The 227386-nt window shown below is 72.3% G+C and carries 212 protein-coding genes, 5 tRNA genes and 3 pseudogenes (2 of these 220 only partly in view); 121 read left to right on the top strand and 99 right to left on the bottom strand.

The features are described from left to right. Positions 1-558, bottom strand: the 5' portion of a protein-coding gene (locus ABID81_RS05470) for a 3-oxoacyl-ACP synthase III (protein ID WP_354593786.1). Its footprint begins 465 nt before the window's first position; the window shows 558 of its 1023 coding nt (coding positions 1-558); the start codon lies at positions 556-558; its stop codon lies off the left edge, out of view. Between the two features lie 184 nt (positions 559-742). After that, a complete protein-coding gene (locus ABID81_RS05465) occupies positions 743-1024 on the bottom strand; it encodes a hypothetical protein (RefSeq protein WP_354593785.1) in 282 nt (93 codons plus the stop codon). 63 nt (positions 1025-1087) lie between these two features. Between ABID81_RS05465 and ABID81_RS05460 the strand changes: the two genes are divergently transcribed. After that, positions 1088-1333 carry a hypothetical protein gene (locus tag ABID81_RS05460; RefSeq protein ID WP_354593784.1) on the top strand — a complete coding sequence of 82 codons (246 nt, stop codon included), beginning with the start codon at positions 1088-1090 and terminating at the stop codon, positions 1331-1333. Positions 1334-1391: 58 nt separating this feature from the next. On the opposite strand, the gene ABID81_RS05455 is transcribed toward ABID81_RS05460, so the two are convergent. Further along, positions 1392-2345, bottom strand: a complete 954-nt coding sequence (locus ABID81_RS05455) for an FUSC family protein (protein WP_354593783.1) — start codon at positions 2343-2345, stop codon at positions 1392-1394. Positions 2346-2569: 224 nt separating this feature from the next. Between ABID81_RS05455 and ABID81_RS05450 the strand changes: the two genes are divergently transcribed. Beyond that, positions 2570-3067 (top strand): MarR family winged helix-turn-helix transcriptional regulator, encoded by a 498-nt coding sequence (locus ABID81_RS05450; protein ID WP_354593782.1) that lies wholly within the window; start codon positions 2570-2572, stop codon positions 3065-3067. A 45-nt stretch (positions 3068-3112) separates the two neighbouring features. Here ABID81_RS05450 and ABID81_RS05445 read toward each other — a convergent pair. Beyond that, positions 3113-3185, bottom strand: a tRNA-Thr gene (locus ABID81_RS05445). A gap of 146 nt (positions 3186-3331) precedes the next feature. Here ABID81_RS05445 and ABID81_RS05440 point away from each other — a divergent pair. Beyond that, entirely contained in the window at positions 3332-3514 is a 183-nt protein-coding gene (locus tag ABID81_RS05440; RefSeq protein WP_354593781.1) for a hypothetical protein, read from the top strand. A gap of 45 nt (positions 3515-3559) precedes the next feature. Here the strand turns inward: ABID81_RS05440 and ABID81_RS05435 are convergent, their stop codons facing one another. Both ABID81_RS05435 and msrB read right to left on the bottom strand, forming a co-directional pair. Then, positions 3560-4111: a nitroreductase family protein gene (locus ABID81_RS05435; protein WP_354593780.1), complete on the bottom strand. Its 552-nt coding sequence runs from the start codon at positions 4109-4111 to the stop codon at positions 3560-3562. Further along, the gene (gene msrB, locus ABID81_RS05430; protein ID WP_354593779.1) at positions 4111-4512 is read right to left on the bottom strand and encodes a peptide-methionine (R)-S-oxide reductase MsrB; all 402 of its coding nucleotides are present in this window, start codon (positions 4510-4512) and stop codon (positions 4111-4113) included. Before msrB ends, ABID81_RS05435 begins: the two co-directional genes overlap by 1 nt. An 89-nt stretch (positions 4513-4601) precedes the next feature. Here msrB and ABID81_RS05425 point away from each other — a divergent pair, with 89 nt between their 5' ends. The 5 genes from ABID81_RS05425 (at position 4602) to groL (ending at position 8877) form a co-directional block, all read left to right on the top strand. After that, entirely contained in the window at positions 4602-5567 is a 966-nt protein-coding gene (locus ABID81_RS05425) for a DUF2332 family protein (protein ID WP_354593778.1), read from the top strand. Between the two features lie 93 nt (positions 5568-5660). After that, positions 5661-5948: a DUF3263 domain-containing protein gene (locus ABID81_RS05420; protein WP_354593777.1), complete on the top strand. Its 288-nt coding sequence runs from the start codon at positions 5661-5663 to the stop codon at positions 5946-5948. Positions 5949-5966: 18 nt separating this feature from the next. Beyond that, on the top strand, positions 5967-6548 hold the full coding sequence (locus ABID81_RS05415) for a LytR C-terminal domain-containing protein (protein ID WP_354593776.1): 582 nt from the start codon (positions 5967-5969) through the stop codon (positions 6546-6548). Positions 6549-6854: 306 nt separating this feature from the next. Then, on the top strand, positions 6855-7058 hold the full coding sequence (locus ABID81_RS05410; protein ID WP_354593775.1) for a cold-shock protein: 204 nt from the start codon (positions 6855-6857) through the stop codon (positions 7056-7058). 199 nt (positions 7059-7257) lie between these two features. Continuing rightward, positions 7258-8877: a chaperonin GroEL gene (gene groL / locus ABID81_RS05405; RefSeq protein WP_043593524.1), complete on the top strand. Its 1620-nt coding sequence runs from the start codon at positions 7258-7260 to the stop codon at positions 8875-8877. 398 nt (positions 8878-9275) lie between these two features. On the opposite strand, the gene ABID81_RS05400 is transcribed toward groL, so the two are convergent. The 6 genes from ABID81_RS05400 to ABID81_RS05375 form a co-directional block, all read right to left on the bottom strand. After that, positions 9276-11045 carry a sensor histidine kinase gene (locus tag ABID81_RS05400; RefSeq protein ID WP_354593774.1) on the bottom strand — a complete coding sequence of 590 codons (1770 nt, stop codon included), beginning with the start codon at positions 11043-11045 and terminating at the stop codon, positions 9276-9278. Between the two features lie 102 nt (positions 11046-11147). After that, a complete protein-coding gene (locus ABID81_RS05395; protein ID WP_054146826.1) occupies positions 11148-11840 on the bottom strand; it encodes a response regulator transcription factor in 693 nt (230 codons plus the stop codon). Positions 11841-11987: 147 nt separating this feature from the next. Beyond that, positions 11988-12551 carry a hypothetical protein gene (locus tag ABID81_RS05390; protein ID WP_354593773.1) on the bottom strand — a complete coding sequence of 188 codons (564 nt, stop codon included), beginning with the start codon at positions 12549-12551 and terminating at the stop codon, positions 11988-11990. Then, the gene (locus tag ABID81_RS05385; RefSeq protein WP_354593772.1) at positions 12548-14182 is read right to left on the bottom strand and encodes a DNA repair helicase XPB; all 1635 of its coding nucleotides are present in this window, start codon (positions 14180-14182) and stop codon (positions 12548-12550) included. Before ABID81_RS05385 ends, ABID81_RS05390 begins: the two co-directional genes overlap by 4 nt. Before the next feature lie 95 nt (positions 14183-14277). Further along, entirely contained in the window at positions 14278-16137 is a 1860-nt protein-coding gene (locus ABID81_RS05380) for a helicase-associated domain-containing protein (RefSeq protein WP_354593771.1), read from the bottom strand. 39 nt (positions 16138-16176) lie between these two features. Next, positions 16177-16455 (bottom strand): hypothetical protein, encoded by a 279-nt coding sequence (locus tag ABID81_RS05375; protein WP_354593770.1) that lies wholly within the window; start codon positions 16453-16455, stop codon positions 16177-16179. A 91-nt stretch (positions 16456-16546) separates the two neighbouring features. Here ABID81_RS05375 and ABID81_RS05370 point away from each other — a divergent pair, with 91 nt between their 5' ends. Both ABID81_RS05370 and ABID81_RS05365 read left to right on the top strand, forming a co-directional pair. Continuing rightward, positions 16547-16924 carry a cold-shock protein gene (locus ABID81_RS05370; RefSeq protein WP_043593516.1) on the top strand — a complete coding sequence of 126 codons (378 nt, stop codon included), beginning with the start codon at positions 16547-16549 and terminating at the stop codon, positions 16922-16924. After that, complete coding sequence (locus ABID81_RS05365; RefSeq protein ID WP_354593769.1) at positions 16917-17570, top strand: DUF3027 domain-containing protein; 654 nt, start codon at positions 16917-16919, stop codon at positions 17568-17570. Before ABID81_RS05370 ends, ABID81_RS05365 begins: the two co-directional genes overlap by 8 nt. Before the next feature lie 93 nt (positions 17571-17663). Here ABID81_RS05365 and serC read toward each other — a convergent pair whose 3' ends face one another. Beyond that, positions 17664-18776: a phosphoserine transaminase gene (gene serC / locus ABID81_RS05360; protein ID WP_354593768.1), complete on the bottom strand. Its 1113-nt coding sequence runs from the start codon at positions 18774-18776 to the stop codon at positions 17664-17666. 88 nt (positions 18777-18864) lie between these two features. Here serC and ABID81_RS05355 point away from each other — a divergent pair, with 88 nt between their 5' ends. The 6 genes from ABID81_RS05355 (at position 18865) to ABID81_RS05330 (ending at position 24419) form a co-directional block, all read left to right on the top strand. Then, positions 18865-19557 (top strand): iron-dependent transcriptional repressor DtxR, encoded by a 693-nt coding sequence (locus ABID81_RS05355; RefSeq protein ID WP_056259359.1) that lies wholly within the window; start codon positions 18865-18867, stop codon positions 19555-19557. Between the two features lie 297 nt (positions 19558-19854). Then, positions 19855-20742, top strand: a complete 888-nt coding sequence (locus ABID81_RS05350) for a C40 family peptidase (RefSeq protein ID WP_354593767.1) — start codon at positions 19855-19857, stop codon at positions 20740-20742. A 330-nt stretch (positions 20743-21072) separates the two neighbouring features. After that, positions 21073-21567 (top strand): HNH endonuclease, encoded by a 495-nt coding sequence (locus ABID81_RS05345; RefSeq protein WP_354593766.1) that lies wholly within the window; start codon positions 21073-21075, stop codon positions 21565-21567. Positions 21568-21741: 174 nt separating this feature from the next. Further along, positions 21742-21813, top strand: a tRNA-Arg gene (locus tag ABID81_RS05340). Between the two features lie 201 nt (positions 21814-22014). Further along, a complete protein-coding gene (locus ABID81_RS05335; RefSeq protein WP_354593765.1) occupies positions 22015-23553 on the top strand; it encodes a CCA tRNA nucleotidyltransferase in 1539 nt (512 codons plus the stop codon). A 59-nt stretch (positions 23554-23612) separates the two neighbouring features. Beyond that, on the top strand, positions 23613-24419 hold the full coding sequence (locus ABID81_RS05330; protein WP_354593764.1) for a phosphatase PAP2 family protein: 807 nt from the start codon (positions 23613-23615) through the stop codon (positions 24417-24419). An 82-nt stretch (positions 24420-24501) separates the two neighbouring features. Here ABID81_RS05330 and ABID81_RS05325 read toward each other — a convergent pair whose 3' ends face one another. Beyond that, on the bottom strand, positions 24502-24864 hold the full coding sequence (locus ABID81_RS05325) for a VOC family protein (RefSeq protein ID WP_354593763.1): 363 nt from the start codon (positions 24862-24864) through the stop codon (positions 24502-24504). A 72-nt stretch (positions 24865-24936) separates the two neighbouring features. Here ABID81_RS05325 and ABID81_RS05320 point away from each other — a divergent pair, with 72 nt between their 5' ends. Next, positions 24937-25377 (top strand): MarR family winged helix-turn-helix transcriptional regulator, encoded by a 441-nt coding sequence (locus tag ABID81_RS05320; RefSeq protein WP_354593762.1) that lies wholly within the window; start codon positions 24937-24939, stop codon positions 25375-25377. A 1-nt stretch (position 25378) separates the two neighbouring features. On the opposite strand, the gene ABID81_RS05315 is transcribed toward ABID81_RS05320, so the two are convergent. Then, entirely contained in the window at positions 25379-25855 is a 477-nt protein-coding gene (locus ABID81_RS05315) for a GNAT family N-acetyltransferase (RefSeq protein WP_354593761.1), read from the bottom strand. A gap of 51 nt (positions 25856-25906) precedes the next feature. Continuing rightward, on the bottom strand, positions 25907-26569 hold the full coding sequence (locus ABID81_RS05310; protein ID WP_354593760.1) for a TetR/AcrR family transcriptional regulator: 663 nt from the start codon (positions 26567-26569) through the stop codon (positions 25907-25909). A gap of 91 nt (positions 26570-26660) precedes the next feature. Between ABID81_RS05310 and ABID81_RS05305 the strand changes: the two genes are divergently transcribed. Continuing rightward, entirely contained in the window at positions 26661-27305 is a 645-nt protein-coding gene (locus tag ABID81_RS05305; protein ID WP_354593759.1) for a GNAT family N-acetyltransferase, read from the top strand. Positions 27306-27501: 196 nt separating this feature from the next. Next, positions 27502-28824: a MalY/PatB family protein gene (locus ABID81_RS05300; RefSeq protein WP_354593758.1), complete on the top strand. Its 1323-nt coding sequence runs from the start codon at positions 27502-27504 to the stop codon at positions 28822-28824. A gap of 81 nt (positions 28825-28905) precedes the next feature. Here the strand turns inward: ABID81_RS05300 and ABID81_RS05295 are convergent, their stop codons facing one another. The 6 genes from ABID81_RS05295 to ABID81_RS05270 all read right to left on the bottom strand — a co-directional run bounded on the left by ABID81_RS05295 (position 28906) and on the right by ABID81_RS05270 (position 37046). Beyond that, entirely contained in the window at positions 28906-29373 is a 468-nt protein-coding gene (locus ABID81_RS05295) for a hypothetical protein (protein ID WP_354593757.1), read from the bottom strand. Positions 29374-29754: 381 nt separating this feature from the next. Continuing rightward, positions 29755-30366, bottom strand: coding sequence for a hypothetical protein (locus ABID81_RS05290; RefSeq protein WP_354593756.1), 612 nt, complete (start codon positions 30364-30366; stop codon positions 29755-29757). Between the two features lie 322 nt (positions 30367-30688). Then, the gene (metE, locus tag ABID81_RS05285; RefSeq protein WP_354593755.1) at positions 30689-33013 is read right to left on the bottom strand and encodes a 5-methyltetrahydropteroyltriglutamate--homocysteine S-methyltransferase; all 2325 of its coding nucleotides are present in this window, start codon (positions 33011-33013) and stop codon (positions 30689-30691) included. 68 nt (positions 33014-33081) lie between these two features. After that, entirely contained in the window at positions 33082-34086 is a 1005-nt protein-coding gene (locus tag ABID81_RS05280) for a methylenetetrahydrofolate reductase (RefSeq protein WP_354593754.1), read from the bottom strand. A 172-nt stretch (positions 34087-34258) separates the two neighbouring features. Continuing rightward, on the bottom strand, positions 34259-35566 hold the full coding sequence (locus tag ABID81_RS05275) for an LLM class flavin-dependent oxidoreductase (RefSeq protein WP_354593753.1): 1308 nt from the start codon (positions 35564-35566) through the stop codon (positions 34259-34261). Position 35567: 1 nt separating this feature from the next. After that, complete coding sequence (locus tag ABID81_RS05270; RefSeq protein ID WP_354593752.1) at positions 35568-37046, bottom strand: O-acetylhomoserine aminocarboxypropyltransferase/cysteine synthase family protein; 1479 nt, start codon at positions 37044-37046, stop codon at positions 35568-35570. A gap of 273 nt (positions 37047-37319) precedes the next feature. On the opposite strand from ABID81_RS05270, the gene ABID81_RS05265 reads away from it, so the two are divergent. Beyond that, on the top strand, positions 37320-39530 hold the full coding sequence (locus ABID81_RS05265; protein ID WP_354593751.1) for an NADP-dependent isocitrate dehydrogenase: 2211 nt from the start codon (positions 37320-37322) through the stop codon (positions 39528-39530). Positions 39531-39700: 170 nt separating this feature from the next. On the opposite strand, the gene ABID81_RS05260 is transcribed toward ABID81_RS05265, so the two are convergent. Next, a complete protein-coding gene (locus ABID81_RS05260) occupies positions 39701-40675 on the bottom strand; it encodes a LysR family transcriptional regulator ArgP (protein ID WP_354593750.1) in 975 nt (324 codons plus the stop codon). A gap of 69 nt (positions 40676-40744) precedes the next feature. Between ABID81_RS05260 and ABID81_RS05255 the strand changes: the two genes are divergently transcribed. Beyond that, a complete protein-coding gene (locus tag ABID81_RS05255) occupies positions 40745-41515 on the top strand; it encodes a LysE/ArgO family amino acid transporter (RefSeq protein ID WP_354593749.1) in 771 nt (256 codons plus the stop codon). Between the two features lie 19 nt (positions 41516-41534). On the opposite strand, the gene ABID81_RS05250 is transcribed toward ABID81_RS05255, so the two are convergent. After that, positions 41535-42962 (bottom strand): CDP-alcohol phosphatidyltransferase family protein, encoded by a 1428-nt coding sequence (locus tag ABID81_RS05250; RefSeq protein WP_354593748.1) that lies wholly within the window; start codon positions 42960-42962, stop codon positions 41535-41537. Between the two features lie 84 nt (positions 42963-43046). Between ABID81_RS05250 and ABID81_RS05245 the strand changes: the two genes are divergently transcribed. Continuing rightward, positions 43047-43619, top strand: a complete 573-nt coding sequence (locus tag ABID81_RS05245; protein WP_354593747.1) for a YdeI/OmpD-associated family protein — start codon at positions 43047-43049, stop codon at positions 43617-43619. Positions 43620-43809: 190 nt separating this feature from the next. Here ABID81_RS05245 and ABID81_RS05240 read toward each other — a convergent pair whose 3' ends face one another. Both ABID81_RS05240 and ABID81_RS05235 read right to left on the bottom strand, forming a co-directional pair. After that, on the bottom strand, positions 43810-44442 hold the full coding sequence (locus ABID81_RS05240; protein WP_354593746.1) for a Pr6Pr family membrane protein: 633 nt from the start codon (positions 44440-44442) through the stop codon (positions 43810-43812). A 126-nt stretch (positions 44443-44568) separates the two neighbouring features. Next, positions 44569-45087: a Rho termination factor N-terminal domain-containing protein gene (locus ABID81_RS05235; RefSeq protein WP_354593745.1), complete on the bottom strand. Its 519-nt coding sequence runs from the start codon at positions 45085-45087 to the stop codon at positions 44569-44571. A 133-nt stretch (positions 45088-45220) separates the two neighbouring features. Between ABID81_RS05235 and ABID81_RS05230 the strand changes: the two genes are divergently transcribed. Beyond that, positions 45221-46363 carry a M20 family metallopeptidase gene (locus ABID81_RS05230; protein WP_354593744.1) on the top strand — a complete coding sequence of 381 codons (1143 nt, stop codon included), beginning with the start codon at positions 45221-45223 and terminating at the stop codon, positions 46361-46363. A gap of 24 nt (positions 46364-46387) precedes the next feature. Here the strand turns inward: ABID81_RS05230 and ABID81_RS05225 are convergent, their stop codons facing one another. Beyond that, a complete protein-coding gene (locus ABID81_RS05225) occupies positions 46388-47392 on the bottom strand; it encodes a LacI family DNA-binding transcriptional regulator (RefSeq protein ID WP_354593743.1) in 1005 nt (334 codons plus the stop codon). Between the two features lie 254 nt (positions 47393-47646). Here ABID81_RS05225 and ABID81_RS05220 point away from each other — a divergent pair, with 254 nt between their 5' ends. The 7 genes from ABID81_RS05220 to ABID81_RS05190 all read left to right on the top strand — a co-directional run bounded on the left by ABID81_RS05220 (position 47647) and on the right by ABID81_RS05190 (position 55504). Continuing rightward, on the top strand, positions 47647-48678 hold the full coding sequence (locus ABID81_RS05220) for a substrate-binding domain-containing protein (RefSeq protein ID WP_354593742.1): 1032 nt from the start codon (positions 47647-47649) through the stop codon (positions 48676-48678). Next, on the top strand, positions 48678-49433 hold the full coding sequence (locus ABID81_RS05215; RefSeq protein ID WP_056259309.1) for an ATP-binding cassette domain-containing protein: 756 nt from the start codon (positions 48678-48680) through the stop codon (positions 49431-49433). The genes ABID81_RS05220 and ABID81_RS05215 overlap by 1 nt, the downstream gene beginning before the upstream one ends. Next, entirely contained in the window at positions 49430-50491 is a 1062-nt protein-coding gene (locus tag ABID81_RS05210) for an ABC transporter permease (protein WP_354593741.1), read from the top strand. Before ABID81_RS05215 ends, ABID81_RS05210 begins: the two co-directional genes overlap by 4 nt. After that, positions 50488-51576 (top strand): phosphotriesterase family protein, encoded by a 1089-nt coding sequence (locus ABID81_RS05205; protein WP_354593740.1) that lies wholly within the window; start codon positions 50488-50490, stop codon positions 51574-51576. Before ABID81_RS05210 ends, ABID81_RS05205 begins: the two co-directional genes overlap by 4 nt. Positions 51577-51656: 80 nt before the next feature. Further along, positions 51657-52406 carry a glutamine amidotransferase gene (locus tag ABID81_RS05200; protein ID WP_354593739.1) on the top strand — a complete coding sequence of 250 codons (750 nt, stop codon included), beginning with the start codon at positions 51657-51659 and terminating at the stop codon, positions 52404-52406. Then, entirely contained in the window at positions 52388-53086 is a 699-nt protein-coding gene (locus ABID81_RS05195) for a TenA family protein (protein WP_354593738.1), read from the top strand. The genes ABID81_RS05200 and ABID81_RS05195 overlap by 19 nt, the downstream gene beginning before the upstream one ends. Before the next feature lie 1233 nt (positions 53087-54319). After that, positions 54320-55504, top strand: coding sequence for a M28 family metallopeptidase (locus tag ABID81_RS05190; RefSeq protein WP_354593737.1), 1185 nt, complete (start codon positions 54320-54322; stop codon positions 55502-55504). 84 nt (positions 55505-55588) lie between these two features. Here the strand turns inward: ABID81_RS05190 and ABID81_RS05185 are convergent, their stop codons facing one another. Both ABID81_RS05185 and ABID81_RS05180 read right to left on the bottom strand, forming a co-directional pair. Then, positions 55589-56185: a class F sortase gene (locus ABID81_RS05185; protein WP_354593736.1), complete on the bottom strand. Its 597-nt coding sequence runs from the start codon at positions 56183-56185 to the stop codon at positions 55589-55591. Between the two features lie 40 nt (positions 56186-56225). Further along, the gene (locus ABID81_RS05180; RefSeq protein WP_354593735.1) at positions 56226-56966 is read right to left on the bottom strand and encodes a CHRD domain-containing protein; all 741 of its coding nucleotides are present in this window, start codon (positions 56964-56966) and stop codon (positions 56226-56228) included. A gap of 230 nt (positions 56967-57196) precedes the next feature. Between ABID81_RS05180 and ABID81_RS05175 the strand changes: the two genes are divergently transcribed. Further along, positions 57197-57766: an RNA polymerase sigma factor gene (locus ABID81_RS05175; protein ID WP_354593734.1), complete on the top strand. Its 570-nt coding sequence runs from the start codon at positions 57197-57199 to the stop codon at positions 57764-57766. Beyond that, on the top strand, positions 57759-58640 hold the full coding sequence (locus tag ABID81_RS05170; RefSeq protein WP_354593733.1) for a hypothetical protein: 882 nt from the start codon (positions 57759-57761) through the stop codon (positions 58638-58640). Before ABID81_RS05175 ends, ABID81_RS05170 begins: the two co-directional genes overlap by 8 nt. 94 nt (positions 58641-58734) lie before the next feature. Here ABID81_RS05170 and ABID81_RS05165 read toward each other — a convergent pair whose 3' ends face one another. Both ABID81_RS05165 and ABID81_RS05160 read right to left on the bottom strand, forming a co-directional pair. Next, positions 58735-59772, bottom strand: a complete 1038-nt coding sequence (locus tag ABID81_RS05165; RefSeq protein WP_354593732.1) for a Gfo/Idh/MocA family protein — start codon at positions 59770-59772, stop codon at positions 58735-58737. Between the two features lie 144 nt (positions 59773-59916). Continuing rightward, on the bottom strand, positions 59917-60762 hold the full coding sequence (locus tag ABID81_RS05160) for a helix-turn-helix transcriptional regulator (protein ID WP_354593731.1): 846 nt from the start codon (positions 60760-60762) through the stop codon (positions 59917-59919). A 240-nt stretch (positions 60763-61002) separates the two neighbouring features. On the opposite strand from ABID81_RS05160, the gene ABID81_RS05155 reads away from it, so the two are divergent. The 3 genes from ABID81_RS05155 to ABID81_RS05145 all read left to right on the top strand — a co-directional run bounded on the left by ABID81_RS05155 (position 61003) and on the right by ABID81_RS05145 (position 62901). After that, positions 61003-61746 carry an SDR family oxidoreductase gene (locus ABID81_RS05155; protein ID WP_354593730.1) on the top strand — a complete coding sequence of 248 codons (744 nt, stop codon included), beginning with the start codon at positions 61003-61005 and terminating at the stop codon, positions 61744-61746. Positions 61747-61873: 127 nt separating this feature from the next. After that, positions 61874-62107: a hypothetical protein gene (locus ABID81_RS05150; protein WP_354593729.1), complete on the top strand. Its 234-nt coding sequence runs from the start codon at positions 61874-61876 to the stop codon at positions 62105-62107. Positions 62108-62301: 194 nt separating this feature from the next. Then, positions 62302-62901 carry a GIY-YIG nuclease family protein gene (locus ABID81_RS05145; RefSeq protein WP_488628175.1) on the top strand — a complete coding sequence of 200 codons (600 nt, stop codon included), beginning with the start codon at positions 62302-62304 and terminating at the stop codon, positions 62899-62901. 152 nt (positions 62902-63053) lie between these two features. Here ABID81_RS05145 and ABID81_RS05140 read toward each other — a convergent pair whose 3' ends face one another. Further along, the gene (locus ABID81_RS05140) at positions 63054-64292 is read right to left on the bottom strand and encodes a putative endonuclease domain-containing protein (RefSeq protein WP_354593728.1); all 1239 of its coding nucleotides are present in this window, start codon (positions 64290-64292) and stop codon (positions 63054-63056) included. Positions 64293-64453: 161 nt separating this feature from the next. On the opposite strand from ABID81_RS05140, the gene ABID81_RS05135 reads away from it, so the two are divergent. Beyond that, on the top strand, positions 64454-67018 hold the full coding sequence (locus ABID81_RS05135) for an ATP-binding cassette domain-containing protein (RefSeq protein WP_354593727.1): 2565 nt from the start codon (positions 64454-64456) through the stop codon (positions 67016-67018). Between the two features lie 184 nt (positions 67019-67202). Here the strand turns inward: ABID81_RS05135 and ABID81_RS05130 are convergent, their stop codons facing one another. Beyond that, positions 67203-68102, bottom strand: coding sequence for an SDR family oxidoreductase (locus tag ABID81_RS05130; RefSeq protein ID WP_354593726.1), 900 nt, complete (start codon positions 68100-68102; stop codon positions 67203-67205). Positions 68103-68381: 279 nt separating this feature from the next. On the opposite strand from ABID81_RS05130, the gene ABID81_RS05125 reads away from it, so the two are divergent. Continuing rightward, positions 68382-68792: an ester cyclase gene (locus tag ABID81_RS05125; protein ID WP_354593725.1), complete on the top strand. Its 411-nt coding sequence runs from the start codon at positions 68382-68384 to the stop codon at positions 68790-68792. Between the two features lie 148 nt (positions 68793-68940). Here the strand turns inward: ABID81_RS05125 and ABID81_RS05120 are convergent, their stop codons facing one another. Beyond that, a complete protein-coding gene (locus ABID81_RS05120; protein ID WP_354593724.1) occupies positions 68941-69327 on the bottom strand; it encodes an iron chaperone in 387 nt (128 codons plus the stop codon). Between the two features lie 360 nt (positions 69328-69687). On the opposite strand from ABID81_RS05120, the pseudogene ABID81_RS05115 reads away from it, so the two are divergent. The 3 genes and pseudogenes from ABID81_RS05115 to ABID81_RS05105 all read left to right on the top strand — a co-directional run. Next, positions 69688-69972 (top strand): annotated as a pseudogene (locus ABID81_RS05115) (recombinase family protein); the annotation flags it as partial. Further along, positions 69955-70182 (top strand): helix-turn-helix domain-containing protein, encoded by a 228-nt coding sequence (locus tag ABID81_RS05110; RefSeq protein WP_354593723.1) that lies wholly within the window; start codon positions 69955-69957, stop codon positions 70180-70182. The pseudogene ABID81_RS05115 and the gene ABID81_RS05110, both read left to right, overlap by 18 nt. 102 nt (positions 70183-70284) lie before the next feature. Further along, entirely contained in the window at positions 70285-71451 is a 1167-nt protein-coding gene (locus ABID81_RS05105; RefSeq protein WP_354593722.1) for a hypothetical protein, read from the top strand. Between the two features lie 27 nt (positions 71452-71478). Here ABID81_RS05105 and ABID81_RS05100 read toward each other — a convergent pair whose 3' ends face one another. After that, on the bottom strand, positions 71479-72528 hold the full coding sequence (locus tag ABID81_RS05100; protein WP_354593721.1) for a protein kinase domain-containing protein: 1050 nt from the start codon (positions 72526-72528) through the stop codon (positions 71479-71481). A gap of 17 nt (positions 72529-72545) precedes the next feature. Here ABID81_RS05100 and ABID81_RS05095 point away from each other — a divergent pair, with 17 nt between their 5' ends. Then, positions 72546-72998: a hypothetical protein gene (locus ABID81_RS05095; RefSeq protein WP_354593720.1), complete on the top strand. Its 453-nt coding sequence runs from the start codon at positions 72546-72548 to the stop codon at positions 72996-72998. On the opposite strand, the gene ABID81_RS05090 is transcribed toward ABID81_RS05095, so the two are convergent. From ABID81_RS05090 to ABID81_RS05070, 5 genes are all read right to left on the bottom strand, one after another. After that, positions 72942-73379 (bottom strand): hypothetical protein, encoded by a 438-nt coding sequence (locus ABID81_RS05090; RefSeq protein WP_354593719.1) that lies wholly within the window; start codon positions 73377-73379, stop codon positions 72942-72944. The genes ABID81_RS05095 and ABID81_RS05090 overlap by 57 nt on opposite strands. Positions 73380-73526: 147 nt before the next feature. Beyond that, positions 73527-73925: an immunity protein CdiI family protein gene (locus ABID81_RS05085; protein ID WP_354593718.1), complete on the bottom strand. Its 399-nt coding sequence runs from the start codon at positions 73923-73925 to the stop codon at positions 73527-73529. A 97-nt stretch (positions 73926-74022) separates the two neighbouring features. Then, on the bottom strand, positions 74023-74343 hold the full coding sequence (locus tag ABID81_RS05080; RefSeq protein ID WP_354593717.1) for a transcriptional regulator: 321 nt from the start codon (positions 74341-74343) through the stop codon (positions 74023-74025). After that, complete coding sequence (locus ABID81_RS05075) at positions 74340-74840, bottom strand: hypothetical protein (protein ID WP_354593716.1); 501 nt, start codon at positions 74838-74840, stop codon at positions 74340-74342. The genes ABID81_RS05080 and ABID81_RS05075 overlap by 4 nt, the downstream gene beginning before the upstream one ends. A gap of 28 nt (positions 74841-74868) precedes the next feature. After that, positions 74869-75630: a hypothetical protein gene (locus ABID81_RS05070; protein ID WP_354593715.1), complete on the bottom strand. Its 762-nt coding sequence runs from the start codon at positions 75628-75630 to the stop codon at positions 74869-74871. A gap of 362 nt (positions 75631-75992) precedes the next feature. On the opposite strand from ABID81_RS05070, the gene ABID81_RS05065 reads away from it, so the two are divergent. Continuing rightward, a complete protein-coding gene (locus ABID81_RS05065) occupies positions 75993-76358 on the top strand; it encodes a hypothetical protein (protein WP_354593714.1) in 366 nt (121 codons plus the stop codon). Positions 76359-76399: 41 nt separating this feature from the next. Here the strand turns inward: ABID81_RS05065 and ABID81_RS05060 are convergent, their stop codons facing one another. Together ABID81_RS05060 and ABID81_RS05055 are read right to left on the bottom strand one after the other, a co-directional pair. Beyond that, positions 76400-77239 (bottom strand): class I SAM-dependent methyltransferase, encoded by an 840-nt coding sequence (locus tag ABID81_RS05060; protein WP_354593713.1) that lies wholly within the window; start codon positions 77237-77239, stop codon positions 76400-76402. Positions 77240-77384: 145 nt separating this feature from the next. After that, positions 77385-77912, bottom strand: coding sequence for a hypothetical protein (locus ABID81_RS05055; protein ID WP_354593712.1), 528 nt, complete (start codon positions 77910-77912; stop codon positions 77385-77387). On the opposite strand from ABID81_RS05055, the gene ABID81_RS05050 reads away from it, so the two are divergent. Continuing rightward, positions 77911-78447, top strand: a complete 537-nt coding sequence (locus tag ABID81_RS05050; protein WP_354593711.1) for a putative immunity protein — start codon at positions 77911-77913, stop codon at positions 78445-78447. The genes ABID81_RS05055 and ABID81_RS05050 overlap by 2 nt on opposite strands. Before the next feature lie 392 nt (positions 78448-78839). Here the strand turns inward: ABID81_RS05050 and ABID81_RS05045 are convergent, their stop codons facing one another. From ABID81_RS05045 to ABID81_RS05035, 3 genes are all read right to left on the bottom strand, one after another. Further along, the gene (locus tag ABID81_RS05045; RefSeq protein WP_354593710.1) at positions 78840-79313 is read right to left on the bottom strand and encodes a hypothetical protein; all 474 of its coding nucleotides are present in this window, start codon (positions 79311-79313) and stop codon (positions 78840-78842) included. Between the two features lie 186 nt (positions 79314-79499). Further along, positions 79500-80042 (bottom strand): DUF6611 family protein, encoded by a 543-nt coding sequence (locus tag ABID81_RS05040; RefSeq protein WP_354593709.1) that lies wholly within the window; start codon positions 80040-80042, stop codon positions 79500-79502. Then, positions 80039-80545, bottom strand: a complete 507-nt coding sequence (locus ABID81_RS05035; RefSeq protein ID WP_354593708.1) for a hypothetical protein — start codon at positions 80543-80545, stop codon at positions 80039-80041. The genes ABID81_RS05040 and ABID81_RS05035 overlap by 4 nt, the downstream gene beginning before the upstream one ends. Positions 80546-80820: 275 nt before the next feature. Between ABID81_RS05035 and ABID81_RS05030 the strand changes: the two genes are divergently transcribed. Further along, complete coding sequence (locus ABID81_RS05030) at positions 80821-81006, top strand: hypothetical protein (protein ID WP_354593707.1); 186 nt, start codon at positions 80821-80823, stop codon at positions 81004-81006. Positions 81007-81129: 123 nt separating this feature from the next. On the opposite strand, the gene ABID81_RS05025 is transcribed toward ABID81_RS05030, so the two are convergent. Next, complete coding sequence (locus ABID81_RS05025) at positions 81130-86559, bottom strand: beta strand repeat-containing protein (protein WP_354593706.1); 5430 nt, start codon at positions 86557-86559, stop codon at positions 81130-81132. A gap of 271 nt (positions 86560-86830) precedes the next feature. After that, on the bottom strand, positions 86831-88228 hold the full coding sequence (locus tag ABID81_RS05020; RefSeq protein WP_354593705.1) for an MFS transporter: 1398 nt from the start codon (positions 88226-88228) through the stop codon (positions 86831-86833). A gap of 374 nt (positions 88229-88602) precedes the next feature. On the opposite strand from ABID81_RS05020, the gene ABID81_RS05015 reads away from it, so the two are divergent. Beyond that, positions 88603-88851: a glutaredoxin family protein gene (locus ABID81_RS05015; RefSeq protein WP_054146949.1), complete on the top strand. Its 249-nt coding sequence runs from the start codon at positions 88603-88605 to the stop codon at positions 88849-88851. Between the two features lie 118 nt (positions 88852-88969). On the opposite strand, the gene ABID81_RS05010 is transcribed toward ABID81_RS05015, so the two are convergent. After that, positions 88970-89422: a DUF6314 family protein gene (locus tag ABID81_RS05010; protein WP_354593704.1), complete on the bottom strand. Its 453-nt coding sequence runs from the start codon at positions 89420-89422 to the stop codon at positions 88970-88972. Further along, positions 89412-90845, bottom strand: a complete 1434-nt coding sequence (locus ABID81_RS05005; protein WP_354593703.1) for a helix-turn-helix domain-containing protein — start codon at positions 90843-90845, stop codon at positions 89412-89414. Before ABID81_RS05005 ends, ABID81_RS05010 begins: the two co-directional genes overlap by 11 nt. A 237-nt stretch (positions 90846-91082) precedes the next feature. On the opposite strand from ABID81_RS05005, the gene ABID81_RS05000 reads away from it, so the two are divergent. Both ABID81_RS05000 and ABID81_RS04995 read left to right on the top strand, forming a co-directional pair. After that, the gene (locus ABID81_RS05000) at positions 91083-92675 is read left to right on the top strand and encodes a glyceraldehyde-3-phosphate dehydrogenase (RefSeq protein ID WP_502915182.1); all 1593 of its coding nucleotides are present in this window, start codon (positions 91083-91085) and stop codon (positions 92673-92675) included. Further along, complete coding sequence (locus ABID81_RS04995) at positions 92672-94834, top strand: phosphoenolpyruvate carboxykinase (GTP) (protein WP_354593701.1); 2163 nt, start codon at positions 92672-92674, stop codon at positions 94832-94834. Before ABID81_RS05000 ends, ABID81_RS04995 begins: the two co-directional genes overlap by 4 nt. A 170-nt stretch (positions 94835-95004) precedes the next feature. Here the strand turns inward: ABID81_RS04995 and ABID81_RS04990 are convergent, their stop codons facing one another. The 3 genes from ABID81_RS04990 to ocd form a co-directional block, all read right to left on the bottom strand. Beyond that, positions 95005-96045 (bottom strand): TerC family protein, encoded by a 1041-nt coding sequence (locus ABID81_RS04990; RefSeq protein WP_194595193.1) that lies wholly within the window; start codon positions 96043-96045, stop codon positions 95005-95007. Between the two features lie 197 nt (positions 96046-96242). Beyond that, entirely contained in the window at positions 96243-97262 is a 1020-nt protein-coding gene (ctlX, locus tag ABID81_RS04985; RefSeq protein WP_354593700.1) for a citrulline utilization hydrolase CtlX, read from the bottom strand. Positions 97263-97319: 57 nt separating this feature from the next. Beyond that, positions 97320-98351, bottom strand: a complete 1032-nt coding sequence (gene ocd / locus ABID81_RS04980; protein ID WP_354593699.1) for an ornithine cyclodeaminase — start codon at positions 98349-98351, stop codon at positions 97320-97322. A gap of 148 nt (positions 98352-98499) precedes the next feature. On the opposite strand from ocd, the gene ABID81_RS04975 reads away from it, so the two are divergent. Then, complete coding sequence (locus ABID81_RS04975; RefSeq protein WP_354593698.1) at positions 98500-98931, top strand: Lrp/AsnC family transcriptional regulator; 432 nt, start codon at positions 98500-98502, stop codon at positions 98929-98931. Between the two features lie 78 nt (positions 98932-99009). Here the strand turns inward: ABID81_RS04975 and ABID81_RS04970 are convergent, their stop codons facing one another. Together ABID81_RS04970 and ABID81_RS04965 are read right to left on the bottom strand one after the other, a co-directional pair. After that, the gene (locus ABID81_RS04970; RefSeq protein WP_354593697.1) at positions 99010-99978 is read right to left on the bottom strand and encodes an epimerase; all 969 of its coding nucleotides are present in this window, start codon (positions 99976-99978) and stop codon (positions 99010-99012) included. Further along, the gene (locus ABID81_RS04965; RefSeq protein WP_354593696.1) at positions 99975-100697 is read right to left on the bottom strand and encodes a DUF4166 domain-containing protein; all 723 of its coding nucleotides are present in this window, start codon (positions 100695-100697) and stop codon (positions 99975-99977) included. Before ABID81_RS04965 ends, ABID81_RS04970 begins: the two co-directional genes overlap by 4 nt. 161 nt (positions 100698-100858) lie before the next feature. Here ABID81_RS04965 and ABID81_RS04960 point away from each other — a divergent pair, with 161 nt between their 5' ends. After that, positions 100859-101701, top strand: a complete 843-nt coding sequence (locus tag ABID81_RS04960; RefSeq protein WP_354593695.1) for a sulfurtransferase — start codon at positions 100859-100861, stop codon at positions 101699-101701. A 77-nt stretch (positions 101702-101778) separates the two neighbouring features. Here ABID81_RS04960 and ABID81_RS04955 read toward each other — a convergent pair whose 3' ends face one another. Both ABID81_RS04955 and ABID81_RS04950 read right to left on the bottom strand, forming a co-directional pair. After that, positions 101779-101985, bottom strand: coding sequence for a YegP family protein (locus ABID81_RS04955; RefSeq protein WP_354593694.1), 207 nt, complete (start codon positions 101983-101985; stop codon positions 101779-101781). Positions 101986-102313: 328 nt separating this feature from the next. Continuing rightward, a complete protein-coding gene (locus ABID81_RS04950; RefSeq protein WP_354593693.1) occupies positions 102314-102733 on the bottom strand; it encodes a hypothetical protein in 420 nt (139 codons plus the stop codon). A 274-nt stretch (positions 102734-103007) separates the two neighbouring features. Here ABID81_RS04950 and ABID81_RS04945 point away from each other — a divergent pair, with 274 nt between their 5' ends. Beyond that, entirely contained in the window at positions 103008-106775 is a 3768-nt protein-coding gene (locus ABID81_RS04945; RefSeq protein ID WP_502915176.1) for an AAA family ATPase, read from the top strand. Beyond that, positions 106772-106987, top strand: coding sequence for a hypothetical protein (locus ABID81_RS04940; RefSeq protein ID WP_354593692.1), 216 nt, complete (start codon positions 106772-106774; stop codon positions 106985-106987). The genes ABID81_RS04945 and ABID81_RS04940 overlap by 4 nt, the downstream gene beginning before the upstream one ends. Before the next feature lie 119 nt (positions 106988-107106). On the opposite strand, the gene mscL is transcribed toward ABID81_RS04940, so the two are convergent. The 3 genes from mscL to ABID81_RS04925 all read right to left on the bottom strand — a co-directional run bounded on the left by mscL (position 107107) and on the right by ABID81_RS04925 (position 108714). Further along, entirely contained in the window at positions 107107-107601 is a 495-nt protein-coding gene (gene mscL / locus ABID81_RS04935) for a large conductance mechanosensitive channel protein MscL (RefSeq protein WP_354593691.1), read from the bottom strand. Between the two features lie 94 nt (positions 107602-107695). Then, positions 107696-108109 (bottom strand): FmdB family zinc ribbon protein, encoded by a 414-nt coding sequence (locus tag ABID81_RS04930; protein WP_354593690.1) that lies wholly within the window; start codon positions 108107-108109, stop codon positions 107696-107698. 26 nt (positions 108110-108135) lie between these two features. Then, positions 108136-108714, bottom strand: a complete 579-nt coding sequence (locus tag ABID81_RS04925; RefSeq protein ID WP_354593689.1) for a 5-formyltetrahydrofolate cyclo-ligase — start codon at positions 108712-108714, stop codon at positions 108136-108138. A gap of 66 nt (positions 108715-108780) precedes the next feature. On the opposite strand from ABID81_RS04925, the gene galU reads away from it, so the two are divergent. The 6 genes from galU to ABID81_RS04895 all read left to right on the top strand — a co-directional run bounded on the left by galU (position 108781) and on the right by ABID81_RS04895 (position 113718). Continuing rightward, positions 108781-109677, top strand: a complete 897-nt coding sequence (gene galU / locus ABID81_RS04920) for a UTP--glucose-1-phosphate uridylyltransferase GalU (protein ID WP_194595606.1) — start codon at positions 108781-108783, stop codon at positions 109675-109677. Between the two features lie 16 nt (positions 109678-109693). Further along, complete coding sequence (locus tag ABID81_RS04915) at positions 109694-110341, top strand: GNAT family N-acetyltransferase (RefSeq protein WP_354593688.1); 648 nt, start codon at positions 109694-109696, stop codon at positions 110339-110341. Between the two features lie 185 nt (positions 110342-110526). Then, the gene (locus ABID81_RS04910) at positions 110527-111576 is read left to right on the top strand and encodes a hypothetical protein (RefSeq protein ID WP_354593687.1); all 1050 of its coding nucleotides are present in this window, start codon (positions 110527-110529) and stop codon (positions 111574-111576) included. A 70-nt stretch (positions 111577-111646) separates the two neighbouring features. Continuing rightward, positions 111647-111722 (top strand) — tRNA-Ala (locus tag ABID81_RS04905). Positions 111723-111846: 124 nt separating this feature from the next. Next, positions 111847-112050, top strand: a complete 204-nt coding sequence (locus ABID81_RS04900) for a hypothetical protein (protein WP_354593686.1) — start codon at positions 111847-111849, stop codon at positions 112048-112050. 69 nt (positions 112051-112119) lie between these two features. Beyond that, positions 112120-113718, top strand: a complete 1599-nt coding sequence (locus ABID81_RS04895; protein WP_502915175.1) for a DUF7059 domain-containing protein — start codon at positions 112120-112122, stop codon at positions 113716-113718. A 48-nt stretch (positions 113719-113766) separates the two neighbouring features. Here ABID81_RS04895 and ABID81_RS04890 read toward each other — a convergent pair whose 3' ends face one another. After that, on the bottom strand, positions 113767-114669 hold the full coding sequence (locus ABID81_RS04890; RefSeq protein ID WP_071256952.1) for an NAD-dependent epimerase/dehydratase family protein: 903 nt from the start codon (positions 114667-114669) through the stop codon (positions 113767-113769). A gap of 222 nt (positions 114670-114891) precedes the next feature. On the opposite strand from ABID81_RS04890, the gene ABID81_RS04885 reads away from it, so the two are divergent. Further along, positions 114892-115074: a hypothetical protein gene (locus tag ABID81_RS04885; protein ID WP_354593685.1), complete on the top strand. Its 183-nt coding sequence runs from the start codon at positions 114892-114894 to the stop codon at positions 115072-115074. Between the two features lie 28 nt (positions 115075-115102). On the opposite strand, the gene ABID81_RS04880 is transcribed toward ABID81_RS04885, so the two are convergent. After that, on the bottom strand, positions 115103-115600 hold the full coding sequence (locus ABID81_RS04880; RefSeq protein WP_354593684.1) for a flavin reductase family protein: 498 nt from the start codon (positions 115598-115600) through the stop codon (positions 115103-115105). A gap of 515 nt (positions 115601-116115) precedes the next feature. Here ABID81_RS04880 and ABID81_RS04875 point away from each other — a divergent pair. Further along, the gene (locus tag ABID81_RS04875) at positions 116116-118692 is read left to right on the top strand and encodes a DEAD/DEAH box helicase (protein ID WP_354593683.1); all 2577 of its coding nucleotides are present in this window, start codon (positions 116116-116118) and stop codon (positions 118690-118692) included. A 347-nt stretch (positions 118693-119039) separates the two neighbouring features. Further along, positions 119040-119801, top strand: a complete 762-nt coding sequence (locus tag ABID81_RS04870; protein WP_354593682.1) for an SDR family NAD(P)-dependent oxidoreductase — start codon at positions 119040-119042, stop codon at positions 119799-119801. A gap of 121 nt (positions 119802-119922) precedes the next feature. Here the strand turns inward: ABID81_RS04870 and ABID81_RS04865 are convergent, their stop codons facing one another. From ABID81_RS04865 to ABID81_RS04855, 3 genes are all read right to left on the bottom strand, one after another. Beyond that, entirely contained in the window at positions 119923-120456 is a 534-nt protein-coding gene (locus tag ABID81_RS04865; protein ID WP_354593681.1) for a ribonuclease H family protein, read from the bottom strand. A gap of 156 nt (positions 120457-120612) precedes the next feature. Next, a complete protein-coding gene (locus tag ABID81_RS04860) occupies positions 120613-121443 on the bottom strand; it encodes an aldo/keto reductase (RefSeq protein WP_354593680.1) in 831 nt (276 codons plus the stop codon). A gap of 107 nt (positions 121444-121550) precedes the next feature. Beyond that, entirely contained in the window at positions 121551-122759 is a 1209-nt protein-coding gene (locus tag ABID81_RS04855) for an MFS transporter (protein ID WP_354593679.1), read from the bottom strand. 316 nt (positions 122760-123075) lie between these two features. Between ABID81_RS04855 and nrdH the strand changes: the two genes are divergently transcribed. The 4 genes from nrdH (at position 123076) to nrdF (ending at position 127048) form a co-directional block, all read left to right on the top strand. Next, positions 123076-123309, top strand: a complete 234-nt coding sequence (gene nrdH, locus ABID81_RS04850) for a glutaredoxin-like protein NrdH (RefSeq protein WP_043596549.1) — start codon at positions 123076-123078, stop codon at positions 123307-123309. Positions 123310-123390: 81 nt separating this feature from the next. Further along, positions 123391-123810, top strand: a complete 420-nt coding sequence (gene nrdI, locus ABID81_RS04845; RefSeq protein WP_354593678.1) for a class Ib ribonucleoside-diphosphate reductase assembly flavoprotein NrdI — start codon at positions 123391-123393, stop codon at positions 123808-123810. 32 nt (positions 123811-123842) lie between these two features. Further along, complete coding sequence (gene nrdE, locus ABID81_RS04840) at positions 123843-125948, top strand: class 1b ribonucleoside-diphosphate reductase subunit alpha (protein WP_354593677.1); 2106 nt, start codon at positions 123843-123845, stop codon at positions 125946-125948. 98 nt (positions 125949-126046) lie between these two features. Next, positions 126047-127048: a class 1b ribonucleoside-diphosphate reductase subunit beta gene (gene nrdF / locus ABID81_RS04835; protein ID WP_354593676.1), complete on the top strand. Its 1002-nt coding sequence runs from the start codon at positions 126047-126049 to the stop codon at positions 127046-127048. 177 nt (positions 127049-127225) lie between these two features. Here the strand turns inward: nrdF and ABID81_RS04830 are convergent, their stop codons facing one another. The 3 genes from ABID81_RS04830 to ABID81_RS04820 form a co-directional block, all read right to left on the bottom strand. Further along, positions 127226-128488, bottom strand: a complete 1263-nt coding sequence (locus ABID81_RS04830) for a kynureninase (RefSeq protein ID WP_354593675.1) — start codon at positions 128486-128488, stop codon at positions 127226-127228. Next, positions 128485-129657, bottom strand: a complete 1173-nt coding sequence (locus ABID81_RS04825) for an amidohydrolase family protein (protein ID WP_354593674.1) — start codon at positions 129655-129657, stop codon at positions 128485-128487. The genes ABID81_RS04830 and ABID81_RS04825 overlap by 4 nt, the downstream gene beginning before the upstream one ends. Before the next feature lie 105 nt (positions 129658-129762). Further along, entirely contained in the window at positions 129763-130557 is a 795-nt protein-coding gene (locus ABID81_RS04820) for a class I SAM-dependent methyltransferase (protein ID WP_354593673.1), read from the bottom strand. A gap of 72 nt (positions 130558-130629) precedes the next feature. Between ABID81_RS04820 and msuE the strand changes: the two genes are divergently transcribed. Then, a complete protein-coding gene (msuE, locus tag ABID81_RS04815; protein WP_354593672.1) occupies positions 130630-131346 on the top strand; it encodes an FMN reductase in 717 nt (238 codons plus the stop codon). 50 nt (positions 131347-131396) lie between these two features. After that, entirely contained in the window at positions 131397-131825 is a 429-nt protein-coding gene (locus ABID81_RS04810; RefSeq protein WP_354593671.1) for a hypothetical protein, read from the top strand. A 143-nt stretch (positions 131826-131968) separates the two neighbouring features. Here the strand turns inward: ABID81_RS04810 and arfA are convergent, their stop codons facing one another. From arfA to hrpA, 6 genes and pseudogenes are all read right to left on the bottom strand, one after another. Further along, entirely contained in the window at positions 131969-133504 is a 1536-nt protein-coding gene (gene arfA, locus ABID81_RS04805) for an arabinosylfuranosidase ArfA (protein ID WP_354593670.1), read from the bottom strand. A 77-nt stretch (positions 133505-133581) separates the two neighbouring features. Next, a pseudogene (locus ABID81_RS04800) lies at positions 133582-134493 on the bottom strand (carbohydrate ABC transporter permease). Beyond that, entirely contained in the window at positions 134490-135464 is a 975-nt protein-coding gene (locus tag ABID81_RS04795) for a carbohydrate ABC transporter permease (protein WP_488628129.1), read from the bottom strand. The pseudogene ABID81_RS04800 and the gene ABID81_RS04795 overlap by 4 nt, the downstream one beginning before the upstream one ends. A gap of 133 nt (positions 135465-135597) precedes the next feature. Then, entirely contained in the window at positions 135598-136968 is a 1371-nt protein-coding gene (locus ABID81_RS04790; protein ID WP_354593669.1) for an extracellular solute-binding protein, read from the bottom strand. Between the two features lie 172 nt (positions 136969-137140). After that, positions 137141-138166, bottom strand: a complete 1026-nt coding sequence (locus ABID81_RS04785; RefSeq protein ID WP_354593668.1) for a LacI family DNA-binding transcriptional regulator — start codon at positions 138164-138166, stop codon at positions 137141-137143. 26 nt (positions 138167-138192) lie between these two features. Continuing rightward, positions 138193-142083, bottom strand: coding sequence for an ATP-dependent RNA helicase HrpA (gene hrpA, locus ABID81_RS04780; protein ID WP_354593667.1), 3891 nt, complete (start codon positions 142081-142083; stop codon positions 138193-138195). A gap of 98 nt (positions 142084-142181) precedes the next feature. Between hrpA and ABID81_RS04775 the strand changes: the two genes are divergently transcribed. The 4 genes from ABID81_RS04775 to ABID81_RS04760 all read left to right on the top strand — a co-directional run bounded on the left by ABID81_RS04775 (position 142182) and on the right by ABID81_RS04760 (position 148121). Continuing rightward, the gene (locus ABID81_RS04775; RefSeq protein ID WP_354593666.1) at positions 142182-143798 is read left to right on the top strand and encodes a long-chain-fatty-acid--CoA ligase; all 1617 of its coding nucleotides are present in this window, start codon (positions 142182-142184) and stop codon (positions 143796-143798) included. 47 nt (positions 143799-143845) lie between these two features. Next, positions 143846-144790, top strand: coding sequence for a DMT family transporter (locus tag ABID81_RS04770; RefSeq protein ID WP_354593665.1), 945 nt, complete (start codon positions 143846-143848; stop codon positions 144788-144790). An 86-nt stretch (positions 144791-144876) separates the two neighbouring features. After that, positions 144877-146061, top strand: a complete 1185-nt coding sequence (locus ABID81_RS04765) for a bifunctional 2-methylcitrate synthase/citrate synthase (protein ID WP_354593664.1) — start codon at positions 144877-144879, stop codon at positions 146059-146061. A 17-nt stretch (positions 146062-146078) separates the two neighbouring features. After that, positions 146079-148121, top strand: a complete 2043-nt coding sequence (locus tag ABID81_RS04760) for a thioredoxin domain-containing protein (protein ID WP_354593663.1) — start codon at positions 146079-146081, stop codon at positions 148119-148121. Positions 148122-148151: 30 nt separating this feature from the next. On the opposite strand, the gene ABID81_RS04755 is transcribed toward ABID81_RS04760, so the two are convergent. The 4 genes from ABID81_RS04755 to ABID81_RS04740 all read right to left on the bottom strand — a co-directional run bounded on the left by ABID81_RS04755 (position 148152) and on the right by ABID81_RS04740 (position 152892). Continuing rightward, positions 148152-149036 carry a sulfurtransferase gene (locus ABID81_RS04755; RefSeq protein WP_354593662.1) on the bottom strand — a complete coding sequence of 295 codons (885 nt, stop codon included), beginning with the start codon at positions 149034-149036 and terminating at the stop codon, positions 148152-148154. A gap of 124 nt (positions 149037-149160) precedes the next feature. Next, positions 149161-149727, bottom strand: a complete 567-nt coding sequence (locus ABID81_RS04750; RefSeq protein ID WP_354593661.1) for a CoA-binding protein — start codon at positions 149725-149727, stop codon at positions 149161-149163. Positions 149728-149733: 6 nt separating this feature from the next. Next, on the bottom strand, positions 149734-151026 hold the full coding sequence (locus ABID81_RS04745; RefSeq protein WP_354593660.1) for an O-acetylhomoserine aminocarboxypropyltransferase/cysteine synthase family protein: 1293 nt from the start codon (positions 151024-151026) through the stop codon (positions 149734-149736). Positions 151027-151152: 126 nt separating this feature from the next. Beyond that, a complete protein-coding gene (locus ABID81_RS04740; protein ID WP_354593659.1) occupies positions 151153-152892 on the bottom strand; it encodes a dolichyl-phosphate-mannose--protein mannosyltransferase in 1740 nt (579 codons plus the stop codon). 46 nt (positions 152893-152938) lie between these two features. Here ABID81_RS04740 and rsmI point away from each other — a divergent pair, with 46 nt between their 5' ends. The 7 genes from rsmI (at position 152939) to ABID81_RS04705 (ending at position 159961) form a co-directional block, all read left to right on the top strand. Continuing rightward, positions 152939-153766, top strand: coding sequence for a 16S rRNA (cytidine(1402)-2'-O)-methyltransferase (gene rsmI, locus ABID81_RS04735; RefSeq protein ID WP_354593658.1), 828 nt, complete (start codon positions 152939-152941; stop codon positions 153764-153766). Between the two features lie 93 nt (positions 153767-153859). Further along, positions 153860-154852, top strand: a complete 993-nt coding sequence (locus tag ABID81_RS04730) for an NADP-dependent oxidoreductase (protein ID WP_354593657.1) — start codon at positions 153860-153862, stop codon at positions 154850-154852. Positions 154853-154973: 121 nt separating this feature from the next. Next, positions 154974-156542, top strand: coding sequence for a methionine--tRNA ligase (gene metG / locus ABID81_RS04725; protein WP_354593656.1), 1569 nt, complete (start codon positions 154974-154976; stop codon positions 156540-156542). After that, positions 156539-157483, top strand: coding sequence for a TatD family hydrolase (locus ABID81_RS04720; protein WP_354593655.1), 945 nt, complete (start codon positions 156539-156541; stop codon positions 157481-157483). The genes metG and ABID81_RS04720 overlap by 4 nt, the downstream gene beginning before the upstream one ends. Further along, positions 157483-158385 (top strand): 16S rRNA (adenine(1518)-N(6)/adenine(1519)-N(6))-dimethyltransferase RsmA, encoded by a 903-nt coding sequence (gene rsmA, locus ABID81_RS04715; RefSeq protein WP_354593654.1) that lies wholly within the window; start codon positions 157483-157485, stop codon positions 158383-158385. Before ABID81_RS04720 ends, rsmA begins: the two co-directional genes overlap by 1 nt. Positions 158386-158388: 3 nt before the next feature. Then, the gene (locus ABID81_RS04710; RefSeq protein ID WP_354593653.1) at positions 158389-159009 is read left to right on the top strand and encodes a hypothetical protein; all 621 of its coding nucleotides are present in this window, start codon (positions 158389-158391) and stop codon (positions 159007-159009) included. 13 nt (positions 159010-159022) lie between these two features. Continuing rightward, on the top strand, positions 159023-159961 hold the full coding sequence (locus tag ABID81_RS04705) for a 4-(cytidine 5'-diphospho)-2-C-methyl-D-erythritol kinase (protein WP_354593652.1): 939 nt from the start codon (positions 159023-159025) through the stop codon (positions 159959-159961). Positions 159962-160088: 127 nt separating this feature from the next. Here ABID81_RS04705 and ABID81_RS04700 read toward each other — a convergent pair whose 3' ends face one another. After that, the gene (locus ABID81_RS04700) at positions 160089-161762 is read right to left on the bottom strand and encodes a glycosyltransferase family 39 protein (protein WP_354593651.1); all 1674 of its coding nucleotides are present in this window, start codon (positions 161760-161762) and stop codon (positions 160089-160091) included. A 94-nt stretch (positions 161763-161856) separates the two neighbouring features. Here ABID81_RS04700 and ABID81_RS04695 point away from each other — a divergent pair, with 94 nt between their 5' ends. After that, a complete protein-coding gene (locus ABID81_RS04695) occupies positions 161857-163050 on the top strand; it encodes a ThiF family adenylyltransferase (protein ID WP_354593650.1) in 1194 nt (397 codons plus the stop codon). 53 nt (positions 163051-163103) lie between these two features. On the opposite strand, the gene ABID81_RS04690 is transcribed toward ABID81_RS04695, so the two are convergent. The 5 genes from ABID81_RS04690 to ABID81_RS04670 are packed head-to-tail and all read right to left on the bottom strand — an operon-like array spanning position 163104 to position 167629. Next, entirely contained in the window at positions 163104-163451 is a 348-nt protein-coding gene (locus tag ABID81_RS04690; RefSeq protein ID WP_354593649.1) for a MoaD/ThiS family protein, read from the bottom strand. A 1-nt stretch (position 163452) separates the two neighbouring features. Continuing rightward, on the bottom strand, positions 163453-164547 hold the full coding sequence (gene moaA, locus ABID81_RS04685; protein WP_488628111.1) for a GTP 3',8-cyclase MoaA: 1095 nt from the start codon (positions 164545-164547) through the stop codon (positions 163453-163455). Positions 164548-164556: 9 nt separating this feature from the next. After that, on the bottom strand, positions 164557-165282 hold the full coding sequence (locus ABID81_RS04680; protein WP_354593648.1) for an ABC transporter ATP-binding protein: 726 nt from the start codon (positions 165280-165282) through the stop codon (positions 164557-164559). Then, positions 165279-167180, bottom strand: coding sequence for an amino acid adenylation domain-containing protein (locus ABID81_RS04675; RefSeq protein WP_354593647.1), 1902 nt, complete (start codon positions 167178-167180; stop codon positions 165279-165281). The genes ABID81_RS04680 and ABID81_RS04675 overlap by 4 nt, the downstream gene beginning before the upstream one ends. A 35-nt stretch (positions 167181-167215) precedes the next feature. Next, positions 167216-167629 carry a lactococcin 972 family bacteriocin gene (locus ABID81_RS04670; protein ID WP_354593646.1) on the bottom strand — a complete coding sequence of 138 codons (414 nt, stop codon included), beginning with the start codon at positions 167627-167629 and terminating at the stop codon, positions 167216-167218. Positions 167630-167814: 185 nt separating this feature from the next. On the opposite strand from ABID81_RS04670, the gene ABID81_RS04665 reads away from it, so the two are divergent. The 4 genes from ABID81_RS04665 to ABID81_RS04650 all read left to right on the top strand — a co-directional run bounded on the left by ABID81_RS04665 (position 167815) and on the right by ABID81_RS04650 (position 171063). After that, positions 167815-168219 (top strand): TOBE domain-containing protein, encoded by a 405-nt coding sequence (locus ABID81_RS04665; protein WP_354593645.1) that lies wholly within the window; start codon positions 167815-167817, stop codon positions 168217-168219. A 3-nt stretch (positions 168220-168222) separates the two neighbouring features. After that, the gene (modA, locus tag ABID81_RS04660) at positions 168223-169038 is read left to right on the top strand and encodes a molybdate ABC transporter substrate-binding protein (RefSeq protein ID WP_354593644.1); all 816 of its coding nucleotides are present in this window, start codon (positions 168223-168225) and stop codon (positions 169036-169038) included. Positions 169039-169129: 91 nt separating this feature from the next. Continuing rightward, positions 169130-169993 (top strand): ABC transporter permease, encoded by an 864-nt coding sequence (locus ABID81_RS04655; RefSeq protein ID WP_354593826.1) that lies wholly within the window; start codon positions 169130-169132, stop codon positions 169991-169993. Continuing rightward, positions 169990-171063, top strand: coding sequence for a sulfate/molybdate ABC transporter ATP-binding protein (locus ABID81_RS04650; RefSeq protein WP_354593643.1), 1074 nt, complete (start codon positions 169990-169992; stop codon positions 171061-171063). The genes ABID81_RS04655 and ABID81_RS04650 overlap by 4 nt, the downstream gene beginning before the upstream one ends. A 67-nt stretch (positions 171064-171130) precedes the next feature. Here the strand turns inward: ABID81_RS04650 and ABID81_RS04645 are convergent, their stop codons facing one another. Beyond that, complete coding sequence (locus tag ABID81_RS04645; RefSeq protein ID WP_354593642.1) at positions 171131-172588, bottom strand: glycosyltransferase 87 family protein; 1458 nt, start codon at positions 172586-172588, stop codon at positions 171131-171133. A gap of 66 nt (positions 172589-172654) precedes the next feature. Between ABID81_RS04645 and ABID81_RS04640 the strand changes: the two genes are divergently transcribed. Together ABID81_RS04640 and ABID81_RS04635 are read left to right on the top strand one after the other, a co-directional pair. Continuing rightward, positions 172655-174013: a molybdopterin-dependent oxidoreductase gene (locus ABID81_RS04640; RefSeq protein ID WP_354593641.1), complete on the top strand. Its 1359-nt coding sequence runs from the start codon at positions 172655-172657 to the stop codon at positions 174011-174013. Continuing rightward, positions 174010-174516, top strand: coding sequence for a hypothetical protein (locus ABID81_RS04635; protein ID WP_354593640.1), 507 nt, complete (start codon positions 174010-174012; stop codon positions 174514-174516). Before ABID81_RS04640 ends, ABID81_RS04635 begins: the two co-directional genes overlap by 4 nt. Here ABID81_RS04635 and ABID81_RS04630 read toward each other — a convergent pair. From ABID81_RS04630 to ABID81_RS04620, 3 genes are read right to left on the bottom strand one after another with little or no spacing between them, the layout of a single operon-like run. Further along, positions 174465-175175, bottom strand: coding sequence for a class I SAM-dependent methyltransferase (locus ABID81_RS04630; RefSeq protein ID WP_354593639.1), 711 nt, complete (start codon positions 175173-175175; stop codon positions 174465-174467). The genes ABID81_RS04635 and ABID81_RS04630 overlap by 52 nt on opposite strands. Then, on the bottom strand, positions 175172-175876 hold the full coding sequence (locus ABID81_RS04625) for a TIGR04282 family arsenosugar biosynthesis glycosyltransferase (protein ID WP_354593638.1): 705 nt from the start codon (positions 175874-175876) through the stop codon (positions 175172-175174). Before ABID81_RS04625 ends, ABID81_RS04630 begins: the two co-directional genes overlap by 4 nt. Further along, positions 175873-176541, bottom strand: coding sequence for a glycosyltransferase family 2 protein (locus ABID81_RS04620; RefSeq protein ID WP_354593637.1), 669 nt, complete (start codon positions 176539-176541; stop codon positions 175873-175875). The genes ABID81_RS04625 and ABID81_RS04620 overlap by 4 nt, the downstream gene beginning before the upstream one ends. A 112-nt stretch (positions 176542-176653) precedes the next feature. Between ABID81_RS04620 and ABID81_RS04615 the strand changes: the two genes are divergently transcribed. Beyond that, positions 176654-176968: a FitA-like ribbon-helix-helix domain-containing protein gene (locus ABID81_RS04615; RefSeq protein WP_354593636.1), complete on the top strand. Its 315-nt coding sequence runs from the start codon at positions 176654-176656 to the stop codon at positions 176966-176968. After that, positions 176965-177384: a type II toxin-antitoxin system VapC family toxin gene (locus tag ABID81_RS04610; RefSeq protein ID WP_354593635.1), complete on the top strand. Its 420-nt coding sequence runs from the start codon at positions 176965-176967 to the stop codon at positions 177382-177384. The genes ABID81_RS04615 and ABID81_RS04610 overlap by 4 nt, the downstream gene beginning before the upstream one ends. A gap of 128 nt (positions 177385-177512) precedes the next feature. Here the strand turns inward: ABID81_RS04610 and ABID81_RS04605 are convergent, their stop codons facing one another. Both ABID81_RS04605 and ABID81_RS04600 read right to left on the bottom strand, forming a co-directional pair. Continuing rightward, positions 177513-178568 carry an NAD-dependent epimerase/dehydratase family protein gene (locus tag ABID81_RS04605; RefSeq protein WP_354593825.1) on the bottom strand — a complete coding sequence of 352 codons (1056 nt, stop codon included), beginning with the start codon at positions 178566-178568 and terminating at the stop codon, positions 177513-177515. Positions 178569-178639: 71 nt separating this feature from the next. Next, the gene (locus ABID81_RS04600; protein ID WP_354593634.1) at positions 178640-179554 is read right to left on the bottom strand and encodes an MTAP family purine nucleoside phosphorylase; all 915 of its coding nucleotides are present in this window, start codon (positions 179552-179554) and stop codon (positions 178640-178642) included. A gap of 38 nt (positions 179555-179592) precedes the next feature. On the opposite strand from ABID81_RS04600, the gene ABID81_RS04595 reads away from it, so the two are divergent. From ABID81_RS04595 to ABID81_RS04575, 6 genes and pseudogenes are all read left to right on the top strand, one after another. Then, on the top strand, positions 179593-180870 hold the full coding sequence (locus ABID81_RS04595) for a molybdopterin molybdotransferase MoeA (protein WP_354593633.1): 1278 nt from the start codon (positions 179593-179595) through the stop codon (positions 180868-180870). Further along, positions 180867-181355 (top strand): cyclic pyranopterin monophosphate synthase MoaC, encoded by a 489-nt coding sequence (gene moaC, locus ABID81_RS04590; protein ID WP_354593632.1) that lies wholly within the window; start codon positions 180867-180869, stop codon positions 181353-181355. Before ABID81_RS04595 ends, moaC begins: the two co-directional genes overlap by 4 nt. Next, positions 181352-181927 carry a MogA/MoaB family molybdenum cofactor biosynthesis protein gene (locus ABID81_RS04585; protein WP_354593631.1) on the top strand — a complete coding sequence of 192 codons (576 nt, stop codon included), beginning with the start codon at positions 181352-181354 and terminating at the stop codon, positions 181925-181927. The genes moaC and ABID81_RS04585 overlap by 4 nt, the downstream gene beginning before the upstream one ends. Then, positions 181924-182481, top strand: coding sequence for a molybdenum cofactor biosynthesis protein MoaE (locus ABID81_RS04580; RefSeq protein WP_354593630.1), 558 nt, complete (start codon positions 181924-181926; stop codon positions 182479-182481). Before ABID81_RS04585 ends, ABID81_RS04580 begins: the two co-directional genes overlap by 4 nt. Continuing rightward, a pseudogene (locus ABID81_RS15710) lies at positions 182460-183006 on the top strand (ATP-binding cassette domain-containing protein); the annotation flags it as partial. The gene ABID81_RS04580 and the pseudogene ABID81_RS15710, both read left to right, overlap by 22 nt. 59 nt (positions 183007-183065) lie before the next feature. Continuing rightward, positions 183066-184352 carry an ABC-F family ATP-binding cassette domain-containing protein gene (locus ABID81_RS04575; protein WP_502915181.1) on the top strand — a complete coding sequence of 429 codons (1287 nt, stop codon included), beginning with the start codon at positions 183066-183068 and terminating at the stop codon, positions 184350-184352. A gap of 147 nt (positions 184353-184499) precedes the next feature. Here the strand turns inward: ABID81_RS04575 and ABID81_RS04570 are convergent, their stop codons facing one another. Beyond that, complete coding sequence (locus ABID81_RS04570; RefSeq protein WP_354593628.1) at positions 184500-184994, bottom strand: MarR family winged helix-turn-helix transcriptional regulator; 495 nt, start codon at positions 184992-184994, stop codon at positions 184500-184502. A gap of 127 nt (positions 184995-185121) precedes the next feature. Here ABID81_RS04570 and ABID81_RS04565 point away from each other — a divergent pair. The 4 genes from ABID81_RS04565 (at position 185122) to ABID81_RS04550 (ending at position 188351) form a co-directional block, all read left to right on the top strand. Further along, positions 185122-185193 (top strand) — tRNA-Gln (locus ABID81_RS04565). A 91-nt stretch (positions 185194-185284) separates the two neighbouring features. Beyond that, positions 185285-185773 (top strand): DUF4126 family protein, encoded by a 489-nt coding sequence (locus tag ABID81_RS04560; protein WP_354593627.1) that lies wholly within the window; start codon positions 185285-185287, stop codon positions 185771-185773. A gap of 125 nt (positions 185774-185898) precedes the next feature. Then, complete coding sequence (gene glmU, locus ABID81_RS04555) at positions 185899-187332, top strand: bifunctional UDP-N-acetylglucosamine diphosphorylase/glucosamine-1-phosphate N-acetyltransferase GlmU (protein WP_354593626.1); 1434 nt, start codon at positions 185899-185901, stop codon at positions 187330-187332. 41 nt (positions 187333-187373) lie between these two features. Then, entirely contained in the window at positions 187374-188351 is a 978-nt protein-coding gene (locus ABID81_RS04550) for a ribose-phosphate diphosphokinase (protein ID WP_354593625.1), read from the top strand. Positions 188352-189536: 1185 nt separating this feature from the next. On the opposite strand, the gene gnd is transcribed toward ABID81_RS04550, so the two are convergent. After that, positions 189537-190994 (bottom strand): NADP-dependent phosphogluconate dehydrogenase, encoded by a 1458-nt coding sequence (gene gnd / locus ABID81_RS04545; protein ID WP_354593624.1) that lies wholly within the window; start codon positions 190992-190994, stop codon positions 189537-189539. A gap of 143 nt (positions 190995-191137) precedes the next feature. On the opposite strand from gnd, the gene ABID81_RS04540 reads away from it, so the two are divergent. From ABID81_RS04540 to ABID81_RS04480, 13 genes are all read left to right on the top strand, one after another. Beyond that, positions 191138-191671 carry a gluconokinase gene (locus ABID81_RS04540; RefSeq protein ID WP_354593623.1) on the top strand — a complete coding sequence of 178 codons (534 nt, stop codon included), beginning with the start codon at positions 191138-191140 and terminating at the stop codon, positions 191669-191671. A gap of 274 nt (positions 191672-191945) precedes the next feature. Beyond that, positions 191946-192581: a 50S ribosomal protein L25/general stress protein Ctc gene (locus tag ABID81_RS04535; protein WP_354593622.1), complete on the top strand. Its 636-nt coding sequence runs from the start codon at positions 191946-191948 to the stop codon at positions 192579-192581. 60 nt (positions 192582-192641) lie between these two features. Then, complete coding sequence (gene pth / locus ABID81_RS04530) at positions 192642-193232, top strand: aminoacyl-tRNA hydrolase (protein ID WP_354593621.1); 591 nt, start codon at positions 192642-192644, stop codon at positions 193230-193232. 190 nt (positions 193233-193422) lie between these two features. Continuing rightward, positions 193423-197034, top strand: coding sequence for a transcription-repair coupling factor (gene mfd / locus ABID81_RS04525; RefSeq protein WP_354593620.1), 3612 nt, complete (start codon positions 193423-193425; stop codon positions 197032-197034). Positions 197035-197129: 95 nt separating this feature from the next. Beyond that, positions 197130-197918, top strand: coding sequence for a MazG nucleotide pyrophosphohydrolase domain-containing protein (locus tag ABID81_RS04520; protein WP_354593619.1), 789 nt, complete (start codon positions 197130-197132; stop codon positions 197916-197918). A gap of 333 nt (positions 197919-198251) precedes the next feature. Further along, the gene (locus tag ABID81_RS04515; RefSeq protein ID WP_354593618.1) at positions 198252-198833 is read left to right on the top strand and encodes a TetR/AcrR family transcriptional regulator; all 582 of its coding nucleotides are present in this window, start codon (positions 198252-198254) and stop codon (positions 198831-198833) included. A gap of 294 nt (positions 198834-199127) precedes the next feature. Further along, entirely contained in the window at positions 199128-200369 is a 1242-nt protein-coding gene (gene hisS / locus ABID81_RS04510) for a histidine--tRNA ligase (RefSeq protein WP_354593617.1), read from the top strand. A 102-nt stretch (positions 200370-200471) separates the two neighbouring features. Further along, the gene (eno, locus tag ABID81_RS04505; protein ID WP_354593616.1) at positions 200472-201752 is read left to right on the top strand and encodes a phosphopyruvate hydratase; all 1281 of its coding nucleotides are present in this window, start codon (positions 200472-200474) and stop codon (positions 201750-201752) included. 86 nt (positions 201753-201838) lie between these two features. Beyond that, positions 201839-202396 carry an FtsB family cell division protein gene (locus ABID81_RS04500; protein ID WP_354593615.1) on the top strand — a complete coding sequence of 186 codons (558 nt, stop codon included), beginning with the start codon at positions 201839-201841 and terminating at the stop codon, positions 202394-202396. Continuing rightward, positions 202393-202950 (top strand): DUF501 domain-containing protein, encoded by a 558-nt coding sequence (locus ABID81_RS04495; RefSeq protein WP_354593614.1) that lies wholly within the window; start codon positions 202393-202395, stop codon positions 202948-202950. Before ABID81_RS04500 ends, ABID81_RS04495 begins: the two co-directional genes overlap by 4 nt. Before the next feature lie 5 nt (positions 202951-202955). Then, the gene (locus ABID81_RS04490; protein ID WP_354593613.1) at positions 202956-204203 is read left to right on the top strand and encodes a S8 family serine peptidase; all 1248 of its coding nucleotides are present in this window, start codon (positions 202956-202958) and stop codon (positions 204201-204203) included. Between the two features lie 39 nt (positions 204204-204242). Beyond that, the gene (locus ABID81_RS04485; RefSeq protein ID WP_354593612.1) at positions 204243-205754 is read left to right on the top strand and encodes an NAD(P)/FAD-dependent oxidoreductase; all 1512 of its coding nucleotides are present in this window, start codon (positions 204243-204245) and stop codon (positions 205752-205754) included. Positions 205755-205847: 93 nt separating this feature from the next. Beyond that, positions 205848-205921: transfer RNA gene (locus ABID81_RS04480), tRNA-Leu, on the top strand. Positions 205922-206100: 179 nt separating this feature from the next. Here the strand turns inward: ABID81_RS04480 and ABID81_RS04475 are convergent. After that, on the bottom strand, positions 206101-208272 hold the full coding sequence (locus tag ABID81_RS04475; protein WP_354593611.1) for an Ig-like domain-containing protein: 2172 nt from the start codon (positions 208270-208272) through the stop codon (positions 206101-206103). 284 nt (positions 208273-208556) lie between these two features. Between ABID81_RS04475 and ABID81_RS04470 the strand changes: the two genes are divergently transcribed. Both ABID81_RS04470 and ABID81_RS04465 read left to right on the top strand, forming a co-directional pair. Beyond that, positions 208557-209138, top strand: coding sequence for a LemA family protein (locus tag ABID81_RS04470; RefSeq protein WP_354593610.1), 582 nt, complete (start codon positions 208557-208559; stop codon positions 209136-209138). 28 nt (positions 209139-209166) lie between these two features. Next, the gene (locus ABID81_RS04465; RefSeq protein ID WP_354593609.1) at positions 209167-210072 is read left to right on the top strand and encodes a M48 family metalloprotease; all 906 of its coding nucleotides are present in this window, start codon (positions 209167-209169) and stop codon (positions 210070-210072) included. Here ABID81_RS04465 and ABID81_RS04460 read toward each other — a convergent pair. Beyond that, positions 210069-211307, bottom strand: a complete 1239-nt coding sequence (locus ABID81_RS04460) for a winged helix-turn-helix domain-containing protein (RefSeq protein WP_354593608.1) — start codon at positions 211305-211307, stop codon at positions 210069-210071. The genes ABID81_RS04465 and ABID81_RS04460 overlap by 4 nt on opposite strands. 131 nt (positions 211308-211438) lie before the next feature. Here ABID81_RS04460 and ABID81_RS04455 point away from each other — a divergent pair, with 131 nt between their 5' ends. The 3 genes from ABID81_RS04455 (at position 211439) to ABID81_RS04445 (ending at position 214092) form a co-directional block, all read left to right on the top strand. Beyond that, positions 211439-212620: an AI-2E family transporter gene (locus ABID81_RS04455; RefSeq protein WP_354593607.1), complete on the top strand. Its 1182-nt coding sequence runs from the start codon at positions 211439-211441 to the stop codon at positions 212618-212620. Further along, positions 212613-213851: a threonine ammonia-lyase gene (gene ilvA / locus ABID81_RS04450; protein ID WP_354593606.1), complete on the top strand. Its 1239-nt coding sequence runs from the start codon at positions 212613-212615 to the stop codon at positions 213849-213851. Before ABID81_RS04455 ends, ilvA begins: the two co-directional genes overlap by 8 nt. 67 nt (positions 213852-213918) lie before the next feature. Continuing rightward, positions 213919-214092 (top strand): hypothetical protein, encoded by a 174-nt coding sequence (locus ABID81_RS04445; protein ID WP_354593605.1) that lies wholly within the window; start codon positions 213919-213921, stop codon positions 214090-214092. A 170-nt stretch (positions 214093-214262) separates the two neighbouring features. Here the strand turns inward: ABID81_RS04445 and greA are convergent, their stop codons facing one another. Continuing rightward, a complete protein-coding gene (gene greA, locus ABID81_RS04440) occupies positions 214263-214754 on the bottom strand; it encodes a transcription elongation factor GreA (RefSeq protein WP_354593604.1) in 492 nt (163 codons plus the stop codon). Between the two features lie 142 nt (positions 214755-214896). Continuing rightward, a complete protein-coding gene (locus ABID81_RS04435; RefSeq protein ID WP_354593603.1) occupies positions 214897-215319 on the bottom strand; it encodes a DUF4307 domain-containing protein in 423 nt (140 codons plus the stop codon). A gap of 69 nt (positions 215320-215388) precedes the next feature. On the opposite strand from ABID81_RS04435, the gene mca reads away from it, so the two are divergent. Then, positions 215389-216279: a mycothiol conjugate amidase Mca gene (gene mca, locus ABID81_RS04430; RefSeq protein ID WP_354593602.1), complete on the top strand. Its 891-nt coding sequence runs from the start codon at positions 215389-215391 to the stop codon at positions 216277-216279. Further along, positions 216276-216650: a hypothetical protein gene (locus ABID81_RS04425; protein ID WP_354593601.1), complete on the top strand. Its 375-nt coding sequence runs from the start codon at positions 216276-216278 to the stop codon at positions 216648-216650. Before mca ends, ABID81_RS04425 begins: the two co-directional genes overlap by 4 nt. Positions 216651-216708: 58 nt before the next feature. Here the strand turns inward: ABID81_RS04425 and trhA are convergent, their stop codons facing one another. Further along, positions 216709-217449 (bottom strand): PAQR family membrane homeostasis protein TrhA, encoded by a 741-nt coding sequence (trhA, locus tag ABID81_RS04420; protein ID WP_354593600.1) that lies wholly within the window; start codon positions 217447-217449, stop codon positions 216709-216711. 85 nt (positions 217450-217534) lie between these two features. Here trhA and ABID81_RS04415 point away from each other — a divergent pair, with 85 nt between their 5' ends. The 5 genes from ABID81_RS04415 (at position 217535) to ABID81_RS04395 (ending at position 224445) form a co-directional block, all read left to right on the top strand. Next, the gene (locus tag ABID81_RS04415) at positions 217535-218323 is read left to right on the top strand and encodes an isoprenyl transferase (RefSeq protein WP_354593599.1); all 789 of its coding nucleotides are present in this window, start codon (positions 217535-217537) and stop codon (positions 218321-218323) included. Positions 218324-218592: 269 nt separating this feature from the next. Then, positions 218593-219720 carry an aminotransferase class V-fold PLP-dependent enzyme gene (locus tag ABID81_RS04410; protein ID WP_354593598.1) on the top strand — a complete coding sequence of 376 codons (1128 nt, stop codon included), beginning with the start codon at positions 218593-218595 and terminating at the stop codon, positions 219718-219720. A 301-nt stretch (positions 219721-220021) separates the two neighbouring features. Then, complete coding sequence (phoH2, locus tag ABID81_RS04405) at positions 220022-221365, top strand: RNA 5'-3' helicase PhoH2 (protein ID WP_354593824.1); 1344 nt, start codon at positions 220022-220024, stop codon at positions 221363-221365. Positions 221366-222556: 1191 nt separating this feature from the next. Then, on the top strand, positions 222557-223660 hold the full coding sequence (locus ABID81_RS04400; RefSeq protein ID WP_354593597.1) for a putative endonuclease domain-containing protein: 1104 nt from the start codon (positions 222557-222559) through the stop codon (positions 223658-223660). Next, positions 223657-224445, top strand: coding sequence for a prepilin peptidase (locus ABID81_RS04395; RefSeq protein ID WP_354593596.1), 789 nt, complete (start codon positions 223657-223659; stop codon positions 224443-224445). Before ABID81_RS04400 ends, ABID81_RS04395 begins: the two co-directional genes overlap by 4 nt. Before the next feature lie 302 nt (positions 224446-224747). On the opposite strand, the gene ABID81_RS04390 is transcribed toward ABID81_RS04395, so the two are convergent. From ABID81_RS04390 to ABID81_RS04380, 3 genes are all read right to left on the bottom strand, one after another. Next, complete coding sequence (locus ABID81_RS04390) at positions 224748-226148, bottom strand: class II fumarate hydratase (RefSeq protein ID WP_354593595.1); 1401 nt, start codon at positions 226146-226148, stop codon at positions 224748-224750. 85 nt (positions 226149-226233) lie between these two features. Continuing rightward, positions 226234-226929 (bottom strand): carbonic anhydrase, encoded by a 696-nt coding sequence (locus ABID81_RS04385; RefSeq protein WP_488628079.1) that lies wholly within the window; start codon positions 226927-226929, stop codon positions 226234-226236. Position 226930: 1 nt separating this feature from the next. Beyond that, positions 226931-227386 carry the 3' portion of a DUF4245 domain-containing protein gene (locus ABID81_RS04380; RefSeq protein WP_354593594.1) on the bottom strand. Its footprint extends 237 nt past the window's final position, so the window shows 456 of its 693 coding nt (coding positions 238-693); the start codon falls outside the window, past its right edge; its stop codon occupies positions 226931-226933.

The following is a 227386-nucleotide window of genomic DNA, read 5'->3' as shown; positions in this document are numbered from 1 at the left end:
GCTCGCGAACTCGCTCATGAAGTCGTCGCGGCCGTAGCCCTTGGTCAGCAGGCGGTCGATCGTGTTGACCTGCACGTCGTCGGCGTCCTCGCCGTCGATGATGACGGCGTAGTCGATCTGACCGGCGTCGATGAGCTGCGCGGCGAGGGTCATGCCGTTGACGAAGCCGAGGCACGCGTTGGCGATGTCGAAGTTCGTGGCCGACGAGGGCAGGCCGAGGCCGTGGTGCAGGCGGACGGCGACCGAGGGCTCGAGGTGCGGGCGCGTGACCGACGTGTTGATGAGCAGTCCGACCTGGTCGGGGCGGATGCCCGCCTCGGCCATCGCGCGCTTGCCGGCGTCGATCGCGGCCGAGTCGAAGCTCTGCTCGGTGCTCCAGTTGCGGCGCTCGTACACGCCGGCGACGCGCTGGAGCAGGCCGGTGGGCAGCTTCAGGCGCTTGAGGACGGGCAGGAGCTTCTCGTCGATGCTCTCGGAGGTGGTGACCCGGTCGGCCATCGTGCTGGTGACCGACAGCAACGCGACGTTGCTGTGCCGGGTCGTAGCGTTTCCGTTCAACGGAACTCCCTGTCGAGTTGTGGCGGGGTGGGGCTGCACGCGCGCGCGGGGGTGGCGCGCGGAGCCGAACGTCGTGGGCACCGGTCCGGTGCACCCGTCAGTTTACGGCGACGGACGCTGGGTGGTTGCCAGGTTGACGGGGCACGTCCATGCCCTGGACGGCATGTGGCGCGCGGGTGGGTCGTCAGGCCTCGGGCCCGCGGGGCAGCCTGACGACGCGCCGCCGGTCGTCCCGCGACCACCAGACGAGGTCGGCGACGGCCCAGGTCGCGGCGCCCAGCCCCGCGAGCACCACGACCACCGTGACGACCGTGACGCTGCCCCCGCCGACCGCCAGGGCGGCGACGATGCTCGCGATCACGACGAGCGCGCAGAACACCGTGACGAGGGGCAGGGCGATGCCGCCGCGCTTGGTCAGCAGCCAGTTCGGCACGTCGGGGTCGACGTGCACGTCGTGTCGTCGCACGGTGCCTCCTCGGCGGGTCGGGTCCCGGCGATCGTAGCCCGAGCACCTTGTACCCTCGGGTGCATGAGCGACCTGCGGCGACCCTGGTTCACCCTGACGAAGACGGGCGCCGTGGTGCCCGCCGTGTTCGAGGTGCTGATCGGCCTCTTCGGCTTCGTCGTCCAGGTGCTCAACATCGCGTCGGGCGTGCCGGTCCAGGCGCTGACCGTGATCATCCTCGTCGTGGCCCTGCTGCTGATCGCACAGGGCGTCGCCGACCTGGTCTGGTGGAGCAAGGACGGCCGTCGGGCCAGGGCCCGCCAGGTCTGACCCGACGCCGGCCCACCCTGCCCGTGCCGCCCCGCCCGCGCCGCCTCGACGGCGGCGGTCAGGCGGACGCCGCCGGCCGGGGCCGACGCAGTCGGTGCGTCGCGAGCAGCACGACGACGACCACGCCCACCCCGATCGCGGTGTCGGCCGTGCGGGCCGCCACGAGGGCGCCCACGTCGACCGGCGTGCCGCCGAGGGCGCGCATGCCGAGGGCCATCGGCGTGATGAACACGAGCGCGAGACCGTAGTTGCGGACGATCAGCAGCTCGGTCGCGAACTGCAGCACCCCGAAGGCGACGATCAGGGCGGCGACGCCCGGCTGCCAGGCGAGCAGCAGGGCGGCGAGGCCCACCCCGACGAGGGTGCCGAGGAGGCGGTGGCCGGCCCGCACGAGCTGCCCCGCGGTCGCGGTCCCCACCACGGGCACCACGGCCGACACCATCGCCCAGTACGGGCTCTGCACGCCGAGCGCCACGCTGAGCGACCCGGCCGCGATCGAGGCCACCAGGCAGACGGCGGCGTGGACGAGCGTCCGTCGGCCGTCCAGGGGTCTCGGCCCGCGCCTCCAGCGACGACCCTCGGCGGTGGCGAGCGCCCGGCGGCCGGCGGGCAGCAGGGCTCCCGCGAGCGAGGCGAGCAGCGCGACGGCGAGGCTCGCCGGGGCGACGACCGCGGCCACGCCGACGGTCGAGGCGGTCGCGGGGACGAACGCCGTCACGCCGAGGCCGAAGACGAAGAAGAGCGGGCCGGGTGGGCTCCAGCGGCGCAGGTCCGACACGGCGGAAGCCAGGCCGGCCACGAGGCCGATCGCGATGACGGCCACCACCACCGGGGCGCCCGACGCCGCCAGGACCGTGCCCAGCACGACGCACGCGACCAGGCCGAGCCCCGCCTCGAGTTGCATCTCGAGGCGCTGGAACCTCGGCAGGCCGCGACCGAACGCCGAGGCGAAGGCCCCGAAGACCGCGTAGGGCGTCCACTCGACGTGACCGATCAGGGCGAGCACGACCATCGGCACGAGCACCGAGACGGCGACGCGTGCCGCGGGGCGGTGGGCTCCGTCGTGCGGACCGAGGCGGACGAGGTCTCGCGGATGCGGCAGCAGACGGTGGGCGGGGGCGGTGGTCGTGATGGCGGGTCCTCCGGTCGACGGGGCGTGGGCGCTCGTCGTCGAACTGCTTCACGGGTGAATGATCTGCATCCACTTTACCCGTGAAGCATCGGTACTCTCAAGGCATGAGCGACCACGGCCCGCGCGATGCGATCGACGACGTCCACGACCGGTGGCGCGAGCTGCGCCCCGACCTCGACGTCTCGGCGATCCCCGTCGTCGGTCGGGTCAACCGACTCGCCCGCATCGTGCAGCGCCGCAGCGACGACCTGCTCGCCGAGTTCGGCCTGGGGCGTGCCGACTTCGACCTGCTCGCCGCCCTGACCCGACGCGACGCCCCGACGACCCCCACGCAGCTCGCCGACGAGACGCTGCTGTCGCCGCCGGCCGTCACGAAGCGCGTCAAGGGCCTGCTCGCGGCCGGCCTCGTCGACCGGTCGGCTAACCCCGACGACCACCGGGGCTACTTCGTCGCCCCCACCGCCACCGGCCGCCGGCTGATCGACCGGGTGCTCGAGGTCCAGCTCGCCGACGAACGGGCGATGCTCACCGCCCTGCCCGAGGAGGCGCGCACGGCCGTCGCGGACGGCCTGCGTCACCTGCTCGTCGCCCTCGAGGGCTGAGCGGGGCCGGACCGGTGCGATCGGGCCGCGTCGTGGGGGGAAGAGAGCCGGCCACGGGACTCGAACCCGTAACCTTCCGATTACAAGTCGGATGCGCTACCAATTGCGCCAGGCCGGCGGAGCGTGCCCATCTTACCCAGGCCGCGCCTCCCGCCCCGGCGCGAAGGGTGCGGCCGGTGCAGGATTGGCGCTCCGAGGGCGAGAAGTGGTGAAGTAGACGGAGCGCACCGCGCCCGTTCGACGCACCGACCTGAGGAGCCCCCCTTGTCCACGATCTTGACCGCGCTCGGTTCGCTCGCCCTGCTCCTCGTCAGCTTCGCCCTGTTCGCCTACTCGTTCGGCACCGGCGAGCCCAACGCCTTCGTCTTCTTCGCGGGCATCGTGCTGATGACCGGGTCGTTCTGGCTGCCCATCACGGTCATCGGCAACAGCCACAAGACCTGGTGACCGGGTCGGCGTCCCGCACGGGGGCACCGACGCGCCGGGGTCACCTCACGACGACGGCGTGCTGACGAACCGTTCGGGGTCGAGCAGCTTGCGCGGCTTGCCCTCGTCGTCGTCGCGACCGCCCACGTAGAGCCAGCCCAGCAGCTGCTCGCCGTCGCGCAGGCCGTGCGCCGCGGCCACCTCGGGCGTGCGGGTCCACACGCCGGTGCGCCAGAAGACGCCCCAGCCCTCGTCGTCGAGCACGAGCGACAGCAGGTGGGCGACGCCCGAGGCCACGGATTCTTGCTCCCAGTACGGCACCTTGCGGCTCTCGCGCGGAGACACGACGACCGCGACGATCAGCGGGGCCCGCAACGCCTTCTGGGTCAGCTTGTCGCGGGCGTGCCCCTCGGCCCCGCTCGCCTCGGCGAGGGACCGACCGACGATCATGCGGTCGTCGCCCCGGAACTCGAGCAGGCGCCAGGGGCGCAGCTCGGAGTGGTCGGCCACCGTCGCCGCCGACCGCACGGCGTCGAGCAGCTGCTCGTGCGTCGGCGCGACGTCGGTGACCTTCGACCGCGACCGACGACGCCGGGCGGCGTCGGCGACGGTGCTCACTACTCGGCGGCCTTGAAGTCGAGCGAGATGCTGTTCATGCAGTAACGGTCGCCGGTGGGCGTGCCGAAGCCGTCGGGGAACACGTGGCCCAGGTGCGAGCCGCAGTTCGCGCAACGCACCTCGGTGCGGGTCATGCCGAGGCTGTTGTCGTCGATCAGCTGCACGGCCTCGGGGTTCACCGACTCGTAGAAGCTGGGCCACCCGCACCCGCTGTCGAACTTGGTGCCGCTCTTGAACAGCTCGGCGCCGCAGGCGGCACACGCGTAGGTGCCGGCACGGCTCTCGTCGAGCAGCTCGCCGGTCCAGGGACGCTCGGTGGCGGCCTCACGCAGGACGGAGTACTGGTCGGCGTCGAGCTCCTCGCGCCACTGCTCGTCGGTCTTCTCGATCTTGTACGCCACGATGATCTCCTCGCTTGTCGGGACTCCTCATCCAACACGATCCGGCGTCGCGCGATTCCCGGCGCCCACCGGGCTGCCAGACTCCGGGGGTGAGCACCTCCGAGCGCTTCCTGGCCGCTGCCCTCGCCTTCGAGCGCGAGGGCTCGCCCTCGCAGGCCTCCCTGGCCCGGGGCGTCGCCGGCGACCCGGTGGCGCTCGCCGTCGTCGACCGGGCCGAGGAGGCGCGGCGCCAGCCCGTCCTCGTCCTCGCGGTCTGTCGGTGGCTGGGCGCGCCGCCCGGGCCCTGGTCGACGCTGCGGCCCTGGTTGCTCGCCCGCTCCGACGACGTCGTGGCCGAACTCGGCCGGCGCCTCACCCAGACCAACGACGTGAGGCGCTGCGCCCCGCTGTCGATCGCGCTGGCCCGGGTGCCGGGCCCCGTCGCGCTGCTCGAGGTCGGTGCCTCGGCGGGGCTCTGCCTCGGCGTCGACCGGTACGGCTACCGCTCGGGCGACCACGCCTGGGGCGACCCGTCGAGCACGGTGCAGCTCGCGATCGACGTCGTCGCCGGGGTCGACGCGCCGCCGCTCCCCGAGGGGCAGCTGCCCGAGGTCGTCTGGCGGGCGGGGCTCGACCTCGACCCCGTGGACGTCGACGACGCGCAGCAGGTCGCGTGGCTCGAGACGCTCCTGCCGCCCGAGCGCGGCGACCGGCACGACCTGCTCGGGCGGGCGGTGGCGCTCGCCCGCACCGCGCCTCCTCGGCTCGTCACGGCGGACGCCGTCGACGGCCTCGTCGCCCTCGCCGCCGAGGCGCCGCAGGGGGCGACGCTCGTCGTCGTGTCGACGGGCACGCTCGTCTACCTGCCGGGGCGGAGACGACAGGCCTTCGTCGACGAGGTCGGTCGGCTGGGCGCACGGTGGATCTCGTACGAGCGGCGCGACCTGCTGGCCGACGTCGTCGCCGAGGTGCCGCCGGGCGTGCCGGCCGAGGACGCCTTCGCCGCACTCGCGCTGGACGGGCGGGCGATCGGCGTCGGCGACGCGCACGGGACGCGCCTGCACCTCGTGTCGTGAGCCCCGTGGGTTGCCGGACCACGCGCCCGGCCTCCGCGATCGGCCACGGAGCCGCCCCTAGGATGGCCCGGAACCGAGGGGAGGGCCGCGACGATGGACGAGAACGCGACGGGTGACGACGTGCGCGCGAGCGTGCTGTCCGAGCGTGACCGCGCCGTCCTCGACTTCGAACAGCGCGCTCCGGCGGCGGCCGGTGCCCGCGAGGCCGCGATCCGGCGCGAGCTGGGCCTCGGGGCCGTCCGCTACCAGCAGTTGCTCAACTCGCTCATAGACCGACCGGCTGCACTGGCCTACGCTCCCATGCTCGTCGGCCGCCTGCAGCGGCTGCGAGCTGCCCGCCGCGACGCCCGGGCGACCCGTTCGTTCGGTCCGACCCACTGATCCACGAGAGACCCACGCATGCCTGCATTCGACCGAGACCGGTTCGACGACGTCCCCGCCGACCTCGACCGCGTCGGGGCGCACCGGGCCGTGAAGCGCCCGGGCGGCGGCTGGATCGCCTTCGCCTGGGCCGCCCTGGCGACCGGCGTGCTGGTGGGGGCCGGGGTCGTCTACCTCGGCGTCGCCAACGACAGCTTCCAGTTCGTCAACCCCTCGTCGTCGAGCACGGCCGAGGCCGGGGCTGCCGAGACCGACACGGCCACCTCGACGCCCACCCCGTCGGCCAGCGAGTCGGTCGCACCGCTCACCGACCCGTCGCAGGTCGACCCCGCGGTCACCGTCACCGTCCTGAACGGCACGGCCACGGCGGGCCTCGCCGGAGCCGCCTCGGAGCGCCTCGAGGCCGAGGGCTGGGTCGTCGGCACGCAGGGCAACGCGAGCGAGCGGGTCTCGACCTCGACCGTCTACTACTCGTCGGCCGCCGACGAGGCCGTGGCGCTCGGGTTGGCCCAGCAGCTCGGCATCGCGGACGTCGAGCTGACCGACGCCTTCCCCGGCGCCTCGGTCACGATCGTCCTCGGGGCCGACTACAGCGCCTGACGACGGGCCGTCGAGGCGGCCCACCCGAGGAGGCGCGGGTGCCGTCGGGCCCTCGCCGCGCCTCCGGTGTTACGCCCGTGTTTAATCACGGGTTGATTCCTCATCTTTTGCGGGTGTTTCTCGGATCACCTGTTCATCTCGGCTTTTCTCGCCGCTAGCATCTGGGATTGGTCGCCCCTCACGGCTCGCCGACCTGGTGTTCTGCACGAGTGACGCTGTCCCGTCCGGGTGCGCAGGTCACTGCGTCGACGACCCGGCCCGGCAACACCGCACGTGCCGTACGTACACAGCAAGGGGAGCGACACCATGGCAAACGGGACCGTCAAGTGGTTCAACGCGGAGAAGGGCTACGGCTTCATCACCGTCGAGGAGGGCGGCCAGGACGTCTTCGTGCACTACTCGGCCATCGACATGAGCGGGTACAAGGTCCTCGAAGAGGGCCAGGCCGTCGTCTTCGAGGTCGGCACGGGCGACAAGGGCCCCCAGGCGGAGTCCGTCCGACTCGCCTGAACCCCGTCGGCGCGCCCCGACGCGTCGACACCCGCCGAGCACGCCGTCACGGTCCGTCGTGGCGGCGTGCTCGCGTCCGCGGGCCCCGGAACGTCACTTGCACTCTCATCGGGCGAGTGCCAGAATCGTTGCTGGCACTCGCGACACGTGAGTGCCAATGCTTCTGCTTCATGACGTCCGGGAGGGACGAAAAACACACATGGCTAAGATCATTGCTTTTGACGAAGAGGCCCGGCGCGGCCTCGAGCGTGGCCTGAACATCCTGGCCGACGCGGTGAAGGTCACGCTCGGCCCGCGTGGTCGCAACGTCGTGCTCGAGAAGAAGTGGGGCGCCCCCACCATCACGAACGACGGCGTCTCCATCGCGAAGGAGATCGAGCTCGACGACCCGTTCGAGAAGATCGGTGCCGAGCTCGTCAAAGAGGTCGCGAAGAAGACCGACGACGTCGCCGGTGACGGCACGACCACCGCGACGGTGCTGGCCCAGGCCCTCGTCCGCGAAGGCCTGCGCAACGTCGCGGCCGGCGCCGACCCCATCTCGCTGAAGCGCGGCATCGAGAAGGCCGCCCAGGCCGTCTCCGACCAGCTGCTCGCCGACGCGAAGGACATCGAGACCAAGGAGCAGATCGCCGCCACGGCGTCGATCTCGGCCGCCGACCCCACCATCGGCGCGCTCATCGCCGAGGCCATCGACAAGGTCGGCAAAGAGGGCGTCGTCACCGTCGAGGAGAGCAACACCTTCGGCACCGAGCTCGAGCTCACCGAGGGCATGCGCTTCGACAAGGGCTACCTGTCGCAGTACTTCGTCACCGACCCCGAGCGCCAGGAGGCCGTCTTCGAGGACGCCTACGTGCTCATCGTCAACTCGAAGATCTCGAACATCAAGGACCTCCTGCCGATCGTCGACAAGGTCATCCAGTCGGGCAAGCAGCTGCTGATCATCGCGGAAGACGTCGACGGCGAGGCCCTGGCCACGCTGGTCGTCAACAAGATCCGCGGCATCTTCAAGTCGGTCGCCGTCAAGGCCCCCGGCTTCGGCGACCGTCGCAAGGCCCAGCTGCAGGACATCGCGATCCTCACCGGTGGTCAGGTCATCGCCGAAGAGGTCGGTCTCAAGCTCGAGAACGCCACGCTCGACCTGCTCGGCCGTGCCCGCAAGGTCATCATCACCAAGGACGAGACGACCATCGTCGAGGGTGCCGGCGACGACGAGCAGATCGCCGGCCGCGTCCGTCAGATCCGCAGCGAGATCGAGGCGACCGACAGCGACTACGACCGCGAGAAGCTCCAGGAGCGCCTCGCGAAGCTCGCCGGCGGCGTGGCCGTCATCAAGGCGGGTGCCGCGACCGAGGTCGAGCTGAAGGAGCGCAAGCACCGCATCGAGGACGCCGTCCGCAACGCGAAGGCTGCCGTCGAAGAGGGCATCGTCGCCGGTGGTGGCGTCGCCCTCATCCAGGCCGGCAAGACCGCCCTGGCGAACCTGCAGCTCGAGGGCGACGAGGCGACGGGTGCGAACATCGTCCGCGTCGCGATCGACGCTCCGCTGAAGCAGATCGCCTTCAACGCGGGCATGGAGCCCGGCGTCGTCGCCGACAAGGTCCGCGGGCTCGACATCGGCTGGGGCCTCAACGCCGCGACCGGCGAGTACGTCGACATGCTGGCCGCCGGCATCATCGACCCCGCCAAGGTCACGCGTTCGGCTCTGCAGAACGCCGCGTCGATCGCCGGTCTGTTCCTCACGACCGAGGCCGTCGTCGCCGACAAGCCCGAGAAGAACCCGGCCCCGGCCGGCGACCCCTCGGGTGGCATGGACTTCTAGTCCGCACCGTCCGGCTCGCGCCGGGCACACGCACAAGGGCGGCTCCCCCTCGGGGGAGCCGCCCTTCGGCGTTCCGGGTGTGCGGTGTCGGCGGGTGGCCCGGATGCGCGACGCCGTGGGGTGGCCCGGATGCGCGACGCCGCGGGGAGACCCGGGTGCGACGTCCCGCCCTCCCGGTCCGACCCTCGCGTCCGGCGGTGGGCGATGTGCCTAGGCAGGGGTTCTGCGCCGACTGAGGGGGTGGGTCGGTGGGTGCGGGGTCGCGCCCCCGTGTTCGGCGGCGAGCGATGTGCCTAGGCAGGGGTTCTGCGCCGGTCGAGGGGGTCGGCCGACGGGGCGAGCCGGGCCAGCTGCGAGATGCCGAGCCGCGAGATGCCGCGCGGCGAGCCGACTCGCAGTCAGGCGGTCGCGCTCGCGGTGACCGGTTCGGCGGGGGTGGAGACGTCGGCGGGCATGAGGGGCAGGGCGACGCGGAAGGTCGCTCCGCCGCCCGGGGTGTCGCCGACGTCGACCGAGCCGCCGTGGGCTGCGACGATGCCCGAGACGATTGCGAGGCCGAGACCGCTGCCGCCGGTGTCGCGGGTGCGCGACGAGTCGGCGCGCCAGAAGCGCTGGAAGATCTTCTCGCGGATCTGCGGCGGGATGCCCTCGCCGTGGTCGACGATGGCGACGGTGGCGACGCCGCGCGACGGGTCGGACTGCACGACAAGTTCGATCGGGCTGTCGTGTTCGGTGAAGCGCATCGCGTTGCCCATCAGGTTGGTGATCACCTGGCGGATCTTGTTCTCTTCACCGAGCACGATCGCCGGCGCCTCGAACCTCTGCACCTCGTCCTGCAGCTGGGCGGCGGTGGCGGTGTCGCCGTTGCGCACGGCCCGGGCCCGCAGGCTCCGGAGGCGCGCGAGGGTCGCGCCCGCGAACGAGATCGGCCCCGTCGCCCCGGGTGCGGCACCCCCGAGTGGCGTGCCCGACGCGGGCGGCGTGGCCGCGGCCGGGGGAGCGGTCTGGGGGAGGCGCCCGTCGGCCGTCGCCTCGTCACCCTCGACCGGTGCCTCGAACGGCGCGACGACCGGTTCGAGCACGATCACGTCGATGTCGCGGTCCGGGTTCGACGCCATCGTGTCGAGGGCCGAGTCGCGGGCGAGCTGCACGAGGTCGACCGGGCCGAGCTCGAGGGGCTTCGACTCGTCGAGGCGGGCCAGGGCGAGCAGGTCTTGCACCAGCACGCCCATGCGGATCGCCTCCTTCTCGATGCGGTCCATGGCTTGGGCGACGTCCTCGGGCTTGGTGAGCGCCCCCATGCGGTAGAGCTCGGCGTACCCGCGCAACGACACGAGGGGCGTGCGCAGCTCGTGGCTCGCGTCGCCGACGAAGCGTCGCATCTGGTCGATCGTCTTGGCCCGGTCGTCGAAGGCGCTGTCGATGCGGCTGAGCATGGTGTTGAGCGACCGGTTGAGGCGGCCCACCTCGGTGTTGGGCGTGGTCGAGTCGAGGCGCTGGGTGAAGTCGCCGTCGGCGAACCGGGCGGCCGTGGCCTCGACGTCGCGCAGCGGGGCGAAGGTCGACGTGACGAGGAGGCGCGTGAGGGCGGCCCCCAGGACGACCACCGAGAGTCCGAAGCCGAGGAAGATGCCGCCGAAGCGCCCGATCGTCGCGTTCGTGCTGGCCAGGTTGGTGCCGGCGACGATCGTCGCCGGCACGAGGGACACGGTGCCCTGGGCGTCGGTCGACTGCAGCTGCGTGGGGTGGGCGTAGAGGCGCCACTCGTTGTCGCGACTGGTGCTGTACCGGATGAACGCCTCGTCCATCGGGGCACCCGAGACGCCCAGTCCCGTCAGCACGGGGGCGTCCGTCGAGCTCGAGAGCTGGCTGCGGGTGTCGCAGATCAGGTCGCCGTCGGCGTCCAGGATGGCCACGTAGCTGCTGGTCAGGCCGCCGAAGTTCACGGTGCACGACCGGGAGTCGGACGCGTCGATCAACGCGCCGTTCAGGTTGCGGGCCGAGTTCTCGAGCGAGGTGTCGACCTGCCCCATCAGGTAGGTGCTGAGCACGGTCATCGTGCCGAGGCCGGCGACGACGAGGCCGAGGGTGACCAGGGTCACCGTGATGCCGGTGATCTTGGTGCGGATGGAGATCTCGTTCCACCACTGCGAGAGGCGTGCGTGCATGGGGTCAGACGTTAGCGGAGCCGGCTGGGGGTCGACACGACGATGCCCGACCGCACGGGGCGGTCGGGCATCGTCGGTCGACGCGTGTCGGGCGAGGGCCGGTCAGGCCTTCGAGGCCTTGAGCATGTAGCCGAAGCCGCGCTTGGTCTGGATGATCGGCTCGGTCGAGAACTGGTCGAGCTTGCGACGCAGGTACGAGATGTAGCTCTCGACGATGCCGGCGTCGCCGTTGAAGTCGTACTCCCACACGTGGTCGAGGATCTGGGCCTTGGACAGCACCCGGTTGGGGTTCAGCATGAGGTACCGCAGCAGCTTGAACTCGGTGGGGCTGAGCTCGATCGCCGTCTCGCCGATGGTGACCTCGTGGGTGTCCTGGTCCATGGTGAGTTCGCCGGCGCGGATGATCGCGTCTTCGTCCTCGTTCATGGTGCGACGGAGGATGGCCTTGATGCGGGCCACGATCTCGTCGAGGCTGAACGGCTTGGTGACGTAGTCGTCGCCGCCGACGGTCAGGCCGGTGATCTTGTCCTCCGTGTCGTCCTTCGCCGTCAGGAAGAGGATCGGCGACGTGTAACCCGACGACCGCAGTCGCTTGGTCACGCCGAACCCGTTCATGTCGGGGAGCATCACGTCGAGGATGATCAGGTCGGGTTCTTCTTCGAGGACCGCCGAGATCGCCTGGGCCCCGTTGCCGACCGCGCGCACGGCGAAACCGGCGAAGCGCAGGCTGGTGGTCAACAGGTCGCGGATGTTCGGTTCGTCGTCGACGATCAGGATCTTGGGGCCGTCACTCATGCGCCCAATCATCTGCGCGCCTCCTCGGTGTTTCCTGTGAGCAGGAGGCACGTCTCCCGCGAGCAGGCGGAGCGTCGGCCCTCAGGCGGCCGAGACCCGCAGCTGGCCGAGACCTCGTCCGGCCGGGACGCCCGGCGGCCGTCGGGGTCAGGAGTCGGGGCCGGCCCACTCGACGTTCGGCACCAGGGCGACGCGCGTCGTGAGCTCGAGCAGCTCGTCGGGCACCGCCAAGGTGAAGTCGACGCCCTCGCGCCGCTCGAGCACGGCGGTGTAGCCCGAGACACGGGTGATCTGCCACCCGGGGAACTCCTCGACCGAGGCTGCGACGACCTGGGCCTCGGAGGCGTCGTCGGTGGCGCCGATCGCGCTCAGGCCGGCGAACAGGTGATCCTTCACCGGCGAGCCGGCGAGCAGGTCGCTGCGCTCGATGACCTCGGGGTCGGGGCTCCAGGTCACGACGCTGAGGGTCGCGCCCGCGTGCAGCCCGCCCTGCACCTCGTACGTGCGCGCGACCGAGACGACCACCGAGGGGTCCCACTCGGCGAAGCGGGCGACCTGACCGCGGAACTCCATGGCGTCGTGGTCGAGCGAGGCCACGAGGGGGCCGAACGTCGCGAACGGCGCCTGGTCGGCGGCGAAGACCCGGCGCAGGCTGTCACGCCAGAGCTCGTCGTCGCCCAGGGGCAGGTCGGTGGCCCCTCCGTCGCTCACGCCGCGACCACCGGCGAGTCGAGGATCGTGTAGCTGTAGCCCTGCTCGGCCAGGAAGCGCTGACGGTTCTGGGCGAAGTCCTGGTCGACCGTGTCACGGCTGACGAGCGTGTAGAACGACGCGGGCAGCCCGGACTTCTTCGGCCGCAGCAGTCGGCCGAGTCGCTGGGCTTCTTCCTGCCGCGAACCGTACGAGCCGCTGACCTGGATCGCCACGGTCGCCTCGGGCAGGTCGACCGAGAAGTTCGCGACCTTCGAGACGACGAGCACCTTGAGGTCGCCGTCGCGGAACTGCTGGTAGAGCCGTTCGCGCTCGTCGACGGGCGTGCTGCCGGTGAGCGTCGGGGCGTCGAGCACCTCGGCGAGCTCGTCGAGCTGGTCGAGGTACTGGCCGATGACGAGGATCTGCTCGCCGTCGTGCCGCGCCACGAGGTGCTTGACCACGTCGAGCTTCGCCGGGGCCGTCGCGGCCAGCCGGTAGCGCTCGTCGTCGGGCGACGCGGCGTACTCGAGCCGCGCCTCCTGCGGCAGGTCGACCCGCACCTCGTAGCACGAGGCCGGCGAGATGAAGCCCTGGGCCTCGATCTCCTTCCACGGGGCGTCGAAGCGCTTGGGGCCGATCAGGCTGAAGACGTCGCTCTCGCGGCCGTCCTCGCGGACCAGGGTCGCGGTCAGGCCGAGCCGACGGCGGGCCTGCAGCTCGGCCGTGAGCTTGAAGACGGGCGCGGGCAGCAGGTGCACCTCGTCGTAGACCACGAGGCCCCAGTCGAGCGCGTCGAGCAGCGAGAGGTGCGTGTACTTGCCGCCGCGGCGAGCGGTGAGGATCTGGTAGGTCGCGATGGTGACCGGCTTGACCTCTTTCACCGAGCCCGAGTACTCGCCGATCTCGTCCTCGGTCAACGAGGTGCGCTTGAGCAGCTCGTCGCGCCACTGCCGTGCCGAGACGGTGTTGGTGACGAGGATCAGCGTCGTGGTGCCGGCCGCCGCCATGGCCCCGGCGCCGACGAGGGTCTTGCCCGCGCCGCAGGGTAGGACGACGACGCCCGAACCGCCCTCGAAGAAGTTGTCGATGGCCTTCTGCTGGTAGTCGCGCAGGTGCCAGTCACTCTCGTCGAGGTCGATCGCGTGCGGGGTGCCCGGCGTGTAGCCGGCGTGGTCCTCGGCGGGCCAGCCGAGCTTGACGAGCTGCTGCTTGACCTCGCCACGCGCCCAGGGCAGGAGCTCCCACAGGTCGTCGGCCCGCTTCACGCCGAGCAGCTCGCCGACCTTCTTGGCCCGGGTCACCTCGCTCAGCACCGAGCTGTCGGTGCCGCGCAGCAGCAACTGGTCGCCGTCGCGCTCGATGACGATGCGGCCGTAGCGCGCCACCGTCTCGGCGATGTCGACGCTGACGCTCTGCGGCACGGGGAACTTGCTGTACTTCTCGAGCGTGGCGAGCATGTCGTCGGCGGTGTGCCCGGCGGCTCGGGCGTTCCAGAGACCGAGCCGGGTGATGCGGTAGGTGTGCACGTGCTCGGGCGCGCGCTCGAGCTCGGCGAAGACGCTCAGGTCGTGCCGCGCGTCCTCGGCCTGCTCGTGCGCGACCTCGAGCAGGACGGTGCGATCGCTCTGCACGATCAGGGGTCCGGTCATGAGGGACGAGTCTAGGCGCGCCTCCTGCCCGGGCTCACAGCGGGGCACCGCCCGCGGGACGAGGAGGCGCGGCTCGGCCGACGGGGCCGCCCGCGTCAGTCGCGACTCGCGACCGCCACCACGTTCTTCAGCGGCAGCGTGCGCTCGACGTCGGACTTCTTGTCGCGACCGCGGACGCGTCCGCCGCCGATGCCGGTGGGCTCCATGTCGAGGGTGGTCGTGCTGCCGTCGGGCATCGCGACCGTGACGGTGACGGTCAGGCGTCCCTTGACGGCGGCGTCGAGCTGACGGGCGATCCAGGCGCGGTCGGTCGACTCGTCGCCGGCGGCGTCGTCCGTGTGCAACCGCGTGACCAGCTCGCGCAACGGGTCGCGCGTCTCGAGCGGGGCGGGGCGGCGCGGCCTGCGGCGTGACGGCGGCGCGACCTCGTCGCCCCCGTCGTCGACCACGACGACGGGGTAGCGCTCGTCGCTCAGCGACCAGAAGACCGTGTCGCGCTCGAACCGGCTCGCGACGGTCTTCTCGTCCACGCGGGTGAGGCCGAGGGGTGACAGCGACTGGTCGACCTCGAGGGTGTCGAGGCTCGCGCGGTCGTCGGCCACGACGAGCGACAGCGAATCGCCCGGTGCGCCCGCCGGAGCGCGCCCGGGGGCGACGGCGCGGACGCGGTACCGGCCGTGCCGTTCGGCGCTCTGCTGGATCAGGTAGTCGAGCGGCTGGGGGATGCCCGTCGACGAGATGCCGCCGAGGAAGTCCCGCAGCGTCTCGGCCGTCTCGCCCTCGCTCAGGGCGCGCTGCAGTCCGCCCTCGGTGATGCGGTACGTGGCCGCGAGGCCCGCGCTCTCGACGACCGCGATGACGCGCAGCCGGGCGTCGATGGCCGGCGAGAGCGGACCGGGCGAGACGACGCTGAGGTCGTGCTGCAGGTAGACCTGCTCGACCGCGTCGGGCAGCAGCGCGGCCACGCGGGCGCGGGCGGCGGCGGGACCCTCGCGGAAGAGCGCGACGGCCGCCGAGGTGGGGGTGTCGTCCGAGGTCAGCCCGAGCACCTCGGCGCTCCGCGAGAAGGCGGCGATGCGCTCGGTGATCCAGCTGCCGCCGGCGGGGTACGACCAGTCGGAGAACTCGCGCAGCGGCAAGCCCCACGACGTGTCGACGCGCTGCTCGAGCACGGTGAGGATCTCGCTCGGCAACGAGCCGAGCCACGCCCGCGTGAGCGTCTGCCAGCGGTCGGGCCAGGAGGCGCGGAGCCAGTCGGTCGCGTCGGCGGCCACCACCCAGCCGTCGGGGCTCGGGGCCGCGAGCCCGGCCCGCACGGCGATGGCGAGCACCGTCGCGACGTCGTCGACGTCGATGCGGGCCGCCTCGGCGAGTCGCCTCGTCTCGGGCAGGGCGAGCCCGCCCTTGGCGAGCTCACGCGCCGGCGACTGCTCGAGGGCACGCAGGATCTCGGCCACCTCGATCACCACGGCGTACAGGCGTTCGGCCGAGCGGGCGTCGGCCTCGTCGCGCGCCTGGTCGAGGACGGTCTCGAGGACGACCGGCGGTCGCTCGGCGGTCAGCACGTCGAGGGCCAGGGCGGGGTCGTCGTCGAGCCGGTCGCCGACGGCGTCGAGGGTCGCGACGGACGTGCCCCGCCGCACCACGAGGAACGCCTGGACGAGCTGCTCGAGGGCGGCGTCGACGGCTTCGCGGTCGATCTCGAAGGCGGCGTCGACGCGGTCGTGCACGGCGTCGACGTCGCCCGGCACCCGGACGACCTGCAGCACGACGAGTGCCACCCGGTCGAGGTGGGCCAGGGCGTCGCGGACGCTGGCCGGCTCGAGCAGCACGTCGGCGAGGTCGAAGGCGTCGTGGACGCTCGACGCCCGGACCTGCCGGCGCGCGAGACGCCGCAGCAGGTCGTCGTCGTCGACGGCGCGCAGGACGCCCGCGAGGTCGAGTGCACTAGCCATGGTCGAGGCCTCCAGCCGTCGTGCAGCCCGGGTCTGCGGTTACCGTCTGGTGCCCCGCGAGTCGCGGCTGCGACGCACGGCGCTCGCCACCACGAATGCCAGCAGCATCGCGACGGCGATCGGGAGCCCGATGAGGGGCAGGATCGTGAGGGCGGGCCAGACGCCGACGGTGAAGTCGGCGACCCCCATCGCCGTGCCGACGAGCCTCGTGAAGAACGCGAGGACCGAGACGACGACGATGGCGAGGATCATGAAGAGGAGGACGCGCTCTGTACGATTGACGTCAGAGGGCGCACTCGTCTCGATCTTCTTGGCCACGGGTCAACGATAGTGCGGTGCGGCCCTACCCGGCGATCTAAGCTGGGGCGACCCACCCCCAGGGTCACCCGTCTTCACGAGAGGTCCAGTCATGCCCACCGGCAAGGTCAAGTTCTACGACGACGAGAAGGGCTTCGGCTTCATCAGCAGCGATGACGGCCAAGAGGTCTTCCTCCACGCGTCGGCCCTGCCCGCCGGCACCGTGGGTGTCAAGGCGGGCACCCGCCTCGAGTACGGCATCGCCGACGGCAAGCGCGGCGCGCAGGCCCTGTCGGTCCGCGTCCTCGAGGCCGCCCCCAGCCTCGCCAAGATGAACCGTCGCTCGGCCGACGACATGGCCGTCATCGTCGAAGACCTCGTCAAGGTGCTCGACAAGGCCGGTGGCGACCTGCGTCACGGCCGGTACCCGCAGAACGGCGCCCGCATCGCCGTGCTTTTGCGCACCGTCGCGGACTCGTTCGATGCCTGAGGCCGCCCCGCGCACGCCCTGGTCCGAGCTCGCCCGTCGCGCCCTGACCGAGATCACGCCCGACGAGACCATCGGGGCCGAGGCCGACCCCGTCGACGACGAGGCCGGAGTCACCTCGGTGCGCTTCGCCACGCTGCTCCCCGGCTACCCGGGCTGGCACTGGACGGTCAGCGTCGCCCACCTCGACGGTGAGGACCCCTCGGTGCTCGAGGCCGAACTGCTGCCCGGTGACGGTGCCCTGCTCGCGCCGGACTGGGTGCCGTGGGCCGACCGCCTCGCCGAGATGAAGGCCCAGGAGGCGCGCGACGGCGACGAGGACGCCGACGACTCCGACGACGACGACGAGTCCGACGACGACGACTCGGACGACGACGACTCGGACGACTCGGACGACGACGACTCGGACGACGACGAGCACGGTTCGATCGTGCACGGTGGCGACGTGGACGGGGTCGACATCGACGACCTCGTCGACGACGCTCCGGACGACGACGACGACGACTCGGACGACGACTCCTCGGACGACGACGACGCCGTGACGCCGGTCGTCCCGGCCGCGCACCCCGAGGCCGACCTCGACGACGAGTCGCACGACGACGACTGGGACGGCGAGGACGAAGACCCCCTGAGCAGACGACGGAAGTAGTCCGTCGACCCGACCCGCGCCTCCTGCGGTCGGTCGTCACGACGAAGCCCCCGACACGATCGTGTCGGGGGCTTCGTCGTGGTGCCGGCGGGGTCAGAGGGCGTCGACGACGTACTCGATGGAGCGGATGAGCTGGCGCACGTCGTCGGGCTCGACGGCCGTGAAGGTCGCGACGCGCAGCTGGTTGCGGCCGAGCTTGCGGTACGGCTCGGTGTCGACGATGCCGTTGGCGCGCAGCACCTTCGCGATCTCGGACGCGTCGATCGACTCGGCGAAGTCGATGGTCGCGACGACCTGCGAGCGGTGCGACGGGTCGACGACGAACGGGGTGGCGTACTCGGAGGCGGTGGCCCAGTCGTAGAGCGCCGACGACGACTCGCGCGTGCGGGCGTCGGCCCAGGCGAGACCGCCGGAGTCGAGCATCCAGCGGGTCTGGTCTTCGAGCAGCAGCAGGGTGGTGAGCGCGGGGGTGTTCAGCGTCTGGTCGAGCCGCGAGTTGTCGACGGCGTTCTTCAGGCTGAGGAACTCGGGGACGTACCGGCCGCTGGCGGCGATGCGCTCGACGCGCTCGACGGCGGCGGGGGAGAAGAGCGCGAACCACAGGCCGCCGTCGCTCGCGAAGTTCTTCTGCGGTGCGAAGTAGTAGACGTCGGCCTGCGAGGCGTCGAAGTCGATGCCGCCCGCGGCGCTCGTCGCGTCGACGACCGTCAGGGCGCCGGGGTCTCCGGCGACCCGGGTGACCGGGGCCATGACGCCCGTCGAGGTCTCGTTGTGCGGCCAGGCGTACACGTCGACGCCCTCGACGACCTCGACCTCGGCGAGCGATCCGCCCTCGGCCGTGACGACGTGGGGAGCCTCGAGCCACGGCGCCGCGTTCGCCCTGGCGAACTTCGAGCCGAACTCGCCGAACGACAGGTTCTCGGCGCGCTTCTCGACGAGGCCGAAGGCCGCGGCGTCCCAGAAGGCGGTCGAGCCGCCGTTGCCGAGCACGACCTCGTAGCCCTCGGGCAGGCGGAACAGCTCGCCGAGCTCGGCCCGGACGCGGCCGACGAGGCCCTTGACCGGTGCCTGGCGGTGCGAGGTGCCGAGGATCGACGCACCGGCGGTCACGAGGTGCTCGAGCTGGGCCGCCCGGACCTTCGAGGGGCCGCAGCCGAAACGGCCGTCGGTGGGCAAGAGGTCAGTGGGAATCCGGATGTCCGCCATGCGGTCGATCCTACTGACGCGGCGCGGGGCCCAGCGTGCAGCCGGTAGGCTTGCGGGGTAGTCCACGTGTTCCACCGGGAGGCCCCTGTTGACCGATCTCGTCGACACCACAGAGATGTACCTGCGCACGATCCTCGACCTCGAAGAAGAGAACATCGTGCCGCTGCGTGCGCGCATCTCCGAGCGTCTCGGCCACTCCGGTCCGACCGTGTCGCAGACCATCGCCCGCATGGAACGCGACGGCCTCGTCGTCGTGTCGGGTGACCGCCACCTCGAGCTGACGCACGACGGGCGCACCAAGGCCACCCACGTCATGCGCAAGCACCGGCTCGCCGAACGTCTCCTGGCCGACGTCATCGGCCTCGACTGGGCGTACGTGCACGACGAGGCCTGCCGGTGGGAGCACGTCATGAGCGAGCAGGTCGAACGTCGACTGCTCGACATGCTCGACCACCCGACCGAGTCGCCCTACGGCAACCCGATCCCCGGTCTCGACGAACTCGGCGACTCGCCCGCGGGGCGGTTCCTCGACGGCGTCGTCAACCTGGTCGCCGTCCTGGCCGAGAACCCCGAGGGCGTCACGCGTCCGATCCGGCGCCTGGCCGAGCCGGTGCAGTTCGAGCCCGAGCTGCTGCAGCAGTTGCAGGGTGCGGGCGTCCTGCCCGGCGGGGTCGCGACCGTCCGCTCGGCGGGGTCGTACGTGTTCGTCCAGGTCGACGGTCACGACGAGGGCCTCGAGCTGCCGACCGAGGTCGCCCAGCACATCTACGTCGGGCTCTGACCGCCCGTCCGGCCGGCGGGGTGGGGTGACGCGGGTTTCTTGCGTGCGTGCGCCGCGCCTCCTGCGTTCTGCTGCGGATCACGCAGGGCTTTACCGATTCGTTACAAATCTCCCTCTCAAGGATGATTTCACCGCGCCCCTCAGGTACAGTCGCTGAGTCCCCAGGCCGCTGAACCGGCCGTCGGACCCGTGGCAGGACGTCTCTCACGCCCGTCTCCTGCCGTGTGTCGTTGCGATCGAGACGAACGGACGGGGCAGCTTCCCTAGAGCTGCCGAGACGTAGGAGACCCACCCCCCGTGACGCTTCCCGGCTCAGACACCACCCCTGACGTGCGCCCGAACCGCACCGTCGCCACCCGCACCCCCGCCGACCTGCCGACCCGCTCGTCCCTGCGACGCGCCCAGGCCGCCGCGGCCGCACCCGCCGCCCGGTCGGGCCGCCCGTCGGTCAAGCGCAGCGTGGTCTCGGTGACCGTCATGACGCTCACCGCCGGCCTCATCGGCACCATGGCCCTGCCCGCCTTCGCCTCGAACCCCGGCGCGGCGGCCGGCCCGAGCGTCGGAGCCTCGTCGACGGCCGCCTCGACCAGCCACGCGCAGAGCGTCGCGGTGGGCGACGACGTCGCCCTGGCCGACGCCACGCGTGACGGCTACACGGCGACCTCGCAAGAAGACCTGAACGCGGCGGCCCTCGCCAGCCAGCGCGAGGCCGAGCGAGCAGCCCTGGCCGCGAGCTACGCCAGCTACACCGGCCCGACGGCGGCCGAGAACGTGGCCGCGGCGTCGTCGTCGGGTTCGGCCTCCGCCTCGGCGACGGGCACCGTCGCGACGCCCGGCGCGTTCAGCCTCAGTGCCGTCTACGACACGGCCCTGCAGTACGTCGGCACCCCGTACGTCTTCGGCGGCGCCACCCCCGCCGGCTTCGACTGCTCGGGCTTCGTGATGTACGTCTACTCGCAGTACGGCATCGCGCTGCCGCACTCGGTCACCCGCCAGGGGGCCATGGGCACGCCGATCTCGGCGGCCGAGGCCCAGCCCGGCGACGTGGTGATCTTCAACGACGGGTCGCACGACGGCTTCTACGCCGGCAACGGCATGATCCTCGACGCGCCGAAGCCCGGCGGGTTCGTCAGCGTGCGGCCGCTCTGGACGAGCGCCGTGCACTACGTGCGCTTCGGGGCCTAGGCGACCCGCGCCTCCTTCGCTCGGCCCGTCTCGCGACGGGCTCCGCGTGAACAACCTGTGAAGGGTCGTCGTGCCTATAGGCAAGACGGCCCTTCCGGGCTTAACCTGGCGCCCTCGGAGTTCCGCTGAGACCAGGAGCGTCACATGCCTCGTACGACCGCCACCCGCACCATGGGTGCGCTGTCGCACGAGCACATACGACACCCCGCCATGTGACAGAGCACCGTCCCCGTGACGGTGCTTTTTTCGTGTCGGCGGGCCTGCTGGGCCGGCGACGCCCCGAGAGGTCGAATCCCTGGAAGCCGTCCAGGGTGCTTCGAAAGGGAAAGCATGCGCACTCTCGTCCTGAACGCCGGTTTCGAGCCCCTCGCCGTGGTGTCCGACCGGCGGGCCCTCGTCCTCGTCATGAGCCAGAAGGCGACCGTCGTCGCCGCCGACGCGGAGCACCCCGTGCTCGGGGCGGTGATGTCGTGGGATCGTCCGTCGGTCATCGTGCTGACGCGGTACGTGCGCATCCCGCACACGCGGCAGATCCCGGTCTCGCGCCGCGGGGTCATGCGGCGCGACGCGCACCGCTGCGCCTACTGCGGCCGGTCGGCGACCACCATCGACCACGTGCAGCCGCGGTCGCGTGGCGGGGCGGACAGCTGGGAGAACCTCGTCGCGTGCTGCCTCAAGTGCAACAACCTCAAGAGCGACCGGACGCCGCACGAGATGGGCTGGGAGCTCCGCTTCACGCCCAAGCCGCCGCACGGGGTCGGCTGGGTCGTGCGCGGCATGGAGCGCACGCAGGCGGACTGGGACGAGTACCTCGCCGCCGCGTGAGCGCGGCCTGCTCGGCGCGGAGCCGGCCCGGCGGGCGGGCGGCCGGGCGGGCTGCTCCGCACCGCGTTTCGTGCATCGCACCGTGACTAGTCGGGGTGCACTGCACGAAGGGCGGTGCAGTGGTCTCGCGGGCCGGACGGCAGGAGGCGCGGGTTCGGTAGACTCGGACGGTCAGCCTCTGTAGCTCAATGGAAGAGCAGTTCCGTCCTAAGGAAAGGGTTGGGGGTTCGAGTCCCTCCAGGGGCACCTGACGCCGCTTCGCGGCGTTGCCCCCGGAGGGACTCGAACCCCGCGGCCCCGCGCTGCGCGCGCCCGTCCAGGGGCACCTGACGCCGCTTCGCGGCGTTGCCCCCGGAGGGACTCGAACCCCGCGGCCCCGCGCTGCGCGCGCCCGTCCAGGGGCACCCAGTCGTCGCCCGCCACGTGACGTAGCGTAAAAGGGGAGTCATGGCCACCCACTCGGACGAGCACCCCGCCCCGTCCGTCGGCTCCACCCGGTCGCCGTCCGGCGTCCTCGTCGGGTCCGTCACGTGTCCGAACTGCGCGACCGACCGCCGTCGCGGGCACGCGCACCGCTGTGCGGCGCCCGAGCTCGTCACGCTCCCGGCTGCCGCGGTCGAGCTGCTCGCGGCCGTCCGTGCCGCCGGCGGGCACCCGCTCGTCGTCGGCGGCGCCGTCCGAGACGCCCTCGCCGCCCGGTCCGCCCCGGGCCCCCTGGACGCCCGCGTCGCACCTCCTGCCGCGGTCGCCCCGAAGGACCTCGACATCGAGGTGTTCGGCGTCGAGACGCTCGACCGACTCCGCCCGCACCTCGCCGCCGTCGCCCGCGTCGACGACGTCGGTGCCTCGTTCGGAGTCCTCGTCGCCACCGTGGGCGGTCTCGACGTCGACGTCTCCGTCGCCGGTGAGCCGCCGACCCCGGCCGGCGAGGCGGCGGCGTTCGCGCGCCGCGACCTCACCGTCAACGCGCTGGGCTGGGACCCGGGCAGCGGAGAGCTGGTCGACGTGTGGGGCGGAGCGGCCGACGTCGCCCACGGCGTCCTGCGACACGTCGGGCCGTCGTTCTCCGACGACGCCCTGCGTCCCCTCCGGGCGGCACAGTTCGTCGCCCGCTTCGGGTGGACGCTCGCCGACGACACGGTCCTCGCCTGCCGGGAGCTCGCGCACCTCCACGACACGCTGCCGAGCAGCCGGGTCTGGGGCGAGTGGAAGAAGCTGGCCACCCGCGGCCTCCACATCTCCCGTGCGCTCACGGTGCTCGAGCGGACGGGGTGGCTCGACAACTTCCCCGCCTTGGCCGCCACGCGCGGGATCGAGCAAGACCCCGCCTGGCACCAGGAGGGTGACGTCCTCACGCACCTGGGCCTCTCCGCCGACGTCGCCGCGGCGGCGGCCGAAGCCGAGCGGCTGCCCGCGGAGCAGCGCCTCCTCGCCGTCCTCGGCGCTCTCGTCCACGACGTCGGCAAGCCCTACGTCACCACCGTCCACGACGACGGCCGCATCACCAGCCACGGCCACGAGTCGGTCGGCGACCCGGTGGCGCAGGACTTCCTGGCCGGCATCGGTTCACCGCACGTCGTCCGCGACCGCATCGGCGGGCTGGTCGCCGAGCACATGTGCCACGTCGGCGTCGGCGGCGAGCCGACGCCGTCCGCCGTGCGCCGTCTCGTCCGCCGCCTCGACGGACGGTCCGGGCTCACCATCCACGACTGGGCCCGCGTCGTCGACGCCGACGTCGCCGGCCGAGGCCCGTCCGCCGGCGCCCCCGTCTCAGGCCCCTGGGTGGCGCTGGCCGGCGACGTCGGCGCGAAGCCGCGGAAGAGCCTCCTGACCGGACGCCACCTGATGAGCCTCGGCTACGAGCCCGGCCCCGCGTTCACGGACATCATCCGGGCGGCCCTCGCCGCGCAGGACGACGGCGAGTTCGACGACGAGGCCGGAGCCGTCGCGTGGTTCGTCGCGCAGGAGGTGCCGCGGGTCTCGTGAGCGTGCGCCGGCGCGGCCGAACCTGGAGGTCCTGACCGGCCAGGGGCCAGGGTGGTCTCATGCCGACCTCCGCAGAGACCGCCCGTACGACCCGCCACGACCGGCAGATCGGTCGCCGTGACCTGACCGAGTGGCGGTCGGCCGCGGGCCGGCGGCTCGCCTCGCGCCACAAGACCGTCGCGCAGAAGGTCGGCGCCCGGCGGGCGCTGGTCGCGACCCTCGCCGTCGGGGGCGGCATCGCGGTCGCCGCGACCGCCGGGGCCGCGTACATCTACGACGGGGTGACGGGTCGCGACGGCATCCAGAGCCTCGACCGGCCGGCGCTCGAGCGAGCGAAGCGGCTCCGCTCGCCGTTCACCAACGGCGCGGCGGCGACCATCGCCCACGTCTTCGGGCCCGTCGTCTTACCCGCCGTCACCGTCGGCGCCGCCGCGGCCTTCGGCATCCGTGACCGTCACCCCAGCCCCGTCACCCTCGTCGTGGCGGCCGGAGCGGGCTCGCTCGCGATGACGGTCGTGGGCAAGAAGCTCATCAAGCGCAACCGACCCGACCGCCACGAGGCCATCCCGCCCTACGAGGAGTCGCCGTCGTTCCCGTCCGGGCACACGCTGAACACGACCACCATCCTCGGCGTGCTCGCCTACCTGCTGGCGCTCCGGCAGCGCGACCAGGCGCCGCAGGTCGCGATCGTCGGAGCCGCCGCCGGGGCGGCCGGCGTCGTGGGGCTGTCGCGCGTGCTGCTCGGGGCGCACTGGTTCACCGACGTCGCCGTCGGGTGGGTCACCGGCATCGGGTGGCTCTCGCTGATCGTCACCAGCCACCGCCTCTACCTGAGCACCCAGGACGACGACGACGTCCACGAGTGACGGCGCGTCGGGCCGGCGTGACCTCCGTGGGGATCGTGCGCCGCGCCTCCTCGTCCCCGGTCCGGGTCGGAGGAGCCGCGCGTCACGCCCGGTCGTGCAGCGTGACCTGGTAGCCGTCGGGGTCGACGAAGGTGAAGGTGTGGCCGAAGGGGCCCTCGACCGGTGCCGTCGCGATCTCGACGCCGGCGGCGACCAGGGCGTCGTGGGTGGAGCGGGCCTCGGGATCGAGCAGCCAGAGGCCGACGCCGTGACCGAGCGGGGCCGCGTCGAGGTCGACGCCGGGCAGGGCGCCCCGCACGGCGAACGCGATCGGCTTCGTGGCGAAGACGACGGCGTGCGGCGGGCCGTCCTGCCGGGTGAGGCCGAGGTGCTGCTCGTAGAACGCGGCGGAGCGCTCGACGTCGCGGACCTGGAGCGAGATGAAGTCGGGGCCGATGGCGGTCATGGGGTGCCTGCTCTCGTGTCGAAGATGTGTGTCAGTTAGCTGACATGGATCAACCTATGTCAGACTACTGACATGAGTCAAGGCGCGTCGGCGATCGACCTCGAGACCTCGGTGGGTTACCTGCTGAAGGAGGCGTCGAGTGCGCTCCGCGCCTCCATGGAGGCTGAACTCCGCCCGCTCGACATGACCATCACGCACTACTCGTGCCTCGAGCTGCTCGCGCAGCGGCCCGGGCTGTCGAACTCCGAGCTCGCCCGCGGCGCGTTCGTCACGCGTCAGTCGATGAACGTGCTGCTGCAGTCGCTCGAGCGCGACGGTCTCGTGCGACGGGCCGACCGAGCGCCGACGGGGCGGGCCCTGCCGACCGAGCTGACGGCGGCCGGGCGGCGTCAACTGGCCGTGGCGAGCGCCGCCGTGCGGGCGGTCGAGGACAGGATGACGGCGGGGTTGACGCCGGCCGCGCGGCGGCAGCTGGCCGAGGCGCTGCGCGGGTGCGTGACCGCCCTGCGCTGACTCAGCTGGTGAGCGTGCGACCTAGCGACACCGTTCCCGCGTCGTCGGCGTAGTGGCCGTAGGCCGCGATGGGTCGGTACCCCGCCGACTCGTAGAGGCGGATCGCGGTGTCGTGGGCCACGTTGGTCTCGATCACCATCTCGGTGACGCCCGCGTCCGACGCCGACCGTTCGAGCCAGGTCAGCACCGCTCGGGACAGCCCGCGCCCGCGTCGGTCGGGCCGCACGTACATCCGCTTGAGCTCGGCGCGGCCGTCCGGCAGCAGCCGCCACGCGCCGAGGGCGACGGGCTCGCCCGACTCGTACGCCACCGCGAACGTGCCCCTCGGCAGCTCGAACTCGGAGCGGTCGATCGGGCTGTCGTCGCGTCCGCCGTAGATCTCGACGTAGAGCTGTTGCAGCCCCTCGACGAGCAGGTGCACGTCGGGGTGGTCGTAGGGGCGGGGCTCGATGCTCGTCGCGGGCGCCGGTGTCGTCACCCCACCATCTTGGTCGATCGCCGCGCGACCGGGGTGGCTCCCGCCCCGACGTCAGGCCGCGTCGCGCCCGGTCACCCGGTCGAGTCCGGACGAGGAGGCGCGGCGCGCGTCCCCCAGGTCGCATCCGAGGGCCACCAGCACGCGGGCCACCAGCTCGACCGACCACTCGGGGGTCACGAGCTCGGGGCTCGACCACCAGGTGTGCAGCCCGCCGAGGAGACTGCCGCCGACCAGGGACAGTGCCAGGTCGACGTCCAGCTCGGCGAACGACCCCGCGGCCTGTCCGGCCTCGACCAGGGCCCGTGCCTGCGGGACCAGCGCCGCCTCGGCGTCGAGCAGGCGCAGCCCGTTGCGCGCGACGACGACGGCCACCGCAGGGTCGCTCTCGGTGAGGCCGAGCACCACGTGCATCGCGATCGCCGCCGCCGTCGTCGGGGAGTCGCCCGCCCGACCGAGCGCCGTCATCCGGTCGGTCTGCGCCTCGAGCACGCTCTGGACGGCTTGGTCGAACAGCTCGTCCTTTCCGGCGAAGTGGTTGTAGAACGTGCCGAGGCCGACGTCCGCCAGCTGCGTGATCTCGGCGACGGGGACGGCGGCGTAGTCGGCCCGCCGCAGCAGGACGACACCGGCCTCGATCAGCTTGCGACGCGTGTCGCGGGTGCGGCGGGACGTCCTCGAGGGGTCGACCCGCACCTCCTCGTCGTCCGTTCTCACAGCGGCCTCTCACGTGTCCGGCGGGTTGTCTGGCTACATTCTGTCATGACTGACGAAATCGTCAGCTCTGACGAGTCCATCAGGAGGCATCATGCCCGACGTGTCGATCACCGCCGCCCGCCCGGACCAGCTCGACGCGGCCGCCGCCGTGCTCGCGGAAGGGTTCCGCGACGACCCCGTCATGCAGGGGTTCGTCCCGCGGGGGCCGCGACGGCACGCCCGCCTGGTCGACCTCTTCGCGGCGATGATGCGGTCCATCCCCCGGGCCCGTCGCACGGTCGACGTGGCCGTCGTCGACGGTGACGTCGTGGGGGCGGCGGTCTGGGAGGCCCCGCGCACCCGGGCGTCGTCGCCGCTGAGCCTCCCGGTCTCGTGGGAGGAACTCGGGCAGCTGCCCCGCTACCTGCGCGCCCTGGGCCTCGTCGGGCTCGTGCCGGCTGCCCGGCACCAGGCGACCCTCGCGGCACCGCGCCCCCGCCTGCCGCACTGGTACCTCGGCGAGATCGCCGTCGGCGACGCGGCCCGCGGGCTCGGCGTCGGCACCTCATTGATCGAGCACCGCCTCGCCGCCGTCGACGAGGCGGGCGACGCCGCCTACCTCGAGTCGTCGACCGAGCGGAACCGGGCGCTCTACCGTCGGATGGGCTTCGTCGAGCTGGGGCCGATCCGTGGGCTGCCGGGGGCGACGCCCGCCGCGATGTGGCGTCCGGCTCGGACGGCGGCCGGGTCGGCGTGAGTCCCGGCACCCGGGCCGTCGGGGGTCGCACCACCGTTGTGGCGTCGAACCGCCCTCGAGCGTGGTTCGACACCGCGACGGTGGTGCGACCTCGGCGGGGCCGGCGGACATGCGACCGCCGCGTCCGTGAGTCGCCGTGAGTCGCCGTGTGACGAGGCTGCTGGTGCATCGGCCGCGCCGGGAGGATCGTGTCGGCATGGTGAACGCGACGACCGCACCGGCCCCGGCAGCCGCCCTGCCGTCGGCACCTGCCCTGCCTCCGGCTCCGGCCCTGCCCTCGGCACCCGCCGAGCAGCACCTCGCCCGCCTGCGCCGCGAGCGTTCGAGCATCAAGTGGACGCGTTTCGCCGACGACGTGCTGCCGCTCTTCGTCGCCGAGATGGACTACGACCTCGCCGAGCCGGTCGTCGACGAGCTGGTCCGCCGCGTGCGCGCCTCGGACGTCGGCTACCTCGACGGCCCCGGGCCCCTCGCGCCCGCCTTCGCCCGCTTCGCGCTCGACCGGTGGAGCTGGCGCGTCGACGAGTCCCGCGTGCACATCGCGACCGACGTCAGCGTCGGGATCGTCGAGACCCTCCGCCTCGCCGTGCCCCGGGGTGGCCGCGTCGTCGTGACGCCGCCGGTCTACCCGCCGTTCTTCGAGCTCGTCGAGGAGGCCGGGGCCGAGGTCGTGTGCGTGCCGCTGCTGGTGGCGGGGGAGTCCGTCGGCGACGCGACCCGCGCCTCCTCGGGGTCGCCGGCGCTCGCCGGTGACGGGCGGGCCCGCGCCGGACGCGCCGGCCTCGACCGCGCCGGCCTCGACCTTGCCGGCCTCGAGCGGGCGTTCGCCTCGGGCGTCGACGCGTTCGTGCTGTGCAACCCGCACAACCCGCTCGGCATCGTCCACGACGCGGCCGTGCTCGCCGAGGTGGCCCGGCTCGCCGCGCGGTACGACGTGCTCGTCGTGAGCGACGAGGTGCACGGCCCGCTGACCCACCCCGGCGTCGTCTTCACTCCGTTCTCACCGGTCGCGGAGGCGCAGGGCGCGCGGTCGGTCACGGTCACCTCGGCGAGCAAGGGCTGGAACCTCGCGGGGGCCAAGTGCTCGCTGGTGGTCGCGGGCGACGACGGGACGGCCGTGCTGCTCGACGGCCTCGTGGAAGAGGTCGCCTGTCGCACGAGCATCCTCGGCCTGCACGCCAACGTCGTCGCCTTCGGCTGTACCGACTGGCTCGACGACGCCGTCACCAAGATCGTCGCGAACGACGCCCTGTTGGCGTCCCTGCTCGCCGAGCACCTGCCCGGCGTCACGTACCACCGCCCGGCGGCCGGCTATCTCGCCTGGCTCGACCTCCGCCCGCTCGGGCTCGGCGACGACCCCGCCGCCGTCCTGCTCGCGGGTGCCCGCGTCGCCCTCAACGCCGGCCACACCTACGGACCGGGAGGCGCCGGTCACGCCCGCCTCAACCTCGCGTGCGACCCCGGGGTCCTGGTCGAGGCCGTGCGACGCATCGCCGCCTTCGTGGCCTCCCGCACCTGAGCGGCCCGCCGCGCCGTTCGCCGCCCCGGCCGCCGCCCCGGCCGCCGCTGTGCCTGCCCGGGACTCGGCCCGCTCGTCACGTCAGGCGACGTCGCGCCGCAGCTGCCGCCACCACCCGAGCCCGAGCGGCAACGCGACCCAGATCAGCAGCGACGTCAACGCCTGCCCAGCACCCGGCACGTCCGCAGGGCCGTCCGCCCAGGTCACGTGCGGATGCGCGAGCCAGGCCGAGAACGCGAGCGTCGAGATCCAGGGGGCGACGGACGGGACGAGCAGAGCGGCGGCTACGTCGTACGTGATGGGCAGCAGCATGGTGACGACGATGGCCAGGGGCGTGTTCAGCAGCAGTGAGCCGACGGCTGTGCCGGTCAAGGCGGCTGCGACGGCCAGGGCCACGACCCCACCCGCGGCGGTCGTCACGGCGGACCAGTCGGTCGCCGCGAGGAGGTCGGGGTGCAGCACGACGAACGCCAGGGCCGCGCCCGCGGCCGAACGTGCCGTCCGCGGCGACGGGGGCCCCCAACCGAGCCAACTCGGCCTGGAGGCCACGGACGTCGTCGCCGCGATCGCCCAGGTCGAGCCCTCGCCAGAGGGGCACGGCGGTCGCGAGTGCGACGACAGGACGGCCGTCCACGGTCGCGACGACGTCGCCGCTCGCGATCTCACCGCCCGTGGAGCACGACAGTCCGGTGAGGACGCCCGGTCGAGGCGAGACGATCCGTCGCGGCGACCCCGTCTGCAGCACCAGCTGGACCTGTCGTTCGTCGACGTCCTCACGCGTGTCGACGGGAACCGCCTCGGCGGGGGCCGGTGAGCGCAGGGCCGCGGGCTGGTCGGGTGGGATGGACAGGAGCACCGCGCCGGCACCGACGGCGAGTGCGGTGAGCGCCACGAGACCGACCACCGACGCGCTCGGGAGTCTCGTCGGCTTCATCGCCCGGACCACAGGCCGAGGGGGTCGCGGAGACAGGACTGGGCGGCCTCGGACTGGGTGTCGAACGGGAAGGTGCCCGAGCCGTCGTCGGCCTCCCAGTCGTCCCGACCGTAGGACGGGTCGACCAGGCCGGCATCGGCCAGGCACCTGACCTGGATGGTCCCTTCGTCGAGACGCTCGGGGTTGCGGCGAACTTGCTCGTAGAGGAAGGTCACCCAGCTGTCGAACCTGGTCTCGCAGGCCTGCAGTGCTGCATCCGACCGCTCGAAGGGCATGTCGGGGGCATCGCCGTCGAGGTCGGTGAGCTCGAACCCGCCGTCGGGTGAGTAGTCGACGGCCAGGCCCGAGTCGGCGAGGCAGCGGCGGACGCCGTCGTGCGCCTGCTCGAGTTCTGTCGAGGTGACGACGCCGTCGGCCAGGATCTCTCTCTCGACGGCGCTCTCGCTCTCGTCGAGCGCCTCGGCGAAGACGTCGGCCCACGGCCCGGACAGCTCGAGGTCGGCGGCATCGGGTCGAGAGGTGCCGGCCGGCTGAGGGTCGGCGCAGCCCACCAGGGCGACGAGCACGGCGGCGGCCGTGACAGCCGCCGCCGTGACCGTCGTCCTCACTTCGCGGTCATCCCGTACGACACCACGTTGGCCCAGCACTGCGACTGGCTCGACCATCCACCCCGGCCGACCCACGAGCCGTACTTCTCGATGAGCACGTGTGCTTCCTCCCTCTGACGAATCCGTTCCGTCAGGCGTCGAAGCTAACGTTAAAAAGGTCACCTATCAAGGGTGACATTCTGCTGATCGAAGGGCGGAAGGGTGGTGACCGTGCCCCCTTGTGACATCCCGCCACGACATGAACACCCCGCCACGAGAGGACGTGGCGGGGTGTTCATCTCGTGGCGGGATGGGCCGGGGGCGGGCCAGGACCCGCGCCCGGCTACACGCCGGCGGGCACCGCGGCGACGCGCTCGCGCGCGGCCCGGGTCGCGGACACGAGGTTCTCGAGCGCCGCGACGGTCTCGGCGTAGCCCCGCGTCTTCAGGCCGCAGTCCGGGTTCACCCAGAGCTGGCGCACCGGCAGGGCGTCGAGCGCCGTGCGCAGCAGCTCGGACACCTCGTCCACGCTCGGCACCCGCGGCGAGTGGATGTCGTACACGCCCGGTCCGACGCCGCGCGAGAAGCCCCCGTCGCGCACCTCGGCCACGACCTCCATGCGCGAGCGCGCGGCCTCGATCGACGTCACGTCGGCGTCGAGAGCGTCGATCGCCTCGATGACCACGCCGAACTCGGAGTAACAGAGGTGCGTGTGGATCTGCGTCCGTGCTGCCACGCCGGCCGTCGCGAGCCGGAACGACCCCACCGACCAGTCCAGGTAGGCCGCCTGGTCCGCGACCTTCAGCGGCAGTAGCTCGCGCAGGGCCGGTTCGTCGACCTGCACGATGGGGATGCCCGCCGCCTCGAGGTCGGCGATCTCGTCCCGCAGCGCCAACGCCACCTGGTCGGCCGTCTCGCCGAGCGGCTGGTCGTCTCGCACGAACGACCACGCGAGGATCGTCACCGGCCCGGTCAGCATGCCCTTGACCGGCTTGGTCGTCAGCGACTGCGTGAAGGTCGACCACCTGACAGTGATCGGCGCCGGACGTGACACGTCGCCCCAGAGGATCGACGGCCGCGTCGCCCGAGAGCCGTACGACTGCACCCAGCCGTGCTGCGTCACGGCGAACCCGTCGAGGTTCTCGGCGAAGTACTGCACCATGTCGTTCCGTTCGGGCTCGCCGTGCACCAGCACGTCGAGGCCGATCTCCTCCTGCAGCGCCACCACGCGGCGGATTTCGTCCTGCAAGAAGCCGCGGTAGGCGTCGTCGTCGATCTCGCCGCGGGCATGACGGGCCCGGGCGACGCGGATGTCGCCGGTCTGGGGGAACGACCCGATCGTCGTGGTCGGGAGGGCGGGCAGCGAGAGGGCGGCCTCCTGCTCGGCGACCCGCGCCTCCTCGTCCCCGCGGACGTAGTCCGCCGGCGTCAGGGCGGCGGCCCGGGCGCGCACGGCCCCGTCGCGGACGCCGGGCGCCGCGAGCCGGTCGGCGAGGGCCGAGGAGGCGCGGGTCAGCTCGTCGAGGACGGCCTCACGTCCCGCGGTCAGCCCGCGTGCGAGCACGGCCACCTGCCCGACCTTCTGGTCGGCGAAGGCGAGCCAGCTGCGCAGCCGGGCGTCGAGCTGCCGTTCGACCTCGACGTCGTGGGGCACGTGGAAGAGGTTGGTCGAGGTGCCCGCCGACACGACCGGCGACACCGCGCGCAGCGACTCGAGCGCCTCGAGCGCGGCGGCCAGGTCTCCACGCCAGACGTTGTGGCCGTCGACGACCCCGCCGACCAGCACCTTGTCGGTCGTCACGCCGGTCGGCACCGAGCCCTTGACGAGGTCGAGCGCGACGCCGTCGACGGGCGCGTCGAGCAGCACGGGCAGGGCCTCGCCGAGGTCGCCGTAGGGTGCCGCGACGAGGATCGCCAGCGGACGGTCGCTGCCGAGCGACGCGTAGGCCGACGCCGCCGCGGCCCGCACGGTCGCGGCGTCGACGTCGAGCGACTCGCTGACCAGGGCGGGCTCGTCGAGCTGCACCCATTCGGCTCCGGCCGCGGCCAGGCGGGCGAGCAGTTCGCGGTAGACGGGCACGAGGTCGGCCAGGCGGTCGAGCGGCACGAAGCCCTCGGGCGCGTCCCCGTCGGCCTTGGCGAGGGCGAGCAGCGTGACCGGGCCGACGACCACCGGGCGGGTGCGGTACCCGGCCGCGCGCGCCTCCTCGACCTCGCGGACCAGGCGGTCGCCGGCGAGGCGGAAGGCCGTCGACGGGCCGATCTCGGGCACCAGGTAGTGGTAGTTCGTGTCGAACCACTTCGTCATCTCGAGCGGGGCGCGCTCGGCGTCGCCGCGGGCGAGCGTGAAGTAGCCGTCGAGGTCGAGGTGCCCGTCGGCGTCGACGAGGTCGGCGAAGCGGGCGGGCACGGCGCCGACGGTCACGGCCGCGTCGAGCACCTGGTCGTAGTACGAGAACGACTCGGGAACCGACGAGTCGTCGCGGCCGAGACCCAGCTCGACCAGGCGGGCGCGCGTCGTCGCACGGAGGTCCGCCGCGGTGGCCTCGAGTTCGTCGACGGTCGTGTCGCCGCGCCAGTGCGACTCGACGGCGCGCTTCAGCTCGCGGTCCGCGCCGATGCGCGGGTAGCCCAGGACGGTGCCGGCGGGGAAGGAGGGAGTGGTCATGCGGACGGTTCTCTCTGTGCGGGGTGCGGATGGGTGGGTCGATCGGGGGTCGGGAGGCGCGGCGCGGCTCAGGACGACGGAGGCGACGCCGTCTCGAGGACGGGCGTCGCCTGGGGGAGGACGGTCGGGGCCGTGGGCGCCGGGGCTGGGGCCACGGGGGTCGACGGCACACAGTGGTCGAGCAGCCCGCAACCGCGGAGCACGGCGAGCGGTGCCTCGTGGCGGTTGAACGTGTAGAGGTGCAGGCCGGGGGCGCCGCCGGCGAGCAGGCGGCGACCGAGGTGGACGGCGTGGTCGACGCCGACGACGGTCGGCTGGTCGGCGGTCTCCAGCCGGCGCAGCAGGTCGGCGGGCAGCGTCTCCCCGGTCAGTTCGACGATGCGTCGCAGCTGGTTCGCCCCGAGGATCGGCATGAGCCCCGGCAGGATGCGCATCGTGACGCCGGCCTCGCGCGCCCGGTCGACGAAGCCGAGGTAGTCGTCGGCCTCGAAGAAGAGCTGCGTGATGGCGAGCGTCGCGCCGGCCGCCTGCTTGGCGAGCAGCGTGTCGATGTCCTGTCGGCTCGACCGCGACCGGGGGTGCCCGTTCGGGAACGCCGCCACCGCGACGGTCGTCTTCGGCCCGCTGCTGAGGCGCGAGGCGAACGGGTTGCCGGGCACGGCGTTCTCGACGAACGGCACGCGCTCGGCCTGCACCCGGTGGATGAGCTGGACGAGCTCGCCGGCGCTGCCGAGGTCGCCGAGGAACACGTCGTCCTCGGTCAGGCCGGCCGGCGGGTCGCCACGGAGAGCGAGGAACGCCGTGACCCCCGCGTCGAGGAACTCCCGGATCAGCCGCGACGCCTCGGCGTACGACGAACCCACGCAGGTCAGGTGTGCCATCGCCTGCACGTCGGTGTCGCGCAGCACCTCGGTCAGCACGGCCAGCGACTCGGCCCGCGACGACCCCGACGCGCCGTAGGTCACGGAGATGAACTCGGGCCCGGTCGCGGCCAGCTGCCGCAGCGACGCGTGCAGGGCGTCGGCGCTCGCCGGGGTGCGGGGCGGGTACATCTCGAACGAGAAGGTCGGCACGTCTGCTCCTGCCTTGGTCGGTCGCGTCGCGGGGTGGGTCGTGCGGGGTGGCAGTGACATTACGAGTGGCCAGGTCACGCGTCGAGGCCTGTGACGCCCTGTTTCGTCCGGTGACGCCGGGTGTCCGCCGTGCCTCCTGCTCTTCGGAGTGCCGACCCCGAGGAGGCGCGGGTCAGCCGAACAGGTTGGCGCGCGTCCCGCCCGGGGCCAGTTCGTCGCGCAGGACGCCGCGGCGTCGCAGCACGGGGACGAGGTCGTCGAGCATGCGGTGCAGCGTCACGGGGTGCAGGTCGCCCGAGAAAAGTAGCCCGTCGTTGTCGCCGTCGTCGCCCAGCTCCTCGACGAAGTCGGCGAACTCGTCGGCGGTGCCCACGAACCCCGCCCGGTCGGCCACGAGGCCCTTGCGCGCCTTGCGGGTGAGCAGCTCGCGCAGCGGGGCGTCGTCGGTGCCGCCGTAGAAGCCCGCGATGCTGCCGTGCGACACGTGCTCGCCGAACACCCCGCGGTCGACCGGGCGGTCGAGGTCGAGCCCCGTCAGGTCGGTCTCGAGGTCGCTCGACCAGCCGAGGGCGACCTGCGCGAGCACCTCGTCGGCCGGGTGGCGCGACGCCTCGACGACGCGTGACGCTTCATCGTGACTCGACACGATCTCGGGCTTGACGACGAACAGCACGCGCAGGTCGTCGGGGCCCCGACCGTGCTCGGTCGCGGCGGCCAGCACCTTCGCCCGGTAGTCGAGCACGGCCTGGGCCTGCAGCGGCGCGAGCGCGAGCTGCACGTCGGACTGCGTGCCCGCGAACGCCAGCCCCCGAGCCGAACCACCGGGCGAGACCACGAGCGGGTCGCCGTGCTCGAACGGGATCGCGTTGAGCGGCCCGTCGACGGTGAAGTGCTCGCCCCGGTGCCGGAACGCGTCGATCTTCGTGCCGTCCGCGTACCGCCCCGTGGCCGGGTCGGCGACCAGGGCCCCCTCGCCCCAGCTGTGCCAGAGGCGCCGGACGACGGCCATCCACTCGTCCGCCCGGTCGTAGGCGGCGTCGTGGCCGAGCGGCTCGAGGCCGACGTGCCGGGCGCTGCCGCCGTCGGTCACGAGGTTGATGCCGAACCGGTCCGAGCTGAGGTGCGCGAGCGTCGCCGCCTGCCGCGCCGCGAGGTACGGGGGAGTGATGCCCGCGTTGACCGTCGGCGCCAGCCCGATGCGTGAGGTCGCCGCGAACAGGTACGGAGCGAGCAGCAGCGGGTCGTGCTTCGGCCCGCCGTAGGCGCCGCGCACGCGCAGGTCGAGGGTGTCGGGCGAGCCGAGCGAGACGGCGTCCTCCATCACGATCAGCTCGAAGCCGGCCTGCTCGAGTTCTCGGGCGGACTGCTGGTAGAGCTCTGGCCGCGTCCAGTCGTGGTTCCACTCGCGGTACGGGTGGCCCCAGCCCTGCGGCCCGAAGCCGCGCGAGAAGAACCAGCCGAGGTGCTGACGGCGCGCCACGTCAGGCCTCCACGGGCTGGCGGGACGTGCGGCGGCCGGTGTCGACCGCGACGGCGTCGGGTCGGTCGGCGTCCGCCTCGGCGGCGGCCCCGAGGTCGGGACCGAGGAGGCGCGCTCGGCGACCCGCGCCTCCTGCGTCCGTCGTCCGTGCCGCGGCCTGCTCGCGGACCGCGGCGAGCCCGCGCTCGAGGTCGCGCAGCAGGTCGCCCAGGTCTTCGATGCCGATCGAGAGGCGCAGCAGGCCGGGCCAGATGCCGGCCGCGTCGCGCTCGGCCGGGGTGCGACCCGCGTGCGTCGTGGAGGCCGGGTGCAGCACGAGCGAGCGGACGTCGCCGAGGTGCGTCATGTGGCTGAACAGCTCGACGGCGTCGACGAAGGCCGCGGCGTCGGCCTCGCCGCCCGCGAGGGTGAACGAGAAGACGGAGCCCTGTCCGCGCGGCAGCTGACGCCGGGCGAGGGCGTACGAGGGGCTCGACTCGAGCCCGGAGTAGTCGACGCTCGACACCTCGGGGCGCGCCTCGAGCCAGCGGGCGATCGCGAGCGCGTTGCTCGAATGGCGCTCGACGCGCAGCGACAACGTCTCGATGCCCTGGCGCAGCAGGAAGGCGTTGAGCGGCGACGGCGTGGGGCCGAACCGCGAGATCACGATCTCACGGGTGTACGAGGCGAACGCCCGGCGGCCGTGCCGCTCCGCCCAGCTGCGGCCGCCGAACGAGCGCTCGGGCTGGTTCAGGTGCGGGAAGAGCTCGGGCCGGGCCGACCAGTCGAAGGTGCCCGCGTCGACGACGACCCCGCCGAGCGCCGTGCCGTGGCCGGCCAGGAACTTGCTCGTCGAGTGCACGACGACGTCGGCCCCGAACTCGATGGGTCGCAACAGGTAGGGCGTCGCGAGCGTGTTGTCGACGACGAGCGGCAGGCCGTGGCGGTGGGCCACGTCGGCCAGGCCGGCGACGTCGAGCAGGTCGTTCTTGGGGTTGGGGATCGGTTCGCCGAAGAGCACGCGGGTGTCGGGGCCGATGCGGCGCTCCCACTCGGCGAGGTCGGTGGCGTCGTCCACGAAGTCCACGCCGATGCCCAGGCGGCCGAAGTTTTGCAGCAGCAGGCCGCGGTTGCCCTCGTAGATGCTGCGCGACGACAGCACCCGGTCGCCGGCCTGCACGATGCCGAGCAGGGCCGACGTCGTGGCCGCCTGACCGCTCGCGACGAGGATCGCCTCGGCCCCGCCCTCGAGGTCGGCGAGCCGACGTTCGACCTCGTCGGTGGTCGGGTTGCCGTTGCGCGTGTAGAGGTAGCCCTCGTCGTCGCCCGCGAAGCGCTCGCGGGCGTGCTCGAAGCTGTCGAACACGAAGCCGGCGCTGAAGTGGACCGGCGTGACCCGGGCGCCGTGCGGGGCCTCGGGCGAGGCGCCGGCGTGCACCTGACGCGTGGTGAAGCCGGCGGGCTCGCGCTGCGCGGTGCCGTGCGGTGCGGTGTGGGTCACGGGGGCCTCCTCGTCGCGGGTGGGTGCTGCGGTGCCGTGCAGCCTGGCACCGACCTCGCGGGGGGACCAAGGACCGTGACGCCCGGTTACCGGGCCGGCCCGCGCCTCCTGCGTCCTCGACCCGCGCCTCCTGCGGTCGACTCGTCCCCAGGGCCGGGCGCGGCGGGGTCGTCCAGACGGGGCATGTATCTTCATGTCGAGAGATCTCTGCGCGAGTAGCGTAGGGGCACGACCGAGCACACGCATGCCCGACAACGAGGGAGCACCTGCCGCATGGCGAAGATCATCTACACGCTCACGGACGAGGCGCCGATGCTGGCGACCTACTCGTTCCTGCCCATCATCCAGGCCTACGCCAAGACCGCGGGGGTCGACGTCGAGACCCGCGACATCTCGCTGGCCGGCCGCATCGTGAGCCAGTTCCCCGAGCGCCTCACCGACGAGCAGCGCCAGGGCGACGCGCTGGCCGAGCTGGGGGCCCTGGCGAAGACGCCCGAGGCCAACATCATCAAGCTGCCGAACATCTCGGCGTCCATGCCGCAGCTCAAGGCCGCGGTCGCCGAACTCCAGTCGCAGGGCTACGACCTGCCCGACTACCCCGACTCGCCCTCGACCGACGCCGAGCGCGACGTCAAGGCCCGCTACGACAAGGTCAAGGGCAGCGCGGTCAACCCGGTGCTGCGCGAGGGCAACAGCGACCGCCGCGCACCGCTCTCGGTCAAGAACTACGCGCGCAAGCACCCGCACCGCATGGGCGCCTGGACGGCCGAGTCGAAGACGAACGTCGCGACCATGGGCGTCGACGACTTCCGCTCGAACGAGAAGACCGTGGTCATCCCGGCCGACGACACCCTGCGCATCGAGTTCGTCGGCACCGACGGCACGACGAAGGTGCTGCGCGAGTCGATCCCCGTCCTGGCCGGCGAGGTCGTCGACGGCACCGTGCTGCACGTCGCCGCGCTGCACGAGTTCCTGGCCGCACAGATCGAGCGCGCCGAGGCCGAGGGCGTGCTGTTCTCGGTGCACCTCAAGGCGACGATGATGAAGATCAGCGACCCCATCCTGTTCGGCCACGTCATCCGCGCGTTCTTCCCGCGGGTGTTCGAGCGGTACGGGGCCGACCTGCAGGCCGCCGGGCTCGACCCGGCCAACGGCCTCAACGGCATCCTGCGGGGTCTCGCGGCGCTGCCGAACGGCGACGAGATCAAGGCCGCCTTCGACCAGGGGATCGCCGACGGGCCCGACCTGGCCATGGTCGACTCCGACAAGGGCGTCACCAACCTGCACGTGCCGAGCGACGTCATCGTCGACGCCTCGATGCCCGCGATGATCCGCACCTCGGGTCACATGTGGGGCCCCGACGGCGACGAGCACGACACCCTCGCGGTGATCCCCGACTCGAGCTACGCCGGCATCTACCAGGCCGTGCTCGACGACTGCCGCGCGAACGGCGCGTTCGACCCCGCCACCATGGGCTCGGTGCCGAACGTCGGCCTCATGGCCCAGGCCGCCGAAGAGTACGGCTCGCACGACAAGACCTTCGAGGTGCCGGGCGACGGCACGGTCCGCATCGTGGACCAGGCGGGCGAGACGCTCATCGAGCACGAGGTCGCCACGGGCGACATCTGGCGCGCCTGCCAGACGAAGGACGTCCCCATCCGCGACTGGGTCAAGCTCGCCGTCACGCGGGCCCGCGCCACCGGGACGCCGGCCGTGTTCTGGCTCGACGAGACCCGTGCCCACGACGCGACCCTGATCGGGCTCGTCCGCACCTACCTCGCCGAGCACGACACCGAGGGCCTGCAGATCGAGATCATGTCGCCGGTCGACGCGATGGCGTTCTCGCTCGAGCGCATCCGCCGTGGCGACGACACGATCTCGGTGACCGGCAACGTGCTGCGCGACTACCTGACCGACCTGTTCCCGATCATGGAGCTCGGCACCTCGGCCAAGATGCTCTCGGTCGTGCCGCTCATCAACGGCGGTGGCCTGTTCGAGACCGGCGCCGGCGGCTCGGCCCCGAAGCACGTGTCGCAGCTCGTCGAGCAGGACTACCTGCGGTGGGACAGCCTGGGTGAGTTCCTCGCCCTGGCGGTCAGCTTCGAGCACCTCGCGACCTCGACCGGCAACGCCCGGGCGCAGATCCTCGCCGACACGCTCGATCGTGCCACCGGCACCTTCCTCGACGAGAACAAGTCGCCCGGACGCAAGCTCGGCTCGATCGACAACCGCGGCAGCCACTTCTACCTGGCCAAGTACTGGGCCGACGAGCTCGCCGGGCAGACCGACGACGCCGAGCTGGCCGCCGCGTTCTCGGGTCTGGCGACGACGCTCGGCGGGTCCGAAGAGGCCATCGTCGCCGAGCTGATCGAGCCCCAGGGCACGGCGGTCGACATCGGGGGCTACTACCACCCCGACGCCGCCAAGACCGAGGCCGTCATGCGACCGTCGCAAACGCTGAACGAGGCGCTCGCGACGCTGTAGGTCGCGAGGCGGCCGAGAACGGGAGGCGCGGTGCCGGTCGGCACCGCGCCTCCCGTCGTCCGTCGGCCGGGCCGTCGGCCCGTCGGCCCGTCGGTGTCGAGTGGTCCCGAATCGTCCTCGCGGGGCGCGGGAAGGACGATTCGGGACCACTCGACCAGCCGGAACGGGCGTCAGGGGTGCAGGGCGTGGCGGGCGGTGGCGCGGACGGCGTCGGTGACGGCGTCGAGCAGGGGGGAGGCCAGCGTCCAGCGTTGCCAGAAGAGCGGCACGTCGACGGGGTCGGCGGGGGCCAGCTCGACGAGGCGCCCGGCGTCGAGTTCAGGGTGCGCCTGTGCCTCGGGCAGCATGCCCCAGCCGAGGCCGAGCACGATGGCCCGGGCGAAGTCGGCCGACGCGGGCACGTGGTGCCGGGGCGAGAGCGGCTCGTGGCCGGTGAGGCGACGCGCGAAGTCGTGCTGCAGGTCGTCGGCGCGGTCGAAGACCACCATCGGAGCCCGGCCGAGCCGCGCGAGGTCGGGGCCGTTGGACGGACGAGCCCTCGTCGCTCCTGCCCCGTCGCCGCGGCCGGCGGGGTCGCTGCTCAGCCACCGCTCCACGAACCCCGGGCTGGCGACGGCGCGGTACCGCATGACGCCGAGCGGCTCCGAGCTGCACCCCTGGACGGGCTCACGGGTGGCGGTGACGGCGGCGAGTACGTCGCCCGACCGCAGCAGTTCGGCCGTGTGCTGCTGGTCGGCCCGGCGCAGGTCGAAGACGACGGGCGCGGTGGGCGGCACGGCGGCCAGCGCGTCGAGGAACCAGGTCGCCGTCGAGTCGGCATTGACCGCGATCGGCAGCGTCGTCGGCACGTGTTCGTCCGAGCCGGCCTCGGCACGGTGCGCGGGGTCGCCGCCCAGCCGGGCGAGAACGTCCGAGGCGAGCAGGTCGACCTGCCGCGCGTGACGCAGCAGCACGTCGCCGGCCTCGGTCGTGGTGACGGGTGTCGTCCGGCGCAGCAGCACCCGCCCCGCCGAGCGTTCGAGCTGCTTGACGCGTTGCGACACCGCCGACTGCGTCACGTGCAGGCGTCGCGCGGCCGCCTCGAAGGTGCCTTCGTCGACGATCGTCCGGAGCGTGTCGAGCTGGTCGAGGGGGAACCGAGTCATGAGCAGAGCTTATGCAGCATCGCGAACATGAGTTGGACCGATGCATCGCCATCGCCCTAGCGTGACCTCATGACCTTCGCGACCGTGCTGCCCGCCGTCCTGTTCGGCTTCGGCACGAGCCTGGCCCTGATCGTCGCGATCGGTGCCCAGAACGCCTACGTGCTGCGCATCGGACTGCGGGCGGTCACCCGTGTCGTCGCGCCGGTCGTCGTGGTCTGCGCCGTGAGCGACGCGGTGCTGATCAGCGCGGGGGTGGCCGGCGTCGGGGCCCTCGTCGAGGCGGCGCCCCAGGCGGTCGTCGTCGTGCAGCTCGTCGGCGCAGGGTTCTTGATCGTCTACGGCGCGTTCGCCGCGAAGCGCGCGATCCGACCGGTGGGGGCCCTGACCGTCGACGTCACGCCGGCGCCCGCCGTCGTCGACGCGAGCGAAGGAGGCGCGGTGTCGGCGGGCGGCGACACGTCCGCCCTGCAGATGCCCGGCTCCCCGGCACCGGCCGCTGCCGCAGCGAGCACAGCCGCGCCGGCTGCCGCCGCACCCGTCGCCCCGACCCGGGTCGTGCCCGCCGTCCTCGCGGCCCTGGCCTTCACCTGGCTCAACCCGCACACGTACCTCGACACGATCGTCTTCCTCGGGTCGGTCGCGAACCACCAGCCGCCCGAGCTGCGCTGGTGGTTCGCGGGCGGCGCGATCGCGGGCAGCCTCGTGTGGTTCTCGGCGCTGGGGTTCGGAGCGCGCCTCCTGCGTCCTCTGTTCGCGAAGCCCGCCGCCTGGCGGGTGCTCGACGCCGTCATCGCGGTGGTCATGGTCGCCCTGGGGCTGAGGTTGCTGTTCGGCCTGTGACCGGGCCCGCGGGCCGCCCTCAGGCCGGGCGCTCGGCGATCGCGCGCTGCCAGCGGACGAGCATCACCCGTGCGTAGTGCACGGCCGTCACGTAGTGGAAGACGAGCCCGGCCAGGAACACCAGGTAGCCGACCCCGATCACGCTCGTCCACTCGGGGCCGTCGAGGGCGACGCCGAGCAGCAGCACGGCGAGCCCGACGAAGCAGAGCCCGGTCCGCAGTCGGCCCGCCCACCACACCGGCACGGCCGGGTCGCCCCGGAACGCCAGCACGGCGCCGACGGCGAGCAGCACGTCGGGCACCATCAGCAGCACGGCCTCCTGCCACCCGAAGACGTCCGCCGCCGCGAAGGCCACGGCCACGACGACGACGGTCAGCCGGTCGGCCACCGGGTCGAGCCACGACCCGAGCACCGAGACCGAGTCGGTCCGTCGCGCGACGAAGCCGTCGAGCCAGTCCGTCACGAACACGACCGCGACGACGGCGAGGGCCGCCCACCACAGCTCGGCGACCAGCAGGCCGGCGAACACCGGCAACAGCAGGAGGCGCGCGGCCGTGATCGCGTTGGGCACGGTCCGCCACTCGTCCACCTCGAAGAGGCGGTGCCTCAGGGCCGCGAGCCGACGGGAGGAGAGGTGCTCCGCCACGAACTCGCCCGAGGCGGTCGCGCCCGCGACCACGGGATCGGCCACGGCGTGCCCGGCCGCGTGGACGACCGACGAGACGGGCCCCCGGTCGTCGGCCCGCGCCTCCTCGTCCGCGTCGTCGGCCGCGACGGTCTCGTCGACGGTGCCGGTCGAGGCACCCGGCGACGCGGCGGCCTCGGCGGCGGCGGCCCGGCGTCGGCGCACGAGCCGCACGACGAACACGATCGCCACGACGACGGCCGCCCCGACCAGCGCCCAGGACGAGAACTGCCCGAGGTACCGCTGCGCCGCCTCGAGCGACGAGCGCAGCAGGAACCCGATGCCGACGTAGACCGCGGCCCAGGTCAGCGCCCCGCCGAACGACGCGGGCAGGAACGACCGGTAGGGCACCTTCGCGACCCCGGCCGCCGCGGGGGTGAGGGTGCGCACGACGGGGACGAGGCGGGTGAGGAACACCGCGGCGGCTCCGCGGCGCTCGAGCACGGCGACGGCGCGGTCCCAACTGTCGACGCCGATCTTGCGGATGATGCGGGTGTCGCGGAACCCGGTGCCGAACCGGCGGCCGAGCAGGTAGCCGACGTGGTCTCCGAGCGAGCCGCCCACCGCCACGGCGACGAAGAAGGCGACCGCGGGCCAGGGGCTGTCGAAGGTCGCCGCGAGCAGCAGCACGATCGTCTCGCCCGGCACGAAGACACCGAGGCCGAGGCCGGACTCGGTGAACGAGAACAGGGCACCCAGCGCCCAGACGAGCGGGTTCGGCAGCGACGATCCGATGTCGGTGATCCAGCCGATGAGGTCCATCCCGCCAGGCTAGGGGAGGCGTGCTGAGGGGGGCGTCGTCCGGGGGACGGGGGCGGGTCGGTCGCGGCTAGGTAGGTTGGCGGCATGGTCAGCTTCGCCGACAAACCCGTGCTCGACGTGACGGTCGAGCAGTGGCAGGAGTACCTCGAGGGCGACCCCGACGTGCGCGGGGTGCGGCTGACGCTGCGCAAGGTGCGGTCGACGGCGACGGGCATGACCTGGTCCGAAGCGCTCGACGTGGCCCTCTGCCACGGCTGGATCGACGGGCAGACGAGCCGCCTCGACGACGACTTCACCCTCACCGCGTTCCAGCCCCGCCGCCGGGACAGCCCGTGGTCGCAGGTGAACCGTGAGCACGTCGCCCGCCTGACCGCCGAGGGGCGCATGACGCCGGCGGGGCAGGCCGAGGTCGACCGGGCGAAGGCCGACGGTCGCTGGGACGCCGCCTACCGGCAGAAGGACGCCGTGCCTGCCGACGACCTCCAGGCCGCGCTCGACGCCGACCCGGCCGCGGCCGCGCACTTCGCGTCGCTCACGAAGACCGAGCGCTTCCGCGTGTACTTCCGGCTGGCCGCGCTCAAACGTCCCGAGACCCGGGCGGCGCGCATCCGCGACGTGGTGGCCGCGGCGGCCCGGGGCGAGCAGCACTACCGCTGAGCCGCCCCGGGCTGCGCGCTGTCAGGCCGCGCTGCCGGGCCATCCGCCGTGGGGCTCGACGCCGCCACGAAGTGGACACCGCGCCACCTTTTTGCGTGGCGTCGTGTCCACTTCGTGGCGGGTTGGCGGGTGGCGGGGTCGGGGCCCGGGGGCCGGCGACGCGCGTCGAGCGCAGGAGGCGCGGGTCGCGTCAGCGGCGCGTGCGCTGCTTCCAGAAGCGGCCGGCCAGGCGCGCGAGGCCCACCAGGGCGACGGAGAGCACGGCGAGCGCGACGAGCAGCACCACCATGTAGACGGCCACGGGGCCGTAGCCGCCCAGCGCCTCCGGGTCGTAGAAGGGGTACGGGTAGAACGACGTGATCGCGCCGCGCACCAGGGAGTAGACGCTGTACAGCACGGGCACCACGAGCCCGATCGCCGCGGCCGCCCAGGGCAGGCGGCGGCCGGCGGGCAGCACGAGCCAGTCGACCAGCACGGCCAGCGGCATCACGACGTGCACGATGACGTTCACCCAGGGCAGCACGCCGCCGCTCACCTCGGTCAACAGCACGTTGAAGACCAGGCCGACGAACACCATGTTCACGACCGAGATCAGCCGCACGACGTCCCAGGCGCGACTGCCGGGGCGACGGCGCAGGGTCCGGACGCCCCCGACGACGAACACGACGACGGCGAACAGGTTGCTGAGGTTCGTGAAGTACGAGAAGAAGTTCGCGACGCTGAAGTGGTTCTCGAGGTGCACGGCGAACTGCCCGCCGACGGCGACCAGGGAGGCCGCCGCGAAGACGAACCGGTACGGGACCATCAGCTGAGCACGCGTCATGTCCTCACCCTAGTGAGGCACGGCGGCCGGGTCGCCGCGTGCGATGCGGGCGTGTTCGTGCATGACGGGCGCCGACGGACGCCCGTCACGCACGAACACGCCCGCGGGCTGCGGTGGTGCGTCCGGTCAGGCCTGTTCGATCTTCTCGATCAGGGCGGCCTTGGTGTACCGCGACACGTTCGTGACGCCCTTGGTGCGGGCCAGGGCACGCAGGGCGACGAGGGTCTGGGCGTGGAGGTCGACGTGGGCGTCGTGCCCGTCGGCCGTCTGCACGGTGGTCTCGTCGACCTCGGGCAGCGGCGGGGTGTAGATCGAGCGCTGCTCGGCCGGGGTGGCGGAGGAGGTCGACGACGAGTCGCCCGCGGAGGCCGAGTCGTTCGCGGAGGCCGACGAGCCCTTTCCCGACGTCGACGGCGCCTCGGACGCCTGCTTCGCCTTCTTGAGCTCCTTCTTCGCGCCCCCGAGCCCGGCGGCCGCGGTGTCGAGCGCGTCCTCGAGCGGCGAGACCTTCGGGCGGGACTTCTTCGTCAGCTCCTTCGCGCGGCGTCGGGCCTCGTCGACCGCCTTGCGGGCGTCGGCGACGGCGTCCTCGGCCTTGTCGTAGGCCTTGAGGGCCTTCTTCTTGAGCTTCTTCTGGTCGGCCATGGTCGGCGGTCCCCTCCGGTCGGGCGTGTCGGGCGTGTCATGCGTGTGCCTCCACGCTGGCACGGTGCCCTGGGACCGCGTCCAGGGGCATGCGACGACCGAGCCCCCGGGCACCGGCCGCTAGCGTGTCCGCATGACGCCCTCGACCCCGGACCACGCCCCCGTCGTCGCCCTGCTGCGCGACCTCGTCGCGATCGACTCGACGAGCGGCACGCCCGGTGAGGCCGCCGTCCTGCGCCGCGTCGCCCGCGAGTTCGAGGCCGTCGGGGAGGCGCGGGTCACCTTCGCCCGCGGGGCCGACGGCGAGCCCACGGCGCTCCTCGTCTCACCGGCGACCGTCGCCGTCGACGAGCCGCTGCTCGTCTTCGCGTCGCATGCCGACGTCGTGCCCGTGACCGACGCCTCGGCCTGGAGCCACGACCCGTTCGGCCCGGTCGTCGTGGGCGACCGGCTCCACGGGCGGGGGTCGTCCGACATGAAGTCCGGCCTGGCGGCGTCGGTGGTCGCCGTGCGTGACCTCCTGACGCGGGGCGCACCCGTGGCGCTCGCCGTCTCGACCGGCGAGGAGGTCGGGTGCCTCGGTGCCCCGGCCGTGGTCGACCTGCTCTCGGGCCACCGGGTCGGGGCCGTCGTCATCCCCGAGTCCACCGACGGGCAGGTCGTCCTCGGTCACCGCGGCGCCCTCTGGCTGACGGTGCGCACCTCGGGTCTCGCCGCCCACGGCAGCACGCCCGAGCGGGGCCACAACGCGATCCTCGACCTGGTGGCCGTGCTGGGGCGCCTGGGCGACCTCCCGCTCTCGGACCACGCCGACCTCGGCCGCGAGACCGTCAACGTGGGCGTCGTATCGGGCGGCAGCGTGCCCAACATCGTGCCCGACGCCTGTGAGGCGCGCGTCGACCTGCGGGTGGTCCGGGACGACGTCGACGAGCTCGTGGCCTGGTGGCGCGCCCAGCCCGAGGTGACCGAGGTCCGCGTCGACCTCGACCTGTCCGCCGTGTGGACCCCGCGCGACCACCCGTGGCTCGGCGGGCTCGGCGCCCCGGTCTCGGCGTCGCCCGCGTCGTACTTCACGGACGCCTCGGTGCTCGTCCGCTCGCTCGACGCCGAGGTGCCCGTCGTCGTCTGGGGCCCGGGCGACCCGACCGTCGTGCACACGGTGGACGAGTCGGTGTCGGTCGCCGCGGTCGTCCGGGCGGTCGATCAGTTCCGCCGTGCCGGAGACCGCTGGGCCGCCGACCGCAGGGCGGCCGACCGCCGGGCCGGCGACCGCTGACGGCCACGCCGGCCGGGCGCGTGCTCAGCGCGTGCTCTGCCGCCGGACCAGCCTCGGGGCGAACGAGATGCGGGCTCCGCCACCCGCGCCTCCCGGGGTGCCGCGCAGCGACAACAACCGCAGGGCCTCGTCGGCCATGCGGTCGGTCGGTTGCGCCAGGGTCGTCAGCGCCGGGGTCACGTACGAGGCGAACACGATGTCGTCGAAGCCCGTGACCTGCAGCTCGTCGGGCACCCGGACGCCGAGTTCGCGGGCGGCGCGCAGCACGCCCATGGCGATGAGGTCGTCGGCGCAGACGATGGCGTCGGGTCGGTCGTCCGAGGCGAGCAGCCTCCGGGCGGCCGCGTCGCCGCTGTCGACCGTGTAGTCGCCGAGGACGACGCCGTCGCGGACCTCGCGGATGCCGAGCTCGGCCGACCAGTGCCGGAATCCCCGGAGGCGCAGGGTCGTCGACGAGTTCGTCAGCTCGGACGTGACGAACGCCGCCGACCGGGCGCCGGTGTCGGCCAGGTGCGTCAACACGAGCTTCATGGCCTCGGCGTCGTCGAGTCCGATCCAGTCGGTGTCGGGCACGTCGACCCGGCGGTCGAGCTGGACCAGCGGCACGGCACGGGCCGACGCGGCGACGGCGGCGGCGCTCTCGGTGTCGTGCACCGGGCTGACCACGATGCCGTCGACGTGACGCTCGATGAGGGAGCGCAGGTGGTCGGCCTCGACGGCGGGGTCCTGTCGCGAGTCGCAGAGGAACAGCTGCTTGCCCTCGCCGTGCAACGCGCTCTCGAGGCTGTCGACCAGCGTCGTGAAGAACGGGTTGAGGATGCTCGGCACCACCATGCCGACCGTGTCGGTGCGGCGGGTGCGCAGGGCGCGGGCGATGCCGTTGCCCGAGTAGCCGAGCTCGTCGGCCGCGAGCCGGACCCGCGCCTCGACCTCGGGCCCGACGGGACGCGAGGCGGACATCACGCGCGAGACCGTCGCCGGCGAGACGCCCGCGCGACGCGCGACGTCCGAGATGGTGACGGCGTTCATGGGCTCCTCGGGGGCTGCGGTCACGGGGACGACGGGGGAGGACACCATCGTAGCGGGTGCCCGAGGGAAACCGATTGCCGACCGCCGATCTCTTTTACACGTCGGAAACACAAAGGTGTTGACACTCGAAACACGGAGGCGTCACTCTTGACGCAGTTCCAGTGGGCAATCGATTGCCCACCGTTCTCGCCCCGACGAGACCGCCCCCGTCAGTCCCCGCATGCTCCACCTCGTCCTCCCCAGGAAGGCCCCTCATGCCCTCGACCCGCACCGTCCTCACCGCCCTCGCCGTGGGCGCCCTCGCGGTCGGCACCCTCGCCGGCTGCGACTCCACCGCGAGCACCACCTCCGGCGCCTCGCCCGGGGCCACCACCGCGACGCGCCCCGCACCGACCGGCGTCCCGCAGGCCTGTGCGCCCGACGGCGGCGGGACGCTGCAGCTCGGCATGGTGGACATCAACGAGCAGACCGCCTTCTTCACCCAGATGAACGAGGGCGTGCAGGACGTCGCCGACGAGGCCGGCGCCGACCTGCAGATCGTCAGCGGCGACAACGACAGCGCCACGCAGGTCTCGGGCGTCGAGAACCTCGTGGCGTCCGGCGTCGACGCGCTCATCGTCGACCCGGTCGACGCGACCGCGTTGATCCCCGCCCTCACGGCGGCGAAGGCGGCCGGCATCCCCGTCGTCGCGGCCGACGGCTCGGTCGAGGACGCCTCGGCCATCGACTCGTACGTCGGCACGGCGAACGAGGACGGCGGTGCCCAGCTCGGCGAGGCCTTCCTCGAGCTGACCGGTGGCGAAGGCGAGGTCGGCGTGGTCGGCGCGCTGAACAGCGCGATCCAGATCCAGCGCCAGAACGGCTTCACCGACGCGGTCGAGGCCGGCGGCATGACCATCGGCACGATCGTGGACGGCCAGAACGTCAACGAGGACGCCCAGGCGGCGGCCGAGAACCTGCTCACGGGCAACCCCGACCTCGAGTACATCTACGCCACGGGCGAGCCCGCCCTGAACGGCGCCATCGCCGCCGTCAAGAGCCAGGGCGCCCAGGACCGGGTCAGCATCGTCGGCTGGGACCTCTCGGCCTCGGCCGTCGAGGGGCTGCAGGACGGCTACGTCAAGGCGGTCATCCAGCAGGACACCTTCGGGTTCGGCTACGAGGCCGCGAAGGCCGCCATCAACCTGGCCTGCGGCACCGGCGACGTGCCGGCGACCGTCGACGTGCCGATCACGATCGTCACCCCCGACAACCTGGCCGACTTCTCGTACTACCTGGAGGGCTGATGACCGACGTCACGACGGACGACCTGCTCGTCGAGCTCGAGGGCATCCGCAAGTCGTACGGCGCCGTCGACGTCCTGCGCGGCGTCGACCTGCGTCTCGCCCGGGGCGAGGTGCTCGGCCTCGTCGGCGACAACGGTGCCGGCAAGTCCACCCTGATGAAGGTGCTCGCCGGGTCGGTCCAGCACGACGGCGGACGGATCAGCATCAAGGGCAAGGAGGTGCGGTTCCAGTCCCCGAGCGACGCCCAGGCCGAGGACATCGGCATCGTCTACCAGGACCTCGCCCTGTGCGACAGCCTGAACGTCGCCGCGAACCTCTTCCTCGGCCGCGAGCCGCGGATCGGGCCGTTCCTCAAGGTCGGCGAGATGCACGCCGAGGCCACGGCCGTGCTGAAGGAGTTCGGCGTCCGGGTCACCTCGACCCACCAGCTCATCTCGCAGCTCTCGGGCGGGCAGCGCCAGTCGGTCGCCATCGCCCGCGCCGCCTCGGTCGACCCCGACGTGCTGATCCTCGACGAACCGACCGCGGCGCTCGCGGTCACCGAGGTCGAGTCGGTCCTCCGCCTGATCAAGGAGGTCGCGGCCCGCGGGGTCGGCGTCATCCTGATCACCCACCGGCTGCAGGACCTCTTCCGGGTCTGCGACCGCATCACCGTCATGTACGAGGGCCGCAGCGTCGACGACGCGCGCATCGACGACCTGACCATCGAGTCGCTCGTCGACATGATCACCCGAGAAGGGAGCGCCGCCGCATGACCGCGACGACCTCTGACCCCACCCGCACCGACGGCCCCGAGCCGGGCCGGGGCCACGGCCACGGCGCCGCCGCGGCCCGCGAGCGACGCTGGGAGGCCCTGCAACGCGTCAACAAGTCGACGCTGCTCATGCTCGTCGTGACGCTCGTCGTCATCGTCGTCTTCTCGGTGGCGACCCCGACCTTCCTCACCGGGACGAACCTGCGCAACGTCGCCGTGCAGGTCGCCCCGGCCGCCATCGTGGCCGTGGCGATGACCTTCGTCATCACGGCGGGCATGATCGACCTCTCGGTCGGGTCGACGCTCGCCCTCGTCTCGGTGATCGGCGCGGTGCTGCTGAGGGCCGGGCTCGAGTCGGTGCTCGTCATGGTGATCTGCCTCGCCGTCGGCGCCCTCTGCGGGCTGGTCAACGGCTGGTTCTCGAGCTACCAGGGCATCCCGTCGTTCATCGTCACGCTGGCCACCATGTCGATCGTGCGGGGCGTCGCGCTGCTGATCACGAAGGGCTACTCGATCGCGATCGGGTCGGGCCTGATCTTCGCGCAGGTCGGCCAGGGGCGCCTGTTCGGCCTCGGCTACCCCGCCTGGCTCGCCCTGATCATCGTCGGCGTCGGCATCGTCGGCCTGCAGCGCATGCGGTTCGGTCAGTACATCACCGGCATCGGCTCGAACGAGGAGTCGGTCCGTCGCGCCGGCGTCGACACCCGCTTCGTCAAGATGACGGCCCTCGTGCTGAGCGGCACGGCGGCCGGTGCCGCGGGCATCATCACGGCGGCCCGCCTCGGGTCGGGTGACGCGAACTCGGGCGTCGACTTCGCCATGACGGTCATCACGGCCGTCGTGATCGGCGGCACGAACCTGCTCGGCGGCAAGGGCAGCGTCATCGGCACCGCGATCGGCGCCATCTTGACCGGTGTCATCACGAACGGCCTCACGCTGCTCGGCCTCAGCCCCTACATCGTGCCGATCGTCACCGGCAGCCTGTTGATCGTCGTCATCTGGATCAACCTGCGCGGCGGCTCGTTCACCGACCTCGTGCGCAAGGTGGTGACCCGATGAGCCGCGTCGGGGGGTTCGGCGTCGAGACGACCGCCGTCGTCGACGTGCAGACGGTGACCGGCCCGGTGCCGAGCGACCGCCTCGGCTACACGCTGCCGCACGAGCACCTGATCAACAGCATCGAGGAGGGCGGCCTCGAACCCGACCCCGAGTTCCCCGAGCTGTTCGACGCCCCGGTCACCCCCGACATCGCCTGGCTGCTGCGCGACCGGCCGCTCGCCTGCCGCGACAACTGCGTGCTCGACGGCGACGACGACGCGGTCGACGAACTCGTGGCGTTCCGCGACCTCGGGGGCAGCACGGTGATCGAGCTGACCTCGGACGGCCAGGGTCGCGACCCCCGCCGGCTCGCCGAGATCTCGCGTCGCAGCGGGGTGAACGTCGTCACCGGCGGCGGCTGGTACCTCGAACGGTTCCACCCCGAGGCCACGGGTCGTGACGCCGTCGACGACCTGGCCGCCCGCCTGGTCGCGCAGTACCGGGCCGACCCGGCCGAGACCGGCCTGCCCCGCTCGGGCGTGATCGGCGAGATCGGCGTCTCGCCCGGCTTCACCGAACGCGAGGAGCGCTCGCTGCGGGCGGCCTGCCGCCTGCAGCGCGAGACCGGCCTGCCGATGTTCGTGCACCTGCCCGGCTTCGTCCGTCACGGCGGTCGCGTGCTCGACGTCGTGCTGCGCGACGAGGGCGTCGACCCGACCGCGGTCGTCCTCTGCCACATGGACCCCTCGGGCTCCGACCCCGACTACCAGCGCAGTCTCGCCGAGCGCGGCGTCTGGCTCGAGTTCGACATGATCGGCATGCCCTACCGCTTCTCGCTGCCGGGTGAGGGCCAGTCGCCGTCGCCCGTCGAGACGGCCGCGGCGATCGCCCGCCTCGTGTCCGCCGGGTTCGGTCGTCGCCTGCTCTTCAGCCACGACCTGTTCCTCAAGAGCATGCTGCGTCGGCACGGCGGCAACGGCCTCTCGTACATCCCCGCGGTGTTCCTCGACCGCCTCGTCGACCTCGGCGTCGACGCCGGCGTCGTGCACGGCGTCGGCACCCGCAACGTCCGCGACCTCTTCGAGGGCGCGGCCCTGACCCGCTGAGGGGCGACCGTGCGGCACCGAGCCGCGCGCGCCTCCTCGTCCCGTCCCGTCCCGTCCCGTCACCACCGGAAGGCACCACCATGTCCCGCATCCTCATCGCCGGCGAGAGCTGGATCACCGCGACCACCCACACCAAGGGCGTCGACGAGTTCACCGCCCACTCGTACACCGAGGGCGTCGCGCAGCTGCGGGCCGCCCTGCAGGCCGGTGGCCACGAGGTCGTCCACCTGCCCGCGCACCTCGTGCCGACCGAGTTCCCCGAGACCCGGGAGGCGCTGGACGCCTACGACGTCGTGGTGCTGTCCGACATCGGGGTCAACTCGCTGCAGCTCGCGCCCGCCGTCTTCGAGAAGAGCATCCCCGGTCGCGACCGCGTCCAGGAGCTCGCCCGCTGGGTCGAGGCGGGAGGCGCGCTGCTGATGATCGGCGGCTACCTGTCGTTCTCGGGCTGGCAGGGTCGCGCGGGCTACGCCCGGACCGAGATCGCCGACGTGCTGCCGGTCGAGCTGCTGATCGGCGACGACCGCGTCGAGCGCCCGGCCGGGGTGGTCGCGACCGTGCTCGACGCCGACCACCCCGCCCTCGGCGGTGCCGGCACCGAGTGGCCCCTGCTGCTCGGCTACAACCGCACGGTCGTCAAGCCGGGAGCCGTCGAACTGGCCCGGCTGGACGGCGACCCGCTCGTCGTCGTCGGCGAGGCCGGCGCCGGACGCACCGCGGTCTTCACGAGCGACTGCTCCCCGCACTGGGCGCCGCCGGCGTTCTGCGACGAGTGGAGCGGCTACGCCAAGGTGTTCCAGGGCATCGTCTCGTGGCTGACCAGCCGCTGACGCCGACCGGCCCCGCGGCGGGCTCGCGGGGCCCCGGGGGGCGGGCGGCCGCGCTCGTCGCGCGGTGCTCGGACGGGCTCGACGCGTCGGCGTCCGTGCCGCTGCTCGCCCGGATGGCCGACGGCACGATCGACGACGCCGACTTCGGACGCTACCTCGCCATCGAGCAGGCGTTCGTCCGGACCGCCGCCCGGCTGGCCGGGTACTGCCTCTGGCAGCAGTCCGAGTGGTCGCGGGCCGAGCGTCACGCCGACGCCGTCGCCGACCTCGTCGGTCCGCAGAGCCGGTACTTCGAGCGGCTGCTGGCGACGCGACCGGTCGACGACGCGACCTCGACCGACCTGCTGCGCCGCGCCTCCGTCCTCGAGGGGGCCGTGACGGCCGCTCTCGACGAGGGCGGCTACGCCGGGGTGGTCACGAGCCTCGCCGCGGCCGAGACCCTCTACCTGCGCTGGTGCACGCGAGCGGCCGAGCGCGAGGTGCCCCGACCGGGCGACGTGCAGCGGTGGATCGACCTGCACGTCACCGACGGCTTCCGCTCGCAGGTGGCGTTCCTGCACCAGCTGGTCGACGAGCTGCCCGACGACGTGACCGACGCACAGCTGGACCGCTGGTTCGCCGGCATGCTGCGGGCCGAGGACGCGTTCCACGCGAGCGCGCTCGTCGAGGTGGCCGCGTGACCGGCCCGGTCGTCGACCTGCGGGCCGTCGAAGCCCGCCTCTCGGCCGCGGGCATCCCCTTCGAACGCCTGGCCGTCGGCCCGGACGCCGTCGTGGTCGTCTCGTCGTACGGGGGTCGGGTCTACGGGCCGTTCTTCTCCGGAGGCCTGCCAGAGAACTGGCTGCCGGACGCCTTCGGCGACGACGCGTCGTTCGGGGCGCTGGTGGCCGGCGGCGACTGGAACGTCGGCGGCGACCGGGTCTGGATCGGGCCCGAGATCGCCTACATGATCCGCGACCGCAGCGACTACTGGGGCAGCTACGAGATGCCGCCCTCGCTCGACCCCGGCCGGCACGACCTCGAGCGCACGGGCGAGCACGTCACCATGACGCGGGTCGCCGAGCTCGAGGCCTTCACCGAGCCCACGGGGGCGGTCCGGGCCGAGCTGCGGCTGGTCGTCCGGCCCGCCGCGCACCCGTTGCGCCACCTGCGCGGGGCGTCGGTCGCGAGCCCCGGCGGGGCGTCCGTGGTCGACGGGGTCGAGTACGGCGGCTACGTGACCGAGGTCCGCCTCGGCATCACGTCGGACGGTGCCCACGAGGCCGAGTCGTGGGTGCTCGACCAGGTCCGCCCCGGCGGGACCGCGTTCGTCGCGGCCGTCCCCGGGGCCCAGGTGACCGACTACTACGAGCCGGTCGGCGACCTGCTCGCCGAGGTGCCGGGGGGCGTCGCCGTGTCGCTGACGGGGGCGGACCGCTTCAAGATCGGCTTCGCGGCGCCGCAGGTCACCGGACGCATCGGCCACGTGCGGGCCGTGGGCGCGCCCGCCGACGACCGCGCCGTGCTGTTCGTGCGCGGCAGTCACAGCGACCCGTCCGCCGAGTACTCCGAGGAGCCCGACCCGTCGCCCGGCGTCCGGGGCGACTCCCTGCACCTCTACGACGACGACGGCGGGCTCGGCGGGTTCGCCGAGATCGAGGCGCGGGGCACCCCCGTGCTCGGCCCGCGACCCGACGCCGTCACCGACCGGTTCTCGAGCTGGTGGTTCCGGGGGCGGACCGACGACGTCGCCCGCGTGGCCCAGCACCTGCTCGGGGTGCCGGCCGCGACGGTGGCGCGAGCCGCCCGGGGGGTCGAGCCGCGCCTCCTCGGGTCGTCGCCGACCCCGAGCAGCCCCCCCCGCCGGCGAGCAGCCCTCCGTCGCCGAGCGACACCGCGCCCTGGCGCGACACCACGCCCCCGAGAGGAACGACATGACCACCGACACCGACCCCGAGGCCGTCGACCGGGCCTACGACGACCTCGTCGCGCTCGTCGAGCACGGGCCGCGCTTCCACGGCACGCCGGGCATCGCGGCCGCGGCCGACTGGCTCGAGCAGCACCTCGGTGCGGTCGGCTGGCCGGTGGAACGACAGGCCGTGACGCTGCCCGGCTGGCAGCCGGGCTCCGTGCACCGCGTGGTCGTCCACGACCCGATCGTCCGCGAGCTGCCCGCCTGGCCGATGCTCTGGAGCGGCTCGACGGACGGCCCGCGTCGCGGCACGGTGGAGGCCGTCGGCCCCCAGGGGCTCTGGGGCGACTCGATGACCTGGCGCAAGTTCGTCGTGACCGACGACGACGGGCGCGTGCTCGCGTACCTCCACGCCCGCGACGACGGACCCGCCGCGCCCCAGCCCCTGCCGTCGGGGTCCGACCTCGAGGTCGCCCACCTGGCGATCGGCCGGCTCGACGGCCTGCAGCTGACCGAGTGGCTGGGTGACGGCAAGGCGCTCGTCGTCGAGGTCGAGGCCGACAGCGGTGCCGTCGCGGCGGCCACGAGCGACAACCTGATCGTCGACGTGCCGGGCACGGGCGAGGGCTCGGTGCTGCTCTGCGCCCACTACGACAGCTTCTTCAACACCGTCGGCGCCTACGACAACGGCAGCGGGACGATCGCCCTGCTGCACCTCGCCGAGAAGTGGGCGGCCGAGCCGCCGGTGCCGTCGGTGCGCCTCGTCTTCTTCACCGCCGAGGAGTGGCACCTGGGCGGGTCGCGACACTTCGTCGACACGGCGTCGACCGCCGACCTCGACGCGATCGACTACGTGCTGAACGTCGACGGGCTCGGCCGCGGCTCGTTCGTCGAGGCGTTCGGTGCGCCCGAGGCGTTCTCGACGGCGTTCCGCTCGGCCCTGCTGCAGCACGCGTCGGCGACCCGGCCCGACCTCGAACTCGTGACCCGGTTCCCGCCGACGACCGGCACCGACGACGCGTCGTTCTACCGCGCCGGGGTGCCGAGCGCGTTCCTGACCTTCAACGACCTGCACCGGTTGCACCAGCCCGACGACGAGCCGAACCGGGGCATCGCGGCGAACGTGGCCTGGACCGTGCCGCTCGTCGAGCACCTCGTGGCGACCCTGGCGCGGCCGACCCGCGCCGCGCCTCCCGGGGTGCTGTAGGCCGGGTCGGTCGAGTCGACGGCCCACCCGGCCGCCTGCTCGTCCGGCCCGCCCGGTCGCCCGTTCGCCCGGGCGCCCGGCGGCTCAGCCCATCGGTTCGGCGAAGACGATCCGGTTCTGGTCGTAGTGCCCCGACGAGCGGTCGAACACGCCGCCGCAGGTGATGAGCCGCAGTTGGTCGGTCGGCTGGGCGCCGAAGACCCGCCCGGTCGGGAACTCCGCCTTCGGCACGTCGAGCACCTCGGTCACGACGTAGCCGACGACGCCGCCCTCGACCGTCGTCACGTCGACGCGGTCTCCCGCGACGAGCTCGTCGAGTCGCGCGAAGACCGCGGGCCCGGAGGCCGAGTCGACGTGGGCGGCGATCACCGTGGGCCCGCGCCCGCCGGGTTTGCCTCCGCCGGTGAACCACCCGACGTCGTCCGCGTCGACGGGCACCTCCATGGCGCCGTCGTCGGCGATCCCGAGGTCGATCAGCGGGGCGTCGAGTCCGATCGCCGGCACCGAGACGGCCGCCGGGGCCACGCCTGCGCCGACCGTGGCGAGCGCGTCGACCGCAGGAGGCGCGGTGCCGGTCGCCGACGGAGCCGCGGTCGGCGAGGCGCCCGCCCCCGCCCCCGGGGTCGGCGCCGCCGTCGGCCCGACCACCCCGGGCGACGCGCACCCGGTCAGGGCCAGCACGACGACGGCGACGACCGCCGGCAGCAGGGGGCGGCGCAGGTCAGGCCCGAGCCTGGCGGTGGCGACGGGTCAGGACGTACGCGCCCGCGCCGAGCAGGGCGAGCGCGCCGGCACCACCGGCGGCGAGGCCGAGGCCGGCCGTCCCGCCCTCGGTGGCCGCGCCTCCGAGTCCGGTGTCGACGCCGCCCACGGGCACCTGCGTCAGCTGGCCGCGGACCACGCCGGCCGCGAACGACGCGGTGTGCGAGTCGCCCGTGAAGCCGGCCGGGTTCGCCTCGAGCTGCTTCAGGCTGAAGCCGGTGCCCGTGTCGGACCCGGCGTCGCTCGTCACGCCCGTGGTGAACGGTCCCTGCAGGCAGCCGCTACTCGTGCGCGTGCCGTCACCGCGGTCGACCGGGTTCGGGAACGCGATGCGCGGCGGGCCGGCCTGACCCTGCGCCGCCTCGTGGATGTGCGTCGCGGTCTTGGCCGGGCTCTGGTAGTCGCCGGTCACGCCGCGCAGCGTGATGTCGTAGCAGATGACCTCGGTGTCGCTGTTGACCCGGAAGTCGAACGTGCCGGTCGCGCCGGACTCGCCCGGGGTGGCGACCCCGTCGTTGTTGATGACCTGGTCGGGCGTCGCCATCACCGTGTAGGCGCTGGTGAAGCGGGACGGCTCGGGCACCTCGGTCTCGGCGAACGCGGGGGTCGCGGCGAACAGGGTGACGGCCGCGGCGGCGGCGCCGCCCACGGTCAGGGTGCGGATCGCGGTCTTCTTGGTCGTGCGCGTCATCTTCGGCATGCTCCGGGTCCTCTCGACGGGCGGCTCCCGGGCGGGTGCCGCTCGACAGGGCCTACGTCGAGGTCGGCCGATGCGTTCACCCGGGGGCCGAGAAAGTTCGTAGCGCGTCCCCGCAGACTTCGTGGCCGTCTCGATGAACTTCGTGCGCGTCCCGATGAACGGGGGAGGCGCGGCGGACGTACACCCCGTCGGCATCCGCGACCGGCGTGGATAGGCTGGAGGTCAGGCGGATGATCGCCGTCATGGGTCGCGCCGCTCCCGTCTCGGGCCGCACGACAGATCGGAGCCCGATGAGCAAGGGGTCGCCCGGGCTCGACGTCCGGGCCGCGTTCGTCGAGCACGGCTCGGCGCTGCTCGGCTTCGCCGTCAACGCCCTGCGCGACCGGGCCCTGGCCGAGGACTGCGTGCAAGAGACGTTCGTCCGCGCCTGGCGGGCCCGCGAGTCGTTCGACGCCGACCGCGGCAGCGTGCGCACCTGGCTCTTCGCCATCGAGCGGCGCGTGGTGCTCGACGTGCACCGTGCGCGGGGACGCACCCCGTCGCTCGTGCCGTTCGACCACGCGCCCGAACCGGTGGCGACCGTGGCCGACCCGCTCGAACGGCTGGGCATGGCCGAAGGGCTCGCCCGCCTCAGCGACGACCACCGGGCGGCCGTCGTGGCCGTCCACCTCGAGGGCCTCAGCTACCGCGAGGTGTCCGACCGCACGGGCGTGCCCGTCGCGACCCTGCGCACCCGCGTGTTCCACGCCCTGCGCGCCCTCCGCACCCACCTCGACGAAGGCGAGACGACCGATGACTGACCGAACGCCAGCTGCCGGTGGCGGCACCGGAGGGACCACCGGTCCCGGTGCTGCCGGCAGCGCCGGTGCCGAGGGCTCCCGTCGCGACGAACTGATCGCCGCGGCGCTCGCGGACGACCTCTCGCCGGCCGAACGCGCCGAGTTCGACGGGCTGCGGGCCGCCGACCCGGGCGTCGACGCCGAGCTCGCCTCGCTGGGAGTGGTCGTCGAGGGGCTCTCGGGCTTCGGGCGCTGGGACGACGTCGCCCCGAGCGACCGGCTGCGCGACCGGATCGACGCGATCGGCACCGGAGGGGACGCCCACGCCGCCGGTGCCGCCGGTGCTGCCGGCGGAGTCGGTGCCGCCGGTGCTGCCGGTGCTGCGGGCGCGGACGGCGATCGTGAGGCCGACGCGGCCGTCACGCGGATCGGCCCGCACGTCGCCGCCGCCCGCTCGGGTCGGGGTCGACGCCCCCTGCTGATCGCCGTCGCGGCCGCCGCGTGCCTCGCGATCGGCGCCGGGGGAGGCGCCCTGCTCGCGTCGCCCCGCGACACCGTCGTCACCGGCCCGGCCGGCACCCTGGGAGCCACCGAGCACGTCGACTTCACCGGTCAACCGGCCGGCGTCGACCTCGACGGCGACCTCGTCGCCCACACCTGGGGCACCGAGACCGTGCTCAGCGTCGACGGCCTGCCGACGGGCTCGGCGTTCACCGTCGTCGTCGTCGGGGACGACGGGCGCGAGTACGAGTCCGGGGCCTTCCTCGGCTCGGACGTCCGCGTCGACTGCCGGCTGAACGCCGCCGTGCTGCGGCCCGACGTGGCCTCGGTCGAGATCCGCGCGGCCGACGGGCACGACATCGCCGTCGCGTCCGTGCCGCCCGTCGCCAGCTGAGCCGGCGCGCCCACCCCTGCCGGCCGGCCCGCGCCTCCCGTTCGCGAATCGACCCGCGCCTCCCGGGCTCGGAACCGACCCGCGTGCCCGCGGGTCAGACGACCGTCAAGGAGGCGCGGGTCGCCTCGATCGTCGCGAGCAGCGACCTCGAGTCGGCCAGCGAGTGCAGGGGCGAGTCGCGCAGCCCGGCGTCCACGTAGGACGCCAGCGCCGTGGCCTGGTAGGCGAGCCCCTGTCGGCCGGTCGGCACGGACGGGTCGCTCCAGACGGCCGACCCGGCACCCGTGGTGAGCTCGAACGTCGCGGGGAAGACCAGGTTCTGCAGGGTGCGGATCGACCCGGTCGTGCCCGCGATCGTGCCGAGCCCGGGCGAGGTGGTGAGCAGGCTGGTGGCGGCGGTCGCGAGCACCCCGTCGGCCGTGCGGGTGACGACGGCCGCGTCGAGGTCGACCCCGTCCGCCCGGGTCGAGCCGGTCGCGTGCCACTCGACGGGGTGGCCGGTCGCGAACTGGGTGAACCAGAAGGCGTACACGCCGATGTCGAGCAGGGCGCCGCCGCCGAGCGCCGGGTCGGCCATGCGCCCGCCGGCCGAGAGGTCGTTCGCCCAGGCGACGTCCGCGGTCGCGAGTCTCACGTCGCCGATCGCGCCGTCGGCGAGCAGCGAGGCGATGACGGTGGTGTGCGGCAGGTAGCGGGTCCAGAGCGCCTCCATGGCGAGGACGCCGGCGGCGCTCGCCGCGGCCGCGATCTCGTCGGCCTCGGCCGTGCTGGTCGCCATCGGCTTCTCGATCAGGACGTGCTTGCCGGCCCGGATCGCCGTCAGCGCGTCCGGAAGGTGACGGGTGTGGGGCGTGGCCACGTAGACGACGTCGACGTCCGAGGAGCCGACCAGCGCCTCCTGGTCCCCGTACGCCGCGTCGACGCCGTGGGCGCGGGCGAAGGCCTGGGCCCGGTCGAGGCTGCGCGACGCCACGGCGACCACGCGCTGGTCGGTGTGCGCGTGCAGCGCGTCGGTGAAGTCGCCCGCGATCTCGCCCGGGCCGATCACGCCCCAGCGCAGGCTCGGCCCGCCGCGCAGCGGGACGGCCGTCGCGGCGGGGAAGCTCGGGGTGCTCGGGGTCTGCGTGGACATGCGGTCTCCTCGGGGTCACGTCGTCGTGCGTGCGTCCATCTTCGCCGGTGCCCCCGGTCTCCGGCCCGAGCAACCCGCGGCGAGCGGCGTCAGCCGGCGGCCCTCGGCCCTCGGCCAGCGGCCGCCAGCCTCGGCCCTCAGCCCTCAGCCCTGCTCGGCGAACCGCCCCGTGCCGATCACGTCGAGCAAGCGCAGCTTGGCGTCGTCGTCGGACCCGGGCGTCGCCGTCAGCACGAGCAGGGTCTGCGACTGGTCCTCGGTGAACAGCGCCTGGCAGTCGACCTCGATCCGGCCGAGCTCGGGGTGCAGCAGCGTCTTGCGGTCGTCGAAGCGCTGGTGCACCGCGTGCCGGCTCCAGAGCGTGGCGAACTCGTCGCTCGACGCGAGCAGCGCCTCCACGAGCTCTCGCGGTCGGCCGCCGCCGCCCGCCATGCTCAGGGCCGCCCGCAGCCCCGAGGCCTGCAGCTCGAGCTGGTGCGCATGGTCCTCGACCGGGTAGGAGGCGCGCTCGGCCGGGTCGGTGAACCACCGGTGGAACGCGCTGCGGGCCAGGCCCTCGAAGCGCATCTGGTCGCCGAGCAGGGCCACCGCGAGGTGGTTCTGCGCGAGCGTCTCGGCCAGGTCGCTGAGGACCAGCGCCGGCGTGTCGACGAGCCGGTCGAGCACCCGCAGCAGGGCCGGGCTGACGTGGTCGCCGCCCCGCGTCCGACGCGGCGGGTGGTGCCCCGTCAGGCGGTAGAGGTGGTCGCGCTCGTCCAGGCTGAGGCGGAGGGCACGCGTCAGGGCGACGACCATCTGCTCGGACGGCTGGGGGCCGCGCTGCTGCTCGAGGCGCGCGTAGTAGTCGGTCGACATGCCGACCAGCGACGCGACCTCTTCTCGGCGGAGGCCCGCGGTGCGCCGGCGGACGCCCTCGGGCAGGCCGACGTCGGACGGGCGCAGCGCCTCTCGGCGGTGACGGAGGAAGTCGGCGAGCTCGGCACGGTCCATCGCCCCATGCTGTCAGCCGGGCCGTCGCCCAGCCAGGGACCGTCGATCCCTGGACGAGCGCTCTCTGCCGACCCGCGCCTCCTCGGGGCAGGGTGGGGTCAGCACCGACGGTCGTCTTCCCGGCGAGCGTCACCCGCCGCGCGGTGCACGGCACCCACGCCGCGCCGCGCGCGGCACCCACGCCGCGCCGCGCGCGGCACCCACGCCGCGCCGCGCGCGGCACCCCACGAAGGAGCGACCGTGAAGATCAGCGGCAACACCGTGTTCATCCCCGGAGCCACGTCCGGCATCGGCCTGGGCCTCGCCCTGCGCCTGCAGGCCGCGGGCAACACCGTCATCGTGGCGGGCCGCCGCCGGGCCCTGCTCGACGAGATCGTCCGGGACCACCCGGGCATCGAGGCCGTCGAACTAGACACCACCGACCCGCAGGCCGTCGTCGAGGTCTCGGCCGAGGTCCAGCGCCGCTGGCCCGAGACCGACGTCGTCGTCGCGATGGCCGGCATCATGCAGACCGAGGACGTCACGAGCGGCGACTTCCTCGCGACGGCCGAGGCGACGGTCACGACGAACCTGCTCGGGCCGATCCGGCTGCTGGCCGCGTGGACGTCGTTCCTGCAGACGCAGCCGGCCGCGTCGTTCGTGACCGTCTCGTCGGGGCTCGCGAGCGTGCCGCTGCCGATCACGCCGACCTACTCGGCGACCAAGGCCGCGATCCACTCGTTCAGCGAGGCCGTCCGCGTGCAGCTCGCGGGCACCAGCGTGCAGGTCGTCGAACTCGTGCCGCCGGCCGTGCAGACCACCCTGCTCGGGCAACAGGACGACCCCTCGGCCATGCCGCTCGACGAGTACCTCGACGAGACGATGGCCCTGCTCGAGGCCCAGCCCGACGCCCACGAGATCCTGGTCGAGCGCGTCAAGTTCTTGCGTGACGCCGAGGCCGAGGGGCGGTACGACGCGGTGCTGGCGCGACTCAGCGGGCACTGAGCAGGGGGTGGTGGGTCGGCGGGTCGGCGGGTCGTGTGCGTGGGCCGGGTCGGCGGGTTGATGGATCGGCGGGCGCCGGGTCGACGGACGCCGGCTCGTGTCGGGCACCGCGCCCTAGGCTGGACGCATGAGTGCGTGGGGTGACTGGGGTCCGGCCGTGGTGGCGATCGTCGTCGCCGTCGTCTACCTCGTGATCGTCGTGAGCATCGTGCGAGCCGTGCGCCGTCGAGCCGACACGACCCAGCTCGAGCGCACCGTCTGGACGGTCGCGGCCGTCCTCTTCCCGATCGGCGCCGGGGCCGTGTGGCTGCTGCTCGGGCCGCACCCGCTCGGCCTGCGCATCGACCGCGAGCACGAGTAGCCCCGGGGCGGGCACGGTCCCGCCTCCGGCCGGGTGCGGCCCCGCCCCCGAGCGGCACGGCCCACCTCCGGGCGGGCACGGTCCCGCCTCCGGCCGGGTGCGGCCCCGCCCCCGAGCGGCACGGCCCACCTCCGGTCGGGCACGGTCCCGCCTCCGGGGTCGAGCCTGTCGGCGGTCGCGTCTAGCCTGCGGAGGTGACCAGCCCCACTTCCGAACCCGACGCCTGCCGAGGAGGCGCGGCTGGGCCCCTTGAGACCGCCTGCGGTCGCCCGGTCGACGCGTCGTCGCCCGTGCCGCTGTGCGACCGGCACCTGGCGGTCGCCGCCGACTGGGTGGCGGCACGCGAGGGCTCGGGCGACGGGGTGACCGACCTGCTGCCGTCGCCGTGCCTCGCCTGCGGCTCGCGGCTCGGCGTGCACTGGCCGTCGGGCTGGCTCTGCGCCGTCTGCGAGTGGCGCCAGGGCGACGTTCCCGACGCCGAGCTCGGGGTCGTGCGGGTCGACGTCGTCTACTACATCCGCTTCGACGACCGCATCAAGATCGGCACCTCGTCGAACCCGCGGCAGCGCCTGGGCACCCTCTGGCACGACGAACTTCTGGCCTTCGAGCGGGGCGACCGTGTGGTCGAACGCCGGAGGCACGGGCAGTTCGCCGCGACCCGCTTCGGCCGCACCGAGTGGTTCGCACCGAGCGCCGAACTCGACGCGCACGTGACGGCGCTCGCCGCGGGCGTCGACGACCCCTGGCAGCGGTACGCCCGTTGGCGCAGCGAGGCCCTGGCCCTGCGCGGCTGACCCTGGCCCTGCGCGGCTGACCCTGGTCCGCGCCGGGCCCTGAGCCTCGTCGCACCGGGTTTCGTGCTTCGCGCCGCGACTAGATCGGGTGCCGTGCACGAAACGCGGTGCGGTGTCGTGGCTGTACCCGGTCGACCGGGTGCGCGCCGGGGTCAGGGGCGCAGATAGGCGTCGACGAGCAGGGGGCCGCGGATGGCCCGCAGTTCGTCGAGCAGCAGCGGCACCGTCTGCCGGGTCAGCCCCGAGAGCTGCAGGTCGTGCGGCCCGAGGGGCGGCAGCTTGCCGGTGCGCAGCCGCACGACCTGCCAGCCGGCCGCTCGGAGGGCCGCGTCCTTGCGCCGGTCGGCTGTCTCGCGGTGCCCGACGTGTTCGAGCCCGTGTCGCCCGGTCGAGTCGTACTCGATCGCGACCCGGAGCTCGCCCAGCACGATGTCGGGCCACACCTCGACGTGGTCGAAGAACGGACGCCCGACGCGCACGGCCGTCAGCCCGGGCTCGAACTCGAGCCGGGCCGTCAGCTCGGCCCGCAGCTCGGCCTCGACCGCCGACGCGGGCTTGGGCGCACACGCGCTGGTGAACGGGGTGCCCGTCGGCAGCGCCGGCGTCTTGTCGCAGACCGGCCGCGAGGCAGGGGTCGGCCGCGAGGCCCGACCGCCCCGGGAGGCGCGGGCCGGCTGGGCGGCACGGGCCGGCTCGGCGGCGCGGGCCGGCTGGGAAGCGTCGGCGGGCTCGGAGGCGCGGCTCGGCTGGGCGGCGCGGGAGCCCGGACTGCCGGTCGCGTCCGCCCGTGGTGTCGTCGACGGCAGGCCGGTGCTCACGGAGCGACCACGCCGGGGCGGGGGTGGCGGGGTACCGGGCGCCGCGCCTCCTGGCTTCTGAGCCCGCACCGTCGAGCCCGGCACCGACGACGTCGCGGTCGTCGGTGCGGGCGCCGGCAGGCCCGCACCCGTCTCGCCGGTGGCCAGGGCTGGTCCGCGGACGAGCGCGGCCGGCTCGTCCGTGACCGCGGCCTGCCGCCGGGCGACCTCGGCCTGCGCCCGCACGACCGCCGCAGGAGCCATGGGCGGGCGCATCGGCAGCGCGCGCGGCGCGGCCAGTTCGCTGCAGGTGGGGCACCACGACGACCGGCGTCGCTCGCGCCCCGGCCGGTGTCGCTGCTCGTCGGGAGTGGCGACGAACACGTGGCCGGCGTCGCAGAGCCAGCACAGCCACACGTCGGCCGCGGGTGGGATCTGGCTCAGGACGATGCCGGCGTTGTGCTCGGGGCGGTACTGGCGCACCAGCACCGGGTACGACGCCCACGCCTCGCGGTAGCTGCCCACCGCGTAGGGCACGGCGAGCCCGCGCGACGTCTGGCGTCGCGCCCACCAGGCGGCGATCGGCTCGGGCACGCGCACACGGTACGACGGGCCACCGACATCGCATCCGCCGCTCGGCGCACGAACCCCGTTCACGAAGACGAACCACGAAGAAACGGGGTTCGGCTTCGTGAACGGGGTTCGGCGAGACGCGGCCCGGCCCGGCCGCCCCCGACCCCCGTAGCATCGACCGGATGCCCGACACCGCGCCTCCCGACGTGCCCACCCCCGCGACCGCCGCCGCGGCAGCAGCCCCCAGCGACGCGACCGCCGCGGCCTCGGGCGACGCCCCGACCGCCGCTGCCCCCGCCGACCCCGCGACCCCCGCCGACCCCGCGACCGCATCAGCCCCGGCCGACGTCCACGCCCGCGGCTTCGTCCGCGTCCGCGGTGCCCGCGAGAACAACCTGCGCGCGGTCGACGTCGACGTGCCGCGCGACAGCATCGTCGCGTTCACGGGCGTCTCGGGCTCGGGCAAGTCGTCACTGGCGTTCGGCACGATCTTCGCCGAGGCGCAGCGCCGGTTCTTCGAGTCGGTGGCTCCCTACGCACGCAGGTTGATCGCGCAGGGCGGCACCCCGCACGTCGACGAGATCACGGGCCTGCCCCCGGCCGTCGCCCTGCAGCAGCGTCGTGGAGCGCCGAGCTCGCGGTCGACCGTCGGCACCCTGACCACCCTGTCGAACTCGATGCGAATGCTCTACTCGCGGGCCGGCAGCTACCCCGCCGGGGCCGACCGCCTCGAGTCCGACTCGTTCTCGCCCAACACCGTCGCCGGGGCCTGCCCGCGCTGCCACGGCCTCGGCGTCGCGCACGAGGTGACCGAGTCGTCGGCCGTCCACGACCCCTCCCTGAGCATCCGCGACGGCGCCATCACCGCCTGGCCGGGAGCCTGGCAGGGCAAGAACCTCCGCGACGTCACGAGCGTCCTCGGCTACGACATCGACCGCCCCTGGCGCGACCTGCCCCAGGCCGACCGCGACTGGCTGCTGTACACCGACGAGCAGCCCGTCGTCGAGGTGAACCCCCAGCGCGACCGGGTCGCGAAGCCGTACAAGGGCCGCTTCTGGAGCGCCCGCGCCTTCGTCATGCACACCCTCGCCGACTCGCAGAGCGAGACGCAGCGCACCAAGGTGCTGCGGTACGTCGAGAGCGGCCCGTGCTCGCTCTGCGGCGGCAGCGGACTGACCCGGGCGGCGCTCGCGGTGACCTTCGCGGGCCGGACGATCGCCGAGCTGAACGCCCTGCCGATCGCCGAGCTGGGCGACGTGCTGCGGCCGACCGCCACCCTGACGAGCGCGTCCGCCGCGGTGTCGAACGCGTCGTCGGGTGAGGTCACCGAGGTCGCCGTCCGCCTCGCCGCCGACCTGCTGGCCCGCACGACCGTGCTCGACGACCTCGGGCTCGGCTACCTCAGCCTCGGCCGGGCGACGCCCACGCTGTCGCCGGGCGAGATGCAGCGGCTGCGCATCGCGACGCAGCTGCGGTCCGGCCTGTTCGGCGTCGTCTACGTGCTCGACGAGCCGAGCGCCGGCCTGCACCCGGCCGACGCCGAGTCCCTCGTCGAGGTGCTCGAACGCCTGCGGGCGAGCGGCAACTCCGTGTTCGTCGTCGAGCACGACATGAGCATCGTGCGCCGCGCCGACTGGGTCGTCGACGTCGGCCCGGGGGCTGGCAGCCAAGGAGGCGCGGTGCTCTACAGCGGTCCCGTCGCCGGGCTCGCCGGGGTCGCCGACTCGGTCACGCGACGCTTCCTCGAGCCGCCCGTCGCCGGTCGCGCCCAGGGCGAGCCGCCCGTCCGCCGCGAACCGGTCGACACCCTCGAGCTGCGGGGCGTCACCCGCCACAACCTCGACGGCGTCGACGTCGACCTGCCGCTCGGCGTGCTGACCGCGGTGACGGGGGTGTCGGGTTCGGGCAAGTCGACGCTGGTGGGTGGGGTGCTGGCCGAGACCGCGACCGGGCACGAGCGGGTCGACCGCGTCGTGCAGGTCGACCAGAAGCCGATCGGCCGGACGCCGCGGTCGAACCTCGCGACCTACACGGGCCTGTTCGACGCCGTGCGGCAGGCGTTCGCGGCGACCGACCTGGCACGAGAGCGCGGCTACGGTGCCGGACGCTTCTCGTTCAACGTCGTCGGCGGCCGCTGCGAGGTCTGCCAGGGCGAGGGGTTCGTCTCGGTCGAGCTCCTCTTCCTGCCGGGCAGCTACTCGCCCTGCCCCGAGTGCCACGGCGCCCGGTTCAACCCCGAGACCCTCGAGGTGACCTGGCACGGGGCGACGGTCGCGGACGTGCTCGCGATGACGGTGGACGAGGCCGCGACGTTCTTGACCGAGGTGACCAGCGCCTCCCGGGCACTCGAGACCCTGCGGCAGGTGGGGCTCGGCTACCTCCGGCTCGGGCAGCCGGCGACCGAGCTGTCGGGCGGTGAGGCGCAGCGCATCAAGCTGGCGACCGAGCTGCAGCGGGCGCGCACCGGTCACACGCTCTACCTGCTCGACGAGCCGACGACGGGGCTCCACCCGGCCGACGTCGAGTTGCTCGTCGCCCAACTGCAGCTGCTCGTCGACGCGGGCAACTCGGTCGTGGTGGTCGAGCACCACATGGGCGTCGTCGCCGCGTCCGACCACGTGATCGACCTCGGCCCCGGGGGAGGCGACGCCGGCGGTCGCGTGCTCGCCGTCGGCACGCCCGAGCAGGTCGCCGGGGCCGCGGGCAGCCGGACCGCGCCGTACCTCGCGGCGGCGTTGCCGGGCTGACCCGCCGAGAGCCGAGGCGCGGTGCAGCCGAGCCGCGCCTCCTGCCTTCCCGACCCGCGACTCCTGCCTTCTCGACCTGCGCCTCCCGGCCCTCGCGACCTGCGCCTCTCGCGACGCCCCGACGAGACACGACGTGCCGCCCACCGGTCGAGGGGGCGGCACGTCGTGTCGGAGCGGGTGGGGTCTACGGCGAGACCATGCCACCGTTCACGTTGAGCGTCTCGCCCGAGACGAAGCTCGACTCGGCCGACGCGAGGAACACGTAGGCCGGAGCCTGCTCGGCGGGCTGTCCGGCGCGGCCGAGCGGCGCCTCGCTCGAGCCGAACTCGGGCAGCGACTCGGGGTCGACGCCGTCGGTGACCTGCAGCACCGTCCAGGTCGGGCCCGGGGCGACGACGTTGACGCGGATGCCCTTCTTGATGAGCTGCTGCGCCATGCCCTTCGACAGGTTGTTGATCGCGCCCTTGGTGGCGGCGTAGTCGAGGCGGTCGGGGGCCGGCGTGTGCGCCTCGGCCGACGCCGTGTTGATGATGGTCGAGCCGGGTGCCAGGTGCGGGACGGCCGCCTTGACGATCCAGAACGGCGCGTAGACGTTGGTGCGGAAGGTCAGGTCGAACTGCTCGTCCGTGATGTCGGCGATGTCCTCGTGCCAGACCTGCTTGCCGGCGACGTTGACGACGGCGTCCAGGCCGCCGAGCCCCTCGACGGCCTTCTCGACCAGCTCACGACAGAAGGAGGCGCTGGTCAGGTCGCCGGGCAGGGCCACGGCCTTCTGCCCCGCGGACTCGATCATGGCGATGACGTGGTCGGCGTCCGACTGCTCGCTCGGGAGGTAGTTCAGGGCGACGTCGGCACCCTCGCGGGCGTAGGCGATGGCGACGGCGGCCCCGATGCCGGAGTCGGCACCCGTGATGAGCGCCTTGCGGCCGGTCAGGCGGCCGGTGCCGCGGTAGGTCTCCTCGCCGAGGTCGGGCACGGGCGTCATCTTCGACTGCAGGCCGGGTTCGTCCTGGTGCTGCACCTCGGGGCTGATCGTCGGGTAGAGCGAGCGCGGGTCGGCGAAGGTGTACTGGTCGCGGGTCATGCGGGGTCCTCTCGTGGTCGCGGTGCCCTGGACGGTACGCCGGGCGGACTGCGGGTCGTACCCCACGGGCGGGTTGCTGCCCCGGGGGCCGGTGGGCGGTGGCTGGGGCCGGCGGGCCGGGGCCGGTGGGCGGGCGGGTTCGGCGTGGGCGGTCGTCTGTGCACGCCCGCTTCCGACGGACCCGCCCGCCCCGGGGTACGGGCTCACACGGCGGGCGCGACCGGCGGGCGTAGGCAGGTCGGGTGCCGCGACGAGCGCGGCCGGGACGGAGTGGGCACCATGGCGACCGAGATCACCGAGGGCGGGCAGGCGACGATGGAGGCCGTCGAGCGCATGCGCGACCAGGAGCGCCCGCTCGACGAACGCTTCACCGACGACTTCACCGACCACGACCCGGCCGACGGGCAGCCCGAGGGCGGCGGCGGCATCGCCTGGTTCTGGGAGCAGTTCGGGGAGTCCTTCAGCGACGTGGACCGGACGGTGCTCGAGACGATCGTGACGCCGACGAAGTTCGTCACGATCAACGACATCTCGGGCACGCACACGGGTGAGTTCATGGGTCACGCGCCGACCGGGAAGCGGTTCACGGTGCGCAACGTGCAGGTGATCGGCTACCGCGACGGCAAGGCGTGCGATCGTTGGGGTTCGACGGACGTGCTCGGCATCCTGCAGCAGCTCGGTCTCGCCTGACGCTCGGGGCGGCTCGTCCGTCCGCCCGCCCGCCCGCCCGCGTTCGTCGCATCGGGCGTCGAGTGGTCCGAAAGTGTCCTTCGGCCGAGCGCGAGGGACGATTCGTGACCACTCGACCGGCCCCGGGGACGTCGGATAAGGGGTCGCGTCAGCGGGTGACGGCGAAGGCCGGGGGAGGCGCGTCCGACGTCGCCCCCGTTCCGCATGCCACGGCGCGGGCGATGCGTTCGACCAGCTCGTCCGGCACCGGTCGGCCCCAGCCGAAGGCGACCGTGTCCTTGGTGCGGCGGTGCGGCGAGACGTCGCCTTCGAGGGCGCCGTCGAAGCGGGGGACCGGGTAGATGCCGAGGTGACGGGTCCAGGCCGCGAAATAGAGCGTGCGGCCGTCGTCGAAGCGGACGGCGGGCATGCCGTACTTGAGGCTCTCGATTCCGCCGGAGCACCCGGCGTGGATCGCCCGTCTCACCCGTTCGAGTGCTTCGCGCTTCTCGGGCGGGAACCCCGCGATGTACTGATCGACCACGCTGTCGCTCATGACGAGTCCTCTCGTTCGCTGGGCACCAGTGTGCGACGGAACGCCCCGCACCGCCAGCCCCTGGCGGCACCGCCAGGTCGTCAGACCCGATCTCGCTGGTGGGCTCACGAGCTGCGGTGAACCCTCGCGAGATGGTCGGGCTGTGGTTGCGTTCGTAAGAGGGTCGTTCATCGGGACACCTTCTCGAGCCCGTCTCGGCCGGCTGAGGCCAGCGGCATCCGGCCTGCAGATTCGCGTATGCCTGTCCCGCAAAAATGCCCGGTGATGGGGGCTTGAACGCTACAGCCGTTCGGGCTCCTCGCATGCGCGCGCGTCTCGACCTCGGGACAGAATCTCGCAGCACGGCGGGACGGTCTTGCAGCACTGGGTGTTGACGATCAACACGTGCATGTTGACCACGGACTCTCGGGCAAGATTCGAGCCCGGCCGGGTCTTCGCAAAGCGTTGGCTGTGTGCCGTGCCGGCGACGTCCTGGTGGTGACAAGCTCGACCGCCTTGCCCGGTCCCTGCGCGACGCGACGGACATCGCGGACGAGCTGACGAAGAAGGGCGTAGCGCTGAACCTCGGGGGGAGCGGTCTGCGACCCTACCGACCCAGTAAGCCGTCTCCTGTTCAACGTCCTCGGCATGGTGGCCGAGTTCGAGGCCGACCTGATCCGTGCCCGCACCCGGGAGGGCGCGGCGATCGCCAAGGCCGCCGGCAAGCTCCGCGGCCGCAAGCCCAAGCTCACGCCCTCGCAGGAGAAGCACCTCGTGCAGCTGCACCACACCGGCGCCCACACGACGAGCGAGATCGCGGAACTTTTCGGTGTCGCCCGGTCAACGGTGTACCGCGCCATCCAGCCCGCCTCCTAGGTAGTAGTACGACTTCCGGAGGTGTTACTGGCAGCGCCTGTCGCCTGTGTCAGGGTACGTGCCTCAGGCTCAAGTTAGACAATCGCGATCAGGAGAACCGACATGGCGGAAGACGAGTTTGACCCCCGCGTTTACATCACAAACGAACTGACGGGTGAACGCACTCCCGTCCGGCGTGGTGAGTTGACGGGCGTCGACGAGTTTTTGAACGCCGTGGAGGTAAACACTGAAATGCCTCCCGAAACGCGGTTTCAGGCTTGGCAGGAAAGCGATGAGGAACACCCGGCGGACGGGGGGCGACCCGCTTACCGTGTCGTGTACAAGACGCTCCGAACTGTGCCGACGAATCCCGCAGGCGTGGTCTCGCCCAACTGCCGCGTGATGTTTGCCAATGGTCGCGTCACCTGGGGCGAGCCTCGCTTCGGCCGCGCTCTTCCTTGGCGGAGGCCTGATCGATTCTTGCTTCCCGACTGGGGAAGGCTCTTTTATGACCCGCTTCGGTATGTGCGCGAAGCGGACAACACGGTGCCGATCGAGGCTCACCAAGAGACAAGCCCGCCAATGAACTATGTCGAGGTGCTCTACGCACTCAACGAAGACGCGGCTGGTGGCGACCATCAGAGCAGGCTTGGTGCTGCGCGTGCAGCCGTGGCTTCCCTTCTGGCCTCTTTAGATCTTTCCTTTGGGCCGCGGCTACTAGGAGTGCGCATCACTGAGGAGATTGGGGAGGTCTTCGACGATTGGCACTGGAATCGTCGGCTCGATGGTCCGACAGTGGCGCTGGAAGCGCAGGCAGAGCTTCGGTACGTCGACGGTGAGGGCGCGGCCGCACAGATTGCAGCCATCTTCGATGCCAACAGTGCGCGTTCTGAGGAAGACCGGGCCAGGCTTCGAATTGCCGCTCAATGGTATTGGCGAGCTGACGCTGAGACGGACCCTGTTCAAGCTTTTATCGCTCACTGGCTCACCATTGAAGCGCTGGAGATGACAAACGCCAACATTGCGCCGGTAAAGAGCGTTGTGCATCAACTACTGGGAAGTCACCAAGACACAATTTCCGTCGCCGTTGGACGACTGTACGGGCTTCGAAGCCGCCTCCTACATGGGAAAGCCCGGTCAGTTTCGGCAGAGCAGTTGGAAGTCGCCCGGGCAGTTGCGCTTGCGCTTCTGGAACGCCGACTTCTGGGTATTTTGAGCGCAGAACGCTTGACAGCTTTGAGGGATGGAGTCCGCGAGGCCAATCTGCCTGGCTTCTCGGCCAGCCCCTGAGGTCTAGCCGCAGTCGTGAATCCGACGTCAGCGGATTCGAGCGATCAGGCGATGCAAATCCTGGTGCAGAGCCTGTTCCGTCGTGCTTTGTTCGGGGACCCCCGACACGGCGCGGTGGGTGTCGAGGTGGAATGCGCGAACGACAATGTCGTTCCGACTAGCGGATTGCGAGCAGATGCCGACGGCGTGCGGCCGGTCCTGCGCAGTACCTTCCGCGCAGTAGACGTGCCCGGAGTGTTCGACCCGTCGCCAGTCGCGACGGCCGTGTGCTGCCGTCGCAAGGGCATTCCCAAAATTCTCGACGGAAGCGTGCCGCGCCGCAAGGGCGACACTCAAGCTTCGTCGAACGACAGAGACGATCGCTCGCGGCACATGAGGGGCAACGTTCGAAAGGTCACGAATGTTGCCGGCGAGAAGCCGTTCACGTTGTTCTTCCTTCGGGATTCGATGGTCGATCGGGTACTCGCCGCTCAGGAGGTAGAACGTCGTTGCGGCGAGTGAGTAGACGTCGGACAACACGCTGCACCGGCCGTCTTGCTTCAGAACCTCCGGGGCGACGGTGCAGTAGCTGCCATCCGGGCTGGCAGTTCCTTCGTCGTCGAGAATGACGCACATGGCTACATCGGACACAATCACGCGGTCGCCGCTGCGCAACGCGTTGGCGGGTTTGATGTCGCGATGAATCATGCCCGCGGAGTGGATCGTGTCGATTCCGGCGGCGATGTGCCGCGCATAGCGGGACACGGTCGCGACAGCCAGTCCAATCGGTCGAGCGTCATACTCAAGGTCCCCGTCCGGCAGGAGGGGAGTGGTGATGAATCGAATGTCGCTCGCCATCACGACATCGGCATTCAGTACTGGCACGATGAAGTGGCTCCGGAGCTGCTCCAGTCGCCTTGCTTCGTCCCAGGGCTGAGGGGCGTGATCCCTGGGGTCGAGGAGCTTCAGCGCAACGGTCGTGGCTAGGTGCCGGTCGTAGGCCTCATAGACCTGGCCGTCGCTGCCTAGTTTGCCGAGAAGTTCGTAACGGTCGTTGATCGTCGTTCCTTTTGGATAAACCGTGGCCGCCATGAACATGAAGGATACTTGGCTCCATGTCAGTTCTCGGTGTTGTCGTTGTCCCGAATGGGAAGCATCCCAAGGTTTACGCCACGGTGCTCGCGGGGACACTGTCCGCGCCCACCCTGGAAGATGCGTTCCAGCTGACCCCGACCGCGGTGGAGCCGTCGGAGCAGGCTGTCGAGCTAGCGGATCTACTCAGTGCCAAGCTGACTTCGAGCATGTCGGCGGCGGCCATCCGCGTCGCGGGAAATTCGCCGATCGCTACACGCTACAAGGCGCAATTTTCACGGGCCCATTGTGAGGGCGCCCTACTCTTCGTTCTCCGTCGTCACACCCAGCAAGAGGTCAGAACAATTGTCCCGGCGGGTCTGGCGAAGTCCCTTGGGCTGACAAATGACGCTTTCGAGGCTCTTGTTGTGCAGTTGGCTTCAGGGAAGGCGAACGCCGACGCCGTCCGCGCGGGGCTGACCATGTTGCCGAAGTGACTCGCTGTCGCACACCACGAGTGTGTCGACGCCGTCGATGCCCCACCGCATGTCAACGTCTGTGAGCGAGTTGATGACCACGGCCAGGAGCCACTCTGGCTCAACGGACTCCCTGACACGTCGCGCTGCATTCGCGACGAGGGTTCCGCTGGCGATGTTCACGTCGAGAATCACAGTGCGTTTCGAGCGACCGCCTCGGAGTTGTGGGTTGATCATCATGGCGGCGCCCAGTACCCGTTCCGCCGCAGGACTGGCTGCTTCTACGGTGAAGCTTTCCCATCCAGAGACACAGTCGAGAAACACCCGCGCGGACTCGCCGAGTTTGGCCGCTCCATCGTGCTCGCGGACGTTGTCCTCGCCCGCGTGCAGCAGGTCAATCATGTCCATTAGACGCTCCCTTCCGTGAGAGTACTCACGTGCAGTCAAAGGGGGGAAACGCCACGCACCGCATCGACGCGTCTTGCCGTGAGCGTCCGCGAGGCCGCGAAGCGCTCTTGCGCGCATGTTCGATGGGGGATCGGCGGCCGGTCAGCGATCGAACTCTCGGATCACTTCCGCGAAGTCGTAGACCTCTAGCTCGACCTCGTCGGCGAGACGGTGGCCGGCAACGAGCCAAGCCTGGTGGCGTTGTTCGTCAGACCAACCGTGTTCGGGACTGCAATGCTGCGCCCACGTCTCATACCAGGCGTGGAGACGCTCCCCGAGATCTCCGGACAGGCCGTAGTCGCCGGGTTCCTTCGTGTAGCCGTCTGAGCCGTCTTCCCAAAGGGGGTAACTGTGACCCCAATCGAGGAAGAAGCGGATGCGTCGGAGCTCCCCATCGCGACTCCGCCGAGCGTGCTCTATGGCTTGTTTCGGCCATATCCCCAAGGGGACACTCACCTCGGTTTGCGTGACAGGGTCGACGACGAAACCGCGATCAGACACAGCTCCACTTTACGGTCGCAACTTCACGGAGACGCGGTGTCCCGATAGAGGATCCGTATCCGAGAAGGACAGATTGACGGTGTCTCGATGCTCCGGATCAGCGGGCGCTGGTACCCGTAGCAATCAGGGTCAGTGCTGCTACATGCGCGTCGAAGGTCATCCTCCCTTTAGCTGAGAGGGTGATCCACGTAATGCGGCGAGCATCGTTTCTGGCCGCCGAGCGCTCCTTGCGGACGGTGATCAAATCGGCCTCAGTGAGGACCTTCAGGTTCTTGGACAACTTGGCGTCGTCGATGCCGAGGGCGTCGCGCAGTACCGAGAAGTCGAGCTCGTCGGCGCTCTTGAGCAGGCCACAGATCCGCAATCGCAACGGTGCATGGACGAGTTCGTTGAAGACCGGCTCGAGCCGCCCGGTCACGAGCTGGTACCGGCCTCGCGCGTCTCCCGTCGGAGAGCGTCGTCATAGCGGCGCCCGAGGATCACAGTTGCGACGAAAGTCACCATTGCCGGGACCAGACCCCAGAGAGGATCGACTCCGGTCAGTTTGAAGAGCAAGGCGCACACCATGCCGGCCACGAGCAGGATGAGCATCGTTCCGAGCAACCGTCTGCTGCGGGGGCCAGCCGGCTTCGTGACGACGACGCCGGTCTGCCGGGCGTAGAGGGACATCAAGGCGGGTATGGCTACGACCCCAAGCGCGATGGCCATGAGAGCGCCGGCTCCGGGAAGCACGTGAGCACCGGCGAAAGTAGTCGTGATCACACCCAATGTTGGGTGGTACCACCAGGGGGTGACGATTCGCTGGGCTAGGACCGCGCGGTCCTCGTCGAGGTGCACGAGGGCTGTTCGAGCGTGTTCTGCTGATGGTGTCGGCGGCAGACGAGGCTCATCAGGCTCTCTGAAGTCGCTTTCCATGATCGCAACCGTACTAAGTGACTTGCTCCTACCGCAAGTGTCTTTCACCGGTGTCCGATAGAGAATCGGTGACTGGCCAGCGGTCGTAATCTCGTCGCAGGCTGTCGATCACGGTTGCCGTGTGGTCGGCTGCGAAGCGCAGTTCCGTGACACGGTGGGCCGTCGAACGGGGCGAGGCGTTCAGGCGAAGGGAGACCGGTGCGCTGAGGGTGACCGAGATGGTGCACCCGGCGAGGGTCGCTATGCGCGCGGTCGTTCCTTCGACTGTCGGGGACGTCGTCGACCCGTCGTGCTGCACGCGGGCCGAGGCGATGTCCTTGCGGGGCACCGTCGCGACGACGTGGCGGCCAGTGCGGATGACGAGGTCGGTTTCGGTCAGGTAATGCGGGTGCTGCCACCTGACAGCAATGAAACCGAGCAACAACACGACACCGTAGACACTCAGCGCCGTCAGAGCTGTGGTGAGTGCCGGGTACGGGAGAACGAGGTGGAGCACCGCGATCTCGACGCCGCTTGCCGCGATGAAGGCTGCCGGGAGAACCGCCGTCCCGTTCTTTGCAGGCACAGGCAGCGCGCCGATCGGAACCGTCGGAGGTCGTCGCCGCACCACCCATGCGAGGGCTCGAAGGGCCGCGACCTCGTGCCCGATGGCACGCGCGATGGGAGCAGGTGGGAGCGCTTGGGCGATGCGCAGCCAGCCAGCCCGGAGGGGCTCACCCCGGCGGCGGAGGATGACCCCGGTGACGAGCAACGTCATCCACAGCAGATCGAGCTCGAGCAGGAGCAGCACGAAACTGGCCTCGCTGTGCCCCGTCGATCTCGTTGCGATAACGGAGGCCGCGGTCAGGGCCATCAGGATGAGTCCGCACCTGGCGGCGCGACTACCCGTGATCGCGGCCCCTTGCATGTCATCAGACTAGGAAGCGCCGCACGTTGGCGCATCCCCAGCACGAGCTAGATCTCTCCGAGACGTGCCCGATAGGCGATCGTTCTTCGGTGACTAGGTGTTGGCGGGCCGCGACCCTACTTCTCTGAACGTGAGACAGTCGGCGCCCCATAGCTGCGGGGGAGTGGCTAGCCTCCGACGTGGGTCGGTGACCGATCGTTCATCGAGACGCGTGCTCTTTGGAGCAATCGCGTACGGTGCGTGCTGTGCGCAACCACTTCAGCAGGGCCGACGCGCCAACAGGACGGCCCTGGCTCGTGTGGGCGCTAACTGTTTCCTTCGCCGTCGTGCTGTGCGGCATGGCGTCGTTAGTCGCTATGGGTCTCGACGAAGCACGTAGCTTCGGTTGGCCCGGACTAATCGACAGCGACCTCGATGTCGCGCGAATGAACAGGGACGAAGCGCTTGGCGGAGCGATGATGCTCGGCGGTTCGGCTGTCCTGCTCGTGCTCATTTTTTTGGTGGCGCTGGGCGCTCGTGCATGGCGGCGAAGTCGTCCGTTCAGGTACTGGTTCTGGCCGATGACACTTGTCCTGATAGCAGTGACCTTTCCCCTCGCGCTCATCCGTTGAGAGCAGCTTCCCGCTCTCTGGTCGTCTCGATGGACGATCGGCTAACGAGACGAGTTGTGCTGCTTTCGCGCAGCGAGGGAGAACATCATCGGTACGCGTTCGTTGCCGTCGGCAAGCGCGTAACCAGCTGGCGTCTTGATGAGGTTGGGGATGGGCTCCCATGGCATGGCGGTGTATTCGTGGAAAGCCTCGATTTGAAGCCCCGCAGCCAAAATTGAGGTGAAGATGTCGTCCAGGGAGTGTGGCCACTCGTACGTGGTTCGGTTCGTGAGAAGGGTGTCGCTCGCGTACGTGGTCCCGGAGTCGAATCGTTGGGCTTCGCCCGCTCCAAAGTATGGCTCGGTGACGACGAGGGCGTTGTCTTCTCGGTCGTATTGCAGGGTCATGACCATGGGGTGTGCCTCATAGAGGAAGAACAGCCCGCCCGGTTTAAGGAGCCGTTCGACCGCGCGCGCCCACGTTGCGAGGTCCGGAAGCCACGCGAGGACCCCGACGGTCGTGTAGACAACGTCGAATTGCCGGCCGAGCTGATCGGGGGCGTCTTCGTTGGATGTTTGGACGAAGGACGCATCGACGCCGGCCCGAGCAGCAAGCGAGGTGGCTGCTGCGATCGCGTCACCGGAGAAGTCGGTGCCGACGACTCGTGCCCCGAGCCTGGCGAGACTGATCGAGTCAACCCCGATGTGGCATTGAAGGTGCACGACGTCGAGCCCGGTGAGCGACCCGTCCGGGAGGTGGGGGGCCATGACCTTGGCTTCGAACATGACGCGGTTGGCGGAGGGGTCGTCGGCGAACTCAACCGCCTTGTAGGCGATGAGGTGATCTGAAACTCGTTCGTCCCAGTTAGCCCGGTTGGTCTCGATCTGGTCATGAGTGGACACGGCAACCCCCTAGTGAATGAGCAAAGCCGACCAGGTTCGCAGAACGCTCCGCGGGCCGCAACACGTGCACGGGCGAGGAACGGAAGGTCCGTCCCGGTAGCCGATCGGTCAGCGGAGCAGCTGCATCCCACACGCGGAGCTTCGCCTATGGGGCAGGCTCAACGCCGTCGAAGGGCGAGAGCGTTTGGAACGTCCCATCGTCGTCCTCGATCAGGTACATGCGGAGGGGCCCCTGCCTATCGATTTGGTCACCTTCTGGGTAGAAGGTCGCTCCGCAGGAGTCTGGCGTGGAGATGACTCGGATCGTCGTACCCGGCGCGACCGAACCCTTCTCCACCTCGGCGACCCTGATGTCGTAGACAGTGGCGTCGACTCCGAGCATCACCTCGGTGCCACTGGACCGCACGGAGCTGCTCACGACCACGTCGGTGGCAGCTTCCTGCATCTCGGCGCTCGTCGTGTAGTCCGGCCAAGACGCGCACGCAACTGGAGGGGGGCTGGCGCACGCTGTCATCCCTACCGCGACCAAGAGTGCCGTCGTCGATGGCGCCATGAGATGGAACACGACCGGTGCTGTTTCGTGGCGCATCTCTAGAGTGTCGTCTGAGACGGGCGCCTTCACCAGCGCCCGATAGACGATCGTCGACCGGACCGTCTGCGAGAGTGCTGGCATGCTCTCTCCGCAGTCACTGTCCGAGAATGATCGCCGTCTTGTCGCAGCGTGGGCTGCGGATTGCGCAGAGAGGGTCTTGCCTCTCTTTGAGGCCGAGGTGCCCGAGGACGACAGACCACGGGACGGGATTGCTCGAGCGCGAGCGTTCTCTCGCGGTGAGCTAAGTGCAGCAGGAGAGATTCGGCGTCGTTTCGTCGCGGGTCGGGCCGCGCAATCGACGGCCTCCCCGGCGGGCAAAGCAGCGGCGTGGTCCGCGGCGCAAGCTGCTGGCGTAGCGCACATGGGCGCTCACGCTCTTGGCGCAGCCGCCTATGCGGCGAAAGCGGCCGAGCTGGCGGCACCGGGTGGCGGGGAGGCTGAGGTCCGATGGCAGGTGCAGCACATGAGCCGCTCAGTACGGGCCGCGCTCCGAACCCTGCCGCTTCTCGGAGAGAACTCGTCGGGTCCTCTCGGTTCGGGGCTCCTGGCTTCTGGTGCGCTGGGACAAACGATCCACGCGTTGCAAGCCGCCCTCAGGAATGCCGAGCTGAACTGAGCTCTCACCATCGTCCCGTTCTGCGCTTCCCGATAGGAACTCTCTCCGCGGGCCCCGGCATGTCCTAGGTTCGGTTCCGCGCTGCATCATGCGCCTGGACTTCGGCTTGCTACTCGATGCCCCACGTGACGAATGGTTCGCGTGGAGTCGAGCCTGTACCGTCGGAGGACCTCGCTTCGACAGGTCATCAGTTGCTGGAAGCAGGGGCTTGATCCCGAGGGAGTTGGCTCCGTCGGTCACGGCGGGGCCAACGGCTTTCGAACGACGCCGGTCTCGTCCGCGGGGACGCCTCGATCCACAGGCCACCCGCCCGACAGACGGTCGTCGAATGAGACGCCACGGAGGCAGGCGGCTACTCGTGCGCCTGCGGCCGGGCACCGGGGGTTGCCACGTCAGTCCGACGTCGTGACCGGGGGCTGCCAGTTCGGAGTGACGATCGTGGCCTCCCACTGTGAGTCGACCGGACCGGATGCTTCGATCGTGACACCGGTGGTGTCGGTCACGACGGGCAGGCGAAGCGTGGCGCCGCAGGGGATGTCGGCCTCGGCGTAGGTCGTCGCGGGCTCGTGCGCCTCCGCGAACCGGACGATTCTCAGGTGGACGAGGTCGGCGTCACGACACACGGCGAGTACGTCGTAGTCGCCGGCGGGCACGCTCCCGAGTGTGACCTGCGCTGGCGGCGTGCCTTGAGCGGAGTCGTCCGTCGTGATCTGCCCACCGGCTCCACCTTCTCCGGCGGGGTCGCTGAGCAGCTGCGTCATGCGGGCGGCCCACTCGTCGTCCTGGAGGGATGGCTCCGGTGTGGAACATCCCGCAAGAAGCAGTACTGAGAGCAGGACGGCGCCAGGTACCGGGAGCTTGAGCACGCAACGATTGTCCCGTACGAGATCCCCTCTCGCTTTCCTCACCAGCGGATGCGGACCTGCGCGTGTCGTCGGCCGGCCCCTGCGCCCATGGTCGATCTGGGCGCTTCGCTGGGCTTCCTTCTGACCCAGGAGTGACGCTGTTCCTGGATCGCCAGGACCAGCTCGCGCGTCAGACGGCGTGACCGGCTACGTCCTCGGCCTCGTCTGCGCGCTGGGTAGTGCCAGCCAGACCTCCTCCCACCGGGCGAGGTAACGGTCGGTGGAGATGCGCCCCGCGTCGAGTTCTCGTTCCAGGGCGGACAGTCGCGCCGCGGTCGCACGCACGCACGCCGCGTCGCCCACGACGACGAGTCCGTCCGGCGTGCAGGTCGACGACGCCGACAGCTCTCGGACCGACTCGCGCAGCCCACGCGTCGTCAGCTCGAGAATGGCGAACCCGAGCACCCAGGCGACCAGGGCCACGAGTCCGGTGACGTGCGGTGGTGCCCACGACGCCATGACGATCACGACCGACACGGCGAGGACGGCTCCTGCCAGGGGCCAGGTCTGCCGGGCGTGCAGGAGGCGACGATCGTGCAGGGTCGTGCCCGGTCGGTACACCGTCAGGGTGATCTGCTGGACGACCGTCGACCGAGCCGGCGCCTGGTCCAGGCTGCCCCAGGAATGGGCACCGTCGACCAGGTCGTGGACGGCGTGGCGCACGGAACGGGACGCCGAGGACGCACTCATCGGGCCTGGTGGCGTCGAACGCGCCCCACCGTGACGTCTCCAGGGCAGGGGACGGCGAGGAGGTCTCCGACCCGGAGGTCCGCGGGGAGTTCGACGACCGCGACGGACGGCCCCTCGTCGTCGAGCCCCACCACCACGGCCGTGTCGTGCACGGTCGAGATCCTCCCGATGAGCCGGAGCTCGCCGATGACGACGGGTGCCGAGCCGAGCCGGCCGTCGACCTGGACCACGGTCGCGCCGGACGCGTGACGGCTCACCGTCCGGACGCTGACCACGATCGCGGTCGCGTCGTCCACCGGGGACACGCGTCCGCCCGAGCGGGGGATCAGGGCCGCACCCGTGTGGACGCACGGGGTCTCGCAGATGCCGGCGAGGCGGACGAGGGAGACGCCGCCGATGACGATGTCGTCCACCGTCGCGCGGGTCCTCGCGGGCCACGAATCGACGGTGAACGGCTCGGCGATGACGCGCCGCATCGACGGCAGGATGTCGGTGAGGGTCACGAGTGATCCGCCGCGACGACGGGACGGGACCGGAGGCGGTCCGTCACGGACCGAGCAGGGTGAGGGTGCATGAGACAGTCCTATGAGACCCGCTCGTCGCCCGAGGCGGGCCTGACGACATCCGTGCGCCCTCGACCGCCATCCTGACGGCACTCCTACGCCACACCCGGGACGACCGGGCCGACGACGTCGCGAGGAGTCGCCACCCCGCGCATCGGAGGGGTCTAGTGTTCGAGGACTCGTCGATCCGCCCGCTCGTCTCCAGGAGGCACCGGATGTTCCAAGACCACATGTGGCTGGCCCAGGCCGACGCGCGGGCGATCGACCCGGCCGACTCGGTCAACGGCGGCGACCACCGGGGCGACCGACCCGGCGAGGAGAAGGCCCCCGTCCGTCACCCGTCGCCGTGGCAGCGTCTCGTGCGCGGCTTCCCCTGGCAGCAGGAGCGGCAGCAGCGCTAGCCGACCCGCCGGGTCGGGCGCCCTCCGCGCCTCCCGGCACCGCGCCTCCTGAACGGCCGACGTCCCCGCCCGCACGGCTCCTTGCGAGGGGGCCGGCGGACGGGGACGTCGTGGCGTCGGGCGCTACTCGGTGCGGCGACCCCGGATCGGGCCGGTGACGCGGCGACCGCGACGCGACAGCGCCAGGCCGACGGCGACCCCGAGCATGGCCATCGCGGCGATGCCGAGGACGGAGGCGCTGCCCGTGAAGGCGAGCTGCGTCGCCGTCAGGATCATCGGGAACGTCACGGTGACGACGGCCTCGACGGTCACGCCGGCCGAGTCGGTCACGCGGTACTGGACCGAGGCCTTCGAGTCGAAGCCGGCCTCGGGGGTGAAGACGACGCTGCCGTCGACGACCGTCCAGGTGCCCGTGCCGGGCACGGCCAGCGTGCTGACCCCGTCACCGGTCGCCGGGTCCACGATCACGACCGTGCCGCGGTCGAACGTGGCGCCCTGGGTCGGGGTGTCGTTCGCCGTGACGTCGACGGTGACGGCGTGGTCGGTCGTGCCGCGCTGCTCGTCGTCGACCGCGACCGCCGCGCCGAGCACGGTGATGGTCACCGTCGCGCGGGACGTCTGCCCCGAGGCGTCGGTCGCCGTGTAGTCGAACGAGTCGACCCCGACGAAGCCGGCGTCCGGCAGGTACTCGTACGAGCCGTCGCGCTGCATCGTCACGGTGCCGTGCGCGGGCTTCGAGGCCAGGACGACCCACAGGGCCGACCCGTCGTCGTTGCCCAGCACGCCGCCGACCTTGCCGGTCACCAGGCGCTGTCCGGCGATCGTCGTGCCCTTGTCGTCGACGGCCTTGACGCCCACGGTGATGCGGACCGTGGCGGTGGCGGTGCCGCCGTCACGGTCGGTGACCGTGTAGGTCACGGCGTCCGGGCCGGAGTACCCGGCCGTCGGCGCGTAGACCAGGCGACCACCGGCGTCGATCGTGACCGTGCCGTGGGTGGCGGTGCCGGTCGCGGTGACGCGCAGCCCCGTGCCCAGGTCGTTGCCCAGCACGCCGGGGGCGGCCACGGTCAGCGTCGTGTCGGCCGGGCTCGCGGCCCTGTCGTCGACCGCCGACGGCAGCACCGTGACCGTGACGGTGCCCGTGCGGGTCTGGCCCTCGCCGTCGGTGGCCGTGTAGGTGAAGGTGTCGACACCCGAGAACCCGGCCGACGGCGTGTAGACGTACGAACCGTCCTTCGCCAGGTCGACCGTGCCGTGGGCGGGGCGAGCGTCGAGCGTGGCGGTCAGCGAGCTGCCCGAGTCGTTCGAGAGCACGCCGCGCGCGGCGTCGACGGTCAGCGGGGTGCCGGCGCGGGTGGTGCCGGCGTCGTCCACGGCGAGGGCGCCGACGACGATCGTGACGACGGCCGTCGTGCTGCGGCCCGACGCGTCGGTCGCGGTGTACTCGACGCGGTCGGTGCCCGAGAAGCCGGGCTGCGGCGTGTAGGTCGCCGAACCGTCCGGCCGGGTCGCGATCGTGCCGTGCGCCGGGGTGCCGACGCTCGTCACGGTCAGGCCGGTGCCGAGGTCGTTGCCGAGCAGGCCGGGGGCCGGCACGGTGAGGGTGGTCGCGGCGGGCGTCGTGTAGCGGTCGTCGATCGCGCGGGGCGTGACGGTCACGGTGACCGTCGCGGTGCCCGTGCCGCCGTCGCGGTCGGTGACCGTGTAGACCACGATGTCGTCACCCGAGAACCCGGGTGCCGGGGTGTAGTCGAACGTGCCGTCCGGTGCGATCGTCACGGTGCCGTGCGACGCCGGGGTGGCCGCGGTGACGGTCAGGCCGGTGCCCACGTCGTTGCCGAGCACGCCCGGGGCGGCGACCGTCACGTGACCGCCGGCCACGACGGTGGCGACGTCGTCGACGGCCTTCGGTGCGACCACGATCGTCACGGTGCCCGTGCCTTTCTGGCCGTTGCCGTCGGTGACCTCGTAGCCGAAGGTGTCCTTGCCCGAGGTGCCGGGCTCCGGCGTGTAGGTGTACGAACCGTCGGGGCCCATCGTCACGGTGCCGGCCTTCGGCTGGTCGGTGACCTTCGCCGTGAGGTCGGTGCCCGTGTCGTTCGAGAGCACGCCGTGAGCGGCGTCCACGACGAGGGGCTGGTCGGCGACCGTGCCGCCGACGGGTGAGTCGTCGACGACGATCGGACCGACGTGGACGGTGACGGTCGCGACGTCCGAGCCGCCCGAGGGGTCGGTGGCGCGGTAGGTCAGCTGGTCGGTGCCCGAGAAGCCGTCGGCGGGCGTGTAGGTGATGGTGCCGCCGGCCGCGATCGTCGCGGTGCCGTGGGCCGGGGCGTCGACGATCTCGGCGCGCAGGTCGGTGCCGAGGTCGTTGCCGAGCACGCCGGGCGCGGCGACGGTGACCGGGGTGCCGGCCGTCGTCGAGGTCGTGTCGTCGACCGCGTCGGGCACGACGACGATCGTCACGATGCCCGTGCTCTTCTGCCCCTCGGCGTCGGTCGCCGTGTAGGTGAAGGAGTCGGTGCCCGAGAAGCCCGTCGCGGGGGTGTAGACGTACGACCCGTCCTTCGCGACGGTCACGTCACCGTGGCGGGGGGTGCCGTCGAGCACGGCGGTGAGGCCGGTGCCGCTGTCGTTCGACAGCAGGCCGTTCGCGGCGTCGACCGACAGGGGCCGGCCCGCCGTCGCGGTGCCCTGGTCGGCGACGGCGAGGTCGCCGACGATCACCCAGGCGCGGCCCGTGGCGGTCTGACCCGACGCGTCGGTGACCTGGTACTCGAACGAGTCGGTGCCCGAGGTGCCGGCGCCCGGCGTGTAGCTCCAGGTGCCGTCCGCGTCGACGGTCACGGTGCCGTGGGCCGGCGAGCCGTGGTCGGTGACGCGGAGGTCGGTGCCGAGGTCGTTGCCGAGCAGGCCGGGCGCCGCGATCGTGACCGCCGTGCCGTTCGGGGTCGTGGCCTGGTCGTCGACGGCCACCGGCTTCACCGTGATCGTCACGGTCGCGGTCGAGGTGCGGCCCGCGGCGTCGGTGACCTGGTAGGTCACGGTGTCGGTGCCCGAGAACCCGGGGGCCGGCGTGTAGTCGAACTCGCCGTTCGGGGCGATGGTCGCCGTGCCGTGCTGCGGCCCGGTCACGATCGCGGCGGTGAGGCCGGTGCCGAGGTCGTTGCCGAGCACGCCCGGTCCGTCGACGTGCGCGTTGCGACCCGCGAGCACGGTGACGGCGTCGTCGACGGCCTTCGGCGCGACGCCCACGGTGGCCGTCGCGGTGCTCGTGGCCCCGTTGCCGTCGGTCAGCGTGTACGTGAAGGAGTCGGTGCCCGAGAAGCCCTTCTCCGGCGTGTAGACGAACGAGCCGTCCGGCGAGACCACCACGGTGCCGTGGGTGGGGGCGGTGGCGACCGCGGCGGTCAGGGGGCCGGTGCCGCCGTCGTTCGCGAGCAGGCCGCGGCCGGCCGGCACGTCGAGGGGTGCACCCGCGACGGCGTCGACCGAGTCGTCGGAGGCGCGGGGGGCCACCGTCACGGTGACCGTGGCGGTGTCGGTGCCGCCCTGGCCGTCGGTGACGGTGTAGTCGAAGGTGTCGGTGCCCGAGAAGTCGCCGGCGGGCGTGTAGGCGACGTCACCGGCGGGCGTCACCGAGGCGGTTCCGTGCCCGGGCGTCGAGACCGCGGTGACCGTCGTGTCGACGCCCCGGTCGTTGGCGGTGAGGTCGCTGCCCGCGATGGTCGTCGGCGTGCCCGAGACGGCGCTCGCCGTGTCGTCTGCGGCGGTGGGCAGGACCGTGACGGTGACGGTGCTCGTGGTCTGCGCCCCGTCGGCGTCGGTCGCCGTGTAGGTGAACGAGTCGGTGCCCGAGAACCCGTCGGCCGGCACGTAGCGGTACGAGCCGTCACGGCCGAGCACGAGGGAGCCGTGCGAGGGGCCGGTCGCGACCGCGGCGGTCAGGCCGCTGCCCGAGTCGTTCGACAGCACGCCCGAGGCGGCGTCCATGACGAGCGGCTGGCCGGCGCGGGCCGTCGCGACGTCGTCGCTGCTCGACGGGGTGACGGTGATCGTGACGGTCGAGGTCGACGTGCCACCGCCTCCGTCGGTCGTCGTGTACTGGAACGTGTCGGTGCCCGAGAACCCCTTCGCCGGCGTGTAGGAGTACGAGCCGTCCGCGGCCACGGTGGCCTTGCCGTTCGCGGGCTGCGTGTTCGAGGTCACGGTGAGGTCGGTGCCCGCGTCGTTCGCGAGCACGCCGGGCGCGTCGACGGTCAGCGTGGTCCCGGAGGCGGTGGTCGCCTGGTCGTCGCTGGCTGCGGCCGAGGTCGCGGCCACGGCGTTCGTGAAGGTGCAGACGACGTCGGTGCCGTCGGCGCTGCTCGCGGCCGGGAAGCTGAACCGGGCCGTGTTGCCCGAGCCCGAGGCCACCGACGTCGAGCTGTTGACGTTCGTGCAGTCGTAGGTCGTCGAGTAGTCCGCCAGGCGGGTCGAGGAGTTGCCCGCGGTCTGCGAGACCGTGTAGGTGCGGGCGGGGATCGCCAGGGCGGCGCCGGCCTTCTGGGCCTGGACGTCGGTCGCGTCGCCGGACGTCGTCGCGGTCGCGGGCGAGGCGAGGTTGCCGCCGTCGACCTTGAGGGCGAACTGGTCGCCGGACTTCCAGCGGCCCTTGACGTCGGCCTTGCCCGTCAGGGTGTTGGCGTAGTTGCAGCTCGCGAGGTCGGAGTACGCGGTGATGTTGCTGATGGCCGGGGTCGTCATGCGGCTGACCTCGGCACCCGAGCTCGAGTCGAGCTTGATGATCTGCATGCCCGACGAGACGTAGAGGTAGCCGTCCGACGAGAAGGCGATGCCGGGGCTGTTCGTGCCCGTGGGCAGGTCGGTCAGCTTGGTGGCGGCGAGCGAGGTGGTGCCGGCCGTCGTCGGGATGGTCTCGTCGTTCAGGCGGTAGACCGCGTTGCTGGCCACGACGAAGAGCAGCCCCTGCGTGCTGAAGGCGAAGTCGCCGTTGCCGGCCTGCAGCCCGGGGATGCGTCCGACGACGCCGATCTTCTCGCCGGTCTTCGGGTTGTAGGCCGAGATCGTGGCCGGGTCGCCGCCGGTCGCGTAGTAGTAGATTCCGGTGACGGGGTTGACGGCGCCGCGCAGCGTCGAGGCGGGGGCACCGGCCGGGTTCGCGTCGGCCACGGTGGTGACCGCTCCGCTCGCCGCGTCGTACCGGGCCAGGACGTTGCCGTTCGAGCCGTTCGCCGCGCCGTTCGTGAAGGCGTAGGCGTCGAGGCCGTTGCGTCCGACGCCGAGGCCGTTGTTGGCGGGTGAGAACGGGTTGGCCGTCCCGGCGATGACGTCGGACACCGTGTTGGCCGCGACGTTGATGGCGACGAACTGGCCCTGACCGGCGGTGGCGTAGATGGTGTTCTGGTCGCACGACAGGGCCGCGGCGGCCTGGGCGGGAGCCGGCGCGACGGCCTGGGTGACGGCGACGGCCGCCAGCAGGGAGGCGGTGGCAAAGGCCGCGAACGACAGGGCGCGACGGCGTGGGCGCGCGGAGGCGCGGAGAAGCGACATGGGTGGTGGTGTCCTCGGGTGGGGGCGTCCGGCCGGGTCGGATCCGACCGGACGTCTGTCGTGCTCTCGGCACGCGGGGGTTCAGGGGCCCGCGTGTCGCCCCCACGGGTACAGGGGCACCACGGAAGTGGATGTTTCGACAATAAAGCTTCTCTGCTGTCGAGCGGAGTCCCCAGAGCGGGGGGTTTTCCGGTCCGCCTTGTGGGGGACACCGGGGTACGAGGAGGCGCGGGGTGCGATGCCGAGGACGTGACCCGCGCCTCCTGGTCGCCTAGCGGCGGGGCCGACGCCCGCGGCGGTCCCGGCCGACCGTCGGGATCGACGTCGTGACGACGGCGACCGACGACGTGATGACCGCCAGCGACGAGGTCGACAGGGTGGCCTGCGCGTGGCCGACCAGGGGGAAGCCCCGGCGGCCCGCCACGATCACGGCGAGGCTGATCGCCACGATCGCGGCCGCCGCGAACGGCACGGTGGCCAGACCCGACAGGCCGTAGACCTGACCGCCGATGGCGGCCCCGGCAGCGATGCCGACGTTCGATCCGGCGTTGACCAGCGCGCCCGCGATGTCGGGGCTCACCCCGCCGGTGCGGATCGCCGCGGCCATGAAGAGGGTGCCGGTCGTGCCGTTGGCGGCCATCCACAGCCCGGCGACGACGAAGGTGCCGACGAGCGATCCGTGCACGAACGGCAGGGTGGCCAGGGCGCCGATCATCACGGCGACGGCCACGATCAGGGTCTGACGCGGGGCCCGGTCGACGAAGGCGCCGGCCGCCAGCAGGCCGATCACGCCGGCACCGCCCAGCACGAGCAGGGCGCCGCCGACGAGGTCCTCGCCGAGGCCGGCTCCCGTCAGGTAGGGGCCGACGAAGGTGTAGACGACGTAGTGGCCCGCGAACAGCATGAGGTCGGCCACGATGACCGCGAGCAGCCCCGACCGGGCCCACGAGCGCACCGATCCGACGTGCGGCGACGACTCGCCCTGCACGTGCGGCAGGAACACGGCGGCGACGACGGCAAGGGCCGCGGTGGCGACGGCGACGGCTCCGACGGCCGGGCGCCAGCCGAGCTGGTCGCCGACGGTGGTGGCGAGCGGCACGCCCACCACGAAGCCGAGCGAGCTGCCCGAGTAGACGAACGCGATCGCCCGACCGGCCAGGCGGGCCGGCACGATGCGCGTCGCGTAGGCCGAGGCCACGGAGAAGAACAGCGCGTGGGCGATGCCGCCGACCACGCGGCCGGTGAGCAGCACGCCGAAGCTCGGCGCGAGCGCGACCATCAGGTTCGAGACCGTGTAGCCGACCAGCGTGGTGACGAGCACGGCCTTGCGGGGGAACCGCGCGGTCGCCCAGGTGAGCGGCAGGGCGAGGGCGGCGACGGCCACGGCGTAGACCGTCACGACGACGCCGAGTCGGGCCTCGGTGACGCCGAGGTCGCGGCTCATCGTCGAGAGCAGCCCGACCGGGCTGAGCTCGGTCGTGATGGCGAAGAAGGTCGCGAGGCCGAGGACGGCGATGCCGACGACGCCCGACGGGGTCAGCCGGTGCGGCTGCGGCGTCGGACGGTCGTCACGCGGGTGCCCGGCCGCGACGCGTTCGCGGGGCGGGGCGGTCGGCCTGACGGCGGGCGTGCTCGCGGTCTCGGGCGGGCGCTGAAGGGTGTCGGTCACGGGGGTACCTCCGGGCCCGTGACGCGTGCGCACGACGATGGTCTCGTCGGGGGGCACCGCGGACGTCGGCGGGTCGACTCGTGGTCGACCCCCGGTCTGCACGATGCGGCACACTCGTCGCGGGCCGTGCTGCTGGCGGGTGGATTGGGGGATTGCCACTCCACGACGAGGGCGCCCGTCCAGTGTGACATGCCACCCCCGGAGGCACGCAAGGCCCCCGAACGAGAACGAGGCCGCGTTCGCTCGCGGCGAGCGGGGCCCCGACCGCGGCGGCGCAGCTCGCCCGGGCGGCGCTCGTCGCCGACGGCGCCGGTCGGGACGAGGAGGCGCGGCGACCGTGCCCGACGCCCGTCACCCCGCGTACCCTGGTCGCCATGAGCACCGACACCGCCCCCGACCGCATCCTGATGTTCGGCGCCGAGTGGTGCCGCGACTGCCGCCGCTCGAAGGCGCTGCTCGACCGCGAGGGCGTGGCCTACGACTACGTCGACCTCGAGGCCGTCGCCGACGGGGCCGACCGCGCCTACGCCGTGAGCGGCCGCACGCAGATCCCCGTCGTGGTCTTCCCTGACGGCAGCCACCTGGTCGAGCCGACCGACGCCGAGCTGACCGCCAAGCTCTGACCCGGTAGCGCCGCCGGCTGACCACGACGCCCGCCCGCCACGCGCAGGCCCGCCGCGCGCGGGCCCACCACCCCGCCACGATGTGAGAACTCCGCCACGCAAACGTGTGGCGGCGTGTTCACCTCGTGGCGGGATGCCCTGCGACGTGCTCGTACGTCGTCAGCGCGTCGTACGACTTGGCGGGTCCGCGCACCGTCCAGCGCTCGACGAACGACGTCGGCGAGAGCACCCGCGTCTCGACGAGATAGCTGTCCGGTGCGCACGGGTGGTGCGCCTCCCAGGCTCCCGACCTCAGGTCGAGGTCGACGAAGTGCCGGCCGTCGGCGAAGCGCACGTCGAGCACACCGTCGGCCCGGGCGGCGTAGCCGAGGCGCCGGGTGGCGGGCGTCCGCCGGTCGGCCACGACCAGCTCGCCCGTCTCGTCGTAGGTCGCGACGAGATCGCCGGCCGCCCGCGCCTCCTCGACCGTCGCCGTCCCGTCGAAGCGGGCGTGCTCGCCCGTGCGGTGGTCGTCGATCTCGCGGACCACCGCCCAACGGCCGAGCAGCAGCGCGAGCGTCTCAGCCGGCATGGCGCTCGAGGAACTCGTAGACCTCGGTGTCCTCGACGCCGGGGAAGGTGCCCGAGGGCAGCGGGGCGAGCACGTGGGCGTGCAGCCGGGCGCTCGGCCACGCCGCGTCGCGCCACCGTGCGGCCAGGCCGGCCGGTGGACGACGGCAGCACGACTCGTCGGGACAGGTCGAGGTCTCCCGTCGCTCGGTGTCGCGACCGCGGAACCACTTCGCGTCGGCGAACGGCACCCCGACGGTGATCGAGAACTCGTCGTGCTCGGTCGTGCCGGTCTGCGAGGCCGACCAGAACGTGCCCGCGGGGGTGTCGTCGTACTGGTAGTGCTCGGTGGTGCGGTTGGTCCGGGCGAAGGCCGTGCGGGCGGCCCAGTGGCGGCACACCAGTTGACCCTCGACGGCGCCGGTGACGTCGGCGGGCAGGGGCAGGCCGTCGTTCTCGGCGGCCTTGGCGATGGCTCCGTCGCCCGTGACCCGCAAGAAGTGCATGCGGATGCCGAGGTGCGACGTGAGCAGGTTGGTCATTCGCATCGCCGCCGCCTCGTGGGTGACGCCGAAGCCGTCGCGGAAGTCCTCGACCGAGAGGTCGCGCTGCGCCTTGGCCTTCTGCAGCGAGTCCACCGCCGCGTCGAGCGGCATGAGGCAGGCCGACGAGAAGTAGTTGATCTCGAGTCGCTGCCGCAGGAACTCGGCGTAGGTCGAGGGGCGTTCGTGCCCGAGCAGGCGGTGCGCCATCGCCTGCAGCGCCAGTGCTCGCAGGCCGTGACCACCCGGGATCGACGCGGGCGGCAGGTAGATCCGCCCGTTGGCGAGGTCGATCACCGAGCGTGCCGAGTGCGGCAGGTCGGCGACGTGGATGATCTCGAGGCCCAGGCTGCGGGCCATGCGGCTCACGCTGCTGTGCGACAGGGCGCCCGCGGTGTGCCCGACCGTGCGGAGCAGGTCGGCCGCGACCTCCTCGACGTCCGGCAGGTGCGAGTCGCGCTCGCGCATCCAGAGCCGCAGTTCGGTGTTCGCCCGCCGCGCCTCCTCCGGGGTGGCGCTGGCCTCGCTGTGTCGGCGCGCGAGCTCGCGGTGCAGCCCGAGGATGGTCTGGAGCGCGGGCGTGCTCAACCCCTTGTTCGCCTTGACGTCGGGCAGGCCGAGCGACCGGTACAGCGAGCCCCGCTGCGCCTGGGCCAGCTCGATCTCGAGCGCCGCCCGCTCGCTCGGCGGCTCGGCGGCGAGCAGGGTCGCCAGGGGCACGTCGAGGGCGCCGGCCAACGCCCTGACCAGCCCGATCTTGGGCTCGCGACGCCCGGTCTCGATCAACGAGAGCTGGCTCGCGCTCACCTCGACGCGCGACGCGAGCTGGTCGAGGGTCAGGCCGCGGGCGGTGCGGGCGTGCCGCACGGCCTGGCCAAGCAGCAGGGGGTCGGCGTCGACCACGGGGCACCCCTCTCGGAGGCGTCGGTTTGACGAGAGCGAAAGAACACCTGATCTTTACGCATCACCGACCTGCAGATCAAGGTCGACGGCCGTCATCGTGGAGAAACACCCCTTTCGACGACGAGAGAAGACACGATGGCACCGACGCCCACCGCCTCCGGCCCGACCGACGACCCCGTCGTCCGGTACGACGAACGCCAGGACGACTGGGCCGGGCGCCTCGCGCTCGCCGAGGCGATGATCCCGGTGATCGGTCGGCTCTGGCGGCGCGACGGCGTGGTCGTGTCGATCCACGGGCGTAGCCTGCTCGACCGGTCGCCCGTCGGCGTCCTCAAGCTGCACCGCTTCGCGCGCCGGCTCGACGACCACGCGCTCGACCCCGGCGAGACCCTGGCGGTGCTGCACCTGCTCGACGGGCTCGACCTCGGACCCGCGTCGATCGACCTGGCCCGGCTGAGCGCCCGGCTCCGTGCCGAGCGCCTCGGGCGACGAGGGGGCGGGGCCGCCGCGTCGGTGGCCGACGTCGTCCGGACCGAGCTCGCCGAGGTCGTCGGGCGTCGCGGTGACGACGGCGCCGCGACCCGCGACGTCGTCCTCTACGGCTTCGGGCGCATCGGGCGGCTCGTCGCGCGGCTGCTGATCGAGCACGCCGGGGGACGAGGAGGCGCGCGCCTCCGGGCGGTCGTCGTGCGTCGCGGCTCGGCCGACGACCTGGTCAAGCGTGCCAGCCTGCTCAGGCGCGACTCCATCCACGGCCCCTTCGCGGGCACCATCGTGGTCGACGAGGCCACCGACACGATCGTCGCGAACGGCACGACGATCCAGGTGATCTACTCGGACGACCCGGCGACGGTCGACTACGAGCGGTACGGCATCCACGACGCGATCGTCGTCGACAACACCGGCCGGTGGCGGGACGAGCCGTCCCTGCGACGACACCTGGAGGCGCGCGGCGCGTCGCGCGTGCTGCTCACGGCCCCGGGCCGGGGCGGCATCCCGAACGTCGTGTTCGGCGTGAACCATGAATCGGTCGGCGACGAGGCCGTGGTCGCCGCCGCGTCGTGCACGACGAACGCCATCACGCCGGTGCTGGCCGCCCTCGACGAGCGGTGGGGCGTCGAGTCGGGGCACATCGAGACCGTGCACGCGGTGACGAACGACCAGAACCTGACCGACAACTTCCACCCCGGCGACCGGCGGGGGCGCTCGGCCTCGCTCAACATGGTGCTGACCGAGACGGGCGCCGCGAAGGCGGTCGCCAAGGCGTTGCCGCAGCTCGCGGGACGCCTGACCGGCAGCGCCATCCGGGTGCCGACGGCCGACGTCTCGGTCGCGGTGCTGAACCTGCGGCTGCGGCAGCCGGTCGACCGGGACGAGCTCAACGCGCACCTGCGGCGTGCCTCGCTCGACTCGCCCCTGCGGCGACAGATCGACTACGTCGAGTCGCCCGAGGTCGCGTCGACCGACTTCGTCGGTTCGCGCCACGCGGGCGTCGTCGACGGGCTCGCGACCGTGGTGTCCGGCGACGGTGCCGGCGGCGATTGGGGTCGCCGGGTCGTGCTCTACGTCTGGTACGACAACGAGTTCGGCTACAGCTGCCAGGTCGTCCGGCTGCTCGAGCACCTGGCCGGTGGCACGCCGCCCTCCCTGCCCCGAGCGCCGCGCGCCGTCTCCGCCTCCCCGGCCCCGCGCGAGGACGTCTCCCTCCCGACGCCCGATCCGGCACGGACCGGATCGGCCGGAGGTGGTCGCGTCCCCGCTCCCGACGCGGCACCGCTGCCCGTCCACCCCGACGACCGACTCGACCTGACCCTGGAGGCCACGCGATGATCACCACCCGACCCCACGACGACCGCGTCCTGCGCGACGCGACCCGCGCCTCCGCGGGTGACGCGACCCGCGCCTCCTCGGCCTCGCCGACCGCCCCGCCGACGGCCCCGCCGACGGACTGGGCGCGCGCGGCACGGCGGCGCCACGTCCCTGCCCCGTCGTGGGCTCCGCGCACGCTCGTCGCCTGGGTCGCCGAGCAGGTCGACCTGCTCGAACCCGACGCCGTGCAGTGGATCGACGGCTCGGACGCCGAGGCCGAGCGGCTGACCGCCGACCTCGTCGCGAGCGGCGCGTTGATCCCGCTCGACCCGGTGCTGCGTCCGGGCAGCCACCTGGCCCGGACCGACCCCGGCGACGTCGCCCGCGTCGAGGACCGCACCTTCATCTGCACCACCGACCCCGCGGGCGCCGGACCCACCAACAACTGGCGCGAGGCCGGGGCCATGAGGCGCGAGCTGCGACCCTGGTTCGCCGGGTCGATGCGGGGCCGCACGATGCTCGTCGTGCCGTTCAGCATGGGGCCCGTCGGCGGGCCGCTCTCGCAGCTCGGCGTCCAGCTCACCGACTCGGCCTACGCCGTGCTCAACCTGCGCATCATGGCTCGCGTGGGCTCCGAGCCGTTGGCCGCGTTCGGCGGGGCCGACGGCGAGGTGCCGTTCGTCCGCGGCGTGCACAGCGTCGGGTTCCCGCTGCGGGACGCGGACGGCACGACTCGCTCCGACGTCGCCTGGCCGTGCAACGACACGAAGTACGTCACCCAGTTCCCCGAGACGCGCGAGATCTGGTCGTTCGGCTCGGGCTACGGCGGCAACGCCCTGTTGGCGAAGAAGTGCTTCGCGCTGCGCATCGCGTCGACGATGGGGCGCGACGAGGGCTGGCTCGCCGAGCACATGCTGCTGATCAGGGTCACGAGCCCCGAGGGGCGGGCGTTCCACGTCGCCGCGGCGTTCCCGTCGGCCTGCGGCAAGACGAACCTCGCCATGATGCAGCCGACCCTGCCCGGCTGGCGGGTCGAGACCCTCGGCGACGACATCACCTGGATGAAGCCCGGACCCGACGGCCGGCTCTGGGCGATGAACCCCGAGACGGGCTTCTTCGGGGTCGCCCCGGGCACCGGCGAGACGTCGAACCCCGTCGCCGTCCGCACCCTGCACGCGAACACGATCTTCACGAACGTGGCGCTGACCGACGACGGCGACGTCTGGTGGGAGGGGCTGACCGACGACGCGCCCGAGCACCTGGTCGACTGGCGGGGCGAGGACTGGACCCCCGCCTCGTCGACCCCCGCGGCTCACCCGAACTCGCGCTTCACGGCCCCCGCCGAGCAGTGCCCGTCGCTCAGCCCCGACTGGGACGCGTTCGACGGCGTGCCCCTCGACGCGATCGTGTTCGGCGGGCGGCGCGCGACGAACGTGCCCCTCGTGACCGAGGCCCGGTCGTGGCAGCACGGCGTGTTCGTCGGTGCGACCGTGGCGTCCGAGCAGACCGCGGCGGCCGAGGGCGTCGTCGGCGAGCTGCGTCGCGACCCGTTCGCGATGCTGCCGTTCTGCGGCTACGACATGGGCGACTACTTCGCCCACTGGCTGCGGCTCGGCGCCGACCTCGGCGACCGGGCGCCGCAGGTCTTCCAGGTCAACTGGTTCCGCAAGGGGGCCGACGGGTCGTTCCTCTGGCCGGGCTTCGGCGAGAACTCCCGGGTGATCGCCTGGATCGCCGGACGCCTCGCGGGCACCGCCGACGCCGTCGAGACGCCGCTCGGCCTGGCTCCCGCCCCGGGAGCCCTCGACCTGGACGGCCTCGACCTCACCGAGGAGGCGCTGGCCGAGTCGTTCGCGGTGCCCACGGACGCCTGGCTCGCCGAGTGCGACCTCACCGCCGAGTTCTTCGACCGGTTCGGGTCGACCCTGCCCGACGCGCTGCGCGACGAGCTGGCCGCCCTGCGCACCCGGCTCGAGGTGGCCGCCGCCGCCGGCGGGCCGACCGCGGGCGCGGCCGTGCCGACCGCGGGTGCGGGCGTGCCGACCGCTGGTGCGGCCGTGCCGACCAGGGATGCGGCCGTGCCGACCGCGGGCGCGGCCATGCCGACCGCGGGCGCGGCCATGCCGACCGCGGGCGCGGCCGTGCCGACCGCGGGCGCGGCAGGCACGCCGGCCGGCTGACGGGGCCGACGACTCCCGCCGCCCGTGATCAGCGGGTGACGGGCCCGGGGCTCCGCGTCGTGGGGACGCGGAGCCCCTCACACGACACCGCACCGCGTTTCGTGCACCGCACCCTGACTAGTCGGGGTGCCGTGCACGAAACGCGGTGCGGTGCGGCGTCGAGCCGAGGCCTAGTGGCGCGTGGGGTCGTCCGCGTCCTTGGCGACCGTGACCTTCTCGCCCTCGATCTCGTCGCGCTTGGCCTTCTGGGCGTCGCCGCGGGTCTTGGCGAGGCTGGCGATCGTGGCGACGGTGATGGTCGCGCCGATGAAGAGCAGCGAGAACCAGATCGGGATCTCGGGCACCCAGAGCAGCGGCTCGCCGCCGTTGATGAACGGCACCTCGTTGACGTGCAGGGCGTGGAAGACCAGCTTGACGCCGATGAAGGCGAGGATGATCGCGAGGCCCTGCGACAGGTAGACGAGGCGCTCGAGCAGGCCGCCGATCAAGAAGTACAGCTGACGCAGGCCCATGAGGGCGAAGGCGTTGGCGGTGAAGACGATGTACGCCTCGTTGGTCAGACCGTAGATCGCGGGGATCGAGTCGAGGGCGAACACCAGGTCGACGAAACCGATCGCGATGACGCAGAGCAGCAGCGGCGTGACGAAGCGCTTGCCACCCTTCTTGACGGTGAACTTGTCCTCGTGGAACTCGTCGTCGACGGGCAGGATGCGGCGGGCGATCTTGACGAAGGCGTTGTCGGCCGCGTTGCCGCCGTGGTCGCCCTTGATCTGCTGGTAGGCCAGCACGAAGAGCAGGGCGCCGAACAGGTAGAACACCCACGAGAAGTTCTCGATCAGCGCGGCGCCGGCGGCGATGAACCCGGCGCGCATGATCAGGGCGATGACGATGCCGATCATCAGCACCTTCTGCTGGTACATGCGTGGCACCGCGAACCCGGTCATGATCAGCAGGAAGACGAAGAGGTTGTCGATCGACAGCGCCTTCTCGGTCAGGTAGCCGGCGAAGTACTCACCGCCGTAGCCCCACCCGCTGACGAAGCCGATGCCGACACCGAACAGCAGCGCGAGCCCGATGTAGAACGCGGACCAGCGGGCGGACTCGCCGATCGTCGGCTCGTGCGGCTTGCGCACGTGGGTGAAGAACTCGAACACGAAGAACGCGATGGTGACCGCGATCGTGATGAGCCAGGTGGTCAGTGAGACGTCCACGGGGGTGCTCCGGGTGGGTCGGGCTGATGAGGCGGGTGGGACGTCGACGCGATCGGTCGACGACGGGCGGCAAGCTCCTAGAAGAACCGTACGTGGGTGCGTGCTGGGGGCGAGCCATCAAGCCACCGTGACCCTCCTGGGAAGCTGCAGGGAGCGCAAGAACTCGACGGCCCGGGAGGCGCGGTCCGGCGACCGCCTCACCGTCGCGTCAGGTGCACCCCGGCCAGCATGCAGCGCACCGATCCTCCGGCGAGCTCGATCGTCGGCACCTCGAGCGGCAGGGGCCTGGCGTGCCGCGAGACGGCTCGCCGCTGCGCCGGGGTGAGCGCGGCCCAGCCGCGTGCGGAGATCGCCAGCACGGGTCCGTCGGCGCCGCGCAGCTCGAGGGCGTTGCCGGCGAACTCGCCGAGCTGGTCACGGCTCAGGGCGACCACCTCGCGTCCGGAGGCCGTCAGGCGCTCGACCACGCGCCTCCGTTCGCCCGTCGACGCGATCGACTCGAGGCCGACCAGGGCGAAGCGCGACGCCACGCTCATCATGACGTTGGTGTGGTAGATCGGCACGCCCTCGGCGTCGGTCGCCGTGAAGGCCAGCACGTCGAGGCCGAGGTCGGCGCAGACCACCGCGACGGCCGCCGGGTCGGCCCGCTGCGAGAGCGCGACGTAGGCGACCCGGTCGACGTGGTCGACGACGAGCGCTCCGGTGCCCTCGACGACGCGGCCGTCGCGTTCGAGCGACGAGTGGTCGAGCACGTCGGTGACGGCGTACCCGTCGCGCAGCAGGTCGACGACGTCGGCGCGGCGTTCACCCCGGCGGTTCGGCGAGTGCATCGGGTAGAGCACCACCCGGCCGTCGCCGTGGGTCGAGAACCAGTTGTTCGGGAACACCCCGTCGGGCCGGTCGGTCCGCTCGTCGTCGACGAGGTGCACCGTGACGCCCGCCCCGCGCAAGGCCGCCGCCGCCCGGGTGACCTCGGCGGCGGCCCGTGCGGCGAGCTCGCCCCGGGTCGCGTCGACGTCGGCGGGGTCGGTCTGGAACGCGTTGTCGGCGGCCGTCTGCGGGTTCGGCGTGAAGTGGTGCGGTCGCACCATCACGACCGCGGCGGGGGACTGCGTGGTCAGCCGCGCCTCCTCGTCGGCGCTTCGGGTGCGCGAGGAGGCACGGAGCTCGGGGGGTGACGCCGAGGAGGCGCGGGGCGGGCGGTCGAGGATCGTCACGACGGACTCGGCTCGGCGTTCGGGGCTCGGGGTTCCGGGTTCGACGTCGGACCGGGGTCAGACGCCGACGGGCCGACGGGCGGCGACGAGCCCGAAGAGGTCCTTCGGGTCGTCGGGGTCGGCGACGAGGTCGATCTCGACGGCGAGGTCGGTGCCGACGACGTCGTCGCGCAGGTACTTGAGGGCGCAGACGTCCTCGATGGCGAAGCCGACCGAGTCGAAGATCGTGATCTGCTCGTCGTCCGTGCGACCGGGACGCTGCCCGGCGACGACCTGCCACAGCTCGGTGACCGCGAAGTCGGCGGGCTGGTGCTGGATCTCGCCCTCGACGCGGGTCTGCTCGGGGTACTCGACGAACACGTCGGCCCGGCGCAGGGTGGCGGGGTCGAGCTCGGTCTTGCCGGGGCAGTCGCCGCCGATCGCGTTGACGTGGACGCCGGGGCGCACGGCCTCGTCGGGCAGGACGATCGCGTTCTGCTTGTCGGCGGTGCACGTCGTGATCACGTCTGCACCCTCGGCCGCCTCGCCCGGGCTCGCGCACACCGTGATGTCGAAGCCGAGCGGTTCGAGGTTGCGGACGAACTTCGCGGTGGCGTGCGGGTCGACGTCGAACACGCGGACCGTCTCGAGCCCCAGGGAGGCGCGCATCGCCAGTGCCTGGAACTCGGCCTGCGACCCCGCCCCGATCAGGGCGAGGACGCGCGAGTCGGCCCGGGCGAGGCGCTTGGCGGCCATCGCGCTCGTGGCGGCCGTGCGCAGGGCGGTGAGGATCGTCATCTCGGCGAGGAAGGTCGGGTAGCCCGTGTCGACGTCGGCCAGCACCCCGAACGCCGTCACGGTCTGGTAGCCGCGGCCGGGGTTCGAGGGGTGGCCGTTGACGTACTTGAAGCCGTAGGTCTCGCTGTCGCTCGCGGGCATCAGCTCGATGACGCCGATCGGGCTGTGCGAGGCGACGCGGGGGGACTTGTCGAAGGCGGGCCAGCGGGCGAAGTCGCGCTCGAGGGCGGTCACCATGCCGCTGGTGATCGGGCCGACCCCCCGGTCGGTGACCCACCGGATCATGTTCTGCACGTCCACGAAGTGCACCACGGCGGCCTCCTCCTGCTCGGCCCGGCTCGGTCTCGCGTCCGGGTGCCACCACGCTAGGACTGGGCGATGTGCAGCCACAATCACCATCGAGCGCCATTCCGCACGCCCGGACAGGCGATCTGCGCAGACGTGCTGTACTTTTCGTGTCATGGCCGATCTCGACGAACTCGACCGCCGCCTCCTGGCCGCCCTGCGGGTCGACGCCCGCGAGTCGGCGGCGAGCCTGGCGCGGCGACTGGGCGTGACCCGGGCGACGGTCACGTCACGGCTCGACCGCCTCGAGGCGACGGGCACCGTGCTCGGCTACACGGTGCGGGTGCGCGAGGCCGACGACCCCGACCTGATCCGGGCCATCGGCTTCATAGAGATCGAGGGTCGCTCGACCGACCACGTCATCCGGCAGCTGCGGGGGTTCCCCGAGGTGGTGTCGCTGCACACCACGAACGGCGGGTGGGACCTCGTCGCCGAGCTGCGCACGTCGTCGCTCGGCGAGTTCGACCGCGTGCTCGCCCGCATCCGCAGCGTCGAGGGCGTCGTCAACAGCGAGACCAGCCTGCTGCTCAGCTCGGTGCTGCGCTGACCCGCCCGCGACCGCGACTGCTCAGGCCGCGCCCGCGCCCGCTCAGCCCGCGCCCGCTCAGGCCGCGCCCGCGCCCGCTCAGGCCGCGCCGCGCCTCCCGGCGACGATGCTCTTCAGCGCCTCGTCGAGGTGCGGGTGGACGAACTCGTAGCCGCCCTCGACCAGCCGCTCGGGCAGCACCCACCGGCTCTTGAGCACGAGCTCGGTCTCGGTGCGCAGCACGGCCGTGCCGAGCTCGAGCATCCAGCGCCAGGCGGGCAGGCCGACGGGCACGCCGAGCACGCGGCGCAGGGTGCGCATCATGCCTCGGTTGTCGCTCGGATTCGGCGACGACAGGTTGAGCACGCCCTCGAGCGAGTCGTCGGCCCGGGCGAACCGGATCGCCCCGAGCACGTCGTCGACGTGGATCCAGCTGAACTTCTGCCGTCCGCCCCCTCGGCCCTCGCGGTGGTACGTGCCTGCGGCGAGCCGGGCCCGGGTCGCCGGCCAGGGGCCGTCGAGCTGCGGGCCGCCGAGTCCCGCCCGGACGAGGCCCATCAGCGGCACGAGCGCACTGCCGTCGCCCAGCACGATGGCCATGCGCAGGGCGACGCGGCGGGTCGAGGGCAGCTCGCCCGAGAAGAACTCGGCCTCCCAGGACGTGGCCACGTCGACCGAGAACCCCGAACCGATCTCGCCGGTGGACTCGGTCATCGGGCGGTCCTCGGCGTGGCGGTAGATCGTCGCGGTCGACGAGTTCATCCAGACCCGGGGAGGCGCGGTGCAGGCGAGCACCGCCTCCTTCAGTTCGCGCGTCGTCTCGACCCGCGACCGCATGATCTCGGCCCGGTTCTCGGGGCCGTAGCGGCAGTTCACGCTCTTGCCGGCGAGGTTGACGAGGAGGTCGGCCCCCTCGAGCAGGGCGGTGATCCCGGCGGTGTCGCCCCACGAGGCGTCGGGGCCGTGGCGGCCGATCAGGCTGACACGGGCGCCCTCGGCGCGGAAGGCCTCGGCGAGGTGCTGTCCGATGAAGCCGCTGGCTCCGGCGAGGACGATGTGGTCGGTCATGGGCGTGGTCCTCGTCGGTGTGGTCGGTCGGGGTGGTCGTCGCCGGCGGGCCCGGTGGACGCGGCGGGTGCGGTGGGCCCGTCTGTCGGTGCGGGGTCGTCGGCGACGACCTCGTAGTCGAAGTGGCCGGTGTACTCGTACAGGCGGCCGAGGGCGGGGGAGTCGAGCACGACCGACACGCGCTGCCGACCCACCGACTCGTCGTAGCTCTCGTGCAGCGTCACGCGGGGCGCGACCGCGCGGGGCAGGCCCAGGCGCACCGGGCCGAGCCGGAGCGCCGTGCTCGTCGAGACCATGGTCAGCGCACCGTCGACGACCGTGGCCCGCAGTCGGGCCGACCAGCGGCGCCGGTGGCCGAGGTGGTCCTCGAGGCCGTCGCCCCGGGCCGCGATCTCGTCGACCATGCGGCGCGTCCCGTCCGCGAACGCGAAGGTGCGGACGGCGGTGACGGCCACCTCGCCGCTCGCGGCGGTCGCGGGTCGGTTCTCGACGCGGAACGGCACGTCGCGGCGGTCGACCGCGAACAGGACGCCCTGTCGGCCGAGCACCCACAGCACGGGCCAGAGCCATCGCCTCGGCGTGCCCACGACGGCGAACGTGCCCCGTCCCCGGCCGACCGAGCCGGCCGGCACGGCCGCGAAGTACGGCCGGAGGCGCGGGTGCAGCCGGTCGAGCCCGTCGCCCAGCGCGGCCTCGTACGGGGAGCGCGCCACGGTCATGACCTCACGCTAGGGGACCGACCGGTCCACCGTCCGGCGATCCCTCGACGTCGAGAAGTCCTCATGTGCGAGTCGTGACGCAGCGCGATCGGGCCGCGCGCGCCTCCTCGGGGCAGGTCGGGGCCGCCGCGAGGAGGCGCGCGACGGTTAGCCTCGTCGGCATGAGCCACCCCCTCGTCACCGTGACCGAGCTCGCCTCGACCCTCGAGCGTGGCGGCGTCGTCCGCCTGCTCGACGTGCGGTGGCGGCTCGACCGACCGGACGGCCGCCCGGCCCACCGCGAGGGGCACCTGCCCGGCGCCGTCTACGTCGACCTCGACGCCGAGCTGGCCCGACACGGCGACCCGATCGACGGGCGTCACCCGCTGCCCGACCGGGCCGACCTGCAGGCGGCGGCCCGGCGGTGGGGCGTCGACGACGGCGACGCGGTCGTCGTCTACGACGACCTCGGCGGACAGTCGGCCGCGCGCGCCTGGTGGCTGCTGCGAGCCTCCGGCCTGGCCGACGTCCGGCTGCTCGACGGGGGACTGTCGGCCTGGCGCGAGGCGGGCCTCCCGCTCGAGCAGGGCGACGTGGTCGCGCGACCCGGCGGCGTCACGCTGGGCGACGACCCGTGGCCCGTCATCGACGCCGACGAGGCGGCGGCCTGGCCCCGCACCGGCGTGCTGGTCGACAGCCGCGCCGCCGAGCGGTACCGCGGCGACGTCGAACCCGTCGACCCCCGGGCCGGCCACGTCCCCGGTGCCGTCAACCTGCCGACCGCGGGCAACCTCGACGAGTCGGGTCGGTTCGTCGACGCGGCCCGGTTGCGGGCGCGTTTCGAGGAGGCGGGGGTCGGGCCCTCGACGCCCGTCGCCGTCTACTGCGGGTCGGGAATCACGGCGGCGCACAACGCCTTGGCGGCGACGATCGCGGGCTTCGAACCCGTGCTCTTCGCGGGGTCGTGGAGCGCGTGGTCGAACGACCCGACCCGTCCCCTCGCGACGGGAGACGGCCCCGGGTGAGGCGACGCGGGTCGGCGGCGGACCGCCGCTCGGCGGGCCCTTCACCCTTCAGGCAGGGCCGCGGCAGCGCGTCGGGCTCAGTCGGCGTGGCCCGGCGTCGGCACGGCGGAGCGGTCGTCGACGACGGCGTCGACCGCGATGCTGCGCACGGCGTCGATGCCGTTCATGGCCGACCCCTTCTGCTTGTAGCCCTCGGACGACACGATGACCTCGCCGTTGCTCGCCGTCAACACGAAGCGGTACTCACCCGAGGCGTCCTGGGTGACGATGAACTTGCCTGCCATGGGTGACCCCTTGCCCGATGTGGTCCACGCGCTCTGCGTGGCGACAGCCTAGGGCCGGCGCCCCGCGACCGACCGACTCACCTCCGGCCCACGCGTCAGCCTGGTCGGAGGCCTCTTGACATGTGACATTCCATGCGACAGACTGACGGAGTCGATGCGACCGCCTCGAGCCCCGTTCCCCCCTCCGGGGATCGGCGGTCGCACCGACCCGTCTCGGCGGCCGGTCCGCCGGGCACACGAGAGCGCCCGGCCCCGGATGGCAGTCTCGGGGGCGGGCGCTCTCCGCGCGTCGGGCACCTGGTCGGGCGCCCGTCGGGCGGGTGCCGGCTCAGTCGGCCAGCAGGACGGCCATGGCGCTCTTCAGCGACTCACGGTCGCGACGGAGCTTGGCGACCTCGGCCTCGAGTTCCGCGACCCGCTCGGCCGTGGCGGCCGTGGCGGCCGAGCCCGACCCCGAGCCCGAGCCCGGCGGGCGGCCCCGGCGCGGGGTCGACGCCGGTGCGGCGGCCGCGTCGTCGTCCGCCTCGGCCTCGAGCTCGCGTTCGACCGCGTCGTCGGGTGCCGGCGTCGGTGCGATCGAGCGCTCGTGGGCTCGGATCCACCCGCGCAGCGACTGTTCTCCGACCTCGAACTCGGCGGCCGTCTCGCGGATGATGGCCCGGTTGCCGGGCTCGGCCTCACGACGCTCGAGCACCCGGGCGAGCGACTTCTCGCGGGTCTCGTCGCTGTACTTCTGTTCGAAAGGCATGTGCGCTCCTGGTGTCGAGACACGGTGTCGTGTCAGCTCATTGAATAGCCCCCGTGATGACCGTACTGCACGATGACGTCTCGCTGCACGGTCATGACGTGATCTCACATAACCGAACGTGTCGCGCATGATGACGGCTCGTGTAACACGTCACGCGATGAACGACAGGTGCCGCCGAGTGGCCCGGGGCACCGCGCCGCGTCCGCCGCGGCGACGCGCGACGGATACGGCCGACCTCCGGGAGTTGCCGGGGTGGACCGCTTAAGGTGTCAGGGTGTGGCGAGCCGACAGACAGCATGACAACGACGACGACGAGAACGACTCCGTCGCCGTCCCGACCGGCGCGCCCACGGGCGTGATCGCACCCCACGCCGTCAGCCTCGGTCACCCGGGGCAGTCCCTGGGCAACGTGGCCGAGCCCGTGTGGAACACCTGGCGCGAGTCGCTGAGGCGCGTGGGCGGCCCGTCCGCCCTGTTGCACTTCGGTGACTCACAGCGGTCCCGCATCGAGCTGAGCACCACGCACCCGGGTGGGCTCGCACAGTTCATCACCGGCAAGACGACCCTGCTCTCGAGCCTCATCCGCGACGACCTGGCCCTGCGGACGGCGCGCGCCGCCGCCGGCGAGATCGCGGCCAAGGGGCTCGAGCTGAGCACCGTCCGCGGCATCGACGCCGTCCACCTGGCCATCGGCATCGCCGCCTGGTCGTTCGCCGGCGAGGACTTCCGGGCCCCCGTGCTGCTGCGCCCCCTGGCGATCCGACGTCACGGTCGCGACTTCGAGGTGAAGCTGCTCGGCGAGCCCTTCCTCAACCCGGCGCTGGTCGACGCCCTGCACGACCAGTTCGGCATCACGCTCGACGCCGAGTCGTTCGTCTCGCTCGCCAGCCGTGAGGGGTCGTTCACGCCCAACCCGGTCATCGACCGCCTCCGCGGCCTGACCGCGCACCTCGAGTGGTTCACCGTGCAGCCGCGGCTCGTCGTCTCGACCTTCGCCGAGGTCTCGACCGAGATGGCCCTCGACGCCCGCGAGCTCGGCCACCCCGTGCTCGACGCCCTCGCCGGCAACGCCCTGGCCATCCGTCAGGTCGAGCAGGCCTACCGGCCGGCCACCGCGACCCCGCAGGACGAACGGAGCCCCGAGACCGACACGCTGCTGCTCGACGCCGACCCCGAGCAGGAGAACGTGGTCGCGCAGATCGCCGCCGGCAACTCGGTCGTCGTCAAGACCTTGCCCGGCACGGGCGGCACGCAGACCATCGTCAACGCCGTCGGGCGTCTCGTCTCGCAGAACAAGCGCGTCCTCGTCGTCAGCGCCCGTCGGGCCTCGCTCCGCGGCATCACCAGCCGTCTCGCCGACATCGGGCTGCCCGGCGTCGCCGTGAGCCCGACCACCCTGCGCCGCGACGTGATCCGGTCGATCTCGCGCAACGAGAAGGCCACGCACCCGCAGATGGGCGAGGTCGACGACGCCCTCGTGCGCCTCCGAAAGGTCCTCGTCGACTACCGGGGTGCGCTCAGCCGTCGCGACCCCGAGCTCGGCGTCTCGGTGCTCGACTGCCTGACCGAGCTGTCCCGCCTCGCGCTGCTGCCGTCCGCGCCCGCGACGACGGCGCGCCTCAGCCGTCGCAGCATCGCCGCCATGGTCGACGGTCGCGGCCGGGTGGCCGAGACGATGGTCGGTGCGGCCAACCTGGGCGAGTTCAAGTACGGGCCGGGCGACTCGCCCTGGTACGGCGCCCGCTTCACCGAGACGGTCGGGGCCGGTGACGCCCACCAGCTCGCGAAGAACCTGCACCACCGCGACCTGCCCCGGCTGCTCGAGCGCGCGACGGACGTCATCGGCAGCACCCGCATGCGGCCCTTCGAGAGCGTCGCCGAGCTCGGCGTCTACCTGCGCCTCCTCACCGAGATCCGCGACACCCTCGACAAGTTCATGCCGGTCGTGTTCGACCGGTCGGTCGCCGAACTGGTCGCCGCGACGGCACCCAAGCGCGAGGCCCCCGACATGTCGAGCGCCAACCGTCGCCGGCTGAAGAAGCTCGCCCGCGAGTACGTGCGCCCCGGCGTCCACGTCGCCGACCTGCACGGCGCCCTGCAGCGCATCCAGCAGCAGCGGATCGTCTGGCAGCGCTACGTGTCGGCGGGCACCCCGCCCGAGGTGCCCACGGGCATCGCCGACACGCACGTGCTGCACCAGCAGGTGTCGCAAGACCTCGAACGCCTCGACGGCCCCCTGGGGCTCTCGGGCGCCGACGGCCTCACCGAGATCGGCGTCGTCGAGCTGCAGCAGCGCCTCGAGGCCCTCGCCGCCGAGAGCGACGTGCTGCAGAACCTCCAAGAGCGCACCGAGCTCATGACGACGCTCCGCGACCTCGAGCTGACGCCGCTGATCACCGACCTGGCGAACCGACACGTCCCCGAGCACCAGGTCGCCGCCGAGCTCGAGCTCGCCTGGTGGCGTTCGGCCCTCGAGTCGCTGCTCGAGGCCGACCGGGCGTTGCTCGGGGCCAACACCGCGATGCTCGACCGGCTCGAGGCCGACTTCCGCCTCGTCGACGAGGCCCACGCCGCCGGCAGCGCCCAACTGCTCGCCTGGTTGCTGGCCGAGAACTGGAAGATCGGGCTGGTCGACTGGCCCGACGAGGCCTCTGCCCTCAAGGACCTGCTGCGACAGGGCCACCTGACCGCGCGCCTCCTGCACGACGCCGCGCCGCACCTGTCGCGTGCCGTCGCGCCGGTCTGGGTCGCCTCGCCCTACGAGGTGCACACGATCGCCGACACGGTGCCGTTCGACACCGTCGTGCTCGTCGACGCCGGGGCGACCACGCTCGCCGAGAACGTCGGGGCGATCCGTCGCGGCAAGCAGACCGTCGCGTTCGGCGACCCGGTCACGCAGACGCCCTCCGAGTTCGACATCGGCGTCCAGCCGGGCAAGCCCCCGGTCGACGCCGACGAGGAGAGCCTCGCCGCCTCGCACTCCGAGAGCGCCCTGGCCCGCCTGGCGACCCTGTTGCCGACCCTCTCGCTGACCCGCAGCTACCGCGCCGGTGGCGAAGACCTCGCCGAGCTGGTGAACCGTCGCTTCTACGGCGGGCGCATCGAGTCGCTGCCGTGGGCCGGCAGCTTCCTCGGCCACGGCAGCATCGCGCTCGACTACGTCTCGGGCGGCACCGCGGTGCCCGACCCCGAGTCGGGTGCCGTCGAGAGCGTCGACGCCGAGGTCGACCGCGTCGTCTCGCTCGTCCTCGAGCACGCCCGGACGCGCCCGAGCGAGTCGCTCATGGTCTTGACGGCCTCGGCCAAGCACGCCGTCCGCGTGCAGCAGGCGGTGCTGACCGCCGTCTCGGGCCACAAAGACCTGACCGAGTTCGTCGTCGGCGACCGCAGCGAGCCGTTCATGGTCGCCACGCTCGAGCAGAGCGTCGCCCAGAGCCGCGACCACGTGGTCTTCTCGATCGGCTACGGCCGCACGCCGCACGGCCGGGTGCTGAGCGACTTCGGTCCGCTCGGGCAGCCGGGCGGAGAACGCCTGCTGGCCGTCGCGATGACGCGCGCCCGCCGGTCGATGGTCATCGTCACGTGCTTCCAGCCGGGCGACATCGACTCGAGCCGGATGGGGCACGGCACGGTCGCCCTCAGCGAGATCCTCACCGAGGTGCAGGCTCGCACGACCGCCGAGCACGTCCCCGACGACAGCGAGCCGATGCTCGTCGACCTCGCGCGGCGACTCGAGGCGAAGGGCATCCCCGTCGCCCTCGGGCACCGCGGCAAGCTCGGGCTGGTCGCGGCGCACGACGGGGTCTGCGTCACCATCGAGACCGACACGACGCTGTCGCGGACGAGCCTGCGCGAGTCGCTGCGGTCCCGCCCCGAGGTGCTGCGCCGGCTCGGCTGGCACTACATCCGGGTGCACGCCTTCCAGCTCTTCACCGACCCCGACGTGGTGGCCGAGCGGGTCGCCGAGGTGCTGGGCATCGGTGACGCGCACACGCACGAGGTGCCGGCCCTGTCGGCCAGCCAGCACGTCAACCGACGATGAGCGCAGGAGGCGCGGCGTCCGACGACGACGCCTCCTCCGCCCTCGAGGCGGTCGAGCCGCGACCCCTCGTGGTGCGACGACGGGCCGGTCGCCGCGTGACCACCGATCCGGTGCCGGGCAGCGACCCCACGCCGTCGCCCGAACCCGAGCGGCAGGGGTCGAGCGAGAACGACCAGCGCCTGCGCGCCGACGTCCCGCCCCACTGGGGCTGAGCGGTCGGCGTCCGGCCGAGCGACCGCCACGACGACGAACCCCGGAGGCGAAGACGGACCCCGTTCCGTTGGGGTCCGTCTTCGCATCCGGGGTTCAGGCGCGGTGGGCGCCCCGGGCGTCAGCGGCTGCCGAGCGGGCCGTTCTCGCTGTGCGGGTCGCGGGACTCGAGCACGGGGGCGGCGTGCGATCCGGTGCCGGCCGCGGGCGAGGCCTGGGCGCGCAGCAGGTCGCGGATCTCGCTGAGCAGCTCGACGTCGGTCGGCGGCACGTCGGCCGGGGTCTCCTCCGCCTTCTGCTTGGCGAAGGTGCGCTTGAGCAGGTTGTTCACGGGCAGCACGAGCACGAAGTAGACGACCGCGGCGATGATGAGGAACTGGATCGCCGAGCCGATGACGGCACCGAACTTCAGCTGCGCCTCGCCACCGCTCAGCGTCGGGATCGTGACGATCAGTGCCTTGTCGAGCATGGTCGCGTTGAACGCCGCACCGATCAACGGGTTGAACACGTTCGTCACGAGCGACGTCACGATGGCCGTGAAGGCCGCTCCGATGACGACCGCGACCGCGAGGTCGATGACGTTTCCGCGCAGGATGAACTCTTTGAAACCCTTCACGGGCGACTCCTTCTGATCCGTCGAGATGAGTTTCTCGACGTACAGCCAACCACGGAGGCGCGCGACGGCGGTCGCGGGCGTCGCCCCGGGTGGGTCAGGACGAGCCGGACGACCCGCTCGAGCCGGAGCCTGACGAGCCGGAGCCCGACGAGCCGGAGCCGGACGAACCCGACGCCGACGAACCGCTGCCGGACGAGGACGGACCCGACCCGCTGCCGGACGCGCCCGACGAGGACGAGCCGCTCGCGCCTCCCGAGCCCTTGTCCGACGAGCTGGACGACGTGCCCTTGTCGCCCGAACCCGAGCCCGAACCCGAGCCCGACGTGCCCTTCGAACGCGAGTCGGTGCGGTAGAAGCCCGACCCGTTGAAGGTGACGCCGACGGGGCTGAAGACCTTGCGCAGCTTGCCCTGGCAGACCGGGCAGACCGTGAGGGTGTCGTCGGTGAACGACTGCACGACGTCGAACGCGTTGTCGCACTCGGTGCAGCGGTACGAGTAGGTGGGCACGGAGGCGCTCCTGGGGGAAGGCGAGTCTAGAACTCGTGGATGCCGGAGGGGGTGACGACGCCGTCGACGGGCTGGTCGTGCCGCTCTCGGGGCACCGACTCGACGTACTCGGGGTCGAACACCACAGCATAGACGGGCGGGCGACGCTCCATCGAGCCGAGGGTCTTGTCGAAGTAGCCCCGGCCCCAACCCATGCGCATGCCGCCGTGGTCGATCGAGGCGGCGGGCACGACGATCAGGTCGACGTCGTTGATCGCCATCGGGCTGAGCACCTCGCCGACGGGTTCCGGCAGGTCGAACAGGCCCCGCCGCTCGCTCTCGCCGTCGCCGACCGCCCAGTCGAGCAGGCCGTCGGCGCGCGTGATCGGGAACAGCACGCGGATGCCGTTCGCGAAGGCCCAGTTGAGGAACGGGCGCGTGTTGGGCTCGACGTCGGTCGAGAGGTAGGCGGCGATCGAGCGCACCGAGAGGCTCGTGGCGAGCTCGGTGAGGTGCTGCGTGATGCCCTCGGTCGTGGTCTCCCTCTCGTGCGCACCGAGGGTGCGACGCTTCTGGCGGATCTCGGCTCGCAGGGCGCGTTTGGCGTTGCCGACGTCGTCAGTCATGACGACGAGCTTAACCGTCCGACTATTAACCTCCGTGAAACGTCGGGGATGGTTACGCTGACCCGCATGGGCTTCACGATTTCTAAAGCAGTCATTCCCGCCGCGGGTCTGGGGACACGGTTCCTTCCCGCCACGAAAGCAATGCCGAAGGAGATGCTGCCGGTCGTCGACAAGCCGGCCATCCAGTACGTCGTCGAGGAGGCCGTCGCGGCCGGTCTCACCGACGTGTTGATGATCACGGGGCGCAACAAGAACGCGCTCGAGAACCACTTCGACCACGTCAGCGAGCTGGAGGAGACCCTCAAGAAGAAGGGCGACCACGACAAGCTCGCCAAGGTCAACCAGTCGACCGACCTCGCCGACATGCACTACGTGCGCCAGGGCGACCCGCTCGGCCTCGGCCACGCGGTGCTCCGGGCCAAGATGCACGTCGGCCGCGAGCCGTTCGCCGTGCTGCTCGGCGACGACATCATCGACGCCCGCGACCCGCTGCTCACGCGCATGGTCGAGGTGCAGGGGCAGAAGAACGCCACCGTCATCGCCCTGCTCGAGGTCGACCCCTCGCAGACCCACCTCTACGGCATCGCCACGGTCGAGAAGACCGACGAGGACGACGTCGTGAAGGTCACAGGCCTCGTCGAGAAGCCGGCACAGGGCGAGTCGCCCTCGAACCTCGCCATCATCGGTCGCTACGTCATCCGCCCCGAGGTCTTCGACGTCCTCGAGAAGCAGGAGCCCGGCAAGGGCGGCGAGATCCAGCTGACCGACGCCCTCATGAAGATGGCTGGAGCCGAGGAGTGGACCGGCGGCGTGTACGGCGTCGTCTTCCGCGGACGTCGGTACGACACGGGTGACAAACTCGACTACATCAAGGCCATCGTGCAGCTCGCCAGCGACCGCGACGACATCGGTGGCGAACTGCGCCCGTGGTTGCAGGAGTTCACCGCCGGGCTCGAGAAGTAAGCAGGCGACACGTTCCGTGACGAGCATCCCCACGTTGACGGAGGGGGCGGTGACCATCCGCCCCCTCCGGCTGCGTGACACCCGCGACCTCGACCAGGCCCTGATGGAGAACCGGTCGTGGCTGCGGCAATGGGAGGCCACGAACCCCAACGGCTTCACCAGCCACGACGTCCGCGGCAGCATCCGCTCGCTGCAGACGAACGCGCGTGCCGGCCTCGGCCTGCCCTTCGCGATCGAGCTCGACGGCCGCTTCGTCGGTCAGCTCAACGTCTCGGGCATCACCTACGGTTCGCTCGGTTCGGCCACCATCGGCTACTGGGTCACCCAGGGCGCGGCCGGTCACAACGCGACGCCGATCGCCGTGGCCCTGGCCACGGACCACTGCTTCCGCGCGCTGGGCCTGCACCGCATGGAGATCTGCATCCGGCCCGAGAACGCCCCGAGCCTGCGGGTGGTCGAGAAGCTCGGCTTCCGGTACGAGGGCCTGCGCCGCCGGTACATCCACATCAACGGGTCGTGGCGCGACCACTTCTGCTTCGCGCTGGTCGCCGAAGAGGTGCCCGAGGGCGTGCTGCGGCGCTGGACGACGGGCACCGTCCCGGTCGGCCAGGGCGCCGTGCCCGCCGAGGCGCTGGCCGAGGCCGGACGCGCGCTGCCGCTCTAGGGACGCGCCCCTCCACTCCGGGCTGTCCTGCGGCTCCGGGGACGCGCCCCGCCGTCCCCGCCGTCCCGGCGCGTCACCCGTGACGGGGTCGTCGGTCGACGATCGGGGCGGATCCGCCACGCGACACGCGGACACACCTGTCGATCAGCGGCCCCCGGGCCCCGCCCGCTCATACCTTGGTCACCATGAACATCGAGTCGTGGGGTGGAGGCGTCGTCCTCGCCCTCGTCGCCGCGCTCTGGCTCGTCTACCTCGTGCCCACCTGGCAGCGTCGACGCGAGTACCTCGCGACCGAACGCAACGCCGTGCGGCTGCAGCAGACCCTGCGCATCCTCGCCCAGACGGCCGAGGTGCCCGACGAGGTGCGCGTCGAGGCGAACGCCCGCTCGGTGGCCGACGCCCAGAAGATCCTGCGACACGAGGAGGCGCGGCGCGAGGCCCTGCGACGGGCCCACGAGGCCGCACGGCAGCGTGCCGTCACCCGCGAGCTCGCCGCGGCGGCCCCCGTGCTCCGGGCCGCCGACCGCGACCCCGCCCTCGCCGCGCGTCGGCTGCGACGCTCCCGGCTGGTCTCCACCGTCGTGCTGGCCCTCAGCGTGGTCGCCGTCGTCGGGGGAGTCGCCGCCGGCCTCACGTCGTCCTGGGTGCTGGTCGTCGGCGGGCTCGTCTTCGGCGGCGGGTCGATCGCGATGCTGGCGCAGCTGGCCGCGGTCTCACGCGCCCGCGCTCGTCGGGCCGTCGTGGCTCCCGTCGCCCAGCCGCTCAAGGACTTCTCCGGGGTGATGGGCGAGGGCGTCGTCGTCCGCGACGACGAGGCCGCGGCCGAGTCGCGTCTCTGGACGCCCGTGCCCGTGCCGAAGCCCCTCTACCTGCGCCGTGGGCGACAGCGCCCGGCCGCGGTCGTGACGACGGCCGATCCCGCCGTCGAGCTGCAGCAGGACTCGCGTCGCTCGGTCGAGGCGTTGCGGGCGGCCCAGCACGACGCCCTGCGCGAGGCCGCTCGCGCCGAGGCCGCGCTGCAGTCCACGCGACGTCCTCGGGTGACCGATGCCGCGCCTCCCGGGCCCGCCCCGTCGACTGCGGCCGCCCCGGCCGCCCCCGCCGAGGAGGCGCGGGTCGAGCCGGTCGCGCCGCCCCGCCCCCCGAGCCGCTTCGCCCGCATGGGCATCATCGACGAGCTGCCGCCGTCGGCCTTCTCGCTCGACGAGGCACTGCAGCGGCGCCGCGCCGTCTGACCGTCACGCGCACCCGCCGCCCGGGTTCGGTCGTCCGCCGACGAGGTGCTATCGTTGCAGAGCAGTTTCTGGGGCTATGGCGCAGTTGGTAGCGCGTCTCGTTCGCAATGAGAAGGTCAGGGGTTCGAATCCCCTTAGCTCCACCACACGAAGGCCCGGGTCGACCACGACCCGGGCCTTCTGCACGTCACAGAGACCCCCGGGCCGGCTGATCTGATGGATCCGCTGTGAGCCGGTGCGGCGGGGGCGGGCCGGTCGTAGCATCCCGACATGTCACTCGCAGTCAGCATCGTGCAGCACGAAGAGCACGACCACCCGGTCTGGTACCTGCAGTACTCGTACGCGCGCACCCTCCCCGGTGCGCCGGCCCGCGGGCCGTACCACTCCCGACTCGACGCGGAAGAGGCGCTGCACCACCTCCGGGACGCCGCCCACATGTACGGCGAGTTCGAGTTCTCGGTGCTGCCCGCCTGATCCTCGTCGTGGCCGGCTAACGGACGCCGTCGGCGACCGGCGCCGCGCCTCCTGCACCATGATGGTCGGGTGCCTCCGACGACCCCGACCGACGCCCCGACGCCCCACCTGACGACCGACCCCGAGCTGCTGGCGCGGCTGCGGGCCGACCTGGCCGCGTCCGGGTTCACCGTCGAACGGCTGCAGGGCGCCGACGCCTGGGGCTCGCACGCCGGTGCCGCGCTCTTCCGCGGCGAACGGGTCGCCGCACGACGCGCTCTCGCCCGCAGCTCCGCCCGTGACGCCTCGCTGCGTCCCGCCGCCACGCTCGCGCTGCTGTTCGTCCTCGGCTACCCGCAGGCCGACGACGTGGTCGCCGAGGCGCTGCCGACCCTGGGCGTCGACGGCGCCGTCACCGCCGGGCTCGTCGTGCGAGAGGGCGACGCGGTCCGCGCGCTCGTCGACCTCCGCCCCTACGCGTTCGTGGACGCCTCGGGCGAGGCGAGCTGGTGGATCGCCTCCGACCTGGGCGAGCTCGTGGTCGAGGGGGCCCTGCGCGAGGACCACGTGCTCGGGGTCGGGGGAGCCTCGGCGACGCTGGCCGGCCTGATGGTCTCGCGGCAGGTCGACCGGGCCCTCGACCTCGGCACGGGCTGCGGCATCCAGGCGCTGCACGCGGCGCGTCATGCACGACACGTCGTCGCGACCGACATCTCGCGACGGGCCCTCGACTTCGCCGCCTTCAACGCCGCACTCAACCTGGTCGACGGCATCGAGCTGCGCCTCGGCAGCCTCTTCGAGCCCGTGGCCGGCGAGACCTTCGACCACATCGTCTCGAACCCTCCGTTCGTCATCACGCCGCGGGTCGAGGGCGTGCCCGAGTACGAGTACCGCGACGGCGGCATGGTGGGCGACGACCTCGTCGCCTCGGTCGTCGAGGGACTCGGCCGGCACCTCGCCCCGGGCGGCGTCGCGCAGCTGCTCGGCAACTGGGAGACCGGAGGCGCGGGCTCGGTCGACGGGAAGCGGGGCGCCTACGCGGTCGCGGACTGGGCGGCCCGCGGCGACGTGCCCGTCGACGTCTGGGTGGTCGAGCGCGAGGTGCAGGACCCCACCGCGTACGCCGAGACCTGGATCCGCGACGGCGGCACGCGACCCGGCACGGCGGACTTCGAACGGCTCTACGAGGCGTGGCTGGGCGACTTCGAGGCCCGGGGGATCGTCGAGGTCGGGTTCGGCTACGTCACCCTCAGGCGGCCGGCGGACGACGCGAGCGTCCCCGTGGTGCGCACGGAGCGCCTCCTCGGCGGCCTGGGACAGAACGACGTCGGGCTCGGAGCGCACCTGCTCGGCACGCTCGAGGCGGTCGACCTGTTGCGCGGGCTCGACGACGAGCAGCTGGCCGGCCGACGACTCGTCGTCGCGGGGGACGTCACCGAAGAGCGCCACTACTGGCCCGGCAACGACGATCCCACGGTGATCTCGCTCCGCCAGGGCGGGGGCTTCGCCCGGACGGTCGAGTCGGGCACGGCCCTCTCGGCGTTGGTCGGCGCCTGTGACGGCGAACTCAGCGTCGGTGCGATCGTCGGAGCCCTCGCGCAGCTGCTCGGGGCGGACGAGGCCGGGCTGCGGGCCGAGCTGCTGCCGCGGGTGCGCGAGCTCGTGACGACGGGCGTGCTGCGCGCCTGACGGTGTCCGCCCGCGCCCGCCGGTGGGCGGCGGTGCGCGGGCGACGCCTCAGCCGCGGTGGTTGCCGGTGCGCTCGCCCCACTCGCGCCACGAGTACTCGGGCACGAAGCCGAGCAGGTCGCGGGCCTTGTCGCTGCTGAGCAGCGGCTCGACGCCCTCGACGGCCCGGCGCTTCTCGACCTGCGGCCAGTACTGCTCGGCGAGCACGGCCGTGGGCGTGTTCATCACGGTGTCCGACGCCGCGATGATGAACGCCTCGAAGCCGACCAGGTCGCTCTCGAGGGCCTTGCGGACGGCCTGGGCGCCGTCCCGGGCGTCGATGTACGAGAAGAGGTTGAAGGTGCGCTTCTCGGGGGTCTCGTCGAAGGGGTACTCCGAGTAGTCGCCGTCGTCCATCACGTTCGAGAAGCGCAGGCCGATCAGCTTGAGCTGACGGTCCCAGCGGGTGAAGTGCCGCGCCATCTCCTCCTCGACGGCCTTGCCGAGCGAGTACGACGACTCGGGGCGCACCGGGTACTCCTCGTCGAGCGGCAGGTACGGCGGGTCGATGTCGAACGGGATGCCCAGCAGCGTCTCGCTCGAGGCCCACACCACGTTGCGGATCTTCGCGGCGCGGGCCGCGGCGAACACGTTGTAGCTCGAGGTGACGTTGTTGGTGAACAACGCCGCGTTCGGCACGAGGCCGGGCGCGGGGATCGCGCCCAGGTGCACGACGGCGTCGATGTGGTCGTAGCGGTCGTCGACGCTCGTCAGGGCCTGGGCGACCTGGCCGTAGTCGGTCAGGTCGACCTTGACGAACACGACACCCTCGACGGGGTCGGGGCTCGGGACGCGGTCGAGCAGGACGACCTCGTAGCCGTGCTCGGCGAGGTCGCGCACGACGGCGCGACCGAGCTTGCCGCTGCCGCCGGTGACGGCGACTCGGGTGGTGGGGGTGCGGGGAGACGACATCGTCGGCCCTTTCTGCCGGGCGCCCGGCGGGTCTGGAGGTGCGCTGGTCGGGCTGCGCGCCTCCTCCGTTTCTACTAGTCCGCGGGCGCCCGCGGTCGGTCCGCGTCGAGCGCGTCGCCGAGGAGGCGAGGTGCCGGCTCCCTCCCGCTGGGAGCCGTGTCGGAGGTGGCGGGTAGCTTCAGCCTGACCGGGGTCGACCGTCGGCCCCCGAGAGAGGCCCTCATGAGCACGCACACGAACCCCGCGCAGCACGACGCCGACGACCACACCGACCCCGCCGCCGTCCACGGCGACAGCCCCGAGGCCGTCGAGCTGCACGGCGACTCCGCCGCCGACGAGGCCGCGACCGAGGGCGCCGTCGAGCAGCTCGACGACCTGCTGGGCGGCCAGCAGCCCCTGCGCTGATCGCGGCGCCGCCGCGCCGACCCCTCTCTCAGCCGAGCGGCTGCAGCGAGTGGAAGGCCGTGTCGTGGTAGACGAGCGGTGAGGCCGTCCCGTCGACCTCGGCACCGAGCACCTGCAAGATGACGACGACGTGGTCGCCTGCGGGCACCTCCCGGTGCACGACGCACTCGAGGCGCAGCGGGGCACCCGTCACCAGGACGGCCCCGGCGGCGGTGGTCGTGTGGTCGACGCCGACGAAGCGCGTCGCGCGGGTCCGTGACGACAGCCGTCGGCACAGCCCGCCCTGGTCGGCGGCGAGCACCGACACCCCGAGGGTCGGGGCGCCCCGCAGCCGTGACCAGGTCGCGGAGTCGTCCCGGGCCGAGAAGGTCACCATGGGCGGGTCGAACGACGCCCCGACCGTGAAGCTCGAGACGACCATGCCGTCGGGTCCGTCGGCACCGGTCGCGGCCAGCGCGGCGACCCCGCTCGGGAAGACGGCGAACGCCGAACGGTCGACCGGGGCGAGCGTCGTGGTGCGGGTCATCGGGGCTCCCGTCGACTGATGTGAACCGGTTGGTTCAACGTGACGTTAGCCCGCTGGTGTTTCGTCCGGATTACGCGTCCGGCCAATCACCTGGAAGTCACCCACCACGTCGGGCTCCGTCCGAGGTACGGTGTAGTGCGCTCACCGGCTGGTTACCGGGGCGCCCGTTCCCGACGAGCGGCCGTCGAACCCAGCGTGGTCTCCTGATCCGACTTCGTGAGGTCCTCGGCCGTGGGTCCGGTGGGCACGCCCTGGTCCGAGTTCTGCTCGTCGACCGGGGCGTGTCCTCTTCTCGTCGTCGGCGCCGGTGGCCGGGGCGATCTCGTCCCCGGGGTCGCGAGCCGCGCCTCCTCGTGTTTTACTTGAGTTCCTCTCACCTCGTGGAGGTTCAGGACACGAGGCGGGGGACCGGCCGCGGGGGCGACGCCCGTCCCCCCGGCCGGGATATCCGCCGCCCGTCGCATCGGCCGAGGACGTCGCCCGCGACCCGGCCGATGGTGCAGGGTTGAGTCATCATGTCGCCCGCTCCCGTCGCCCCCCTGGCCGCCCTGCTCCCGTCGACCCCGGGCGTCGACTCGTACGACGCCGACACGGCGTACACGGCCTTCGCCGAGTGGGCCGAGTCACGCGGGCTGCCGCTCTACCCGGCGCAGGACGAGGCGATGATGGAGCTCGTCGGCGGCGCCTCGGTGATCCTCAGCACGCCCACCGGCACCGGCAAGTCGCTCGTGGCGGCCGGCGCCCACTTCGTGGCCTTGAGCCAGGGCGGTCGGTCGTACTACACGGCGCCGATCAAGGCGCTGGTCAGCGAGAAGTTCTTCGCGCTCGTCGACCTCTTCGGGCCCGAGAACGTCGGCATGGTGACCGGTGACTCGTCGGTCAACGCCGACGCGCCGATCATCTGCTGCACCGCCGAGATCCTCGCGAACCTCGCCCTGCGGCACGGGGCCGACGCAGCCGTCGACCAGGTCGTCATGGACGAGTTCCACTTCTACGGCGACCAGTCGCGGGGCTGGGCCTGGCAGGTGCCGCTGTTGCTGCTGCCGCGAGCGCAGTTCCTGCTGATGTCGGCGACGCTCGGCGACGTGACCCGCATCACCGACGACCTCGCCCGTCGCACCGGTCGGCCCGTCGCCCGGGTCACGGGCGTCGAGCGCCCGGTGCCCCTGCACTACTCCTACGCCCAGACCCCCGTGCAAGAGACGGTCGAAGAGCTGCTCTCGACCGGCGAGGCCCCCGTGTACGTCGTGCACTTCTCGCAGGCGGCCGCACTCGAACGGGCGCAGGCGCTGTCGAGCATCAAGGTCGCCAGCCGCGAGCAGCGTGACGAGATCGCCGAGCTGATCGGCGGGTTCCGTTTCAGCACGGGGTTCGGCAAGACGCTCAACCGCCTCGTGCGCTCGGGCATCGGCGTGCACCACGCGGGGATGCTGCCGAAGTACCGCCGCCTGGTCGAGCAGCTCGCGCAGCGCGGACTGCTGCGCGTCATCTGCGGCACCGACACCCTGGGCGTCGGCATCAACGTGCCGATCCGCACCGTGCTGTTGACGGCCCTGACCAAGTTCGACGGCACCCGCATGCGCCAGCTGAGCGCGCGCGAGTTCCACCAGATCGCCGGCCGGGCCGGTCGCGCCGGCTACGACACCTCGGGCACGGTCACGCTGCAGGCACCCGAGCACGAGATCGACAACCTGAAGCAGATCGAGAAGGCGGGCGACGACCCGAAGAAGAAGCGCAAGATCGTGCGCAAGAAGGCACCCGACGGCTTCGTGTCGTGGGGCGAGCCGAGCTTCACCAAGCTGATCGCGGCCGAGCCCGAGGCGCTGACGTCGCACATGCAGGTCACCCACGCGATGCTGCTCAACGTCATCGGTCGGGGCGGCGACGTGTTCGAGAACGTGCGGTCGCTGGTCTTCGACAACCACGAGCCGCTCGCGAAGCAGTACGCCATGGCCCGCCAGGCCATCTCGATCTACCGCACGCTCCGCACCGCCGAGGTGGTCGTGCAAGAACCCTCGCCCGACGGCGGTGCCCCGACGATCCGCCTGACGGTCGACCTCCAGGCGAACTTCGCGCTGAACCAGCCCCTGTCTCCCTTCGCCCTGGCGACCTTCGACGTGCTCGACGTCGAGTCGCCGACCTACGCCCTCGACATGGTCTCGGTCGTCGAGGCGACGCTCGACGACCCCCGGCCGATCCTGTCGCAGCAGCAGTTCAAGGCCAGGGGCGAGGCCGTCGCCGCGATGAAGTCCGAGGGCATCGAGTACGACCAGCGCATGGAGCTGCTCGAGGAGGTCACCTGGCCGAAGCCGCTCGACGAACTGTTGACCGCCCTGTTCGAGACGTACGCGGCCTCGCAGCCCTGGATCGGCGACTTCGCGCTCAGCCCCAAATCGGTCGTGCGTGACCTCTACGAGCGCGCCATGACGTTCGGCGACTTCGTGAACTTCTACGGCCTGGCCCGCTCCGAGGGGCTCGTGCTGCGCTACCTGTCGGACGCCTTCCGGGCCCTGCGGCAGACCGTGCCCGACGAGGCGAAGACCGACGAGCTGGTCGACGTGATCGAGTGGCTCGGCGAGCTGGTGCGCCAGGTCGACTCGAGCCTGCTCGACGAGTGGGAGGAGATGGTCAACCCCCGCGAGCTCGAGGCCCACGACGAGATCGTGCCCCCGACCCTGCGCACCCTGACCGCCAACGAGCGCGCGTTCCGCATCATGGTGCGCAACGAGCTGTTCCGCCGCGTCGAGCTGGCGGCGCGGGACGACGCCGACGCCCTCGGTGCCCTCGACGCCGGCTCGGGCTGGGACGCCGACCGGTGGGGCGAGGCGCTCGACCGGTACTACGACGAGTACGACTCGATCGGCACCGACGCCGCCGCGCGCGGGCCGCAGATGCTGCAGGTCGAGCAGCTGCCCACGGTCTGGCGCGTCCGGCAGATCCTCGCCGACCCCGAGGGCGACCACGACTTCGGCATCTCGGCCGTGGTCGACCTCGCCTCGAGCGACGAACGCGGCGAGGCCGTGGTCACCGTGACGGCCGTCGGGCCGGCCTCCGAACGGAGCCGGCCGTCACCCGTCGAGGGCGGTTCGTGACGGCCGCGAGGTGGTTCATCGAAGCGTTCCAGCACTTCGGACCGAATGGGTTGCCAGGTCTCGGCTGCTCGCAGTTGTGACCAGGGGTCACAGCGGCGTCCGCTCGGCGTGTAGGAGATGTGATGTAGGTCATCCACTGCGATGAGCTCGAATAGATGTCTGCTTCGCGTTTCATGCTTGATATGTACATGTTTAACCTCGGTGAGGCTCAGTGTTTCGCCATGTGACCTCGGGGCCCGGCCTCCGAACGGAGCCGGCCGTCACCCGTCGAGGGGTAATCTCGTAGGGTCGTGCCACACCCCGGCCGCCGACCAGCATCGCCCGCGTTCCACCACGAAGAGGTCGCCATGTCCCGTCTGTCCGGCAAAGTCGCCATCGTCACCGGGGCCGCCTCGGGCATCGGCGAGGCGATCGTCCGCCGGTTCGCCGACGAGGGGGCTCGCGTCGTCGCGACCGACATCGTCGACGGGTCGACCGTCGCCGCCGAGACGGGGGCCGAGTACGTGCAGCACGACGTCGCCAACGGTGGCGACTGGAAGCGCGTCATGGACCACGTCGTCGAGCGGTACGGCCGGCTCGACGTGCTCGTCAACAACGCCGGCATCGTCTCGGGCCAGTCGATCGACGTCACCCAGCTCGAGAGCTGGAACCGCGTGTTCGCGGTCAACGTCACGGGCGTCATGCTCGGCACCCGCTTCGCCATCGAGCAGATGCGCGCGAACCCCGACGGTGAGGGCGGGTCGATCATCAACCTCGCCCCGGCGACGTCGTTCCTCGGCTTCGGCGACGACGCGGCCTACACGGCGAGCAAGCACGCCCTGGTCGGCCTGACCCGTTCGAGCGCCGCGCACGCCGCCCAAGAGGGCTGGAACATCCGCATCAACTCGCTGCACCCGGGCCCGACCGACACGGCGCTGTTCCGTCGCCAGGTCGAGGCCCAGCCGCAGGTGCTCGAGGCGTTCCGCGCCATGAGCCCGCGCGGGCGCCTCGCCAAGCCCGACGAGGTCGCCGGGCTCGCGCTGCACCTCGCGAGCGACGACTCGGCCTTCTCGACGGGCGCGCAGTTCGTCGTCGACGGCGGCCTGTCCAGCACGCACCCCTCGATGTAGCGCTGCGCTGCGCTTCGCGGTACGGCACCGCGTTTCGTGCACGGCACCGCGTCTAGACCGGGTGCGGTGCACGATTCGCGGTGCGGTGCGGTGCGGTGCGGTGCGGTGCGGTGCCTGCCGATCAGAACAGCGTCGCGGGAGGCGCGGGCGGGGTCGCCGGCGCGGCGATCGGAGCGGTGGTGGTCACCGGCGCCCCCGGCCACCCGGGCCCGGTCGGCACGTCGGTGCGGTTCTGGAACGCCGTGGCCGCGCCGCGGGCCCGCACGTCGGCGGCCTCGTTCATCTCGTGGCCGACGTGGCCGCGCACCCATTCGAAGCGCACCTTCCGCCCGGCCAGTGCGGCGTCGAGCTCCTTCAGGATCTCGACGTTCAGCACGGGCTTGCCGTCGGCCTTGCGCCAGCCCTTGCGCTTCCAGCCGGGCATCCACTCGGTGCAGGCCTTGATCGTGTACTGGCTGTCGCAGAGGATGTGCAGGTCGTCGTCGGTGCCGGCGGTGGCGCGCAGCAGCTCGAGCACGGCGGTCAGTTCGCCCTGGTTGTTCGTCGCGCGCGGCCAGCCGCCCGCGGCCCACCGCTCGTCGTCCACGTACCAGGCCCATCCGGCCGGGCCGGGGTTGCCGAGGGCCGATCCGTCTGCTGCGGCGGTGATGGTCATGCGGGGTGCTCCTTGCGTCGACGGGTTGCCGGTCCACGGTAACGTGCCGGGCGCGACCGACCGGACCCGCGCCTCCTGCGGGCGGCCCCCGCCCCACGACGACGCACCGCGGCGGCGCCGGGGCGGCGGTGCCGGGGCCCGCCGGACGAGTCCGCGTCAGCCGTTGTGGTCGGGGTGCGAACCGGTGCGCTCGCCGGTCTCGATGCCGGCGACGGCGGCGAGGTCGCTCGCGTCGAGCTCGAAGCCAAAGACGTCGAGGTTGGCGCGGATGCGCGACGGCGTGACCGACTTGGGGATGACCACGAGGCCCTGCTGCAGGTGCCAGCGGATGGTCACCTGGGCCGGGGTGACGCCGTGCTTCGCGCCGATGCGGACGAGGGCGGCGTTGTCGAGGATGCGTCCGCGGGCGAGCGGGGACCACGCCTCGGTGACGATCCTGTGCGCGGCGTCGAAGTCGCGCAGCTCGTGCTGCTGCAACCACGGGTGCACCTCGACCTGGTTGAGGGCGGGCACGACGTCGGTCTCGGCCATGAGGCGCTCGAGGTGGGCGACCTGGAAGTTGCTCACGCCGATCGAGCGCGCGCGTCCCTCGGCGCGGATGGTCTCGAGGGCGCGGTAGGTCTCGACGTACTTGTCCTGCTTCGGGGCCGGCCAGTGGATCAGGTAGAGGTCGACGTGGGCGGTGCCGAGCTTCGCCAGGCTCTCGTCGAACGAGCGCAGCGTCTCGTCGTAGCCGTGCGCGGTGTTCCAGACCTTCGTCGTGAGGAACACCTCGTCGCGGGGCAGGCCCGACGCGCGCAGGGCCCGGCCGACGCCGGTCTCGTTCGCGTAGAACTCGGCCGTGTCGAGGTGGCGGTACCCCTCGGCCAGGGCGGTCTCGACGACGCGCTCGGCCTCGTCGTCGGCGACCTTGTAGACGCCGAGGCCGAGCTGCGGGATCGTCCGGCCGTCGTTGAGGGTGATCAGGGGCACGTCGGGTGTGGGCATGCCCCCAACTCTGCCAGCCTCCGGCGGACACGTGTCGCCCGACGTCGCCGTCGGCGCCGCGGACGGTGCGTGCCGCGTCGGCACCCGGGGGGCCGAGGAGGCGCGGGTCAGCTGGCCTGGATCGGCACCGGTTCGGTGTCGGGCAGCGGGCTCGCGTCGCGACCTCGCAGGTCGGGCAGCGCCTTGTGGAACACGGCACCGACGATCGTGCCCACGAGGGCGAAGCACGCGGCGACGATCAGGCCGCCCTGGCCGCCGACGTGGTCGATCGCGAAGCCGGCGATCGCCGAGCCGAGGGCGGAACCGATCAGCTGGCCGGTGCCGGCCCAGCCGTAGGCCTCGGCCGTGTCGCTGAACTTCACGCTCGACGACACGACGGCGAACATGACGGCGAGGGCCGGCGCGATGCCGACGCCCGCGATCAACAGGGTGATGCTGATCGGCCAGAGGCCCGTCGCGAAGATCGCGAGGGTCATGCCGACGAACACGATGGCGATGCGTCGGGCGAGGGCCCATGGGCCGACCGGCACGTGCCCGAGGGCGAGGCCGCCGACGAGCGAGCCCGCGGCGAAGATCGCGAGGGCGATGCCCGAGTCGGCGCTGCCCTCGCCGAAGAGCGCCACGACGCCGGCCTCGACCGCGGCGCAGGCCCCGATGAGCAGGAACCCGGCGACGGTCGCGAGCAGCACCGTCGGGCGGGCCAGCACCTTGCCGAAGGCGCGCTTGCTGCGCGGGATGCGCACGCGCCCGACCTCGGGCGACGCGATGAACCAGATGCCGCCGCCGACCAGGAAGGCCGCGGCGAGCCAGATCGCCTCACGCGTGCCGATCTGCGTGCCCACGAAGGTCGTGATGACGGGGCCGGCCACCCAGATGATCTCTTGGGCGGACGCGTCGAGCGAGAAGAGCGGGGTCAGCTGGTTCGAGGTCACCATCTTGGGGTAGATCGTGCGGACGGCGGGCTGCACGGGCGGCACGCTGAGGCCCGTGACGAAGCCGAGCGCCATGAACACCGGCACCGAGAAGTCGTACAGGGTGAAGGTGACCATGGTGATCAGGCAGACCACCAGGGTGAGGGTGAGGACCGGGCGCATCGCCCACCGGCCCATCCAGCGGCTGGTGAGCGGCCCCGAGATCGCCTGGCCGATGCTCGTCGCCGCGAGCACGAGGCCGGCCGCGGCGTAGGAGTGGTGCACGTGTTCGACGTGCAGCAGGAACGCGAGCGACAGCATGCCGAACGGGAAGCGCGCGGTCAGCTGGGCCGCGATGATGCGCGAGACGCCGGGCGTCTTCAGCAGGGTCGAATAGGTGCTCACGAGGGGTCAAGTCTACGAGCGCGGTCGGCGGTCGCGACACGCCGGTGGCCCGAATTGGGGACACCGGCCCCGAATGTCGGAGGTGGGGAGAAAGATGTGCACAACCCCGCCAAGAACGGGGGAGAACCGGCCCCGATCTGTTCACAACCTGTGCATGGGCCTGTGGATAATTACAGCCGTGTAACACCGCATCTAGTTGTGCCCACCAGTGTCGGCCACAAGATGTAGTATCGAAGAGTCGCCACGGGCACCACGCCCCGCAGGCTCACGAACCACCGATCCGGCCTCAGGGGCCGGCCAGAACACAGGGGATCCCATGGCCATCACCGTCTACACCAAGCCGTCCTGCGTCCAGTGCACGGCCACCTACCGAGCCCTCGACAACAAGGGCATCGAGTACGACGTGCTCGACGTCACCGCCGACGACGCCGCCCTCGAGAAGGTCCGTGCCCTCGGCTACATGCAGGCCCCCGTGGTCATCGCCGACGACGACCACTGGAGCGGCTTCCGCCCCGACAAGATCGCCGCACTGGCCGCCAAAGTCGACTAGTCGACCGGGCGCCTCGCGCCCGCCCAGCAGCATCGTGACCCGGGGCCGTGCCCCACACCGCGTCGGAGGCGAGGACTCGTCGTGACGAACGAACTCGTCTACTTCTCGAGCGTCTCGGGCAACACCGACCGCTTCGTCACCAAGCTCGGGCTCCCGGCACGGCGCATCCCGCTGTTCCCGTCCGAGCCGCCGCTCCACGTCCGTGACCCCTACGTCCTCGTGCTGCCGACCTACGGCGGCGGCGAAGGGCGAGGCGCCGTCCCGAAGCAGGTCATCCGGTTCCTCAACGACGAGGGCAACCGGCGCCTCATCCGAGGCGTGATCGCGGCGGGCAACACCAACTTCGGAGAGGGCTACTGCCTGGCCGGCGACATCGTCGCGGCCAAGTGCGACGTTCCCCTTCTCTACCGTTTCGAAGTCTTCGGAACACCAGACGACGTACAAGCCGTACAGACAGGATTGGAAGAATTTTGGACACAGCAGTCGATGACCTCGAAGTGATCGCCGCACCGGGGCAGGGTCTGAGCTCCGGCATGGACTACCACTCCCTGAACGCGATGCTGAACCTCTACGGCCCGTCCGGCGAGATCCAGTTCGACAAGGACCGCGAGGCGGCCAAGCAGTACTTCCTGCAGCACGTCAACCAGAACACGGTGTTCTTCCACAACCTGCGCGAACGCCTCGACTACCTCGTCGAGAACGAGTACTACGAGGCCGCGACCATCGAGCAGTACGACTTCGCCTTCATCGAGAAGCTGAACGACCTCGCCTACTCGAAGAAGTTCCGGTTCCAGACCTTCCTCGGGGCGTTCAAGTACTACACCTCCTACACGCTCAAGACCTTCGACGGGAAGCGCTACCTCGAGCGCTTCGAAGACAGGGTGGTCATGACGGCCCTGGGCCTGGCCCAGGGTGACGAGAAGCTCGCCGTCGACCTGGTCGAAGAGATCATCGCCGGCCGCTTCCAGCCGGCCACGCCGACCTTCCTCAACACGGCGAAGGCCCAGCGCGGCGAGCTCGTCAGCTGCTTCCTGCTGCGCATCGAAGACAACATGGAGTCGATCTCACGCGGCATCAACTCGTCGCTGCAGCTGTCGAAGCGTGGTGGCGGCGTCGCCCTGTCGCTGTCGAACATCCGCGAGGCCGGTGCGCCGATCAAGCAGATCGAGAACCAGTCGTCGGGCATCATCCCCGTCATGAAGCTGCTCGAAGACAGCTTTAGCTACGCGAACCAGCTCGGTGCCCGCCAGGGTGCCGGTGCCGTGTACCTCAGCGCCCACCACCCCGACATCATGCGGTTCCTCGACACCAAGCGTGAGAACGCCGACGAGAAGATCCGCATCAAGACGCTGTCGCTCGGCGTCGTCGTGCCCGACATCACGTTCGAGCTCGCCAAGAACAACGAAGACATGTACCTCTTCTCGCCGTACGACGTCGAGAAGGTCTACGGCGTCCCCTTCGGCGACGTCGCGATCAGCGAGAAGTACCGCGAGATGGTCGCCGACTCGCGCATCAAGAAGACCAAGATCAAGGCGCGCGACTTCTTCCAGACGATCGCCGAGATCCAGTTCGAGTCGGGCTACCCCTACATCGTGTTCGAAGACACGGTGAACAAGGCGAACCCGATCAAGGGCCGCATCAACATGTCGAACCTGTGCTCCGAGATCCTGCAGGTCAACACGCCCACCACGTTCAACGAAGACCTCTCGTACGACCAGATCGGCAAGGACATCAGCTGCAACCTCGGCTCGATGAACATCGCCCTGTCGATGGACGCCCCCGACCTCGGCAAGACCGTCGAGACCGCGATCCGAGGGCTCAGCGCGGTCAGCGACATGAGCCACATCGCGTCGGTGCGCTCGATCGAGGTCGGCAACGACCAGTCGCACGCCATCGGCCTGGGCCAGATGAACCTGCACGGCTACCTGGCCCGCGAGCGTGTGCACTACGGCACGCCCGAGGCGATCGACTTCACGAACATCTATTTCTACACGGTGCTGTTCCACGCCCTGCGGGCCTCGAACACCATCGCGATCGAGCGGGGCGTCACCTTCGGCGGCTTCGAGGACAGCACGTACGCGTCGGGCACCTTCTTCGACAAGTACACCGAGACCGAGTGGAAGCCCGAGACCGAGCGCGCGGCCGCGCTGTTCGCCGACGCCGGCGTGTCGATCCCCACGCAGGACGACTGGCTCGCGCTCAAGGCCAGCATCATGCAGCACGGCATCTACAACCAGAACCTGCAGGCCGTGCCGCCGACGGGCTCGATCTCGTACATCAACCACTCGACGTCGTCGATCCACCCGATCGCGTCGAAGATCGAGATCCGCAAAGAGGGCAAGCTCGGTCGCGTGTACTACCCGGCGCCGTTCATGACGAACGACAACCTCGAGTACTACACCGACGCGTACGAGATCGGCCCCGAGAAGATCATCGACACCTATGCCGCGGCGACGCAGCACGTCGACCAGGGCCTGTCGCTCACGCTGTTCTTCAAGGACACGGCGAGCACGCGCGACATCAACAAGGCCCAGATCTACGCATGGCGCAAGGGCATCAAGACGATCTACTACATCCGCCTCCGCCAGCTCGCGCTCGAGGGCACCGAGGTCGACGGCTGCGTCAGCTGCATGCTCTAGGCCCTGTGCCACCAGGCCTCGCGGCCACCGGCGCGGGCCGGCCTCGACAGCCGGCCCGCGCCTCCTGAACTCACGCTCTTCCTTCCGAAAGGCACGTCATGACCCTCACCGATCCGGTGCACGCCACCGGCAAGTCGGTCCCGCTGATCACGTCGGTCAGCGCGATCAACTGGAACCGCATCAACGACGACAAGGACGTCGAGGTGTGGAACAGGCTCGTCAACAACTTCTGGCTGCCCGAGAAGATCCCGCTGTCGAACGACGTCCAGTCGTGGAACACCCTGACGCCCGAAGAGCAGCAGATGACCATGCGGGTCTTCACCGGCCTGACGCTGCTCGACACGATCCAGGGCACCGTCGGTGCGATCAGCCTGATCCCCGACGCGATCACCCCGCACGAAGAGGCCGTCTACACGAACATCGCGTTCATGGAATCGGTGCACGCCAAGAGCTACTCGTCGATCTTCTCGACCCTCGCGTCGACGCCCGAGATCGACGACGCCTTCCGCTGGTCGACCGAGAACGTCAACCTGCAGAAGAAGGCCCAGATCGTCCTCGATTACTACACCGGTGACGACCCGCTGAAGCGCAAGGTCGCCTCGACGCTGCTCGAGTCGTTCTTGTTCTACAGCGGCTTCTACCTGCCGATGTACTGGTCGTCGCGCGCCAAGCTCACCAACACGGCCGACCTCATCCGCCTCATCATCCGCGACGAGGCCGTGCACGGGTACTACATCGGCTACAAGTTCCAGAAGGGTCTCGAGGGTGCCTCGGACGAGCGCAAGCAGGAGATCAAGGACTACACGTTCAACCTGCTGTTCGAGCTCTACGAGAACGAGATCCAGTACACGCAAGACCTCTACGACGGCGTCGGCCTCAGCGAGGACGTCAAGAAGTTCTTGCACTACAACGCCAACAAGGCGCTGATGAACCTCGGCTACGAGCCGATGTTCCCCAAAGAGACGACCGACGTGAACCCGGCCATCTTGTCCGCGCTCTCGCCGAACGCCGACGAGAACCACGACTTCTTCTCGGGGTCGGGCTCGTCGTACGTCATCGGCAAGGCCGTCAACACCGAAGACGAGGACTGGGACTTCTAGCCCACCCCCGCACCACCGACAGGCGCCGCCCACCCGGGCGGCGCCTGTCCTGCGTCCGACCCGTCTTTGCACAGCCCGGCCGCCGGCGTCGTCGATCCGCGAGAACACCGGGAAGTGGACGAGACACCGCCCCGTGCAGCGGTGTCCTGTCCACTCGGCGGTGTGCCGGGTGAGCGCTCAGGCGTCGAGCAGCGCGGCCCGGATCGCCGCGATGCCGAGGCGCACCTCGGCGAACGAGGTGCTGAGCGGCGACAGCCCGATGCGCAGGGCGTCCGGGTTGCGGAAATCGGGCACGACGCCGCCCTCCCACAGCCGGGCGACGATCTCGCGGAACGACTCGTGGGTGATCGTGACGTGGCTGCCGCGCCGCGACGCCTCGCGTGGCGTCGCGACCGTCACCCCGAGCGGCACGAGCCAGGCGTCGACGAGCTCGAAGGCGTAGTCGGTCAGGGCGAGCGACTTCGTCCGGACGGCGTCGATGCCGGCTTCGTCCATCAGGTCGAGCATGTCGTGCATCGCGAGCATGCCCATCACCGGGGGAGTCCCGCTGACGAACCGCCGGATGCCGGCCGCCGGCTGGTACCCGTCGGCCATCGCGAACACGTCGGCCGCGCCCATCCAGCCCTGGATCGGCTGGTCGAGCTCGGGCAGCAACGAGGCGCGGGCGTAGACGAACGCAGGGGCGCCCGGCCCGCCGTTGAGGTACTTGTACGTGCAGCCCACGGCGAGGTCGACGCCCCACTCGTCGAGCCGCATCGGCACGACGCCGACGCTGTGGCAGAGGTCGGCCAGCACGAGCCCGCCCGCCTCGTGGACGATCGCCGTGATCGCGGGCAGGTCGACCAGCCACCCCGAGCGGTACGAGACGTGGTTCACGAGCAGCAGGGCCGTCTCGGGCCCCACGACGTCGCGCACCTGCGGCACGGTCACGCCGGTCGCCTTGTCGACGGCGATCCAGCGGACGGTCGCGCCGTGCTCACGGGCGATGCCCTCGACGACGAAGCGGTCGGTCGGGAACTGGTCGTCGTCGATGACGATCTCGTGCCGGTCGGACCGGGCCCGCAGCGCCGCCCGGATCGCCTTGTAGAGCAGCACGGTGGTCGAGTCGGCGACCACCGTCTGACCGGGCGCGGCCCCGAGGCAGGCGGCCGCGATGCGGTCGCCGAGCTCGGTCGGCAGGGCCATCCAGCGTTCGTCCCACGACCGGATCAGCCGGGTGCCCCAGGCGTCCTCGACGAACCCGGCCAGGCGGGCCGACGTCGCGGCGACCGGCCGGCCGAGCGAGTTGCCGTCGAGGTACGACACCACGTCGCCCGCCGACACGAACCGGTCGACGAAGGACGCGAGCGGGTCGGCGGCGTCGAGCGGTGCCGCGGGGTGCGCGGAGGCCTGCTCGTCGGGGTCGGTGGCGTCGACGGGGTAGGCGAGCGGGTCGGTCATCGGGTCTTCTCCTCGAGGGCGACGCCGAGCAACTCGTCGGCGGTCAGGGCGGTGGCGCCGGCGAGCCAGGCGGCTCGCTCGTCGGAGGACGCGGAGGCGCGGGGCGCGTCGGCGATCCAGGTCACGCGGGCGAAGGGCAGGCGGGTGCCCGCGGCCGGCTCGGTCACGTCGGGGGCGAGGGCGGCGAGGAGCCCGGCGAGCCCGAAGCCGGCCCGACCCATCGCCCGCAGCTCGCGCTCGTTCACGCCGAGCGGCAGGTCGCCGTTGCCGAGGTCGGTGCCGTAGAGCACCCGGCCCCCCGCGGCACGGAAGCGCGACAGGTTGTCGACCGCCGTGAGGAATGCGGACCCACGCCGGACCTCGGTCGCAGGCTCCCTCGGCGCTGGGCTCGCGGATCGCGTCGCGACCCCCTGAGCTCCACCGCGGGGCCCGTGGATGTCGAGCGTGCTGATCCACGTCGTCGAGGCCGCCAGTCGGGCGACCAGGTCGTCGTCGAGCCGCTCGCTGAACGGGGTGTGGGCGAAACGGTCGACGCCCGCGTCGAGTGCCCGTGCGGCCTGGCCCACCCCCTGGACGTGCGCGACGACGGGCAGGCCGAGCCCGTGGGCCGCGTCGACCACGGCCCGGAGCACGTCGTCGTCGAGCACGGGGCCGACGTCCGAGTTCAGTGCGACCTTCACGACCGAGGCGCCGAGGGCGTGCTGCTGTCCGACCACGCGGGCCGCACGCCGCAGCCGGGTCGAGGCCCGCAGGCCGCCGACGGCCACGGCGGCCCGGGGCGGCGCCCAGCCCGACCGGCTCGGGTAACCACCCGGCACGGTGATCAACCCGCCGGCGACGGCCACCTCGGGCCACCCGTCGCGACCCGACCGGTCGAGCCACCCGCGGGCCGCGTCGGGCTCCCACCCGAGGTCGACGACGCGCGCGATGCCACCGGCCGGCAGGCGGGCGGCGTCGACCAGGCCGAGGTGGACGTGCGAGTCGGTGAAGGGGGCGAGCACGGTGCCGGGGACGTGCGGCAGCTCGGCCCCGGCGAGCACGTCGGAGTCGTGGGCGTCGGCCGGGCCCGCGAAGACGACGCCGTGGGCGTCGAGCCGCAGCAGGCTGCGACCGGACCACCTGCCCGACCAGGCGTGGTCGACCGTGACGAGCCGCGCCTCCTGGTCCATGCCCCCGACCCTATTCGCGCCCGCTGCCGGTGCCCTGCAGGCCCGGCCGCGTCCGGAGACGACGAGGCGGGCCTGCAGGGTGGGGACGAGCCGAGGAGGCGCGAGCTACCCGGGCAGGACGGCCCGCGAGCACCGCGCCACGTACGGCAGCCGGATCATGTCGAGGTCGCGGGTGTCGGGGTGCGTGTCGAGCAACCGCTCGACGTCGCGCAGCAGTGCCGCACGGTCGTCGGGCGACAGCGTGATGACGTAGCTGCGGGAGGCGATCATGGCGAGGAACTCCTCGCGCCCGAGCTCGTGCACCCAGGCGACGTCATGGCGCTCGACGGGACCGAAGGGTGCGCCGACGACCGGGGCGTCCGACCCCATGTCGCGCTCGCGGGGCTGGTGCATCACGCGGCTGAGCTCGGCCACCCACGGCACCGACTCGTCGCGGATGTTCCAGATCAGGCCGAGCGTCCCGCCGGGGCGCAGCACCCGGGCGATCTCGGGCACCGCACGCGCGGTGTCGACCCAGTGCCAGGCCTGCGCGACGAGCACGGCGTCGGCCGAGGCGTCGTCGAGCGGGAGGGCCTCGGCCGACCCCGCGACCGAGACGGCCCCGGGCACGACCTGCTCGAGGGTCGCCCGCATGCCGGGTGACGGCTCGACGGCGGTGACCGACGGGGCCCGGTCGAGCAGCAGGCGGGTGAGCTTGCCGGTGCCGGCCCCCAGGTCGACCACGTGACAGGCGCCGTCGGGCAGCAGCCAGTCGACGGCCTCGAGCGGGTACGACGGGCGGCCCCTCTCGTAGACGTCGGCGGCCAGCCCGAACGAGGCGGCGAGATCGGAATCGGGTCGAGCGGGGTCGAAGCCGTGGGCGGCCGGGTCGGACCCCTGACGGGTTGGTCGATGTGTCACCGGAACACTGTCGCACGTCACGATCCGTCACACACCCTCTGTTACGTCGGTCGCGGGCGCAGCATGGTGGGGATGTCTTCCTCGCCCGTCCCGTCCCCGTCGTCCGCCCGTCCGCCCCGGCCCCTGCGGGTCGTCGCCGTGTCGGGCACCCTCAGCACGCCGTCCAAGACCGACGCGCTCGTGCACGAGATCGTCACCGCTCTCGGCGACGTCCTGCCGATCGAGGCGCACGTGATCCGGGTCAGCGAGCTCGGTCCGCTGTTCGCCGGGGCGCTCACGCGCGACCAGCTCGACGAGCGGGTCGAGCGCGAGCTGGTCGCGATCGAGACCGCCGACCTGCTGATCGCGGCCTCGCCCGTCTACCGCGCCTCCTTCACCGGGCTCTTCAAGCACCTCTTCGACTTCGTCGAGCAGTACGCGCTGGTCGACGTGCCCGTCCTGCTGGCCGCGACGGGCGGCAGCGAACGCCACGCGCTGATCGTCGAGCACTCGCTGCGGCCGTTGTTCGGGTTCTTCCAGGCGCTCACGCTGCCCCTCGGCGTCTACGCCCACACGACCGACTTCACGGCGACCGGAGGCGCGGACAAGTACGCGGTCACGGCGCCCCTGCTGCAGGAGCGCATCCGCAACGCGATCCAGCGGGGACTGCCCCTGATCCGCTCGAGCATCCTCGAGAAGGACCGCATCGAGCAGGCCCTCGACCGGGGTGGCCCGGACGAAGCGCCCACGGTCGAAGACCTCCGGGCGGGCGGGTTCGAGGTCGCGACGCCCACGCGCCTGTTCAGCTGACCGGCCGGACGCCCGGACGTCGCGACCCGAAGGCGGGGCAGCCGCCCAGGATGCCCACCGGTATCGTGGTCGACGTGACCCCCGACCCGACACCTCGTGACCCGTCCGTCGCGCGGGCCGAGATCCGCGACAGCGAGGCCCAGCGCCGACTCGGCCTGCTGCCCCCCGGCGTCCTGCCGACGCGTGCCGCCCGCTGGGTGGCCGACGGCGTCGACGACGCCTCCGTGCACGAGCTCGCCCGGGCGCTCACGACGACGGACGACGCCCGCGAGGCCCTTCTGGCCCGTGCGGCCGCCGACCTCGACCTCGGCTTCGCGACGGTTCGCGAGGCGCGTGCCCACCACGGTCAGCGCGTCGTCGAGTCGATGACGGCCGCCTCCGCGCCGAACGACGCCCTGGGCTTCTCGAACGGCTTCACCGACACGATCGAGGAGTCGGTCCGCGACAGCATCGCGCGCCTCTTCAAGCCCCGCGGCTGACCGTCCCGCCCCACGACGTCGGGGCGACCCCCGGCGCGTGCGGTCTCTCGGCGACGTCCGGGGGTGCCGCGTGACGCGACCACGCGCAGGAGGCGCGGTGTCGGTCGATGCCGGCACCGCGCCTCCTCGGCTCCCTCGTCGGGTCAGGCCTTGCCGACCTCGAGTTCGACGACGGCCCATGACAGTGCCGGCAGGCGCAGGCGCGCGGTGCCCCCGTCGACCGTGACGCCGGTCAGCGGGACGAGCCCGACGGTGTCCTGTGCCTGCTCGGTGTTGGACGAGAACCGGTCGCCGCCCTCGGGCACGGCCAGCACCTCGGCGCGGGTGACGCGGCCACCGTCGAAGCCGCGCAGGGCGAGCTCGACGTCGGCCGTCTCGTCGAGACCGCGGTTCGCGAGGAAGAACGCGAGCTTGCCGGTCTCCTCGTCGTAGGTCGCGCTGACGTCGACCAGGTCGGCGTCGCCGTACTTCTCGGTGTCGACCTTGTCGCTGGTGACGACGGTGCGCAGGATCTGCCCGGTGGCCAGGGCCGCCATGCGGGCGAACGGCCAGAAGATCGACTGGCGCCAGGCGGGGCCGCCGGCCTCGCTGCGGATCGGGGCGATGACGTTGACGAGCTGCGCCTGGTTGGCGATCTTGACCCGGTCGCCGTGACGCAGCAGCGAGTTCAGGAACGTGCCGACCACGACCGCGTCGGTGACGTTGTACTGGTCCTCGATCAGCCGGGGGTGCTCGCGCCAGCCCTTCGAGACGTTGTGCGGCTGGTCGTCGCTGTCGAGGCCGGTCTGGTACCAGACGTTCCACTCGTCGAACGAGATGTCGACCTGCTTCGCGTGCTTGCCGGCGGCCTTCACGCCGTCGATGGTCGACACGACCTCGTCGATGAACGCGTCCATGTCGACGGCCGTCGCGAGGAAGCTCTTCGCGTCGCCGTCGTGCTCCTGGTAGTAGGCGTGCATCGAGACGTAGTCGACCTCGTCGTAGGCGTGGGTGAGCACCTCGTGCTCCCAGGCGCCGAAGGTGGGCATGCCCCGGCCCGAGCTGCCGACGGCGACCAGCTCGATCGAGTCGTCGACGAACTTCATGGCCTTGGCGGCCTCCTGGGCGAGGCGACCGTACTCGGTCGCCGTCTTGTGACCGATCTGCCACGGGCCGTCGAGCTCGTTGCCGAGGCACCAGAGCTTGATGTCGAACGGGTCCTTCGCACCGTTGGCGATGCGACGGTCACTCAGGGCGGTGCCGCCGGGGTGGTTGGCGTACTCGACGAGCTCGCGGGCGGCATCGACGCCGCGGGTGCCGAGGTTGACGGCCTCCATGACCTCCGTGCCGGCGAGCTTCGACCACGCGACGAACTCGTGCAGGCCGAAGGCGTTGGTCTCGACCGTGTGCCACGCGCCGTCGAGGCGGCGCGGGCGCTGGTCGACCGGCCCGACGCCGTCCTCCCAGTTGTAGCCCGACACGAAGTTTCCGCCGGGGTAGCGGATGACGGTCGCGCCGAGCTCCTTGGTCAGGTCGAGGACGTCCTGACGGAAGCCGTTCTCGTCGGCGGTGGGGTGACCGGGCTCGTAGATGCCGGTGTAGACGCAGCGGCCCATGTGCTCGACGAACGAGCCGAACAGGCGTCTCGGCACGGAGCCGACGGTGAACTCGCGGTCGACGGTGATGCGGGCGGTGGACATGGATCTCCTAGCGGGGGGAACGGCGTGTGATCGGTGGGTACGGGGATGCGGAGGCGCGGTGCGGCGGCGAGGTCGGGTCACTGACCTCCGAAGCCGGTGGTCGAGATGCCCTTGATGATCTGGCGTTGGAAGAACAGGAACACCAGGATCAGCGGCAGGGCCGCGAGGACGGCCGCCGCCATGTTCTGCGCGTACTGGATGCCGTAGGCGCTCTCGATGGTCTGCAGGCCGACCGGCAGGGTGAGCAGCGACGCGTCGTTCGTCACGATGAACGGCCAGAGGAAGTTGTTCCACGCGCCGATGAACACGAAGATCGACACGGCGCCGAGGATGGGCCGCGACAGCGGCAGCAGGATGGTGAAGAACACCCGGATGCGCCCGGCCCCGTCGACGCGGGCGGCGTCCTCGAGCTCGATCGGCACCTGGTCGAAGAACTTCTTCAGCACGAAGACCATGGCCGGGGCGATGGCCTGGGGCAGGATGATGCCCCAGTAGGTGTCGACCATGTCGAAGGCGAGCATCTGGTAGAACAACGGCACGATCAGCACCTGCGGCGGGATGATGATCGACGCGATCGTCGCCACGTACAGCCACTTCTTGCCCCGGAAGTCGAGGCGCGAGAACGCGTAGGCGACGAGGGCCGAGGTGGCCACGACGATCAGCGTGATGACGATCGACGTGAAGAGGCTGTTGAACAGCCACACCGGGATGTTGCCCTGCTCGAGCACCCCGCGGTAGGCGTCGAGGGTGAAGCCGCCGGCCGGGATCCAGGTCTGCGGGGTGGCGGCGGCGTCGGCCTCGCTCTAGAACGACGTGGCCAGCGACCACAAGAAGGGCAGCAGCCACAGGACGGCCAGCACGACGAGGATCACCACGCTGAGCACGGCCATCGGGCCGAACGGCTTCTGGCCGGGCTTGTGGCCCCTGCGGCCGCGGTCGGCGGTGGGGGCGCGCAGGTCGGAGGTGGGGGCGACGGCCGGGGCGGTCATTTCTGGGCTCCCTTGCGGTTGCGGGCCGTGATGCCGAACTGGGCGATCGAGATGACGACGATGACCGCGAAGAAGATGTACGAGATCGCCGACGAGTAGCCGAAGCGGTACCCGGTGAAGCCGGTGTCGAAGATGTACTGCACGGCCGAGCGGGTGCTGCCCGCCGGGCCGCCGGTGGTCATCTGGTAGATCTGATCGAAGACCTTGAGCGACGCGAGCACCTGCAGGATGACGATCAGGCCGGTGGTCGGTCCGAGCTGCGGGATGGTGATCGAGACGAGCGACCGCCAGCGGCCGGCACCGTCGAGCGACGCGGCCTCGTACTGCTGGTCGGGGATGTTCTGCAGGGCGGCGAGGTACAGCAGGAAGTTGAACCCGACCGTCCACCAGACGGTCGTCGCGACGACGGCGATCATGGCCGTGTCGGGGTCCTGCAGCCAGGCGGGCTGCGGCAGTCCGAGCGTGCCGAGGACGGTGTTGATCGGGCCGAGGGTCGGGCTGTAGAGCTGGATCCAGAACAGCGAGACGACGGTCGAGGCGAGCAGGTACGGCAGGAAGAAGCTCAGCCGCCAGAGCCACTGGCCCGGCAGGCCCGTGTTGACGAGGATCGCCAGCACGAGCGCGACGACGACGAGCGGGATCGTGCTGAGCACCGTGAACCAGAGCGTGTTGAGCATCGACCGCCACATGTCGCCGTCGGCGAAGGCCTCGGCGTAGTTCGCGACGCCGATCAGCTCGCCGCCCTGGCCGGTCAGGCTCTGACCGGTGAAGCTCAGGTAGAAGCCGTGCAGCAGGGGCCACACGAGGAAGACCGCGAACAGCACGGTGAACGGGGCCGCGAAGCCCCAGCCGATGCGGTTGTCGGACGGGCCGGTGCGCCCGCGGGAGGTGCGGGTGCGGTCGGCCGCGCGGGCGTCGGACCGCGAGCGGTCGGCGGTGGCCCGGGGGGCCTTGACCGTGGTGGAGGTCACAGATCGACTCCTTCGTCGTCGTGATGGTCGGGTCGTGCGGAGGAGGGGGTGGTCGCGGGGACGGACCACGGGCGAGCCGGGGTGGGGCGTGTCGGGCGGCGCGTGCCGGTGGGCGCGTCGTGCCGTCGACCGGTCACACGGGTGCCGGACGCGAGAGCTGCGTGTTCACGCGCGCGATGAACGCCCGCATGCCGGCGGCCGCGTCGTCCTTGGCGAGGATCACCGACTGGATCGAGTCGAGGAAGTACGTCTGGAAGTCCGACCCCGAGCCCGTGAACCAGGCCGGCGGGTCGTAGTTGAGGTAGTCGGCCGCCTCGGCGTAGTTGGCCTGGGGCCGGAGCTCGGCGTACTCGGGGCTCTCGACGATCGGCAGGTAGGCGGGGATGTGCCCGGCGGCCGCCCACGAGATCGAGTCCTTGAGGATCGTCGAGACCATCTTGTAGACGTCCTCGCGCTTCGTCTCGTCGACCACGCTCTGCCGGGGCAGCACGAACGCGTGCGAGTCGGCGTAGACGGCCGGCGTGCCGAAGAGCGTCGGGATGATGCTGCCGTCGAACGGGATGCCCGCGTTCTCGGCGCTGGGGACCTCCCACACGCCGGTGAACAGCATGCCGCTCTCGCCGCTGACGAACTGGGCGATGCCCGACTGGATGTCGCTCGCGGTGGCCATCGCGGTGCCGTCGGTCAGCTGCTGCATGAACTCGAGCGCCGTGACGGCGGCCTGTTCGTCGTACTCGACCGTGCCGCCCTCGCGGAGCACCATGTCGGCGCCCTGCTGCTTGTAGAACGTGTAGAACATGCGCCAGAGCTGGGCGCCGTCGTTCAGGTACCCCCACGAAGCCCCGTTCTTGCCCGTCACGCGCTGCATCGCGTTCGCGACCTCGAGGAACTGCTCGGGGCTCGTGATCTCGACGAGCTTGCCGTCGGCACCCAGGGCTCCGGCCTGCGCGGCGATGTCGGTGTTGTACAACAGGATGAACGGGTGCGAGTCGAGGGCGACCGAGTAGAGGTCGTCGCCGCTGAAGCCCTTCTTCCAGACCGCCTCGGCGAAGTCCTGCTCGCGGACGCCGTACGATGCGAGCTTCTCGACGTCCCACGGGTCGAGCAGGCCGCCGGGGGCGTAGCCGGGCACGCGCGAGGCGTGCATGATCGCGACGTCGGGCGCGCGACCGCCGGCCGAGGCCATGGCGAGCTTCGTGTAGTACGGCGTGCCCCAGGCGAGCACCGTCTGCGTCGCGTGGAACTCGGGGTTCTGGGCGTTGGCCTCGTCGATCAGGGCCGACATCTTGATGCCGTCGCCGCCGCTCAGCAGGTGCCAGAACTTCAGCTGGGCGACGTCCGTGCCCGAGCCGGTGACGGCGCCGGGGGCACAGCCCGCGAGGCCCGTGGCGACGAAGGCCCCGCCGACGAGGGCGGCCGAACCCAGCAGCATGCTGCGGCGGCTGAGGCCGTGGGAGGGGGTGCCCGGTCGGGGTGCCGGGGTCGTGCGATGGTTCTCGGTCATCTTCACTCCTTTGTGATGCGTGACGAGAGTGACTATTCCATCGTTGTAACGGATGCGCAAGCGACGCGGGACGGTGAGTCGCGCCTCCTGGGCTGCTGCCGGCGTGACCGCCGCACGGGTCGCCGTCGGGCGGGCTGCCGGGCTGCCGGGCTGGCGGGCTGGCGGCTCGGCGTCAGGCGCGGCCGCGGGTGCTGGCGCGCACGACGATCTCGTGGGGGACGAGCACGAGCTCGGCCGCGCCCTGCCGGTCGGCGATGCGGGCCGCGAGCAACTCGAGGGTGCGGTCGACGTAGTGTCGCTTGTCGAACGTGACCGTGGTCAGCGGGGGCACCGAGAAGCGGCCGTCGACGATGTCGTCGAAGCCCGCGACGGCCACGTCGTCGGGCACGCGCAGCCCCGCCGACGTGATCGCGCTGACGGCGCCGATCGCGAGCGAGTCGGTGAAGCAGAAGATTGCGTCGGGTCGGTCGCCGCGGTCGACCGCGGCCCGCACGACGGCGAAGGCGTCGGCCGAGGTCCACTCGGGGCACGAGTACTGCAGGGCCCGGTCGACCGGCAGGCCGGCCTCGGCCATGGCCAGTTCGAAGCCGCGGGTGCGGGCGCGCGCCGTGGCGGTGTCGAATTGGCCGGCCGAGTCGCCCAGGGTGGCGATGCGTCGGTGACCCGCCGCGATCAGGTGCGCGGTCATGTCGCGCGCGGCGGCGACGCTGTCGACGCGGACCTGGTCGACGAGGGTCTGCTCGACCTCGCCGATCACCACGACCGGGGGCAACGAGTCGGTGCCGACGCCGGTCGCCGACGACAGCGCGCTGGCGTCCAGGGTGATCGGGTTGAGCACGAGGCCGTCGACGAGGTGCTCCTTGCCCCGCGAGAGCAGCTCGCCCTCGCGCTCGGGCCGTGACCCGGTCTGTTCGAGCTGGATCGACCAGCCGCGCTCGTGGGCGACCTCGACGAACCAGTGCGTCATCTCGGCGCTGTACGGCGTGCTCAGGTCGGGGAACGCCAGGGCGATCGACCCCGTCCGCCCGGTGCGGAGGCCCCTGGCGCTGAGGTTCGGCACGTAGTCGAGCTCGGCGAGGGCGGTCTCGACCCGGTGTCGGGTGTCGGGCCGCACGAACACGACGCCGTTGATGACGTTCGAGACGGTCTTCGGCGACACCCCGGCGAGTGCCGCCACGTCCTTCACCGTCGCGCGCATGCGTTCAGGCTAGTGCGAGCCGACGTTCAGACGGAGCCGAGCACCTTGACGATCCGCTGCAACGAGACGCTCTCGCTCGGGCGCAGGTCTTGCGCGAACAGGCTGAGGCGGAACTCCTCGAGCATCCACCGGGCGCGGACGAGCGCAGGAGGCGCGGTGTCGGCAGGTGGGAACGTCCCGCCCGCGGCCTCGTACCGCTCGGTCGCCTGCTGCACCTCGCTCAGCCAGACGCGGTCGCGTCCGGGTGCCTCGAGCAGCTTGGCGGTGCGCTTCGTGATGCCCACGAGGTACACCGGCACGCGCTGCAACTGCTGCAGCCCGGTCTGCGACACGAAGCCCGGGCGGATCAACCGATCGCGCTGCTGCCGCATGTCGGTCAGCGCCGCGAGCAGCGTCATCGACGTCGCGCCCTTCATCGCCTTGTCGGCGTCGCGGGCGGCCGTCAACGTCCGGGCGACGAGCGACACGGTCTGGAACATCTGGTCCATCACGGCACCCGAGACCCGGTCCCGCGTCGAGAGGAACTCCTTCTTCGTCATCACCATGCCGTCGGGCTTCACCCGGAACAGCACGTCGTCGACGACGGCCACGAGACAGTCGGCGAAGAGAGCTGCCGTGTTCTGGTAGGGGCTCGTCGCGAGGATGAGCTTCTCGGCGCTGGTCAGGTGCTGCTGCACGTAGGCCACGGGAGACGGGGTCGCCAGCATGAGCAGGCGTCGCACGCCCTTCGGCGTCGCGAGGGCCTGGTCGGCGGGCGTCGCCATCAGCGTGATCGACACGGAGTCGCCGTGGTCGACCAGCGCCGGGTAGGCGCGGATCACCGTGTCGCCGTGGCGGGTGTCGACGACGGCGGGGAGCTCGTCGAAGTCCCACGACGTCAGGCCCTCGCGCTCGATCGAGCTGGTGGGGCGAGGCGTCACGGGCGCGGCGTCGCCACCCGCGCCTCCTCGTCCGCGACCCCGGCCGCGGCCGCGCTCGCCCTGACCGCCGCCCTGGGTGACGCGGGCGACGCTGTCGCGCGTCGCGTCGCGCAGGCGGTGCTGCAGCGCGGTGAGGTCTTTGTCGGCTCCGACCGTGCGGCCCCGCTCGTCGACGACGGCGTACGTGACCCGCAGGTGGGCGGGCACGCGGTGCAGGTCGAAGTCGTCGGCGGTGACGGGCGCGTAGGTGAGCTTCCTGACGGCCGCCGCGACGGTCGCCGTGAAGGGCTCGGAGGCGTCGGCGGGCGGGGAGTCGGGCAGCTCGTCGGTGATCTTCGACGCCCAGTCGGCGGCGGGGACGACGTTCTTGCGGATCTGCTTGGGCAACGACTTGATCAGCGACGTCACGAGCTCGTCACGAAGCCCCGGCACCTGCCAGTCGAACCCGACCGGACGGAGGCGCGGCAGCAGCGGCAGCGGGACGATCACGGTCACGCCGTCGTCGTCGGCTCCCGGCTCGAACTTGTAGCGCAGGGTGAGCGTCTGGTCGCCCTGCTGCCACGTGCTCGGGAACCCCTGTTCGTCGACGTCGGGTTCGTCGTCGCCGAGCAGGTCGGCCGCGGTCATCGTGAGAAGGTCGGGGGTCTCGACCTTCGCCTTGCGCCACCAGCCCTCGAAGTCGCGCGTGCTGGCGACGTCGGACGGGATGCGGCGCTGGAAGAACTCGAACGCGGCGTCGCCGTCGACCAGGATGTCGCGGCGTCGCGTGCGCTCCTCGACCTCGGTCAGCTCGCGGATGAGCTGCCGGTTCTTCTGCTCGAAGGCCTGGCGCCCCTCCCAGTCGCCCTCGACGAGCGCGTGACGGATGAACAGCTCGCGGGCGTAGGCGGGGTCGATGCGCGAGAACTGGATGCGCCGCCGCTCGACGATCGGCACCCCGTAGAGCGTGACGCGCTCGTAGGCGACGACGGCTCCCTGCTTCTTCTCCCAGTGCGGTTCGCCGTAGCTGCGCTTGACCAGGTCGGGCGCGAGCGGTTCGGCCCACGCCGGGTCGATCGCCCCGGCCACCCGGGCGAACAACCGGCTCGTCTCGACCAGTTCGGCGGTCATCACGGCCGCCGGCGGCTTCTTCGCGAGGCTGCTGCCGGGGAAGATGAGGAACCTCGTCTGGCGGGCGCCGACGAAGTCCTTCTTCTGCGGGTCGAAGAGGCCGATCTGGCTGAGCAGGCCGGCGAGCAGGCTGCGGTGCACGCCGTCGGGGTTCGCGCTGCGCTCGCCGATGTGCAGGCCGAGGGGGCGGGCCGCCCGGCTGAGCTGCCGGTAGACGTCCTGCCACTCGCGGATGCGCAGGTAGTTGAGGAACTCGTCGCGGCACAGGCGCTTGAAGGCGTTGCCGCTGAGCTCGCGCTGCTTGTCTTCCAGGTACTCGAACAGGTTGAGCAGGGTGAGGAAGTCGCCCTTGGGGTCGCGGAAGCGCGAGTGCTTCTCGTCGGCCTGGGCACGCTTCTCGAGCGGGCGCTCGCGGGGGTCCTGGATGCTCAGGGCCGAGACGATGGCGAGCACCTCGCGCGTCGTGCCCTGCGTCTTCGACTCGACCACCATGCGGGCCAGGCGGGGGTCGATCGGCAGGCGGGTGAGCTGCTTGCCGACGCGCGTGATCTGGCCGCCCTGCGTCACGGCGCCGAGTTCGCGCAACAGGTCGAGGCCGTCCTTGATGCCGCGCGAGTCGGGCGGCTGCAGGAAGGGGAAGGCCGCGATGTCGCCCAGGTCCAGCGAGATCATCTGCAGGATGACGGCGGCGAGGTTGGTCCGCAGGATCTCGGGCTCGGTGAACTCGGGACGCTTCTCGAAGTCGGTCTCGCTGTAGAGGCGTATCGCGATGCCGCTGCTGGTACGACCCGAGCGGCCCGACCGCTGGTTCGCGCTCGCCTGCGAGATGGCCTCGATCGGCAGGCGTTGCACCTTGGCCCGGGTCGAGTAGCGGCTGATGCGCGCGGTGCCGGCGTCGATCACGTACTTGATGCCGGGCACGGTCAGGCTGGTCTCGGCGACGTTGGTCGCGAGGACGATGCGCCTGCGGGTGCCGGCGGTCGTGCTGGGCTGGAAGACCCGGTGCTGGTCGGCGGCGCTCAGCCGGCCGTAGAGCGGCAGCACCTCGGTGTGCGGCAGGTTGCGGCCGCGGATGCTCTCTTCGGCGTCGCGGATCTCGTTCTCGCCGCTGAGGAACACCAGGACGTCGCCGCTCGACTCGCGGGCGAGCTCGTCCAGTGCCTCGTCGATGCCCTGCAGATAGTCCTTGTCGTCGGCGCGCTGCCTGCGGTCGCCGGCCCGCGCCTCCTGACGGTTGCCCTGCCGGCCCGAGGGGCGGTCGTCGTCGAGGTCGTCGTCGTCGTCGCTCGTCGTGTCGTCGGCGACGAGCGGGCGGTAGCGGATCTCGACCGGGTAGGTGCGACCCGAGACCTCGACGATGGGGGCGTCGCCGAAGTGCTTCGAGAACGACTCGGGGTCGATCGTGGCGCTCGTGATGATCAGCTTGAGGTCGGGGCGGCGGGGCAGCAGCTGCTTCAGGTAGCCGAGGAGGAAGTCGATCGTGAGGCTGCGCTCGTGCGCCTCGTCGATGATGATCGTGTCGTAGCGCTCGAGGTCGCGGTCGAAGTGGATCTCGTTGAGCAGGATGCCGTCGGTCATCAGCTTGATCTGCGTGTCGGCGCCGACCTTGTCGGTGAACCGCACCTGGTAGCCGACGACCCCGCCGACCTCGTCGCCGAGTTCTTCGGCGATCCGCTCACTGATGGTGCGGGCGGCGATGCGCCGGGGCTGCGTGTGGCCGATCGCGGTGCGACCGAGCTCGAGGCAGATCTTCGGCAGCTGCGTGGTCTTGCCCGAGCCGGTGGCGCCCGCGACGATGACGACCTGGTTGTCACGGATCGCCGCGGCGATGTCGTCGCGCCTCTGGCTGACCGGCAGCTCGGCGGGATACGTGATGGTGGGGATCATGAGCCCTTCATCGTAAGCCGCCCGGGCTGGGCGGGTCGACGGGTGCCGCGTCGTAGGATCACGGCAGACTGCTCGTCAACGGAGACGGAGAAGACACGATGTCATCAGCACCCAGCCCCCGAGGCCACGCCACCGCGTCGGTCGCGGCCATCCTCGCCGAATCGGCCGCCCGTCACCCCGACGACGTCGCCGTGATCGTCGGGTCCACCTCGACCACCTACGCCGAGCTCTGGCAGCAGACCCTCGCCTACGCCGGTGCCCTCCGCGCCCGCGGCGTCGGGCCGGGCGACCGGGTCGCCATGCTCGTCCCGAACGTGGCCGACTTCCCCCGGGTGTACTACGCGACGCTCGCGCTCGGGGCGGTCGCCGTGCCCGTCCACGCGCTGCTGAAGCGTCATGAGATCGAGTACGTGCTGGCGGACAGCGGTTCGAAGCTGCTCGTCTGCGCCGCGCCCCTGCTCGGCGAGGGCGGTGCGGGAGCCAGGCTCGCCGGGGCCGACGTGCTGACCGTGCTCGCGCCTCCCGCCGGCGCAGCCACGACGTCGGGTGACGACGACGCGTCCACCGCACCCGACCGCCTCGAAGACCTGGCGGCCGTCGCCGAGCCCCTCGACACGTACGTGCCGCGCGACCCGTTCGACACGGCGACCATCCTCTACACGAGCGGCACCACCGGGCAGCCGAAGGGCGCCGAGGGGTCGCACCTCGCCCTGATCGAGCAGGTCAACACCAACCTGATGACGACCTTCGACATGCACCGTGGGGACGTGCTGCTCGGGGCGCTGCCGTTGTTCCACACCTTCGGGCAGACCTGCACGATGAACACCGGGTTCCGCGTCGGCGCGACCATCGTCATGCTGCCGAAGTTCGACGGCGACGCCGCACTGGCGGCCATGGTCGAGCACCGCTGCGAGGTCTTCATGGGGGTGCCGACGATGTACATGGCGCTCATCGCCGCCGCGGGTCGGAGCGAGGCGCGTCCGCCGCTGCGCTACGCCGTCTCGGGCGGGGCGTCGCTGCCGCTCGCCGTGCTCGAGAGGTTCCAGGAGGTCTACGACGCACCGATCCACGAGGGCTACGGGCTGACCGAGACCTCGCCCGTCGCCACCTTCAACCACGTCGGCGTGCCGCCGCGCCCCGGCACGATCGGCACGCCGATCTGGGGGGTCGACGTCGAGATCGCCGACCAGCACGTCGAGGACTCGATCGTCCTGCTGCCGCACGGCGAGATCGGCGAGCTCGTGATCCGCGGGCACAACCTGATGAACGGGTATCTCGACCGCCCCGACGACACCGCGAAGGCGATCGTCGACGGCTGGTTCCGCACCGGCGACCTGGGCACGAAGGACGACGACGGGTACCTCACCATCGTCGACCGCACGAAGGACATGATCATCCGCAACGGCTACAACGTGTACCCGCGTCAGGTCGAGGAGGTCCTGGCCCAGCACCCCGACGTCACGATGGCCGCCGTCTTCGGCGTGCCCCACGAGCTGCACGGACAAGAGATCGAGGCCGCCGTCGTCCTCCGCGAGGGCGCCGCCGCGACCCCCGACGAACTGGTCGCGTTCGTCGCCGACGAGATCGCGGCCTACAAGTTCCCCCGCGTCGTGCACGTGCTCGACGCCCTGCCCCTCGGGCCCAGCGGCAAGGTGCTGAAGCGCGAGCTGGTCGACCGGTTCGGCACCCCGCAGGAGGCGCGCTCGGGCAGCTGACCGGCGGTCGCCGTCGCGAGGCGGTCGCGCCGCTACGATGACCAGCCATGATCGCGATCGTGATGGCCGCCCTGCTCTGGGGCACGACCGGCACGGTGGCGAGCACGCTCCCGTCCGACGTGGGCCCGCTCGCCGTCGGCGCCGCGACGATGTGCGTCGGCGGGCTGCTGCTGGCGCTGACCGCCCCCCGGCTCACGCGCGGCGTGCTGGGCGGTGGCATGACGTCGTGGCGGTGGCTCGTCCTGGGCGCGCTCGGCGTCGTCGTCTACCCGCTCGCGTTCTACTCGTCGATGTCGCTCGCCGGGGTCGCGGTCGGCAACGTCGTCTCGCTCGGCACGGCACCCGTCTTCGCGGCGCTGCTCGAGCGACTGCTCGACCCGCCCGGGCGTCGACGCCCCCTGGAGGCGCGGTGGGCGGCGAGCGCGGCCCTCGCGGTCGTCGGCGTCGCCCTTCTCGCCGCGACCGGCGGACACCCGCCGGGTCACGACGGGACCGTCCAGGCCGACGGAGGCGCGGCCGCGGCGTCCGCGTCGGTGCCGGCCGGCATCGCGCTCGGCGTGCTCGCGGGCCTCGCCTACGCGACCTACACGTACACCGCGGGGCGCCTGATCGCCGAGGGGCACCCGTCGCGCGGGGCCGTGTCGGCGCAGTTCGGCCTGGGCGCGGTGCTGCTGCTGCCGGTGCTGCTGGCGACCGGGGCTCCCTTGCTGCGGTCGGGCGCCTCCCTGGGGGCCGCGGCGTACCTCGCGCTCGGTCCGATGTTCGTCGCGTACCTGCTGTTCGGCCGGGGTCTGCGCACGGTGTCGAGCTCGCGGGCGACGACCGTGACGCTGCTCGAACCGTTCGTGGCGACCCTCCTCGCGGTGCTCGTGGTCGGTGAGCGGCTCGACCCGGTGGGCTGGCTAGGCCTCGGCCTGGTGCTCACCGGCGTCGTCTCGGTGGTGCTGGCCCGGCCCCCACGCCCCTCCCGCCCGGGGGTCGTCGCCACCTAGAGTGGAGCCACGACGTTCGCGCCGCGGCCCCGTGCCCGGCGCGACCGGTCCGCCGCGGCGGGCCCGCCTCATCACGAAGGAGTGACATGAGCGACACCATCACCGCACCCGCCCCGGCCGCCGCCGAGGGCCCCGAGATCCACAAGGGCCTGGCCGGCGTCACGGTCGACCGCACGGCGGTCTCGAAGGTCGACGCGGCCAGCAACTCGCTGCTCTACCGGGGCTACCCGGTGCAGCAGCTCGCCGCCGGGCGCGACGTCGAGGACGTCGCCTGGCTGCTGCTGCACGGCGAGCTGCCGACCGCCGCCGAGCGTCGCGACTTCGACGCCGAGTTGCGGTCGCACCGCGCGCTCGCGCCCGGTCTGCAGCACCTGATCGACCTCGTCCCGACCTCGGCCCACCCGATGGACGTCGTCCGCACGGCGGTCAGCGCGATCGGCGCCGCCCGGCCCGAGCCGACGACCGGCGCCGGAGCCTACGACGCCGACGAGACGCGACGACTCGCCACGCACCTCTTCGCCGTGCTGCCGGCCGTCATCGCGTACGACCAGCGTCGTCGCCGCGACCTGCCGCCGGTGCCTCCGCGGGACGACCTCGGTTACAGCGCGGACTTCCTGCACCAGGTCTTCGACCGCGAGCCCGACGCGCTCGACGTCGACGCGTTCGACACGTCGATGACGCTCTACGCCGAGCACTCGTTCAACGCCTCGACCTTCACCGCGCGGGTCATCGCCTCGACGTTGTCCGACCTGCACTCGGCGATCGTCGGGGCGATCGGTGCCCTCAAGGGGCCGCTGCACGGCGGCGCGAACGAGGCGGCACTCGAGCTGCTCGACCGGGTCGGCCCCGCCGACGGCGCGGTGGCCTGGCTCGACGACGCGTTCGCCCGCAAGGAGAAGATCATGGGCTTCGGGCACCGGGTCTACAAGAACGGCGACAGCCGCGTCCCCACGATGGAGGACGCCCTCGGGCGTCTCGTCGACCGCGCCCGCGAGCAGGGCGACGAGCGCGTCGACGGGCTCAAGGCGACCTACGACGTCGTCGCCGCGACGGTCTTCGAGCGCAAGGGCCTGAAGCCCAACGTCGACTATCCCTCGGGTCTCGCGTACCACCTCATGGGCTTCAAGACGCCGGTGTTCACGCCGCTCTTCGTCGCGTCGCGGGTGCTCGGCTGGAGCGCGCACGTCATCGAACAGCGTGAGGCCAACTCGCTCATCCGACCGCTCAGCGAGTACGACGGAGCCGCGCTGAGGGACGTCCCCGCCCGCTGACGCCTACCGTGGCCCGCATGCCGAACCAGCTGCGAGACGCCGTCAGCCCGTACCTCCGGTCGCACGCCGACAACCCCGTCGAGTGGCGGGCCTGGGGGCCGGGCCCGTTCGCCGAGGCCGCCGAGCGCGACGTGCCCGTGATGGTCTCGATCGGCTACTCGACCTGCCACTGGTGCCACGTCATGGCGCGTGAGAGCTTCGCCGACCCCGAGGTCGCCGCCCAGCTCTCGGCCGGGTTCGTCTCGGTCAAGGTCGACCGCGAGGAGCACCCCGACGTCGACTCGAGCTACCTCGCGGCCGCGTCGGCGTTCACCGAGGGGCTCGGCTGGCCGCTGACCGTCTTCGTCACGCCCGAGGGTCGGCCGTTCTACGCGGGCACGTACTTCCCGCCGGTCCCGGTGCAGGGCCGACCGTCGTTCCGGCAGGTGCTGGACGCCGTCACCGACGCGTGGACGACCCGCCGCGGCGAGGTCGACGCGACCGCGTCGGCCGTCCAGGAGGCGCTGGCCGCGGGGGCGGCGTCGGTCACGGGCACCGCGCCTCCTCGCTCCGACGCCGGGGTCGCCCTGCCGGGACGGCCCGAGCTCGCCCACGCCGTCGCCCGCCTCGCCGCCCACGAGGACCGCGAGCACGGCGGCTTCGGCGGGGCGCCCAAGTTCCCCACGGCCCCGGCCCAGCTGGCGCTGCTCGCCCTCGGTGCCGGCGGAGACGACGGGGCGCTCGAGCTCGTGTCGCGCACCCTCGCCCGCATGGCCGCGTCGCCGCTGCGCGACCCGGTCGAGGGCGGGTTCTTCCGGTACGCGGTGCGCCGCGACTGGTCCGAGCCGCACTACGAGCGGATGCTCTACGACAACGCGCAGCTGCTGCTGGCGTACTCACGGCTGTCCGTGCTCGACCCGGCTCCCGTCGACGCGGGGCCTGCGGCCGACCCGGGCTCCGCGGCCGATCCGGGCTCCCGAGCCGACGCGAGCCCCGCTGTTGAACCGAACCCCGTTCCGAGGTCGGCAACTCAGGAGATCGTCGCCCCAGATCCGGTCCGAGTGGCCGCCGGCATCGCCGATTTCCTGAGTTCGCGACTGCGGACGGCCGACGGGGCCTTCGGCTCGGCGCAGGACAGCGAGAGCACGATCGACGGCGTCCGCGACGAGGGCGGCTACTACCGGCGCGACGCCGAGGGACGGGCGACGCTCGACCCTCCGCCCGTCGACGACAAGGTGCTGACCGGCTGGAACGGCCTGGCGATCTCCGCGCTCGCCGAGGCCGGCGCCCGGCACGACCGCCCCGAGTGGATCGACGCCGCGACCGCCGCGGCCGACCTGCTGCTCGCGCGGCACGTGACGGGCGACGGTCGACTGCTGCGCGCCTCCGTGGGGTCGGCCGTGTCGGCAGCGGTCGCGACCCTCGAGGACCACGGCCTGTTCGCCTCCGGCCTCCTGGCCCTGTCGTCGGCGACGGGCGAGGCCCGGTACGCGATCGCCGCTCGGGGGTTCGTCGACGCCTGCCTGCTGGACGAGGCCGACCCGCGGATCGTCACGGCACCGTCGGGCGGCGACCCGGTGCTCGTCGCGCAGGGCGTCGCGCTCACGAGCGACCCGAGCGAGGGGGCCCACCCGTCGGGGCGCAGCGCGATCGCGGCGGCGGCCCTGACGCTGCACCAGCTCACGGGGGAGGCGCGGTACCGCTCGGTCGCCGAGAGGCTCGTCGCCGAGGTGGCCGGCTCGGCCCTCGACAACCCGCTCGCCCACGGAGCCGCGTTCGGACTGCTCGTCTCGCTCGACGCACCGCTGACGCAGCTGGTCGTCGTCGAGCCGTCGGGTGCCGCCGCGACCGGCGGCGACGACGGCCTCGCGCGGCGGGCGCGCGATCTCGTCCGGCCCGGCAGCATCGCCGCGGTGCTGGACGAGGAGGCGCTGGTCGCCTTCGCGCACGCGGGCTTCGAGCTGTTCGCCGGTCGCTCGGCCCCCGGGCGAGTGCCCACCGCCTACCTGTGCCGCGACTTCGTCTGCCGCCTGCCCGTCACCGACGTGGGTGCACTCGACGACCTCCTCGCGGTCGACTGAGCGGGTCGTCGGGGGAGGGCGCCGGCGGCGTCAGGCGGCGACGGGGACGAGAGGCGCCGCGGGGTCGGTGACCCACTCGGCCAGCGAGCCGTCGTAGACCGAGACGTCGTGGCGACCGAGGACGGCGAACGCGAGGGCGTCGACGCTGGCCGACACCCCGGAGGTGCAGTAGACGACCGTGCGCGGCTCGTCGGGCACGAGCGCCACGCGCTCGCGCAGCACGGAGTCGCGGACGAGGGTGCCGTCGTCGGCCAGGAGGGACCCGGACGGGACGCTGACGCTGCCGGGGATGTGCCCGGCGCGTGCCAGCGGGCCCGAGACGCCGTCGAACTCGTCGCGGGGCGACGCGCAGACGAGGGTCGCGCGTTCGTCACCGGCCACCACGGACTCGACGAAGGCCTTGTCGACCCAGTGCCCGGGCCGCTCGGTCGCCACGAACCGCGCGGGGGTCGGCCGGACGTCGCCCAGGTCGTAGGGCTTGCCCTGGGCCAGCCAGTGCGACCACCCGCCGTCGAGGACCGCCACGGCGTCGTGGCCGTAGGCGCGGAACAACCACCACAGTCGCGAGGCCCACCGGCCGTCGAGGGTGTCGTAGACGACGACGGTGCTGCCGTTCGAGATGCCGAGGGCGGAGGTCGCGGCCTGGAACCGGTCGACGCCCGGTCGGGCGAAGGGCAGGTCGGAGCCGGGGTCGCTGAAGTCGGCGAGGAGGTCGGCGAGCACGGCCCCCGGCACGTGCCCGTCGCGTTCGAACCGGTCGCGCCCGGTCGCGTACGAGACGGACGCGGGGTCGGCGCCCCCGTCGCCGCCGACCTCGGCGAGCACGGTGGCGTCGACGATCGTCAGGTCGTCGGCGCCGAGGTGGTCGGCGAGCCACTGCGTCGAGACGACGGGTGAGGTGAGGACGGGTGCCATGGCGCCCACGGTAACGGCGGCCGGTGACATCGACCAGTGCGCGAGCAATGAAGCGTCACAACGTCGACCGCGTCGCCCGTGCCGGCGTCCGCGTGCCCGTCGACGGTCGAGCCGGGGGGTCGGCTCAGCGGCCGGCCTTCTTGGCGCTGATCACCCCGGTGTCGAAGCCCATCAGGTTGAGGCCCCCGTTGAACCGCGCGTGCTCGACCTTCATGCAGCGGTCCATCACGACGGTCAGGCCCTTCTCCTCGCCGTACCGCGCGGCCTCTTCGTCGTAGATGCCGAGCTGCACCCAGATCGTCTTCGCGCCGACGGCGAGCACGTCGTCGACGACCGACCGGATGTCGGACGCCTTGCGGAACACGTCGACGATGTCGGGCACCTCGGGCAGCGAGGCGAGGTCGGGGTAGGCCTTCTGGCCGAGGATCGTGTCGGCCCGGGGGTTGACGAAGTAGACGCGGAGGTCGGTGGACTGCTGCAGGTACGTGCCGACGAAGGAGCTCGACCGGCTCGGGTTCGGCGAGGCGCCCACCACGGCGACGCTCTTCGCGCCCCGCAGGATCGCCTGGCGCTCACGCGCCGTGGGCCCCACCCACGTGCGCTGCGACCTCAGCAGCTTGGCGAGGGGCGACGACGAGGGCAGCTCGCAGGTCAGGCCGTTGGTCAGCTGGGTGGTGACGGTGTCGGTCACGTCGGGTCACTCGCCTCTCGTCGCCGCGGCCAGCGCCTGGTCGAGGTCGTGGATGATGTCGTCGGGGTCTTCGATGCCGACGCTGATGCGCACCGAGCCGGGCAGCACGCCGGCGTCGACGAGCTGCTGCTCGCTGAGCTGGGCGTGGGTGGTCGAGCCGGGGTGGATCACGAGCGTCTTGGCGTCGCCGATGTTGGCGAGGTGGCTGGCGAGCTCGACCGACTCGATGAAGGTCTTGCCGGCCGGACGACCGCCCTTCAGCTCGAACGTGAAGACCGAGCCGGGGCCCTTCGGCAGGTACTTGGCCGCGCGCTCGTGGTGCGGGTGCCCGGGCAGCCCGGCCCACCGCACGCGCTCGATGCGCGGGTCGGCGTCGAGCCACTCGGCCACCTGCCGGGCGTTGTCGACGTGGGCCTGCATGCGGAACGGCAGGGTCTCGACGCCCTGCGCCAGCAGGAAGGCCGAGTGCGGGGCGAGGGCCGGGCCGATGTCGCGCAGCTGCTCGGCGCGCAGGCGGGTGAGGAAGGCGTACTCGCCGAAGTTGCCCGACCAGTTCAACCCGCCGTAGCTCGGCACGGGCTGGTCGAAGAGGGGGAAGCGCTCGCTGTCCCAGCCGAAGCGGCCCGACTCGACCACGACGCCGCCGAGCGTGGTGCCGTGCCCGCCGAGGAACTTCGTGGCCGAGTGCACGACGACGTCGGCGCCCCACTCGATCGGCCGGTTGAGGTACGGCGTCGCGATCGTCGAGTCGACGATCAGGGGCAGGCCGTGCGCGTGCGCGACGTCGGCGAGGCCCTCGAGGTCGGCGACCTCGCCCGACGGGTTGGCCACGGTCTCGACGAACAGCAGCTTCGTCTCGGGCGTGATCGCCGCGGCGTAGTCGGCCGGGTCGGAGGACTGCACGAAGGTCGTCTCGACGCCGAACCGGCGCAGGGTGACGTCGAGCTGGGTGATCGACCCGCCGTACAGGTTGGCGCTGGCGACGATGTGGTCGCCGGCGCCGGCGAGCGAGGCGAAGGTCACGAACTGGGCGCTGAGCCCGCTCGACGTGGCCACCGCGCCGAGTCCGCCCTCGAGGCTCGCGACGCGCTCCTCGAAGGAGGCGGTGGTCGGGTTGGCGAGGCGGCTGTAGATGTTGCCGTACTTCTGCAGGGCGAACCGCGCCGCGGCGTCTTCGGTGTCGTCGAACACGAACGCGCTCGACTGGTAGATGGGCAGCGCCCGAGCCCCCGTCGCCGCGTCGGGGATGTTGCCCGCGTGGATCGCCCGCGTGCGGAAGCCGTACTCACGATCTGCCATGTGCCCACGCTAGCCGCTGGTCGTCACGCGGGGACTCGCCGCGTCACACGGCGGAACAGAACCGGCCCGCGCCTCCCACCCGGGGACGAGACGTGGGGACCCCTCGGCGCCACGAGGCCGGGGCCGCTACTTCCAGCTGGGGATCCAGTAGTGCAGGCGGATGAACTCCCAGTCGGCGAGCTGGGCCGTCCAGAGCGGGTAGAAGAAGACCGAGACGGCGATCGCGGCCACGACGACGATCGCCGTCACGCCGATGCCGCTGAGTCGCCGCGACGGGTCGTCGCTGCGCCCGCCGAGGACGATGCCGAGCACGGCGGCGAGGCCGAGCACGAGGTAGGGCTCGAAGGCGATCGTGTAGAACTGGAACACCGTGCGGTCGGTGAACGCCAACCACGGCAGGTAGGCCGCCGCGACGCCGACCAGGATCGCCCCGTACCGCCACTCGCGGTGGCGGGCGACGCGGTAGACGAGGTACAGGCAGGCCGCGACGGCCGCGTACCAGATCAGCGGGTTGGCGATCGAGGTGATGGCCTCGCCGCAGCGGGCCACGTCGCACCCGCCCTGGCCCTCGTCGAACCCCTGGTAGTACATGCTCGTCGGTCGCAGCATGAGCAGCCAGGTGAGGGGGTTCGCCTGGTACGCGTGCGGCGTGTGCAGGCCCACGTTGAACCCGTAGACGCCCGCCTGGTAGTGCCAGAAGTTCTGCACCACGTCGGGCACCCAGGCCAGGGCGCCCGTCCAGCGGGTGCCGCCGTCCTCGACCCAGGTGCGGTAGTACCCGCCCGAGGTGACGAACCAGCCGGTCCAGCTCGCGAGGTAGGCCACCACGGCGATCGGCACGGTCAGCACGAAGCTCACCGGCGCCTGCTTGAACAGGGTGCCCGACAGCCAGAACTCGACCCCGGCGCGTCGACGCGCCAGCATGTCGACGACGACGGAGTAGACGGCGAAGAACGCCAGGAAGTACAGGCCGTTCCACTTGACGGCCGTCGCCAGGCCGCACAGGAGCCCGGCGGTCACCAACCAGGGACGCGACCACAGGGCAGGGCCCCAGGCGAGGTCGCGACCGGCGCCGCGCCTCCTCGCCCGCCAGGCCTCGAGCCGCCGGGCGCTCTGCCGACGGTCCAGCAGCACCGCACCGAACGCCAGCAGGCCGAAGAACATGACGAAGCCGTCGAGCAGCGCCACCCGCGACATGACGATCGCGTGCCCGTCGATCGCGAGGAAGAACCCGGCCAGCGTGCCGAGCAGCGTCGACCGCAGCAGCAGCGACCCGATGACCGCCACCAGCGCCACCGCCAGGATGCCGACGACCGCCGTGCTGATGCGCCAGCCCGCCGGGTCCTCGGGACCGACGGCGGCCATGCCCAGGCCGATCAGCCACTTGCCGAGCGGCGGGTGCGCCACGAACGACGGCGCTGCGAGGAACCCGTCGACCCCGCCCGCGGCGAAGGTCGGGTCGTAGTCGGCCGGCCACGACCCCTCGTACCCGAGGTTGAACAACGACCAGGCGTCCTTGACGTAGTAGGTCTCGTCGAACACCAGGGTCGAGGGCGTGTTCAGGTGCCACAGCCGCAGCGCGGCGGCGAGCAGGGTGACCGCGAGCGGGCCCGCCCAGGCCCAGGCGCGCCTCCTGGCCGGGGTGCGCAGCACCCGACCCCACCAGGCGTCGAGCCGGGTCGCGGGAGCCGTGCGGACCGGGGAGCGCGACGGGTCGACGCCGGGCGCCTCGCCGGTCGTCTCACCGGGCGCCGCCGTGGTCGAGGTGCCGGACGCCGCGGCCGGCGCGCCGACCGTCGGACGGGCAGGAGGCGCGGTGTCGTCCTCGACGAGCGCGTCGAATTCGCGCTCGGCCCCGGTCGTCATCGGGCCATCGTAATTGTGCGGTCCGGTGCCGGGGGACAATGGTCGGGTGATCGTGCTCGCCGCCACCCCCATCGGCAACCTCGGCGACGCCAGCCGCCGTCTGGTCGAGACGCTCTCGAACGCCGAGGTCGTCGCCGCCGAGGACACCCGGACGGCCATCCACCTGATGCGTGCCCTGGGCGTCGAGAACCGGCCGCGCCTCATCGCGCTGCACGAGCACAACGAGCGCGAGAAGGCGGGCGAGATCGTCGAGTTGGCCCGCACCACCGACGTCGTCGTCCTGACCGACGCCGGCATGCCCGCCATCAGCGACCCGGGGTTCCCGCTCGTCGAGGCCGCGGCCGCGGCCGGCGTGACGGTGACGTCGATCCCCGGCCCGTCGGCGGTGCTGACGGCGCTCGCGGTGTCGGGGCTGCCGACCGACCGGTTCGGCTTCGAGGGCTTCCTGCCGCGCAAGCAGGGCGACCGGCTGCGCGTGCTCGGCGCCCTCGCCGACGAGCGCCGCACGATGGTGTTCTTCGAGTCGCCCCACCGCCTGGCGGACTCGCTGGGCGACCTCGTCACGGCCCTCGGCGCCACGCGTCGGGTGGTGGTCTGCCGTGAGCTGACCAAGCTGCACGAAGAAGTGCGTCGCGGCACCGCGGCCGAGCTCGCCTCGTGGGCCGCCGAGGGCGTCCGGGGCGAGATCTGCGTCGTGGTCGAGGGCGCCCCCGAGCGCGTCGTCGACCTCGCGGCCGGGCTCGCGCAGGTGCAGGCGCTCGTCGCCGACGGCACCCGCCTGAAAGAGGCCACCACCGACGTGGCCGCCGCCACGGGGCTGTCGAGGCGCGACCTCTACCAGGCCGCCCTCGCCGCCCGTCCGCCCCGCGCGTAGGGCGGGCCGTACCCCGTCCAGCGCGGCGGGTGCAAGCTCGACGCAGGTGCGCGCCCGCCGGAGGCGCGGCCCCCCACGAGCAGGAGGCACGGCATGAAGGCGGTCCGTTTCGAGCAGTACGGCGACATCGACGAGCTCAAGGTCGAGCAGGTGGCGAAGCCCGAGGCGGGCCCGGGTCAGGTCGTGGTCGCAGTCAAGGCGGCCGGACTCAACCCCGGCGAGGCGGCGATCCGCGCGGGGCTCATGCACGACGCGTTCCCCGCGGCGTTCCCGTCGGGGCAGGGCACGGACTTCGCCGGCGTCGTCGACGAGGTCGGGGCGGGCGTCGACGAGTGGTCGGTGGGCGACGAGGTCGTCGGTTGGGCGAACCGGTCCTCGCACGCCGAGTTCGTCGTCGTCGACCACGACGAGCTCGTGGCCAAGCCCGAGAACGTCCCGTGGGAGGTCGCCGGCAGCATCAGCGTGACCGGCCCCACCGCGTACGCCGCCCTGCGCGCCGTGCAGGCGACCGAGGGCGACACGCTGGTCGTGTCGGCCGCGGCCGGCGGGGTCGGCGTGATGGTGTCGCAGCTCGCCGTGCTCGGCGGCCTCACGGTGATCGGCACCGCCAGCGAGCGCAACCACGACTTCCTGCGCCAGCTCGGCGTGACGCCCGTCGAGTACGGCGACGGCGTCGTCGACCGCATCCGCGAGGCCGCGCCGCAGGGCGTCGACGCGTACGTCGACTGCTTCGGCCACGGCAACGTCGGGTACGCGCTCGAGCTCGGCGTCGCCCCCCGGCGCATCGACACGATCATCGACTTCGCCGCGGCGGAGGAGCACGGCGTGAAGGCCGAGGGCAGTGCCCAGGCCACGAGCCAGGCCGTCCTGTCCGAGCTGCTCGACCTCATCTCGACGAACAAGATCATGGTGCCGATCGACGGCATCTTCCCGCTCGACGAGGTCAAGGACGCCTACCGCGACCTCGAGGACGGCCACGCCCGCGGCAAGTACGTCCTCGGGCTCGACGTCGTCGAGTACCCGGGCGAGCGCTCGGGCGACCGCGCCGGGTCGGACGACCGCACCGACGACCACCCCGCGACCTGACCGGCCGGGGCGCACCCGCGACCCCGGCGGTCGACGCGACCCGCGCCTCCTCGTCCCGACGACGGACGCAGGAGGCGCGGGTCGCGTCACTCCGTCGGTGCCCCCACCTAAGATGGTCCCCATGCCCGCCGGCGACTCCTTCTTCATCGCAACGCCCATCTTCTACGTCAACGACGTGCCGCACATCGGTCACGCCTACACCGAGGTCGCGGCCGACGTGCTCGCCCGGTGGCACCGTCAGCGGGGCGACGACGCCTGGCTGCTGACCGGCACCGACGAGCACGGCCAGAAGATCCTGCGCACCGCCACGAGCCACGGCGTGACGCCGCAAGAGTGGGCCGACAAGCTCGTCACCGAGGCCTGGAAGCCCCTGCTCGAGACGGTCGACATCGCCAACGACGACTTCATCCGCACCACCGACGCCCGCCACGAGGCCGGCGTGCAGAAGTTCCTGCAGAAGCTGTACGACGACGGCTTCATCTACCAGGGCGAGTTCGAGGGCTTCTACTGCGTCGGCTGCGAAGAGTACAAGCAGCCGAGCGACCTCGTGCCCGGCACCGGCGCCTACGAGGGCGAGCAGGTCTGCGCGATCCACAGCATCCCGGTCGAGGTGCTGCAAGAGAGCAACTACTTCTTCCGCATGAGCGACTTCGAGCAGCGCCTGCTCGACCTCTACGAGTCGCAGCCCGACTTCGTGCAGCCCGACTCGGTGCGCAACGAGGTCGTCTCGTTCGTCAAGCAGGGCCTGCGCGACCTCTCCATCTCACGTCAGAGCTTCGACTGGGGCGTCAAGGTGCCCTGGGACGAGAAGCACGTCGTGTACGTCTGGTTCGACGCCCTGCTGAACTACGTCACCGCGATCGGCTACGGCGTCGACGACGACGAGTTCGCACGTCGCTGGCCGGCCGTGCAGCTGGTCGGCAAGGACATCGTGCGGTTCCACGCCGTCATCTGGCCCGCCATGCTCATGGCCGCCGGGCTGCCCGTGCCGAAGAACGTCTTCGGGCACGGCTGGCTGCTCGTCGGCGGCGAGAAGATGTCGAAGTCGAAGCTGACCGGCATCGCCCCGCAGCAGATCACCGACGTCTTCGGCGCCGACGCGTTCCGGTACTACTTCATGCGCGCCATCACCTTCGGTCAGGACGGCAACTTCAGCTGGGAGGACATCGCGGCCCGCTACCAGGCCGAGTTGGCCAACGGCTTCGGCAACCTCGCCTCGCGCGTCGTCGCCATGGTCACGCGTTACTTCGACGGCGTCGTCCCGGTCGCGGGCGACCTGACCGAGGCCGACCTCGCCGTTCGCGAGACCGAACTGCGGGTCACCGCCGAGGCCGACGCCGCGATCGACCGGTTCGCCATCAACGAGGCCCTCGCCTCGATCTGGCAGCTGGTCGACCAGCTGAACGGCTACATCACCGAGCAGGAGCCCTGGGCCATCGCGAAGGACGACTCGCAGCGCGAGCGCCTCGGCACCGTCCTCGCCACGGCCCTGCGGGGCCTCGGCACGTTGACGGTGCTGCTGTCGCCGTTCGTCCCGACGGCCACGCACACCCTGTGGCAGTCCATCGGGCAGGGCGAGTTGACCAGCCAGCCCGTCGACCGGGCCGCCGAGTGGTCGAGCGCTCCGACGGTCCAGCCGCTCGCCGCCGGGCTCTTCCCCCGCATCGACCAGCCCGAGCCGGCGAAATGAGCGGTGCCACGCCCGCCGGCGAGCCCGCCAGCCACGTCCGGCACCGTTCGTCCGGCGGTGACCAGAAGCGCGACCTGACGTACCCCGCGCCTCCTCAGCCGCTCGTCGTCCCGGTCTACGACAACCACACGCACCTCGAGATCGCCGACGGCGTGGGGGACGACGGCGACGGCCCCCTCGACTACCGCGAGCACCTCGACCGCGCCTCGGCCGTCGGCGTCCGCGGCGTCGTCCAGGTCGGCACCGACCTCGAGACGTCACGGTGGTCGGCCGAGATCGCGAGCCGCGAGCCCCGCGTGCTGGCCGCCGTCGCGATCCACCCGAACGAGGCCCCGGCCCTCGCCGCCGCGGGCACGCTCGACGAGGCCCTGGCCGAACTCGACGAGCTCGCCGCCCGGCCCCGGGTGCGCGCCGTCGGCGAGACCGGCCTCGACTTCTTCCGCACCGGCGACGACGGTCGTGCGGCCCAGCTCGAGGCGTTCCGTGGTCACGTCGAGATCGCGAAGCGGCACGGCCTCGCCCTGCAGATCCACGACCGTGACGCCCACGACGACGTGGTCGACCTGCTGCTCGAGGTGGGCGCGCCCGAACGCACCGTGTTCCACTGCTTCAGCGGCGGGCCCGAGCTGGCCAGCATCCTCGCCGAGAACGGCTGGTACGCGTCCTTCGCGGGCACGGTGACGTTCAAGAACGCGCAGCCCCTGCGCGACGCGCTGGTGCAGCTGCCGCGCAACCTGATCATGGTCGAGACCGACGCGCCCTACCTGACCCCGGTGCCCTACCGGGGCCGGCCGAACGCGCCCTACCTGATCCCCTTCACGCTCCGCTCGATGGCCGAGACGATCGGCACCGACGTGTCGATGCTCGCCGCCCAGATCTCGTCGACGACCGAGCTCGTCTACGGCACCTGGGACAGCGAACCCGTGACGGTCGAGGGCTGATGTCGCGCGCCACCCTGCTCGGCCCCGCCGAGATCCGCGACCTCGCCGACCTGCTCGGCGTCCAACCGACCAAGAAGCTCGGCCAGAACTTCGTCCACGACGCCAACACGGTCCGCCGCATCGTCGCGGCCTCGGGCGTCTCGGCAGGCATGACGGTGGTCGAGATCGGCCCCGGGCTCGGCTCGCTCACGCTGGGGTTGCTCGAGGCGGGTGCCCGGGTCGTCGCCGTCGAGATCGACAAGCGTCTCGCCGAGCAGCTGCCGAAGACGGTGGCGATGCTGCAGCCGGCGGCCGACCTCACGGTCGTGGTCGACGACGCCCTCCGGGTCACGACGCTGCCCGACCGACCGACGCACCTCGTCGCCAACCTGCCGTACAACGTCAGCGTGCCGGTGCTGCTGCACTTCCTCGAGCACTTCGACGGGCTCGAGCACGGCCTGGTCATGGTCCAGGCCGAGGTCGGCCTGCGGCTCGCCGCCGAGCCGGGGTCGAAGGTCTACGGCGGCCCGAGCATCAAGGCGGCCTGGTACGGCGAGTTCCGGGCCGCGGGCCAGGTCAGCCGGCAGGTCTTCTGGCCGGTGCCGAACGTCGACAGCATCCTCGTGGCCTTCGACCGCAAGCCGGCCCGCGGCAGCGAACTCGAACGCCGGGCGACCTTCGCCCTCGTGGACGCGGCCTTCCAGCAGCGACGCAAGATGCTCCGCCAGTCGCTGTCGTCGCTGTACGGGTCGTCGTCCGCCGCGTCCGAGGCGCTCGAACGTGCCGGCCTCGCGCCCACGCAGCGGGGCGAGCAGCTGACCGTCGACGACTTCCTCGCCGTGGCCCGCGCCAGCGACGTCGACGCCCTCGCCGGGGCGTCGGTCTCGGCCGTCCTGCACGTCGACGAGGGCGAGGCCGGCTGAGCCGTGCCCCGACGCAAGGACGATCGCGGTGCCGCGTCCGCCGGCCCGGGTCCGGGTCCGGGTCCTGCGTCGAGCCCTGCCGATCAGCGGCGTGGTGACCAGCGTCTGAGCGATGCGCGACTGGGCTCCGGCACGGGGCGCAGTGCGGCCGAGTGGTTCGCGCGGCTCGACGCCGCGGGGGCGACGCGACTGTCGCACGAACAGATCTCGCGCCTCCTGGTCGACGAGTTCGAGGTCGTGCCCTGGTGGGCCGAGGGCATCACCGTACGGTACGAGCAAGAGCGCGGCGTCGAGCCGCCGGGGCGTCAGCCCGACGGCAGCTACGCGGTCACCGTGGGGCGGAGCCTGCGGGGTGCGCCCCTCGAGCTGCTCGACCTGGCGATCGACCGGTTCGCCGGGTACGCCGGCGGACGCCCCGTCGCCGTGGTCCGGTCGGCGGCCGGCCCGACCGCCGAGTGGGCCCTCGCGCACGGCGACACCCTGCACCTGCGCGTCGTGCCGTCCGGGGGGCCGAAGTGCTCGGTCACCCTGACCCAGGGCGGCCTGCGCCTGCCCGAGCGCGTCCAGCCCGTGAAAGAGGGGTTGACGCGGGCCTTCGGGGTCATGGGCGATCGCCAGAACTGACTAGGTTGGAACCATGACGTCCGTGGCCGCCCCGACCGTGGTCCACACGCGTGCACCGGGCAAGATCAACGTCTTCCTCGCCGTCGGCGACCTGCAGGACGACGGGTACCACGACCTCGCCACCGCGTACCAGGCCGTCTCGCTCTACGAAGACGTCCGGGCGCGTCACGCCGACGGGTTCACCGTCGCGGTCACGGGGGGTCCCTCGATCGACGTGTCCGGCGTGCCGACCGACGAGTCGAACCTGGCGATCAAGGCCGCCCGCCTGCTGGCCGAGACCACCGGCTACGCCGGGGGAGTCGCGCTGACCATCGACAAGGCCGTGCCCGTTGCCGGCGGCATGGGCGGCGGCTCGGCCGACGCGGCCGCCACCCTGCTCGCCTGCGACACCCTCTGGGGCACCGGCGTCGGCCGCGACGAACTGCTGCGGCTCTCGGCCCGGCTCGGGGCCGACGTCCCGTTCGCCTTCGCCGGCGGCACCGCGATCGGCACCGGCCGCGGAGACGAGCTCAGCCCGGCCCTGGCGAAGGGGCAGTTCCAGTGGGTGCTCGCCGTCGCCGACGTGGGCCTGTCGACGCCCCGCGTCTACGACGAGCTCGACGCACACCGCCGCCGCCACCAGGGCGAGATCCGGTCGGTGCGGCATCCCGTCGTCGACGCCGGCGTCCTGCACGCCCTGCGGGCCGGCGACCCCGGCATGCTCGCCGACGCGATGCACAACGACCTGCAGGCTCCGGCGTTGCACCTGCAGCCGGGCCTGGCCGAGGTGCTCGAGCTCGGCGAGGGCAACGGCGCGCTGGCCGGCGTCGTCTCGGGATCCGGACCGACGGTGGCGTTCCTCGCGCCCGACCTCGACGGCGCCCTCGAGCTGCAGATCGCCCTCAGCGCCGCGCGCCTCACGGTCGTGCGGGCCACGGGGCCCGTGCACGGCGCCCGCGTCGTCACCGACTGACCCGCCGCGGCCGCGGAGGCTGCTGCCGCAGGCCCTGAGACCCCAGGAAGTCACCGAGACCCCCGCGCGCGCAGGGGGGTCTCGGCGCGTTTCCGGGGTCTCGGCGACGGGCGGTCGTCCGGTGGGGTCAGCGCTCGTACTTGAGCACGTTGGTGCGCGTCAGGTGCCACTCGTCCGCGACGTGGAACCCCTTCGCGGCGAGGTCGGCCGTGACGCGAGGGCGCCAGTCCTGCTTGTCGCTCGTGATCAGCCAGACGACGTCGAGGTCGTCGGTGCGGTCGATGACGTCCTCGAGCGGGTGCTGGGTCTCCCACAGGCCCCCGGTCTCGGCGGCGGGCGTCTCGAGCGTGAAGTCCGACATGCCCTCGAACGCGGCGGGGTAGGTGTTCTCGATGATGCGCGAGGTGGCCTTGGGGTGCCTCCGGACCGGGCCGAACACGACGCCCTCGGTGGTGCCGGCCGGTTCGAGCGCTCGCTGCTCGGTGACGAGGTCGGCGACCTGGTTCCACGCGGCGCTGTCCTTCGCCTCGGGCTGCCGTTGGCGCTCCCAGGTCGGTGCGGTGAGCACGAGGGCGATCAGCAGCACGAGGGCGACGACGCGTCGCCAGGGGATCGCCGCCACCGCGACCGCCATCATGATGGCGACCGCCGGCGTGCCGAACGTGAGGTAGCGCGGCGAAAACAGGGGTTCGGTCACGAGCGAGACGCCGACGAGCCCGACGATCGGCACGACCATCCAGGGCAGGACGACGGCGACGAGGCCGCGGGCCCGCGGCACGAGGCCGGCGCCGACGACGACGAGGCTCGCGACCACGAGCAGCCAGCCGAACACGGCGAAGCGGTCGTTCTGGTAGAACCACTGCGTCGTGAGCACCTGGTTGATCGTGGCGAAGCCCGGTCGGTCGAGCCAGCCGACCTGGCCGCTCTGCTCGGACGTGAAGTACACCACCGGCAGGCTGGCGAGACCGGCCACGGCGGCGCCGCAGAACCACCCGACGAACGCGCCCCGCGCCCCGTGCGGGCCCCGGTCGCCGACGGGCGGGTGGGCCGCCGACCCGCCGGATGCCGTGCCGGGCAGCCCGGCGTCGGCCCGACGGCGGCGTTCGCGTCGCCACTGCAGCAGCAGCGTGACGCCGTGGCCGACCACCACGAAGGCGACGTACAGGAAGAACAGCACCGACACGACGGCGAGCACCGCGTAGCCCACCCACCAGCGCACGGCCGACGCGCGGGTGCGCGTCTCGCCCACCTCGGCGGTGCGACGGGCCGCCGTGACGAGCACGAGGGTGAGGGCGACGGCGAACATCGCCGAGAAGGCGTACGAGCGGCCCTCGCCGCCCATCCACGTCACCCGGGGGATCAGGCAGAACAGCAGGCCGGCCACGACGGCCGTCCGGCGGTCGGCGAGCGATCGGGCCAGCACCACCGTGAGGGCGGCGGCGAGACCCGTGACGATGGTGCTCGGCACCCTCAGGGCGACGGGTGAGTAGGGGAACACGTCGAACCAGAGGTGCATGAAGGCGTAGTACGTGGCGTGGACGAGGTCGACGGTCTGCACCATCTGCCAGAGCTGGCCCCAGCTGCGCGTGGCCGAGATGACCGTCGCCGCCTCGTCGTACCAGACCGAGGGCACCCAGAGGAAGGCACCCGAGATGGCGGCCGCCAGCACGCCGACCAGCAGGGCGTCGAGACGACCCCCGTGCAGGAGGCGCGCGAGGGTCGTGCTCCGCCCGGTGTCGGGCGTCGCGGATACAGTGGGCGCGGTCGATCGACCGTCGGCCCGGTTCTGGAGGTTCGTCATGTCGTCTCTTCCCCCTCTCGGCGGATCTCGCGCGCGACACGGTGGTGACGCGCCCGGGGTGGCCGCGCGCGGCGATGGCGCGCGCGGTGCCGACGTGCGCGACGGTGGACACGGCGGCGACCCCGCCGAGGGCGAGCGCTACTCGCGCAGCGTGCGCCTGCCGGGGTTCGGTCTGGGCTCCCAGGGGCGTCTGGCGACGTCGAGGGTGCTCGTGGTCGGGGCCGGCGGGCTGGGCGCGCCGGTCATCCAATATCTCGCAGCCTCGGGTGTGGGAACCCTGGGAATCGTCGACGACGACGCCGTCGACCTGTCGAACCTACAACGGCAGGTGCTGTTCCGGCCCGACCAGGTGGGGTTCCCCAAGGCCCGGGCGGCCGCCGACTGGGTGCGCGCCGCGAACCCCGACGTGACCGTCGTCGCCCACCCGTTCCGACTGGGCGAGCGCACGGTCGACCTGCTCGACGACTACGACGTGGTGGTCGACGGCAGCGACTCGTTCGACACCTGCTACCTCGTGGCGGACGCTGCGGCGGCGCGCGGCCTGCCCGTCGTCTGGGGCAGCGTCAACCGCTGGGACGGCCAGTTCAGCGTGTTCTGGGACGACGCCCCCGACGGCCGCGCGGTCGACTACCGCGACCTGCACCCGGCTCCGCCCGCCTCGGGCTGGGACGAGTCCTGCGCCGACGTCGGCGTGCTGGGGCCGCTCTGCGGCACCGTCGGCACGGGCATGGCGAGCGAGGTGGTCAAGCTGTTGACCGGTCTCGGCGAGCCGCTGCTCGGCCGGGTCGTGACGGTCGACGCCCTGGGCGGCACCTGGCGCGAGAGCCGTCTGGCCCGTGCCCCGCACCGGGCCGAGGCCCGGGCCACGGTGAACGCCGCGCGCCGCGCCTCCTCGGCCTCGCCGTCGGCCCCGAGCGGCGACGGGGCAGTCGCCGCGGCGACGACGGCCCACGGCGTGGGGCCCGACGTGGACGCCGACGGTCTTGCGGGCCTGCTGGAGGCGCGCGCGGCCGGTGACACCGCCTTCACGCTGCTCGACGTGCGAGAGGTCGACGAGCACGACTTCGCGCACATCCCGGGCGACGTGCTCGCGGCCGGGTACGGCACCCGCACGCGTCAACGGCCCGAGCTCGACCCGGGGCAGCCGGTCGTCGTGTACTGCGCGCGGGGTCCGCGGGCCCGGGCGGCCGCCGACCTGCTGGCCGGCGACGGCTACGACGTGTCGGTGCTGAACGGCGGCATGCTCGGGTGGCAGCTCGCGCAGGGCGCGCCGACGCCTCGCGCCTGACCCTTCGGGGCACCGAGGGCGGCCCCGGCGCCGAACCCGGTCTTCGGTCGGGGTCAGCCTCCGGCGAAGGGCGGCATGACGTCGATCACGGCGCCGTCGGGCACGAGCTGCTCGCGGTCGCGCGTGGTCAGGCCGTCGACCAAGAACGAGCAGCGCATCAGGACGTCACGGAAGTCCGCGGCCGAGGTGCCCTCGACGGGCCGGACCTCGGTCAGCAGGCGGCCGACCGTGGGGCGCTCGCCCGCGGGCACCTCGACGCGCTGCTCGTCGCGTCCCACGGCCGTGCGGGCGGCCGCGAAGAACCGCAGCGTCGCCGAGACGCCGGTGGCCGCGACGGAGGCCGCCGGGTCGTCGGCCGTCGCGACGGTCCCGGTGGTGGGGCGGGGGTCGGTGGTCGTCACGTCAGCCTCCGATGGCGCTCATGGTGCGTTCGGGTTGCACGAAGTCGGGGTCGTCGATGCCGTGGCCGGAGGGCTTGGCCCACATGGCTCCGCGCCAGGCGTCCGCGAGCTCGTCGTCGCTCGCGCCGCCGCGCAGCAGGTCGCGCAGCCCGGTCTCGCCGCCGCTGAACAGGCAGCTGCGGATGCCGCCCTCGGCGGTCATGCGCGTCCGTCGGCAGTCGGCGCAGAACGGCTCGCTGACCGAGGCGATGATGCCGACGCGGCCCGTCAGCCCGGCGTCGTCGCCGCGGCCCACGGCGTCGAACAGCTCGGCGGGCGCGCCGTCGCGGTCGACGTCGGCGGGGCTGAGGTCGAAGCGGGTGGCGATCAGCGAATGGATGTCGCGTGAGGTGACGAAGGAGGCGCGGTCCCAGCTCCGATCGGCGTCCAACGGCATCTGCTCGATGAAGCGCAGCTCGTGGCCGCCGCGCAGCGCCCAGGCCAGCAGGTCGGGTGCCTCGTGGTCGTTGACGCCCGGCAGCAGGACGGCGTTGATCTTGACCGGCGTGAGACCGGCGGCCGCCGCGGCGTCGACGCCGGCGAGCACCTTGTCGAGGAACGGTCGACGCGACACCTTCATGAACGTCTCGGCGTGCAGCGAGTCGAGCGACACGTTGACCCGGTCGAGCCCGGCGTCCGCGAGGGCCTGCGCCCGGTGGGCAAGGCCGATGGCGTTGGTCGTCAACGAGACCTCGGGTCGCGGCTCGATCGCGGCGACGCGGCGCACGATGTCGATCAGGTCCGCGCGCAGCAGGGGCTCGCCCCCGGTGAACCGCACCTGACGGACGCCGAGCGACCGGACGCCGATGCCGACCAGCCGGACGATCTCGTCGGCGTCCAGCGCCTGCTCCCGCGGCAGGGCCGGCAGGCCCTCGGCGGGCATGCAGTAGGTGCAGCGCAGGTTGCACTTGTCCGTCAGCGAGACGCGCAGGTCGGTCGCGGTGCGGCCGAAGCGGTCGAGCAGGCCCGGGGCGGCGGTGCTCGACGGCCGGGGCGGCAGCAGGGCGTCGGCGGAGGCCCGGCCGGGCATGGTGGGCAGTCCGAGCGAGACGGTCATCTGACGAGGTTAAGCCCGCCGGGCCGAACGTGCGGTGTCCGGTTCGGACGACCCGCGCCTCCGTTCGTTCCGCGGCCCTCGGTCAGCCGTCCGCGACGGGTCGAGGACGGCGTCGCACCAGTCGACGACCACCGGGTCGTGCGTGGCCACGACGACGGTCGTGCCGGCGTCGCGCAGCGTCGCCAGGGCGGCGAGGGCGAGGCCGCGGGCCCGGTCGTCGAGCGCCGAGGTCGGCTCGTCGGCGACGACGAGGCGGGGCCGTTGCGCGACGAGGCGGGCCAGGCCGACGCGTTGCCGTTCGCCCCCGCTCAGCGCCGCGACGAGGCTGCCCGCCCGGTCGTCGAGGTCGAGCATCGTCAGGGCCCGGTGCACGGCCGCGGCGCGGTCCCGTCGCGAGAGGCCGGCGGGGCGGACCACCCCCACGTTCTGGGCGACCGTCCAGTCGGGCACGAGCGTGCCGCACTGCAGCAGCACGCCGCAGGTGTTGCGGAGGAACGCCCGCAGCCGGGCCCGCCCCAGCGAGGTCACGTCGGTTCCGCCGAAGGTCACCCGGCCCTCGTCGGGGGCTCGGAGGCCCGCGAGGCACGCCAGCAGGGTGGACTTGCCGCTGCCGTTCGGCCCCACGACGGCCAGGGCCGAGCCCGGGTCGAGCGTCGTCGAGACGTCCGTCCAGAGCGTGCGTCCGCCCACGGTGGTGCCGAGCCGGTGGAGCGTCAGTCGGTCGGTGTCGGTCATCCGTCTTCTCTCGGGGTCAGGAGGCGCGGGCGGGGTGCCCACGCGCGTCGCGTCCACGACAGGGTCGCGACCCGCGTGGTGAGGTCGGTCGCCGTCAGGCCCAGGACGAGCAGGGCCGCCGACGTCGGGGCCAGGGGGCTGACCACGAAGCCGGCGGGGACCACCGCGACCGCGACGAGGGCGGCCGTGGCGGTGAGGCCGGCACCGACGGCGAGGTCGGCTGCGGACGCCCGCCCGGGGCGGCGCCCGGCGAGGGCGAGGGCGTCGGCCCGCGGACGTCGTCGGGCTGCGGTGGCCAGGGCCGTCGTGACGGTGCCGAGCACGAGCACGAGGCCCGTCGACGAGGCGACCACCACCGCGAGCAGGGTCTCCCGCCGGCTCGCTCGTAGGACGTCCTGTTGGTCGTCGGCGACGTTCTTCCAGGCGGAGACCAGCCCGCCGACCCCGGCCCGGGCGAGGTCGCGCTCGACGGCCCGGGGGTCGTCGAAGCCGATCCAGCCGTTGAAGGCCGAGACCGCGAGCATCTCGTCGGGCACGACGTCCAGCGGCAACTCGGCCTCGACCCGGACCGGCACGTCGATGCCGAACGGGCCCGAGGTGACTGGGCTCACCGGGGGCTCGTCCCCGGGCAGGTCGCGGAACTCGTACCGCCGGGCTGGTGCGGCCTGCCCGTCGACCGCCCAGTGCGTGTCGAGGACGAGGTCCAGCTCGGCCCGCGCCGCCTCACGGTCGGCCGGCCGGGCGTCGACGCGCACGAGAGGGGTGTCGGGGTCGGCGCCACCGGTCGTGCTCGGCGGGGCCAGGTGGAGCACCATGCCGGGCACGATCGTGGGGTCGGCCAGCCGGGCGCGCCCGGTCGCGAGCTGGTGACGAGCGATCGGACCGAGCTGCCGCGGGAACTCCTCCTCGGTGGCGCCGGCGACCCCGACCCACATCGACCACCACCGCGACGCGTCGGGGTCGGCCGCCACCGTCCGGTCGACCTGCCGCGTCGCGTCGAGGGCGGTCGTGGCAACGCCGACGCCCGCGACGACGACGAGGACCAGGCCGACGTGCAGGGCGATCGGCAGCGCCTCGCGACGGAGGGCGTCGAGGCGGCCGACCGTGGTCGCCACCAGACGCCGGGGCGCGGTGGCGGGCAGCGCGACCAGGTGGACGGCCAGCACCCCGGCCGTCGTGACGGCGGCGAGGGCGGACCACAGGGGCAGCACCACCTCGGGTCGACGGTGGTCGGCGACCACGACCCAGGCGCCGAGGACGACGCCGGTGGCCACGAGCACCACGGCGCCGGTCGCGACGGCGACGGGTGCCAGGTCGCGTCCCCGGGAGCGCCACGAGGGCCAGCCGACCACGGTGCGGAGTGCGGTGGACGCACGTCGTCGTTGTCCCTGACGGGCGGCCGTCGCGAGCAGCAGGACGGCGACGCCCACGGTGACGAGTGCGACGGGCCTGCTGCGCAGGACGGCGGGCACCGTCCCGACCAGGGACTGCCGCGCGTCCTGTGGTGCGAACCCGGCGTCGTCGAGGCGGTCGAGCAGCCTCGTGAAGTCGGCACCCGTGGCGTCGGTCGTGTACGAGCCTCGCAGCTCGCGGTCGCCGAGATCGCCGTCAGGGTGGACGACGTGCGACAACCAGGGGGTGACGGGCTGCTCGTCGGCACCCCGGAGCGGGTACACGTGCGTCACGGTCTCGGGGGCCCACGGGTCGGCCTCGACGTGGGCGAGGTCGACGCCGAGTCCGTCGGCCACCCGACCCAGGGTGGCGGCGGGGTCGGGGTCGACGGTCAGGGGTGGCACGGCGGCCAGCACGAAGGCGTTGCCGAGGGGGCGCGACCCGAACGCCTCGCTCTCGGCGAGGGCGTGGAGCCCCACGACGGTCGCCGCGGCGACCGCCGCCACGACCCCGAGGACGGTCGTGGCGGCGAGCCGCGTGCTCAGCGGACGTTCCAGAACGCGGTGTTGCCGCCGGTGCTCTTGGTGCGCGTGGCGACGGCGAGGTAGCCCGGCGCCCTCCATCCTGACGAGAGGCAGCGACCCTGGCTCGCGCAGGCCGTGGCGCTGTGCTGACGCGAGGCGTGCTGGTACTTCGAGTACACCGTCGAGTTCGTGACGCCGTACTGCCAGTACCCGCCCCCGACGTACCCGGAGCCGCGGGTCGAGGGGCCGTCGGCCGGGGCCGAGCCCGACGCGGCCGCCTCGTCGGACGCCGAGGAGGCAGCCGCCGGTGCGGGGGCCGCCACCGCGGCCGGCGCGACCCCGATGCCGACGCCGACCACCGCGGCGACGGCGAGGCTCGCGGCCGCGACCGACAGGCGACCGAGGACAGGCGAGGGGTGGGGTGTGGACATGGTCGTTCTCCGTTCGTCATGATCGTCCGTCCGTCGGAAGATCACATGACGATGGCATTAAAAACGACCCATTGCAATACGACTGTTCGCATGCAGAATCCATGATCCCGATATCCGATAACACGAGTGGCTCGCTTGTCATGTGACGCATGCGAGACCGCTCCTGCGGAGCTAGGGTGGTCGCCATGTCGCAGATACGGATCAAGGACGCCGCAGCCTTCCTCGGCGTCAGTGACGACACCGTCCGACGCTGGGTCGACCTCGGCCTGCTCACGAGCGAGAAGGACGCGGCCGGCCGGGGTGTCGTCGACGGCCTGTCGCTCGCGCGCCTCGCCCGCGAGAACGCCGTCCTGCCCGCCGACCCCTCCGAGATCGGTCGCTCGGCACGCAACCGGCTCGTCGGAATCGTCACCGGGGTCACCGCCGACCGGGTGATGGCTCAGGTCGAGCTGCAGTGCGGCCCGCACCGCATCGTCTCGCTGATGAGCAGCGAGGCCGTCCGCGAGTTGGGTCTCGAACCCGGCTCGGTGGCCGTCGCCGTCGTGAAGGCCACGACCGTCATCATCGAGACCCCCGGCGGGAAGGCCTGACCCGTGAGAAGACCCCCCACGATCGTCGAGACGCTCGCCGGAACCGTCGCGCTGGCGACCTCGCTCGCCCTGACGGGCTGCTCGGGCGCGACCGTCGACCCGGCGACCAGCGCGACCCCGACCGCCTCCGGCTCGGCGCTCGACGGGTCGATCACCGTCTACGCCGCTGCGTCGCTCAAGACCACGTTCACCGAGCTGGCCGACGACTTCGAGGAGGCGAACCCCGGCACGACGGTCGAGCTCACCTTCGCGGGCTCGTCCGACCTCGTCACGCAGATCACCGAGGGCGCCCCCGCCGACGTCTTCGCCTCGGCGGACGAGAAGAACATGACGAAGCTGACCGACGCCGGGCTCGTCGAGTCGTCCGCACCCGAGGACTTCGCGACCAACGTCCTCACCATCGCCGTGCCTCCGTCGAATCCGGCGGGCGTGACGAGCCTCGCCGACCTCGCGGAGCCCGACGTGAAGACCGTGGTCTGCGCCCCCCAGGTGCCCTGCGGCGCGGCCACGGTCGCGGTCGAACGGGCCGCCGGCGTCACGATCTCGCCCGTCAGCGAAGAATCGTCGGTCACCGACGTGCTGGGCAAGGTCACCTCGGGCGAGGCCGACGCCGGCCTGGTCTACGTGACCGACGTCGAGGCGGCCGGCGACAGCGTCGAGGGCGTCCCGTTCGCCGAATCCGACCAGGCCGTCAACACGTACCCGATCGCCCCCGTGGCCGACACGGCGGACCCCGAGGTCGCCCGGGCGTTCGTCGCCCTCGTCACGGGCGAGGTGGGCCAGGGCGTGCTGCGGGGCGCCGGTTTCGGCGCGCCGTGACGTCCTCGTCGTGACCCCCAGAGCGCGGACGCCCCGGCCCGAGGTGACGCCGCACGGTGATCGGCGGCGGTCCCTCCGTCGGGGCCGTGGCCTGCCCGCGAGCGTCCCGGCCTGGGTCGTGGTCGTCGCCGCGTCCGGCGCCGCCTTCGTGTTGCTGCCCCTCGTCGCCATGGTGTCGCGGGTCGACTGGCCCGACTTCGTCCCGCTCGTCACGTCCGAGTCGTCGGTCGACGCCTTGTGGTTGAGCCTGCGCACGTCGGTCTCGGCGACCCTGATCTGCGTCGTGCTCGGGGTGCCCCTGGCCGTGGTGCTGGCCCGCACCGAGTTCTGGGGCCAGAAGGTGCTGCGCTCGCTCGTGCTGTTGCCGCTCGTGCTGCCGCCCGTCGTCGGCGGCATCGCGCTGCTCTACACGTTCGGGCGCCGGGGCCTGCTCGGTCGGGCCTTCGACGCGTTCGGCGTGACGATCGCGTTCTCGACGACGGCGGTCGTGCTGGCCCAGGCCTTCGTGGCCCTGCCCTTCCTGGTGCTGAGCCTCGAGGGTGCCCTGCGCACGGTGGGGACGCGCTACGAGGCCGTCGCGGCGACCCTCGGGGCCCCGCCCACGACCGTGCTGCGCCGGGTGACCCTGCCGCTCGTGCTGCCCGCGCTCGCCTCGGGGACCGTGCTGTCGTTCGCCCGGGCCCTCGGCGAGTTCGGCGCCACGCTGACCTTCGCCGGGTCGCTCCAGGGCGTCACGCGCACCCTGCCCCTCGAGATCTACCTCCAGCGCGAGACCGACCCCGACGCGGCCGTGGCGTTGTCGCTCGTGCTCGTCGTCCTGGCCGTCGTCGTGGTCGCGCTCGCGCACCGCGTCGGCGCACCGGGCGGCGCGGCCGAGCGGGCCGGGGCACCGTGGCCCGAGGCGCCGCGATCCGCCGCCCGCAGCCCCCTGACGACGAGGAAGCGCGGGTCGTGACCCTCGAGTTCGCCGCGGTCGTCGGGTCCCGCGGCTTCGACGTCGAGCTGACGGTGGCCGAGGGCGAGACGCTGGCCGTGCTCGGCCCGAACGGCGCCGGCAAGTCGACGGTGCTCGACCTCGTCGCCGGCCTCGTGCGTCCCGACCGCGGCACGGCCCGGCTCGGCGACCGCGTGCTGTTCGACGTCGACGGCCGAGGACGAGGGCCCGCGCTGCGTCCGCACGAGCGCGGCGTCGCGCTGCTCGCCCAGGACGCCCTCCTCTTCCCGCACCTCAGCGCCCGCGACAACGTCGCGTTCGGCCCGCGCAGCGCCGGCCTGTCGCGCCGCGAGGCCACCCGGCGGGCCGACGACTGGCTCGCCCGGGTCGACGCCACGGCGCTCGCCGGCCGGCGGCCGACGCAGCTCTCGGGCGGGCAGGCGCAGCGGATCGCCGTCGCGCGCGCCCTGGCGGCCGACCCCGACCTGCTGCTGCTCGACGAGCCGATGGCCGCCCTCGACGTGTCGGTCGCCCCCGCCCTGCGGCGCACGCTGCGCGACGTGCTCGCCGATCGGACGGCGATCGTGGTCACGCACGACGTCCTCGACGCCTTCATGCTGGCCGACCGGGTCGTCGTGCTCGACGCCGGGCGGGTCGTCGACGCCGGCCCCACGCGGGCCGTGCTCGAACGCCCGACCACGCCGTTCGCCGCCGGGCTCGCCGCCCTGAACCTGTTGACCGGCACGGTGACGCGCCGCGGGGGAGTCCTCCTCGACGACGGGTCGGTCGTGTCCGCTCGTCCCGCCTCCGACGTCGCGACCCGCCTCGAGTTCGGGACTGCCGCCGCCGTGGCGGTCCGACCCGCCGCCGTGCGGGTCGCGACGGGCGCGCCGGTCGCTCCGACGCCCGGCTCGAACGTCCTCGACGTCGTCGTGTCCGACCTCGAACCGCGTGGCGACCTCGTCCGCGTCCGGGCGGGCGACGTCTCGGCCGACGTCCTGCCCGGCGTCGTGGCCGCCCTCGACCTCGTGCCGGGCACTCCGGTCCGTTTCTCGTTCGACGCCGACGACGCGGTCGCCTACCCCCTCTGACGGCGGGCCCCCGGCTCGACGGCGAGCCACGCCGACGCCCGTGGCCCGGCCGCCCGTCGCCGCGGCGTCAGGTGCGCTCCGCGGCCGGCGGTGACCCGCGCCTCCGCCCGGCGAGCGCGCGCACCCGCCGCAGGTCGCCGTCGAGCCCGTCGAGCAGGCGGTCGGCGAACCCGGGCCCGGCCCGCCAGAGCGTCCCGAGCAGGATGACCAGCACGGCCGCGGCGAGCGACGAGCGCTGCAGCGCCATGCCCGGTTCGAGCTGCCGCACGAGCAGCGCGAGCGGGATCGCCAGCCACTCGACGCGACCGGTCAGCGCGACGAACGGCACGAGCAGCAGGGCGTACCAGGGGTACCGCGGGCTGACGGCCACGAGCGTCACGCCGATCATCACGAGCTGCCCCAGCCACGGGTCGTGCGACGGGGTCTTGACCCAGACCAGCACGGCCGTCACCCCGACGATCAGCACGGCGGCGGGGGTCGTCCAGGCCTCGGGCAGGAACGCCGACAGGAAGACGAAGCGCGAACCGTCCTCGTAGCCCTCCTCGGTCAGGTAACCCGGCAGGTACCCGAGCACCTGCCACCCGGTCGTGGCCACGTACGGCACGTAGAGCACGGCGAACGTGACGACGGAGGCGCCGATCACCTTCCAGGGCTGCCCGCGCAGCAGGGCGGGCGCCGCGATCACCGGGATGAGCTTGGTCGCGATCGCGGCCCCGAGCGCGATGCCGCCCCGCCAGCGTCGACCGGTGGCGACGAGCAGCGACGCGGCGACGACGAGCACGGCGCCCAGGAGGTCGACGTGCGAGTTCGTGATGCCCTCGCCGACGACCAGCGGGCACCAGCCCCAGAGCGCCGCCCACCGCGGGTCGAGTCCGCGACGACGCAGGGTGGCCAGCAGGGCGAGGGTCGTGCCGAGCACGAGCACGAAGCCGGTGGCCTGCAGCGGGAAGAACCCCGCGTCGGGCCCGACGACCGCCGACACGGCCCAGAAGTACAGCTCGGCGAGGGGCGGGTAGATGGTGGGCACGTCGGGCCGGTTGATCAGGGTGCAGACGACGTCGCCGGTCTGGCTGTCGTAGGCGCGGTGCACCTGGCGGTCGGGCTCGCCGCAGCGCTCGCCGATCGTGCCGTCGTCACGCGTGAACGGCGTCGACTCGGGGAAGAGCCACGTCGGCCGCAGGTCGCGGAGCTCACCCGCGTCGGGCGTGTACTCGTACGGCGAGATGCCGGCCGTCTGCACGATGCCGTCCCAGGCGTAGCGCGCCGGGTCGGTGCTCGTGTTGGGCACGCCGGTCAGGCCCGCACCCCCGACGAGCGCCGTGCCCGCGACGACCAGGGCGGTGACGTGTCGCACGGGCACCCGGCGCAACAGCACGACGGCCAGGGCGAAGAGCGCCCAGCAGATGCCGGTCCAGACGACGAAGTCGGTCCGCAGCTCTTTCATCAGGAAGCCGACGTTCACGACGCCCCAGGCGATCGTCCCGGCCAATCCGAGGACGGCAACGGCCGCGAACACAGTACGCACGTGACCAGTGTGGCGGAATCCGCCGGTGCAGTCCCCGAGTCGCGGCATATCTGAAATGATGCAGCCATGAGACGACTCCTGCACGACGCGCGACGAGCGGTCTCGTCACCGACGCGCAACGCCCGCTCGGCGACCGTCTTCGGCCGTCTCCTGGGCCTCGCCTTCGTCGTCTGCCTGCTGACGGGCCTCTACAGCCACTTCCTCCAAGAGCCGCTCGGGTGGATGCGCTTACCGACGAGCCCGGTCTGGCTCTACCAGGTCAGCCAGGGCGTCCACATCACCGCCGGCATCGCGTGCGTCCCCCTGCTGCTCGCCAAGCTGCACTCGGTCTTCCCGCAGCTCTTCCAGCACCCGCCGATCAGGCACCCGGTCGACGTCCTCGAGCGCGCCTCCATCGCCCTCTTCGTCGCGACCTCGATCCTGCAGCTCGTCACCGGGCTGCTCAACACGTACCAGTACTACCCCTGGCCGTTCCCGTTCAAGCAGGTGCACTTCGCCCTGTCGTTCGTCATCGTCGGGTCGTTGGCCGTCCACATCGCCGTCAAGCTGCCGCTCATCACCCGCTACTGGCGGGCGCGCGACAGCTACGACGACGAGGGGCGCTTCGTCGAGCCGTCGGCCGGGCTCGACCCGGCCCGCGCCTCGTTCGTGGCCGAGACCGAGGCCACGGCCGAGCTCGCCCGGTTCCGTGCCGAGCGCGACGCCGACCCGACGCGACGCGACCGCGACCCGCACGCCGCGCCTCCTGCCCCCGCCCGCGGCCTCACCGGCCGCGTCATGCGCTGGATCGACACCGCCCACGAGGTCGACCGCGAACCGGGCCGTGCCCGGGTGTCGCGTCGGGGCTTCTTCACCGCCGCCGGGGTCGCCACCGGCGGGGTCGTCGTCCTCACCGCGGGTCAGTCGTTCGCCCCCCTGGCGCCGCTCAACGCCTTCGCGCCCCGGCAGCGCGGCCTCGGCCCGAACGACCTGCCGATCAACCGGACGGCCGCGGCCGCCCAGGTGCTCGAGACGGCGATGGACCCCGACTGGCGCCTCGACGTCGTGGTCGGCGGCGTCGCCACCGCGTTCACCCTCGACGCGCTGCGCGGGTTCGACGGCGCCGACGAACGCCTGCCCATCGCCTGCGTCGAGGGGTGGAGCCAGACCGGCGCCTGGCGCGGGGTGCGCCTCGTCGACCTGCTGGCCGCGGCCGGCGCCCCGACCGACCGACGCCTGCGACTGACGAGCCTCGAGAAGAAGGGCGGCTACCGCGTGACCGAGATGGGCCCCGAGTACGCCTCCGACCCCCGCACCCTCGTCGCCCTCGAGCTGAACGGCGAGCCGCTCAGCATCGACCACGGCTACCCGGCGCGCATGATCGCCCCGGGCCGACCCGGCGTCCTGCAGACGAAGTGGCTCAGCTCGATCGAGGTGCTCTCGTGACCGCGCGCGTCCCGTCGACGACGGCGGGTGCAGGAGGCGCGGGCACGTCGCGCGCCGTCCGCGTCGTGCGCGGTGTGCTGGTCGCCCTCGGCGTCGCCCTGATCGGCTTCGGCGGCTGGGTGCTCACCGACACCGTGAACCCGAACCGCTACGGGGGCCTCGTGGTCTGGTTGATCGGTTCGGTCGTCCTGCACGACGCCGTGCTCGCCCCGGTCGTGGCCGCGGTGTCGCTCGTCGTGCGACGGACGGGGCGGCGCGTGCGTCCGGCCGTCCTCTGGATCGTGCAGGGCGCCGTCGTCGTCGGCGCGATCTTCTCGCTGGTCGTCGTGCCCGAGATCGTCGCGAAGATGAAGGGGCCGAAGAACGACACGGTGCTGCCGTTCGACTACGGCGTTCGCCTCGCGGTGCTCTGGCTCGCGATCGCGGTGGTCGCCGCCGCGGTGGTGGCGCTCTACCTGGCGCGCAGCCGGCAGAAGGTGCGTCCGGCGACCGACCAGGTCTGAGCGACCCGCAGGCCCGAGCGTCGGGCGTGGCGGTGCAGGGCCTCGCGGCCGACCTCGGCCCAGGGGAAGGTCGCGCTGGCGTGCCCCAGGTCGTCGACCACGTGGGCCTCGTAGCTGTCGTCCAGCGAGGCGTCGGGAGCGGTCTCGACGACGACCGACCCGGTCGGGGTCAGGATCTCGGCACAGCGGGTGAGCAGGGCCGTCGGGTCGCCGCCGATGCCGACGTTGCCGTCGAGCAGCAGGGCGAGGTTCCACTCGCCCTCGCGGGGCAGCGGATCGAAGACGGAGCCGGCGGCCACGGGCAGGCCGGCCTCGCGGGCCATGGCCACGGCCGTCGGCGAGACGTCGAGCCCGAGCACCGTCAGGCCCCGGTCGACGGCGGCCCGCACCATGCGGGCGGGCCCGCAGCCGATGTCGAGCACCGGGCCCGTCTCGGCGTCGAGCGTCGTGAGGTCGGCGGCGTCGGCGTCCGCGCTCCAGCGGGCCACGTCGAACGGTTCGTCGGCGTCGCGGTCGCCGGCGGCGGGGGGCGAGGCGGGGCGGCCGACGGCACCGGCCGCCCGGACGAGCTGCAGCAGCCCCTCGTGACGCAGGGCGCGCGCGTACGGCTCCGCGCCTCCTGAACCGAAGGTGGCGGGCTGTTCGGGGGCGATGGTCATGAGGTGACCCCTTCTGTGGCGGGATCGGTCGTTCGGGTGACGCCGTTCGTGGTGGTCGTGCGGGTGGGGTTCGTGGTGGTGACGGTGGACTCGGCCTGCCGCAGGGCGGAGGCGAACCGGCTGTCCGGCGCCGCGCGGGCGACGAGGCGCGCGTCGTCGATGGTGTCGACGTCGACGAGCTCGGGCAGCATGCGGACGGTGAGGCCGGCGTCGGCGAGCCGGCGCAGCTGGTGGGCGCCCGTGTCGTCGCGCGACATCGGCACGCCCCGCAGCAGGTCGCCGGTCGGACGGGCGAGGCCGAGGGCCCAGAAGCCGCCGTCGTTCGCCGGGCCGAACCAGGCGTCGACGTCGTCGGTCCACGCGTCGAAGACCGGGGCGAGTGCCTCGACGGTCACCTGGGGGGTGTCCATGCCGATCAGCACCGTCTTGCCGTCGACCTCGTCGAACAGGGCGCCGAGTCGTGCGTCGAGGTCGCCACCGATCTGAGGGATCACGTCGAAGTCTTCGGAGCCGTCGGGCCTGCGGTTGCCGTCGAACAGCAGGACGCGTCGCGTCGCCGGCAGCCGGCGGGCCACGTCGAGGGTGTCCTGGATCGCCGCGGCCGCGACGTCGGCGGCCTGCTCGAGGCTGAGCGGCGGGTGCAGCCGGGTCTTCACCTTGCCCGGGATCGTCTCTTTGGCGATCACGACGAGGGTGGTCATCGGCCGGCCTCGCGCAGCAGGCGCGACATGTCCTTCACGGCCACCCAGGTGCCTCGGATGGTGCCGGTCACCTTGCTGCGCCCGACGCGCGGCGAGTACGGGGCGTCCCGTTCGACGATGCGCCAGCCGGCCTCGGATGCACGCAGCACCATCTCGAGCGGGTAGCCGCTGCGGCGGTCCTTCAGGTCGAGGTCGAGCAGGGCCTGGCGACGGGCGACGCGCATCGGGCCGAGGTCGTGCAGGGCGACCCCGCTGGCCCGCCGCATCAGGCGCGACAGGGCGAGGTTCGCCAGGCGGGCGTGCACCGGCCAGGCACCCCGGGTGGTCGGGCGCCGACGGCCGAGCACCAGGTCGGCGTCATCGGCCATCACGGGCTCCGCGAGCGCGACGAGGTCGGCGGGGTCCATCGAGGCGTCGGCGTCGCAGAACGCGACGTAGGGCGCGGTGGCCGCCTCGAGACCGGCGTGGGCCGCGCTGCCGAAGCCGCGCCGCGCCTCCTGCACGACGGTCGCACCGTGCGCGGCCGCGACGCGCGCGGAGTCGTCGGTCGACCCGTTGTCGACGACGATCGCGTGCCAGCCCTCTGGCAGCCGCCCGAGCACCCACGGCAGCGCGCCTTCTTCGTCGAGACAGGGCAGCACGACGTCGACCACGGGATTGCTCATCCTCCCGACGATACGGATGCGATCCCATGAAGGTCATGGGAGCGGGCGATGCGCGCCCCGAACGGGGGGAGTGCTGTCGTTCTGCTAGCGTCGGTGATCGGAGGGGGCCAGGATGGCGACGTTGACGGTGCGGGGTCTCGACCCCGAGGTGATCGAGGGGCTCAAGGCCCTGAGTGCGAGCCACGGGCGGTCGATGGAGGCCGAGGTGCGGCTGATGGTGACGCGACTCGCCCGGGGGGCCGAGGGGCCGGTCGACGATCCGTCGGCCGTGGCGGCCGTCGGGGCGGCACCGACGCCCGAGAACTGGGTCCACGCCTTCCGTCGCCGGTTGGCGGAGAAGGGCTCCTTCCTCGACGACGAGTTCGTCGAGAGCCTCGACCGCGATCGGCGGGCGCAGGCCCCGGCGCGATCGGCCGAGTTCCGGTGATCGTCGTCGACACGAACGTCGTGTCGGAACTCGCGCGTCCCCGTCCCTGCCCCGAGGTGGTGAGCTGGTTCGAGCGGCAACGGCTCGACGGGCTCTACCTGAGCGTCGTCACCGGTGCCGAGATGTTGGCCGGGCTGCTGGCCATGCCCGGGGGCCACCGCCGTGACCGCGTCGAGGACTGCGTCATCGACATCCTCGAGCACCAGTTCGACGGTCGTGTGCTGGCGTTCGACGCGCACGCGGCGATCGAGTACGCGACGGTGCTGGCGCGGCGCAGGGCCGCCGGTCGACCGATCGCGACGGCCGACGCCATGATCGCGGCACACGCCCTCGTCGGCGGTGCCGCCCTGGCCACGCGCAACACGGGAGACTTCGAGGGCCTCGGTCTCGAGCTCGTCGACCCCTGGGCCCGGTGACCTCGAGGCGTCCGCCGTCGGGCGCTCCGGACGTCGGACGCCCTGCCCGGTCAGCGCTTCGGGTCAGCGCCTCCGGTCGGCGGCTCGAGTCGGCGGCCCGGGTCGGCGGCCCGGGTCAGCGCCTCCGGTCAGCGGACGACGGCGGCGCGCAACGGGGCCGTGGCGAACTCGTGCATGCCCTGCTCGAAGCTCACGCTCGGTCGCCAGCCCAGCTCGTCCTTCAGCCGTGCGGACGAGGCGGTGACGTGGCGCACGTCGCCCGCCCGGTACTCGCCCGTGACGACGGGTGCCGGCCCGCCGGCCTCGCGTGCCAGCGCCTCGGCCATCTCGCCGATCGTGTGCACCGTGCCGCTGCCGACGTTGAAGGCCCGGAACGCGTCGGCCGGCTGGTCGGCCGTCCAGTCGAGGGCCGCGAGGTTGGCCGAGGCGATGTCGCGGACGTGCACGAAGTCGCGGCGCTGGGCCCCGTCCTCGAACACCCGTGGCGCCTCGCCGCGTTCGAGCGCCGAGCGGAAGAGCGACGCCACGCCCGCGTACGGGGTGTTCTGCGGCATGCCCGGACCGTAGACGTTGTGGTACCGCAGTGCCGCGGCGCGACCGCCCGTGCTGCGCGCCCACGAGGTCGAGAGGTGCTCCTGGGTCAGCTTGGTGATCGCGTAGACGTTGCGCGGGTCGAGGGGGGCCTCCTCGCCGATCAGCTGCGGTACGAGCAGTTCGCCCGCCTCGTCGCGCGGGTCGAAGACGCCCGCGTCGAGGTCGGCGATGCGGCGGGGTGCCGGCCGCTCGGTCGCGCCGGTCGAGGTGCGGTAGCTGCCCTCGCCGTAGACGACCATCGACGACGCCACGACGAGCCGGTCGACGCCCGCCCGGTCCATCGCCGCCAGCACGACGGCCGTGCCGAGCTCGTTGGACGACACGTAGTCGGGCGCGTCCTGGAAGTCCACGCCGAGCCCGACCTTGGCCGCCTGGTGGCACACCGCGTCGACGCCCACGAGGGCCCGGTCGACGGTCTCGGCGTCGCGGACGTCGCCGTGCACGAAGTCGACGCGGTGGTCGACGGTCGGCTCGCCGCCGTGCACGTCCGATCGCAACGAGTCGAGCACGCGCACCGTCCAGCCGCGCCCGAGCGCGAGGTCGACGATCGCCGAGCCGATGAAGCCGGCACCACCCGTGACGAGCAGCAGACCGGGGCCGGCGGACTCGGCGGTGGCCGCGGCCGCGTCGGTGGCGGGGGACGAGGAGGCGCGGGTGGCGCTCACAGCGCGGCCCTCCGCCCCGAGACGGGCCGGGCGAGCACCTCGGCCACCGCCTCGGGCGACATCAGCTCGCGCGGGGCGTAGTCGTCCGGCATCGCGGCGACGATCGACTCGATGGCCGCGACGATGCGCGGCTGGGCGGCGGCGAGCCGCTCGAAGACGAGCGAGGCGCTGACGGCGTCGGCGTCGGGGGCGTCGCCCTCGGCCGGGGCGAGGCCGGCGTCGCTGTCGGTCACGTACGAGAGGTTGACGGCCCCCATGCCGAGCTCGAGCGTGAGCGGGATCTCGGGGTACATCGTCATGTTGACCGTGTGCGCCCCCGCGGCCCGGAACCAGAGCGACTCGGCCCGGGTCGAGAACCGCGGCCCCTGGATCACGACGCAGGTGCCGGTCGGGGCGAACGGCTCGCCCTGCGCCTCGAGGGCCTCGATCGCCGCGGCCCGCAGCGCCGGGTCGAACGGGTCGGCGGCGATCAGGTGCTGCACCTGGCCCTCGACGTCGAAGAAGGTGTCGCGACGCCCCCAGGTGCGGTCGACGAACTGGTCGGTGACGACCATCGTGCCCGGGGCGACGTCAGGACTGACCCCGCCGACCGCCGACGACGACACGATCGCCTTCGCGCCGAGGGACGCCAACGCCCACACGTTCGCCCGGTAGTCGATCAGGTGCGGTGCGACCGCGTGGCCCGCGCCGTGCCGGGTGAGGAACGCCACGCGCTTGCCGCCCAGCTCGCCGATCGTCACCTCGCTCGAGGTCGGGCCGTACGGTGTCTCGACGACGTGGCGGGTCGCCTCGCCCTCGGCGAAGAGCGAGTAGAGCCCCGAGCCGCCGATGACGGCGACGTCGACGGGCGGCGGCCCCGAGGAGGCGCGGGTGGGCTGGGGGACGTCGGTCTCGGTCACGGGGTCGGTCACCCCCGATACGCTACTGACGATCGCCCGAGAGGAACCGCGTGCGCACCATCGAGACCCACCTCGCCGAGGTCACGGCGCTCGTCGAGGCCGCCGCCCGGTCGCGCCCCGTCGAGCCCCTCGTCGTCACGCCCGAGGCGCTCGCCGCGCGGCCCGACCGCTACCGCGACCGCGTGCTCGCGGCCGACGTCGTCGCCCCGATCGACCTGCCTCCCTTCGCCAACTCGCAGATGGACGGCTACGCCGTCTCGACCCCGGGGCTCGACGCGACCGGGCCAACCGCGCTCCGGGTCGCCGAGCGCATCCCGGCCGGCCGGGCCGCCCCCGACCTGGTGCCGGGCACCGCGGCCCCGATCATGACCGGTGCCGCCGTGCCCGACGGCGCCGACGCGATCGTGCCGATCGAGAAGGTCACGCCCGACGCGTTCCCGCCCGCCAGCGTCGACGCCGTCGTCGAGGTGCCCGCCGGCGTGGCCTCCGGCGCCTTCGTCCGAGCCGCGGGCAGCGACGTCGGCGCGGGGTCGGTGCTCTTCGCGGCCGGGACGCGACTGACGCCCGCCCGGTGGGGCGTGCTCGCCGCCTCCGGCATCGACGCGGTCGAGGTGCGCAGCCGCCCGCGCCTCCTGCTGGTCTCGACGGGCGAAGAGCTCGCCGCCCCCGGTGCCCCGCTCGGGCCCGGCCAGATCCACGACGCGAACGGGGCCACGCTCGCCGCCGCACTCGCCGAGGTCGGCGTCGACGTGACGGTCGCCCGGGTGACCGACGACGCGGCCGCCCTGCTCGCGGTCGTCGCCCGCCACGCCGACGCCGTCGACCTGGTGCTGACCAGCGGCGGGGTGAGCGCTGGCGCCTACGAGGTCGTCCGCGACGCGTTCGAGGGGGTCGGCGTCACGTTCGGCTCGGTCGCGATGCAGCCCGGCGGGCCCCAGGGCTGGGGTGCGGTGCGCGTCCACGACCGCGACCTGCCCGTCGTGTGCTTCCCCGGCAACCCGGTCAGCTCGCTCGTGTCGTTCGAGGCCTTCCTCCGGCCCGCCCTGCAGACCGTCACCGGCGTCGGCACGCCCCGCGCCCGGTGGACCGTCCCCATGGCCCACGCCGCCGACTCACCGGTCGGCAAGCACCAGCTGCGTCGCGGGCGGGTCGACGTCGACGGCCGCGCCCACCTCGTCGGCGGTCCGAGCTCGCACCTGCTCGCGGCCCACGCCGAGGCCACCGTGCTCGTCTCGATCCCCGTCGGCGTCGACCGCGTCGACGAGGGCGACGAGGTCGAGGTCTGGGCACTCGACGACCCCGCCCGCCACGAGAAGGCCGACCGATGACCGACACGCCCGCGACCGACGCCCCGCTCTCGCACGTCCGGGCGGACGGCACCGCCCACATGGTGGACGTGACCGGCAAGTCCGAGACGAAGCGCATCGCGACCGCCCAGGCCGTGCTGACCACCCGGCCCGACGTGATCTCGCGACTGGTCGACGGCTCGCTGCCCAAGGGCGAGGCGCTCGGCACCGCCCGCATCGCCGGCATCCTCGCCGCCAAGCAGACTCCGACCCTCATCCCGCTGTGTCATCCGCTGCCGCTCGGGGCGATCACCGTCGACTTCGAGACGACCGAGGAGCAGGTCACCGTGATCGCGCGCGTCTCGACCCGCGGCGTCACCGGGGTCGAGATGGAGGCCCTCACCGCCGCGTCGGTCGCGGCCCTGACCCTGTTCGACATGATCAAGGCGGTCGACGCGCTCGCCGTGATCGGCGAGATCAAGGTGCTCGACAAGCAGGGCGGCAAGTCGGGGGACTGGTCTCGATGAGCGACGCCACGTCCGAGCCGGGCCCCGTCGCCGCGGCCGGCACGCACCCGACGGACGCGCCCGGCCGGCGCCGCGCCGTCGTCGTCGTGGCCTCGACCCGGGCGGCCGCCGGCACGGCCGACGACACGACCGGGCCGGTCATCCGCGACTGGTTCGTGGCACGCGGGTGGCTGGTCGAGGGCCCCGTCGTCGTGGCCGACGGCGAACCCGTCGGCGCCGTGCTCGAGGCAGCACTCGAGTGGGGCGTGGACGCCGTCGTCACCACGGGCGGCACGGGCGTCTCGCCGACCGACGCCACGCCCGAGACGACCCTGCCCCTGCTCGACCGCGAGCTGCCCGGCATCGCCGAGGAGCTCAGGAGGCGCGGTGCGGCCTCGACGCCCCTGGCCGTGCTCTCGAGGGGGCTCGCCGGGGTCGCCGGCGCGACCTTCGTCGTCAACCTGCCCGGTTCGCGGGGCGGCGTGCGCGACGGGCTCGCCGTGCTCGACGACGTCCTCGACCACGTGGTCGACCAGCTGCACGGGGTCGACCACGCCCAGAACCGCCACCCTGACCCCGGAGGGGCAGCATGACCTGGAACGACGACCCGACCCACCTGCCCGGCGGCGCCCACGCCGGTGCCCCCGGCGGTGCCGCCGGCGCCGCGCCCGACGGTGGGTCCGGCTCCGGTGTGACGACACCCGCCGACCCCGCACCCGCCGCCGATCGCGTGCTGCTCGCCCGGGTCGTCGACGTGACCGTGTCGGTGGCCAAGTGCTCCGCGCTCGTGACGAGCCGCGCCTCCGGGGCGGTCGTGACGTTCGAGGGGGTCGTCCGCGACCACGACGAGGGGCGTGGGGTCGAGGCGCTGCACTACGAGGCGCACCCGACGGCGACCGACGTGATCCGCGAGGTCGCGCTGAGCGTGGCCGAGGCGCACCCCGAGGTCGCGATCGCGGTCGAGCACCGGTACGGCGACCTCGTCGTCGGCGACGTCGCCCTGGCCTGCGCCGTGGCGTCCGCCCACCGCGCCGAGGCGTTCGCGGCCTGCGCCGCGCTCGTCGACGAGGTCAAGGCCCGCACCCCCATCTGGAAGCGCCAGGAGTTCACCGACGGCTCGGACGAGTGGGTGGCGTCGCTGGGCTGACGTCGGCCGCGCACGGCCGGGTCGGGCGCCCAGCCCGTGCCGTCTACGCTTCTCGGGTGGCTCATCTACTCGGCGCTGAAAACCTCCGTCTCGAATTCCCGACCAAGGTCGTCCTCGACGGGGTGACCCTCGGCATCGACGAGGGCTCCCGCATCGGGGTCGTCGGCCGCAACGGCGACGGCAAGTCGACGCTGATGTCGGTGCTCGCCGGCCGGCTCGAACCCGACGACGGTCGCGTGACGACCCGCCGTGGCCTCACGATCGGCATGCTCGACCAGCGCGACGTCCTGCCAGAGGGCTCCACGGTCGGCAGCCTCATCGTGGGCGACCGCGACGAGCACGAGTGGGCCGGCGACGCGCGCATCCGCGACGTCATCTCGGGGCTCGCCACCGACATCCCGTGGGAGGCGCGGGTCGAGGACCTCTCGGGCGGCCAGCGTCGACGCGTGGCCCTCGCCACCCTGCTGGTCGGCGACTGGGACGTCCTGTTCCTCGACGAGCCCACCAACCACCTCGACGTCGAGGGCGTCGCCTGGCTGGCCCAGCACCTGTCGCGCCGGTGGTCCACGAACTCGGGCGCGCTCGTGGTCGTGACCCACGACCGGTGGTTCCTCGACGAGGTCTCGACCGACACGTGGGAGGTCCACGACGGCGTCGTCGAGCCCTTCGAGGGCGGCTACGCGGCGTACGTGCTGCAGCGCGTCGAACGCGACCGCATGGCGTCGGCCTCCGAGGCCAAGCGCCAGAACCTCATGCGCAAAGAGCTCGCCTGGTTGCGTCGCGGCGCCCCGGCGCGGTCGACCAAGCCCAAGTTCCGCATCGACGCGGCCAACGAGCTCATCGCCGACGAACCGCCCGTCCGCGACGCCGTGCAGCTGTCGCAGATGGCGACCGCCCGGCTCGGCAAGGACGTCGTCGACCTCGTCGAGGTCGGCGTCTCGTTCGGCGACAAGCGGGTGCTGCAGGGCGTCGAGTGGCGCATCGCCCCGGGCGAGCGCACCGGGGTGCTCGGCGTCAACGGTGCCGGCAAGTCGACGCTGCTGAAGGTCGTCACCGGGGCGATCGCGCCGACCGAGGGGCGGGTCAAGCAGGGCAAGACGGTCAAGTTCGCCATCCTCGACCAGCAGCTCGCCGACCTGCACGAGGTCGCACACGAGCGGGTGAACGACGTCATCGGTCGTCAGCGCACCTCGTACGTGACCGGCGGCAAGGAGATGACGCCGGGGCAGCTGCTCGAGCGCCTCGGGTTCACGAGCGCCCAGCTGCAGACCCCGATCAAGGACCTGTCGGGTGGGCAGAAGCGTCGCCTGCAGTTCTTGCTGATCCTGTTGAACGAGCCGAACGTGCTCATCCTCGACGAGCCCACCAACGACCTCGACACCGACATGCTCGCCGCGATGGAGGACCTCCTCGACGGCTGGCCCGGCACCCTGCTCGTCGTGTCGCACGACCGCTACCTGCTCGAGCGCGTCACCGACCAGCAGTACGCCGTGCTCGAGGGGCGCTTCCGCCACCTGCCCGGCGGCGTCGACCAGTACCTGCAGCTGCGTCGCGAGGCGACCCAGAACCAGGGAGGCGCGACCGACCGCCCGACGGCCGTCCAGGGGGCGTCGGCGTCGGTGGCCGCCTCGGCCGCCGCGTCGGGCCTGTCCGGTGCCGAGAAGCGCAACGCCGAGAAGGAGCTCGGCTCGATCGACCGCAAGCTCGCCAAGGCCGCGGGCGAGCGCGAGTCGCTGCTGGCGCAGTTCGCCACGTTCGACCAGTCCGACTTCGACGGCCTGGCCGCGCTGCAGGCGAAGCTCACCGCACTCGACCACAAGACGGGCGAGCTCGAGGTGCGCTGGCTCGAGCTGAGCGAGCTGTTGGCGTAGGGCTCGCCGGCCTGCCCGGCCTGCCCGGCCTGCCCGGCCTGCCAGGCCTGCCCGGCCTGCCCGGCCTGACGGCACCGCACCGCGTCTCGTTCACGGCACCCCGTCTCGTCCGGGTGTGATGCACGAGACGCGGTGCCGTGCGTCCGGTCAGCCGCCGAGGGTCAGGCTGAGCGTGCGCAGCAGGTCGGTCAGGCGGCGACGGTCGTCGTCGCTGAGGTCGCTGAGAAGCGCGTCCTCGGCCGTGACGAGGCGTTCGATGGCGGCGTCGACGGCTCGGCGGCCCTCGCCGGTCATCGTGACGAGGATGCCCCGGCCGTCGTTCGGGTCGGTGCGACGCTCGACCAGGTCGCGGGTCACGAGCCGGTCGATGCGGTTGGTCATCGCGCCGCTCGAGACGAGGGTCTGCTGCAGCAACGTCTTCGGGCTGAGCTGGTAGGGATCGCCGGCCCGACGGAGGGCCGAGAGCACGTCGAACTCCCACGACTCGAGGTCGCTGGCCTGGAACGCCTCGCGTCGGGCGCGGTCCAGGTGCTTCGACAGTCGTCCCACGCGCGAGAGCACGTGCAGGGGCGCGAAGTCGAGGTCGGGTCGCTCGTGGCGCCACGCCTCGACGATCCGGTCGACCTCGTCCTGCTCGGGCATCCGCCCATCATGCCCGAGGGCTGGTCCGGACGCGGGAGGCGCGGTGCCGCACCCGGCGTGCCCGCGCCTCCTCGGGGCACGGCGGCTCGGCCGCGGTCTGGCAGAATGGTGCGGCGCGCACGCGCGGTCCGCCATGGTGTAACGGCAGCACGACAGCCTTTGGAGCTGTTAGGTCTAGGTTCGAATCCTGGTGGCGGAGCCCCGACCGTCTCGAGTCACGGTCGTTCCGACGGCCCCGCCCCGCCCCGACCGTGGCGCCCCGGCGTCCGCCCGACGACGAGGACCCTGCCATGTCGACCACCACCTCCCTGCCGCCGCTCGTCCGCGCCGCCCTGCTCGGCGCGCTCGGCGGTTCACGTTCGGCGACGCCCCTGGCCGTGCTCGCCGTGAACCAGGGCGCCGACGAGGCGCGCGGCTCGTGGCAGCACTGGCGTGCGTTCCGGTCGCCGGTCGGTCGCGCCGCCTTCGTGGCTGCCGGCCTCGGCGAGCTCGTGGGCGACAAGCTGCCCGCCACGCCGAGCCGGCTCGCCCCCGGGCCCCTCGTCGGGCGCGTCGTCTCGGGCGCGGTGGCCGGCGTCGCGATGGGCGGAACGGGGCGAGGGGGTCGGCCCGTGGCCGGTGCCGTCGCGGGTGCCCTCGGTGCCCTCGCCGGCAGCTGGCTGTTCGCCGGGGCCCGCGGGGCCCTCGTCGAGAAGACCGGCCTGCCCGACGTGGTCGTCGCGCTTGTCGAGGACGCCGTCGCGGTCGGTGGCTCGGTCGCGGTCGTCCGGTCGCGCTGAGTCGTCTCGTCCCCAGGCGAGACGTCCCCCCGGGCGTCCCCACGCCGGGTCGGTGTCCCGCGGTCGCGCCACCCCTCGTGGGAGGATCGGCGGAGTTCACGCGCCACCCCTCACCAAGGAGCACCATGCCCGAACGCCAGCTCGCCGTCGTCGTCCTCGCCGCAGGGCAGGGCACGCGCATGAAGTCCTCGACCCCGAAGGTGCTGCACCGGCTGGCCGGGTTGCCGCTGATCCAGCACGTGCTCGAGACCGCCGGCGCGCTGCAGCCCGACCACCTGGTCACCGTGGTGCGGCACGAACGCGACCTCGTCGTGGCGAGCGTCCTCGACACCGCCCCGCACGCGCTCGTCGTCGACCAGGACGACGTGCCCGGCACGGGTCGCGCCGTCGAACAGGCAGTGGAGGCGCTGCCCGCCGAGTTCACCGGCGACGTCGTCGTCGTCAGCGCCGACGTGCCCTTCCTCGACCACGAGACCCTCGCCGCCCTGCTCGACCAGCACCGCGCCGCGTCCGCCTCGGCCACCCTGCTCAGCGCCGTGCTGCCCGACGCCACCGGGTACGGCCGGGTCGTCCGGCGCGACTCGGGTGACGTCGACCGCATCGTCGAGCACAAGGACGCCACCGACGACGAGCGTGCCGTGCGCGAGATCAACTCGGGCACCTACGCGTTCACGGTCGCCGCCCTGCGCACCCACCTGCCGCGCATCGGGTCGGCCAACGCCCAGAACGAGAAGTACGTCACCGACGTGGTGGGCCTGCTGACCGCGGCCGGCGAGGTCGTCGCCGCCCGCGCGATCGACGAGACCTGGCGGCTCGAGGGCATCAACGACCGCGTGCAGCTCGCCGCCGCCGCCCGCCGGCTCAACGACCGCATCGTCGAGCACTGGCAGCGTGAAGGGGTCTCGATCGTCGACCCGCAGACCACCTGGATCGACCGCGACGTCTCGCTCAGCCCCGACGTCGAACTGCTGCCCGGCACGCAGCTGCGCGGTGCGACGTACGTCGCCGCGGGCGCGGTGGTCGGCCCCGACACCACCCTCGTCGACACCGAGGTGGGCGAGGGGGCGACGGTGAAGCGCACCGACGCGACCCTCGCGGTCATCGGTGCCCGCGCCTCCGTGGGTCCGTTCGCGTACCTCCGGCCGAACACGCTCCTCTCGGCCGACGGCAAGATCGGCACCTTCGTCGAGACGAAGAACGTCCAGATCGGCGAAGGGTCGAAGGTGCCCCACCTCAGCTACGTCGGCGACACCGAGGTCGGCGAGGGGTCGAACATCGGCGCCGGCACCATCACGGCCAACTACGACGGGGTGGCCAAGCACCGCACCGAGGTCGGGTCGCACGTCCGCACCGGGTCGCACAACGTCTTCGTCGCCCCCGTTAGGATTGGCGACGGAGCGTACACAGGCGCCGGCACCATCGTCCGAAAGGACGTGCCGGCCGGTGCCCTGGCCTTGAGCATCGCTCCACAGCGCAATGCGAGCGGATGGGTCGAGGCGAACCGCCCCGGCTCGGCGGCTGCCGAGGCCGCCGCTCGCGCCGAACGAACGACCGACTGAACCCGGTCGGGTTGGCCCCTCGGGGCCGGAGAGCGAGTGACGTGTCCGGAATCAAGATCACCGGCGAGAACCGACTCGTCTTGATCTCGGGGCGTGCGCACCCCGAACTGGCCAACCAGATCGCCGCCGAGCTCGGCAGCGAGTTGATCCCGACCGACGCCCGTACCTTCGCCAACGGCGAGCTCTACGCCCGGTTCGACGAGAGCGTCCGCGGCTCCGACGCGTTCGTCATCCAGTCGCACTCGGCCCCCATCAACGAGTGGTTGATGGAGCAGCTGATCATGGTCGACGCGCTCAAGCGTGCGTCGGCCAAGCGCATCACCGTCGTGGCGCCGTTCTACCCGTACGCCCGGCAAGACAAGAAGGGCCGCGGCCGCGAGCCCATCTCGGCCCGCCTCGTCGCCGACCTCTTCAAGGCCGCCGGCGCCCACCGCATCATGAGCGTCGACCTGCACGCCCCGCAGATCCAGGGCTTCTTCGACGGCCCGGTCGATCACCTCTTCGCCATGCCGGTGCTGCTCGAGCACTTCCGCGCCAAGCTCGACAACACGACGCTGACGGTCGTCTCGCCCGACATGGGCCGCGTCCGCGTCGCCGACATCTGGAGCGAGAAGCTCGACGCCCCCCTGGCCATCATCCACAAGCGCCGCGACCCGCTCGTGCCGAACCAGGTCACCGTGCACGAGATCGTCGGCGACGTCTCGGGCCGCGTCTGCCTGCTCGTCGACGACCTCATCGACACCGGCCGCACGATCGTCAAGGCCGCCGAGGCCCTCAAGGCGAACGGTGCGATCGGCGTCGTGGTGGCCGCGACCCACGCGGTGTTCAGCGACCCGGCCCCCGAGATCCTCAACAGCGACTTCATCGACTCGGTGGTCGTCACCGACACGCTGCCGCTCACCGAGCACCAGAAGTTCGACAAGCTCGAGATCCTGCCGATCGCCCCGCTCATCGCGCGCGCCATCCACGAGGTCTTCGACAACGGCTCGGTCACCTCGATGTTCGACGGCGCCGCCTAGCCCCCGCCCGTCCCGCCGCGCTGCTGCCGCTGCCGCGGCGCCGCTCCCGCCGCGCTGCGCTGCTGCCGCGGCGCTGCTGCCGCGGCGCTGCTGCCGCGGCGCTGCTGCCGCGGCGCTGCTGCCGCGGCGCTGCTGCCGCGGCGCTGCTGCCGCTGCGCTGCCCCTGCCAAGCTGACCTGCTCCCGCCGCCCTGCCGCCGCCGCGCTGACCTCGCCGCGCTCCTGTAGCTGCACTGACCTCGTCGTGCTGCTCCGCCGCCCTGTGCCCGGCACCCCCTGCCCGCGCCCTACGCCTGCGGTCGGCAACTCAGGAGATCGGCTGCACCGCGCCTCCTCCGGGCTGCGACGGGTGCCGTTCTCCTGACTTGCCGACGGGGCGGGCGGGTCCGGCGGCAGTGTCAGGGGTGCTCGTGTGAACACCGTCTGCGCATGTCGGCCCTGCTCGCGCCGCGCGCGGTCGGCAACTCAGGGGATCGGCTGCACCGCGCCTCCTCGGGGCTGCTGCGGCTGCCGTTTTCCTGAGTCGCCCGAGGTGAGGTACGGGGTTGCTCGGTGGTGCGAGGGGTGCGGGTACGGACGTCTGCCCGTCTGCGGATGTCGGTCCCCTGTTCGCGCCGCGCGCGGTCGGCAACTCAGGGGATCGGCTGCACCGTGCCTCCTCGGGGCTGTTGCGGGTGCCGTTTTCCTGAGTCGCCCGAGGTGAGGTGCGGGGTTGCTCGGTGGTGCGAGGGGTGCGGGTACGGATGTCTGCCCGTCTGCGGATGTCGGTCCCCTGTTCGCGCCGCGCACGGTCGGCAACTCAGGGGATCGGCCGCACCGCGCCTCCACCGGGCTGGTGCGGGTGCCGTTTTCCTGAGTTGCCCGAGGTGACGTGCGGGGTTGCTCGGTGGTGCGAGGGGTGCGGGTACGGACGTCTGCCCGTCTGCCCGTCTGCGCATGTCGGCCCTGTTCCCGCCGCGCACGGTCGGCAACTCAGGGGATCGGCTGCACCGCGCTTCCTCCAGGCCGTTCCGGCTGTTCTTCTCCGGAGTTGCCGACACCACGGGCAGGGCGGGTCGGCGGCGCGATCATTCGCGGCGGCCGACGTCGAACGGGCGCGCCCGCCGACGCGGCCCGCCGAGGGGCGACGCATCGACGGGCGCGCCCGTCAGGGCCCGGAGGCGCGACAGCGCTCCGGGGGAGTGCCTCAGTGGGTCGAGGGCTCCGTCTCGATCTCGGACCGGTCCCCGGACCAGAGGGTGTGGAACGTGCCCTCGTCGCCGACCCGCTGATAGGTGTGCGCGCCGAAGAAGTCGCGCTGCCCCTGGATGAGCGAGGCGGGCAGGCGTTCGGACGCGAGCGAGTCGTAGTACGACAGCGCCGACGCGAAACCGGGGACGGGGATGCCCGAGAGTGCCGCCTTGGCGACGATGCGGCGCCAGGCGTCCTCGCCGTCGCGGACGGCCGCCGCGAAGTAGTCGTCCTCGAGCAGGGTCGCGATCGACGCGTCCTTCTCGTAGGCGTCGACGATGCGGTTGAGGAACTGCGCCCGGATGATGCAGCCGCCGCGCCAGATCTTGGCGATGGCGCCCTTGTCGATGTCCCAGTCGTACTCGTCGGCGCCGGCGATGATCGCGTCGAAGCCCTGGGCGTAGGCCACGATCTTCGAGGCGTAGAGCGCCTTCTGCACGTCGTCCTCGAAGCCCTCGCCGGCCTCCTGCACCTCGGGTCGACCCTGCAGGGTCCCCTGCACCGCCGCGCGCTGCGTGGGCTTCGACGACACGGCCCGGGCGAAGACGGCCTCGGCGATGCCGCCGACGGGCACGCCCAGACCGACGCTGTTCTGCACGGTCCAGACGCCGGTCCCCTTCGAGCCGGCCTGGTCGACGATCGAGTCGACGAGCGGTCCGCCCGTCTTGGCGTCGGTCTGCCGCAGCACCTCGGCCGTGATCTCGATCAGGTACGACTCGAGCTCGCCCTCGTTCCACTTCTCGAAGACCGAGGCGATGGCGGCGGGCTCGTGGCCGCCGACCCGGCGCAGCAGGTCGTACGACTCGGCGATCAACTGCATGTCGGCGTACTCGATGCCGTTGTGGATCATCTTGACGAAGTGGCCCGCACCGTCGGCGCCGACGTGCGTCACGCAGGGCTCGCCCTCGGCCACCGCCGCGATCGACGCCAGGATCGGGCCGAGGGTCTCGTAGGCCTCCTTCGAACCGCCGGGCATGATGGACGGGCCCTTCAGGGCGCCCTCCTCGCCGCCCGAGATGCCGGCGCCCACGAAGTTGAGACCCCGCTCCTTCAGGGCCGCCTCGCGACGGCGGGTGTCCTGGAAGTTCGCGTTGCCGCCGTCGACGATGATGTCGCCCTCGTCGAACACGTCGGCGAGCTGGTCGATCACGGCATCGGTGCCGCGGCCGGCCTGCACCATGATGATCGCGGTGCGCGGCTTCTGCAGTGAGGCCGCGAAGTCCTCGATCGACTTCGACGGGATGAAGCCGGCGTCGCCGTGCTCGTCCATCAGGGTGTCGGTGCGCTCGGGGGAGCGGTTGTAGACCGCGACGGTGTTGCCCTCGCGGCTGGCGAGGTTGCGTGCCAGGTTCGAGCCCATGACGGCCAGGCCGACGACTCCGATGTTTGCCTGTGGTCCTCCGTGTTCAGCCACGGTGCCTCCTTGTCGGTAGGGAACGGACCGACCATATGCCGCCCGGCCCGGGGGTCGCCCAGGTGGTGCCTCGGAGGTCGTGGGTAGGGTCGTGGAGACCCGCGCTCGCCCTGCGCCCCGCCCCGAGACGACCCGAGGACCCCGTGACCGAAGCCGCCCCCTTCCCGCCCGTCGTCGTGATGGGGGTGTCCGGTTCGGGCAAGTCGACCGTGGGCGAGCTCCTCGCCGAGACCCTCGGCGTGCCCTTCGTCGACGCGGACGACCTGCACCCCGAGGCCAACCGCCTCAAGATGGCCGAGGGGCACGCGCTAAACGACGACGACCGGTGGCCGTGGCTGCGCATCGTGGCCGACCGCATCGCCGCAGCGGGCGACGAGTCGGTCGTCGTGGCGTGCTCGTCGCTCAAGCGGGCGTACCGCGACGTCCTGCGCGACGGTGACCCGCGCCTCCTCTTCGTCCACCTGACGGGCGTGCGCGACCTCGTCGCCCGCCGGCAGCGCGAGCGCAAGGGCCACTTCATGCCGTCCGGGTTGATGGAGTCGCAGTTCGCGACCCTCGAGCCGCTCGCCGACGACGAGGCAGGCTTCGAGGTGGACGTGCGACCCGGCCCCGACGACATCGTCGCCGCCGTCGTCGCGCACCTGGGGGCGGTGCGACGCGGCGAGCTCGAGCACTGACCGGTCGCCCTGCGGGCGCTCGACCCCGGGAGGCGCGGGTTGGCGACGCGCCCGGCCCCCGTGTAACCTGGGCAGCTGAACCTCGGCGAGGGGTGCTCCGGCACCCGTGATCGACGCGGTAGGCAGGCGCTCGGTGCTCAGGCACCACTCGTGCAGCGGTGACCGTCCTCGGGCGACACCCCTCGGGTTGCGGGTCCTTCCTCACGCGATGCGCGTTCGAGTTGACACCGACCACACACCCCCGGGCCCTCGCGGGCCCCTGCAAGGAGACGACATGTCCGACCAGAACTCCCTCAGCGCCCTCGTGCGCACCAGCTTCGGCAAGGGCGCGGCCCGCAAGATCCGCGCGAAGGACCAGATCCCCGCGGTCATCTACGGCCACGGCACCGACCCCCAGCACGTCACGCTGCCCGGTCACGAGACGATGCTCATCACGCGTCGCGCGAACGCCGTCATCACGCTCGACATCGAGGGCACGAACCAGCTCGCCCTCGTCAAGGACATCCAGCGCGACCCGGTCAAGCAGACCATCGAGCACATCGACCTCATCGTCGTCCGCCAGGGCGAGAAGGTCACCGTCGAGGTGCCCGTGCACGTCGAGGGCGAGTCGGCTCCCGGCACGATCCACGTCGTCGAGCTCAACGCCGTCGAGCTCGAGGTCGAGGCCACGCACATCCCGCAGAACGTCGTCGTCTCGATCGAGGGCCTCGAAGAGGGCGCCCAGGTCTCGGCCGCCGACCTCGTCCTGCCGAAGGGTGCGACGCTGGTCAGCGAGCCCGAGACCCTCGTGCTCGCGGTCTCGGTGCCCCAGCTCGACCTCACGACCGACGCCGTCTCGGACGAGGACGGCGAAGCCGCCGAGGCCGAGGGCGACGTCGAGTCGATCGAGGACGAAGAGCGCTCCGAGTAACACCCCGCACCCCGAACACCCTGCCGGCGCAGAACCACCGAGAGAGCGACGACCACGACGATGGCACTCGACGACCGGTGGCTCGTGGTCGGGCTCGGCAACCCCGGGCCCGGCTACGCCGGCAACAGGCACAACGTCGGGCAGATGGTGCTGGCCGAACTGGCCGACCGTCTGTCCGCCGGCTTCAAGAGCCACCGCACGAACGCGACGGTCGCCGAGGGGCGCACAGCCCCCGGCGGCCCTCGCTTCGTGCTGGCCAAGCCCGCGACCTACATGAACGTCTCGGGCGGTCCGACGCAGGCCCTGTTGCGCTACTACGACCTCGACGTGTCGCGCTTGATCGTCGTCCACGACGAACTCGACATCGACTTCGACACCGTCAAGCTCAAGCACGGCGGAGGTCACGGCGGGCACAACGGACTCCGCGACATCATCGCCGCCACCGGCTCGAACGAGTTCACCCGGGTGCGGGTCGGCATCGGCCGACCCCCCGGCAGGCAGGACGCCGCCGACTTCGTCCTCAAGGACTTCTCGTCGACCGAACGCAGGGAGCTCCCGTTCTTGCTCGGCGACGCCGCCGACGCCGTCGAGATGATCGCGACGGACGGGCTGACGGCGGCACAACTGAAGTTCCACACCGCCAAGGGCTGAGCGTTCCGAACGTGACCGACCACGGACGTGGTCGGCGCTGGCGTCGCGGGATCGCTTCGCGATCCTCTGAGCTCCAGCGCGCAGCTCAAGTTCCACACCGCCAAGGGCTGAGCAGACCCTTCACCCGGCCAGGTGTCGCCGACAGCGAACCCCGGCCACGGTGTCGGTGGTGCCGCGTAACATCGTGCGGGTGATACTCGCGGGTTTGATCAAGGCGCTCTCGCGCGCCTCCACGTTCTCCGGCGCCCTCGACCGCGCCGCACGCAGCACCGACTTCTCGGTCGTCGACGGCCTCCGCGTGCCGCTGCTGGCCGGCTTGCTCGACCGCCGCCAGGGGCCGCAGGCGATGCTCGTCGTCACGGCGACCGGCCGCGAGTCCGAGGCGGTGCGGGGTTCGCTCGCCAGCTACCTGCCCGAGGCCGAGATCATCGAGTTCCCCGCGTGGGAGACCCTGCCGCACGAACGCCTCAGCCCGAGCGCCGAGACCGTCGGTCGACGCATCCACGCCCTCCGCCGTCTAGCGACCTGGCAGGTCGAGGCGGCCGACTCGCCCGAGACGGTCCGCCCGATCGTCGTCGTGGCCGGGGTCCGGGCCGCCCTCCAGCCCCTCAGCGACAACCTGGCCGAGCTCGACCCGGTGCAGCTGACGGTCGGCGAGCGGGGCCACGACCTCTCGGGCATCGCCGTGCACCTGGTCGACCTGGCGTACGCCCGGGTCGACATGGTGACCCGACGCGGCGAGTTCGCCGTCCGCGGTGGCATCCTCGACGTCTTCCCGCCCACGGCCGAGCACCCGGTCCGCGTCGACTTCTTCGGAGACGAGGTCGACCAGATCCGCCGCTTCTCGGTGGCCGACCAGCGAAGCCTCGACGGTGAGGTCACCTCGGTCGAACTGCCGCCGAGCCGCGAGATGCTGCTGACCGAGGCCGTTCGTCAGCGTGCGCGCGAGATGCAGCACGAGTTCCCGAGCCTGTCCCAGATGCTCGCGAAGATCGCCGAGGGAATCCCCGTCGAGGGCATGGAGAGCCTCGCGCCGGCCCTCGTGCACCGGCTGGTGCCGGTGACGCACTACCTGCCGGCGGGCGCCTCCATCGCGGTGCTCTCGCCCGAGCGCGTCGTGTCACGGGCCCAGAGCCTCGCCGAGACGAACCGCGAGTTCCTCTCCGCCGCGTGGAACGCCGCGACGGCCGGGGCCGAGGCCCCGATCGACCTCGACTCGGGTGACTTCCTCAGCCTGCGCGACCTCCGAGAGGCCGCGGGTGACCGGGCCTGGTTCACCATGAGCGGCTTCGACTCGGGTGAGGTGCTGTCCGACGACGAGGCGGTCGCCTCGGCCGGCGACTACGTGCGCGTCGACGCAGCCGTCGTGCCGAGCTTCAGCGGTCACGCCGAAGGTGCGCTCGAGCACGTCGTCCAGCGCGTCCGCGACGGGTGGAGCGTCGTCGTCACGGCCCGTGGCGTCGGCCTCGTCGAGCGGGCACGGGACGTCCTCGCCGAGCGTGAGGTCGCGGCCCGCCTCGAGGACGCCCTGCCCGAGACCCTCGAACCCGGGGTCGTGCACCTCGTGGCCGGCGGCGTCGAGGCCGGGTTCGAACTGATGGAATCCAAGATCGCCGTCCTCGGCGAGTCCGACTTCTACGGTCGGTCGGCCAACTACGACTCCCGCCAGGTCAAGAAGCTCGCGACGCGGCGCAAGAACGTCGTCGACCCGCTGCAGCTCAAGCCGGGCGACGTGGTCGTGCACTCCACGCACGGCATCGGCAAGTTCCTCGAGCTCACCAGCCGCGAGGTGTCGAGCGGCGGCAAGAACGCCGTGAAGCACTCGCGCGAGTACCTCGTCCTCGAGTACGCGCCCTCGAAGCGCGGCTATCCCGGCGACAAGCTCTACGTGCCGACCGACCAGCTCGACCTGCTCAGCCGGTACGTCGGCGGCGAGGCGCCCTCGCTCAGCAAGATGGGCGGCGGCGACTGGGCGGCCGCGAAGGGCAAGGCCCGCAGGGCCGTCCGCGACATCGCGGTCGAGCTCGTGAAGCTCTACTCCGCCCGCATGGCGAGCAAGGGTCACGCGTTCCCGCCCGACACCCCCTGGCAGCGCGAGCTCGAAGAGGCCTTCCCGTTCGCCGAGACGCCCGACCAGCTCACGACCATCGACGAGATCAAGGCCGACATGGAGCGCCCGATCCCCATGGACCGCCTCCTCTCGGGCGACGTGGGTTACGGCAAGACCGAGGTCGCCGTCCGGGCCGCGTTCAAGGCCATCCAGGACGGCAAGCAGGTCGTCATGCTCGTGCCGACGACCCTGCTGGTCAAGCAGCACTTCGACACCTTCAGCGACCGTTTCGCCGGGTTCCCCGTGCACCTGCGCAGCCTGAGCCGGTTCCAGACCGCGAAGGAGTCGAAAGAGACCATCGCGGGCCTCGGCGACGGCACCGTCGACATGGTCATCGGCACGCACCGGCTGCTCAGCGAGGGCATCTCGTACAAGGACGTCGGGCTGGTCATCATCGACGAAGAACAGCGCTTCGGCGTCGAGCACAAGGACGCGCTGAAGAAGCTCAAGACCAACGTCGACATCCTCGCGATGTCGGCCACGCCGATCCCGAGGTCGCTCGAGATGGCGGTCACGGGCATCCGCGAGATGTCGACGCTCGCCACGCCGCCCGAAGACCGGCATCCGATCCTCACCTTCGTCGGCCCCGAGAGCGACCGTCAGAAGGCCGCCGCGATCCGACGCGAACTGCTGCGCGAGGGGCAGGTGTTCTACGTCCACAACCGGGTGTCGAGCATCAACCGCATCGCCGCGCAGATCGCCGAGCTCGTGCCCGAGGCCCGTGTCGCGGTCGCCCACGGCCAGATGGCCGAGTCGACGCTCGAACAGGTCATGGTCGACTTCTGGGAGCGCAAGTTCGACGTGCTGGTCTCCACCACCATCATCGAGACCGGCCTCGACATCGCGAACGCCAACACGTTGATCATCGACCGGGCCGACAAGTACGGTCTGAGCCAGCTGCACCAGCTGCGTGGTCGCGTGGGTCGCGGTCGCGAACGTGGCTACGCGTACTTCCTCTACGACGCCGACAAGCCGTTGAGCGAGACCGCCCAGGACCGGCTCGAGACCATCGCGGCCAACAACGAGCTCGGTGCGGGCATGCAGGTGGCCCTGAAAGACCTCGAGATACGCGGGGCCGGCAACCTGCTCGGTGGCGAGCAGTCCGGCCACATCGCCGGCGTCGGCTTCGACCTCTACCTCCGCATGATCGGCGAGGCCGTCAGCTCGTTCCGCGGCGACGTGGCCGAGGGGCAGACCGAGCTGCGACTCGAGCTGCCGGTCGACGCCCACGTGCCCGAAGAGTACGTCGAGAGCGAGCGCCTGCGTCTCGAGGCGTACCAGAAGCTCTCGACGGCGAGCTCGCCCACCTCGACCGACGACCAGATCGACGCCGTCCTCGACGAGCTCACCGACCGGTACGGCGAGCCCCCGGCACCCGTCCTGGCGCTGATCGAGGTGTCTCGCCTCCGACGTGCCGCCCAGAAGGCCGGGCTCAGCGAGGTCGTGGTCATGGGCAGCAACCTGCGGGTCGCCGGCGTCGACCTGCCCGACAGCATGCAGGTGCGGCTGCAGCGCATGTACCCGGGCGCCCGCTGGTTCGCCCAGGCGAACGCCGTCAGCGTGCCCTTGCCCAGGGCGCACGGGCAGGCGCCGACCGACGACGAGCTGATCGTCTGGGTCGAACAGCTGCTGTCGGCGATCTACTCGGCCCCGGTCGCGCGCCCCGCGACCGACACGGCGGCGGCGAACTGAGCGTGCCGGTCGGGCGGGGTCCGGGCTCCACACCCCAGGAGGCGCGAGGCGGTCACGAGCCCGGGGCGGGTGCCGCGATCGACGAACTCGTCGGCGTGGTCGACGCCCTCCTCGCCGACGAGGGCGGTTGCGCCTGGAACCGCGCCCAGACGGCCGAGTCCCTGGTGGCCTACCTCGTGGAGGAGACCTACGAGCTCGTCGAGGCGATCGAGGACGGCACCCCCGACGACGTGCGGGAAGAGCTCGGGGACGTGCTCTACCAGGTGGTCTTGCACAGCGCCCTCGCCGCGCGCGCCTCCTCGGGCTCGTTCGACCTCGGCGACGTCGTCCGTGACGTGAGCGCGAAGACGGTGCGGCGGCACCCGCACGTGTTCGGAGCCGACCAGGCCGCCGACCTCGACGACATCGTCCGCCTGTACTCGGCGGCCAAGGCGCGGGAGAAGGCCGGGCGGACGAGTGCGTACGACGGCCTGCCCCCGGGGCAGCCGGCTCTCGCGCGGGCCCAGAAGCTCGATGCGAAGCGGGCGGCGACCGGTGCGGCCCGGCCGTCGCCCGCCGTCCCGAGCGCACCCGTCTCGCCGTCCACCGACGACGACGAGGGGGCGGTGCGGTCGGCGTCGACGACCGAGCTCGCCTGGGGGCGTGCCCTGCTCGCGCAGGTGGACGAGGCCGGCGATCGTGGCATCGACGCCGAGCGTGCGCTGCGGGCGGCGGTCCGGGAGCGCGAGGCGATGCTGCGCCGCGACGAGCGTGACGAGCGCGGCGAGCACGGCGGGTCTGGGGAGCGCGGCGCCGCGACCGCACCGAGCGAAGGAGACACGACGGACGAGGTCGCGGCGGGTCGCTCTGACCGGGACGAGCAGGTGCCCCCTCAACCCGAATGAGGGGGCACCCCGGCGCCGCCTGCTCAACCCGAATGAGCGGCGAGCCGTCGCTCGACCACCGGACGACGAGGCCCAGGGGCGTCGTCCCGGCCGGTGTGCGAGTGGTGTTCTCAATGTAGAGGACGAGTGTTGACATGTCAAAAGCCGACATGTCGGTCCACCGTCGAGGTGACCCGTGAGGTGCCCGTCGAGGTGCCCGACGAGGCGTCGGTGCGGGGTGTCGGAGCCGTCACGGATCGGCCGGTCGGCCACGACAGACGTCTGTTATGGTCCACTACGACGACGGCGATCGCGCAGGGCGAGTCCGAGTCGTCGGCACGAAGGAGCGGCATCATGCCTCGCAAACCCGACCCCACCCGCAAGCCCGAACTCCTCGGGCAGATCCTCGAACACCTCCGTGGTCGCTCGCTCGCCACCGTGTCGTTCCGGACCCTGGCCGAGGCCCTCGGGGTCAGCACCTACGTCTTCGTCTACCACTTCGGCAACCGCGCCGAGCTCATCGCCGAGATCGTCCGAGCGGTCGTGGCCCGCAACGACGCGCTCCTGGCCGTCGAGGTCGCCGACCTCGACTCGGAGGCGTTCTCGAAGCACCTCGCGAAGGTGTGGCACGACGTGTCCACCGAGCGCGGTCGTGACCTCCACCGGCTCGAGCTCGAAGCCGCTCTGCTCGAGACCGTCGCCGGTGAGACGGGAGGCACCGCGCAGAAGGCGGTCGGGCGCTGGGTCGACCACGTCGCCACCTGGGCGACGGCGAAGGGTTCGGCGACGGCGGATGCGAAGGTCGCGGCCCGCGTCTTCGTCGACGCCCTCTTCGGACTGCAGTACGACGCCATCGTCTCCGGCGAGGGTCGTCGTACGTCGGCCGCCTACAAGCACGCCGTCGAGACGTTCGTCACGAGCGTTCCTCAGGGGTGATCCCTGCGGGCCCCGCCACGCGTCCCTCCGGGTCGAACGCTGCGGGCCCCGCCACGCGTCCCTCCGGGTCGAACGCTGCGGGCCCCGCCACGTGTCGCTCGAGGCGGAACCGGGCCGAGCGCCATGCGCCCGGCCCGGCCCGGGCCCTCGCCGCAGGGAAGGGAGGGCCTCGAGGTGGGATCGACACGCAACCCGATTCGCGTCGACCACCCAGGAAGACCATAACGTAGAATGTGACATGCTCGCAACTCGGCTCGCGTGTCCGGGGGCGGGTCTCTCTGGGAGGATGTCTCCATGCCGAATCCCGTCACCCCGCCGCGCGGCATGCGCGATCACCTCCCTGCCGACAAGAGGCGTCGTGAGGGCGTCCTCTCGGTCATCCGCGGCGTCTACCGCTCGTACGGCTTCGACGAGATCGAGACGCCCGTGGTCGAAGAGAGCTCGCGCCTCCACTCGGGTCTGGGCGGCGACAACGAGAAGCAGGTCTTCGCGGTCCTGAAGCGAGGGCTCGACCTCGACGACGTCCGGTCGGCCGAGAGCGTCCTCGGGCTCGCCGACCTCGGTCTCCGCTTCGACCTGACGGTTCCCCTCGCGCGGTTCTACGCCTCGCACCGGGCTCAGCTCCCCGCGGTGTTCCGGTCCGTGCAGATCGCGCCGGTGTGGCGGGCCGAGCGGCCGCAGAAAGGGCGTTACCGCCAGTTCGTCCAGTGCGACATCGACGTGCTCGGCGAGGCGGGTCCGCTGGCCGAGATCGAGCTGATCCAGGCGACGACCGCCGTGCTCGACGCCCTGGGCCTCACCGGCACGACGATCCGCGTGAACGACCGGCGCATCCTGCTGACCCTGCTCACGCACTGGTCCGTGCCCGCGGCGCTCACCGACCAGGCGCTGATCGTGGTCGACAAGCTCGACAAGATCGGCGTCGACGGCGTCGTCGCCGAGCTCGTCGCGCTCGGCGTGACCACCCCAGATCTCGCCGAGGCGCTCGCGGGCCTGGCCGACGCGTCGTGGCAGACCGGCGAGGGCGACGCCGCCCCGTGGCTCGACCGTGCGGCCTTCGCCGACCTGGTGGCCCTCCGCGACGCCCTGCCCGGAGCCACCCTCGAGTTCGACCCGACCCTCGTCCGCGGCATGGGCTACTACACCGGCACGATCTTCGAGATCGCCCACCCCGACGTCCCGTACTCGCTGGGTGGCGGGGGTCGCTACGACGGCATGATCGGGCGCTTCCTCGGCAGCGACGTGCCCGCGGCCGGCTTCTCGCTGGGCTTCGAGCGCCTCGTCGACCTGGTGACGCTCACGACCGAGGACGACGAGGGCCTCGCGCTGGTCTACGACAAGAAGGTCGAACCGGTCGAGCTGCTCGCCCTGCAGCGCGAGCTGCTGGCGGGCGGCGAGCGACGGGTGCGCCTCGAGAAGCGGGCCAAGAACTTCACCAACCAGCTCGACGGCCTGGCGGCCGCCGGCTTCGGTCGGTTCGTGACCGTCCGGGGTGGCGAGTCGGTCGCCGACCTCGAGGTCCGCACCATCGGCTGACCACCGCCGTCGGCTCCCCGCCACGAACCAGGGCAGGAGGCGCGGCTAAGCTGGGCCGCGGACCTCGCGTCCCCAGACGAACGACTACTAAGGAGCTCTCCAGTGGCAGCAATCGACGCCGTAGGCGCCCGCGAAATCCTCGACTCGCGGGGCAACCCCACCGTCGAGGTCGAGGTCTTGCTCGAAGACGGGACGGTGTCGCGTGCGGCCGTCCCCTCCGGTGCATCGACCGGGGCCTTCGAGGCCTACGAGCTGCGCGACGGCGACGAGAGCCGGTACCTCGGCAAGGGCGTGCTCAAGGCCGTCGCCGCGGTCATCGACGAGATCGGCCCCGAGGTCGAGGGCCTCGACGCCACCGACCAGCGCCTGATCGACCAGGCCATGATCGAGCTCGACGGCACCGACAACAAGAAGCGCCTCGGCGCCAACGCCATCCTCGGCGTCTCGCTGGCCGTCGCCCGCGCCGCGGCCGACTCGGCCGACCTGCCGCTCTTCCGCTACATCGGCGGGCCGAACGCGCACACCCTGCCGGTGCCGATGCTCAACGTGATCAACGGCGGCTCGCACGCCGACAGCAACGTCGACATCCAGGAGTTCATGATCCTGCCCGTCGGCGCGTCGTCGTTCGCCGAGGCCCTGCAGTGGGGTGCCGAGACCTACCACGCCCTCAAGAGCGAGCTGAAGGCCAAGGGCCTGTCGACCGGCCTGGGCGACGAGGGCGGCTTCGCGCCGAACCTCGACAGCAACCGTGCCGCCCTCGACCTCCTCGTCGAGGCCATCACCAAGGCCGGCTTCACCCCCGGCAAGGACCTCGCCCTGGGCCTCGACGTGGCCTCGAGCGAGTTCTACGCCGACGGCAGCTACACCTTCGAGGGCGAGAAGCGCGACTCGGCGTTCCTCGCGAACTACTACGCCGACCTCGTCGCGTCGTACCCCCTCGTCACCATCGAGGACCCCCTCGACGAAGACGACTGGGAGGGCTGGGCCCACCTCACGAGCGAGATCGGGTCGAAGACGCAGATCGTCGGCGACGACCTGTTCGTCACCAACCCGGAGCGTCTCGCCAAGGGCATCTCGGCCGGGGCCGCGAACTCGATCCTCGTCAAGGTCAACCAGATCGGCACGCTGACCGAGTCGCTCGACGCCGTGGCGCTCGCGCAGCGCAGCGGCTACACGACCGTGCTCTCGCACCGTTCGGGCGAGACCGAGGACACCACGATCGCCGACCTCGCCGTCGCGACCGACGCCGGCCAGATCAAGACCGGCGCTCCGGCCCGCAGCGAGCGCGTCGCGAAGTACAACCAGCTCCTCCGCATCGAAGAAGAACTGGGCGACGCCGCCGTGTACGCCGGGTACGGCGCCTTCCCGCGCTTCTCCGCCTGACGCCACCCGCGCCTCCTCGGGGCCCGTCCCGCTCGTGCGGGGCGGGCCTCCGTCGTTCCCCCAGAGACGTCGTTTAGGCTCGTGGCATGCCCCGTGAGACCTCGAACCGCCGTGTGCCGGTGACCCTGCCGGCCAGCGAGACGCCGACGGGCCACTGGCTGCGCAGCATCCGGTTCTCGGGCTTCAGCGTGCTGATGCTGGTGATCCTCGTCATGTTCGTCGTCATCCTGGCGCCGTCCTTGCGCACCCTGATCCAGCAGCAGCAGCAGATCGCCGCCCTGCAGGACGACGTGCGGCAGCAAGAGCAGTCGGTGGACGAGCTCAAACAAGACGTGGCCCGGTGGAGCGACCCGGCGTACATCGAGGCGCAGGCCCGAGACCGCCTGCTCTACGTCTACCCGGGCGAGTACAGCTACCTCGTCATGGGCGACGACGCGACGGAGGCGCCGGGCACGGCTCCCGGCACCGGCACGACGATCAGCGATTCGCTCCAGACGCCCCAGGTCGACTGGGTCGCGGCGATGACCTCCTCGGTCCTCGACGCCGGCCTGAGCGACGAACCCGCGACCGAGCTCGTCGCCCCCGACATCAGCGGCAGCCAGGTGCCCGCCCCGACCTCCGACCAGACAGGCGGCACGCCGTGACCAGGCCACCCTTCGACCCCGTGACCGACGACGACGTCCGTGCGGTGACGGCCCAGCTCGGCCGTCCGGCGCGCGACGTCATCGGCATCGCCGCCCGCTGTGCCTGCGGTGCGCCGACGGTCGTCGCCACCAAGCCGCGGCTGACCGACGGCACGCCGTTCCCCACGCTGTACTACCTGTGCCATCCCGGTGCCACCGCCGCCGTGTCGACCCTCGAGGCCACCGGCGTGATGGCCGAGTTCACGGCCCTGCTCGAGAGCGACCCCGACCTGCGGGCGCGCTACCTCGCCGCCCACGAGTCCTACCTCGCCGACCGCGAGAGCATCGAGCACGTCGACGAGATCGACCACGTGACGGCCGGGGGCATGCCCGAGCGGATCAAGTGCCTGCACGCCCTCGTCGGCCACGCACTGGCCGCCGGGCCGGGCGTCAACCCGTTCGGCGACCTGGCCCTCGAGCGCGCGGCGTGGAGCCCCGACGTGTGCCGGTGCCCCGACCGCTCCGCGGGTGAGCCGGCGACGGCGGTCGTCGACGTCGCGGGTGGGGGAGCCTGACGCTCGTGCGTCGCTCCGGGGGGTTCGTCGCGTTCGTGGTGCTGGGGGCGCTCGTGGCGGCCGTCGTACCAGCCGCGTCGGCCTCGGCCGACCAGGTGCGTGACGCCGAGTACTGGCTCTCCGACTACGGCATCGAGCGGGCCTGGCAGACGACGCGGGGCGCGGGGACGACCGTGGCCGTGATCGACACGGGCGTCGACTCGTCCGTGACAGAACTGCAGGGCGCCGTCGTCGGGGGCACGGATGTGTCGGGGCTCGGCTCGGCCGACGGTCAGACACCGGTCGGCGACGACCCGAACCACGGCACCCTGGTCGGGTCGATGGTCGCCGGCCGTGGCACGGGTCCCGGCGACGGCGTCATCGGGGTCGCACCCGAGGCCGACCTGCTCTCGGTCTCGGTCGGCTTCGGATCGTCGGCGGTCGACTCCGACGACCAGATCGCCCGGGCCGTCCGCTGGGCGGTCGACGCCGGGGCGGACGTCATCAACATGTCGCTGACCCGGAACACCCTCGACTGGCCGACCAGCTGGGACGACGCCTTCCTCTACGCCATGGACCACGACGTCGTCGTCGTCGCGGCGGCCGGCAACCGGGGGAGCGGGACGACCGAGGTCGGCGCACCGGCGACGATGCCGGGCGTGCTGACGGTCGCCGGCGTCGACCGAGCGGGCACGGCGAGCTTCGACGCCTCGAGCCAGGGCATCACGATCGGCGTGGCCGCCCCGAGCGAGGACCTCGTCGGAGTGGGCCCCGGCGACGTGCACTACAGCTGGAGCGGCACGAGCGGCGCGACGCCCCTGGTGGCCGGCATCGTGGCCCTCGTCCGCAGCGCCCACCCCGAACTCGACGCCGACGACGTCATCAACAGGGTCGTGGCCACGGCCACCCCCAAGGGAGACTCGACCCCCGACCCCCTGTACGGCTACGGGCTGGTCGACGCCGCCGCCGCCGTGACGGCCTCGGTGCCCGCCGTCGACGCCAACCCGATGGGCGACCTGTCCGAATGGATCAGGGTGCACCGTCGCGCCGACGTGCCCGCGCCCTCGGCCCAGGCGACGAACCCGACGGACGAGGCCCCCGTCCCGACGCCCGTGCCCGATCCGGGTCAGCCCCTGGCCGTTTTGCTGCCCACCGTCGAGACCATGCGGTCGACGGGCATCCCCCTCATCGTCCTCGCGGTCTTCGGCGGGGCGGCGGCCCTGGTCGTCCTCGGCGCGGTCCGTCAGTTCAGGCGGGCGCGGCGCTCGGGGTAAGGTCGTCTGCGACACCCCCACCTCAAGGAGACATTCGCCGTGCCCAAAATCCTGATCGTCGGCGGCGGCTACGCCGGTTTCTACACCGCCTGGAAGCTCGAGAAGTGGCTGCGCGCGGGCGAGGCCGAGGTCACGATCGTCGACCCGCTGCCCTACATGACGTACCAGCCCTTCCTGCCCGAGGTGGCGGCCGGGTCGATCGAGCCGCGTCACGCCGTCGTGGCCCTCCGTCGTCACCTCAAGAAGACGAACGTGGTCACGGCCAAGGTCACGGGCGTGGACCACGCCTCGAGGACCGCCACCATCACCCCCGAGGTGGGTGACCCGTGGACGATGGAGTACGACCAGATCGTCATGACGGCCGGCGCCGTGTCGCGCACGTTCCCGATCCCGGGCGTGGCCGACGAGGCCATCGGCCTCAAGACCATCGAAGAGGCCGCGGCGATCCGTGACAAGGTCCTCACGAACTTCCAGAAGGCCGCCAACCTGCCCGCCGGTCCCGAGCGGGACCGCCTGCTGACCGTCGTCGTCGTGGGCGGCGGCTTCGCCGGCATCGAGGTGTTCGCCGAGCTCCGCAGCTTCGCCAGCGACCTGCTGAAGAACTACCCCGACCTCACCATCGACGACACGCACTTCCACCTCGTCGAGGCGATGGGCCGCATCATGCCCGAGGTCTCGCTCGAGACCAGCCACTGGGTGCTCAAGAACCTCGCCGAACGTGCCGCCACCGTGCACCTCGACACGCAGCTGCAGTCGGCGGTGGGCGGCAAGATCGAACTTTCGACCGGAGAATCGTTCGAGTCCGACCTCATCGTCTGGACGGCCGGGGTCATGGCCAACCCGATGGTCCGGGGCACCGACTTCCCCCTCGAGCAGCGTGGACGCATCACCGTGAAGGCCGACCTGCGCATCGTCGACGGCGAGACCGTCGTCCCCGACGCCTGGGCTTGCGGCGACGTCGCGGCCACTCCCGACCTCACCGGCAAGGGCGTCGGCGGCTTCTGCGTGCCGAACGCCCAGCACGCCGTCCGCATGGGCAAGCGCCTCGCCAAGAACATCGTCGCATCGCTCCGCGGCGAGGGGCTCGTGGACTACAAGCACGAGAACCTCGGCGCCGTCGCCGGTCTGGGCCTGAACGTCGGTGTCTTCCAGAGCGGCAAGTTCGCCATGAAGGGCTTCCCGGCCTGGGCGGCCCACCGCGGCTACCACGGCATGGCCATGCCGTCGTTCGAGCGGAAGTTCCGCGTCGTCGGCGGTTGGTGGAACAACTTCTGGCTGGGACGCGACATCGTCTCGCTCGACAACCGCGAGCGCCCTCGTGCGGCGTTCGAGGAATTCGCCTCGCGGCCGAAGCCGGCCGTCGAGACGCCGGCCGGGGCTCCGGCCGCGGCCGTGGACGCCGGCGCGGGTCAGCCGGCCGGCGAGGCCGGGCCCGCGTACGCTAACCCGGTCGAGGACGACGGCACGGCGAAGAAGGGCACGGCTGAGGGGGGCGACGCCGCCTCGAAGCCCGCCCGCAAGGCGCCGGCCCAGAAGCCTGCCGTCCAGTAGGTCCTCGCCGACCGACGGTCGAACGTCACGACGACGCCCGTTCGCTGCCCTGCAGCGGGCGGGCGTCCGTGTCTCGTAGGCTGGTCGTTCCGGGCCCCCGTAGCCCAATCGGCAGAGGCAGGCGACTTAAAATCGCTTCAGTCAGGGTTCGAGTCCCTGCGGGGGCACGCCCTCCGACGCGACGCGACGTGAGGGGCGGGGTCGCCGCCCCACCCACCGCCCGTGGACGTCGGCAATTCCGGAATCCGACGCGCTCGTGTGGCGGATCTCGGGCGGGGTGCGTCGATCTCCGGAGTCGCCGACGGCCGCGGCACCCGTCTGCCGCGCCACGATCAGCTGACGGGCGTCAGGCGCCCGCCGCATCGTCCTCGACGAAGGTCGTCCAGAGCCAGACCGCGAGGCAGAGGCCGGCGAGCACGACGGCGGCCACGACCGCCCCGCCCACCGGGAAGGACGACGAGGGAGCGCCCGCCAGCACCGCTGCCGCCGTGCCCACGCCGACCACCGTCACGCCCACGTGCACGGGCCAGGACCAGTCCCAGAGGTGTCGGCCCGGCAGCGTCCCCAGCGGGACCAGGGCGAGGACGAGCGAACCCAGTCCGGTCAGGCACACGGTCGCGCTGATCTCGAGGCCCAGCTCGGTCGCGAATCCGCCGCTGCCCGGCAGGGCTCCGTGGACCGCCCAGGCCACGGCCGACAGGACCACCAGGGCTCCGACCTGCACGAGGGCCGACAGCCCGTCCTCGCGAGCGTCGGGCTCGGCGGCCCGACCGTGGCGCGACGTCGGCGACGCCACGAGGCCACCGACGAGCACCACCCCGAGCACGAGGGGCGGGTCGAGGCCGAGCACCCGGGTGACGGCGCACGCGACCACGGCGACGAGGAGGAGGTGTGGCGAGATCCGCACGCGAGGCACGCGCCCCAGCAGCCGGGACGTCACGAGGGTCGGCAGCACGACGGCGAGGACGTTGACCAGGGCGACCCCGACGAGGATGCCGGCGAGGAGGCGTGCCGAGCGGACCTCGCCGTCGAGGCCTGCGGCGAGTCCCACGACGGCCGCGCCGGCGGCGACGGTGAGCGCGGCGGTCAGGCGGGGGTCGACCTGCCCGGTCGAGAACGAGGTGGGCGGCTCCAGGCGCCTGTTCCGGCCCGTGAGGCGCGGGCCGCGACTCGGGAGCCGACCTCGCAGGGCGGTCGCGAGCAGTCGTGCGGGCCCCACGACGAGGAGGACGAACGCCACGGCGAGCCCGACGGCGAGCAACCAGCCGGTGCCGGCCGTGGCCTGCCCGACGGTCGGCAGATCACGGCCGAACGTCGTCGCCGCGGCCCACGATCCCGCCCCGGCCGGGGTGTCGGCCTGCCCTGAGTCGCCCCCGCCCGGGCTGCCGCCACCCGGCGCGTCGGCGTCGCCGTCCCCTGGAACGGGCGCCACGGTCGACCCGGCCCCCGGGTCCGACGGCACACCCGGACCCGCCGTCGCCCCCGGCCCGGTCGGCGGCGCCGGGGAGGCCGACGGACCGGGAGGCGCGGGTGACGACGCCGAGGACGCCACGGTGACCGAGACACCCGCGCTGGGCGGCCCCACGTTGACCGCCGCGTCGATCTGGGCGGCCTGCACGAGGTGCGTGCCCTCGGGCAGGGCGGGGTCGGACGACGTGCACCGCCACGAACCGCCGACCACCGACGCCTGACAGACGGGGGTGCTGTCGACGTACGCGGTGACCGTGGCTCCGTCTTCTCCCGTCCCGGCGACGACGAGGGGCTGGGTCGTGACGCGGTCGCCGTCGCGCGGGGTGACGACGACGGGTGCGGCCGGGGCGTCACGGTCGATCGTGACGGTGGCGTCGGCCGAGGACGCCGAGTGCGGGACCGCCGGCACGGACGCAGAGCTCTGCGTCGCCCGCAGCGTGTAGCGCCCGGTGGGCCAGGTCGAGGCGGGGAGCACCACCGACCAGGCGCCTGTTCCGTCGGCCGACGCCGAGACCGGTGTCGCGCCTCCTTCGATCGTGACCCGGGCACCGGGGTGGGCGGCTCCGCCGACCTTGCCGCCCAGGGCGGGCCCGCCCCGGACGGTCGGGGGACCGAGCACCGAGAACGGGGCGCTCACCCCGTCGCCGACCACGGTGGCGTGGGTGACGTCGCGGACCGTGAGGGTCTGGTCGGCGCCGTTCTCGAGCGTCACCGGGCACGACCACGCGGCGGGACTCGTGGCGTCGGCGGGCACGGCGACCTCGCACAAGGCACGGCTGGGGACGCGCGGGTCGAGCACCCGCAGGGTGGCGCCGGGCGTGCCCGTGCCACCGACCACGACGTCGTTGACGTCCTGGTCGCCGACGTCGCGGATCGTCGGGGCGACCGGCTGCGGCCCGGGCTGGCCGAGCGACGGCTCGGGCGTCGGCGAGCCCGAGGGGTCGCTCGCCGCCCGGGCGACCGCGCCCGCCGACAGGGTCATCGAGAGGCCGAGCAGGACGGCGGCGATCGTCGACAGGGCACGTCGCCCCCGGCGGGGCGCACGCACGGAGCGTCCGACGACGGGGGCCGGCGGACGCATCGATGGCGGGGTCGGTGACTCGAACACTGTCACCCATTCAGCACGGTCACGGGGTACAAGTCAATCGGTCGCGGGGAGGAGGTGCCGTGACGCGGCCTCGTCGTGAGTTCGCTCGGAGAAGTCCCGGACGACAGGGACCCCCCATGCGGCGCATTTATAGTGTCCCTCGGACCCCCGACCACCCGAACCAGGTGGCGGGCGACCATCGGGCGCCTCGTCGCCACCGGTCCACACCCTAGGAGTGACACGTCATGCAACCGGCCACGATCGGCATCCTGGTAGCAGCAGGCATCATCGTCCTGCTCGCGGTCATCATCGGCATCTACCTCTGGGCCACCTACAACTCGTTGGTGACGCTCAAGGTGCGCGTCGACGAGGCCTGGAGCGACATCACGGTCCAGCTCAAACGCCGCGCCGACCTCATCCCCAACATCATCGAGGCCGTCAAGGGCTACGCGTCTCACGAGTCGTCGGTGTTCCAGAACGTGACCGCGGCCCGCGCCGAGACGATCGGTGCCGGCACCCCCGCCGAGGCGTCGGCTGCCGAGGGGCACATGCAGACGGCGTTGAAGAGCATCTTCGCCGTCGCCGAGGCGTACCCGCAGCTGCAGGCGAGCCAGAACTTCTTGCAGCTGCAGTCCGAGCTGGTCGACACCGAGGACAAGATCCAGGCTGCCCGCCGCTTCTACAACGGCGGGGTGCGAGAGTTCAACACGAAGAACAGGGTCTTCCCCAACTCGCTCTTCGCCAAGAGGCTCGGGTTCACCGAGCGCGACTTCTTCGAGGTCTCCGAACCCTCGGCCATCGCCGAACCGCCCCGCGTCCAGTTCTGACCGGTCCTCGCAGGACCTCGTCGAGACCATGTACTCAGCGATCTCACGCAACAAACGCAACACCGTCCTCATCGTCCTGATCTTCCTCGTGATCGTGGGGGCCCTCGGCTTCGCCGCGAGCGCGATCTGGGACAACGGATCGATCGGGTTCCTCGTCCTCGGGGGCGCGGCCGTGTACGCGCTCGTCCAGTACTTCGCCGCGAGCGGCCAGGCCCTGTCGATGAGCAACGCCCAGCAGGTGGACGGCACGACCGCCCCGCGCCTGTACCGGACGGTCGAGAACCTCAGCATCACCATGGGCATGCCGATGCCGAAGGTGTACGTGGTGGTCGATCCCGCCCCCAACGCGTTCGCCACGGGGCGTGACCCCGAACACGCCGTCGTGGCGGCCACGACGGGCTTGCTCGAGATCATGGACGACGCCGAGCTGCAGGGTGTGATGGCCCACGAGCTCGGTCACGTCAAGAACTACGACATCCGCGTCTCGACCATGGTCTTCGGCCTCGTGGTCGCCGTCGGGTTCCTCGCCGACGTGCTGTTGCGCATGTCGTTCTTCACCTCCCTGACCGGCGGCAACCGCAACTCGAACGCCGGCGGTGGCGGAGGGGGCAACCCGGTGTTCCTCGTGCTCGGCCTCGTGGCCATGATCATCGCCCCCCTCGCGGCGGCAGGCGTCCAAGCCGCCGTCTCACGCCAGCGCGAGTACCTGGCCGACGCCACCGGCGCCCTCACGACGCGGTACCCCGAGGGTCTCGCGCGAGCCCTCGAGAAGCTCGGGGCGGCCGGTCGGCCCATGCGCCAGCAGAACACGTCGATGTCGCACCTCTGGATCAGCGACCCGATGAGGCCCGGCGTGATGGACCGCCTCTTCAGCACCCACCCGCCGCTGAACGACCGCATCGAACGGCTGCGACGGAACGCCGGGACGTTCTAGTCGGAACCGTCGCCCTCGACGGGACCGGAGGCGGCCGGTCGGAGGGCGTCGGCCAGGTCGCCGCGCTCCTCGACCTCGATCGAGGTGAGCCCCTGCCACGCTGCGGCACGGCGGAGGGTGGTCGCGAGCAGGTCGACGTCGACCGCGAGGTCGCGCTCACGCCAGGCGGACCGGACCCGGAGGACGCCCGCCTGCCGGTCGCTCTTGAGGTCGACGCGCCCGACGAGCTGGTCACCCTGCAGGACGGGCAGCACGTAGTAGCCGTGGACGCGTCTCTCGCGGGGCGTGTAGATCTCGATGCGGTAGTGGAACCCGAAGAGCCTCTTGGCTCGTGGTCGGTGCCACACGACCGGGTCGAACGGCGACAGCACGGCGTCGGACTCGAGCCGCCGGGGCACGCGCGCGTCACGGTGCAGCCACGCCGTCGAGCCCCAGCCGGGGACGACGACGGGCTCGACCACGCCCTCGTCGTGCAGCTCGCGGAGCGCGGGCACGACGTCGGCCGTCTTGAGACGGAAGTAGTCGGCGAGATCGGACGTCGTGGCGACCCCGGAGGCGCGGGCGGCGTGGGCCACGAGTCGCCGGTGGGATTCGTGGCGGTCGACGTCGACGGCCAACACCTCGTCGGCGAGCACCTGCTCGGGCAGGGCGTAGACCCGCTCGAACCGTCGCCGCCCCGCGCTCACCAGGGCACCCGTGCGGAACAGCGACTCGAGGCCGCGCTTCACGTCACCCCAGCCCCACCACGGGCCGGTGCGGTCGGGCCGGGGGAACACCGCGGCGTCTGCCTCGACGAGGCTGGCCGGAAGGGGGCCCTTGTCGCGGATCTCGTCGAGCAGCCAGCGCTCCATGCGGGGACTCGTCGACAACCACGACGAGGCGTCACCCCGCCACTTCGCGTCGTGGTCGCGCATCCTGAAGCGGAACAAGGGCCAGGTCGCGACCGGCACGATCGCCGCCTCGTGCGCCCAGTACTCGACGTACCGGCCGCGGGGAGCGAAGGTCAGGCGGTCGAGGGTCGCCCGGTCGTACGAACCGAGACGCGCCAAGGCCGGCAGGTAGTGGCTGCGTTCGAACACGTTCACCGAGTCGATCTGCAGCAACCCCAGTCGATCGACGAGGGAGTTCAGCTGGCGGGTGCCCGGGCGCACCCCGGCGTCGACGGGACGACCGAACCCCTGCGCCGCGAGGGCGACACGACGGGCCTGGGCGGGGGAGAGCTGCTGACGGGGCACGCGGACGACTGTACCGACGGCCACCGACGGGGCCGCGCCTCCTGGTCGTCGTCTCGTCCCCGGGGGCTGCATGCCCTCAGCGGCATGTGGACGGGTAGGTGGGGCGGCTCCGAGGGCCATAAACTGACGCGATGATCTGGCGGAACCGCCCTTCGAGCGGCGACGAGACGCGGGGCGACGCGGCGGGCGGGCGCCCGCCCGGCCCCGTCGCCGACCCGTCGGTGCCCCGGGGCATGGTCGTCGCCGGTGCCTGGTCGTGGCGCATCCTGCTGATCGTGGCCGTGGTCGGCGTGCTCGTCTGGCTGGTCACCCAGTTGCGCGTCATCGTCATCCCGTTCCTGGTCGCGCTGCTCGTCTCGGCCCTGCTCGTGCCGCTGTCCGCCTGGCTGCAGCGCCACCGGTGGCCCAAGGGGCTCGCGATCGTGACCGTCCTGGTCGGGTTCCTCGTCGTCGTCTCCGGCCTGGTCGTGCTCGTGGTGCTCCAGATCGTCGACGGGTGGCCGTCGTTGCGAGACCGGTCGGTCGCCTCGTACGGCGAGTTCGAGGACTTCCTGCTCACCTCGCCGTTGCACCTGACGGAAGGGCAGATCAACGGCTACCTGTCCGACGCGGTGGCCGCCGTCCAGCAAGACAGTCAGCCCCTGGTGAGGGGCGCCCTGTCGGTGGGGTCCACCGCGGGTCACGTCGGCGCCGGGCTCGTGCTCGCCCTGTTCGCGACCATCTTCGTGCTGGTCGGGGGGGCCGAGATCTGGCGCTGGGTGGTGCGGCTGTTCCCCCGCGCGTCGCGTCCCGCCGTCGACGGTGCCGGGCGTGCCGGGTGGCTCACCCTGACGAACTTCGTGAAGGTCCAGGTCTTCGTCGCGTTCGTCGACGCCGTCGGCATCGGGCTCGGCGCCTTCTTCCTCGGCCTGCCGCTCGTCGTCCCGATCGCGATCGCGGTGTTCCTGGGTTCGTTCGTCCCCGTCGTCGGTGCCGTGGCGACGGGTGCGGTCGCGGTCGTCATCGCGCTCGTCTACAACGGCTGGGTCGTCGCCCTGGGCATGCTGGCCGTGGTCGTCGTCGTGCAGCAGATCGAAGGTCACCTGTTGCAGCCGTTCGTCATGGGCAGCGCCGTGAAGGTGCACCCGCTGGCCGTCGTCTTCGCCGTCGCGGCCGGCACCCTGGTCGCCGGCATCCCCGGAGCCCTCTTCGCGGTGCCGTTCGTGGCCGTGCTGAACGTCATGATCACCTACGTCGCGAGGGGCAGCTGGCGCGAGACGCCCCGGCCCGTCGAGGACGACGTCACCCGAGCCGGAGGCCTCACCGATGTCTGACCGCACCCTGGCAGGACCCACCCTCACCGAGATCGAGGAGGCGCGTGAACGCGTCTCGCAAGTCGTGCGCGTCACCCCGATGGAGACCTCGCAGTACCTCGCCGACGTGCTCGGCTCACGAGTCCACCTCAAGTGCGAGAACCTGCAACGAACCGGGTCGTACAAGATCCGTGGCGCCTACAACCGCCTGACGCAGTTGTCCGACGACGAGAAGGCTCGCGGGGTCGTGGCCGCCTCGGCGGGCAACCACGCCCAGGGAGTCGCCCTCGCCGCCCGCGAACTCGGCATCAAGGCGACGATCTTCATGCCCGTCGGCGTCGCCCTCCCGAAGCTGCAGGCGACCCGGCACTACGGTGCCGACGTCGTGCTGCACGGCCACGCGGTCGAACAGTCCCTCCGGGCGGCGCAAGAGTTCGCCGACACCACCGGCGCGGTGTTCATCCCGCCGTTCGACCACGCCGACGTCGTCGCCGGCCAGGGCACGCTGGGTCTCGAGATCCTCGAGCAGGTCCCCGACGTCGACACGGTCATCGTTCCCGTCGGCGGAGGCGGGCTCGCGGCCGGCGTGGCCAGCGCCCTGAAACAGAGTGCCGCGCTCACCGGCCGTGACGTCCGCATCATCGGCGTGCAGGCGGCCAACGCGGCCCCGTACGCCGTCTCGATGAAGCTCGGCGTCCGCACCGACATCGACGCGCAGCCGACGATCGCCGACGGCATCGCCGTCGCGAGGCCCGGCGTGCTGAACTTCGAGATCATCCGCGAGACGGTCGACGAGATCGTGACGGTCAGCGACGACGACACCGCGCGGGCGATGCTCGTGCTGCTCGAGCGCGCGAAGCTCGTCGTCGAGGCGGCCGGAGCGGTGGGCATCGCCGCCATCCTCACCGAACAGGTGCGAGACCTCGGCACCACCGTGGTGATCCTGAGCGGCGGCAACATCGACCCGTTGATGATGGAGCGCGTCATCGGCCGAGGCCTCGCCGCCGCCGCCCGGTACGTCAAGCTGCGCATCGGCATGCCCGACCGTCCGGGTCAGCTGACCCGGGTGAGCGAGGTGCTGTCCGACGCCAACGCCAACGTGGTCGAGGTGCTGCACACCCGCCACGGCCGAGGGCTGCAGATCAGCGAGGTCGAACTCGAGCTCAGCGTCGAGACCCGCGGTCCCGACCACGTCGACGAAGTGCTGCAACGACTGCGCGACGCCGGGTACGAACCCAACGTCGACTTCTGAGTCGCGTCTGCGTGACCCGGCCCGCGCCTCCTGACGCTGCCCGCGCCTCCTGACGCTGCTGCGCCTCGTGACGCTGCTGCGCCTCGTGACGCTGCTGCGCCTCGTGACGCTGCTGCGCCTCGTGGCCGAGTCCGCGCCTCCTGACGCTGCCCGCGCCTCCGGCTGCTGGCGCCCCCTGCGATGCATGCCGACGTCGGCTACGTCGGCAACTCAGGCGAACGGCGTGCTCCGGACGTCGTGAGGCCGGCCGCAGCGTCGTTCTCCTGAGTTGCCGGGCGGGCCCGGCGCGAGCGTGCCAGGGCCACTCGTCACCACGCGGCGTGGAACGAGGTCGGCGGCCCGTCGCCGGGTACGGCCCGCGGGACGGCGGAGGCCCCTGCTCGAGTCGAGCAGGGGCCTCCGTCGTGCGACCTACGGCTGGTAGGTCTCGACCTTGGTGACCGTGACCGAGATGTCCTTGCCGTTCGGGGCGGTGTAGCTGGTCGTGGTGCCGACCTTCAGCCCGTTGATGGCCTGCCCGAGCGGGCTGGTCTCGCTGTAGACCGAGAGGTCGCTGCCGGCGGCGATGATCTCGCGGTTGCCGAGCAGGAACGTGCTCTCGTCGCCGGCGATGGTCGCCGTGACCACGGTGCCGGGCCCGACGATGCCGTCGGCGGCCGTGGAGTCGCCGACGGTCGCGTGCTTCAGCAGGTTGGTCAGCGTGCGGATGCGAGCCTCCATCTTGCCCTGCTCGTCCTTGGCGGCGTGGTAGCCGCCGTTCTCCTTCAGGTCGCCCTCTTCGCGTGCGGCCTCGATGCGCGACGCGATCTCTCGACGACCCTCGCCACTGAGGGTGTCGAGCTCGGCTCGAAGACGGTCGCGGGCGTCGGTGGTGAGCCAGGTGGTCTCGTTGTCAGTGCTCATGGTGTCTCCGTTTCGTGCGGCGGTCGTACCCGGACGGGCGGGTCGAGCCGAGGAGGCGCGGTGCCGGGAGCCGGGGCGAGGTCGCCCACCGAAAAAAGGAGACCGGCCGAGTGGCCGGTCTCGTCGTGCGATTCCGAGCAGTCTAGGGAAGCCAGCACCGGTAGATCAAGCCCGTGACCGCCCGCTCGGACGTGGCGAGCGAGGTCGTGTAGGTCACCGACCGCCGCTCGGAGGCGGGCAGGTGGACGATCTTCCACCCGACGACGGCGAAGCCGCTGTTCTGGGCCTCGACGGCGCAGTCGACGGCCCGACCCGTGTCGGCGGTCACGGTGTACTGCACCTCGACGGCGCGGTCGGAGGTCACCTGGTAGCCGACGTCCGCCGACTCGAGCTGCGACGAGGTGCCGTCGAACGCGGCGAAGACGACCCAGGCCGCGAACACCGCCGCGAAGGCCACGGCGACCGAGAGGCCGACCACCAGGCGCCGACGCCGCCCGCGCGGGGAACGCCCGTACCGGGCGTCGAGGCGCGCAGCGGGTGGGGTGACACGGGGCGTGGACGTCACGCGGATCTCCGTCCGATTAAGCTGTCCTCAGGGTAGCAACGTCTGCCCGGCACACATTGCGAGGAAGAATTGACCCTGCGCCTGCTGGCGGTCCACGCCCACCCCGACGACGAGTCCAGCAAGGGCTCGGCGACCTACGCCTACTACCGCAGCCTCGGCGTCGACGTGCTCGTCGTCAGCTGCACGGGTGGCGAGCAGGGGTCGATCCTCAACGAACAGCTCGAGGCCCGCCACCACGCCGAACGCGACATCGCCGGCCTCCGGGTGCACGAGATGGCGGCGGCGAAGGCGGCCATGGGCATCGACCACCTCTGGCTCGGGTACGCCGACTCCGGACTGCCCGCCGAGGGTGAGTCGGTCGCGGTCAACTCGTTCGCGACCATCCCGCTCGAGATCAGCGCCGAGCCGCTCGTCGCCATCATCCGTCGCTTCAAGCCCCAGGTGTTGGTCACGTACGACGAGAACGGCGGGTACCCGCACCCCGACCACATCCGCACCCACGAGATCTCGATGGCCGCCTACCGCGACGCCTCCGACCCCGCGCGCTACCCGGCCACGGGTGACGCCTGGCAGATCGAGAAGGTCTACTACGACCGCATGTTCAGCGCCGGCCGCATCGGCGCCATGATCACGCACCTGCGCGAGAGGGACGCCGAGTCGCCGTTGATCGAGTCCCTGACCGAGATGCTGGCCCGGTTCAGCGACCGTCCCGACCTCGCCACGACCCGCGTGCCGGTGTCCGACTTCTTCCCCGTGCGTGACGCGGCCCTGCGGGCCCACGCCAGCCAGGTGCCGCTCGACAGCGCGTTCTTCTTCTGGCCGCACGAGTTGCAGGTCGCCGCCTGGCCCACCGAGGACTTCCAGCTGGTCGAGTCGACGGTCGAGTCCGAGCTGCCCGAGGACGACCTGTTCGCCGGGGTCGTCGACCCCGAGACCGGTCTCGTGGGCGTGCAACGATGAGCGCCCTGACCGACTCGGTCCTGACGGTCACGACGCGCCTGCTGGCCCAGCCCCAGACGCCCGACCCGACCCTGCCGCCGTCGACCATCCCCGACGACGCCGTCACGCCGGGCGTGTGGGGCTTCGTGGCCATCGCCTTCGTGGCCGTCGCCACCGTGCTGATCGTCGTCGACATGACCCGTCGCGTCCGCCGCACCCGGTACCGCGGAGAGGTGCGCGAGCGCATCCAGGCCGAGCGTGACGAGGCGGCCCTCGCCGCCGCGGCACTCGACGACGAAGAACTGCCCGGCGACGCCGACCGTCGCGCCCGTCGCGGCGACGGCGACCTCGACGACGACGCCGACCGCAGGAGGCGCGAGCGCGACTCGTGACCGGGGTGACCGGTGCCGGGGTGGCGACCCGCGCCTCCTGGACTCGGGTGGCCTCGGCCTAGAAGGTCGGCGGGTCGAGGGCGACGAGCAGGATGCCCGTCCAGTGGCAGAGGTACGCGAGCACGGTCATCGTGTGGAACAACTCGTGGAACCCGAAGTGCCCGGGGACGGGGTTCGGCTTCTTGATGCCGTAGAACACGGCCCCGGCGATGTACAGCGCGCCGCCGACGAGCACGAGCACCATCATCGCGACGTTCGCCTGCAGCAGGTCGACGACGAAGCCCAGCGCGCCCACGCCCAGCAGGACGTACAGCGGCACGTACAGCCACCGCGGCGCGTTGAGGAAGAACACCCGGAACAGGATGCCCAGCACGGCGCCCGTCCAGACCAGCACGAGCAGGGTCACGCCCTTCGAGGGCGGCAACGCGATGACCGCGATCGGCGTGTAGGTGCCGGCGATCAGCAGGAAGATGTTGGCGTGGTCGAGCCTCTTGAGGAAGCGCTTGGCGTCCGGGCTCCACGGGAAGCGGTGGTAGGTCGCCGAGATGCCGAAGAGCAGCAGCGACGTCGCCATGAACACGGCACAGGCCCAGGTCGCCGCCGTGCCCTGGGCGAGCACGACGAGCACCACGCCCGTCGCGATCGCCACCGGGAACGTGGCCGCGTGGATCCAGCCGCGCCACGTCGGCTTGCGCTCGATCGAGGCGTAGGCGAGGGCGTCGTCGAGCAGCGGGAGGTTCGGGATCTCGGGCTCGTCGGCCCCGAGGGTCGTGCGATCGCCGTCGGCGGGGCTGCTCATGGGGCCGAGCCTAGGGGAGCGGCCGAGGGGGCTGGCTGAGAATCGAGGGCTCGGTGGAGGGCCGACCGTGGGCTACCGTAGCCCTGTGAAAAAGCGCCGTCCCTCCCCGCTCGCCAGGGGAGTCCTGTACGGCCTGTACCAGAACCGCATCCGCCGCAGCCTCGACGGTCAGGAGCTGCCGCACCACGTCGCGATGATCGTCGACGGCAACCGCCGCTGGGCCAAGCAGCGCATGCTCGAGACGGCCGCGCACGGGCATCGGGCCGGCGCGGCGAAGATCAGCGAGTTCCTCACCTGGTGCGACGACCTCGGCATCAAGGTCGTGACGCTCTACCTGCTCTCGGCCGACAACCTGGGCAACCGGCAGTCCGACGAGCTGACCGAGCTCTTCGGCATCATCGGCGACGTCGCCGACGAGCTCTCGCACCAGCGGGACTGGCGCGTGCAGCACGTCGGCGCGACCGACGACCTGCCCCCGGCGCTCTGCTCGGCCTTGCGCGAGGCGCAGGCCCGGACGGCCGACAAGGGCGGGCTGCACGTCAACCTCGCGGTCGGCTACGGCGGACGCCGCGAGATCGCCGACGCCATGCGCAGCATCGTGCGGGCCCACGACGCCGCGGGGGGCACCCTCGACGCGCTGGCCGACGTGCTCACCCCCGAACTCATCGCCGACCACCTCTACACCGGCGGCCAGCCCGACCCCGACCTGGTCATCCGCACGTCGGGCGAACAGCGGTTGAGCGACTTCATGCTGTGGCAGAGCGCCCACAGCGAGTTCTACTTCGTCGAGGCCTTCTACCCCGACCTCCGCGAGGTCGACTTCCTCCGCGCGGTGCGCGACTTCGCGCTGCGGCACCGCCGCTACGGCAGCTGACGTCGACGCGGGCGACCCGGGCGGCCCGGGTGGTCCGGATGGTCGCTCGCCCGAGCGCGTCGTGCCCGTCGCGTCCGTCGTGCCAACTCGTCCGTCGGGGTGACCGTGCTGGGTCGGCGACTCCGGAGTCCGGCCGCACCCGCGCCTCCTGACGGGGTCGAGGCGTGCCGTCCTCCGGAGCCACCGACCGCCCGAGACCAGGAGGCGCGGGTCGCCGACCCACGGACGGCACTACGGTGGGTGCAGTCACCGCCGCCTAGGAGAACACCGTGAAGACCATCGACGACCTCGCCTCGGGGTACTCCGACGAACCCGGATACTTCGACTTCGCGAAGTGGGGCCCGATCTCGACCGCCGTCGCCGACGAGCAGCGCTCGCTGGTCGAGGTCCAGGCCAGGGCGCGGTTCGGCTCCGAGATCGCCCTCACCGAGCAGTCGGGGCGGGTGAGCCGCGCGATCTCGTCGCTCGTCGGGTTCGCACCCGACCACGTGGTCTTCCAGCCCAACACGAGCGAGGGGCTGACGCACGCGTTCTTCGGCCTGACCGGACAGGTGCTGATGTCGCCCCGCGACTATCCGAGCATGCCGGTCGCCGCGACCCGCTCGGCGGAGGCCCTCCGCGTGCTCGAGCCCGTGTGGATGGACCTCGACCACGACGTCGTCACGCCCGCCGTGGTGCAGCAGCACCTGACCGACTCGGTCACGGCCGTGGCCGTCAGCCTCGTCGACTACCGGACGGGCTACCTCGTCGACCTCGAGGGCATCCGCCAGGTCATCGGCGACCGACTGCTGATCGTGGACGCGATCCAGGGGTTCGGCGTGGTTGACGCGCCCTACGCCGTGGCCGACGTCGTCGCCTCGGGCGGCCAGAAGTGGGTCCGCGCGGGGTGGGGCACGGGGTTCCTGGCGCTGAGCGACCGGGCCCTGTCGGCCCTGACGCCCGTCTTCAGCGGCGTCGCGGGCAGCGACCTCGTCCTCGGTGGGTGGTACCACGACCGTCAGCCGACGCGGCCCGGCGCCGCCGCCTTCCAGGTGACCAACCCCGACCCCATCGCCCAGGCCCGCTTCGCCACCGCACTCGAGGACCTCGCCGAGGTCGGCGTCGCCGCCGTCTCACGAGCGGTCGCCGAGCGGGCGACCCGCGTCATCGACCTCGCCGACGAGTTCGCGGTGCCGGTCGTCTCACCCCGTGACGTGTCCGAACGCGCCGGGATCGTCGTGCTCGAACCCGCGCTCGACCAGATGACGACCTTGACGGCCGCCCTCATCAACCACGGCGTCACCGCGACCGTGCGCGACACGACCGTGCGGCTGAGCGTCCACGTCTCGACCGGAGACGAGTCGTTCGAGATGCTGCGAGGGGCGTTCACCTCGTTCGGGACGAGCGTCTTCTACTGACGCTCCGCCGTGGCGGTGCCGCCGTGGCGGTGTGGCCGTGGCGGAGCGGTTCGGTGCGGCGGTGTCCGGTGCCGGCTCGACCTTCGACGACCACCTGAGGGTCGTTCACCTGATCGTCACACGACACGGCCGCGCCGGTGGTGCGGATGTCGGAGGGGCGTCGTAGGTTCGTCACATCGGGCAAGGCGCCCGATCGAGCCGGCCACGAAAGTTCGCCTCGCAACTGCTCCGCGGCCGTCTCTGCCGAAGGTACCCGGGTGCCCAGCCGCCCGAGGACGGAGTGGTCGTGACCGCGTCGAACATCACCTCAACCGCACGCAACACCGCAGCAGCCACGGGGGGTGAGCAGGCGGTCACCCAGCGCACCTACGTGCTCGACACCTCGGTGCTGTTGTCCGACCCGCAGGCGCTCTTCCGGTTCGCCGAACACGACGTCGTGCTGCCCGTCGTGGTCGTCAGCGAGCTCGAGGGCAAACGTCACGACCCCGAGCTCGGGTACTTCGCCCGCCAGGCCCTCCGTCTGCTCGACGATCTCAGGGTGAAGCACGACCGACTCGACTTCCCGGTGGCCGTCGGCGACGGGGGCTCGCTGCGCGTCGAGCTGAACCACTCGAACATGTCCGTGCTGCCCTCCGGCCTCCAGCTCAACGACGCCGACTCGCGCATCCTCGCGGTCGCGTCGAACCTCGCGGCCGACGGCCTCGCGGTCACCGTGGTCTCGAAAGACCTGCCCCTGCGGGTCAAGGCCGCCTCGATCGGCCTGGCCGCCGAAGAGTACCGGGCCGAGCAGGCCGTCGACAGCGGGTACACCGGTCAGACCTCGATCGACGTCTCGAGCGAGCAGATGGCCTCGTTCTACGAGTCCGAGAGGCTGTCGAGCCGGGCTCTCGGCGACGTGCCCGTGAACACGGGCGTCGTCGTGCACTCCGAGCGCGGCTCGGCACTCGCACGCGTCGTCGCGCGGGGCGAGGCACGTCTCGTCCGCGGCGACCGCGACGTGTTCGGCCTGCACGGCCGCTCGGCCGAGCAACGCCTGGCCATCGACCTGCTGCTCGACCACGAGGTCGGCATCGTGTCGCTCGGCGGCAGCGCGGGCACCGGCAAGTCGGCCCTGGCACTCTGCGCGGGGCTCGAGGCGGTGCTCGAGAAGCAGCAGCACAAGAAGATCATGGTGTTCCGTCCGCTCTACGCCGTCGGCGGTCAAGACCTCGGGTTCCTGCCGGGTGACGCCGGCGAGAAGATGAACCCCTGGGCGCAGGCCGTCTTCGACACCCTGGGGGCGATCGTGTCCCAGAACGTCCTCGACGAGGTCGTCGAGCGGGGCATCCTCGAGGTGCTGCCGTTGACGCACATCCGCGGTCGATCGCTGCACGACGCCTTCGTCATCGTCGACGAGGCCCAGTCGCTCGAGCGCAACGTCCTGCTGACCGTGCTCAGCCGCATTGGCCAGAACTCCCGCGTGGTGCTGACCCACGACGTGGCCCAGCGCGACAACCTCCGCGTCGGACGCCACGACGGGGTCGCCTCCGTCATCGAGACGCTGAAGGGCCACCCGCTCTTCGGTCACGTCACGTTGACCCGCTCCGAGCGATCGGCCATCGCGGCACTGGTCACCGAGATGCTCGAGTCGAACGAACTGGCCTGACCGGCCCGGACGGAGGCGCGGGGTCACCCGACCCGCGCCCCCGGCGTCCCGAGGCGCGCGGGTTGCGTAAGCCGCGCCTCCGGCCGACGGGAGGCGCGCGGGTCACGTGAGCCGCGCCACCTGCTGGCGTGAGGCGCGCACGTTGCGTGAGCCGCGCCACCTGCTGGCGGGAGGCGCGCGCGTCGCGTGAGCCGCGCCTCCGGCCGACGGGAGGCGCGCGGGTCACGTGAGCCGCGCCACCTGCTGGCGTGAGGCGCGCACGTTGCGTGAGCCGCGCCTCCGGCGTCCGTCCCTCTGGTGCGTGACCCCCGGCCTCCGTTCTGCGTCCGCGGCCCCTGGCGGGGCCTCCAGCCCGGACGCATGGGCCCCTCGACCCGCGTCGCTGCACCTCGACTGTCGGCAACTCCGGAGATCGGCGTGCTCGTCGCGTTCATAGGCCCTCCGGACTGCTGATTTCCTGAGTTCTCGGTTCTGGCCCTCGCGCAAGCATCCGTCTGCTCGCGCGGTGCCCTGACCGGCGTCGCCGTCCCCCGAGTTGTCGGCAACTCCGGAGGTCGGCGTGCTTGTCGCGTTCATCGCCCCAGCGAAATGCCGATTTCCTGAGTTCTCGCACTGGTCCGCGCAGAGATGTCCGTCTGCTCGCGCGATGCCCGGACCCACGTCGCCGACCCCTGGGTCGTGGGCGACTCCGGAGATCGGCGTGCTCGTAGCGTCCAGCCGTCCTGCGGACTGCTGATGTCGGGAGTTCTCGGCGCCGGGGCGAGCTCGCGCCTCGGGTGGCGTTCCAGGGTCGGCTCACCGGGCGTCCAGCGCACGGCACCGGCACCGGCACAGGCCGCCGCCGATCGCCGACCGAGGGCCGACGGCACGACGCTTGAGAGCCCCGACGTGCGATCCGTCGGCTCGTCAGGGGATCGACGTCATCCGTGCTCAGCGAGCCTCCGGAGTCGATCGAACTCCGGATGTGTCCGCAGGTTCGGCTGCCGCGGCACCGCGGACGACAGGGCGCCGCGGTGACGACGAATTCCCTCCTATGCGACGAGGACGGGCCGTGGGCGGCGATCGGTGACCTGCGGGCCCGCCATGGGCCGCAGGCGTCGCGACTCGTCCTCAGGCCGCGGTCAGTCGCGGTTCTCCACGATGCGATGACGGGGGCCCCGGGGGAGGCGCGGGTCGGGGCATCGTGCCGCCATGCAGCAGATCGCCACCCACGTCGGACAGGCAGGCGGAGTCCTCCACAAGCGCGACCTGGTCGCCCTCGGGGCCACCGACCGGATGCTGACCGCCGCCGTGCGGTCCGGTCACGTGCACCGTCCTCGGCGGGGTTGGTACTCGACCTTCCCCCCGGGCGACGCCCGATACGAGGCAGTGCGCATCGGCGGGAGGTTGACCGGTGCGGCGCTCCTGGCGCTGCTGGGGGCCTGGCTGTGGGCGGTGCCGCCCGTCACCGTCGTCGTGGCCCCGACGGCGTCGCGGCTGAGGCCTCGGCGAGGGGCGACCGTCGTCTGGCGTGCCGACGGGCTCGTGCCGCCGCGTCCGTCATCCGGGCAGGCCCCGCAACCCGATGACGGCGACGAGCACGCTGCGGAGGATGCCCGGAGGTCGGCCTGGGCCGTGCCGCTGCAGACCGCGCTGGTCGACGCCGTCACGGCGGCGCCCTTCGAGGAGGCAGTCGCCCTCTTGGACTGGGCCCTCACGACGGGGCAGTTCTCGCTGCCCGGTCTGCACGCCGCCTTCGCTCGGGCGCCTTCTGACGTCCGGGGCGTCGTCGACTGGGCGGACCCTCGCTGTGAGAGCTTCATCGAGAGCGTCGTCCGGACGACCTTCGTCCGCCTGCGGCATCACGTCGACAGCCAGGTGCGGGTCGGCCCGGGGGACCGCCGTCGCATCGACCTCGTCGTCGACGGCGTCGTCGCACTCGAACTGGACGGTCGCAGCTGGCACGGTGACACGTTCGACGCCGACCGGCTGAAGGACCTCGCCATCACCGTCCGGGGGCGAACGGCCCTCCGCGCGAGCTACGAGATGGTGCGCGATCACCGACCGCTCCTCGTCGCCGCCGTCCGGGCGGTACTCGACGAGGCGAGACGCCCCCGGAGGCGCGCGCTCGTGTTCCGCGGCCGGGTGGAGCACCCCGGCGTCCGGCGTGCACGAGGACGACGTCCGTGGCACCTGGCCAGACCCGCCGGGTCGACGTCCACCCGAGCCGTGTCGACGGCCGTCGGAGGTGCGTCGTCGGTGGGCGGGGGCCGTGAGTCGGGCGAGTGGGCGGTACGGACGCCCGAGGCCCCGTGACCGTCTCGAGCGAGCCGGCGGACGAGGCGTTCGGCACAGGCGCGGCGGCGGACGAGGTGCCCGGGGCGGGGATGCAGCCACCCGCCCACAGGACGGTGCGGGACGCACGCGAGGCGCCTCGACGAGTCAGCCCCGTGACGGAGCGGGAGCAGGCTCGCGACGCCCTGACGATCGCGGTGCTGACGGCGTCGGCCGTCGCCGCGTCGACGGCGACCCCGGGTGGCGTGACCTCGGTCCACGCCGACGTCGCCCTGGTTCCGCATCCGGCGGTGGCGACACTCGTCGGGTGCCTCGGTGTCGCCACCGTGACGCCGGCCCTGGTCCGGATCGACGTCGAGCGACGACGTCTTCCGAACGCCCTCGTGGGCGTCGTCGCGGTGGCGTGGGTCGCGTCGCTCGTCGTGTTCGTCGTCCAGGGCGGTGTCGTCGCCGCGACGACGAGCTTCGGGTGCGTGATCGCCACGGCCGTGGCGGGGCTCGTGGTCGCGCTCGCCGGCGGGGTGGGGATGGGCGACGTCAAGCTCGGCGCCCTGCTGAGCGGCCTCGTCTCCTCCTGGGGCAGCATGGCATTGCTCAGCCTGTGGGGCCTTGCCGGTGCTTCGGCCCTCGCGCTGGCCGCGATGCGGAGGACGGACGCCAGCTCGCGGCACACCAGGCGACGAGCCCGTCCGGCCCGTCTCGTCGCCGATGTGCCGTTCGGGCCCTGCCTGCTCGGGGCGTTCTGGGCGATCGTCGTCGGTCGTCCGGTGCTGGCCGCCCTGGTCGACGTCTCGTCGACGTTCTGACGCCGGGCACGTGACGACACGGCGCAGGGCCGACGTCGAGGTGGGGCACGGCGGCATCGACGATCTGACGTCGAGATGGCGGCGACGTGGCAGCGGAGCGATGTCGCCGAGGCACAGACGAGACGCGAGAGCGGCGTCGACGGAACGCGTCCTCCCTGTCACCGAGGCACCCGCGGGAGGCGCGCGACCGTCAGCGACGGAGCGCGCCTCCCCGACCGCTGGGTGATCGCGTCCTCGATGGAGTGCCGGAGGTGCGCTCGGCCCCGGCGTGGGCCGGTCAGGTGGGCTCAGCCCGGGTGGGCTCAGCCCGGGTGGGTCATGCTGAGCACGTCGAGCGCCGTGTCGAGCTGCTCGTCGGTGACCTCGCCCCGCTCGACGAACCCGAGGTCGACGACGGCTTCGCGGACGGTCAGCTTCTGGGCGACCGCGTGCTTCGCGACCTTCGCCGCGGCCTCGTAGCCGATGACACGGTTGAGGGGCGTGACGATCGACGGCGAGGACTCGGCCAGGGCACGGGCGTGCTCGACGTTGGCCTCGAGCCCGTCGACGGTCTTGTCGGCCAGGGCGCGCGTGGCGTTCGAGAGCAGGCGGATCGACTCGAGCAAGGCCGTTCCCATCACGGGGATCGCGACGTTGAGTTCGAAGGCACCGGAGGCACCGGCCCAGGCGATGGTCGCGTCGTTGCCGATGACGCGGGCCGAGACCATCAGCACGGCTTCGGGGATGACCGGGTTGACCTTGCCCGGCATGATCGACGACCCGGGCTGCAGGTCGGGGATGTGCAGTTCGCCCAGGCCGGTGTTGGGGCCGGAGCCCATCCACCGGATGTCGTTGTTGATCTTGGTCAGGCTCACGGCGAGCACCCGCAGGGCACCGGAGGCCTCGACGAGTCCGTCGCGCGCTCCCTGGGCCTCGAAGTGGTCGAGCGCCTCGGTGACCGGCAGACCGCTGTCGGCGGCCAGGGCGGCGATGACCCTCTGGGGGAAACCGAGCGGCGTGTTGATGCCGGTGCCGGTGGCCGTCCCGCCCAGGGGGACCTCGGCGACGCGCGGCAGTGCGCTCTGCACCCGCTCGATGGCGAGGCGGATCTGACGCGCGTAGCCGCCGAACTCCTGGCCGAGGGTGACGGGTGTGGCGTCCATCAGGTGCGTCCGGCCGGCCTTGACGACGTCCGACCAGGCGGAGGCCTTGGCCTCGAGGGCGACGGCCAGGTGGTCGAGGGCCGGCACGAGGTCGTGCAGCAGGGCCCCGGTGACGGCGACGTGGACGGACGTCGGGAACACGTCGTTGGACGACTGCGACGCGTTGACGTGGTCGTTGGGGTGGACCGCGACGCCGTCGACCGTGCCCGCGAGGGTGGCGAGCACCTCGTTCATGTTCATGTTGGACGACGTGCCGCTGCCGGTCTGGTAGACGTCGACCGGGAACTGGTCGTGGTGGCTGCCGCCGATGATCTGGTCCGCGGCCGCGACGATCGCCTCGGCGACGGGCTGCTCGATGATGCCCATCTCGCCGTTGACGAGGGCCGCCGCCCGTTTGACGCGGGCCAGGGCGACGATCTGGGCCGGCTCGAGCCCGGCCCCGCTGATCGGGAAGTTCTCGACGGCACGCTGCGTCTGGGCACGGTAGAGGGCCGATGCGGGCACCCGCACCTCGCCCATGGTGTCGTGCTCGATGCGGTAGTCGGTCTCGGATGTGGTCACGACGTCGTGGTCCTTTCCTCGGGCCCTGCCGGGCTGCTGCGCCCGACGGGGGCGCGGGGCGTCGGAGCGTGCGCCCCGACTCGGTTCAGAGTCGGCCGACGAGCACCGAACGGTCGACCCGCCCGTTGGCGAGGTCGTAGTTCGCGCCGACCACGGCCAACCTACCGTCCTCGACGGCGGACGAGATCAGGGTGGACCTGTCGACGAGCGTGCGCACCGAGGCCTCGATGTGCAGCCGCCCTACGGCTCGGGGGTCGAGGTCGGAACCGCCCTCGAGATCGTGCTGGGCGCGCTCGACCGAGGGCATGATCATGTCGATCAATCCGCCGAGGAAGGCCGACCCGGGGGCCGCGTCCGAGCCGATGGAGTCGATCGCGGTCGCGACCGCACCGCAGCTGTCGTGGCCGAGCACCACGATCAGCGGGACGTGCAGCACCGAGACGGCGTACTCGAGCGAGGCGATGACCGTGTCGCCGACGACCTGCCCGGCGTTGCGGACGACGAAGAGGTCGCCCAGGCCGACGTCGAAGATGATCTCGGCGGCGAGGCGCGAGTCGGCGCACCCGAACAGGGCGGCCACGGGTTCTTGTCCGGCGGCGAGGGACGACCGGCGATCACTGTCTTGGTGCGGGTGGCGAGGTGCCCCGTCGACGAAGCGGTGGTTCCCCTCGACCATCCGGTCCCAGGCGACGCCCGGTGCCGAGTCGTCGGTGCGCGGGGAGGGATCGGTCGAGGTGGGCGTGGGGGCCGTGGAGTCGGCGGCCGAGTCGTGTCGGGTCACGTCACTCGCTTTCTTGACTGGCGATCTGGGCGGCCAGGGAGGTGGCCAGGACGTCGAACTCGGAGTCGTCGGCCGTGCCGTAGAGCACGTACGAGCTGCGGTCGACGGTGGTGGTCAGGGCATAGGCGTAGTTGCCCGGGTCGTCGGCGTCGCGTCGGTCGTAGACGTCCCAGGTGAGACCGGCGATGGATCGGGTCGACGTCGCCGCCGCGTTCTGGACCTGCAGGCTGACCCAGGTCGGATTGGCGTCGATGCCCTGCTCGAGCCCGATGAACTGCTGGTCGGGGGTGATGAGCCCGACGTACCAGGTGGGCACGTCGTCTCGGGTCGACGACCGCACCTCGGCGGCGTTGGACGTCCACCCGTCGGGCAGGGGAGGCGCGGCGAGGGGGACGTCGACGCTCGCCTGGGCCTGCGACGCCACCTGGACGTAGTCGATCTCTCGGCGGTTCACGGT

Origin of the sequence: Frigoribacterium sp. PvP054, from assembly GCF_040547465.1 — a bacterium.
GTDB lineage: Bacteria > Actinomycetota > Actinomycetes > Actinomycetales > Microbacteriaceae > Frigoribacterium.
Note: the sequence above shows the minus strand (reverse complement) of the source record. Positions and strands in the feature narration are given on the sequence as shown.

Excerpts from the sequence above, each read along its gene's own strand:
- ABID81_RS05450 (WP_354593782.1), top strand. The coding sequence starts at position 2,570 with ATGAGCGACCACGGCCCGCGCGATGCGATCGACGACGTCCACGACCGG.
- ABID81_RS04640 (WP_354593641.1), top strand. The coding sequence starts at position 172,655 with ATGAGACGACTCCTGCACGACGCGCGACGAGCGGTCTCGTCACCGACG.
- pth (WP_354593621.1), top strand. The coding sequence starts at position 192,642 with ATGGCACTCGACGACCGGTGGCTCGTGGTCGGGCTCGGCAACCCCGGG.
- ABID81_RS05305 (WP_354593759.1), top strand. The coding sequence starts at position 26,661 with ATGCCCGACGTGTCGATCACCGCCGCCCGCCCGGACCAGCTCGACGCG.
- ABID81_RS04790 (WP_354593669.1), bottom strand. The coding sequence starts at position 136,968 with ATGACCGAGAACCATCGCACGACCCCGGCACCCCGACCGGGCACCCCC.
- ABID81_RS05180 (WP_354593735.1), bottom strand. The coding sequence starts at position 56,966 with ATGCCGAAGATGACGCGCACGACCAAGAAGACCGCGATCCGCACCCTG.
- ABID81_RS05030 (WP_354593707.1), top strand. The coding sequence starts at position 80,821 with ATGTTCCAAGACCACATGTGGCTGGCCCAGGCCGACGCGCGGGCGATC.
- ABID81_RS05010 (WP_354593704.1), bottom strand. The coding sequence starts at position 89,422 with ATGCCGGCTGAGACGCTCGCGCTGCTGCTCGGCCGTTGGGCGGTGGTC.
- ABID81_RS05240 (WP_354593746.1), bottom strand. The coding sequence starts at position 44,442 with ATGACGCGTGCTCAGCTGATGGTCCCGTACCGGTTCGTCTTCGCGGCG.
- ABID81_RS05160 (WP_354593731.1), bottom strand. The coding sequence starts at position 60,762 with ATGGACCGTGCCGAGCTCGCCGACTTCCTCCGTCACCGCCGAGAGGCG.
- ABID81_RS05395 (WP_054146826.1), bottom strand. The coding sequence starts at position 11,840 with ATGAGTGACGGCCCCAAGATCCTGATCGTCGACGACGAACCGAACATC.
- ABID81_RS04740 (WP_354593659.1), bottom strand. The coding sequence starts at position 152,892 with ATGACGACCGGGGCCGAGCGCGAATTCGACGCGCTCGTCGAGGACGAC.
- ABID81_RS05410 (WP_354593775.1), top strand. The coding sequence starts at position 6,855 with ATGGCAAACGGGACCGTCAAGTGGTTCAACGCGGAGAAGGGCTACGGC.
- ABID81_RS04465 (WP_354593609.1), top strand. The coding sequence starts at position 209,167 with ATGTACTCAGCGATCTCACGCAACAAACGCAACACCGTCCTCATCGTC.
- ABID81_RS05250 (WP_354593748.1), bottom strand. The coding sequence starts at position 42,962 with ATGGACCTCATCGGCTGGATCACCGACATCGGATCGTCGCTGCCGAAC.
- ABID81_RS05095 (WP_354593720.1), top strand. The coding sequence starts at position 72,546 with ATGTCAGTTCTCGGTGTTGTCGTTGTCCCGAATGGGAAGCATCCCAAG.
- ABID81_RS05000 (WP_502915182.1), top strand. The coding sequence starts at position 91,083 with ATGATCCCGGTGATCGGTCGGCTCTGGCGGCGCGACGGCGTGGTCGTG.
- ABID81_RS04705 (WP_354593652.1), top strand. The coding sequence starts at position 159,023 with ATGACGTCCGTGGCCGCCCCGACCGTGGTCCACACGCGTGCACCGGGC.
- ABID81_RS04885 (WP_354593685.1), top strand. The coding sequence starts at position 114,892 with ATGAGCACGCACACGAACCCCGCGCAGCACGACGCCGACGACCACACC.
- trhA (WP_354593600.1), bottom strand. The coding sequence starts at position 217,449 with ATGAGCAGCCCCGCCGACGGCGATCGCACGACCCTCGGGGCCGACGAG.
- ABID81_RS04950 (WP_354593693.1), bottom strand. The coding sequence starts at position 102,733 with ATGCCTTTCGAACAGAAGTACAGCGACGAGACCCGCGAGAAGTCGCTC.
- ABID81_RS04515 (WP_354593618.1), top strand. The coding sequence starts at position 198,252 with ATGCCTCGCAAACCCGACCCCACCCGCAAGCCCGAACTCCTCGGGCAG.
- ABID81_RS05225 (WP_354593743.1), bottom strand. The coding sequence starts at position 47,392 with ATGAACGCCGTCACCATCTCGGACGTCGCGCGTCGCGCGGGCGTCTCG.
- groL (WP_043593524.1), top strand. The coding sequence starts at position 7,258 with ATGGCTAAGATCATTGCTTTTGACGAAGAGGCCCGGCGCGGCCTCGAG.
- ABID81_RS05165 (WP_354593732.1), bottom strand. The coding sequence starts at position 59,772 with ATGTCCACGCAGACCCCGAGCACCCCGAGCTTCCCCGCCGCGACGGCC.
- ABID81_RS05230 (WP_354593744.1), top strand. The coding sequence starts at position 45,221 with ATGACGCCCTCGACCCCGGACCACGCCCCCGTCGTCGCCCTGCTGCGC.
- ABID81_RS04745 (WP_354593660.1), bottom strand. The coding sequence starts at position 151,026 with ATGGCAGATCGTGAGTACGGCTTCCGCACGCGGGCGATCCACGCGGGC.
- rsmA (WP_354593654.1), top strand. The coding sequence starts at position 157,483 with ATGTCGCGCGCCACCCTGCTCGGCCCCGCCGAGATCCGCGACCTCGCC.
- ABID81_RS04620 (WP_354593637.1), bottom strand. The coding sequence starts at position 176,541 with ATGAGCAATCCCGTGGTCGACGTCGTGCTGCCCTGTCTCGACGAAGAA.
- ABID81_RS04720 (WP_354593655.1), top strand. The coding sequence starts at position 156,539 with ATGAGCGGTGCCACGCCCGCCGGCGAGCCCGCCAGCCACGTCCGGCAC.
- ABID81_RS04785 (WP_354593668.1), bottom strand. The coding sequence starts at position 138,166 with ATGCGCGCGACGGTGAAGGACGTGGCGGCACTCGCCGGGGTGTCGCCG.
- ABID81_RS05130 (WP_354593726.1), bottom strand. The coding sequence starts at position 68,102 with ATGACCCGCGACCAGTACACCTTCGCCGACCCGCGCTCGCTCTACCCG.
- ABID81_RS05215 (WP_056259309.1), top strand. The coding sequence starts at position 48,678 with ATGACCGACGTCACGACGGACGACCTGCTCGTCGAGCTCGAGGGCATC.
- ABID81_RS04955 (WP_354593694.1), bottom strand. The coding sequence starts at position 101,985 with ATGGCAGGCAAGTTCATCGTCACCCAGGACGCCTCGGGTGAGTACCGC.
- ABID81_RS04755 (WP_354593662.1), bottom strand. The coding sequence starts at position 149,036 with ATGGCACCCGTCCTCACCTCACCCGTCGTCTCGACGCAGTGGCTCGCC.
- ABID81_RS04910 (WP_354593687.1), top strand. The coding sequence starts at position 110,527 with ATGAACATCGAGTCGTGGGGTGGAGGCGTCGTCCTCGCCCTCGTCGCC.
- ABID81_RS04940 (WP_354593692.1), top strand. The coding sequence starts at position 106,772 with ATGAGCGCAGGAGGCGCGGCGTCCGACGACGACGCCTCCTCCGCCCTC.
- ABID81_RS04965 (WP_354593696.1), bottom strand. The coding sequence starts at position 100,697 with ATGACCGTGGCGCGCTCCCCGTACGAGGCCGCGCTGGGCGACGGGCTC.
- ABID81_RS04630 (WP_354593639.1), bottom strand. The coding sequence starts at position 175,175 with ATGACCATCGCCCCCGAACAGCCCGCCACCTTCGGTTCAGGAGGCGCG.
- serC (WP_354593768.1), bottom strand. The coding sequence starts at position 18,776 with ATGGCGGACATCCGGATTCCCACTGACCTCTTGCCCACCGACGGCCGT.
- ABID81_RS04960 (WP_354593695.1), top strand. The coding sequence starts at position 100,859 with ATGAGCCACCCCCTCGTCACCGTGACCGAGCTCGCCTCGACCCTCGAG.
- greA (WP_354593604.1), bottom strand. The coding sequence starts at position 214,754 with ATGAGCACTGACAACGAGACCACCTGGCTCACCACCGACGCCCGCGAC.
- nrdH (WP_043596549.1), top strand. The coding sequence starts at position 123,076 with ATGGCCATCACCGTCTACACCAAGCCGTCCTGCGTCCAGTGCACGGCC.
- ABID81_RS05265 (WP_354593751.1), top strand. The coding sequence starts at position 37,320 with ATGGCGAAGATCATCTACACGCTCACGGACGAGGCGCCGATGCTGGCG.
- glmU (WP_354593626.1), top strand. The coding sequence starts at position 185,899 with ATGCCCGAACGCCAGCTCGCCGTCGTCGTCCTCGCCGCAGGGCAGGGC.
- ilvA (WP_354593606.1), top strand. The coding sequence starts at position 212,613 with ATGTCTGACCGCACCCTGGCAGGACCCACCCTCACCGAGATCGAGGAG.
- ABID81_RS04580 (WP_354593630.1), top strand. The coding sequence starts at position 181,924 with ATGACCTGGAACGACGACCCGACCCACCTGCCCGGCGGCGCCCACGCC.
- ABID81_RS05420 (WP_354593777.1), top strand. The coding sequence starts at position 5,661 with ATGGACGAGAACGCGACGGGTGACGACGTGCGCGCGAGCGTGCTGTCC.
- ABID81_RS05190 (WP_354593737.1), top strand. The coding sequence starts at position 54,320 with ATGACCACCGACACCGACCCCGAGGCCGTCGACCGGGCCTACGACGAC.
- ABID81_RS04995 (WP_354593701.1), top strand. The coding sequence starts at position 92,672 with ATGATCACCACCCGACCCCACGACGACCGCGTCCTGCGCGACGCGACC.
- ABID81_RS04775 (WP_354593666.1), top strand. The coding sequence starts at position 142,182 with ATGTCATCAGCACCCAGCCCCCGAGGCCACGCCACCGCGTCGGTCGCG.
- ABID81_RS05205 (WP_354593740.1), top strand. The coding sequence starts at position 50,488 with ATGAGCCGCGTCGGGGGGTTCGGCGTCGAGACGACCGCCGTCGTCGAC.
- ABID81_RS05455 (WP_354593783.1), bottom strand. The coding sequence starts at position 2,345 with ATGGTCGTGCTCGCCCTGATCGGTCACGTCGAGTGGACGCCCTACGCG.
- ABID81_RS04535 (WP_354593622.1), top strand. The coding sequence starts at position 191,946 with ATGTCCGACCAGAACTCCCTCAGCGCCCTCGTGCGCACCAGCTTCGGC.
- ABID81_RS04925 (WP_354593689.1), bottom strand. The coding sequence starts at position 108,714 with ATGACTGACGACGTCGGCAACGCCAAACGCGCCCTGCGAGCCGAGATC.
- ABID81_RS05015 (WP_054146949.1), top strand. The coding sequence starts at position 88,603 with ATGAGCACCGACACCGCCCCCGACCGCATCCTGATGTTCGGCGCCGAG.
- metE (WP_354593755.1), bottom strand. The coding sequence starts at position 33,013 with ATGACCACTCCCTCCTTCCCCGCCGGCACCGTCCTGGGCTACCCGCGC.
- ABID81_RS04680 (WP_354593648.1), bottom strand. The coding sequence starts at position 165,282 with ATGACCGACACCGACCGACTGACGCTCCACCGGCTCGGCACCACCGTG.
- ABID81_RS04760 (WP_354593663.1), top strand. The coding sequence starts at position 146,079 with ATGCCGAACCAGCTGCGAGACGCCGTCAGCCCGTACCTCCGGTCGCAC.
- ABID81_RS04670 (WP_354593646.1), bottom strand. The coding sequence starts at position 167,629 with ATGTCCACACCCCACCCCTCGCCTGTCCTCGGTCGCCTGTCGGTCGCG.
- ABID81_RS05365 (WP_354593769.1), top strand. The coding sequence starts at position 16,917 with ATGCCTGAGGCCGCCCCGCGCACGCCCTGGTCCGAGCTCGCCCGTCGC.
- ABID81_RS05460 (WP_354593784.1), top strand. The coding sequence starts at position 1,088 with ATGAGCGACCTGCGGCGACCCTGGTTCACCCTGACGAAGACGGGCGCC.
- ABID81_RS04400 (WP_354593597.1), top strand. The coding sequence starts at position 222,557 with ATGCAGCAGATCGCCACCCACGTCGGACAGGCAGGCGGAGTCCTCCAC.
- ABID81_RS04455 (WP_354593607.1), top strand. The coding sequence starts at position 211,439 with ATGATCTGGCGGAACCGCCCTTCGAGCGGCGACGAGACGCGGGGCGAC.
- ABID81_RS05075 (WP_354593716.1), bottom strand. The coding sequence starts at position 74,840 with ATGGAAAGCGACTTCAGAGAGCCTGATGAGCCTCGTCTGCCGCCGACA.
- ABID81_RS05100 (WP_354593721.1), bottom strand. The coding sequence starts at position 72,528 with ATGTTCATGGCGGCCACGGTTTATCCAAAAGGAACGACGATCAACGAC.
- ABID81_RS04770 (WP_354593665.1), top strand. The coding sequence starts at position 143,846 with ATGATCGCGATCGTGATGGCCGCCCTGCTCTGGGGCACGACCGGCACG.
- ABID81_RS05220 (WP_354593742.1), top strand. The coding sequence starts at position 47,647 with ATGCCCTCGACCCGCACCGTCCTCACCGCCCTCGCCGTGGGCGCCCTC.
- ABID81_RS05245 (WP_354593747.1), top strand. The coding sequence starts at position 43,047 with ATGGTCAGCTTCGCCGACAAACCCGTGCTCGACGTGACGGTCGAGCAG.
- msuE (WP_354593672.1), top strand. The coding sequence starts at position 130,630 with ATGTCTTCCTCGCCCGTCCCGTCCCCGTCGTCCGCCCGTCCGCCCCGG.
- ABID81_RS05125 (WP_354593725.1), top strand. The coding sequence starts at position 68,382 with ATGGCGACCGAGATCACCGAGGGCGGGCAGGCGACGATGGAGGCCGTC.
- ABID81_RS05200 (WP_354593739.1), top strand. The coding sequence starts at position 51,657 with ATGTCCCGCATCCTCATCGCCGGCGAGAGCTGGATCACCGCGACCACC.
- ABID81_RS05260 (WP_354593750.1), bottom strand. The coding sequence starts at position 40,675 with ATGACTCGGTTCCCCCTCGACCAGCTCGACACGCTCCGGACGATCGTC.
- ABID81_RS05170 (WP_354593733.1), top strand. The coding sequence starts at position 57,759 with ATGACTGACCGAACGCCAGCTGCCGGTGGCGGCACCGGAGGGACCACC.
- ABID81_RS05110 (WP_354593723.1), top strand. The coding sequence starts at position 69,955 with ATGGTGGCCGAGTTCGAGGCCGACCTGATCCGTGCCCGCACCCGGGAG.
- ABID81_RS04570 (WP_354593628.1), bottom strand. The coding sequence starts at position 184,994 with ATGCCCGAGCAGGACGAGGTCGACCGGATCGTCGAGGCGTGGCGCCAC.
- ABID81_RS04585 (WP_354593631.1), top strand. The coding sequence starts at position 181,352 with ATGAGCGACGCCACGTCCGAGCCGGGCCCCGTCGCCGCGGCCGGCACG.
- ABID81_RS04860 (WP_354593680.1), bottom strand. The coding sequence starts at position 121,443 with ATGCCCACACCCGACGTGCCCCTGATCACCCTCAACGACGGCCGGACG.
- ABID81_RS05385 (WP_354593772.1), bottom strand. The coding sequence starts at position 14,182 with ATGACCGGACCCCTGATCGTGCAGAGCGATCGCACCGTCCTGCTCGAG.
- nrdF (WP_354593676.1), top strand. The coding sequence starts at position 126,047 with ATGACCCTCACCGATCCGGTGCACGCCACCGGCAAGTCGGTCCCGCTG.
- ABID81_RS05040 (WP_354593709.1), bottom strand. The coding sequence starts at position 80,042 with ATGAGTGCGTCCTCGGCGTCCCGTTCCGTGCGCCACGCCGTCCACGAC.
- ABID81_RS05330 (WP_354593764.1), top strand. The coding sequence starts at position 23,613 with ATGCCGACCTCCGCAGAGACCGCCCGTACGACCCGCCACGACCGGCAG.
- ABID81_RS05025 (WP_354593706.1), bottom strand. The coding sequence starts at position 86,559 with ATGTCGCTTCTCCGCGCCTCCGCGCGCCCACGCCGTCGCGCCCTGTCG.
- moaA (WP_488628111.1), bottom strand. The coding sequence starts at position 164,547 with ATGACCGTCTCGCTCGGACTGCCCACCATGCCCGGCCGGGCCTCCGCC.
- ABID81_RS04730 (WP_354593657.1), top strand. The coding sequence starts at position 153,860 with ATGAAGGCGGTCCGTTTCGAGCAGTACGGCGACATCGACGAGCTCAAG.
- ABID81_RS05210 (WP_354593741.1), top strand. The coding sequence starts at position 49,430 with ATGACCGCGACGACCTCTGACCCCACCCGCACCGACGGCCCCGAGCCG.
- ABID81_RS05150 (WP_354593729.1), top strand. The coding sequence starts at position 61,874 with ATGAGTGCGTGGGGTGACTGGGGTCCGGCCGTGGTGGCGATCGTCGTC.
- ABID81_RS05320 (WP_354593762.1), top strand. The coding sequence starts at position 24,937 with ATGAGTCAAGGCGCGTCGGCGATCGACCTCGAGACCTCGGTGGGTTAC.
- arfA (WP_354593670.1), bottom strand. The coding sequence starts at position 133,504 with ATGTCCACCGCCCGCATCACCGTCGACCGCGAGTTCACCGTCGGCTCC.
- ABID81_RS04865 (WP_354593681.1), bottom strand. The coding sequence starts at position 120,456 with ATGACCATCACCGCCGCAGCAGACGGATCGGCCCTCGGCAACCCCGGC.
- ABID81_RS05370 (WP_043593516.1), top strand. The coding sequence starts at position 16,547 with ATGCCCACCGGCAAGGTCAAGTTCTACGACGACGAGAAGGGCTTCGGC.
- ABID81_RS05345 (WP_354593766.1), top strand. The coding sequence starts at position 21,073 with ATGCGCACTCTCGTCCTGAACGCCGGTTTCGAGCCCCTCGCCGTGGTG.
- ABID81_RS04470 (WP_354593610.1), top strand. The coding sequence starts at position 208,557 with ATGCAACCGGCCACGATCGGCATCCTGGTAGCAGCAGGCATCATCGTC.
- ABID81_RS04810 (WP_354593671.1), top strand. The coding sequence starts at position 131,397 with ATGCCCACCGGTATCGTGGTCGACGTGACCCCCGACCCGACACCTCGT.
- ABID81_RS04825 (WP_354593674.1), bottom strand. The coding sequence starts at position 129,657 with ATGGACCAGGAGGCGCGGCTCGTCACGGTCGACCACGCCTGGTCGGGC.
- ABID81_RS05050 (WP_354593711.1), top strand. The coding sequence starts at position 77,911 with ATGCTCTCTCCGCAGTCACTGTCCGAGAATGATCGCCGTCTTGTCGCA.
- ABID81_RS04560 (WP_354593627.1), top strand. The coding sequence starts at position 185,285 with ATGTCGACCACCACCTCCCTGCCGCCGCTCGTCCGCGCCGCCCTGCTC.
- ABID81_RS05255 (WP_354593749.1), top strand. The coding sequence starts at position 40,745 with ATGACCTTCGCGACCGTGCTGCCCGCCGTCCTGTTCGGCTTCGGCACG.
- ABID81_RS05300 (WP_354593758.1), top strand. The coding sequence starts at position 27,502 with ATGGTGAACGCGACGACCGCACCGGCCCCGGCAGCCGCCCTGCCGTCG.
- ABID81_RS05325 (WP_354593763.1), bottom strand. The coding sequence starts at position 24,864 with ATGACCGCCATCGGCCCCGACTTCATCTCGCTCCAGGTCCGCGACGTC.
- ABID81_RS04875 (WP_354593683.1), top strand. The coding sequence starts at position 116,116 with ATGTCGCCCGCTCCCGTCGCCCCCCTGGCCGCCCTGCTCCCGTCGACC.
- ABID81_RS04880 (WP_354593684.1), bottom strand. The coding sequence starts at position 115,600 with ATGACCCGCACCACGACGCTCGCCCCGGTCGACCGTTCGGCGTTCGCC.
- metG (WP_354593656.1), top strand. The coding sequence starts at position 154,974 with ATGCCCGCCGGCGACTCCTTCTTCATCGCAACGCCCATCTTCTACGTC.
- hrpA (WP_354593667.1), bottom strand. The coding sequence starts at position 142,083 with ATGATCCCCACCATCACGTATCCCGCCGAGCTGCCGGTCAGCCAGAGG.
- ABID81_RS04870 (WP_354593682.1), top strand. The coding sequence starts at position 119,040 with ATGTCCCGTCTGTCCGGCAAAGTCGCCATCGTCACCGGGGCCGCCTCG.
- ABID81_RS04900 (WP_354593686.1), top strand. The coding sequence starts at position 111,847 with ATGTCACTCGCAGTCAGCATCGTGCAGCACGAAGAGCACGACCACCCG.
- ABID81_RS04765 (WP_354593664.1), top strand. The coding sequence starts at position 144,877 with ATGAGCGACACCATCACCGCACCCGCCCCGGCCGCCGCCGAGGGCCCC.
- ABID81_RS05235 (WP_354593745.1), bottom strand. The coding sequence starts at position 45,087 with ATGGCCGACCAGAAGAAGCTCAAGAAGAAGGCCCTCAAGGCCTACGAC.
- ABID81_RS05400 (WP_354593774.1), bottom strand. The coding sequence starts at position 11,045 with ATGCACGCACGCCTCTCGCAGTGGTGGAACGAGATCTCCATCCGCACC.
- ABID81_RS05415 (WP_354593776.1), top strand. The coding sequence starts at position 5,967 with ATGCCTGCATTCGACCGAGACCGGTTCGACGACGTCCCCGCCGACCTC.
- moaC (WP_354593632.1), top strand. The coding sequence starts at position 180,867 with ATGACCGACACGCCCGCGACCGACGCCCCGCTCTCGCACGTCCGGGCG.
- ABID81_RS05105 (WP_354593722.1), top strand. The coding sequence starts at position 70,285 with ATGGCGGAAGACGAGTTTGACCCCCGCGTTTACATCACAAACGAACTG.
- nrdE (WP_354593677.1), top strand. The coding sequence starts at position 123,843 with ATGGACTACCACTCCCTGAACGCGATGCTGAACCTCTACGGCCCGTCC.
- ABID81_RS04700 (WP_354593651.1), bottom strand. The coding sequence starts at position 161,762 with ATGACGAACCTCCAGAACCGGGCCGACGGTCGATCGACCGCGCCCACT.
- ABID81_RS04890 (WP_071256952.1), bottom strand. The coding sequence starts at position 114,669 with ATGTCGTCTCCCCGCACCCCCACCACCCGAGTCGCCGTCACCGGCGGC.
- ABID81_RS04665 (WP_354593645.1), top strand. The coding sequence starts at position 167,815 with ATGTCGCAGATACGGATCAAGGACGCCGCAGCCTTCCTCGGCGTCAGT.
- ABID81_RS04425 (WP_354593601.1), top strand. The coding sequence starts at position 216,276 with ATGAGCGCCCTGACCGACTCGGTCCTGACGGTCACGACGCGCCTGCTG.
- ABID81_RS05380 (WP_354593771.1), bottom strand. The coding sequence starts at position 16,137 with ATGGCTAGTGCACTCGACCTCGCGGGCGTCCTGCGCGCCGTCGACGAC.
- ABID81_RS04625 (WP_354593638.1), bottom strand. The coding sequence starts at position 175,876 with ATGACCACCCTCGTCGTGATCGCCAAAGAGACGATCCCGGGCAAGGTG.
- ABID81_RS04615 (WP_354593636.1), top strand. The coding sequence starts at position 176,654 with ATGGCGACGTTGACGGTGCGGGGTCTCGACCCCGAGGTGATCGAGGGG.
- hisS (WP_354593617.1), top strand. The coding sequence starts at position 199,128 with ATGCCGAATCCCGTCACCCCGCCGCGCGGCATGCGCGATCACCTCCCT.
- ABID81_RS04975 (WP_354593698.1), top strand. The coding sequence starts at position 98,500 with ATGGCCGATCTCGACGAACTCGACCGCCGCCTCCTGGCCGCCCTGCGG.
- ABID81_RS04970 (WP_354593697.1), bottom strand. The coding sequence starts at position 99,978 with ATGACCGACCACATCGTCCTCGCCGGAGCCAGCGGCTTCATCGGACAG.
- ABID81_RS05335 (WP_354593765.1), top strand. The coding sequence starts at position 22,015 with ATGGCCACCCACTCGGACGAGCACCCCGCCCCGTCCGTCGGCTCCACC.
- ABID81_RS05090 (WP_354593719.1), bottom strand. The coding sequence starts at position 73,379 with ATGATTGACCTGCTGCACGCGGGCGAGGACAACGTCCGCGAGCACGAT.
- ABID81_RS05135 (WP_354593727.1), top strand. The coding sequence starts at position 64,454 with ATGCCCGACACCGCGCCTCCCGACGTGCCCACCCCCGCGACCGCCGCC.
- galU (WP_194595606.1), top strand. The coding sequence starts at position 108,781 with ATGGGCTTCACGATTTCTAAAGCAGTCATTCCCGCCGCGGGTCTGGGG.
- ABID81_RS05175 (WP_354593734.1), top strand. The coding sequence starts at position 57,197 with ATGATCGCCGTCATGGGTCGCGCCGCTCCCGTCTCGGGCCGCACGACA.
- ABID81_RS05055 (WP_354593712.1), bottom strand. The coding sequence starts at position 77,912 with ATGCCAGCACTCTCGCAGACGGTCCGGTCGACGATCGTCTATCGGGCG.
- ABID81_RS04830 (WP_354593675.1), bottom strand. The coding sequence starts at position 128,488 with ATGACCGACCCGCTCGCCTACCCCGTCGACGCCACCGACCCCGACGAG.
- ABID81_RS04500 (WP_354593615.1), top strand. The coding sequence starts at position 201,839 with ATGCCCCGTGAGACCTCGAACCGCCGTGTGCCGGTGACCCTGCCGGCC.
- ABID81_RS05120 (WP_354593724.1), bottom strand. The coding sequence starts at position 69,327 with ATGAGCGACAGCGTGGTCGATCAGTACATCGCGGGGTTCCCGCCCGAG.